Raw genomic sequence first — 230,686 nt, 5'->3', positions numbered from 1 at the left:
GTATGTGTATAACTTGTCCTCAAGAGTTACAACTTCTTCAACTTTGATTGGCACCCCATGAGTAATTACCTGATGGTTATTCACCGCAAACTTATCAGCAATCTCTTGCGTCCATAGCTCATAAATACTTTTACCGATGATTTGCTCTTGGGTCATGTTGAGTAGTTGAGCAACATAACGGTTAATTAAAAGAAATCTATTGTCTGTATCAACTACATAAATCGCTGCTGCGGAGTGATCTAAAATTGCCTGTAGTTGCTGTTGAGTTTCTTTTAATACGGTCTCAGCTTCTTTGCGTTCAGTAATATCTCGATTTGTACCACGATAACCAGTAAATTTGCCGTCTTGATCAAATATTGGCACTCCACTGGTTTCCAACAGAACTAAATGTCCGTCTTGATGAACTTGGATGTTTTCTAAACATTGAAATGGTTGGGGTACTACCAAAATTGCCGCAAAACTGGGCGCTAGGGTTTCATGTAATTCTGGTGGCATGAAATCAAGCGGTGTTTTGCCTAAAACTGTTTCTGGTTCGTAACCTAAAATGTCGCGGATTTTCGGACTGACGTAAGTATAAGCACAGTTTTGATCAACTTCCCAAATTAAATCGTAGCTAGATTCAACTAAGTTACGAAAGCGTTGTTCGCTATGTTTTAGTGCCAGTTCGGCGGTGACGCGATCATCAATATCTGTGGTAGTAGCAAACCAAGCGGTGATTTTCCCTTCTTGACCACGCCAAGGTACAGCACGGGCTAAATGCCATCGATAGGTTTGATCAGTACCTCTAAGCCAACGAAATTCTCCTTCAAACGGTTTACCTGTAGCTAAAGATGTTTGCCAGTCAGCTAAACACTCTTCCAAGTCATCTGGATGTAGCCATTGCTGCCATGCCCAACCACTCAACTGCTCTAGACTACAATCAAAATAGTCCAGACCCCTTTGGTTAACATATTCGATGTTGCCATTGGTATCAGCAATCCATACTTGTTGGGGGATGGATTCTGCTAAAAAACGAAATCTGGCTTCACTTTTTTCTAGAGCCTCCTGTGCTTGTTGGCGTTCGGTAATATCTTCAACCGTACCTAGAAGTCCAACTACATTACCTGCAACATCATGTAATGGGATTTTACTAATTTCCAACCAACTTTGTTTACCATTGATTAGCCGCAGAGGTGCAATCAGATGATGTTCAGGTTGATTTGTCTCGATAACTCTCGCATCACACTCTTGGTGAAAGTCGGCTTCTGACTTATGTACTAGGAAATCATGAGCTGTTTTCCCAATAATATCTTCTGGGTTTTCGACACCAACAAATTTAGCAAAGTTACGATTACAACCCAAAACTACAGAATTGCAATCTTTCCAAAGAATACCTTGGGGAATGGTATCCATGACTAATTGCAACATAATTTGGGACTGCCGCAGTTGCTCTTCGACGATTTGGCGTTCGGCAATTTCTGTTAATAATTGCTGATTTGTTTGCTGTAGGGCTGTGGTTCGCTGGGCGACGCGTTGTTCTAATGCTTGGTTGGCTTGCTTGAGTGCTGTTTGTGTTTGTTTGAGTTCGGTGATATCTCGCCCTTCGCTAATCAGTAGGACGATTTTGCCTGTTTCGTCTTTGAGGGGTTTGAGGGAAAAATCTATGGTGCGTAATGTTTGGTGAGCGCCGAGAATATCAACTTCGTAACGAATAAATTCGCCCCTAGCGGCGATCGCAATTGCTTGTTTTAATTGATTTTGGATTGCTGGAGAAATCATCCACCATTGGGTTTCCCAAAATAATCTACCGACAACATCTTGTGGTTGCAGTCCACCAAAATCCAGTAATGTCTGGTTCGCTTCTAGTAAGTTGCCTTCTGGCGTGAGTAAGCCAGAAAATTGAAATGTTCCATTGAAAATTGCGCGGAATCGTCTTTCGCTTTCGTGCATGGCGGCTTCTGCTTGGATGCGTTCAGTCACATCTACATCTATAGCGACGAAGCGATAAATTTGTCCATGATCATTTTTTATCGGCAAGATTTTGCTAGAAATCCAGCGCATTTCGCCATCAGGGCGCACAATTTGATATCTTTCATCGAAAGATTGACCTGTGAATAAATTTTCAAATGCTGCTACTACGCGATCGCGGTCGGGAGGGTAAATTGCGGCAAAATATGATTGGGGATCTTTCATCAGGCGATCGCCACTTCTGCCCCAAATTTTTTCATAAGCTGGGCTAACATAATGCAATTTTTGTTGATTCCCATCCCAGACATAAAAGGCTTGGGGCAGATTTTCGGTCAATTGGCGGAATAATTCTTCGTTCCACTGTAAGGCGGCTTCTGCAAGTTTTCGCTCTGTAATGTTGCGGTGTATGGCGACAAAGTGAGTGACATGTCCTTGAGCATTTTTAATCGGCACTAAGTTCATATCTACCCAGTAGGTTGAGTCGTCTTGGCGATAGCTGAGTAATTCGGTTCTAATAGGTAAGCCAGCTTGCACAGCCGCAAACAGTCTCTTCATTTCGGCACGACAAGTTTTTTCGCCGTGAGAGAATCGAGGTGTTTGGCCGATGACTTCCTCTAGTGTGTAACCAGTCATCTGAGTAAATGCCCGATTGGCATAAACTATCCGCGGTTCTATTTGACCGTTTGAGATATAGGCTTCGGTGATTAAAATTGAGTCATTGGCATTGACCACTGCCGACTCTAATAAACGTAGTCTCTCTTCTTTTGGGGAATTTTCAGCTGATTGCTCTAGTGCTTGACAAATACTGGTGGGGGTAACTGTGCCAATTAGTTGATCTGCTTCATCAAGAATTGGCAATATATTTAATTTATGCTGGCGTAACAGTGATAATACAGACGTTATATTCTGAAATTCTGAGATTTTTAACATAATTACTGAAGTTTGCATCACTTCAGTAACTTTGGTAGTTTTGCCATCAATACCTGAAGCTAAGAGTTTGAATATATCTTGTGCGGTCAACCATCCTAATACTTGCGAAACGGACACGACCAAAACATCAACACCACACTTTGCCATCAGTGAGATTACCTCTGACACTGTTGCTTCCGGCTGAACCGTTAGTGGCGAAAAATCAATTACTGCCTCTAAGCTTTGTAGCCAGAGATTTTGTTGTCTAGTATACATAGATAATCACGATAGCTATCATCAATTAATAGTTATCTCAACTTATGTTCTTCCAGTATGTTCAAGGATTTGGCAGGTAAATTAATAATATTATCCTAATGAAAAATACTGTAAGTATAATGTAAATTTTGTGTGAAGAGTTAAGGGTGAATGATCAATAGTTATTCTCACCTGCACCCTCTGATACCCTTTCATTTTAAGTTTGATACAAATAGAACGCAGGGGGCAGGGAGCAGGGAGCAGGGGGAAAGAATGAAAAACTCATAAATTTGTATCATTTTTTTCATGAAATGGTATGAATGCAGTCGAATGTATGCCCTTTGTCTATATCTCTTAGCGTAGTTGCGATCGCCTTTCGCCATAGCGTAATAGTCTTTCGATGGTTGCCAGGCGATTTTCCCAAACTTTGACTTGATAAGGGTTATTTGTGGCAGTTTCCCGCATCCAAATGCGAAATTGCGACTGGAATCGAGTTAAAGAAGCTCTGGCTGTGAGTAACTTGGCTGGAGAAGGTGCAGTGGCCAGTTGATTTAAAGCTTTTTCTACGACTTCTATTTGGTTGTTAAAATCAGTAATTTTAATTGCTGGGATTTGCACTAGCTCGTTTTGGATCACGTATTGCCATTCTCGTTTGAGCAATTCATAACGCACTACGGCGGTTTGAAAAGGCTGACGCAGCGGAATCGGTTCATCAGCCCCAGATGGCACTTTACCTTGAGTGCTAGTAAAGATTTTTTGCAAATCGTTGTTAAAATTCTCCGCTGCAAACAGGGCATAACCACTGGCGGGTAAGTCTCGAATAAGTTGTAATTGGTCAAATGCTGCCAAATTCGGTAATGACAGCAAACGAATTCCTGGCACTAACAAAGTTGAACCCAACTGACTAGAAGCTATCCACGGTTGGGCAAGGCGTTGGAAACGAGCAGTATCTTGAGCATAAGTCATGGGGACAATCACATCTATATCTCCCCGTCTGGCCCAAACTTCCCAATGTTGTTGGAGTTTCTGAATGCGTTCTCGTTCTGGTAGGGGAAATACCGCCACGGACAAAATTAAATCCGCACGTTTTTGCCGCACCATTTGTGAGACTTCGGCGACAAAGCTATCTACTTGTTGGGTACGAAATTCTGTCCACTTTTGCCATAATTCCCCTTGGTTGGGCGAAATAGTCAACGGATCAACACCAGTCAACTTTTGAAATTGCACTCTCGCCGCTTGACCATATCCGTAAGTCCGCCCGGCAAAGGGATCTTGGAAGGGATAGCGAATGTAATCTAGCTGTAAACCATCTACTTGATATTCGGTGACAATTTCTGCAAACAGCTTCAAGAGATATTGGCGCAGTTCTGGGTTAGCTGGATCAAAAAATGGTTTGGTTTGACCAGGGGGAATGGTATTACCTTTATTGTCGTAGTTTGCCCAATCTGGATGAGCCGCCAGTACTGGCCCTGGATAATCAGGATGAACATTAATTACTTGGTTGTGGCGCTGGTTCCCGGCGGCAAAAGTCCACACCCAGGCGTGTAACTCCATGTCTCGTTCATGGGCTAATTTCACCGCTACGGCTAAAGGATTCCAGCCACGAATCAGGGGATTTTGCTGGGGTGTAACTCGACTGGGGTAAATAGGATAACTGGCGTTGAGAGTTTCAAAAAAAACTGTGTTAATGCCCGACTGTGCCAAACGGTCAAAAACTTCAGCTAATTTTTTTTCGCCACCAGCCCGAACAATTGTGCCTCTATCTAACCAGACGGCGCGGATTTCTGCGGGGGCTAATCGGCGATTGGTAGGAAAATGTTTCCACAAATTTGTTCTGGTGGCTAACCATTGCTGACGCGCTAAGGCATAGTTTTTATTGGCTATGAGTTGGGGAATGTTTTTGGCAACTAGCCGCGCTTGGGCAATAGCTTGTTCTTTACTGGGAATGGATAATCCTGGTCTGGTAGAGGCGACGCGCGTGTCTTCTTCTTTGAGTGATTGGGGATTGCTAGTGATGGCTTCATTTAAATTAGCTGCATGAACTGAGGCGGCTAAATGGGCGCTTTCTACCCGACTAATTAAATTTTCTAATTCTTGCTGGAGGGCGATCGCTTCTTTTTCGTCAATTGGCTGATTAGAATTGGGTTCTACGTTCCAGCGCACTGTTTGTTCTAATTGATCAATGGCTTCTGGGGAAGATGAACGAGGGGTGCGGGGAACTAATGGCGCTTGGGGGATGATGGGAGTAGGGGAAGATGGCGAATTCAGGGAAGCAGTGGCAATTGTGGTAGAACAGTTGGAGTCAGCCCCGGCGATTTTCTTTTGTCCTGGAGATGGCGCTGTTAGATGATGATTAATGGCAGCTTTTAACCAAGCATTATCTAACTCAAAACTAGAGGCGGCATCTGTTCCCCAACGCCAGCCTAATAAGGTAGACCATTCTGTACTGACAACTGCGGCGGGATTATCTTGGGCATTCCAGACGGCGGTGGCTTGACTAGTTCCGCCTTCGGGAATAATTACGCCACCACGCACTTGCCCAAATAGTTCGCTTTGGTTCGCCCATCTTGGTGGCTGTGTTTTGGCTGGTTTCAGTTGTTGTGTTTCATCTAAACCAAAGCCCCAATAACTGCCAAGGAGCGATCGCAATAACTGCCGCACTCCCGGCGCTGATAAACTACCAACAGGCCCACTAGCGATGACTTTACCGCCTTTACTCACCCATGATTCTAAGGCGATCGCTTGGGCAGGGGTTAAGGTTTCGATGTTGGGCAAAAATAAGACGCGGCGATCGCCCCAATCTGCACTACTTTTGACTTGCGCTAAGGGAACCACGCAATAATTTACCCCAATAGCTTGCAAGCGCTTAGTAATTCCTGTCCATTGCTGCCTATTTTCTGTACTCTGAACTACTGTTAATACAGGTTCTTCACTGGCTGCCCTAACTGATAAAATATTAAAATTACTTAAACAATTAACAATCAAAAAGTTAAAACTAAAAATGAAGAATCTGGCTTTTTTTGTGACTTTGATTGCAGTTCCCTGATTCTTCACTTTTAACCCCCGCTTTTTTTATTATTAGACAGTATTTATTATTTATCATTCAGCATAACAATAAATTGCCTCCGAAAAACAACTGATGTTTTTATATTTAGGTTAAGACTTGTTCAGTAATACAGGTAGTGATTAATTCTTCTACTCCGGCTACTGGGAAAATTTTTGTATTTAATTGTCTAGCTAAATCTTCAACTTTGACATCATCTAAAAATACTAATTCGCCATGTTTAAGCATGACATTAGGCAACAAAATTCCTGCACCTAAATCTTGATATTTGAGATTTAAAAGTAAATCATGTCCTGTAAGTAATCCGGTGACACTAATAGTTTGCCCCCAATAATCACTAGCTAAAGCCATCATATTTACTTCTAAACCATCCACAGAATTCAAGCGTTGCAATATAGGTTGAAATGCTTTTTCGACGGCGTTACCTACTACCCAAGTAAATTTTCTAGATGGAGAAATTTTCGCAGGGAGTAATTTCGCCGCAGCCGATGCAAATTGCTTAATAAATAACTGAATAGAACCGACACCGTTGTCAATTTGCGGATAGTCTTCATATTCTGCTTCTGTTGGTAGTTCTTCCCCAGCAATTAAAAACCATTCATCGGCTAACCAGACAACATTCGAGCCGCATTTCTGGCGAAATTGTTGTGCAAGCGATCGCACTTGTAAAATAACTTCTTGGGCTTTTTCTCTCGTTACAGGTATCAGTTCGTCTTCTTGGGGACGAAACCGCGTCAAACCTACCGGCACGACTGCCACCGATGCTACAGCAGGTACATCACCAGTATAAAACGACGCTAAATCTTTGAGTGTTTGTTCCAGATGTTTGCCATCATTAATTCCAGGGCAAACCACAACTTGAGCATGAATTTGCAATCTTCTGGCTTGGAACCAGCGCAGCTGTTCCATAATTTGCCCCGCCCGCTGATTTTTCAGCAGGCGAATTCTCACATCGGGTTCGGTAGCGTGAACTGATACAAACAAAGGCGACAAGCGCATTTGTTCAATTCGTTGCCATTCCCGTTCTGGTAAGTTGGTTAAAGTCAGGTAAGAACCATACAAAAAGCTCAGACGATAATCATCATCTTTAAAATACAAGCTTGAGCGCTTACCTGGGGGTTGCTGGTCAATAAAGCAAAAAGGACAGCGATTATTACACTGAATTAACGCATCAAATAAGGCAGTTTCAAATTCCAACCCTAAATCATCGTCATAGTCTTTTTCAATTTCGACGTGATGGGTTTTGCCAGTCGTATCTAAAACTTCTAATTCTAAAAATTCATCTGCACAGAGAAATTGATAATCAATTAAATCGCGGGGACGTGTACCATTAATCGCCACAATCGCATCTCCAACTTCAAAGCCAATCTCAGCAGCAATGGAGTCGGGTAGCACCTTGGTAATTTTGGCAGGATGAAGGTTAGTCATGAGTCAATGGTCAAGGGTCAATAGTCAATTGTCAAAGTCTTTACTAAAAACTTTGGACTATTGACTATGTTACTCATGAGTCAACACTCATTATTACTATTGACTCTGGAATATTGACTTTTGACTATTAACTATTTTTCAAAATTCCGGCACTAATCGCACCTAAAATAGCTATACCAAAGGCGAGGCGATACCAAATAAATACCCAAGTGCTTTGGGTTTTGAGGAAACGGAGTAACCCAGCAATGGATATATAAGAAAAAATCGCCGCCGAAATTACACCAGCAATTAAGGGTAATATTCCTGAACCGCTAACTTCGCCCACAGCGCTTTTTAACTCCACTAACCCTGCTAGGGTAATGGCAGGAATGCCGAGTAAAAAGGAAAATCTCGCGGCTGTTTCCCGTTGTAAGGTCATAAATAACCCAGCTGTCAAGGTGGAACCAGAACGGGATACCCCAGGAATTAAGGCTAAGGATTGCGCTAAACCCATTAATAGGCCATCATTCATGGTCAGTTGTTCAAAGTCTCGTTGTCGCTTGCCCAGTTTTTCGGCTATGCCCAACAATATAGACATGACTATGGAAGCGATCGCGATCGCGCCGATACTTCTAATGGGCGAATTATCATAGTCTGGAATAAATCTTTTGATTAATAAGCCAAAAAATACAATTGGCAAGGTTCCCAAGGCAATTCCTATAGATAGGCGTAAGTCATAATCAGCATAATCTTTTTGGGCGATCGCTCTAAATGCTCCTGTCGCAATGCGCGTTAAATCTCCCCAAAAATACCACAGCACAGCCGCAATACTCCCCAGCTGAATCACTGCTGTAAACGCCACTCCCGGATCACCCCAACCCAGGATGATCGGCACAACTTTTAAATGGGCTGTACTACTAATAGGTAGGAATTCCGTCATTCCCTGCACAAAGCCTAAAACAATCGCTTGCAAAATATTCATTTGTTGCACTCCACTAGCCTCTGGGTTGGGTGGAGTACTCATAACTTTCAGCGGAAATGCTGCAACTGCGAAAATTGCCGATGCAACACTTATAAGCACGAACCATTGACGTTTTGATAAAGTCATTAGTCTACCTGCGATCGCTCCGATTACAACCAATTACACAAACATCTTTTTGAGAAGCTTACAGGATACTTATAGCAGGGGACAGGTAATAGGTGATAGGTGACAGAGTTAAAAGCTTTGTGGTGTCTAAGTTTTATCATCTTTTGATACCCTAAGCGATTATTTTGCTGGCAAAAAGTCTATCTATTGAAACTGTGTTTAAGCCTATATTCTCGCTTCTTTCCCTTCCCTTGCCCCCTCGCACCCCTAAACCCCTTTCTCCGAGACATCCCAAATTACGCAAAATCCAGGTAAAATAAAAATGCCCTAGGGGGGGATTTTTAGGTATGTTATCTTAAATAAGATAAAGTTTAGTTACAATTATTAAAACTTTGATTAATAATACATTGTTTAGTTACAACGCTTCTAACACAGCTATAGATAAGGAATTATCTGTCAAGAACGCTGGAAACCTAGGTATAGAAGAATTAGAATCTACACTTTCTGCGTCGCCATCTTTACCATTGTTAATATCGTCTCGCCAAACTTGGTTAGTGTTGGCGGCGGCGGTGTTTTTAGTATCAGTCCCAGTATTTATTGAAGCACCACTAGTGCGATCGCTCCCCAGTCTGAGTTTAGCGATGACCGGATTTTGGGTGTGGTTGAGTTTTCGTTTAATGTCACGCCCTGCAACATACCTGTGGGGGGATTTACTCTTAGGTTTTAGTTGGAGTTGGTTAGCAGGGGCAATTTATTGGGGTTGGTTACGTTGGGAACCAGTATGGCATTTACCAGTAGAATCTATCGGCTTACCATTTGCTTGTTGGTGTTTAGTCAGAAACTGGTGCAAGGTTGGTAACTGGTTTTATCTAGGTTCCTTGTTCGGCACAGTTTTAACAGATGTGTATTTTTACATAGTTGATTTAATGCCCTATTGGCGGCAAATTATGCAGGTAGAACCTGACAGCGTGTCGCCGATTTTACAAGCTGCGGTAACTCAAGTCCGAACACCTTGGGGGCAAGCTTGGGCTGTAGCATTGGCATTAATATTATTAACAGCCGGGATTTTACCTCTACGTAATCAGCAACGACACTGGTTTGCTTTTGGTGGAGCAGTTTTAAGTACTATTTTGGTAGACAGTTTATTTTTACTAGCTGCTTTAATCGCATAAATTGATAACATTTCCTATTTGGCTGAATTAGGTATAAATTTATTTATCTGCTAACTTTATCAGGGCGATCGCCTGGCAAAATTTTGCTATCTTTATCTGTATTCAGGTTACACAGATAAATTGTTTCTCAATTGCTACCACAAGCGAGGTTTTCACCATCAGGGCTACTTCTCGCTGACGCGCCTTATTCATATCAACTGTAAATCTAGAATTGCTCGATTTTTCTAGATTCTAATATTGTGATTTTGAATGCAAAATTACAATATTTCTCATCTGAAAGTATCGTAGATAATAGCTTTTAGTAATTTAATTAGTTAAGGTAAATTAACTGCCTGAAATTTCTTGGTGCTTATGAGTTTCAGGCGAAATGATGTTATTAGTTGAAATGGCAAATAACTTCAACATCATTAGTTAATTATTCACACAAGCTAGACAAAAAGCTTTATAGCTTGTGGTGATTAAGTTTATGGGATATCTCTGCAATTAGCCAAATAACGGTATTTACAACTACTTGTTGGTGATTTTTGAAGAGGTATTTATGACTCAGATTAACATTGCAGATCTTCCCCTTTGGGTACAAGAGCGAGACATAGTACTCAAATACAATACAAATGCAACTTGGCGTTATGGTGAGCAACCAGATTATACTCACTCTAATGAAAATCTAGCTAAGGAAAGTCTATGTAATCATCCAGCAAATTCACTGGAAAAACTTGTGCAGAATTTGGTACGAACTTTCGACATTGAAGCTAATTTTAAAACAAATCCTCAAGAGTGGATTTCTGTAGTTCAAGATAAGTTTCGCATGAGTACCAATGGTGGTACTAGCTATAAATTAGAAGATTTAGTTCAGGCTGGTACTTACAAGCTTTTGATTGGTAATACCCAAAACTATAAAGCTACAGAAGAAGATTTTGAATCTTCAACTCAGCTATTTCATACTGCATTTCCCGATGGGTTTTTGTGGGAAGTATTAGAAGTGTATTCTGCACCCCCTACTATTACTTTTAAATGGCGGCATTGGGGGCATTTTCGCGGTAATTATCAAGATTATTCCCCAACTGGACAGATGATTGAAGTCATAGGGGTGAGTGTTGTTCAAGTTACAGAAGACTGCAAAATTCTGTCTTTAGAACACTATTATGATAACGGTAAATTTTTGCATCAATTAACTGCCGGTGGCAAAACGGGAACTGCTACTAAACAGCAGCTAATGTCAGCAGAAACATCATCTCCAAGTACCGGGAAACCAACTTTTTTGGGTTTTTTCCGGCGGCTTTTACCAAGCAAACATAAGTCATCACCAGCTAATTTAAGCGTTAGTGGTTGTCCGTTTGCTGCTTTTTTAAGATAATTTTGTAACTTTATAAAAAGTTACAAAATTATCCGCCAGCATAATCACCGACAGCCATCTTGAACAGAGAAGTAGTTGAACCATCTTGTTGCGGTGTCAGGATAGATTACTAGCCAACAAGATGGAGTATTCTAGCAAGGGCAGTAGGAAGCGCCGCAGTGGTATGGCTACGCAAGCGCATCAGAGAAGTACAATAATTTTTGACAAAACTAGGGTCAAACCCAGTAACGGTAAATATTGTGGATATTAATACGCTGTATATTAGTTTCTGATGACTGCTGTGTGTAGATTGAGTTACCAGTTTTTAGTTAACAGTAGCCAGTGTAGTGAGAGGCTGTGCCGACTTGTCGCAACTGGCATTCAATAGTCAAGAGTCATAACTGTGCCTCAAAGATTATAAACTGTTGACAGCTGTCAGCTTAAAGCCATTATTCAGTTTGATGGAGAGAGGTAAAAAAGTCGTGAAAAAATTGGTGCGTTTATTAACACTATTTAGTTTGTTGCTTGGTTGCTGGGGATGGTTAGGTACAACTGGAGTAGCCCAAGCTGTTGGTATCAACAGTCTGACGCTACCACAGGTGCCTGTTTTGGCAGTGGAGTTCCGAAACAAGGCAGATGCTAAACTAGCAACGGAATTTGGTAAAAAAATTGATTTGAACAATACCAACGTCCGCGCTTTTCAAAACTACCCAGGTCTGTATCCTACCCTGGCTAAGAAAATCATCAAAAATGCTCCATACAGCAAGGTAGAAGATATTTTAGATCTACCAGGATTGAGCGATCGCCAAAAAGAACTCCTACAAGCTAATTTCGATAACTTCACTGTGACAGACTTAGAGCCTGCTTTCAATGAAGGAGACGATCGCTTTAACAACGGTATCTACAGATAAGCCCAATTATCGTTAATGTAGAAAATGGTAGTCCACTCCCGATTTTTGGGAGTGGTTCTCTCATCCCAAAGTGCTGAGTACTGAGTACTGAGTACTGAGTGCTGTTAGCGTAGCGGGGCGTTTAGCCCGTGCTGAGTTTTTAAGAAAATATCGTCAAAATTTCCCCTGTCTCTAACTTTGCCTGAAATAGAAATTCCTCGCCAATTTGATGTGATTGTAGTCGGTGCTGGAGCCGCTGGACTATATACAGCACTGTGTTTGCCAAAATCTTTGCAAGTCGGCTTGATTACTAAAGAAACTGTTACTTTGTCTGCTAGTGATTGGGCGCAAGGTGGGATTGCTGCGGCGATCGCTCCCGAAGATTCGCCACGGTTGCACATTGAAGATACAATTCAAGCTGGTGCAGGTTTGTGCGATCGGCAAGCAGTAGAATTCCTCGCTCAAGAAGCTCCTAGTTGTATTCAATCTTTGGTAAATTTAGGCGTAGCCTTTGACCGTCATGGTCAAGCCTTAGCTTTAACTCTAGAAGCTGCCCATTCTCGTCACCGTGTTCTTCATGCTGCTGACACTACAGGTAGAGAAGTCACAACCACCTTAACAGCACAAGTATTACATCGCCAAAATATTCAAGTTATTCAGCAAGCTTTGGCATTAAGTTTGTGGTTAGACCCCCAAACAGGCCGCTGTCAGGGAGTAAGCCTGTTTTATCAAGGTAAAATTACTTGGGTACAAGCCAAAGCTGTAGTTTTAGCAACTGGTGGTGGTGGCCAAGTATTTGCCCAAACCACTAACCCAGCAGTGAGTACAGGTGATGGTGTGGCGATCGCTTGGCGGGCTGGGGCGATTCTTCGAGATTTAGAATTTGTGCAGTTTCATCCAACAGCCCTAACTAAACCGGGGGCTGATCGCTTTTTGATTAGTGAAGCTGTCAGAGGCGAGGGCGCACATTTAGTGGATGATACTGGACGGCGGTTTGCTTTTGACTATCACCCAGCGGGAGAACTTGCACCCAGAGATGTCGTGAGTAGAGCGATTTTCAGCCACCTGCAACGTACTGCTGTTGATCCGGCTACTGCCCATGTCTGGCTAGATATGCGCCCCATCCCTCCTGAGAAAATTCAGCATCGCTTTCCTAACATTGTTAAGGTTTGTCAGCGTTGGGGAATAGATGTCTTCCATGAACCAATTCCAGTCGCGCCGGCGGCTCATTACTGGATGGGTGGAATTGTAGCAGATTTACAAAATCGGACGAACATTCCTGGTTTATATGCGGTAGGAGAAACCGCTAGTACAGGAGTGCATGGGGCGAATCGTCTGGCGAGTAACTCTTTACTAGAATGTATTGTGTTTGGCGCACAGATGGCAAATCTTCAGTTGGCAGACATTGAACTGAAACCTGATATTTCCGAGCTACACTTGCGAGAATTTAGCTTAGATGAAAATGATTGGCAAACCCAGCAAGCACAGTTAGAAGCATTGCGAGATAAATTACCGCGTTTAGTTTGGCAAAGTGCTGGTATTTGTCGAGAACAATCACGATTAGATGAGGCGAGCGCAACTGTCGAATCTTGGCAGCAAGACTTTGCTATTTTACCTTTGAGTCAATTCTTACTTACTTTACGTGCCAACGAAACTGTCAATTTCCCAGTACCAAATATCGAACGTCAATTAAGACTTTGGGCAGAAACTCGCAATTTACTGGATGTAGCTGATTTAATTCTTAGAAGTGCTGCTTTTAGGACAGAAAGCCGGGGCGGACACTACCGCATCGATTATCCCGAACCCGATCCCCATTGGCAAATTCACACACTTGTACAAGAACATCACTGGAGTAAATCCATCCCTTTAAGCTAATCGCTGATCAGTAAAACTCTTAGCTGTTTGTCTGGCTATTGCATTATTGATTCGGTTCAGCTGATGGGACACTAATACAGAACGGCCTAAATAAAGCACCTATGATTAGTTAATGAAAAGCCCACTATACGTGTTGCTTTATTTTAGACTTCGACCTTTTGTCTTAGCGTGTACCACTACCGTGCTGACTGTCGGGAACACCGTAATTTGGGGGAACATATATATCTGTTAATTCCTGAGAATTAACATTGGAAGTTGTGACACGATTACCGTCTGAATGAGTCAAACCATTAGCCACTAAATCACTGAGGGTTCCTCTCGCATCAGCAATTTTAGGAATAACTAAACAGGCGCTCACACACAAAACTAAAATAGTTGTAATTCTTAAGTTCATCACCATAAAGCCTTTATCCATTTTTTGTATTCTGATTTTATTGAGTACTTTTTTTACCTACATTTGATTCAGTCGGGTTTTCTGAAAAAATTAAAATTTAATAAAATTTTTGTTTCTCATCAAAGTCGTTTGAGTAAGACACTTTAGGCAAAAAATTGCTTTAACACTTAAGAAATATACCTAAATACTATTAATAGACATCAGCCTAAAGTTAGAACTCATCACAGCGAAAATCTTAAAAGTTCAATAATTACCTCTAAAGTAATAGTCTACAACATGAAATCTTAATAAAATATTCATATTTATATGTCGAAATACTTTAGTAGATTGTCATAAATTATACATATTTACTCAGTATTTTCGAGGTTAATTGGATACACATCAGTAAATATCAGGAATATGCACTACAGAAATTGTCCAGTTGGCGATTTCTTAATTAAATCTTAATTTATAAAAGTAAGTATAATTCAAAATTACTTTAAGTAGTGTTACTCATGTATAAATTTATAGGCAAATAATCACCATCGCTAGAATTAGACCCCAGCTAGATAGTATAATTGTACTATAAAAGCATTGACAAAAAAATTTAGCCCCTCTGAAAAATGGCTAAATTTACTGTGTTCCGCTAAAATATTCTATTTTCTACTTTTATTGCTTACAGCGTATCTCAAGCTATTGGAGCAACCCAGATATCAAGGCTGTTTTACTGATGAATTCTGCTGTATCTGAGTTCACTGATCAAGTCAACTCATACCGATTTTTACCTAAGTGTTTAGCACGGTACATAGCCGCATCAGCTTGTTGTATTAAAGTTTCCGCGTCTTGGCTGTTAATGGGATAAACACTGATCCCAATACTGGCGGAAATTTTAGTAGTGTATCCTGACAAAACAATTGGTTCCGTAATACTGGCAAGAATCTTTTCTGCGACTCTAGCTGCTATTTGTACATCAGGAATTGCCCGTAGAATTACTGTAAATTCATCCCCACCGAGGCGGGAAACAGTATCACTCCCTCGCAAACAGTTGTTGAGTCTCTGAGCGACAATCACCAGCAAGCGATCGCCCATATCATGCCCCAAAGTATCATTAATCTGCTTAAACCCATCCAAGTCAATAAATAACAGTCCTAGTAACAAGTCGTTATTTTGCGCCCAATACAACGACTCATAAAATTGTTCTACAAAAAATTTTCGGTTAGATAAACCTGTCAGGGGATCATGATAAGCCAGATATCTTAAATGGTCTTCTTTGAGTTTTAATTCAGTATTAGAGCGAAATAACTCATCCGCAGTACGCCGCAGTTCTTCTTCCATTAACTTGCGCTGGGTAATATCTCGAATCACCCCTACTAAGAAAAAATTTCCGGCCGCATCTTTGTGTAGCGATCGCTTAGTCGCAATTAAATGAGTTTGACCAGTCGCATCAGTAAACTGTTCTTCATTTTCTTGCGGTTTTTGCGTTGAAAAAACTAAATTATCTTGTTGACGAAAAACATCAGCTTCATGGCGAGGAAAAAATTCATAATATGATTTTTCCAGGAGTAGACTATCAGGATAACCAATGAATTGACAGTAGGCATCATTTAAGACAATCCACTGATGCTTTTCATTTTTGACAAAAATTGGATCAGGAATAGAATTGATTACTTGATGCAGAAACTCTTTAGAACGCTTCAATTCTTCCTGCATATATGCAATATGAAAAATCATCCATATAGATGCGCTAATAAAGGTGAGTATTCCTGGAATTAAAGGGAGCCACCAACCAGCTAAGAAAGCTAGATAACTGCTCAAAAATAGTATTCCTAAAGATAGTAAAACTCTAGGAATACTTTTACTGAAAGATTTAATCCGCCAGATAATTGATGAACCTAAATAAGACCACCCAAAAATCCATAAGTATTCCCAGAATTTTGGCCAAACTCTTAATAAAGGTCTTTCTACAAGGGCAGATGAGATTAACTCACTAATAAAATAAGCTTGCAGTTCAATACCAGCCACAGGCTTGGCTGTCCCTAACATTTGACCAGAATAAGGAATAAATACAAAATCTTGCAAACTGGGAGCAGTTGAACCAATCAAGACGATGCGATCGCGTATCCAACTTATTGGTACTTTGCCATCAAGTACATCACTCATCGAAATCTGGCGGAAACTACAGAAATCGCCAGATTTTTTGTCACATAATGGTTTAGGAAAGTTAGCTAAAATTTGATAGCCTTTATCATCAGCCCTAACATAACCACCATCATTGCCTCGAAATGGGATAAATACAGCCTTACCTAAGCTTAAATAATCAGGGTTTTCCAGAGATTTTCTAGGCTTAATATTTTCTGCTTGTAAATACTGTAATGCTAACTTCAAGGCGAAACTTTCGTAGTGTTGATTATTCATGTGTAAATACAACAAGTTTCGCCGAACTTTGCCATCGATGTCGTACAGCAAATTATTAAACCCGACTTGCTGGGGATTCATTTTTATAGGCGCTAAAACCCGCGTATTTGTTTTCTCAGTTAATAGTTGAATACCAATTAAATTAGGCATTGAACTATAAATATCAACTAATTCCTGGTGTCCTGGATTTACTGCTAAATCCCGATAAATATCTAAGCCAATGGCACGAGGTTGATGAACTTGTAATTTTTTTAATAACTGAGCAATTACACCATCAGGAATCGGCCAAGAACCCACTCGACGCAAAGAATCTTCATCAATCGCTACAATCGTAATGCGCTCTTCTAGTTGTTCGTTTGGACGTAAGCGAAAAAAATGATCTAACCCTGCTAATTCTAAGGATTGAAACATTCCTACAGAGCGCATCAGTACAATACAGACCGCAACGCTACAAGCAACAACTAATTCTCTATATTTTCGATCAAGTGACTGTTTCAGGTTCAACTTGAAAATTAACCTGACAAAACGCTTGCCTAGCTGCTTACTCATTCCCATTACCTAGTGGGGAGAAATACTTTTAATTGGTACGGTTATCAACCAGGTATAGATAACTCAGCAAATATACTCTATACATTTTTGATTTTTTAGTAAAAAATCTTGCTAGTATATTTGTGTTCCAGCAAATAAGTTGAAATAGTGTTGACAAAGAAGGATTCATGGTGACTGATGATTAAGCAAAGGTTAACCAGTATTTCCGTATCGATGAGGAACGGGTTCAGTAAAAATATTGATTGCTAATAAAAAAGTATATTTTCGTTGACCAAAAAGTGACAAATATTTTATTTGCTCAATCAGAGCTAAGAAATGAAAAATTTTAATAATTTTGTTGTAACTTATACTAACGCTGGAAAACAGATTTGCAAAAAAATAAGTCAACTGGGAACATATTGTTACATTAGTCCAGTTGACAATCACAGGTAAGAGCTAATTTAGCAAAACAGTCGTGCTGACAGTAATTACTTAAAATACTTGAAGTTGGTTGGGCCTGTATAACCAGTAATCTTGGCTAATTCCGTGAGGTTTTGAACTCCACTATAAGTTTGACCATTGATGATCCAAGTGGGGAAAGCTTGGATTTTGGCAGCTTGGCATAATTCTGGTTTACCTTTAGGACTGTCGCCCGCACACTCTACCTTAATATTATCGTTAATGATTTGGTATGCTTCTTTACCAAAGATGAGTTTTTGTTCATGGCAATGAGGACACCAATAAGCTACGTATTCTTTAGCGCCTATCTTCACCAAATGTTTGGCTAAGGCGATTTCTGATTCGCCAGAGGTTGTGGTAATTTCCCAACCGAATTCTGGGTTAGGCGTTTCTGTGGGTGACGGTGTAAAAGTGATCCTTTCTTGTCCACCAGTTGAGCCAGATATTGTACCTGATTGATTGACACCAGCATAAACACCTAAAGTGCCGAGCAATGTAACCATACCCACAATTAGGGCAATAAATAAAATTTGTCCAATATCTTCCCAGTTACGCCCAAGAAGTGTCAGAACTAACAAACTGAGGGAGAACAAAGCTGAGGCTAGACAGTAAGGACACAAGGCTTTGATTTGAAAAGCTAGTACATACATTAAATAGCCACTAAAAACAGACATAGCGATCGCTCCCACCAACAACAGCAACCATGTCAAGTTTTCTATTTGCTTGCGCTGGTTGTTATCCTCAGATTTCAATACCAAGGGAGCCAAAGCCAAAATCACCATACTGATGTATGCCAAAAATCCAAACAAAGCCAGTGGTTGACCGAAAACTGTACCCCAAGCACTAGAAAGTACATCGTTACAGCCTTTAGTACCAGCTTGTGCTACACAAGCTGCACTCCCTCCTGTAAGTTTTTCGATGGTGAGATAGCCTGTAACCAAAGCACCACATCCGGCGATCGCGGCAATTATTGGGCGCGACCATTTATAAATCCAAGGAGTAGAACGGCGGCGAATCATAACTGCGAAGTATGAAGTATAAAGTGTGGAGTCGGAGGTATGTAGACGCGCTTTGCGTGGCTTCCCGTACCCCTAAAGGGAAGCAAGCTACGCAAAGTGTCTCCCTTGGGGAGAAGGGTAGCCTGAAGTGTGAAGTATCCAAGTTCTTCCCACTTCCTACACCCTACTGCCTACTTACTATGAATGTAACTTGACTTGTTCTGACGGTTTACTTGTGTTTTTGGAGTTCCAAGTGCGACGTGCTGCTTCAACAAATTGACTGACACGAATCGGATCAATTGGTTGCTCAATCCGACCATGACGCTTTAATGAACTCGAAACTATCACACCATCTGCTGCTTGCAACAGGGTGCCAATATTTTCCCAATCGGCTCCGCTACCAACAAATACTGGTGTACCGTTGGCTGCACCACAAGCTAGTTCTAAATCTTCCTGGCTAGGAGGACTACCTGTTGCCCAGCCAGATAAAATTACTGCATCAGCTAAACCTCTTTCAATCGTGTCTTTGACTGCGACTGTAAGATTGGGAGAACTTAAAGGCCGAGCGTGCTTGACTAAGACATCTGCTAAAATTTTGACATCAGAGCCTAATTCTCGACGATAGCGGAGTAATTGATGGGCTTCACCTTCAATTAATCCTTGATCGGTGGCCATTACCCCTGTCAAAACATTGACACGGATAAATGCTGCCCGCACACAACTGGCGATCGCGATCGCACTTTTGGCATCATTCCGCAACACATTTAAACCCAGCGGCAAGGTTACTAAATTTTGTATCCTTTGCACCACCACAGTCATAGCACTCACAACTGCTGGATCAACTTGATTTTTCGTAAATGGTGCGTCGAAAAAATTCTCTACAATAATGCCATCTACTCCGCCACTAGCAAGGGCTGTCGCTTCTTGTTCGGCGCGGTCAATCACAGCTTTTAGGCTACCTCCCCAGCGGGGCGAGGTGGGTAACGGCAGTAGGTGAACTACGCCAATAATTGGAGTACGAGTTTTAAAGATCTGATATAAGTCCACGTCTTCAAATATTATTCAGGGATTAGGGATTAGGGATTGGGTTTTAGGAGTAAAATTCACCTAGCTCCCATTTTCTCGTCTCACGTCCCTAGTTCCTTGATTAGCATTGATATGTTCTCTGGTACTACTTTTACTACCTCCATCTGTGGATGGAATTTGGCGTAAAACGTTCCATAAGATATGTTAAGATAAAACCTGGCTACAAGAGGAGTTTGCCACTCACAACACGCAAGGCAGCTTCCCGTAGTTTAGGCATCTTGCCTGAGCATTGGGTAGCATTACCGCTTGATTAGGCGTAGTCGCAAGTGCGATTTCCCTAGGGTAGCGACTTCTCACAACCAGCCTTTTGGGCGGCTTCCCGACGGGTAAATTAGCAACGTATACGCTGCGGTAGTGTAAAATACTAACAAGCGATTTGTTAAAAAATATTACAAGTGTCTTAAAAATTCAAAGACACCCCCATTTACCCTGGGAAACAGACTAATAGTAGACATAATCATAGCATGACCGCAAATTCTCCAGGTCGGAAGTCCACTGACAGTTGTTGATAGTGGAAAAATTTACCTGGGAGTTGTCAGCAACAAAGGCGTGCATCACAAAGAGCGAAGTCACCGCCCTTTGTATGACTAGGAAGAAAAAACTTCAGAAATCAATGTATGGGTGAAAAGCCAACAATAGCAATATCTCATTTGGGCTGCGAAAAAAATCGAATTGATACAGAACACATGCTAGGGCTGCTGGTAGAAGCAGGTTATGGCGTAGATACAAATGAAGAGTTAGCAGATTACGTTATCGTTAATACTTGTAGTTTTATTGAAGCAGCAAGAGAAGAATCTGTCAGAACTTTAGTAGAATTGGCAGAGGCTAATAAAAAAATCGTTATAACAGGCTGCATGGCGCAGCATTTCCAAGAACAGTTATTGGAAGAGTTGCCCGAAGCAGTAGCAGTGGTGGGGACAGGCGACTATCATAAAATCGTCAATGTCATTGAGCGAGCAGAACAAGGAGAGCGTGTTAAACAAATTAGCGCCGAACCAACTTACATCGCCGATGAAACCACACCGCGTTACCGCACTACAACAGAGGGTGTTGCCTACCTGAGAGTAGCTGAAGGATGCGATTATCGGTGTGCGTTTTGTATTATTCCTTATCTGCGAGGTAATCAGCGATCGCGTACTATTGAATCGATTGTGGCTGAAGCAGAGCAATTAGCCAGCCAAGGCGTAAAAGAAATCATTCTGATTTCCCAAATCACAACTAACTACGGATTGGACATTTACGGTAAGCCCAAACTAGCCGAACTACTCCGAGCCTTGGGGAAAGTGGATATACCTTGGATTAGAATGCACTATGCTTATCCCACAGGATTGACCCCAGAAGTAATTGCGGCAATCCAAGAAACACCCAACGTATTACCTTACTTGGATTTGCCATTGCAACATTCTCATCCTGAGATTCTGCGCTCCATGAACCGTCCTTGGCAAGGGCGTGTAAATAATAAAATTATCGAGCGCATCAAAACTGCACTACCAACAGCAGTATTGCGGACAACATTTATTGTTGGTTTTCCAGGAGAAACCGCAGAGCATTTTGAGCATCTACTCAACTTCGTGCAGCAGCATCAATTTGACCATGTTGGTGTCTTTACCTTTTCACCAGAAGAAGGAACCCCCGCTTACAGTTTGCCCAATCAGTTACCCCAAGAACTGATGGACGAACGGCGGCAAACACTCATGGAACTTCAGCAGCCCATTTCTTGGCAAAAAAATCAACAGGAAGTTGGCAAAGTAGTTGATGTCCTGATTGAGCAAGAAAATCCTGAAAGTGGTGAATTAATTGGCCGTTCCAGCAGAAGTTCGCCAGAAGTCGATGGTCAGGTGTATGTCACAGGCGCAGCAAAATTAGGAACCATTGTGCCGGTAGCAATTCGCAGTGCTGATACTTATGACCTCTACGGTCAAATTGTTGAGAGTTACAAATAGATTTCGATTTCCCAGTATCAAAGTCAATAAAGCAAAATCTAGGAGAATTGATGAATCTTTCGTTTATTGAACTAGGAATTTCCCAAGAACGCGCTGAACTATTAGAAAAAATGGGCTTTACTGCGCCTACTAACATTCAAATCCAAGCCATTCCTCAACTATTGGCAGGCAGAGATGTAGTTGGACAGTCTCAAACAGGCACAGGCAAAACAGCCGCTTTTTCTCTACCAATTTTAGAACGGCTCGATGTTAACCAAAGAGGCGTGCAAGCTGTAGTTTTAACACCAACCCGTGAATTAGCCATTCAAGTCCATGATGCTGTTAGCCAATTTATCGGCAACAGTGGCTTACGGGCTTTAGCAATTTACGGTGGTCAATCAATTGACCGCCAAATTATGCAACTCAAACGCGGCGTTCATATTGTTGTTGGTACTCCCGGACGGGTGATTGACTTGCTAGAGCGTGGTTGCTTGAAATTAGATCAAGTCAAGTGGTTTGTGTTGGATGAAGCCGATGAAATGTTAAGTATGGGCTTTATCGATGATGTCGAAAAAATTCTGTCCCAAGCACCCCAAGAACGGCAAACAGCATTGTTCTCCGCCACAATGCCTCCGTCAATTCGGATGTTGGTAAACAAGTTTTTGCACTCGCCTGTCACCGTCACCGTTGAACAGCCCAAAGCTGCACCCAACAAAATCAATCAAGTAGCTTACTTAATTCCCCGTCATTGGACAAAAGCCAAAGCATTACAGCCAATTCTGGAAATGGAAGATCCAGAAACAGCCTTAATCTTTGTGCGTACCAGAAGAACTGCGGCAGAACTTACCAACCAACTGCAAGCAGCAGGTCACAGTGTAGATGAATATCACGGTGATTTGTCTCAACAAGCCAGAGAACGGTTATTAACTCGGTTCCGTAATCGTCAAGTGCGCTGGGTAGTAGCAACTGACATTGCTGCACGGGGTTTAGATGTTGACCAACTATCCCATGTAATTAACTACGACTTACCCGATAGCGTGGAAACCTACGTGCATCGGATTGGTCGGACTGGTCGTGCAGGTAAAGAAGGTACAGCAATTACCTTAGTTCAGCCTTTTGAGCGTCGCAAACAGCAAATATTTGAGCGCCATAACCGTCAAACCTGGCAACTACTATCCATTCCCACACGGGCGCAAATTGAAGCACGGCACATCAATAAATTGCAAGAACAAGTCAGAGAAGCCTTAACTGGTGAACGATTAGCTTCCTTCTTACCTATTGTCAGCGAATTAATTGAACAGTATGATGCTCATGCGATCGCTGCTGCGGCTCTGCAACTTGCTTACGATGAAACCCGTCCCGCTTGGTTAAGCTCAGAAGTAGAAATTCCTGAAGAAGTTCCTGTGGCTAAACCCAAAATTGTGAAGCAGCGTCGGGAATTTTCTGGCGACAGAAACCGTTCTTGGAACAAGTCAGATGCTAATAACGGTGACGATGACAGACGCTCTACACCCAAGCCTAAATTACGGACAGGTCGTCGTGAATCTCCCGTTTCTGCCAATCAAAAACTAGGTTCATCTTCAGCTAGAGAATCAGCTTCTTAGTCAATGGTCAATAGTCAATGGTCAATAGTGATTAGTTACTCACGACTGTTGATTATTTAACTTTGATTGCTAACCGATTTGATCAGCTTGTAGGAACATAAATAAAGATGTATTTTCGATATTCTTATGTTCGCTATTGCAGACTTAGAGCAGCTACAAGCTGAATATTTATTATGTATAGCAGGGGACAGGGATAAAAGCCTTTTGGTCTCTAAGTTTTATCATTTGTTGATGTCCTAAGCTATACCTCGATTGCTATAAAGTTTAATTCAACCAAGGACGAGTAATTTTTTCGATTGCTTCGATTTCATCGTTATCTAAGTTCCAGCCTAAAGCACCAGCATTTTGTCTCACTTGTTCGGCTGTTTTTACGCCACCAATAGGAATCACATTACCTTGGGCAATTAACCAGTTGAGTGCTACTTGAGCCGGAGTGCGATCGTGTTTTTCTCCAATCTCACGTAGCAAAGATATCACTGGTGCTATTTTTTGCAAGCCTTCTTTACTAAAATTTGGGTTCAGCTTTCTAGCACCGCTGAGTTTTTCGAGATTTTCCGGCGTATATTTGCCTGTGAGCAATCCTTGCGCTAAAGGACTATAAGCTAAAATTGTTACACTAAGCTGACGGGCAGTTGCGATAATACCATTACTTTCTACTTGGCGAGTAAGTAGAGAATAGCGTACTTGGTTGACTGCTAAAGGAATTCCCCAAGCTGCTAATATTTGATGTGCTTCTCGCATTTGATCTGCTGAGTAATTACTGACACCTACTGCGGCAATTCTTCCCCGCTTCACTTCATCCGCTAAGGTGTCCATTAGTGTTTCTTGACTCAACAAAAAGGCAAATGGCCAATGCACTTGATACAATTCAACTCTTTCTAGTTGCAAGCGTTTGAGGCTTTCGGTTAATGCGTCACTAACAGACTGTCCTGTAAATCGCCAAGGAAGCGGGCCAAATTTAGTGGCAATTTGCACTGGTTGCTGTGTCTGCTTGATGAATTGCCCTAAAAATTGTTCTGACAGTCCCATTCCATAAATCTCGGCGGTATCAAAAAAGGTGACACCCGCTTCTAACGCTGCTGTAAAGGCTGCTTGTAATTGTTCTGGGCCGTAATCGCTGCCATAATTCCAAAACAGTTTATCACCCCAAGCCCAAGTACCAATACATAGGGGTGGAACAGTTGGGCCATTTTTACCTAATGTAATTGTTTCCACGATCGCAATATCTATACATTTACATTTCTTTACTTTTTTAGTGTAGCGTTGGTCAGTAGTATGTGATATTTGCGCGATCGCACTTTACACTATGTCCGTCTTTTCTTTAACTCAGCCTCTAACTGTTGCCCGATGCTAACTACTCTTCAAAATCTAGTGCATCTGCTAAATCCAGAGGTTCTTCTAAATCTGAATTTCTTCCTTCTAGTTCCAATGTCAACTGTTGAGATACAGGTTCTAATTTTACATCCCCTTTTTTAGATACATAATCAACAAGCTTAATCCAATCAATACGACCGTTACGAGTAAAATACTGCATGAATTCAAAAGTCATTTCATTAACTTTTGCATCCAGAGTAGACTTAAAAAGTTCATCTTTTTTCTTAGCTTCCTCTCCGATAGGAACAATCATCTCTTGATAAAGGTTTGGATTTTCTGAGATAAATTCCCAAAACTCTTGCCCAGCGTATTTAAAATATGTTTTTTCGGCATCTACATCTTTCTTAAAATGATTACTATCGTTGCCATACATACAACCATTAACAGCGATGATATTGCTTGTGATACCTTGTTTTCTCAAAAAATGTCTTGCTTTTTTAAAATTATCTTTCATCTTGCTAATTTGGTCAGCATTGCCCCAATTAGTACCAGATTTAATTCCTACAATATAATAATTTTCATCTCGCTTAAACTCTAAATCAACACTGTTGAGCTTTGATTTAAAACCACCGTACAAAGTTTCAGATATATTTATTGCAAAGCCCTCTAACAAATTGCCAAAGATGGTTTCTTCTTGTGAGGAAAGAAAGGCAGTAATTATGCTATCAACGAAATCTTGGGCGCGTTCAATATTCTTTGCCTTGAACAAATAAGGATTTTTACGCTTAAGAACATCTTTGAGCTTTAACTTGCTCAACTTTTCAAATCTCTTGTCATAGAAAGGTGTAAGGACGTACTTAACCAAATAATCATCATATATTTCATTATTTGAGCCAGCCACATTTAATTCCTCATGGTTTTGGTTACTATTATTCAAAATTTGAGTATTGAGAACTGCTTTTTTAATATTCAGTTCTGCTAATTCACAATATTCTGTTTTAATTTCAATTCCTACATAATCTCTGCCTAGTTCTTTAGCAGCTATGCAAGATGTTCCTGAACCAGCAAATGGGTCAAGGACTACATCATCTACATCGGTGAATAACTTGATAAACCATGAGGGGAGAGTTTTAGGAAAAGCTGCGCTATGATTTTTATTTCCACATTCAGTTGCTAAATGTAAAACATTTGTTGGATAGGCCATTTTACGCTCTAACCAATTAGATATATTTTTACCAAATCCACTGTCAACTTTAGAATTATCTCGTCTTTTATCTGTCTCGCTCAAATTCTTGAGACGTGACTTTGCCCAATCTCCCATAGGAACCATGACAGATTCCTGATACATCTTGAATTTCTTTTGCTTGTTAAAGTGTAAACAACGCTCCCAGGAATCTCGAAAACGATTAGACCATTTGCCAGGATAACTATTTTTTTTATGCCATATATATTCTTCAGTCCATAACCATCCTTGCTTCTGCATTCCTAAAATTAAATTCAACACATATGGATGTCTTTGCCCATCAACAACTTTCTCTTTAATATTAAGAATAAAGGAACCTTCAGGTTTTAGAACTCTTTTTAACTCTAAAGCTCTTGTCAGGAACCAATCTGGATATTCATCTGGGGAAATTCCTCCATAAGTTTTTTTCCGACTATCAGCATATGGAGGTGAAGTAACAATTAAATCAACGCTTGCAGAAGGCAGCTTTTGTAATACCTCTAAACAATCACCGAGAATCAACTTATTTTTCCAACTTTGCGGATTATCCTGGTCAACTAAATCTAACTCTTGAATAAGATTTTCCTCAGATCCGAAGGTAAGGTCTATTGCTGCTTCTACCATTGCTGAACTTCTTAAACTGAAATTTTGCTAAACCAAAATACACTAAAGATGAGTATGCGGCGTTCTAGCTTACCTTAAAAGGTGTACGGACGCTATATGGTGCGGTAAAACTCAAGGTATTATCACATTCATTAGTTCATTTGAACTCATTATAAGTTTTTGTGAGGGTGGTACGGTTCTGGTGGATGAAATTCTATAGCTTGAAAGCATCTCTACCGTAGAATCAAAAAATTCATGCCCCTAAATTATTGGGTTTTTTGGAATATCGAACAGTTTATCTTTAATTAAAGAGAGACTATTTTGATAAACCATCAGAAAAAACAGCTATGGCAAGCGGTGAAGTGTTTGATAGCGAAACAAAATACCCAGTTGCGCCAAGGGTCAATTTACCGACTATGTTTCGGCTTGGCTTATTTCAAATGGGCTTGAGTATGATGTCGATTTTGACTCTGGGTGTACTCAACAGGGTCATGATTCAAGAAATTGCGATTCCGGCGACGTTGGTATCGCTGGTTCTGGCTTTACCTGCGTTTGTGTCACCTTCGCGGATATGGTTTGGTCAGATGTCGGATGCTAAACCTTTAGGCGGTTATCACCGGACAGCTTATGTATGGGTAGGGGCGGCGATATTTGCGATCGCTGCTTTTTTAGCGGTACAAGTAATGTGGCAACTAAATAATGCTGCGAGTGTTTCTGGTGCTTGGGTTTGGACAACTCAAACCATTGGCTGGACAGCTTTGCTATCTTTAGTTTTTGCTATTTACGGTTTAGCAATTTGTGCTAGTGGTACGGCTTTTGCGGCTTTGTTGGTAGATGTATCGGAAGAAGATAACCGTTCTAAAGTCGTCGGTGTAGTTTGGTCAATGCTGATGGTGGGAATTATTGTCGGCGCAATTATTAGTTCTAGCTTGCTCAAGCAATTAACCCCAGAAGCTACCCCAGAAACATTACAAGCATCAATTAACCGATTATTTATAATTGTCCCAGCCATTGTGTTTGGACTGGCGATCGCATCCACTTTCGGCGTTGAAAAAAAATACTCCCAATATGCCAACCGTTCCACGTTGGTCCAACCGCGAGGACAGCATTACCCTAGATGCGGCTTGGAAAATCTTAACAGCTAGTCCCCAAACAGGTTTGTTTTTCACCTTTTTGGTGGTAATGACGCTGTGCTTGTTTATGCAAGACCCAATTTTAGAACCTTATGCCGGTCAGGTGTTTAAAATGCCTTTGGCGGAAAGCACCAAATTAAACATTTATTATGGTATTGGTTTGCTGGTTGCTTACGCTGTGGCTGGATTTTTGATAGTTCCGCGTTTAGGTAAGCGCAGAAGCGCCCGCTTAGGGTGTATGTTGGTGGCTTTGTGTGCATTATTGCTAGGGATTTCGGGATTTACAGCTAATGCAGCTTTTCTCAAATTTGGTTTGGTGTTATTTGGTTTAGCGACTGGGTTCTTAACCACGGCTGCAATTAGCTTGATGCTAGATTTAACCGCAGCCGAAGCCGCCGGAACGTTTATTGGTGCATGGGGACTGGCGCAGTCTATTTCTAGGGGTTTAGCGGTTGTCATCGGCGGTACACTCTTGGATATTGGGCGGAGAGTGTTACCTAGTTTGGAACTAGCTTACGGGTTGGTATTTGCCTTAGAAGCTGTGGGAATGGTGTTGTCAATTGGGTTTCTTAACCGCGTCAACATCACAGAATTTCAAACTAGTACCAAACAGGCGATCGCATCTGTCTTAGAAAGCGATCTAGACTAATTAAAATTTGGTGTATGGGTATTAAGGTAAGGCAAAAGGAAAAAGGCAAAAGTAAAAAAACTAATCTTTTACTTTTAACTTTTAACTTTTAACTTTTTCCTTAATTAATTCACTCCCTAGTAATCAAATGAATGATTTTTGGTTAACAGTTCTCGATTTTGCCCACACTACGACTAGCAGAGTGGGTAAACAACTAATACAAGATTTTGGGCAAGTACAGGCTTTACAAAAGGCTGATGGTACTTTGGTAACACGGGCTGATAAATGGGCAGATCAGGAAATTCGGGATGCGATCGCGGCTAATTTCTCCGGTTATGGTATCCTCAGCGAGGAAGCGGATAAGACATTTCCGGGGACAGAATGGTGTTGGGTAATCGACCCTTTGGATGGGACAACTAATTTTACCCGTGGAATTCCAATTTGGTCGATTTCTCTGGGTTTGCTGTATCAAGGTACGCCTGTCTTTGGATATGTTCACGTACCGTTATTGGGTCAAAGTTTTCACGGTTTTTGGCCAGGTACATCGGGTTTAGCCACACCCACTGGAGCATTTCTCAACAATCATCCCATCCACACTAGTGTTGATACTCCCAGTAATAATCACTTTTTTAACCTTTGTTCTCGTAGTACCTCTGTCATTCAACCAGGATTTCCCTGCAAAATTCGGATGTTGGGTGTGGCTAGTTATAACTTTCTTACCGTGGCGACTGGGGCGGTGTTAGGTGGAATTGAAGCGACACCAAAAGTTTGGGATATAGCCGGCGCTTGGGTAATTGTGCAAGCGGCTGGTGGGAGTTGGAAGTCTCTCAAATATGAGCCATTTCCATTATCAGTGGGAGAAGATTATAGCGATCGCTCTTTTCCTACCTTAGTTCTCAGCCGTGCAGAATTGGCGACAGTATTTGAACCATTTCTCAAAGAGTTGAAAATTTAATATCTATCAGATAGCTGATCTAAAAAGCCTACACAATGAAGATTAGTGTAGGCTTTTATACTTTAATTTAATAAAAGTTTGAACCAACAATGTTTTTAATGTAAATCAAATTGTCCTGATCCTGATTGGGGTGTAAGTCTAGCGAAACTACTAAGTTACATAACGTTGTACTTGGTATAAATCTAATGTTATCCAACCTAGAACTAATTCACGAATTTGTAGACAAAACTATCCACAACAAAGATATTTTATTATCCAATTCTGCTTTGACAGCACAAACTGTATATAACACTAACCAACTTACAGCCAAATCTCAAGGTGTAATTGCTACAGCACAGTTAAACTGTGCATCATCTGAGTTTCTAGTTCAGGCAAATTCCACTTATTGGGAATCGATCAATCAGGTATTAGTAGAATACAGCTATCTCTTAAAAGGAGAGATAGACAATCGAGGTTTCTATCAATATAAATATTGTAAAGTGCCAAAAGGCTATCAGATGCACTGTACTAAATCTGTGTTTTTATGGCGTGCTTGGTGGAGATATCGCAAGAATGTTTTAAAAGGTGGTATTCCTTTGGATCTTTTGATTCAAAATCGTGATGCTTGGTATCCCATCAGAGATTTAACTATTAGTGATGGGCTACTTTATATCAAAACTTTAGGAAGCGAAATTGCAGTTCATTCCGAAGATTTAATCATTTGGTTAAATAAAATTGGCGTTAATTGCCATCAGGATACGGGCGAATTTGCTTAGGCTTGGAGTAATTTCACAAACGCAGAGGGGCGCGGAGTTAAGCGCAAAGTAACGCGGAGTAGAGTAAAGTTGTTATACTATTCACCGGTTGGTGCAGTATCTACCAGTGGAATAGTGATGAAAGGACTGTGGCTCGAAAACCAACAACTAAAACTACGCACAGATATTCTAGTTCCCAAACCTGAAGTAGGGGAAGCTTTGGTGCGTGTTTTACGGGCGGGAATTTGTAATACTGACCTGGAGTTGAAGCGGGGTTACTATCCGTATGCTGGGATTTTGGGACATGAGTTTGTCGGTATTGTGGAACAAGGGCCGGAAAACTTAATCAATAAAAGGGTAGTAGGCGAAATTAATGCAGCCTGTGGTCATTGTCGTTTCTGTCGCCGAGGACAGCCGACTCACTGCGAAAATCGCACAGTATTGGGTATTATGAACCGTCACGGTGCTTTTGCAGATTATCTGTGTTTACCCATAGAAAACTTACATCCTGTACCGGATAATGTGCCTACAGACATTGCAACTTTTACCGAACCACTAGCAGCAGCGTTAGAAATTCAGCAGCAGGTGGTTTTGTGTGCAGATGACCGGGTGTTAGTTGTGGGAGATGGGAAACTTGGTCAACTTGTCGCCCAAACACTGGCTTTAACTGGCTGCGACTTGTTGGTGGTGGGTCGTCATCCCGAAAAACTGGCGAATTTAGCAGCCAGAGGAATTAAAACTGGTTTAGTTGATGCAGTTACCGATAAAGCTTTTGATATTTCCGTAGATTGTACTGGTAATCCTGAAGGATTTGCGATCGCTCGTCGTGCTTTACGCCCTCGTGGTACCCTAGTCATGAAAAGTACATACGCAGGTAATTTAAGTTTAGATGCTTCGTCTTTGGTTGTGGACGAAATCACCCTCATTGGTTCTCGTTGTGGCCCTTTTCCGGCTGCTTTGGAATTATTAGCAGCAGAAAAAGTAGACGTAAAACCTCTAATTCATGCCCATTATCCCCTCACAGAAGCTCTTGCAGCTTTTGAAGAAGCCCAACGTCGGGGCGTGTTAAAAGTATTGTTGGAAGTTGGTGAAGTATGAAGTGTGAAATTTATACTTGATAAATTATTCTCCCTTACACCCTTATACCCCTATACCCCTAATACAAATAAGGGTTCGTCTTCGGCTGATAGTCCATACAGTTGATCGCTTCTTCTGTATTAGCGACAGACGGGTGTACAGTACATTTTAGGCGGTAGTCGTCGGTGAAAAATTGGCAGCCAGGACAAGGGATTTGGTGCATTTGTTTGGCTGTAGCTACGCTATCCCGCGCCGCTGTCCACAGACTCCAAGCGACGAGAATCATCAAACTCCATGCGCCTACAAAACAAATCGGTACTAAAAATTTTTGAATGCCGTGGATGATAAATATAATTGCTTGTAACACTGCCAGTCCTGATAAAAATAATAGTTAGAAGTTATGTTATCGCAGTGCGGAGGGCTAATTTCTGATTCCTAGGTAATATTCAAACTGAAAATAGTGCTGAGTGCTGAACGAAATATGATCTTTCTTTGTTCTCCGCACTCAGCAATTTTTTAAACTCCCGCATGGCCTAACGCCAAACCGACCACCAGCATTCCGAGAACAAGAAATGGTTGGGCGCTGGCTTGGTATTTCACATCATTTTTCAAGGGATCACGCAAAAAATACATGTCCTGGAAGGTGATTTGAGGAATGATTAACAGTACCAAAATGGCGGCGTATAAATTTTCATGGATGCTGACGAGATAAGCAGCCATCAAGCCTTGAAATACATCAATCATCAAGACACAAATCCAGGCGGCGGTAGTAACACCAAACATGACTGGTAGTGATTTTAACCCTAACTGGCGATCGCCTTCGACACTTTTAAAGTCGTTAACAATGGCAATCCCCAACCCTGCCCAGCTGTAAATTAAGGTGAGAATCAAAACTTGCCAAGTCAGTTCGCCAAATAAAGCATGACCAGCCCACCAAGGTAAGGCGATATAGCTTGCACCTAAAGCATAATTCCCCAGCCAGCCGTTTTGCTTCAGTTTCAGGGGAGGGGCAGAGTAAATATAAGAAACGAATGATCCGAAAATCGCTAGGGCTACAACGGTGGGAAATTCATGACCAGCCCAGATATCTAGGACGTATGCTAAACCAATGCCCGATACTAATAATACTAAAATCTGGGCGACAACTTGGGGTACAGAAATTGCGCCGGAGGGAATGGGGCGATAGGGTTCGTTGATGGCATCAATTTCGCGATCGTAAAAATCATTCATGGTTTGGGTGTAACCAGCCAGCAGCGGCCCAGAAAGTAACATACAAGCTGCGGCTTTCAAGACATTTTCTAGAGTCCAGGTATAGTCACCCGAAGATGCTGCACCACAAACTACGCCCCAAATCAAGGGAATCCAAGTGATGGGCTTCATCAATTGCAGGCGGATTTTCCAAATGGAAGTTTCTCCGGGTGATGCGCCTTTCATCCCTAGTAGCTGGCGCGTTTTGGCATTGCGTTCGCTCTCTGCGACTATTCCTGCTTCATTAGAATTATCTATTACTGAGTCTACTGCCTCAGTCGGGTTGGAATTGGGGGGTATGGGAGTTGATTCAGACATAAGATTATGTATGGGAAAGTATGAAGTATGTAGCCGCCTTAATGGCGGCTTGCCGGAGGCTAGTATGAAGTATGAAACCTTATGATTCAGACTTCATCCTTCATCCCAATCTAAAAAGAAATAATCAAATAGTTATTTTGGAATTTCGCTCCAGTGACAGGCTTACCTGTCAAGGCTGGCGGGAGGAAAATATTACGGCGTTGGTCGCCTGCTTCTACCGTTACTTCTGGCCCTACCTGGGTGAGTTTTACCTGTTTTTTATCAAATCCAGGTAAAAATAAGCGCACCTGACGATTATGGACATCAATTTCCATTGGTCTTGGTACTTGGTTTGCTTGCTCGACAAAGTTGGGTAAAGCATCAATCAGCGCTTGCCAGTCATTTTGGGTAACATCAGGGACAACACTTACAGCTAAAGGTGCAAATTCTGCGCCTAAGTTCGCTGTTGTCTGGTCAGAAATCTGGACAACACCACCAACTGTCAAACCAACTTGTTGAGCGCTACCCCACAAATAACGAGCAACCGCTACTTCAATCGGGTCATTGGTAGTCACCAAAAATGCCGCGACTCTATTAGGGTCAGCTAAAGCAGCTTTTCCCTTATCTAAGAAATCGTTGGCTTGGTTGGTGGGTTGAGCAAAATTATCTGCTGTCCAGTTGACGTTAAAAAAACTGGTAATCAGAGGTTGAATTAAGGGCGATTCGGAAATTGTCTTGCCTAAATCGGAGTTGACAAATAACTGTCGAAATCGCCGGACATACCAACTGAGAGATTCTGGCAAACCCAACAGTCGCAATGTAAATGAATCACCCGTGCCATCGTAAATAATTACATCATATTTGCCACTGGCATCATATTCGCGGATAGCATTTAAGGCGAGGGCGCTGTCCATCCCTGGTAAAGCAACCAGTTCTTGACCATAAACCTCTTTAAAAATGGGTGTACGCAGGTATTGCGCCTCAAGTTTTTTTAATTCTTCCCAGTTGCGTTCTAGCAGTACAGATGCGGGCAACTGTACTGCGTGCAATTTAGGAGCGATTTCTTGAGGGTCGGCAGAGAGTGTTTGTTCTAAGAGGATAGGTAACACTGGTTCTGGCAATCCTGCCAGTAGTACACGCTTACCTTGGGTTGCAAATAGTTTAGCTGCGGCGATCGCAATTTTGCTACGAGCGATGCCGCTATTGCCTAAAAATGTCAATATTAGGGACATTTCGTGATTTCCAATTACCGCCTGTCTTTTCCACTCCAACTTAGCACTAGGCAAATACTCTTAGCTTCCGCCTTGAGTTAGCCTGACTACACTGGTTTGATTTCGTCCTCAAAAAACCAAGTGGCACTATTATCTTCAAACTTCACCACTATGCCAACGCCGCTACCATCAGTCATTTTGTAGCCTTCAATCACGCCGACTTTACCTAGTTTCTGAGCAACTGAGTTGGGTACGCGATCGCGTAAACGATACACCTTAACTTTTTGTCCGATTTCCATGCTGCCTGATTACAATGCAATAAACCAAGTCTCAGTTTAGCGGAATCTGGGACTCATCTATCGCTTCGCCCCACTCCAAATTAAAATTAAATCAACACGCAATCAGGTATAAAACCATGTTTGTCACAGCGCAACAGCTAGAACAACAAATGCCCGATGCAACTCGGTTGTTAAGTGATGAGCCGGAAATGGAAACTTCGTTGCATTATGCACAGCTATTACTCTTAGTTACTTGCTTAGAATGGCTGTGGCGTGATCGAAATGACTATTTTATTGGTGCAAACCTGACAATATACTTTAGTCGTCAGCAATTACGAAATCGAGATTTTCGTGGCCCTGACTTTTTTTTAGTAAAGGATACGGAAAAGAAACCTCGCAATTCTTGGGTAGTTTGGGAAGAAGATGGTCGTTATCCTGATTTGATTATTGAATTACTCTCGGAAAGTACAGCTAACATTGATCGGAATTTAAAGAAAAGTCTGTATGAAAACCGATTTCACACACCTGAGTATTTTTGGTTTTCACCCGAAAATCTAGAATTTGCTGGTTTTGAGTTGATTGGTAACAAGTATCAACAAATCGAGCCGGATACGCGTGGCTGGTGTTGGAGTGAGGTACTTGGCCTGTATTTAGGTGTAGAAAATGCTAAACTTCGTTACTTTACCCCTGAAGGAGAGTTAGTACCAACACCAGAAGAGGCAGCCCTAACCTTACAAAATCAAGCAATTGCAGCATATCAACAAGCAGTTGAGGCACAGCAACAAGCAGTTGAGGCAAAACAACAAGCAGTTGAGGCACAGCAACAAGCAGTTGAGGCAAAACAACAAGCAGTTGAGGCACAGCAACAAGCAGGTCAGGTACAACAACAGTTATCTGACACTGAACTAAGATTGCAACAAGAACAGGAGCGATCGCAACGGTTGGCAGAATATTTGCGATCGCAAGGAATTGACCCAGACAATTTAAGTTGATTAGATTAAGTTATGATGAATTTTTTTCTATACGTTTAATCCACCGTGATACTAAGTCATCCCAAGAATAAATTTCATGAGTTGGAATTTGGGAACGGTCATACATCTGTGCGGCAATTAAAGCTTGATAAATGCTACTAGCATCTCCTGGTTGATAGTAAAAAACATTTGTTCTGGAAGATGCAAGATAAGCTGGAGCGACAATTGGTAGTTGACAGTAACTATATTGAATAATTTTGAGACTATCAGTAAAACACTCAGCACCAGGACTATATGCTAGTGTCTGAAGTGCTATATCTGCGTGTTTAATATAGGCAATTGTAGACTCAAAGGGTAACTCTTGATAAGCAAGAATATTGTTTCTTTGAGGTAAATTATTCATTGGCCCAATTATATGAAATTGCCAATTTGGAAATAATTGACTAGCTTGTTCTAAAAATTCGTAATCAAAATGAGCATTACCGACAAAAACTACGTTAGGTGTATCTGAGACGGAATAAGGATTGGCATACTCCTGGTTAAATATATCTTTGCGAATGCCATGTAACTCTAGTGCTAAATTCGGTAAGCCCGCAAATAAACGGTAAATATGTTGGCTGGGTACACTGACTAAATCAAACTTGGGGGCGACTCGTTCTTCAGTGTCTAATACAACTGGGTGATTGCGTAAAAGGCGCAAGTCGTCAGACACTCTATAGATAAACTGAGCTTGAGGATTAAGTTGTTTACATCGGTCAAATAGTAGCAAACCTGGTGTACTCTCAAAGATAAATAAGTCAGTCTCTTTTAGTAGAGTTTCTACGGTTCCTAGAGGAAGTTGACCGTATAAATTAAACAAACCACGGCTAAGATGATTGAGTAGATTAGAGCGCAGATTAGCCGGATGCCAAGGTGTAAACCAAACATAACTCCAGAAATTTTTCCGTGTTAGCTGAAGTTGGTTTGCTTCTTGCAATACCGGATAAGCTAGGCGATAGTCTCTCCGAATTACAGACAACCAACTCAAAGCAGACGTGACAAAAATAACTTGCCAACCCTGATGCCAAAAAGCCTCAGCCAGCCAGTGAAAACCTGCTTTGCGTTTAGAATTCCAATAGTGTCCAGTTACTAAAACTACACGCTTCATAACTTGCTGTATATCATCATAAATATTTTCCTCAAACTGCTAAACTAATACAGCTATGGCAATCAAATGAAAGCTGAAGTCAGTGTTGTGTTCCCATCTAGTTACAAATATCTTTTTTTACCTATTAGGTAATTAATATGGTAATAATAAGTTCAACTCAATGATGGGATAATTCTGTCTTCGCCTGCTGCGCCTAGTGTAGAATCACTTTGACAGATTAAAAATAATTTTTATCCACTATTGTTAAAATTTTTACAATAATTTTAAAAGATTTATTTTGCTATTATCCATCTTGTGAAATATTGGAAATAATCTGCATTAAAGCAGGAAAATCTCCAATTTTATAGGTGTAATTATTATCCATAGAGCCATGTTGGAAAAGCCTTCTGTTTTATTAGCTTTACAAGAAAAGATTAGAACCCATACAGCGATCGTTGGTGTTGTGGGGTTGGGATATGTAGGACTCCCCTTTGCTGTCGAAAAAGCCAAAGTTGGTTATCGGGTGTTGGGAATTGAGCAAAATCCCCAAAGGGCTGAAAAAGTCAACATGGCTGATAATTACATCACAGATATTAAAGATGAAGATTTGAAACAAGTTGTCAGTAGTGGGAATTTACAAGCGGTTTTGAATTTTGATCGCGTTACCGAGATGGACGTAATTGTAATTTGCGTCCCCACGCCGTTGACAAAAAATCTCACACCAAATTTGAGTTACATAGAAAGTGTGACTCATTCGATTGCTAAACGCTTACGACCAGGACAGTTAGTAACTTTAGAATCTACCACCTATCCAGGCACTACGGATGAGGTGATGCGTCCGGTATTAGAACAAACCAGTGGTTTAAAGCAGGGGGAAAATTTCTTTCTCGCCCATTCACCAGAACGGGTAGACCCTGGTAATCAGCGCTACACAACCAAAAATACTAATAAGGTAGTTGGTGCTTCAGATACTCATTCACTGGAAGTAGCAACTTTATTCTATCAGCAGACTATTGACCATGTAGTACCAGTCAGTAGCGCCAAGGCTGCGGAATTAGTGAAGGTATTTGAAAATACATTTAGGGCTGTGAATATTGCCTTGGTGAATGAGTTGGCGTTATTGTGCGATCGCATCGGTTTGAATGTTTGGGAAGTATTAGATGCTGCCAATACCAAACCTTTTGGCATTATGCCCTTTTATCCTGGCCCTGGTGTCGGTGGTCACTGCATCCCCATCGACCCTCATTATTTAGAATGGAAAGCCAAAGAAGTGAATTTTAATACTCACTTTATCGCCTTGGCAGGAGAAATCAATCGCTCCATGCCGTTGTTTGTTAGAGAAAAATCCCGCCGCGTCCTCAATGATTTGGGTTTAGCCCCAGCGAAATCGAAAATTTTGGTAATCGGTACAGCCTATAAAAAAGACCTTGGTGATTGGCGAGAATCACCAGCAATCATGGTAATTAATTATTTACTAGAAGATAAAATGACCGTAACTTACCATGATCCTTTTGTGCCGGAAATTGAAGTCCAAGGTCAAAATTTCGCTAGTTTGCCCTTAACTGATGAGAATATTGCAGCGGCTGACTTGGTAATTATTGCCACAGACCACAGTCAAGTAGATTATGTCAATTTAGTAGCAAAAGCCAAAGCAGTTTTAGATACCAGAGGGATCACTCGACATCTGGATTGCCTGCACGATAAAGTAACTTTGCTGTAGGGGTAGGTAAAGTGGTGACAAATTCAACACAAGCACAAGTAATTGTAGTTGGGGCGGGAAATTGGGGTAAAAACTTGGTGCGGAATTTCCACGCTTTAGGGGCGTTAGCTGGAGTAGCCGAAGCCCATCCTGGTTTACGAGAAGCGATCGCCACAACGTACCCAGATATTACTACATACAGTGATTTTGCCGCAGCCTTAGCAACCGATGTCCCGGCATTAGTCTTAGCAACACCCGCACCCAGCCATTATGAATTGGCAATGGCCGCTTTACAAGCAGGTAAGGATGTGTTTGTCGAAAAGCCGATGACACTGCGGACTGAAGAAGCGAGAGAACTGGCGGAATACGCCGACAAACACGGGCGGATTTTAATGGTAGGACATTTATTGTTGTACCAGCCAGCGATCGCTTGGATGCGAAATTATCTAGCTAGTGGTCAAGCTGGAAAAGTTCTCCACGTCGCCGCTAGAAGATTGAAACTCGGCAAAGTCCGCAGCGAAGAAAATGTCTGGTGGTCATTTGCACCTCATGATGTTTCGGTAGTATTAGACTTGTTGGGCAACCCAAAATTGCAAAGCATCCAAGCTCAAGGTCATGCTATCTTGCAACCCAATATTGAAGACTACGTGCAAGTTGACCTCCGCTTTGGCAGTGGTCAATCAGCCCAAATTAATTGTTCTTGGTACTGGCCGTTAACAGAACGCAGTACTGTAGTGATTGCCGAAGCGCAAATGTTAGTTTACGATGAAGTCGCTCAAACCGTGACTATCCATCACAAACATATTGACCAAGATTTAAAACACTACGACCAAGGTAGTGAAATTGTGGAAGTAGCCGCATCAGAACCGCTAAAAATCGAGTGTCAACACTTCCTAGATTGTTTGCAAACTCGTCAAACACCCCGTTCTGATGGTTGGAATGGTGTAGCCGTTGTGGAAATTTTAGAGGAGGCGCAGAAATACCTACATGGCTAATTATTTTGTCCATGAATCCAGTTATGTGGATGAAGGTGCAGACATTGGCGAAGGTACAAAAATTTGGCACTTTTGCCACATCTTTGGCAAAGCGAAAATAGGGCATAACTGCATCTTCGGGCAGAATGTTTTAGTTTCTAATAACGTAGTTGTTGGTGATTATTGCAAAATTCAAAATAACGTCTCCCTGTACGAAGGCGTAATTTTGGAAGACTACGTTTTTTGCGGCCCCAGTATGGTCTTCACCAACGTCAAAACACCTCGTTGTGAATACCCCCGCAATACCAGTAACGATTACCTACGTACTTTAGTCAAGCGCGGTAGCAGTATTGGTGCAAATGCCACAATCGTTTGTGGTGTTACCTTACATGAATGTGCTTTTGTCGCAGCCGGCGCAGTCGTGACCAAAGATGTACCAGCTTATGCAATGGTGGCTGGAGTACCTGCAAAAATAATTGGGTGGATGAGTGCCTACGGAGATGTGCTACAGTTTGATGCTGATGGCTATGCTGTAGATTCTACAGGCACTAAATATCAACAAGTATCAGAGAAAGAAGTGATAAGGGTTTCATGAGCCAAGATAAAATTCCTGTTCTCGACCTTAAACCGCAATACGAATCTCTCAAACCGGAAATTCAGGAAGCTATCACACGGGTGTTGGAATCTGGTCAATTTATTATGGGGCCAGATGTCAAATTATTTGAGCAAGAAGTAGCCGAATATCTGGGAGTGAAACACGCGATCGCGGTAAACTCTGGAACTGATGCTTTAGTTATTGGGTTAAAAGCTTTAGGAATTGGTCAAGGTGATGAGGTAATTACCACACCCTTTAGCTTTTTCGCCACAGCCGAATCAATTAGTAATGTAGGCGCAACACCAATATTTGCTGATATTAGCGCAGATAGCTTTAACATTGACCCAGCCGCCATTGTTGAGAAAATTACACCACGCACCAAAGCCATCATGCCGGTTCACCTCTATGGTAATCCCGCAGCGATGGCAGCCATTTTAGATATTGCCCAAGCAAATAATCTCAAAGTTATTGAAGACTGCGCCCAATCTTTTGGCGCACGTTATCATGGCACTTGTACGGGATGTAATGATAGTTGCCCAGAAAGCACTCGTAGCAGAATTACAGGCAAACAAACAGGCACAATTGGCGATGTTGGCGCTTATTCTTTCTTCCCTTCTAAAAATTTAGGTGCTTTCGGTGATGGGGGATTAATTGGTACTGATAATGACCAAATAGCCGAAACTGCTCGGATGTTGCGCGTACATGGGGCTAAGAAGAAGTATCATAATGAAGTTTTAGGTTATAACTCTCGCTTAGATACATTGCAAGCCGCAATTTTACGCGTGAAGTTGCCCCATATTGACCAATGGAATGAAGGCAGACGCAGAGTTGCAAAAACTTACAACGAATTATTGGCTGATGTTGCAGGTGTAATTACACCAAACCTCGCCGATGGTCATGTGTTTCACCAATACACCATTCGGATTTTAGATGGTAAGCGCGATCGCGTACAGCAACATTTAGCTGCTCAAGGCATCGGTAGTATGATTTACTATCCCATTCCTCAAGATAAATTGCCTGTATATCAAGGTCAGTATCCCACTAATCTCGTGAGTGATTTGCTATCTGATGAAGTTCTGAGTCTACCCATCTGGCCAGAATTAGCCGAGACCGAAATTAACCGCATTGTTAAAACAATCAAGGAAGCAATAGTCCTTGATTCATAACATCCTATTTAGGGTAAACTAACTTTTTGTTGATGAATCTGCCTAGGTGCAAACTGGAGAAAAATTATGGATTTACAAGGCAAGCGACTTTTAGTGATTGGTGGCGCTGGATTAATTGGTTCTCACACAGTTGATCAATTACTAAAAGAAGATGTTGCAGAAATCCGCATTTACGATAATTTCACTCGCGGCAGACAAGAAAATTTAACTGAAGCTTTTAAAGACCCACGAGTAAATGTTTTTCCTTTAGGTGGTGAACTACTCCATCGAGATATTTTAGATCAGGCAATGAAAGGCATTGATGGGGTTTTTCATTTTGCTGCGTTGTGGTTATTACACTGCTACGATTATCCCCGTTCTGCCTTTGAAGTTAATATTGGCGGTACGTTTAATGTCTTAGAAGCTTGTATTAATAACGGTGTACAAAAGCTGGTTTATTCTTCCTCGGCTTCTGTGTATGGTGATGCTATTGAAGAACCGATGCGAGAAGATCACCCATATAACAATACTACTTTCTACGGGGCAACAAAAATCGCAGGCGAACACATGTGTCGTTCTCTGTATCATCGCTACAAAGGTACAGAAAAACACTTTGATTATGTTGGATTGCGTTACATGAACGTTTACGGGCCGCGCCAAGATTATCAGGGTACTTATATTGCCGTAATTATGAAAATCTTGGACAGACTAGATAAAGGATTACCCCCAGTAGTTTATGGTGATGGCTCACAAGCTTACGATTTTATCTATGTCGGAGATTGTGCTAGAGCTAACGTTTGTGCGATGAAATCAACCGCTACAGATGGTTTTTATAATGTTGGTACTGGCATTAAAACCACTATTAAAGAGTTAGCAGAATTAATTTTAGAAGTTACTGGATCTGACTTAAAAATTCAATATGAACCAGGTGGTCAAACCTTTGTGACTAACCGTGTCGGTTGTCCTAAAAAAGCTGCTGCGGAAATTGATTTTGAAGCCAAATTACAACTCAAAGAAGGACTAGCGAAACTTATTGAATGGCGCAATAGTCACAAAGAAGAAGTCGCTAGTCGCCGCCGCGCAGTAGGAATAGCTGATTAAATCCTGAGCAAATCATTCATAAGGTGAATTGTGTATTACATCTAATCTAATTCATGATTAGATGTCAATCTTATTTAGCCGATGTAATGATTATTAAATTATTTCTTCGTCATCGTAAAAACTTACTCATTTTCTTTATTTTAGGTTTATTAGCAGTATTTCTCTGGTCTAATTACGTCAACTATCAAAAGACAGAAAATTATATTAAAAACTTTCAAATCGCTAAATATGAACGACAAGGTACAGATTTTTACAACCCAAAATATTCACCCTTAAGATTAGGAAAACCATTAGAAAAAATAGACATAACTTATGATTATGATTTTAATCGTCTGTTGAAAGTTGAACAACAATTGAAAGGAGTAAATCGGAGAAAAGCTCTAAAACATATATTTGTAGAAGTCACCAAAAATACTCAAACGAATACAGAAAAACATATTGCTTTGTTAAAATTTTTGCGTAGAAGTAGTTTGCATAATGCGTATTTGCAACCAACTTACCCAGATAAAACACCAGTATTTGATCCGTTAGTATTACTGGAATTAGGGGAAATGCGATGTGGTCATGGAGCTAGATTAGCTGTAGATTTGTTTAAAGCTGGTGGATACAAAGCTCGCTTAGTTCAAGCAGGAAACCATGTATTGGCTGAAGTATTTTATGAACAACAGTACCATTACTTTGATACAGATATTTTTACTGATGGAGAAACAGTTATAAAAAATGGAATTATACCTTCATTTGCACAACTCAGCCAAACGCCTTACTCAATAGACTCAGTGGCCGCATATCAAGAGTTATTTTTTAAAAGTTGGCTAGATAAAAACAAGGTAAAGGATGAAATAGAACAGATGCCATATACATACATATATCCATCTTATTTTTATTTTTACCAAAAGGCTTATGAAGGTACATTACCTTATTACTACAAAAAAACTGCCAATGCTAAACAAGAAAAAGATAAATTTTATGGGTGGGATTATTATAAAAGTGTTTTAGATAAAAAAAGAATTCTTCAGGAGAGTCAACCTATTTATTATGCTCCTACAGAAATTATATTTAAAAATATAGAAATTTTTCAGGATAAAGAAAGAAGCAAAGTAATTTTAGAGTGGGAGCCTAGTAAAGATTTTGATAACGATTTACTAGGTTATAAAATATACATATCTCAACATCAAAGAGAATGGTCTTATAACGAATGGAGAAGCGATAAAAAAGTAGAAAAATATTGGAGTAATAGAGGTGGTTGGAACCCAGAAATGTATAAATATCTTAATCAAGAGCCACATCATGAAATCAATTTAATTACAACATCAGATACCAAGGTAGAATTATCATTACCTAAACAATCCGCTTATTATGTCTCTGTGATGCCTTATGATGCTCATGGTGAATCTGTGGGTAAGAAAGTTTATCCAATGTCTAATGAAATTAAATTAGAGTTATAAAAATTTTGATTTTCAGTAACAAAATTTACCGAAATTGAATGTGTGGAATTGCAGGTATACTTAATCTAGATGGCGACTCAGTATCCCCAGTGATACTCAAAAAAATGACAGACGCGATCGCTCACCGCGGCCCAGATGGTGAAGGACAATATATTGATAATTGTCTAGGTTTAGGTCATCGTCGTTTAGCAATCATCGATTTATCTCCGGCTGGTCATCAACCAATGTCTACAATCGATGGTCAGTTGATTATGACCTACAACGGAGAAATTTATAACTTTAACGAATTACGCATTGAATTAGAATCTTTAGGTTATCAATTTCGTTCCCGTACCGATAGCGAGGTATTACTCTATGCTTATGCAGAATGGGGAGAAAAATGTCTTAATCGATTAAATGGGATGTTTGCCGTAGCGATTTGGGATAAGCGGCGCAGAGAATTATTTTTAGCACGCGATCGCTACGGAATTAAACCTTTATATTACACAAACACAGGCACTAAATTTATCTTTGGTTCCGAAGTAAAAGCCATTATGGCACATCCAGATTATCCTCGATCTATAGATTTTGAGGGATTACTGGAATATTTGACATTTCAAAATTTCTTAACTGAAAAAACTTTATTTAAAGATATAAAACTGTTACCAGCGGGAACATATATGTGTCTATCATTAGACACACAAAAGTCAGTACAACAACAATATTGGGATTATCATTTTGTTGAGCCAGACAATCCTTTAGATGACAGAGAATATTTAGAAGAATTAGATAGATTATTTCGCCAAGCAGTCAACCGTCAATTAATTAGTGATGTTGAACTAGGAGCTTATTTAAGCGGGGGAATAGACAGTGGCTCAATTACTGCGATCGCAGCACAACAACTTCCTTATATCAAGTCATTCACTTGTGGTTTTGACCTTAACTCAGCTTCGGGTGTCGAAGTGAGTTATGATGAGCGAGAAGCTGCTGAATATATGTCTTATTTATTCAAGACCGAACACTACGAAATGGTCTTGAAAGCTGGTGATATGGAACGAGTAATGCCACGTTTAGCGTGGCATTTAGAAGAACCGCGTGTAGGACAGAGTTATCCAAATTTTTATGTAGCCCAATTAGCCAGTAAATTTGTCAAAGTTGTGCTGGCTGGTACTGGTGGAGATGAACTTTTTGCTGGTTATCCTTGGCGCTATTATCGTGCAGTTGTTAATGATGACTTTGAACATTACGTTGATAAATACTACGGATTTTGGCAACGGTTACTATCTCCAGAAGAAATTCAAAGTATTTTTCAACCTATTCGAGCAAAAATAGAGCATATTTCTACTAAAGATATATTTAGCAGTGTTTTTAAACAGCATTCTGTTGAGCTAACTCGTCCAGAAGACTATGTTAATCACTCTCTTTATTTTGAAGCCAAAACTTTTTTACATGGGCTTCTAGTTGTAGAAGATAAATTGAGTATGGCGCATTCTTTAGAAACAAGAGTGCCATTTTTAGATAACGATTTGGTCGATTTTGCCATGAAAATCCCCACTCGGTTAAAATTGGGCAATCTCACAGAAGTTATCAGATTAAATGAAAATGAACCAGGGAACAAGACAGATAAATACTTTCAAAAAAATAAAGATGGGAAATTATTGCTCCGCAAAGTCATGAGCAACTATATTCCCAAGGTGTTAACGGAACGAGTTAAACAGGGATTTTCTGCACCAGATGCTAGTTGGTTTAAAGGAGAAAGTATTGATTATGTGCGTCGCACAATTGAAAATAATCATGCTAAGATTTACAATTTTTTAGACCAATCAGCCGTTAGTCAATTAGTTGATGAGCATTTGCAAGGAAAAGCTAATCGCCGCTTATTAATCTGGTCACTGCTGAATTTAGAAAAATGGTGTAGTCTTTTTTTATAACTTCCTTAGCTCATATTTATTACTTTCTTTTACAGAATGTTTACCCTAAAAGATAATTTGCTGCCATTTCGAGAAATAGCCTATCTATTTCAAAGGCACAGACAGTTAATTTTGGAAATGGCTAAACGTGAAATTACTGACAGATATAAAGGTCAAGTTTTAGGTAATGTTTGGGCAATATTGCACCCGTTAACTTTAATGGGTGTTTATATTTTTATATTTGTTTTTGTGTTTAAAATTAAAATCGGTGCGAATAGAAATTTACCTTTTGACTATACAACCTACATATTATCAGGTCTAATTCCCTGGTTGAGTTTGCAAGAAATTTTGGGTAAAGCTAGTACAGTAATTATTAGTCATGCCAATTTAGTTAAACAATTAGTATTTCCAATTGCAATTTTACCAATTAAAAGTGTTATTTCTTCATTAATTAATCAACTTATATTCTTATTAATCTTAATTATCTACGTCAGCCTCGCATTTCAAAAAATCCATCTCACCTTTGTTTTATTACCAATTCTTTTATTTATTCAGTTTTTAATGATGATTGGGATAGCTTACATTCTATCTGCTATAGGTGTTTACTTCAAAGATATTAAAGATTTTGTCCAAGTTTTTACAGTAATTGGAGTTTACTTACTGCCAATTTTTTATTTACCAGAGCAAATCCCACAACTATTTCAACCTCTACTATATATTAACCCATTTAGCTATATCATCTGGTGCTATCAAGATGCACTTTATTTCGGAAAATTTCAGCATCCTTTTGCGTGGATTGCTGCCATAATTATGAGTCATCTGGTTTTTGCGATCGGCTATAAAATATTTTGTAAGTTACAGGTAATGTTTGGAAACTTACTATGATGGAAGACATAATTTCAGTTAAAAATTTATCAATGGCATATCCAGTATACTCATCCCCTAAAAGTATGTTTTTAGAGATGGTAACTGGGAAAATACGTCACGACCTTTTTTGGGCGCTGCAAGATGTTAGCTTTGCAATTAAAGCTAAACAAAAAGTCGGGATTATTGGGCCAAATGGCTCTGGTAAAAGTACTTTATTAAAAATAATTACAGGTAATTTAAAGCCTACTGCTGGACAGGTAGCAGTTAATGGCAAAATTTCTGCCATGTTAAGTCTAACTTCATTTTTAAATCCTGAAGAGACTGGCTTAGAAAATATCCGGTTTAATTTAATTATGAATGGTTGCCTCAAAGAAGAGATTGAAATAATTACAGAAGAAATTATTGAATTTACAGAATTAGGGCATTTCATTTATGCACCAGTGAAAACTTATAGTTCAGGCATGAATGCTAAACTTGCATTTGCAATTACGACTGCGATTAAACCAGAAATATTAGTTGTTGATGAAATTTTAAGTGTTGGCGATGCTTATTTTATGGGCAAAGCTACTAAAAGAATGATAGATTTATGCGATCAGGGAAAAGGATTAATATTTGTGAGTCACTCTACCAGTGCAGTACAAATGTTATGTGATACGGTCATTTGGCTAGATAATGGCTCACTACGGGAAATGGGTGAAGCCGAATATGTACTAAATAAGTACGAAGAAGATTATCGCAAGCGTGAAGATGAAGCCACAAGAATTGGCAATATGGCAAAAAAGCAGCAGAGTACATATCTTGTAAGTAACCTAGATGTTACTGAATCTAATATATTGATAGTCAGATTAGTTTCTAATCAAGACAATTGCATTTTTGCAGATACACATTACATTCGCCATATCAAATTATCTAGTGATTCTTGGGAAGATTTAATAGTTCCATTAACACTGCAAAATTTAGAGGATCCAGATGTTAATGTTTGCCTAGATCTATTAGAGTCTGAATGGGGAAGACTATATTTTAAAGATGGTTATGAATGCAGAATTTTGAGTGCTAAATCTGGAAAGAAAAATGGTGGTTATATATTTATCAAATTACCGCCAGATATTTTAAAAGCAAAAAGTTATAACTTAAATTTATTAGTAGAAAGTAGATCTATTTTAGATAAAGAGAAAATTAATATTGAATTTATTAATTATAAAACAGGCACTTGGCAGAAAGTAGATACAGTTGAATATCAAAATTTACAAGATGGATGGGAGTCAACTATTGCAAAATTAGAAATCCCATCTATTTCTGTTGAAGATTATCAATTGACTTTGCATAAAATACAGGAAGAAAGTAAACCTGATATAGAAATAGAAGAAATTAACCTCACTGTTAATGGAGAAGACAAATATACCATCGATGCACACCAACCTTTTGAAATTACAGTTACAATATTTGCCAATCGTCTAGTTGCTGTTGCTGATGTGGGTATTAAAATTACTCGTTCTGATGGTGTACATACTTTTTGGCAATCTAGTGGATTGAAAAACTATAATTTGCATAATATTAGTGGTAGAGTCAAGGTTTGCTTTAAATTTAAAGAAAACTATATAGCCGCAGGAGAATACAGTGTTTCTGCTTACTGCGCTAATGGTTGGAATTATGAAAATAATTTTCCTTATAGCGAAGTTTTAGCGCGTAATGTTTCTGGTTTAAAATTTAAAGTCAATAATGAATTTCCTGGAGTTTGTTTTGGTTTAGTTAATATACAAGTACCTGTGGAATATATCACAGAAGATATTTAAATTAATTGTTTATTAAAGATGTAGTTTGGACTGATATACCCGACAAAGATATCTAAAATATGCCAGGTTTAATTTTTAACTTTAGCTAAACTGTATTTAATAGCATTTAATATGCCTAAATCCATTATCAAAGATATATTTTATAAATTTGTATCTAAGCTGGCAATAATTACCTCAATAAAAGAAGAAAAAATAGTACTAGAGAATCATCTGACAGAGTTACAAAGTGAGCAATTAGAGTTAGAAATTGACAATAGTAAGTTTATTCCACTGGAAGAAAGGTTTCAAAAAAATAGATATAACAGCATTGATCTATTTCCTTGGAATCATCCTTATTTGACAGCAAATAATATTAGCCGATTTCGTAGTTATTCTGAATCTGTCTGGCAATTTGCATTGGATTATTTTAATCAACACCCAGAGCCAATGAAATGTGGATTTCTGGATAACATGGCTCAAAATATGCACAAATGGGCTATGTTAGTGCAGAAATATCATTATGAAGTAGCTTTATTTCCCAATGTTGCTGATGTGAGTGCGATCGGCGCACCAGAATGGGAGAATTTTGATGGAGAATTTCTAGATTTACTGGATGGAACAAATTTCTTAAATGCTCATCCTGATATTTCTTTAGAGATACCCTGTTACCGAATACCTTTAGAAGGTTCTCAGTTTTATTCAGCTTATCTCAAGTTTTGTGATGGCGATCGCACACCTTTACTACATTTATTAAAAGACTCATTTTGTTTACGTCATGAGCCATTCATGGCTTACCAAGGTGTTTATCCATATTATCATTTAGCTAAAGCCCTTTCTCAATTTGATGTTATCTACGGTATAAATATTCCCATAGCAGCATATCTCAGTGGGAAACCTTACTGTGTTGCTTCTACTGGTGGGGATTTGCAATTTTCTACTGGTATGGGGAATGATTTTGGTCAAATCATGAATTTAGCTTTTAATGCGGCTAGGTTTTTAATGATTTCTAATCCTCATACTTTAGGTCATTGTCGGCGGCTTGGGTTAACGAACGGTGTATATTTACCTTATCCAATGGATGATTCTCGCTATTTTCCTGGAGAAGGACAAGCCAGAAAAGAATGGGAAGCAAAATATGGTAAAGGGGTATATGTACTAACTACATCTAGGTTAGATAAAGAAGTTAAAGGTCAAGATGAAACTTTTTTTCAAGCTTTAATTAATGTAGCTCAACAAAAACCAGAAATTCGGTTTATATTTCTGGCTTGGGGTAATTATGCAGCAGAATTTAGACAAAAATTGCCATCATCTGGGATAGAGAATCAATTTATCATTCTCAATCCCGTTGGCAAAAAACGTTTAATTGATTACTACCGTTCTTGTGACATTGTATTAGATCAGTTTGTCTATGGTTACTATGGTGCAACCGCCTTAGAAGCAGCAGCAATTGGTAAGCCAGTAATTATTAAACTCCGCACAGAGCAATATGAAACCTTGTATTTGGGTGATGTTGCACCTATGGTTAATGTCAGTACACCTGCTGAAATTGCTCAAGCATTACTTGTTTTAGTCGATAATCCTGAGTTGCGAGAACAAAAAGGTAGAGAGTTGCGACAATGGTTAGTGCGGAATCATGGTGAAGAGAAAACAATCCCCTTGATGCAGGCTTTATTGCGGTTAACAGCAGATCAAGTCGCACTCCCACAGGATTTAATTAACCCATTGTGGGATGATGTCAGTGCAGAAGAAAATGCTTATCACACTGCTTGCCAGCAACCATGTAGTAATTAAATGATTTGATTAATGATTACCCACTCTAAGCCTTGGATTACAGAAGCTGATCAACAAGCTGTTGCAACTGTATTAACTAGTGGGATGATTGCTCAAGGCCAGTTAGTTCATCAGTTAGAAACAAAAGTGGCTGATTACTTGGGTGTAGCTGGTGGGGTTGCAGTTGCTAGTGGTTCATCTGCTTTAGTATTAGCTTTAACAGCATTAAGTGTGAACTGTGACGATGAAGTAATTTTACCTACCTACGTTTGCAAAAGCGTGATGGAGTCGGTAATTAGTGTAGGTGCTAAACCAGTTCTGTGTGATATTGGCAATGATGGGAATATGACACAGGAGACTATTGCTGCTCAATTAACTTCTAAAACAGCAGCAATTATTGTTGTACATATTTTTGGTATTGCTGTTGATACTTACGCTTTGCAATGTTTTGGTATACCCATTATTGAAGATTGCTGTCAGGCTTTTGGCAGTAGTATTAATGGTGCTAAAGTCGGAAGTATTGGCACTATTGGCATATTTTCTTTTCATGCTACCAAGTGCTTAACTACAGGGGAAGGAGGGATGGCAGTATCAAATAGTAGTAACCTGTTAGAAAAGATGCGATCGCTGCGTGATGGAGATAGCTTTTCTGTAAAAGGAAGAATAGCTGCACCCCTCACAGATTTACAAGCAGCTTTAGGTTTAAGCCAACTTTCCCGATATTCACACTTCTTACAACGACGACAAGAAATTGCTAACTACTATTTACACCATCTCCAGAATTGCTCATTGCAACTTCCAGCAGCTATCAACCAGATAAGCACTTTTTTTAGATTTGCTGTCAGAGTTAACGGTAATTTTGAGACTTACCAACAGCAATTTTATCAACATCACATTCAAGTGAGACGTGGTGTAGATAATTTATTACACCGCTTGCTGGGTTTAGAACCACATCAATTTCCCATAGCCGAAAGAGTATTTGCCGAAACAGTTTCGTTGCCTATATATCCTGCCTTATCTAATGCAGAAGTTCAACAAGTAGTATTAGCTTGTCATACCATCTGGTCAAAAAACCATGAGCATTGAAGTTGAACTGTTAACACCAAATAAGGAATACGCCTACGAAGATTTATTACATTATCGTTCATCTTCTCTTCTTTATAGCTCGATAAAATATCGAAATTTTTTGCAGCGAATTTTAGTTAATAGTCAGGATTATTATCTTTTAGCTTACGATTCTGGATGTTTAGTTGGTGCATTACCATCATTTATCAAACGTAACTCTACCTATGGAAATGTACTCAACTCTTTACCTTTTTATGGAAGTAATGGGGGAGTAATTATTTCACCCCAAGCAGCCAATCCAGAAAAAGTTAAACAATCACTTATTGAGGCTTTTCATGCTTTAGCTGTTCAAGAATCTGTAGTAGTTTCGACGTTAATCTCTAATCCTTTAGAATCTGATATTGATTTTTATGAGTCTCATTCTTTATATACCTTACGGGATGAACGTATTGGACAATTAGTTAATTTACCTACGGATATTAGCAACCAGGAAAAAATTGCTGACTCTCTCATGCACTTGTTTCACCAAAAAACACGTAACTGTGTGAGAAAAGCCCAAAAAAGTGAAATTACCATATATCATTCTGATTCATTGGCAACTTTACAAGCTTTAGTAGATTTACATGAGGAAAATATTTCAGCTATTGGGGGAATATCTAAGCCTTTTTCTATTTTTAAGGCGATTCGAGAAACATTTGTTTATGACCAAGATTACCGCATATATTTAGCAGAAAAAGATGGGCAAATTATTGCAGGCTTATTAGTATTTTTCTACAATCGCACGGCTGAATATTATACACCTGCTACCTTAGCCAGCTATCGCATCTATCAACCGATGAGTCTGATTATATATGAAGCGATGTTAGAAGCAGCAAAACGTGGTTGTCTTTACTGGAATTGGGGTGGGACTTGGTTGACACAAACGGGAGTATATAATTTTAAATCTCGTTGGGGTACACAAGATAAAAAATACTTTTATTACATCAAAGAGTATGAGAATTCAAATTCTTTACGTCAACTGACAAGTAAACAAATTTTGGCTGAATACTCCTATTTCTATGTTCTACCATTTAATTTACTTAAAAATACTTAAAGTTAGAAAATATGAATAAAGATTATAAAGCAAAATCCTCTTTTGATGCTCAAGAGAGATTAAGTGCCTTTCAAAAAAATCAATTTGAGGAAGAAATTTTTCAAAATATAAATCAAATGCTGATACCACTGCAAAATATGTTGGAAACTCAAGCGGTGGGAGAAGTAAATCAGCCAATTATTTTAATTTTAGGCACTCAAAGGTCTGGTTCTACTTTACTCAGTCAGATATTAGCGTCGCGCTTAGATATTGGATACCCATCAAATTTAATGGCACGATTTTATGAAACACCTGCTGTGGGTGCTTTTATGCAAAAAATCTTAATAGGCGATCGCTTTCAGGAATGCCGACAATATAAAAGTCAGCATGGCGTAACCAAGCGGATAGAAGAACCCCATGAATTTGGTTATTTTTGGTCGCGCCATTTGGGAGTTTGTGATGATGTTCATGAGCCAGATGAGCAAGATTTACAAAAAGTCAATCTGGAAAAATTGACTGCGGAATTAAATGCAATTGCCAATATATTTGCACAGCCTGTGATATTTAAGTGCTTATTATGTGATTTTTTTATTTCCATATTAAATCAAATTCCCAACGTCTTTTTCATCGATTTGCAACGAAATTTAGTTGATGTTGCAGAATCTGTTTGGCGTGTACGTCAAGAAAGATTAGGTTCTGTGGAGAAATGGTGGTCTTTCAGAACCAGAAATTACCCAATTCTCAAAGAACTACCGCCTGAAGAACAAATAGCAGGACAGTTGTTAACAATCCGTCATACTATTGCCAGAGATTTAGCACAAGTCAGCAATGAACGAAAAATGGTGATTAGCTATGAAGAGTTAGTTCAAACACCAGAAGTTATTATTGATAGTTTCGTCAAAAAAATGGCGCACATCGGCTGTGATATCCCAAAAGTTGGTCATCCAGTAGCTAATTTATCGGCTCCACAAAGGATTGATGAGGAAAATCCAGTTAGATTAAAACTTAGACAAGCTTTAGAAGACGCAGCCAGACAATAATTTTTTTGGTAATTCAGATTGACAAACCAGCACTTGTCACTATAATTTTATCTCTGACTGCATTGACTGGAGGTTGTATAAAACTGAAACAGCGTGGTGTGACAGTTTGGTTTACAGGTCTGAGTGGAGCAGGTAAAACGACAATTAGCTCCCAAGTCGAACTAGAGTTGCGATCGCAAGGCTATAAGGTCGAATTACTAGACGGAGATTTAGTCCGACAGCACCTCAGCAAAGGTCTAGGGTTTAGCAAAGCTGACCGCGATGAAAATATTCGCCGCATTGGTTTTATTGCTAACCTGTTAACTCGCAATGAAGTCATTGTCTTGGTTTCAGTAATTTCGCCATATCGTCAAGTCCGGGAAGAAGTTAGACAGCATATTGGGTATTTCATTGAGGTATTTGTCAATGCGCCTCTAGAAGTTTGCGAAATGCGAGATGTTAAGGGTTTGTACAAAAAAGCACGTTCTGGAGAACTCAAAAACTTCACTGGGATTGATGACCCTTATGAACAACCACTCAATCCAGAAGTGGAATGTTGCACAGACCAAGAGAATTTAACAGATAGTGTGACTAAAGTATTAGAACATTTAGTAGTACAAAACTATTGCGATCGCCTAATTTTAGAAAAATTTATTGGTAAATAAATGCAGATCACTTCCCCAGCCTTCGACGAGCAAGAAATCCTTATGGTCAAGCAATGCTTAGACTCAGGATGGGTGACTCAAGGGCCGATGACTCGCCAATTTGAAGAGTTATTTCAACAGCGCCACCAAGTAAAATATGCTCTAGCTACCACCTCTTGTACCGCTGCTTTACATCTGGCGGCGATGGCTTTGCAATTACAGCCAGGAGATGAAGTAATTGTCCCAGCATTTACCTGGGTGACATCTGCTCATTGTGCTGAATACGCAGGTGCTAAGGTAGTCTTTGCTGATATAGAAATCGATACATTTAATATTGACCCTGTAGCTCTGGAAGCAGCGATCACTCCCAAAACCAAAGCTGTAGTCGTAGTGCATCTATTTGGACTAGCTGCACGAATGCAAGAAATTTTAGCGATCGCCCAAAAGTATAATATTGCCATCATAGAAGATGCCGCTTGTGCAGTTGGCACCACATATAATAGCCAGCCAGTCGGCGGACTTGGTGACATAGGTTGCTTCTCGTTTCATCCGCGCAAAGTCATTACCACAGGCGAAGGCGGAATGGTCACAACTAATAATGCGGAATTAGCCGATAGACTAAAAGTTTTACGAAATCACGGTGCTTCTCCCAACCCTGATATTGAGGCGACAAAGCCATATTATATGGGGCGATTTGATCACTTAGGCTTTAATCTCCGTTTTAGCGATATCCAAGCTGCGATCGGTCTAGCACAAATGGCAAAGCTCAATCAACTTTTATCAGATCGGATTAGTTGCGCTAAACAATACAATGTGCTTCTAGAAGACATAGCTGATATTGTCACACCTAGCATACCTCCTATGTGTGGACACAGTTACCAATCTTATGTAATACGCATCCTAGAAGGTGGCAACAATCGTCGCAACGCCATCATGGAAGCACTAGCAGAAGAAGGTATCCAAACTAGGCCAGGAACCCACGCTGTCCACCGCCTTGGTTATTACCAAAACAAATACAACCTCAAAGCTGAACAATATTCCAATGCTGCCAATGCAGAAGACTTGTCAATTACATTACCCATCTTCCCAGGAATGACAGACAGCGATCAACAGCTAGTAGTAAATTCCTTGAAAGCTGGTCTTAGAAGACACTCGGCAATGTGATAATAAGTTTTGCAGAAAAAAATAATTCAACTAATAGAGGCTAATTAATCAACAAATTGATTTATATCTAAAATGTGTATTTTTACATAAAATTACTTCTTTTAAATAAGTATTATGAATGAGACAGAATTAAATAATTCTTTTCAATGGATCAAAGAATTTCAACAAAAACATGGACGCAAACCAAGTATTTTACACATAGGTAATATCGCCAACAACGCTTATAATAACGCCAAACTTTTAAATCAAATAGGATTTGATTGTGATGTTATATGTTATGACTACTACCACATTATGGGTTGCCCAGAATGGGAAGATGCAGATTTTGAAGGAGAGATTAAAGACCAGTTTTTTCCTGACTGGAATGCAGTAAAGTTAAAACAATTTCAACGCCCTAAATGGTTTGCTCAAGGTTACATATTATATTGCTTGTTTTACTTAACAGCAAAACGTCAAAATAAAATATTCTTAGCATGGTTTTGGAGGCAAGCATTAGAAATTCACAGATTTTATCGCTGCTCAATGAATGGTATTTTATATGCGGTTATTTCTCCAGTTATAAAATTATTAAAGCTTGTAAAGCAAATTATTTTTATTAAAAATCACATTCTCAGCTTAATTAATCAAAAAATTCGTAGCCTATTATCAAAAAATTCTGTTAAAAAAATAAATTATTTTTTTAATCGAAAAAGTAATTTAACTCAGCAAAACAAAAATTCCAAAAAATCCTCTGAAACTATTAACTTTAATGCAAGAGTTCAGGAAATAATTGAAATATTTAAACGTAAATTTCCTGAACGTCAAGACCAGTTATCTTGTGAAGATTTAGAAGGCTATCGTTATATTATTCCCTTCTGGAACAATCTTTTTGAAAACTATGATATTATCCAAGGCTATTCTACAGATCCGATTTTACCCTTATTAGCAAAACATTCTTACTTCGCCTTTGAACACGGAACATTAAGAGATATTCCTTTTGAACCCACAGCACGAGGAAGATTAACATCTATTGCATATAGTGAAGCTGAACATGTTTTTGTTACGAACTCTGACTGCATCAATAATGCAATTTTGTTAGCTGGTAAAAATGTATCTGGAATGAATCATCCCTATGATGAAAATCATGGATTGCAAATAGAAGGTTGGCAAGAGCTAAGACAAAAGCTTTGTCAACAATTAGATGCAGACTTTTTGTTTTTCTTTCCTACACGTCATGACTGGGTAGCTGGAACAGGATATGCAGATAAAGGCAATGAAATATTCTTAAATGCCTTTTGTAATCTTCGTCAAGCTGGCTATAAAGTCGGGATGGTGTGTTGTGAGTGGGGAGCAAATGTCCAAGATAGTATTAAATTACTGACTGAAAAAGATTGTGCTGATTTCGTCTTTTGGAGCCAGCCAATGGGAACTGTAAAATTTGAAAGAACAGCTAAAGCTTGTCATGTGGTAGTTGACCAGTTTAAACTTGGTTCTTTTGGTGGCATTGTGTTTAAAGCAATGGCAGTTGCTGCTCCTATTTGTACTTATATTAAAGAAGATGATATTCTCAAACAATACAATGAATTACCACCTGTAATTAACTGTAAAAGTGAAGATGATATTTTTCATAAAATGGAAGATATTATTAAAAATCCAGAGAAGTTAGTCTATTTATCATCATCATCAAAAAGCTGGATTGATAAACATCATAGCTCATGGGATACATTAAAAACGCAAATACTTGCCTATGAGAAATTTTTCTATAAACAAGGTCTTTTACAAAAATTATAAAAAATATTTTATATGAAAAAAGAGTTAATTGGCTACCTAGATACACTATCTCAAAATGTGGAATATATTCCCTTCAAATTAGAGCAGGCAGAAGTTATTGAGGGAATTATTAAAAGCAATTCTCAAACTTGGTATCCAGTATTCAGAGGTGTTCCTTGTTTTTTACAGGGAACATTAAAACCTGATCTAAAATGGTTTGAAGAAAAGTACAGCTTAAGTGCGATCGCCGATAAATCCGAACCAGAATCAGCTAAAGAGCAACTGTTAACTAACGAAACATTCTCTGATAAATGGAGTCGCTTTCGTAATTACGGTTTAGAATCTAGCCATCAAGAATTTTTGTACGAATGGTATTGTAAAAAACTTGGTATTCCTAATTTAGAAAAACTCCAAGCTTTTTATCAAAAATTTGATCGGATTTTGGAAGTTGGCCCTGGTTCTGGTTTTAACACGAAATTTATTGCTGAAAATACAAAAGGACAAGTTTTTGCAGTAGATATCTCTGAAGCAGCTTTCACAACATTTGAAAATACAAAACATTTGCCAAACTGTCATGTAGTTCAGGCTGACTTAATGGATATGCCATTTAGCGACAACTTTTTTGATTTTATTATTGCCGATGGCGTACTTCACCATACTCCTAATACTAAAAAAGCTTTATTTGCCATTTATAGCAAACTCAAATCTGGTGGGCAGTTATTTTTTTATGTTTATAAAAAAATGGGAGCAGCCCGTCAATTTTGTGACCAATATATTAGAGAATCATTTACGAACCTTGATCCAGAGTCTTGCTATAAAGCTTGTGAAGGGCTGACTGAGTTAGGGCGAGAATTAAGTCGTCTCAACGCTAAGATTACTTTAAATCAATCGATTCCCATTCTCGGCATACCCGCTGGAACACACGATGTCCAAAGACTGATTTACTACAATTTTGCGAAGTGCTTTTGGAATGAGGCATTTGACTTTGAGACTAATAATATGGTCAACTTTGACTGGTATCATCCTCACAATGCTTGGCAACATACAGAAGAAGAAGTGCAAGAATGGCTGCAAGAATTAGGAGTTCACGATTATCAATTTAATCCGGCAAATCCAAATGGTATTTCTGTTCTATTAACTAAGCCAGTCGTGTGAAAAAAATTTTTAGGCTCATTTATAATTTTTTATCTATTTGGGTGATACTTATAGCTATATTTTTATCACCCTTACGCTTTATTTATAAAAAGTTAACTTCATATCAAATAAAAAGCTTATGGCTAGGAACTCCCATTATTACTTTAGCTTTTAAAGCCAAAGCAGAACGTCTGTTAGGAGTAAAAGCTAGGTCGTTAGTTTACGAAACCTATTTTATCACCCAAAGCTTTGACTACAATTTGAGCCAATGGACTCGAATTCCATTAGTAGGTAAATTCACCTCATTATTTATTTTTTTATGGGCTTGCATTTGGGCTGATAGACTTCATTTATACTGCGATCGCGGTTTACTTTTGTCTTGGAACCATTTACAGATAAATTTTCGAGAATTATTAGTTTATAAACTACTAGGTATTCATGTTTTTTTCTGGACTTATGGTGCTGATGTTCGCAGTCAACAAGCTACACAAAGATTAGGAGAACCTAATTGCTGTACAGAGTGTAATTTAATTGGTCAAGCGTGTATATGTGATGAAAATAAACGGGTAAATTATATAAAAAAACTTAAACAGTATTCAACAGGTATTTTCTCTATGGGAGATATGATTGAATACACCCCTGGTAGTCGAAATGATTTATTCTTCTGGCCTGTAGATTTAGATGGGCCTAGTAGCCATAAATATCAACCTGCTTATCCTCTATTTGATAAAAATAAACCTTTACGTATCGTTCATGCACCTAATCATCGAATCTTCAAAGGAACCCACTTCTTAATTGAAGCAGTGGAAAATCTTCAGATTGAAGGTGTTTCTATCGAACTGATTCTTGTCGAAAAAGTACCTAATGAGCAAGCCTTGGAAATATATCGTACTGCTGATGTTATTTTTGATCAATGCTTAATAGGTTTTCATGGCTATTTTGCACTTGAAGGTATGGCAATGGGTAAGCCTGTGATGTGTTTTATTAGAAAACCGCACGAGTATCTATTACACCCAGAAGAATGTCCTATTATTAATACTCATATTCAGACTTTGGAAAAAGACTTGCGTGAATTAGTGAATAATAGAGATAAATTGACCGAAATTGGTATCAAAAGTAGACAATATATTGAGAGATATTTTACTCTAGAAGCTTTTGCTCAGAGGTTACAAAAAGCTTATCAAGATTTAGGATTAGCCAAATGAAAGTACTAATTATTGGGTATAAAGGTTTTATTGGTAAATATTTATTTAATCATCTAAAATTACTGGGTGCAGATGTGTATGGGCTTAGTTCTTCTGATCAAAATGGGATTGATGGAGAAACTGGTATTTTATCAGATCAATTTTCTATCATTCCAGGAACTGATGCTGTTATCTATTTAGCGCAATCACCATACTATCGTCAAGTTCCAGAAAAAGCTGCACATTTATTGAATGTGAATGTAGTTAGTGCAGTGAAACTGGCGGAAACAGCACGTAAAGCTAAAGTAAAACGCTTTATTTACACTTCTACTGGGAATGTCTATGCACCAAGCTTTCAACCTTTAGGAGAAACATCTCCTCTTAATAGAGATAACTGGTATTCTCTCAGTAAAATTTGTGCCGAGGAAGCACTAGCGCTCTTTCGTAATGATATGGATATTACGATAACTAGGTTATTTGGTGTTTATGGCCCTGGACAAACTGATAAGCTAATTCCTCGATTAATTAACACCGCATTACAAGGCAATAAAATTTTTATTGAAAAAAATAAAAATGACATCACTGATTTAGATGGGTTAAAACTATCTGTAATTTATATCTATGATCTTGTTGAAATTTTAACAAAACTTTTAAAAAAATCCTTGAATAATTATTTGATTAATATAGCGAGTCAAGAAATTCTTACTTTACGAGAGATTGCTCATAAAATTGCAATTTTTTCGCAAAAACAAGTCAATATTGAACTATCAGATAAAATTCGCTATTTTGATTTAATTGCTGATACAACATTATTAAACCAAGCATTAAACCCAATTTTTACCCCTTTTAATATTGGTATTGAGAAAACCATTATGCAATCTCTACATTCAACTAATAATTGTGAGAGGTAAAATGTTATCTTGAAAGTTCTACATTTACCTACATCTGTCGGTGGTAACTCTTGGGGATTAGCTCAAGGTGAAAAAGCATTAGGATTAGATAGTAAAGTCTTAATCTCGCAACAAAACTGGTTAGAATATCCTGCTGATATTAATCTTAATATTCAAAAGATAAAACTGAAAGCTGGGCGGTTTTTAAAACTGGCATTAGCTTTTAAGCAAATTAGAAACCAATATGATATTTTTCACTTTAACTTTGGTTCATCATTAATTCATTTTCCTAATAGTGGTCTCAATCAGTTTGAGCTACCATTTTACCCAGAGAAAGCTAAACTATTTGTGACTTATAACGGTTGTGATATTAGACAGAAATATCCTACTATGCAAAGGACACAAATAGCTGCTTGTCATAATCCCAACTGTTATCAAGGGCAATGTAATTCTGGGAAGCTAGATAATTATAGACGTGAAGGTTTAAAAAAAATCGAGCCTTACGTTAAACACATTTGGGCTTTAAATCCTGATTTACTTTATTTTCTACCCTCTGATAAATCATCATTTTTACCGTATTCACTTAGTTTTGCAGGAATTGAGCTATTTCCTCCAAAATTAAATAATAAAAAACTCAAAATCGTTCATGCGCCCACTAACCGAGAAGCCAAAGGAAGTGCTGATATTTTGGCAGCTTTAGAAAGATTGCAACAAACTCACGCAGAATATATAGAAGTGTGTCTCGTAGAAAATATACCTCATGCACAAGCTATACAAATTTATCAGCAAGCAGATTTAATCATCGACCAAATTCTCATTGGCTGGTATGGTGGTTTTGCTGTTGAAGCAATGCAGATGGGGAAACCTGTAATCGCTAGAATTGCCAAAGAAGATTTACATTTTTTACCTAAAAAAATGGCATCTGATGTTTTAGAAACTATAATTCATGCTGAACCAAATAATATTTATGAAGTTATCCAACAATGTATAGAAGATAGAAAAAAGTTGCACCATCATGCAGCAGCAGCTTTGGAATATGTAAATAAATGGCATGATCCGAAATATGTGGCTACTATAACCAAGGCAAAGTATGAATCGAGTTGATTGTAAAATATGTGTGGGATTGCAGGCATACTATTAGGGAGTAAGTCACAGATTGATGTCAGCATTTTAAAATCTCTCAGTCATTCTTTGAGCGATCGCGGCCCTGATGATTTTGGCTTCTTAGGTTGGTCAGAAATGCAACGTGTCTCTATTTCCCGCAATCCGCAAACGCTAGAAAATAGCCAACTTTACCTACTACATCGTCGTCTGTCTATTCTTGATTTAAGTGAAGCTGGCTGGCAACCAATGGGAACAGCCAACGGCAGATACTACATCGTTTTTAATGGGGAAATTTACAATTACCTCGAATTACAAACTCAGTTACTAGCTTTAGGACATCAATTTCAATCTCATTCAGATACAGAAGTTTTACTGGCTGCATATACTGAATGGGGTGTAAATGCCTTAAGTAAGTTTGTAGGAATGTTTGCCTTTGCCATCCTTGATACTTGGGAACACACTCTATTTTTAGCCCGTGATTTTTTTGGCATTAAACCGCTTTACTATACTTACTGGCAAGATGGACTAGCTTTTGCTTCCGAAATTAAAGCCCTGCTGCAACTTCCTGGTATTAGCCGCAGTGCTAATCCGCAGCGAGTATATGACTATTTGCAATCTGGATTAACAGACTATGGTGATGAAACTATGTTTGCTGATATTCAGCAGCTACAGCCGTCCCATTTTCTGAAAGTCTCTTTAGCAAATCCGCAAAAACCACAAATTTCGCGTTACTGGCAAATAAATGTAAGTCAGACTTTAGATATTACCTTTGCCGAAGCCACAGCACACCTACGCCACCTGTTTTTAGAAAGCGTTGGGCTACATTTGCGTAGCGATGCACCAGTCGGCGCAGCCTTGTCAGGAGGTATCGATTCTTCGGCCATTGTTATGGCGATGCGACATTTACAAGGCAACAACTTACAACTGCATACATTTAGTTACATTGCTTCAGAACCTTCTCTGAGTGAAGCAAAATGGGTAGAGACAGTAGCACAAGCCGCAGGTGTCATAGCACATCAAATCAAACCATCTCCTGAAGAACTAACAGCCGACCTCGACAAACTAATTGAACTACAAGATGAACCTTTTGGTAGCACCAGCATCTATGCTCAATATCGAGTGTTTCAATTGGCAAAAGCAGCCAATATCAAGGTGATGTTAGATGGACAAGGAGCCGATGAATTCTTGGGTGGCTACCGCGCCTATTTGGCGACACGGTTTGCTTCTTTATTACGTCAAGGACAATGGGGAAAAGCCAGCGAATTTTTACAAAAAGCCTCAAAGCTACCCGCAGCTAATCAAAAAACTATCTTGCTTCGCGCTGTCGGACTTCTTCTACCACCTAGTTTGCAATCACCAGTCAGACAGTTAGTCAAAAAAGATGTTGTACCTAGCTGGTTAAATTATGATTGGTTTACCAAATATGGCATTGAGCCTAAAGTTTATCACAGGCAAAAAGGGCAAAAAATATTACGGGCAGAACTTCATCAAGCCGTGGTAGAAAATAGCTTGCCGATGTTGTTGCGCTATGAAGATCGCAACTCTATGGCACACTCAATTGAAAGTCGAGTTCCTTTTCTCACACCTGCTTTAGTAAATTTTGTCTTTTCTTTACCGGAGGAATTCATTATTGCCAATAATGGCACTTCTAAAGCTATTTTTCGTGAAGCAATGCGGGGTATTGTTCCCGACATCATATTAAATCGTCAAGATAAAATCGGCTTTGCTACACCTGAACAAAGTTGGCTAAAAATTATCAGTCCGTGGGTAGAAAATGTGCTAAATAGTGCAATGGCAGCCCAAATTCCTGCTCTGAATGTACAACAGATGCAAACAAATTTTCAAGAAGTTCTGGCAGGGAAATCAGCATTTGATTTTCGCATTTGGCGTTGGGTAAATTTAATCCGGTGGGCGGAAAACTTAGCTGTAACTTTTGAGCCATAAATATCTAAATACACAAATACAAATATCATCCCAAACTGATTACCACTGACTCTGGTGGAGTTCAGAAGAAGCATTTTTTATCGATTAACTAACGTGCAGAATTGTTTACTGATCAATTTGTCATTTCTATTGAATCGTCCCACCGGCACTACTACATACGCCTTAAACCTACTACCTCACTTACACAAACTGCAACCGACACTGTTAATTGCAGAAAATATTAATGGTTATGACTGCTACCCAGTTCCCTCTGGACAAACCGCAGAACAAGGTGCAAAAGGCCATTTCCGCCGCCTGTTATGGACACAATTTCAACTGCCGAAAATTTATCAGAAGTTGAAATCCCAAGTTCTGTTTTGTCCTTTACCAGAAGCGCCTTTATCGGAGGAATGTAATTCTGTTGTGATGTTTCATGATTTGATACCGTTGCGCTTTCCTAAACGGTTTTCACCGATAACGCTCTATCAGCGCTACTATGTTCCGCAAGTTCTGAAGCAGGCGCAGCACATTGTTTGTAATTCTCAAGCTACGGCTGATGATATTATTGATTTTTATCAAATTCCTGCTAACAAAATTACGCCGATTCTCTTAGCGCACGATCGCACTCATTTCCGTTATCTCAATTTACCAACGCGCAACTACTTTCTCTACATCGGTAGACAAGACCCTTATAAAAACTTACAACGCCTCATCAGTGCCTTTGCTGCACTCCCCAACAATAGCGATTATGAACTATGGTTGGCCAGTCCAACCGATGCACGTTACACACCGCTTTTACAGGTGCAGGTGGCAGAATTGGGGATAACTCATCAAGTAAAGTTCCTCAACTATATTGATTATCAAGAATTGCCCATCATTATTAATGGTGCGATCGCACTTGTGTTTCCTAGTCTTTGGGAAGGTTTTGGTTTCCCTGTTCTAGAAGCAATGGCTTGCGGTACACCAGTCATCACCTCTAACCTTTCTTCTTTACCCGAAGTTGCTGGTGATGCAGCAATTTTAGTTAATCCCTACAACACCGCAGAAATTACTGAAGCGATGCAATTGATTGCTACAGATGCCAAATTGCGATCGCATCTGTCTACTCAAGGTATCGCCAGAGCCAATTTATTCAGTTGGGAAAATACAGGTAATGCAACTGTTGAAGTTTTATCACGCTATCTCTAAAAATTATGCCATGAGGAATAGGTAATAGTACTATAATTATTCTTGGACAATTTCTACCAATTCCTCAATCATCACATCAAAAGTCCTGGCTAACTTCTGAATAGCGGTAAAATCTACAGTTGCTAATCCAGGCGATCGCGCGTAAGTCCTGAGAGTGCTGTAAACTACACCAGAACGGTCAGATACTTCTTTCAATGTCCAGCCTTTCTCCGCAGCAAACTCTCTAATCTTCAGCCGAATCATTCCCATAATTTACTTGACAACTGACTGATATAAGTCTTTTAATAATTATACTACATAAAAAGATCGCCCTCCGGCCTACAAAACTGAAAGGCGATCGCATTGTTTACAAAAAGCATCCCGTAAACACCGATAGGGTAAATTCTACCGAAGTTACAGGTATTTTCATGGTATCATCACTCAAGCCACGAGAGCTTGTCATCCGTGCATCGAAAATTGTTCATAAATCGTCATTTCTTAACTCACTCACGCGATTTGTGACTGAAGAAGCAATTTGTTTGATGTTTCGTATTGGCTTTGGTGATATACATACAATCGAATGCTGGCGCTACATGGTTTATGTCCACGCCAAAGGTATTAGCAGATTTGTCAGTTATGCAGATTTTCCACCAATTTTGGGCGTAGAGCAACCTACACCTGCTGAATGTGTCAAATGGCGCAGACGGTGGCGCAAACAACATGACTATGCGTATAGAAAGCAAGCACCAGAGTGGTGGGCAGAATTTTTTATGAATGAATTTTGGCAAGCTCTTTCTCAAGAAATCTTGCAAAGTTGGGGTGAATTAATTGCTGTAATTAAATTTGCTTTCCCTGAAGAAACTTTGCAGGAACTAAGAAAGAGCTATCGCCTAGAAAAATCTTTACTAAATTAGGACTGAGGAACAAAAGTTATTTGTTGCAACTTGTTTAAGACTCAGGACTCAGCACTCTTATTTGCCGCTCGATGAGCGCGTGCTTCGGCTGAAGCCATCACTTCATCCATATTTTCTAGCACTTCCCCAGGAAAATTTTCTAAAATTCTCGTAGAAATTGCCACTCTACCTTTGCCTTCATCCAAGTCAATAATTACAGCTTTAATGGTTTGACCGACTTGAAAGACTTTTTCGAGAGATTCGATAAATTTTTGGCTGACTTGCTTAATATGCAGCAAAGCGCTCATCCCATTTAAATCAACAAATACCCCAAATGGTTTAATGCCAGTTATTTTACCTTCAACTAGCTGGCCAATTTCTAATAAGCTGAAGTTACTCGAACGAGCCGCTAAACGCTGAGAAAGTACGAGTTTTTTGCTGTTGCGGTCTACTTCCAAAAAACCAGCTGTTAAAGTGTGTCCTTTAAGTGCTTCTAAGTTATCACGTTCAGCTAAATGCGATCGCGGAATAAACCCCCGCAAAGATTGAAAATCAACAGTGACACCACCTTTATTCACACCTGTTACCCTGACTTGTATTGTCTGGGAATTTTCCTGCATTTGCACCAATTTTTCCCAGATGTGTTGAATTTCTAACTGCCGTCGGGAAAGAGTTACTTGACCTTCTGCATCCTGTTCTCGGATAATCAAAAACTCTAATTCTTCTTGCAACGGCAGTACCTCCGATAAATCGGTTACTGCTCTCAAAGAAGCCTCATCGCGGGGAATATACGCCGATGCTTTGCCACCAATATCGACATAAGCGCCATCAGGGTCAAGTTGGAACACTTTACCGTGAACCACCTGTCCCTTTTGAAACTGGTAGTCGTGTTTTTCTAGTGCTTGGGCAAAATCGTCCATTGTAAAAGACGAATTGGCTTTTTGAGATAGATTCGATTCGGAATTCATGACTAATGAAAATTAATTGTTATTTAGATTGCTATGCAAAGTCCATAGTCAAAAGTCTACAGTCCAAAGCAACTAATCTTGACCATTGACTATTTGACTATTGACCCTTCGGGTTCGCCAGTTGCTTCAAGTCGGGGAACCCGCCCAAAGCACTGGCTCACCATTGACTCTTTTGGATTTCAGTTCAATTGACTAAACAATTGTTGTACCTGAATCCAAGCATCAGCAGCAGCCTTTGGATTATAGCTGGCACGACGATCGCAAAAAAATCCGTGGTCAGCTCCATCGTAGCGGAAGACACGATGAGGAATTTTGTATTTTTCTAACTCTGCTTCAATTTCTTCTGTTTGTTCCGGGGGAATACTGGCATCTTCCCTACCAAAAAAGGCGTAAAGTGTGCCGGAAATCTCAGGAGTACGCCTCAAAGTGGCAGTACCTCCACCCGGTGTGTTGGTCGTAATTCTAGCACCATAAAAAGATGCCGTGGCTTTAATATCGGGTAAGGTGGCAGCAAGATAAGCTACATGACCGCCAAAACAGAAGCCAACACAACCAATGGCATCCTGTTTGACTTGTGGCAGAGCTTTGAGATAATCAATGGCTGATTGAATATCGTTGAGTAATTCTGGTGCTTTAGCTTGCTCCCAAGCGTATTTTCTGCCAACCTCAATATCTTCTGGAGTGTAACCAGTTTCAAAATCGGGAGCAAACCGATCAAACAGTGCAGGTGCGATCGCTACATACCCTAACTTGGCAATTCGCTCGGTTACATCTCGAATATGGGTATTCACCCCAAAAATTTCTTGTAAAACCACAATTCCGGGGTAAGTACCGGGTTCTTCTGGCTGTGCTAAATAAGCCGATATTTGCAGATTATTTTGTAAAAGTTTCACCCAGGCAGTGCTGATTGCTAGTTCTGCCATAAATATTTCTACTAATGCTCCTCGGTGATTTGATCTAACTATGCCAGTATGTTTAGGCTATTCATAGCAGTTAATCAACTACCAAAAGTAAGTAAAACAGAAGTTTTTCAGCGTTGCTTGCTACATTTTCTCGAAACGTGATGCCTGTGGCAAACTTTTATACTCTAGTTGAGCAACTAATTACGACATCGGCAGAAGTTGCTCAACTGGAGTTACGACATACTGAACACTAGCGGCAAAACTGCGAGAATTAAATGTCGATCCAGATGCTATTTAGCAGTTACTAATCTTCCGGTAGCACCCATTTTGGCGGTTCCATCATTTTTTTTCGCCTACGTTCTTCAGCCATTGCCAGCATTTCGTCCAAAGAAGTCTCTTGGATAAATTGTGATGCGGCTTCTCTAAACTCGATATTGGGACATTTATCCCCTAAAACGCAACCTCTAACGCAGGCTTCCGCACAGTTAATTTTCGGCTCCACAGTCAATTCCTCTCCCATTAGGGGTTTTCCTACCCACAAGATAAATTTTACCTGCTTAGTTGAAAAGTTTTGAGTGCTGAGTTACCGAAGTTGAGAACAAAGACTAGAGGCTAGGGAATGGCTATGCAGAAAAATAAAAGGTAAAAGGGTGAACTTTTGTTTTTGTCATCCTTTTACCTTTTTATATACCTGATGCTTATTTAATGTTAGCCCTTGCGTCCCTCACTGCGGCAATAAAAAATAATCCTGTCAGAGGAATACTTAATCCTAAGATAATTGCAGTGGTTTGGAAGCCTAAATCTGGTTGTCCATAACTGAGTTCAAACACCGAACCGACAGCGGCGATCGCTGTTACACAAGACGCACCAAGAAACAAGCCGCTTTTTGGAGTTAAATACACTACTGGCCCCCCTATGATACTGGTTTCACCGCTTGATACGAGAAGCCATTTTTAGATAACTCCTGTGCCAAAGTCAAGGAATTCTCTACACGGTCTACAAATACTACACCATTGAGGTGATCCATCTCATGTTGAATGCAGCGTCCGAGTAAATCTGTCGCTTTTAATGTCTGGGGGCGACCATATTCATCTTTGTAAGCCACTTCTACGACTTCTGGACGCTTCACATCCATATAAACGTTAGGAATGCTCAAACATCCTTCTTGAGCGACGCAGATTTCTTGGCTTACCTGTTTAATTGTGGGATTAATTAATACTAGTGGTGGATTATCTGGGTTATCTGGTTCGCAATCGATGACAATGAGTTGTTTATGAATACCTACCTGGGGCGCAGCCAAACCAATGCCATCACTGCTGTACATAGTTTGCAACATTTCGCGTACCAGTTGCCGCAGTTCATCATCAATTTTTGTAATGCGTTTTGCAGGTTGACGCAATGCGCGATCGCCCAGATAGTGCAGCTTCAACGGTGGATTTTTTAACTTTTTTTTCTCAACAGCAATTTCAGAGGGCATGATTATTTTAATGGCTCAATTGTGCAAATTCCTACTAACCCAATTCTATCAATCTGAGTTAGACCTCATAATTTTTACTCTAAAACCCACTCTTGAATTACTTAGCGTACCTCTGCGCCTACCTCAGCGTAACTTTGCGTTAAAAAAACTCCATAACGGCTGGGCGGACTTATAGCTGATTGGTGAAAGAAAGTTGTACATTGCCATCAAGAGCAACTCATAACTAACAGCTTTAATATGAACTTCCGTGACGAGTTTAAATTGCTGCTACGCGCCCGTTATCCGTTAATTTATATTCCTACCTACGAAGAAGAACGGGTAGAAGCCGCCATTCGGGAAGAAGCCGCCAATCAAGGTAATCGCCCAGTTTATACGTGGGATTTTGTTGATGGCTATCAAGGAAATCCCAATGATGCCGGTTTTGGGCGACGCAATCCCCTACAAGCTTTGGAATTTCTAGAAAAATTACCATCTTCAGCCCCAGCCGTAGTAATTTTACGAGACTATCATCGCTTTTTAGATGATGTAGCGATCGCCCGGAAACTTCGCAACTTCGCCCGACTTTTGAAATCACAACCGAAAAATATTGTGTTGTTGTCGCCGCGCATCGCCATTCCTGATGATTTAACCGAAGTCTTAACGGTTGTAGAATTTCCTTTACCTGCTGCGCCGGAAATTAAAACTGAAATTGAAAGGTTGCTCCCAGCTACTGGTAACTCGCTTTCTGGCAAGGTTTTAGATGATTTGGTGCGTTCCTGTCAAGGACTTTCGATGGAACGTATTCGCCGAGTTTTATCCAGAGCGATCGCCACTCATGGTGAATTACAACCAAAAGATGTAGATTTAGTCTTGGAAGAAAAACGTCAAACTATTCGCCAAACCCAAATTCTCGATTTTTACCCAGCCACCGAGCAAATTTCTGATATTGGTGGATTGGATAACTTGAAAGATTGGCTATTACGGCGTGGTGGCTCATTTACTGACAGGGCGCGTCAGTATGGCTTACCTCATCCCCGCGGTTTATTGTTGGTAGGGATTCAAGGAACTGGAAAATCTTTAACCGCCAAAGCGATCGCCCATCACTGGCACTTACCTTTGTTACGCTTAGACGTAGGGCGGTTATTTGGCGGCTTAGTAGGCGAATCAGAATCACGCACACGCCAAATGATTCAGGTAGCCGAAGCCCTCGCCCCCTGCGTCTTGTGGATTGATGAAATAGACAAAGCTTTTTCTGGGTTGGGTAGCAAAGGTGACGCGGGAACAACTAGTCGGGTGTTTGGGACTTTTATTACTTGGTTAGCCGAAAAAACCTCACCTGTATTTGTGGTGGCTACAGCTAACGACATTCAAGCTTTACCCCCAGAAATGTTGCGTAAAGGGCGATTTGATGAAATTTTCTTTGTTGGTTTACCGACTCAAGAAGAAAGAAAAGCCATTTTTAACGTTCATTTATCCCGATTACGCCCCCATAATTTGAAAAGCTATGACATTGACAGGTTAGCTTATGAAACACCAGATTTTTCAGGGGCGGAAATCGAGCAAACTCTGATTGAAGCCATGCACATTGGATTTAGCCAAAACCGTGATTTTAATACCGATGATATTTTAGAAGCCGCTAGTCAAATCATTCCCTTGGCGCGAACTGCTGTAGAACAAATTCAAAAACTGCAAGAATGGGCTGCGGCTGGAAGGGCGCGTCTAGCCTCAAAACACAGTCCGTTAAGTGACCGCATTCACCGCCAATTCCAGTAATTAGTTCATGGTCAATAGTTCATTATCCAAAAAGGATGAAGCCTAAACAATACAATTTCATACTTCATCCTTGAAACTTCATTTAACTATTGACTATTGACCATTGAGCGTTGACCATTGACTATTGACTATTGACTATTAAACTAACTATGCTTTCTGGTTTACTAAAGTTAATCCTAGGTTTCGTCTTAGCGATCGCTGTTTTATTAGGTACAGGATCTGACAGTGGCGCTTTATTTTGTCAACCAAACTGCAATACCGCCGAATAAACCTATTTTTGCCAACGATAATCCCTCTGTAAAAAACCAAACCACTAAAGAAGCCAAAGAAGAATCAACGCTGACACCTGAATCTGAGCCAACGCCAACGCCAACACCCACTAAACAATTACCTCCTGGAGCTTATCAAGGACGTGTTACTTGGTCTGAAGGATTAAGTTTACGTGCTGAACCAAATCAGGAGGCGGAAAAATTAGGGGGAGTGACTTTCAATCAAAAAATCACAGTTTTAGAAGAAAACCCAGATAAAACTTGGGTAAAGATTCGCCCAGAAGGTAGCGAACAAGAAGGTTGGGTAAAAATTGGCAATATTGAACGTGTCAACTGAAGTCTGCGACCTATTCCTTTCTCCCTAAATTTCATATTTTTTTAGCAAAAGCTACAATTACTGCCAGCCAAAAGTGGTATATTTTTATATACACTAATGAGTGTAATTAGCAGTAAAAAATTATAATATCTACTTACTTTTAACCCAAATTAATTAAGATAAAAATTTTAGTCTGTTACCGAAAAATCCTTTACCCGTTGTGATGTAAACAAATAGCACAACCCATAAACTTCGATAACAAGTCAGTTAAAAAACTCTTTTGATCAGGGAATTGTCATCAGCCAATAACTCGGTAAAAATCATGGAAGCCATTGGTTATATTCATGTTGCCTCAGCCTACGAAGCATCAGAAAATATTGAGATTGTACCGATAAAATGGGAATTAAAATTTTTGCATTGGCCTAAACTGTCTAGCCCAGTTGCTATGCGTCTTTTATCTGTAGCACTGACTATAGGCATTTTAAATTTAGCTGACCAAACTTTAGCACTCCAGCAAGTAGGTAGTCGTGGCACAGCCGTCACCAATATTCAGAAGTGCTTAAAAAATTTAGGTTATTTTAATGGCCCCCTAACTGGTAGGTTTGCAAATTTAACTCAGCAAGCCGTCATCAGCTTTCAAAAAGCTAAAGGCCTAGCTGTTGATGGAATGGTTGGTACTAAAACTCAACAAGCTTTGCAACAATCATGCCAAAGCGAAATCAAGGGTGAAAGTAGCAATGGCCAATTGCGCGTTGGTAGTAGAGGTCAAGCTGTTTCCCAATTACAACAAAATTTGCGCCAGTTGGGCTATTTTAACGGCCCCAAAACTGGCTATTTTGGTTCACAAACTCGCCAAGCACTTATCCGATTTCAGCAAGCTGCTCAAATTCCCGCTAACGGAGTTTTTGATAGTCGCACAGCACAAGCGCTACAAAGTAATTTAGGTGTAGGTGGTGAATATCCCCTTCTTTCTGAAGGTAGTAGTGGCCCAGCGGTGACAAAATTACAACAACGTTTGCGAGATTTAGGTTACTTCAAGATGAATCCCACTGGGAATTTTAGAAGTATTACCAAAAATGCCGTAATTGCATTTCAGCGCAAAGCAAGCCTACCAGCTACCGGAGTTGCTAATGCTCAAACTTGGGATGCACTATATAATTCTGCTCAGGTGCCAGGTAGCAATAATGCAGGAAGTCAGCAAGTCAGAGATGTGCAACAACTTCTACAAGATTTAGGATACTACAATGGTACTCCTACAGGTACTGTCGGTACACTAACACGAGATGCGATCGCCCAATTTCAGCGAGACAAAGGACTCCCAGCCGATGGCATTGTTGATGCTCAACTGGTGAAAGCTGTGCGCCAAGCTTGGGTAGCTAGATATTCTAATCAACCTACTAGAACAGTTCTCGCAATGGGTGCAAAAGGAGAAAATGTCAAAGCAGTTCAAGAGCGTTTGTCGCAATTAGGCTACTTTAATCGGTCTTTGGATGGGGTTTTTGGTGAATATACGAAAAATTCTGTCCTAGAATTCCAAAAAGATTATCGCCTAAATCCCACTGGGAAAGTAGATGGGCAAACTTGGCAAGCATTAGGCTTTGATAATTCTGTGGCGACAAATCGTCCTGTGAGTAATCGTTATTATGTAGCAGCCGTGCCGATGCAAAATAGTGATACCCTCGATAAAGTGCGGCGCTTTGTCCCCAATGCTTTTCCAGATATGTCTATGTCAGGAAATTATGTGAATGCTGGAGCATTTAGCGATCGCTCCGTGGCTGAAAATCTCACAAAAATGTTACGCTCCAAAGGCTTAAATGCCAAGGTGCAATTTATTTAGCATTTCGATAGCGTAGATATAGACTGTCATATCAAATACACATAAGAGAATGCCAGATTCAGCATTTATTATCTTTATTGTTTTTGGCTTTATCTGGGTAGCGATGGGAGCCGTTGCTGTAATTGCGCTATTCAAGTCGGAAGGCCAAAAAATTCGTTTGGACAAATGGGGATTGTTGGTAACTATCCCGATTATTATCCCAATTGTAATTGTGTTGTTGTTTCAGGTCATTAAACCATTAATTTAATAGAGACGTTGCAGCAAGTGCAACGTCTCAAAATTATCTACTCAGCACTCTTTACGATGCTACTTGTGCCGCAGTCCGAGTCCGCCGCCTTCTGCCATCGGCAACTTTTACAGGTGGTTCATCAGGAATTTGCATTAATAGTGTCACAGTTGGTTGACATTGCAATTCTCGACGAATTGAACGCGCTAATTCTCGTTCTAGAGTTCCTTGCAATCCACCCCAGTCGATTTCTGGTTGTTCACCTTCCAAAGATGCAAATTCTGACCAACGCACACCCAAAATTTCTTCGATACGCTGCTGTACCCATTTTTGGATCAGCGATCGCTCTACACTAGTAACAACACCCCGCAGGTGAATTTCTGGCTTGGCCATGAGTTTACCAGTCCAATCAATCGCTGCGGCAATAGTTACAATCCCTTCTTCCGCCATACGTTGCCGTTCTTGCAGCACCTTAGCACTTACCATACCAGAACTAGAAGTATCCACTAGTTCAATCCCCGCCTGCACTTTACCAGCCGCACGGATGGAAGTTTCTGTCAGTTCTACAATATCCCCATTCTGGATAATCACCATATTTTCAGCGGGGATACCCATACTTTGGGCAGTTTCAGAGTGTTTGACTAACATCCGATGTTCGCCGTGAACTGGCAAGAAGAACTTAGGACGAGTTAAGGCAATCATCAACTTTTGGTCTTCTTGACAGCCATGACCAGAAACGTGAATTCCTTTATCTCTTCCATAAACAACTTTCGCACCCTGAAGCATCAACTTATCGATGGTATTTACAACCGCGATGGTATTACCAGGGATGGGGTTGGCGGAGAAAACAACGGTATCGCCTTCCCGAATTTTGATATGGGGGTGTTCTTTATTGGCAATGCGGGTCATGGCTGCCATTGTCTCACCTTGAGAACCTGTGGTGAGAATCAACACATTGTCGTCTGGAAGATTGCGAACTGTATGTAGTGGTTGCAGTAAGTTATCTTCACATTTGACATAACCCAAATTGCGGGCATGGGCAATCAGATTCAGCATAGAACGCCCGACAACTGTCACCACACGGTTATGTTTCTGCGCCAGTTGCAAAATCATATTGATGCGATGCACCGATGAGGCAAAGGTAGTGACAAACAATCGTCCAGTAGCTTGACTAAATACCCGATCTAGATTTGGATAAACAGAACGTTCCGAAGGAGTAAAGCCTGGTACTTCTGAGTTGGTGGAATCACTCAGCAAGCACAGCACACCTTTTTCACCATGTTCGGCTAAACGCTGCACGTCAAACTTTTCCCCATCAACTGGGGTGTGGTCAAATTTAAAATCCCCTGTGTGAATCACAACACCCAGGGGAGTATGAATAGCAACCGTAAAACTATCAGCGATAGAATGAGTGTTGCGGATATACTCAACAAAGAAATGTTGGCCAATCCTGACTAGATCACGCGGCAGAACTGAACGTAACTCTGTGCGATCGCGTACTCCTGCTTCTTCTAATTTCCCTTCTAGCATGGCCATTGCCAGTCTTGGCCCGTAAATTACCGGGATTTCAAATTGCTTGAGGTGAAAAGCAATACCACCAATATGGTCTTCATGACCGTGGGTGACGACCATTCCTTTAATTTTATGTCGGTTTTCCCTAAGATAGCTAGTATCAGGAAGAACAATGTTTACCCCGTGCATTGCTTCTGTAGGGAAAGCTAAACCCGCATCTAATAAGATAATTTCGTCATCGTATTCAAAAACGCAGGTATTTTTGCCAATTTCATGTAAACCGCCCAAAGGAATAATTTTTAGGGCGGAGTTAGCTTCGTTTTTAGCCATTTTCTCCTTAGTTAGATTGTTGTTTAGTGTTAATAGATTGAAGGTTAGCAAGCTTGTATTAAAGACAACACTGGCTTTCTCTCGGAAAGCAGTTAAATTTCGTTTAGATTTTCAACTGTTTGTTCAATAAAATCTTTTAGCAGCGATCGCACCCTTTTATAAAGTGCCTTCTCAAAATCTGCCCATTATTCATATACACATTTACGGCAACTTGCCCACCATATACTGCCTAAATTAAATTTAGTTTTTGAAGCACCGCCTCTAGTTTTTGGCTAACTTCTGAGTCAGCATCACATAGTGGCAGACGTGTTGAACCAACCTCCCAGCCTTGAAGTTTAAGTGCTTGTTTAATGGGAATGGGATTTGTAGTGATAAATAAAGCTTTAAATAACGGGAATAGTTGAAGATGAATATCTCTGGCCTCTGCAATTTTTCCCGCACTAAAAGCTTGAATCATCTGCTGTAGTTGGTTGCCTACCAGATGAGAAGCCACACTGACTATCCCTGTTGCCCCCAGCGCTAACAAGGGCAGTGTGAGGGAATCATCTCCAGCGTAAATCTGAAATTCTTGTGATGTCAAGCGACGGATTTCACTTGCCTGATCTAAATTACCACTGGCTTCTTTGATTCCAACAATATTATCAATTTCTGCTAATTTGGCAACTGTTTCTGCACTGAGATTCTGTCCAGTACGACCAGGAATGTTGTATAACAACAGCGGGATATCAGGGCAAGCTTGGGCAATTGCCTGAAAATGTTGATATAACCCAGCTTGGGGCGGTTTATTATAATAGGGTACAACTTGTAATGTACCGTGTACTCCTATTTTAGCTGCCTTTTGCGTAGCCGCGATCGCTTCTTTGGTGGAATTGGAACCACATCCTGCTATCACTTTGGCTTTGCCGGACACGGCCTGCAAAACTTCTAAAAATAGCTGGTATTCCTCTTCCCAAGTTAGGGTTGGGGATTCTCCTGTTGTACCGCATATCACCAACGTATCTGTTCCGTTGTTAGCTAGATGCGCTGCTAATTCTGCGGCTACACCATAGTTAACACTACCGTCTGCTTTGAACGGCGTGATCATAGCGGTTAAAACTTTACCAAAATCTCCCACCCTCTTTTTACTCCTGATTACCTGTTTGGTTTTTTCTGTTGGTGGTTTTCTATAATGTAATAGCTTATTCGCTAATTACTTTCAAGAGTGATGCACTCATTTGTTTTTTGCCATTTCTGTTTGACTGATGACGCAAAACTACTGAGAGATGTATGCTTGTGCTGACTTGAGAAGATTTTTTTCCACTAATAATTCAGCAATTTGAACTGCATTCAACGCTGCGCCTTTGCGAATTTGATCACCACAAAGCCATAATTCTAAACCGCACGGATGAGAAATATCTTGACGAATTCTACCCACTAAAACTTCATCCCGTCCAGTTGCTTCTATGGGCATGGGAAAATGATTTGCCCGCCAATCTTCTACCAATTTCACCCCAGGAGAGTGGCTTAAAATTTCTCTAGCAGTATCTGGACTAAATGGAGTAGCAAATTCTAGGTTAATTGCTTCTGAATGAGCTCGCAGTACGGGAACCCGTACACAAGTGGCACTAATTCTAATTTCCTGCGTACCAAAAATTTTTCGCGTTTCATTCACCATTTTCATTTCTTCCTCACAGTACCCAAAATCATTCATGGGGGTGTTATGAGGAAATAAATTAAATGCTAATGGGTATGGTAATACTTCCGCGGCTGGTTCCTGTCCTTGAAGAATAGCAGCAGCTTGAGTTTTGACTTCTGCCATTGCTTTGGCACCAGCACCACTAGCTGATTGGTATGTGGCAGCAATAATGCGTTGGATTGGTTTTACTTGATGCAATGGCCAAATTGCCACTGCCAACAAAATTGTCGTGCAGTTGGGATTGGCGATAATGCCTTGATGAGAGGCTGCGGCTTGGGGATTAACTTCTGGTACAACCAATGGCACTTCCGGATTCATCCGAAAAGCACTGGAGTTATCGATGACGACTGCGCCTTTTTCAACGACTACGGGAGCCCATTTTTTTGATGTGGAACCGCCAGCACTAGCCAATACCAAATCTAGATTTTCTAAAGCGCGATCGCTGACTGGTTCTACTACTAAATTTTCTCCTTTAAATTTAAGTGATCGCCCTACACTGCGTTCAGATGCCAGCAATTTTAATTCCGAAATCGGAAAATTTCGGCTTTCTAATAATTCCAGCAACTCTGTACCCACAGCACCAGTCGCACCCAAAATAGCTACACGATATGTTTTAGACAAATGAACTCCTCCTTTAATTTCTAAGAGGTAATGAGTAATGTTATGAAATCGGCATTTATGGAAATAGCAGTAGCAGATTTTGAATAATTGTTTGATTTTATTCCAACTTTTTGATTACAGTAGGTTAATTTTTGAGTTACATATCTTAATAAATAATTTAGCAATTACAATTTTTTATAATTACCCAGTAAATTTTCTACCAATTAAAAAAGTATATATTATTGTACAACAAATTACGGCTCAGGGAAAAACGTTCAACAATTGCTGCTCAACCATTATTGATGATGGAACAAGTATTTTGCCCAAAATTTGACTTGGACTTAGGCAGACAATCAATGTACTATGATCCGAGATAGCATCAAGCCAGGACATTAAACCACCGAGCTATGCGGTAAGCATATAGTTAAACTTGGACTTGTCAGGCAAACAGACCTCGCAAATGATGAGAGGGTGTATAGATAAATTTATTGTGGTAAAGTGCCAAGTCCTTGGCCATTGGCAGTAAACTGGATCTCTACTGAAGGCACCTGCCATTTCCACCTAGATATATCAAACCATATAAGCGTTCAATAGTCGCTTGTGTGTACTTGGAGTTAAAAATACCAAATAGAGACGAAGCATGAAAGTTACCCAGGAGAAACTTCCCGCCAGCCAGATAGGGCTAGAAATAGAGATTGCACCAGAAATCACTCAGCAAACCTACGATCAAGTTATTAAAAACTTATCTAGTACTGCAAATATTCCTGGGTTTCGTAAAGGTAAAGTGCCTCGGCAAATCTTGCTTCAGCGCTTAGGAATAACTCGCATCAAGGCAGCAGCCCTAGAAGAATTAATTCAAAATGGTATAGAGCAAGCAGTCAAACAAGAAGACATTCAAGCAATTGGTCAGCCGCAATTGCGTTCTTCGTTTGAGGACTTGATCAATAATTATGAACCAGGGAAACCCTTCACTTTCTCGGCTGCTGTTGATGTCGAACCAGAAGTAAATCTCACCCAATACACTGGTTTACAAGCCCAAGCAGAGGAAGTCAAATACGACCCCACACAGGTAGATAGCGTTCTGGAAAAAGAACGCCAACAAATGGCAACTTTGATTCCTGTGGAAGGAAGAGCAGCCCAAATTGGTGATGTTGCTGTTGTAGATTTTAAAGGAGTCATAGCCAAAGCTGAAGGCGAAGATCCAGATGCCGAACCAACACCAATTCCAGGTGGCGATGCTGCTGATTTTCAAGTGGAGTTAGAGGAAGATAAATTTATCCCAGGTTTTGTTACAGGCATGATAGGGATGAATCCTGGTGAAACCAAAGAAATTTCAGCCCAGTTTCCAGACCCTTACGTTAACCAAGAGTTAGCTGGCAAACCAGCAAGTTTTACAGTCACTCTCAAAGAACTGAAGGAAAAGGAACTACCAGAACTGGACGATGATTTTGCCCAAGAAGTCAGTGACTTTGAAACCTTAGAAGAACTGCGGAAGTCTCTAGAAGAACGCTATCAAAAAGAGGCTGACGACAAAACTAAAACTAACAAACAAGAAGCATTGTTGGCAGAATTACTCAAGTATGTAGAAATTGACTTGCCTGGAACCTTAGTTGACCAAGAAGTCGATGCTATGCTGACACAAACAGCCATCCGCCTATCGCAGCAGGGTTTGGATGTGAGAAAGCTGTTTACTCAAGATATTCTGCCACAATTGCGGGAGCGATCGCGCGGTGAGGCAATTGAACGCCTAAAACGTTCCCTAGCCTTACGAGAAATCGGCAAACGTGAGTCTCTCATCGTCACACCAGAAGAACTGCAAGCCAGAGTCACAGAACTTTTGGCACAGTATTCTGAGGAAGAAGTTGACGAAGATAAACTGAGTTCTATGGTGGAAAACGAACTGTTGAGTGAAAAAATTATCAATTGGCTCTTAGATAACTCATCAGTTGAGCTAGTACCAGAAGGAACCTTAAGTGCCAAGGAAGAAGAATCTGAAGATGCAGCAACTGCACCAGAGACTGAGGCAAGCAGCAGCACAGCTACGGCAGAATCAGCAGTAGAAGGATAGGGTGCAGGGGTGCATGGTGCGGGGGAAGGATATACTACTCAGCAACGCCAGTTGCTACAACGGAGGTTACCTCCCTTCGGGTTTGCAGTTCCTTCTCCTAATCGGAGACGCTGCGCGAACAAGTCGGCAAAGCCGCCCAACGGACTGCTCACCGCAACGCAGTGGCTCCTCAGCACTCGCCTTCGGCTATCTCTACTTTTGAGCGATCGCAAGACATCTGTTCGTAGATTAGGCTAGGGTAGTAAGTGCCTTGTTTGAGTATGAACAATTATTACTCAGCACTCAGTCGTCAAGATTTCATGGAGGCATTAATATTGCTGGAATCTTAAAATAAAATCCTACATTTTATCATGACTAGAGCTTAAGACTGTGTTACACGAGAAAAATCTGGATGAGGCATAATAGTTAACACATAGCTCAAATTAAAATCTCATCCGTTAAAAAAGCAGCGATCGCTGCCTTAAACTAAGTCCTACTAATCCTCAGATGTTCTCCTATGCTTTTATCGCAGTCAGGAAATTACCCCATCATCAGTTCCAGCCATCTAGCTATCAACTCCCATCTAAATGGCCCCAACAACATTGTGCCAACGGTGGTAGAGCAGTCTGGTATGGGAGAGAGAGCTTTTGACATCTACTCCCGCCTGCTGCGAGAACGGATTATCTTTTTGGGAACCGCCATTGATGATACCGTTGCCAATTCAATTGTCGCTCAGTTGTTATTCTTGGATTCGGAAGACGCAGAAAAAGACATTCAATTGTACATTAATTCTCCTGGCGGCTCAGTCTACGCAGGGATGGCAATTTATGATACAATCCAACAAATCCGTCCCGATGTTGTGACTATCTGTTTTGGATTAGCCGCAAGTATGGGGGCATTTTTGTTAGCAGCAGGAACCGCAGGTAAGCGGATGTCTTTACCTGATTCGCGGATTATGATCCATCAACCACTAGGTGGCGCTCAAGGTCAAGCCATTGATATAGAAATTCAAGCTAGAGAAATTCTTTATATCAAGGGTCAGTTGAATCAGTTATTGGCTCATCATACGGGTCAACCTCTAGAGAGATTAGAAGCAGACACAGACCGCGACTTTTTCATGTCGGCAGAAGAAGCCAAAAATTACGGTTTGATTGATCAGGTCATCTCCCGACAAAATCTTCCCACAGCTGGGGAAAACGTCACCATTCTGAAATAAGAGGCTGGTATGTCTAAGTACGACTCCCATTTAAAATGTTCGTTTTGTGGCAAGTCTCAAGAGCAGGTGCGTAAGTTGATCGCAGGGCCGGGAGTTTACATCTGCGACGAGTGCGTTGACTTGTGTAATGAAATACTAGATGAGGAGTTACTGGACACCAACGGTGTAGCGCCACAACCAGCACCTAAGTCTGAAGCACCTCAAAAACGTCGCAATCGTTCTGCTAATCTCTCATTTAATCAGATACCAAAGCCAAGAGAGATTAAAAAGTATCTCGACGAACATGTCATTGGCCAAGACGAAGCCAAAAAAGTGTTATCAGTCGCAGTTTACAATCATTATAAGCGGCTGGCAATCTTACAGTCTAAAGGCAATGGCAAAAACGGAGGGGATGACTCAGTAGAACTGCAAAAGTCAAATATTTTGTTAATTGGCCCGACTGGATGCGGCAAAACCCTCTTAGCCCAAACTCTAGCTAAAATTTTGGATGTACCTTTTGCTGTTGCTGATGCTACCACATTAACAGAAGCAGGTTATGTCGGCGAAGATGTGGAAAATATCTTACTGCGACTGCTACAAGTGGCAGATTTAGATGTAGAAGAAGCGCAACGTGGGATTATCTACATCGACGAGATTGACAAAATTGCCCGCAAAAGTGAAAACCCATCAATTACACGGGATGTTTCTGGTGAAGGTGTGCAGCAAGCTTTACTGAAAATGCTAGAAGGCACGATCGCCAACGTACCACCACAAGGGGGACGGAAACATCCGTATCAAGACTGCATCCAAATCGATACCAGTAATATTCTATTTGTCTGTGGTGGTGCCTTCGTCGGCTTAGAAAAAGTTGTAGAACAAAGAGCCGGGAAAAAGTCAATCGGTTTTGTGCAGCCAGGAGAAGGGCAATCGAAAGAAAAACGTGCTGCTGATGTGTTGCACAACCTGGAACCAGATGATTTGGTAAAATTTGGCATGATTCCAGAGTTTATTGGTCGGATACCAATGGTGGCGGTGGTTGACCCTCTGGATGAAGAAGCGCTAATGGCGATTCTCACTCAACCACGCAGTGCTTTGGTAAAACAGTACCAAAAACTGCTGAAGATGGATAATGTTCAATTAGATTTTAAACAAGATGCTCTACGAGCGATCGCTCAAGAAGCCTACCGCCGCAAAACGGGTGCAAGAGCATTGCGGGGTATTGTAGAAGAACTAATGCTAGATGTGATGTACGAGCTACCATCTCGTAAAGACGTGACTCGTTGTACAGTCACAAGGGAAATGGTAGAAAAACGCTCTACCGCCGAATTGATCGTACATCCATCCTCATTACCCAAACCAGAATCAGCATAAGAGTCAAAAGTCAAGAGTCAATTGTCAATAGGCTTTTGACTTTTGGCTATGGACTATTGACTATGGACTATTGACTCATGGCTTACATTGATGTTCGTGGTGTTGAACATTACTACGAGTGGGTGAAACAATCATCTACTGCTTTGACGAAACCCGTGATGGTATTCATTCACGGTTGGGCTGGTTCAGCTAGGTACTGGAAAAGTACGGCAAATGCTTTATCAGACCAATTTGATTGTTTACTTTATGATATGCGCGGTTTTGGGCGTTCTGGTGGGAAACCGACTCTAGTTCCAGCCAGTGAATCTGTTGCTACTTCTGAGTCTAGTCAAGAAACATCAGCCGCAATTCAAGAGCTAACTTATGAGTTGGAAGAATACGCTGATGATTTGGCAATTTTGTTAGATGAGTTGCATCTTGGGCGTGTTTACATCAATGCTCATTCAATGGGCGCGTCTGTTGCAACTTTATTTTTTAACCGCTATCCTCAACGGGTAGAACAAGGGATTTTAACTTGTAGTGGGATTTTTGAATACGATGAAAAAGCCTTTACTGCTTTTCATAAATTTGGCGGTTATGTAGTTAAATTTCGTCCCAAGTGGTTAGCTAAAATCCCATTTGTTGACCAGATGTTTATGGCGAGATTCCTGCATCGTTCTATACCGAAATCTGAGCGTCAGGCTTTTTTACAAGATTTTTTAGATGCAGATTATGATGCTGCTCTAGGAACTATTTTTACTTCGGTTAGCAAGGCACAATCTGAATTAATGCCACAAGAATTTGCTAAGTTAACTGTGCCAACGCTGCTAATTGCGGGTGAGTATGACCAGATTATTCCCGCAGCAATGGGAAAACAAGCCGCAGCAATGAATGACAAAGTTGAGTTTGCGCTAATTCCTAATACGGCTCATTTTCCCATGTTGGAAGATGTGCCGACTTATTTGCAACGAGTGCGAGAGTTTTTGCAGGTTACTGCGCCAGAAGTTAAAGTGAGTTGATTTTTGTGTATTTGATATTTGATATTGCAGCATCTCACTTCTATCTGTGGATTAACTTAAACCTAGTTCTCGTTTTAGTAAATTAATTGAATTCAGCCCGATGTAATTTTCTACCTTAATTAATTTTGGTGGTCGAATAATATCTTCAGCCGCAGCTTGTACTGCTATTTGTACTGCTTTAAAACTGGCAACATCACTGATGATAAATTCAGCCCGCTTCACAATTGCCTGAAGCTTATAAGCATCTTTTGGTTGTGCTGTCATTACTAGTAGTTCATCTCCGCGTAAACCGTGGAGGATAACTTCGGCAGCACGGGCAATGCCTGTACTCAGGCTGACTATGCCTATACAATGATCTTTTGGCAGATTTTTGACTAGATTCAGTTCTTTACTATAGTCATAGATATCCAAAGGAATGACTCTGACAGCTTTGGGCGCAGCTATTTGTTCGACTTCACCAATAAAATAGCGGCTGGTAACGACTGTAGCAGAGTTAGTTTTATCCAAAACAGCCGCTAATTCTTCCATTCTGATTAACTGAATGGGTATTTTCAGAGATTGCTCTAATTCATACACCATCAATTCGCCAGCACCGAGGTCTTGAGAAGGGACTGCAACCAGCACCTGAGCGCTACAACGCAAACGCCAATCCATTTCTGCTAAAAATAGCTCACGCGCTTGGCTGAGGGAACAGCCTTGAGCTAGAAGTTGGTCGAGTGCTTGCTGGACAACTTTATATGCGTCGGGATGTGCTTGCAAAATTGGTGATTGTAATCGACTACCGCCCTCATGACCTTGAGCGCGGACATAAATTCCTGAACCAGCCAAACTTTCTACCAAGCCTTCATCTTCTAGCTGGCGATAAACTTTGCTAATTGTATTGCGGTGTAATCCAGTTTGCATTGCTAATGCCCGTGTGCTAGGCAATTTGTAAGCAGGTGGATATTGCCGAGATGCGATCGCAAACCGAATTTGATTAAATAACTGAGTAGAAGCGGGAATTTCACTGTCTGGCTGAATACGAAACTGAATCATTACCACAACTCCTGAATCAAGTAACAATCAGCAATGAGCTACATTTGCTACTTGTCGTATTTTTTATTTGTAACACTCAACAGATAGGATACGATACAGGTCAAGTATAAAGCTATCTCATCTGGGTTTGGGTAATATCTATATATCTAAACCAATCACAGTTAATTCAGGCGGATGTTCTAGGGTAAATTGATAATATATTTCTCGTCGCTCTTGAGATAAAACGCTTAACTCCCATTCTAAAATTCCCATTTCCCCTAGTTGAATTTGCGGTTGGATGCGGGCAAGACGAATTTTGATTTGCTCGTTGCGGCTAACAGGTAATTGTTCTGTAATTTTTAAATTAATTTCTTGATTGAGTAAGTTTGTAATTAATAATCGATAAGCGTAAGTAGTTCGACGTTGATTCACAATCATTTTTTTATCTACTTGGCGCTCGACTAAATTCCGTTCAATTTTGATACCTTCATCAATGCCTAAGTTCAAGATAAATTCTTGTCCAGGGGCAATGTTGTCTAATTTAGTTCCACCTACAAAAACATCATCTCGAAAAATATTGGCTTTGCCAGGTAATAAAGTTGCGCCATCAGAACTATTTTTTACATAAGCTTGTAAATAAGCAAAGCTCACCAAGCGTGGTATGACTACATAGTCAAAAGTACAAGGATAATCTTCATTAAAAATTGTTATTTTATGGGGTGCGCCATCACTAGGAATATTCCCAGCACCATTGAGTTTAAAGGTAACTACACTTCCTTCTTTGGATATTGCTGCTGCTATATTTTCTGCGGCAACAAGAGCATCACTAGCTAGATCCTCCTCATCTTGTGAAAACAATGAATCTGCCGCAGGCATAGCCGCTATGCTAGGCAGTGATGGACGGGGTAATACTCGTTGCACTGTACGTGAACGTAGGGTGTCAATATACCAAGGTTCTAGTTTTGGTGGTAGTGTACCTAATCCTGGTTTAGCCGTTGAGAGAGAAAGAGATACATCTAACCAATCTTCGCCAGTATTTTGGGTGATTTCTGCCAGATAGCTTAAATTTACTGTTTGACTTGTGCTATTTACTCGCAAGTCATAAAGGGGAGTCCAACTAGCACGATTGATAATGTAGGATACTTCTAACTCAAACTCGCCTTCGCCAGCAACTTCTATACCGACAACCAAGCTAAAACTTTCTTGGGGATGGGGTGTTTGAATATTGTGTAATGTGGCGCGGAGTGCCTGTAGTTGCTTGTCTAGTTCCTGCTGTTGGCTATGGTAATCTCCAGATGCGATCGCATATTCGCTATACTGGCTGCCTAAAAAGTTCAAAAAATCTAAGGTTTCGCTGAGGCTGAGATTTTTGCGAGACAAACTTTGAGCAAATGGTTCTTCTGTTTTTTCCCGCAAGCCTTCAATAAATTTTGCCTGTAAAGCTAAGGCATCAATTTGCGCTTGCAAATTGCGTTTTTCTGCTTCTATTTGTTGAATTTGGCGGTTTAAATGTGCGACTCGTTCGGCAACAGGTTCGGTGGTGTAGATGCGATCGCTACTAACACTCAACAAACGTACCCCTACCGTACCTTGACCACCTACCCTAACAGAATCAGATTCTAGAGTTACTGGCAGTGAATTAATCACCAATTCCCTTTCCGTCCCTGTTAAAGCAACGACACCTTGTCTTGTAACTAAGGCTTGATCGCTGTATACCGTCACAGCTACTACCTGAGTTGGCACTGTTTTTCTTAGAGAAGGAGTTTCCGGGTGTGTCACTGCCAGCTTTCCCCATATCAAATGACTCTGCTGGTTAATTTTGTCATGGTTCAGATGCTTCAAGCCAAACAAGTTGAAGCTTAGATCTCAAAACTCAATCAACAGTACTATAAACAGGAATTTCAGTCTGCTCAACAAATGTCTTTGCCGCATCCAGCAAATACTCATAATAGGTACGAGCTACAATTGATAGCTGTTTACCTGCCGGATAAACCATGTACCAAGCTCGCTTAATGGGAAAGTGCTGCACATCTAAAATGCTAAACTCCGAGGCATCTGAGAGTAAAGTATGACGAGATAACACAGAGATTCCTAAACCTCCAGCGATCGCTTGCTTAATAGCTTCATTACTCCCCAATTCCAGCTTTACATTCACTGTTATCCCGTGTTCTTCTAATAGAGCCTGCACAGCACGGCGAGTACCTGAACCTGGTTCTCGCATAATAAAAGGTTGATTATTTAGCTCTTGAATTGAGATATTTTTCTCCTTTGCTAGGGGATGATTCACCGGAGCAAAAACTACCAAAGGGTTGTCTAAAAACGGTTCACAATTCACATCCAAATGTTCTGGAACCTGACTCATAATATACAAGTCATCCAGATTATTCATCATCCTCTCAATAATTTTTTCGTGATTTGTTACTTGCAAGGAAATATCAATTCCTGGGTAACGCTGACAAAATGGGCCTAATAGACGTGGAATAAAATACTTGGCTGTGGTGATAACTGCTAAACGTAATTGCCCTTGTTTTAGCCCTTTTAAATCAGCAACCTTCATCTCAAACTGAGCGATAGTTTCAAAAATTTGTCGACAAGTAGCAAAAAGTTCTCTACCCGCTTCCGTCAAATACAAACGTTTCCCAACTTGCTCAAATAATGGTAAGCCCACAGATTTTGTTAATTGCTTGATTTGCATGGAAACTGTAGGCTGGGTAAGAAACAATTCCTCCGCAGCACGAGTAAAGCTACCATGTCGAGCCGCCGCCTCAAATACCTTTAACTGGTGTAGCGTCGCTTGGTTCAAAGGTGATTCTCCTCTAATAGCGATCTTATAGATATAAAACTAGTATCACGGAACACCTGCAAATCATGGCGTGTCGCTCATACGAAGTTATGAGTTTTAGTATAGATAAAAATCTATATTCGCTATTAAAAGAAAGATATTTGATTTATAGTCCGTAAAAGTTATGATCAAAACAACAAGCGAAGCGTAAGATGCCTTCCAACCAAAGATGAATGCTGAATATGAATACTGAGGAGAATTTTCCCACAATTCATCACTCACAATTCTTAATTCATCATTCATCATTCCATAATTCTTCAGTAACTTTTGCAGGTAACTTAGCTAAATCAGGCAACTGGAGTATCTCTAACTCAGCAACTTGCTCCTTAATATTCACAGGCATCTTAATTGGTTGCCGTTCTTCTATCCAACAACTTGCAACAGGTAAGGTTTGTTCTAATTCATCCAATGGCCGAGGAATCACCATCACAGCATTCAATTCCCCAATCCTTTCTGCTTCATACATTCCAGCTTCCACTGCTACCGCGACATTAGCCACAGAGCCACGAATAATGGCTGTACATAACCCCGCACCAATTTTTTCATAGGCTGCTAACTGCACATCAGCTGATTTCAACATGGCATCGCAAGCTCCTACCATCGCTGGAAATCCCCGCGTTTCCACGAGTCCAATAGCGAGGTTACTCAAACGGCTATAACTTCCTTCTTCCATATATTTACTTAATCTATTAGTAATGGGCAGCACTACATCCAGATTAGGAAAAGGGCGAGGAATCACCAAACTAGAAACCAATTGACCAAACTGTTCAGCCGTTTGTACACCTGACTCAACTGCTAAACGCACATCAGCGATGCCACCTCGAACAATGGCTGTACAGTGACCACTACCAATTTTTTCATATCCAACCAGATGAACTCCAGCGGATTTCAACATCATGTCAGCAGTTCCGACGATTGCCGGAAAGCTGAGGGTAGATACTAAACCCAAGGCAGTATCCTTGAAGTTATCTCTGTCTCGCCGACGCGATGCCCGAACAGTGCTAAGAGACTGTTGATTATATGTGTCCATGTGAATTCTCCAGGATACTCACAGTCAATAATGTAGATGCCCTTTTGCCAGCTTTCCCGTACTCCAGAGGAAAACCCGCATGTTTGGGTAGGCTAAAGGTTGAAAGCGAAAGGCTAAAGAATAAAGCATAAAGGATGAAATGATTTTTCTCATCCCTCATAATTCATACTTCATACTTTAGAGGACAACTTACAATTAACACTTATTCGGGTGGTTCGTCAGACTTAGGATTGTTCAAGGATTGTCTATGGGGAAATAATGTCGTTAATAGCCTGTGAATACTCCCTTGCCCATAAATTTGAGTTCCAAAAATATCCGAAGATTCAGAGTTATCCGCACTAATTTCTGATGAACCAGCAGCAGTTTCTTCTTTCTCAGGCGGTGGTGGTTGGGCAGAGGGTGTGGGCGAAGGTTGAGGAATTGAAATAGACTGGTGGTTTAACTCCAAGAAAGCAGAAGCAGAAAGATTAGTTGAGGAAATAGAAATAGGTCTTTCCTGACTTCCCACAAAATTATTCTCCTCTGGTTGTTGCTCTTGGACATTAGGAGAAACAGCGTTATTAGTTAGTGGCTCTTGTGTTTGGGACAGACTAATCTGACGGCTAGTATCTCCTAACACTGAGCTTGGTGGTACTACTCTTCCCGGTTCTACAGAACAATTAAAAACTGTTGTTGCTGCACCAATACAAGCATTAGTACCAATTTTGCCTGCTCCTACCATCAAAAAACCAGCCCCCAAGTTAGCACCTGCTTCTACTTCTAGGGTTCCTTCATTGACTTGGAGAATTGACCCCATACCAATACATACACCAGTGCCAATAATGATTTTACTGTTGGTAGCTGCTTGGAGTATCACGCCAGGTGCTAACACCGCACTGGGATGAATAGTCACATCGCCACTAATGTAAGGCTCAAAGTGATTGTGGAGGCGCAGTGGCGGCACAGACATGGAAAATTAAACCTCGGAAGATAGAAATGCCGAGTGCTGAGTGCTGAAAAGCCACTGCGTTGCGGTGAATCAGCGCCGCGGGAGAGTTTCCCTCTGCAGGCGACTGTGAACCCGAAGGGAGGTAACCTCCGTTGTAGCAAGTGGCATTGCTGAGTAAAATTCAGCATCTTTAATCACTATACTGTTTAGGGTGAGTATGACTAAATATTCTGGTTCAAAGTTAACTCAATACTTTCAACTCAGCAACGCCAGTGACTCTCGCAGGCTCATACCGCTCAAGTCGGCAGAGCCGCCCACGCGACTGGCTCCTCAGCACTTTCAACTCAGCACTACTACGGACGTTGAATAATTGTTTCCAACACTCGACGTTTGGCTTTCGGGTCAATCCCAATCAACCGCACGTACTCACCAGGATATTCAGAAAGATATGTTTCCAAAGCTGCGATCGCATCTCTTTCCGATCTGGCCTCAATTTGTCCACAGCTTGCCCAAGAACCAGTCCGGAAACGTCTTTGGTCTACGTGTTCGGCACTAATTTTATAACCACTTGCCAACAATTGCCGTAGCTGGTCGACAACTTCTGTATTTAACCGATTGCTTGTCGTCGTTGCGGTTGCGCTTGCAGTTTTCGAGCTAACACTACTTGAACTAGCATAAGATTTCTGACCATTAGAGACCGCTACGGGGCCATTAGGTCGTTGAATAATGCTTTCTAATACCCGACGCTTGGCTTTCGGGTCAATACCAATTAAACGGACATATTCGCCTTGATGGCTTTCAAGACAGTCTTCTAAAGCCGCCACAACTTCATTAGTCGAAGTAGCTTCTATGGGTTTACAACTAGCCCAAGAACCAGTCCGAAAACGACGCTCATCTACGTGTTCAGACCCAATTTTGTAACCACCTGCTAATAATTGGCGGATTTGGTCTACAGTTTCAGCGCTAATTGAACCAATACCAGCACCGTTACTATTACCATTGCCGTTGCCGTTGTAACTAGTGTAGCTGGAACTACTTGTACTTGCAGGTGCTTTAAAGTTAGCTGCTACTTTTACCACACCATCTGGGCGTTGGATTATTGTCTCTAACACCCGACGTTTACCTTTAGGGTCAATCCCAAATAAACGTACGTACTCACCACTGTGGTCTGCCAGACAGCTTGCCAATGCTGATAAAGCTTCATTCACAGAGCGCGCTTCAATTGGCTGGCAGCTAGTCCAAGAACCAGTCCTAAAGCGTCTTTGGTCTACATGTTCTGTACCAATCTTATAACCTTGCTCTAACAAATAGCGCACTTGATCTACTGTTTCTGCACCCAAGCTATTGCTTGCCACTTCACTACTCCTTTCCAACTCTAAGACAGTAACACCATTACCTGTATAAGATTTAGCTAATTCATCCCGGATGGGTGCAATACATTTGCTATCCGCAGCACAGCGATAACCAGCCCGCAATGCTTGATTAATCCCCACTACATGATGGGCAAATTGCTCATCTTGATCTTGCACATCTGGCAGACGGTCAGCTTGCTGCTGGCTTGTGATTATCGCTCCCGAAGGTACATATTTACCGGGGGGAATTTCTACATCTTGAATTAAAGCGTGCATCATCACGATGCAGCCCTTACCCACTCTGGCATTAAATACCGTAGAGCGAAAGCCAATAAAGCAATTATCCCCTACATAAGCTGGGCCATGAATCAGAGCCATGTGGGTTAGGGAAGCATTACTACCAACCCAAACCGAGTATTCTTCGCCATCATCACCGACTACTCGACCTTGCTCTAAACCATGAATCACTACACCATCTTGAATATTGGTCTTTTCACCGATATGAAAAGGTGTACCTTCATCCGCTCTAATCGAAGTCCCCGGAGCTACGATTACATTTGCACCTATCCGCACATCACCAATAATGTTAGAGAAAGAATGTACGAATGAGGTTTCGTGGATTTCTGGCTCAGCTAAACTTTTTGACCACGGGGTTGGGGGTGCCGCCGTGCTGCTGACTGCCATCGCGAGATTCCTCCTGAATTAAGCTTTTTGTAAATAGTCCATAGTCCATAGTCCATAGTTTACTGACCTTTAAATGCCAGTTGCTTTAAGTTGGGAAAACCGCCCAACCTCTAGCTCCTTTTGACTGTTGACTGTTGACTATCTATATTGGTCTTTTTTACTGTAGATAAGGCGATCTTGAACATGAATAGTATCAATTATCGCCACCACTGCTGCATCTAAAGGGCGTTGTTCGTTGCCAAGAATTTGACGAGCGGCACTGCCACAACTGACCAGCACCCACTCATCCACTCCTGCTCCCACCGTATCCGCTGCTACCTCGTATTGTGGCAGGATGTTTCCTTCTTCATCCACTAATTGCAACAGCAGTAGTTTGACACCTCTAAGACTTGGTTCTTTTTGAGTGCTAACTACTGTGCCACGCACTTTGGCAATTTGCATTATATGTTATGGTCTTCTGCCGCCGAAAGGACGAATTGCGTTGACATTTTCCCGGAATTGTTCTACGTCTTCTGTATAACGAATTGGCAGCACGTATTCCAAGTTTTCATGGGGACGCGCAATGATGTGAGTAGACAGTACTTGTCCACCATTCACGCGCTTAACTGATTCAACGCCAGCTGCTACAGAAGCTTGGACTTCGGAAACATCACCCCGGACAATTACGGTGACACGACCACTACCGATTTTTTCGTAACCTACTAAGGTTACACGAGCGGCTTTCACCATCGCGTCAGCAGCTTCCACGACTGCTGGAAAGCCAAGGGTTTCTACCATTCCCACTGCAATTGACATTAGTTGTAATTCCTAATTAAATTTTCTCAAACAAAACAAAAGCGCAGATCAAGCAAGCAACCCCGTCAGTCACTTTGTCTTCTCAGTTTTTAAGTGCGAAACTGTTCCACAGCTTCTGTGTAACGAATCGGCAATACGTATTCCAAGTTTTCATGGGGACGCGCAATGATGTGAGTGGAAACCACTTCACCACCATTTACTCTTCTTGCCGCTTCAATTCCTGCTGCAACTGAGGCTTGCACTTCGGAAACATCACCCCGCACAATTACGGTGACACGAGCGCTACCAATTTTTTCATATCCTACCAAAGTTACACGGGCAGCTTTCACCATCGCATCAGCAGCTTCTACTACTGCTGGAAAGCCCTTAGTCTCAATCATTCCAACTGCAATTGGCATCGCAGAAACTCCTAAAAATTTAATCCAATCAGTACTGTGGTTTGAAAATTTTGACGGGGAAGCTCATCTTGAGCTAAAAGACACTTCCAAAATAAGCATAGGAAAGGTTGGCTCCCCTGGCAATATAAATTAGTATAATAGTTTATAATAAAAAAGTTTTAAAAAACTTAATTCTTTGTCATACCAGGTTTCTGCTCTCTTTAAGTCCACTGATTACAAGAGCAGACGCTTATGCTTTATAATTTCTTTATTACATATACAAAACGCTGTTCATAGCCAAGACTAATTTGGTCTGGTGAGGAAGATAAAACTACTGCATGTTTTACAGATTCTATCTTTCCTCTGCTTTGTAGTGCGTTAATAGGAATATCTAAAAAGCTTATAACTTTTTCAAATATATCTTATAAAACTCTCTGCTAAGAACTAGAAATAGAAATTTACACATTGAGCATGATTTAAATTAAAGGTGGAGAATTTGAATATGTAAAATAAATTTATTGGTTTAAATATATTCCAGAGTCATTAAGTAAAAAATACTCATGGAAAATCTAACAAAAGAATAATTTAACAAATATTTTCAGTAAAAAGATTTAGTAAACAATTGTTGTTCAAAAAGCTAAAAAAATCAAGGCAGAGTTGTAAAGGTAAGCAAATTAAATGAATGAGTTTCTATTTTCAACAAGTTGGTGTGTGCCTTTGTATAGTTTAATGGGCGCACTGTTAACTTTGCCCTGGGGTATGGGAATAATCAGAAAGACAGGCCCCAGACCAGCGGCGTATTTCAACTTGTTGACTACTGTTTTGGCTTTTGCTCATAGCTTATTTGTCTTTAAAGATGTTTGGGACAGAGAACCAGAAAACATACTGGTTAGCTGGTTTCAAGCCGCGAATTTAAACTTATCTCTTTCATTAGAACTATCGCCTGTGAGTGTTGGGGCAACAGTTTTAATCACAGGGTTAAGTTTGTTGGCGCAAATTTACGCTTTAGGTTATTTAGAGAAAGACTGGTCACTGGCACGCTTTTTTGCACTACTTGGTTTTTTTGAAGCGGCACTGAGTGGTTTAGCAATTAGTGACTCTTTATTTCTCAGTTATGCCTTGTTAGAAGTCCTCACCCTTTCTACCTATTTGTTAGTGGGGTTCTGGTACGCTCAACCTTTGGTAGTAACAGCAGCGCGGGATGCTTTTTTAACCAAGCGTGTGGGCGACTTATTATTGCTGATGTCGGTGGTGACGCTTTCGAGTTGGGCAGGTAGCTTAAATTTTTCTGATTTGTATGAGTGGGCGCAAACAGCAAATCTCAGTCCAGTAGCATCAACTTTACTTGGTTTGGGTTTAATTGCTGGGCCAGCGGGGAAGTGCGCTCAGTTCCCCTTGCACTTGTGGCTAGATGAAGCAATGGAAGGGCCAAACCCTGCTTCAGTGATGCGAAATTCGTTGGTGGTAGCTGGTGGTGCTTATTTACTGTACAAACTGCAACCTATTTTGGCTTTATCGCCAGTGGCATTGAATGCGTTAATTGTGATGGGTTCAGTGACGGCAGTGGGTGCGACTTTAGTATCGCTGGCACAAATTGATATTAAGCGATCGCTTTCTCATTCTACTAGTGCATATATGGGACTGGTATTTTTGGCGGTGGGTATGCAGCAAGGGGGTGTAGCCGTAATGTTGCTGTTGACTCATGCGATCGCCAAAGCATTATTATTTATGAGTTCCGGTTCAGTTATTTACACTACCAGTACTCAAGATTTAACAGAGATGGGTGGTTTATGGTCGCGGATGCCTGCAACTACCACCGCCTTTGTTGTCGGCTCGGCTGGGATGATTACATTGCTACCCCTGGGAAGTTTTTGGGCAATGCTGTCATGGGCTGATGGTTTAGTAGCAATTAGCCCTTGGGTAATTGCCATTTTAGTGATAGTTAATGGCCTAACAGCCTTAAACTTGACAAGAGTCTTTCGATTAATCTTTTGGGGTACACCGCAACAAAAAACTCGTCGTTCCCCAGAAGTTGGCTGGCAAATGGCATTTCCAATGGTGACGTTGACGATACTCACCCTAATATTACCCCTCATGCTTCAGCAATGGTACTTACTACCAGATAGAAATAGTATTAACTGGTACGTAGTAGGAATATTATTAACTTCTACTGTCCTAGGAGTCGGTATAGGTTCAACAATGTACCTACATAAAGCTTGGTCAAGATCGAGAATTTTGGTATGGCGATTTTTGCAGGACTTGTTAGGTTACGATTTTTACATAGACCGCATCTATCGATTAACAATAGTTGGGGCAGTAGCATTGCTGTCTAAGATATCGGCTTGGAGCGATCGCTATCTAGTTGATGGCCTAGTAAACTTGGTAGGGATTTTCACAATTCTCGGCGGACAAAGTTTAAGGTACAGCATTTCTGGCCAGTCCCAAGGCTATATGTTGACCATCCTCGTAGTTATTAGCCTTCTTGGCTTTTTTATTAGCTGGTCATTAGGACTGCTCAATAACTTGCATTTTTAAAAGTGCTGAGTGCTGAGTGAAAAATCTACTCCGCACTCCCTACTCCCTGAATTCTCTCGAAACAGTGCTGAGTAAAAAATACTCATCCCTACTCCAAATTCCCTAATCTCTAATTCTCTCTAAACTATGCTGAGTGCATTGATTTTGCTGCCATTGTTAGGCGCAACTATTATCGGTTTTTGGCCTACTGTGATTGATGGGAAACTAGCCAGGAGCATGGCTTTTGTCTTTGCTGGTATGACTTTCGTGTGGTCAATCTTTCTGGCAATTCAATTCGACCCAGGAAAAATTACTCAACAGTTTAGTGAGTTTATACCTTGGGTAGATGCTTTAGGCTTAAGTTATAACCTCGGAATAGATGGTTTATCTTTACCCTTGCTGGTTTTAAATGGACTATTAACTTGTATTGCCATCTCCAGCAGCGATGTTTCCATACAACGTCCGCGACTGTATTACTCACTGATCTTACTGTTAAGTACTGGAGTCATAGGAGCCTTTCTGGCACAAGATTTACTCTTATTTTTCCTGTTTTATGAACTGGAACTGATTCCTTTATACCTGTTAATTGCCATTTGGGGTGGTGCAAGAAGAGGTTACGCCGCGACAAAGTTTTTGATTTACACCGCCATATCTGGTATTTTGCTGTTGGCAAGTTTCCTTGGTATGGTTTGGCTGAGTGGCGGTTCTAACTTTGCCTTAGCAAACTTGAATGCTGCATCTTTACCACTAGCAACTCAACTTTTATTGCTAGTAGGAATTTTAGTGGGTTTTGGGATTAAGATACCGCTGGTTCCCTTCCATACTTGGTTGCCCGATGCTCACGTTGAAGCCTCTACGCCCATTTCCGTGCTATTAGCTGGTGTGCTGCTGAAGTTGGGAACTTACGGCTTACTGCGGTTTGGGATGAACTTGTTACCTGATGCGTGGAGTTATGCAGCACCTTGGTTAGCAACTTGGGCAGTAGTCAGTGTGCTTTATGGTGCATCTTGTGCGATCGCCCAAACCGACATGAAAAAGATGGTAGCCTATAGTTCAGTTGGACACATGGGCTATGTACTATTAGCCGCCGCCGCCGCTACACCCCTTAGTGTATTGGGTGCTGTGATGCAAATGATTAGCCACGGCTTGATTTCCGCCTTACTGTTTTTGTTGGTGGGAGTAGTATACAAAAAAGCTGGGAGCCGTGATTTAGAAGTTATTCGCGGATTATTAAACCCCGAACGCGGAATGCCAGTTATTGGTAGCTTGATGGTTTTGGGAGTAATGGCCAGCGCAGGTATACCAGGAATGGTAGGTTTTATTTCCGAATTTGTGATTTTTAGCGGCAGTTTTGCGGTATTCCCTGTGCAAACTCTACTATCCATGCTAGGAACTGGCTTAACTGCGGTTTATTTCTTAATTTTGATGAATCGCGCTTTTTTTGGGCGCTTATCTGCACAAGTAGTTAATTTACCACGAGTCTATTGGAGCGATCGCCTGCCATCGGTAGTATTAGCTGTATTGATTGTGATTTTCGGCATTCAACCCGCTTGGTTATCTCGCTGGACTGAACCAACAATCACGGCCATGATAAGTGTAGATAAAGTAGTGGCAACAGTCTCTGTAGAAAAATCAAAGTAAAAAGTAAAAAGTAAAAAAATTTTACTTTTGCTTTTTTACTTTTGCCTTTTTATTGACTCATTCCCAATTTGGAGAACTGGCAATGGTAACTATTAAAAATAAACCTGGCTTACATCCTTTAGCTGAGTATGTAGAACGATTACAAACAGGTGGAACATTATTACCTGATAGTCCAGAAAATGTTTTAGAAGTAGTTGGCATTCTCAAAAGCTATGGTGTAGTTTTAGATGCCTACTCCAAAAATCTCATCTACATTGCTGACCATCAATTTTTAGTATTTTTTCCTTTTTTTAAATACTTTAACGCTGAATTCTCTTTTCAAAAATTATTGCGTCACTGGTGGCACGATCGCATCAATTATGAATATGCAGAATATTGCATGAAAGCCATGATGTGGCATGGTGGCGGTGGCTTAGATAGCTATTTAGATACCAAAGAATTTCAAGAACGGGCAAAAGCAGTTATCACCGCAAAATTTAAAAATAATCCTTTTATTTTAGGATTAAACCAATTATTCCCAGAATTTTTAACTGAACAATTGCGTGTTTCAGCTTATTACAGTGGTTTAGGTCAATTCTGGCGAGTAATGGCTGATATTTTCTTAACCTTATCAGACCGTTATGACCAAGGGGAAATCAAATCAATCCCCCAAGTCGTAGACTACATTAAAGCAGGCTTAGTAGCAGATGCTATGAAGCCAATAACCTACTCTGTGAAAATTCGAGGTAAAGTCTACGACATTATTCCCCAAAAGACTGGTTTAACATTTTTAGCAGATACAGCAGTGCCTTATGTCGAGGCTGTTTTCTTTCGGGGAACTCCTTTTCATGGCACAGTTTCTTACAATGCCCAAGCTTATCAAATTTCCCCTGATCAAGGTCGATTCCAATATGGTGCATTGTATGCAGATCCTTTACCTATTGGTGGTGCTGGTATTCCGCCTACATTACTCATGCAGGATATGCGCCATTATCTGCCAGAATATTTGCACGCTATTTATCGGCGTGGGCTACGGGGTGAAGATGACTTGCGGGTACAAATTTGTATAAGTTTCCAAAAGTCAATGTTTTGCGTGACTACAGCCGCAATTTTAGGATTGATGCCTTATCCTTTAGAGACTCAAGATCCATCTGAACAAAATGCTAATCGAGTGTATTTGGAAAAGTGGATGGATCGATTTACAACCTCACGCTTAAGTGATGTTAATAGTTAAAGTGCTGATGAAAATCATTTCAGACTTCACACTTCAACCAACACATCTGGTAGTTTCAATTTCCATTGCATCAGAAATAAAACAAACTCCGCCAAACTTATTCAGAGTTTGCCGGACATTTAACTCTACCAAGGGCAATTTTTCGGGGGCAAAAAAGGCAATGATGTAAACATTGTCGAGCATTGTCATGGCTAAATCATGTGTGACTTTGCCTCTTGTACCTTTGCCGGCGACATCTTTGACAACTGAATGTCCTGCTACGCCTGATTTTTCTAAAGACTCTAAAATTTTACCGAGTTCGACATAGTTGGCAAATATTTCGATCCGTTTTACAGCCTGCATTGTCTTATCTCCAAAATAGATTAATGCCGTATAGATATAGCGGTATACCTACAATGATATTAAAAGGGAAAGTCACAGCTAAAGCAGTCGAAATATACAGACTAGGATTAGCTTCTGGGACAGTTAGGCGCATGGCTGCGGGTACAGCAATGTAGGAAGCACTGGCACATAGCACTGAGAATAATAGACTATCTCCTTTTGGCATTCCGATCGCTTTCGCAATTAATAAAGCTATGCCGGCATTGAAAATTGGTACTAGTATCGCAAACAGAATCAGGAAAAAACCTGCTTTTTGTAAATCTTTGATTCTTCTAGCAGCCACCAGTCCCATATCTAACAAAAAGAACGTCAGCACACCGTAAAACAAATCTTGGGTAAAGGGTTTTAAAGTTTGCCAGCCGTGTTCTCCGGTGAGGATACCCATAACTAGGCTACCCACTAGCAAAAATACAGAACTATTGAGGAAGGCTTCTTGCAATACTTCTGACCAGTTGAATTCGCGCTCGCTTTCATCGACAGTGAAAACGTTAACCAAAATTAAACCTACAACAATTGCTGGTGATTCCATCAAGGCCAAGGCTGCAACCATAAACCCATCAAAAGCCATCCCCAGTTGAGTCAGGAAGGAACTGGCAGTAATAAAAGTTACCGCACTAATAGAACCATAAGTAGCTGCGATCGCTGCTGAATTATAAGTATCTAGTTTAATTCTGAGAATAAAAAATGTGTAAACCGGAACAATACATGCCATCAATATTGCGGCTAAAAGCGTGAGAATAACTGCTTGGTTCACACCACTTTTGACCAGTTCTACACCACCTTTAAACCCGATCGCAAATAGTAAATATAAAGATAATAGCTTAGGGATAGGTGCCGGAATTTCTAAATCTGTTTTGACGAACACCGCTAACATTCCCAGAAAGAAAGCCAATATGGGTGGATTTAAGATGTTAGATATGATGAGACTGACATCCATAATTCCACCATGCCTCCAAAAATTAGCTAAATACTCATAAATCAGTTTAGGGTAATACTGTACATCTCTAAAATTCTTTTGATGTATTATTAGCGGCGATCACCTTATACTTGCTAAAGTGCTTTATCTATGAACCAATCAAGACTGCGCTCTGGGTTCACAATCTATACAAGTATTAGGTTGATAAAAGGATGAGAAAATCCCGCATTTATTTTTGAAGTTGCCTTGATAAACATCTTGCGGGCGCTTAGTTATAGCTTTTATTTATCAGTATTTGACAAAAATGCTGATTTTACTGAAATTTAAAATAATTAAAACTTATTAATACCCTGAGCAATTCAGGTCTAGAGGCACAAAAGCCGAAATCTCAGCGATCACTGGGGCTGACTCAGTTTATACACTTTTTTGGCTGACAAATATATAATGCAAGCAAGCACTTGCATGAACCATTAAAATTTAGCGTTCAAGTACAAACAAACTCGTGCAAGGTTGATCAAAGCGACAACCGAGGTATTTGCAAATGCAGGTTTAACGAAAACTCACACCGATGAATTTGCTCGTATGACTGGGGTAAATGAAGTAACTAAATATTTCCATCCCCAGAGTTTCATCAAATAGGCACTTGACAAACAGAAACCTTGGCTGATCAAGATTCCTACACAAGCAAGTATCACAAGGTCGGTTGATCAGTCTCTCACCAAGCATCACTATATTTCAGCCAAGTTGCCCAAAGTTTAAGTCTATAAATGAGAAAACGAAAATGTCTCAGTCTGAGTTCCCTGATTCACAGTTTCCGGTTGAAATAGAACAGCCTGCTACTACTGACTCTAATCAGGCTCAACCAACAGATTTTTCAGCAGACCCAAAACCCATATCAATACTCCATAAAAAGCGGTCTTGGCCAGTGATTTTAGGCGTAGTTTTGTTAATTGCTGGTGTTGGTGGAGGTTGGCGATGGTGGCAAACTAGCCAAGCGAGTAATGCACCGAAGGGGGCTGGAGCAGCGGCTGGTCAACCGATGGGAATTCCTGTGAAATTAGCCACAGTTGAGAATGCAACTATTCAGCAAACTTCAGAATTTGTGGGGACTTTAGATGCACCACGCTCAGTCACACTCAAACCAGAGATTGATGGACGCATTACAGAGATTTTATATAAAGAAGGCGATCGCATTTCCCAAGGACAAGTAGTCATTCGTTTGCAAAGTGATGATGCTCAAGCGCAGTTACTCCAAGCCAAAGCCGCACTTGAACAAGCTCAAGCACGTTTAGCCGAACTCAAAGCCGGGACGCGCTCAGAAGAAATTGCCCAAGCTAGAGCGCAGTTAGTTCAAGCCCAAGCGCGGTTGCGAGATGCTCAAACAGGTTCAAGTCCAGAAGAAATGGCGCAAGCCGAAGCGCAAATTGAGGCCGCTAAATCTGACTTAGAACTGGCAAAATCCCGCGCCCAACGCTATGGAAACTTACAAAAACAAGGAGCTATTTCCGAAGATCAGATGGAAGGCTATCTGAAAGAACAACGTAGCGCCGCCGCTGCATTAGTCGTAGCCCAAAAACGCTTAGATCAACTCAGCAAAGGCAGAAATTCCAATATCAATGAGTTAGAAGGAGCAGTTGAACAACAAAGACAAAACGTCAGACAACTAGAAAACGGCCCTCGTCAAGAAGAAATCGCCCAAGCGCGATCGCAAGTTACCCAAGCTGCGGCTCAAGTCAAAGCCGCCCAAGTACAGTTGCAATACACTAATGTCCGCGCTCCCTTTACAGGTATTGTGGGCGATATTCCCGTCAGAGTTGGAGAATTTGTCAGCAAAGCAGACAACCTCACCACTCTCACCAGAAATGACTCCTTGGAATTGAACATATCTGTACCACTTAATGAAAGTCAGCAATTGCGCGTGGGCTTACCTGTACAAATGCTTGATGCTCAAGGTCAAGCCACAGCTACAGGTAAAATCAGTTTCATTTCGCCCAATGCTACTGCTAATTCGCAAACTGTTTTAGCTAAGGCAGTTTTTGGTAATGGCAACAGACAATTAGTCAATCGTCAGTTAGTCCAAACTAAAATCATTTGGGATGAACGCCCCGGAATTTTAATTCCGGTGACAGCCTTATCACGCTTGGGTGGAGAAACATTTGTATTTGTAGCGCAAGCACCAGAAAACCCCAAACCAGGAGCGCCATCGTTAGTAGCTTTGCAAAAACCAGTCAAGTTAGGAGCTATTGAGGGTAGTAATTACCAAGTATTAGAAGGATTGAAAGCAGGAGAAAAAATCGTAGTTTCCGGTATTCTCAACCTCACCAACGGCGCACCGATAATTCCTTCTCCCTAAAAAAAGCTGAAGGGTAAAGGGTAAAATTTCATACTTCATACTTCACACTAGCCTGCTGCAAGCCCTTCGGGTTCAGCAGTCGCTCATGGGGGAAACCCCCTACAGCCCTTTGGGCATCCTACGGCGGGCGTTAGCCTCTCCCTTTGGGAGAAGACCGCGCTGCCTCACCGCTGCGCGTTTACACACTTAAGACTTTTTATTATGTTTGTTGATTTCTTCATCAAGCGACCAGTCTTTTCTACAGTCTGCGCGATCATTATCTTACTGGTGGGATTAATTAGTATTCCCACACTACCCATCGCCCAGTTTCCTGATATTAGTCCTAATCAAATCAACGTTACTGCCAACTACAGTGGAGCCAGTGCCGAAGTAGTAGAAAGCGGCATCACTAATATCTTAGAAAGACAAATTAATGGAGTTGAAGGTCTGAGATATATGACCTCCAGCAGCAGCAACGATGGTACAAGTAGTATTACAGTTACCTTCGATGCCTCACGCAATAAAGATTTGGCTGCTGTTGATGTCCAAAATCGTGTTTCCATTGCTGAGGCACAATTACCAGATGTAGTGCAGCGTACAGGTGTTAGGGTCAGCAAGCAATCTAACAATATTCTCTTAGGAATTGGTTTATATACCGACAATAAAGAATATGACAACACATTCTTGAGTAACTACGCTGACCTTTACGTAGCAGATGCGCTCAAAAGAGTCAAAGGCGTAGGTGATGTCCGCATTTTTGGTGAACGCCGCTATGCTATGCGCCTGTGGTTAGATCCCAGTCGGTTAGCAACACGCGGATTAACAACAGAAGATGTCACAACAGCACTGGCACAACAAAACTTGCAAATTGGTGCGGGGAGAATTGGCCAGGAACCTGCCCCCAAAGGACAACAATATCAAATTGATGTACGTGCTGCCAGCCGACTGACAGAACCAAAAGAATTTGAAGAAATTGTGATTAAGTCCGAAGATGATGGGACTTTAGTCAAACTCAAAGATATCGGTCGAGCCGAATTAGGGGCAGAAAATTACAATACATTTCTGCGATATCGGGCTAAGGATGCTGTTGGGTTAGGTATTTATCAAGTTCCTGGGAGTAATGCCTTAGATGTAGCCAATGGAGTGAAAGCAGCGATCGCCGCATTGGCTCCAAGTTTTCCGCCAGGAATGAAATATCAAGTAGCTTTTGACACAACTATGTTTGTGGAAGAGTCTTTGGCAGAAGTAATCAAGACTCTATTTGAAGCTGTGGTGTTGGTGGTCATCGTCATTTTCTTATTCTTACAAGACTGGCGAACGACGCTGATTCCCGCACTTACGATTCCTCTAGCATTGGTAGGGACATTTGCCTTCGTCAAAATATTTAACTTTTCGATTAATAGTTTGACCTTATTTGGTTTAACCTTAGCATCGGGGATGGTGGTAGATGATGCGATCGTTGTGGTTGAGCAAATTAGCCGTTTTATTCAAGATAAAGGCATAAATCCTCGCCGCGCCGCCAGTGAATCAATGGCTGAATTATTTGGTGCAGTCATTGCTACTTCTTTAGTGTTGATGGCGGTGTTTGTGCCAGTGGCATTTTTTCCAGGAACCACAGGTGCATTGTATCGGCAATTTGCCTTAACTATCGCCTTCTCTATTGCTATTTCGACTTTTTTGGCGCTGACCCTCACACCTTCATTGTGTGCTTTGCTACTACGTCAAGGACAAAGACCTACAGGTTGGCTAGGTTGGATTTTTAGCCAGATTAACAGATTTTTGGACTGGGTAACGCAGGGATATCGGCGATCGCTCAATTTCCTCACAGGCATTAAAAGCGTCATTATAGGATTATTTATCGTCTCTTTGGGAATGACTGCTTGGTTGTATGCAAGCGTACCTACAGCTTTTCTCCCCGAAGAAGATCAAGGCTATTTCATCACAATTATCCAAGGGCCACAAGGGGTGTCGCTGCAATATACCAGCGATGTTATGTCCCAAGTAGAAAAAGAAATTCTGCAAATTCCCGAAGTTGTTGGCACCTTTGCGGTTGGCGGCTTCGGCTTCAGTGGAAGTACTGCCAACAGTGGTATCATCTTTACCACATTAAAGCCTTGGGGAGAGCGTGAAAGACCAGATCAAACAGTCAAAGCTCTCATCGGTAAATTACAAGGCAAATTCTTCGCCATTCCCGAAGCGAGAATCTTTGCTGTCAATCCTCCAGGAATTCAAGGTTTGGGTAACTTTGGTGGTTTTACCTTTCAACTCCAAGACCGCAGAGGTAATGGCGGTTTAGACAACCTAGTTCAAACAATGGGTCAATTGCTAGGTCGTGCCAATCAAACCCCCGGACTCCAAGCTGTATTTACCACCTTTGCTGCTAACACTCCCCAGTTACTTGTAGAAGTAGACCGCAACAAAACCAATGCGCTACAAGTGAATGTAGATGATATCTTTACCACCTTGCAAACTGCTTTAGGAGCGCAATATGTCAACGATTTCAACCTCCAGCAGCGTAACTACCGGGTGTATGTCCAAGCTGATGAACAGTTTCGCTCTAACCCACAAGATATCGGGCAATTATATGTTCGTTCTCGCAAGAATGAAATCATTCCTTTGAGTAATTTGGTGAAAATTACTCCTACTACAGGAGCGCAAACAATTAACCACTACAATCTATTTCGCTCCATTGAAATCAATGGTTCCGCAGCACCAGGCTTTAGTTCGGGAGATGCTATTCAAAAAATGGAACAGGTAGCTCAACAAGTTTTACCATCCAGTTACGGTTACGAATGGTCAGGTACAGCACTAGAAGAACTAGAATCTGGTGGTTTAGCACCCGTAATTTTTGGCTTAGGATTAGTTTTTGTCTTCTTAGTCCTAGCAGCCCAATACGAAAATTACATTGACCCTTTAATTATTATGCTTTCAGTGCCTTTAGCGATTTTTGGCGCACTGTTAGCCCAGTCAATGCGGGGTTTCGCTAACGATGTTTACTGTCAAATTGGTCTAGTAATGTTGATTGGTTTGGCAAGTAAAAATGCGATTTTGATTGTGGAATTTGCTAACCAATTGCGAGAACAAGGGCTTTCGATTACCAAAGCCGTAATTGAAGCTTCTCAAGAACGCTTACGCCCAATTTTGATGACTGCTTTTTCCACGCTTTTGGGGATTTTTCCTCTAGCTGTAGCGACTGGTGCAGGTGCAGGAAGCCGTCAATCTTTGGGGACAGCGGTCTTTGGTGGAATGTTAATTGCCACATTCTTAAGTTTGTTTGTCGTACCAGTTTTGTACATCGTGATTAAATCCTTCACAGAAAGGTTGATGAAGACACATCCAGAAGAAACAATGCACTAATGCAGGTATGTATAAGGGGATTTTAGCAAAAATCCCCTTTGCAAAATTCATATAAATAGTCCCTGTGAGATATTTTGCATTACTCCTCAATAGTGATAATGTTTTCACAAGTAAAACGACTGATACCAATTTAAAGATGATTGCGACAGATAGATTGACAGAAATTAGACGCAGATAACAATTATCAATCCAAAATCCGTCTTGAAAAGTTTGCTCAAGTCGAGCCACTGCGTTACGGTGAGCAGTCCGTTGGGCGGCTTTACCAACTTGTACCCCTACGGGGAAGCAAGCTACGCGCAGCGTCTCCGATTAGGAGAAGGAACTGCCGTTAGCGAAGCGGTAGCGACGTTAAGCGTCACCCGAAGAGACGGTTCCCTCCGTTGAAACAAGTGGTGTGGGAAACCCGCCCACGCAACGCCAGTTGCTCCAAACAGGGAAACCCGTCCAAGGCACTAGCTCAACTTTTCGCAAAATCCAAAATGGTATGAGATGTGTAGGAGAGGTACTTGCTGATGTCTCACATCTGTTGGCGGTTACATCTGGGAGCATTTTTAGCTATTTGTGGGGCTTTAGTTACCACTGCCATCAAGAGTAGTCTAGCCCAAAATATCACCGTGGATGGCACTTTAGGAACTACACAGACCATTAATGGCCCAAACTACACAATTCCTCAGTCAGTAGGTGAAACTGTTGGTAGTAACTTGTTTCACAGTTTTGGTCGTTTTAGTTTAAACACAAATGAAAGCGCAGTTTTTCAAAGTGCTGGGGAGATTAGAAATATTGTTTCTCGTGTTACAGGCGGTTTGCCATCCAGAATTGATGGTTTAATTCGTACAGAGAGTAACAATGTTAATTTGTTCTTAATTAATCCTAGTGGGATTGTGTTTGGCCCGAATGCCCGACTGGATGTAGGTGGAAGCACAAGAGGTTCTTTTATCGCCAGTACAGCAGATGCAATAGTCTGGTCGAATAATAGTCAATTTAGTGCAACTAATCCTGGTGGAGTTAATAGCTTACTGACAATTGTCGGCGACCCTAGTGGGTTTTTATTCAATAGACCACCACAAGCAATAGATGTCAATGGAAGTGAACTAACTGTTGATCAAGGTCAAAGCTTGTTGTTACTGGGCGGTAAGATTAACTTAAATAATAGTTTGTTATTAGTGAATTCATCAGTTGGCGGTCAAATTGAACTCGGTGCTGTTGGCACACCAGGAAAAATAGGACTCACTACCAAGGGAAATATTCTCAGCCTAGATTTTCCGCAAAATTTAGCACGAGCAGATGTATCTCTTCGCAATAACGCCCAGGTGAATGTTTTCGCAGAGGTTGGCGGTAGCATTAACGTTAATAGCCGAACCTTAAATCTACAGGGTGGAAGTCAGATCCAAGTTGCTATACCCCAAGGATCTGGAGATATTAATAGCCGCACTGGGGATATAAATGTCAAGGCTACAGGTAATATCCATCTGCAACAGCGGAGTCTGATTTCTACAGCAATAGCCAGAAATGGTACTGGCAATGCTGGCAATATCAATATTGTTACTAACTCACTAGTAGCAACTGATGGTTCACAAGTCAACGCCAGTTCTTTTGGCAGGGGTAATGGCGGAAATATCTCAATTACAGCGGGTGATGCTGTCGCTTTTGATGGTCTGGCGAGTGATGGTTTAATTAGCTCGGCAATTAGTTATATTGATGCAGGAGCAGAAGGTAACGGTGGTATTGTCAAGATTAATGCGCGATCGCTCACTTTAACCAACGGTGGGCAAGTTAGTGCCAGTGTACGTTCTGCTACTAATACCTTACCAGGCGGTCGGGGTAATGCGGGTAATGTAAATGTTAATGTGCGTGATGCCATCACAATTAACAATGCCAATAGTGGTGTACTCAGCCTCTTGGGTGTTGGTGCAGTGGGTAGTGGCGGTAATATCGAAATTCATACAGGCTCTCTGACAGCAACCAATGGCGGACAAGTCAACACCAGTTCCTTTGGGAGGGGTAATAGCGGAAATATCTCAATTACAGCGGGTGATGCTGTTGCCTTTGATGGTGTGGCGAGTAATGGCTTAATTAGCTCGGCAATTAGTTATATTGATGCCGGGGCAGAAGGTAACGGTGGTATTGTCAAGATTAATGCGCGATCGCTCACTTTAACCAACGGTGGGCAAGTTAGCGCCAGTGTACGTTCGGCTACTGCAACCTTACCAGGCGGTCGGGGTAATGCTGGTAATGTCAATATCAATGTAAGTGATACAACTACTATCACGGGTAGGAGTGCTAACGCTACCAATAGCGGTATTTTAAGTCTTGTTGGTGTAGGCGCAGTGGGTAATGGTGGCAATGTAAATTTAGACACCAAAAATTTAGCAGTCCGAGATAATGCGGAATTAACTGTTAGTAATCGCGGTATAGGTAACGCTGGCAACATTAGAGCTAATGCTGGCAACATCGTGTTAGATAATCAAGGACAAATTACTGCCACCTCACAATCAGGGCAAGGTGGTAATATATCTGTACAAGTAAGGGATATTTTATTACTACGCCGCAATAGCTTTATCTCACACATCTCTGGAACCCCAGAAGCAGGTGGAACAGGGGGCAATTTCTTCGCTAATGCTGGTTTTATCGTCGCTGTACCATCTGAGAATAGCGATATTATTACTAATGCTTTTAACGGTAGCGGCGGAAATATTATCATTAATGCTCAAAACATTTTTGGTTTGCAGTTTCAACCCCAATTAACTCTAGGCAGTGACATTGTAGCAACGGGTACTGTCACCTTAAACACACTGAATATTGACCCAGTTCAAAGTTTGGCTTATTTACCTGCCACTGTAGATGTCCCAGAACCCATTGCCCAAAGTTGTAATAATAATCAAACAGGAAGTCAATTTAATGTGACTGGACGCGGTGGTTTACCCGCCAGTCCAGATGAAAGCTTGAGTAGTGATGTAGTGTGGTCTGATACTCGCTTGACTGTGGCTGCTAAACCGCAACATAATTCCCCAACTTCTCAAACACGCAGACATTCAATTATTACCGATCATTTGGCAATTGTACCTGCTACTGGTTGGGTACGCGATCGCCAAGGCAAAGTTACTCTCGTTGCTCACTCCTCTAATATTTCTAACTTTAATATGGGGTCTCGTGGAACTTACTGCCAAGTACCCCAACCTGACTAACGGCTACCAGCAACAACTAGTCGTGCAGGAAGTCCCCCGTCTACCATGAATTCTGGTTGCACCTGATACGCAGACATCTGATTTATTGATGTTTCTGTAGCTGCTTGGTGGATTTGATTGGCTGGAGTGTTAATAGCTAAAGTCGATTCTGTATAAAGGTTTTGCCCAGGTACAGAATAACCAAAAGCTATGAGTCCAGATGCCAGAGAGGAGGCAATTAACTTGGAGTACAATTGTGTTGTCATAGTATCCTCCTCAGATGAATAATGCTGACATACAGCCACAATTGTTAATAGGTAGAATATTTTGTGAGTATGCACATCTGATGGAAAATACTCAGCACTTGCCATCAAGCAAAAACCCTGGTTTCTTCATGAAACTAGGGTTCTGAATTTAATGTCACTAAAAAAATGTGGATTCCTTGCCAGGAATAGGTTTAGAGGATTATTTTTTACCTTATCTCCTGACATTGGCGAGTTTCGACTACGCTCAACTCCCGCAAAGTCGAACCATAGCTTCCTGCTACAATGCTTCTCTATTGAGGTGTGGTCACTTCTGAAGTTTGATTGATTGGTTGCAGCACATTTTGTCCTTGGACTAATGGTGCTTGAGCCACTTGTGTATCTAATTTTACACCATCTGTGGTTAACAAACTTACCCAATCAGCTTTGAGTGCTGAATCTTGAGGGCGAGAATATCGCAACTTTGCCAAAGTATCAAGCGCATCTTGCCAAATACCAGCCTCAGCATATAACTTCAAGCGTTCTTGAGGAGAAGCGTTTTCTAACTTACTCATCAATTGTGGATTATCAATGCGCTCGATAGTTCCCTGAACTAACTTATCCAAAGAACGGTCTTGAGTATTGCAAATAATTGAAAAATTCCATCTATATTTTTGACCTTTAGCCAGCGTGTTGTCTGGTAAACTCACTCCAACAACACCAGCATTACCACTAGGTTTGTACTTTTGCTTGTAAACCTCTTGTTCATTTTCATCTTGCACCACTAACTCTACTTCTGGTGCTTTATTGTCAGGGATATAAAAATATAAGCTAGGATTAGCTATAGTCGTTAACCCAATATTTGATATCGGCACAATAGCAGTCAGATACTGATTCTTGGCGACACAATTTATGCCACGGGAACCACCTGGAACTCTTCTACCAGGGCCTTTTCCTAAATTTGGTAAATTAATCTTGACTTCTGCTTGTACTGGCACTACAGAACTTAAGATGGTTAATCCCACAATTGCAGAGATTGCTGTAGACAAAAATTTTCTTGGTAAAAGGTTGTTCATGATGAGATGTAATTCTAGGTTAGAGCTTAAAATTTGTGCTTGTTTTTAGGTGGTAAGACTTCTGGGGAAGGAATTAAAGGCTGCTTGACGATTTGCTGATTCAAGCTGACATTTGGTGTAGTTAACAATTCTTCCCAATCAGATGCTATTTCGGGATTATGAGGAAACAAGTAGCGTCTTTGTGCCACAGTAGCAAGAGCATCATGCCAAATGCCTGCTGCTGCATACAAAACTGCACGCTCTTGTCTAGTTGCTTGTTGTAATTTTTTTACCAGTTGTAAGTCTGGTAGCACGCGTTGTATCAAACCAGCTACAACCTTATTTTGAGACTTGTCTGTAGGATTACATATTACAGATAATTTCCATTTATATTGTTTGTTTACTGCCAAAGAATTAACAGGCAGACGTATGCTAATTATGCCAGCTTTGTTGTTAGGTTTATATTTCTGTATGTAAACCTCTTGCTCAGTTTCATTTTGAACAACTAGCTCTAATTCTGGTGCAGAAGTTTGGGGAACATAAAAAAACAAGGCAGGATTTGACAGGGTAGTTAATCCTAATTGGGATTCGGGAATTAAAGCTGTTAACGGTATTTTCCCTGACAAACATTGATTAGGAACTGGTAGAGATGGTCTTACCCTAATCTCATTTTGAGGGGTGTTTTTTATTATAGGTCGGCGCAAAATCCCACCAGAACCACGTATTGGTGATGCTTGGGGTATTTGACGGTTTATACCTGTCTCACCTCCAGACGGTGGTTCATACGCCCGTGTTCCCGCTGGGATTAATCTCTGTGGGCTACCAAGAACCGGAGGGACAAATATAATTTTTTCTCTGGCTACTGCGGTATTTACTGGTAAAACACTAGTCATACCAACAGTTGTAGCTAAAATTATTATCCCGATTTTTTGTAGTTGTGAGGAGATCATCTGCTTGATTTCTGCTATGGGGAAGTTTTGCTCAATTATTTAACAACAGTTTTGGAGCTTCTTTATCGGGAATTAAAGGTTTTTGTGCTAGTTTTTCATCAAACTCTACTCCAGGTGCTGTTAACAATGCTTCCCAATCAGCTTTGAGTTTTAAATCATAAGGACGCGCGTATCTCAATCTTGCTAAAATATCAAGGGCATCATGCCAGATTCCGGCATCTGCGTAGAGTAGCACACGCTCTTGAGGAGTCGCTTGTGCTAGTTTATTCATCAGTGAAGGATTTTCAAAACGTTGAATAGTGCCTTGGACGACTTTATCTACAGAAGGGTCTTGGGGATTACATTTGATTGAGAAATTCCACCTATATTTTTGATTCACAGCTAAAGTGTTCGGTGGTAGATGTATTCCTATGATTCCTGCTTTGGTATTTGGCTGATACTTCTGTTGGTAAACAGTTTGTCCATCTTGATTGTCATTTTGAATGACTAACTCTAGATTAGTAGCAGTATTTTGGGGAATAAAGAAATATAAGGTGGGATTCCCCACAGTGGTTAATCCCAGGTTTGACTGAGGAATTAAGGCTGTGAGATTTTGATTTTTGGCTACACAAGTTACCCCGCGTGTAGCCGCAGGTACTCTGCGATTAGGGTTTCCGATAGATGGTGGTAGGCGTAATCTCACGCGAGTACCAGACTGGACTGTTCTTTTCGGCTTCCCTAGAGTAGTTGGTAGAGTTTCTGTTTCTGGCTGGGCGATCGCAATGTTAGTAGGAGAAAGGACAGTAAACCCAAAAATAGCGGTGAAGAATATTAGCCAGATTTTTTGTGGCATCGGGGCGAGCATTAAATATACTCCTACTATTGTGGAATTTTCATAAATTTAACTATATTCCACCAAACCACTCATAACCTTCGTCAATCCAGTAGCCTTTTTTATTGCTGAGAGTGCTAGTTAATGTAATGCGAGTTACCCATTTAGATTGTTTATAACCAAGCTTGATGGGAGCAGCAAGACGCAATGGCGCACCATTCTCTGCTGATAATGGCTGACCATTTTTTTGATAAGCCATGAGGGTTTGAGGGTGCAATACTGAGGCAATATCCCAGCTTTCATAGTAGTCATCGGCAGACTGAAAGTAGGCGTATCGGACTTGAGATTTTGGTTGTACTAAATTCAGCAAATCACTTAAGCGCACACCTCCCCATTGAACGATCGCAGCCCAACCTTCGACGCACACATGACGGATTACCATTGAGGTAAGGCGCAATTTTTGGATGTCTGCCATGCTTAATTGCATTGGCTGATTTACTTCTCCATCTATTGTCAGGCGAAATGTCGCAGGATCAATTTGAGGAGTACCATTAAAGCTATTGATTAACAGTGCATTTGGTTCAATGGCACTGATGGGAAATTCTGGGACTGGTGTCTGCGCTTTGAGTAATAATTCCCCGACTTTCAGGTTCAGCGGCTCAGTGAGGCTACCGACTTGTTCTGACAGTAGGTTGGTACCACAACTGCTCAAGAGTAACCCCATACTGGACATTCCCGATAGTTGCAACAACCGACGGCGTGTCAATAGATGGCGCGGTGCTGTGAATTCTTCCATACCACCTCTTTTAAGTAAACATTGATTTAATCAGACGATAACCGCCAACTTTCTGAGATAGCAGAAAATGAGCGATGACAAATACGACAATGATGGGGACGCTAACAAAGTGAACTACGCGTAAGATTTGCCAATTGCCAAATAAGCCAGATAACCAATGTAGTTGGGCTGGTTTGTACATTGCTAACCCAGAGGCGATCGCCAGGATTAACACTGGTACAATTCCTGTATAAATTAACCGATGCCAAGCATAGTTTTTCCGTTTTGGATTCTGCCCTTTTTGTAAAACTTGCAAGTCACCTTGGGAAACAAACCGCTTTTCCCAACGCTTTGTAAAAAATATATAAGCACCATAGACTAACAAGTTCAGCGCAAATAGCCACATTGCTGCAAAGTGCCAATTACGACCACCACCTAACCATCCTCCTAGTAAGAATGTGCGAGGAAATGTCCAAGCTCCTCGTCCACCAAACACAGGATTAGCATTGTAAATTTGCAAGCCACTGCCAATCATCACAATCAAACTAATGATATTGATGCCATGAAATATTTTGGCAGACAACTCTTGTTTCGGCCCCGCCGGAGGTTTGCTACGTTTGCCAGCTTTAGAAGAAGCCATAAAAAATCCTAGTTTTTCTATTCAAACCTAAAATGGATCAGGTGTTCTACTGCCTTATTGAATTACGGATACCTAATACTTATATCAGGTTTATTTCTCGACTTTACGCTTTTGGGAAATTGGTAAAAGAATGATTACAAAAGTATTTATCTATTACCAATTAATATTCTTTACCAATAATTAACCGGACTAGAGATTATTTGCTGAAGGCAGCATAACCAAAGGTAGCGTTAAACTTCCGACACCAAATTGCCGCACTGGCGAAATCTGCAATCTTGATATTATCTGGGATTGCATAGCGTTGAGTCCCAGATGTTTTTTGCAAACGTCCCAAACTTGCGTAATCTTTTTCAGTTATCCCGTAAATTTGTGGTTTGTCTTGGCGGTGTAAAATTACAAACAAGTCTGGCCCGCTGTCTGTTTTGAAGTTTTGATCTAATACTAAAAAGCTTTTACCATTCTCAGTAACGATACTGGCACTGCCTTTAGTTACGTGTTCTCCTTTGACAAAACTACCAGATTTGACAACTGTTGGTGCTTGAGATTCTGTGGGTGTTGTTGAGGCTGTGGGAGATGCCGTCTCAGCAACTTGAACGTTCTGTACACTTTGGCTAGAAGGCTTTTCCGTAGGTTGTGTGGCGATCTCTTTTGTACAACTAACGATCGCCAAAGCAGCCAAACTCAAAATGATTAATTTCCCTTGCATGGCTCAAAAGCCTCCAATTCAGCTATCTCTCTTGATTTGTTGCGCTGGTTTACCACCACCATTCGTGTTGGCAAATTCAGGATAATTACTGTCATAATTGCAACTTACCATGAAGTTACTATTAACTACACCGAAAGTATGGGAAAACCCTGAAAATTTAGCAAGAATTTATAAAATACCTCAAAAATTTGTTCTGGTTGTTGGAGAATTTACAGTGGGAGGCTGGGAAACATAGGAGCCAACCACAGTTGAATTTGCACATCCCAACCCAGAAGAATGGCGATCGCGGATGCGGCTACTAAAACTCCACCAACTCTGTGTAACATTTCACTTTGAGAACGCAAACCCAGCAAGGATTTACTGGCATAACGCCCAGCATAAGCGATCGCAAGTAACGGTAACGCGGCTCCCACACCAAAAGCCAATAACAGCGTAAATGTCCCCCAAATTTCATGCTTGCTGGCTGCCAAAATTAAAATGCTCCCCAGTACAGGCCCAGCACAAGGAGTCCACAACAAACCAAGCTGAGTTCCTAACCAAAATTCTCCAGTTAATCCTACCCCTGTGGTTCTTTTGATTCTGCCTAACTGCAAATAACTCAGTAGTAGATAACTCCACTTAGGAAAGATTGATAGCAAACCCAAAAACAACAGAATAAATATACCTACATAACGCAAAGTACTGGCCAATCCAGCCAACCAACTGCTGGCAATTCCGAGCAAACTACCTGCTGTGGCAAATCCAGCTACTAAACCAGCTACTAGAGCTATCGGGCCATAGCGATGGGTAGAAAGCGATCGCCCCACCAAAACAGGCAAAACAGGCAAAACACAAGGCGAGAGTACTGTTAACGTCCCTGCCAAAATTGCTAATCCCGCTGATAGGGAAGTGGTTGCCATCTTGACCTATCCTAAAAGCTGACGAATCATCTGTTCTGTATCTGAATAAGCGCCTTCACCAATGTGGTCGTAGCGAATCACTCCTTGACGGTCTGCTAAAAACAAATGCGGCCAGTATTCATTTTTATAAGCATTCCAAGTTTGGAATTCATTATCTATCGGCACTGGATAGGTAATTTTGTGCTTTTGCAAAGCTTGTTTGACATTGTTGACCACTTTTTCATAAGCAAACTCTGGTGTATGCACACCTACAACTTTCAGTCCTTTTGCTGCATATTCTTGATGCCAACGAGTAACGTAGGGTAAAGTGCGCTGACAATTAATACAAGCAAATGTCCAAAATTGAATTAATACTACACTTCCTTTGAGATCAGCCGTTGTTAAAGGCGAGGAGTTGAGCCATTGGGAAATCCCTTGGAATTCTGGGAGCAGTTGCGCGTTAGCAGGTACCGCCGCGACAGTTGGAGTGGGAGCGCTACTAGGCGTAGGCGCAACAGCATTAGGAACTACAATTTTTTGAGAACATCCAGATGCGATCGCCACTCCACCTGCTCCTAATGCTCCTAACCCCAGATAGGTCAGAAGTCGGCGGCGCTTGATGAAATATTTATCCATAAAGCAATTGTTTTAGTTATGAAGATGAATCGGAATGCTTTTGAGTTTCGGATGATGGCGGAGATACCGAAACAACTTTTCGGAGAAAGGGGTGCGTACACAACGCACCCATGAATTACTTTGGTAATTTTTACCTGTTTTGAGAAATAGCCCCAACCTTGGAACTCATTCAGGATAAAAACTGACCAACTCTTACCTCAACAGTTTTCAAGAACGGTTACAAAAAGTTTTTTGAGCAATTCTTGTATATACAAGTGACTTCAGGATACAAACTTTGTTTATTTGGGTAAAAACTGCCTTTTTAGTCAATGTATCCTAAGTAACCTAACTATTAGGGTGTGGTAGTTGGTGCAGGAGTAGCACCTTCTTTCTTCATAGCATCACCTTTCTTCATAGCATCGCCATCTTTCTTCATAGCATCGCCATCTTTCTTCATAGCATCGCCATCTTTCTTCATAGCGCCGCCTTCGTTCTTCATAGCGCCGCCTTCGTTCTTCATAGCGCCGCCAGTATCATTAGCAGGAGAAGCAGAAGGTGTACCAGAAGCGCCAGGATTATCACCACCTGAGCAAGCAACTAAGCTTCCCATTAAAGCAAGACTTGCAATCACACCAACAAATTTTAACTTCATCATCTTTCGGAACCCCTTAAAAGTCTCACTAAAGAAATAGACAAGGATCATCCTGTATAATCATACGGATGAAGCCAGATTTTGATAACAAATTAACTTTTTTTTAAAATTACTTTGCGAAAATTAATTTTTCTTAACAATCTGGCTTCATCTTCGATTGGGATATGTCTATTTAATTAGTACACTGTTATCCTTGGGCATTACGCAAAAAGTCAAGAATTCAACATAAATGTTTGTTGTGGAGATTGGGCATAAGTACATAGAGGTTTGGAGAAATTTATAAATCGGTCTTGATTTTGATTTTACTGACGGCTCTACCAACTTTCTCCCATGTTCTAGCTGTTTCTGCATCTTGCCAATTAGTTCTCAAATGTTCAGCCTTTTCGTAACAGACCTGCGAAAGTATACTAAGCACACCAGATAAACTCATATTCTCGATCATTATCTCTATGTCGCTTTTGTCGTACATTTTTACAACTCCGAAGCAAAATTTTGTTAAACAGCTTTGATATAAGTCATCATCTACCAAATTTGGTAGTGATAATACCTGGAATTGGGTTATCTCGTCATGCAGCAATGGAATGACTTAAAAATTACCTTGGGGATCGTCGGATATATGTCTGATGGACAGAAGTCAGGATTCAGGTGGACTGACTTGCTGGAGTTGATATTGTCGCCATTTTTCTTGTTGACGGACTCGTTTCTCTTCAGTCAGTTGAGCAAAACAGTAGGGACAAGAAATACCTTCTTCATAATGAGGCGAAGCTTTATCTGGTTCAGCAATCGGGTGTCCACAGCAAAAGCACAACTCATGACTACCTGCTGCTAATCCATGACGAACAGCTACCCGTTCATCAAAGACAAAACATTCTCCTTCCCACAAGCTTTCTGTGGCGGGAATTTCGGCTAAATATTTGAGAATACCGCCTTTGAGGTGATAAACTTCCGTAAATCCTTGGGATAGCATAAAAGATGAAGCTTTTTCGCAGCGAATACCACCAGTGCAAAATAAAGCAACTTTTTTATGCTGATTTGGGTTGAGGTGATGCTGCACATATTCCGGGAACTCCCGAAAAGAATTTGTGTGGGGGTTATTAGCTCCTTGAAAAGTCCCAATTCTGACTTCATACTCGTTGCGAGTATCAATCACCGTAACTTCTGGATCAGAAATTAAATCATTCCATTCTGCTGGAGTGACATAAATGCCTACTTGCTGATTTGGGTCAACTTCCGGTAAACCCAAAGTCACAATTTCTGATTTCAGTCGCACCTTCATCCGTTCAAAGGGCGGTGTCTGAGCGTAAGATTCTTTATATTCTAAATCTGCTAAACAGCGATCGCTACGTAGATAAGCAAAAACAGCATCAATGCTTTGACGCGAACCCGCAATTGTGCCGTTAATACCTTCGGCTGCTAACAAAATTGTCCCTTTAATATCTTGTGCTAGACAGTAAGACAGCAAGGGTTCTTGTTTTTCGGCAAAGTCAGGCAAACTGACAAATTTATAAAATGTGGCAACAATCTGGGTATTTTCTTGGTTCATCCCTTTGGCAATGGAACAATCTTCCGGTACAATTTTTAAAGTAGCTAAATTTAACTACCTTTTTAATTTTACGGGGGTTTAGCTCAGTTGGTAGAGCGCCTGCTTTGCAAGCAGGATGTCAGCGGTTCGAGTCCGCTAACCTCCACTACATCAAGAATTGCCATTTTGGTGAGGCTACAAAATAGCCCGCGCTGTGATGGTTGCGGGAGACACATCTAATATTCCCTGATCGCCGTCTAAAATGACTTGTACACCTACTGGTAATGCCGCATTTTGTTCACCGTGACCAAAGGGTAAATCAGAAATAATCGGAATTCCTAAATCACCCAAGCGATCGCGCAGAACTTCTTCCACACTAAAACTAGGTACGTTGACGGGAGGTTCACAACGAGTAAAACCACCTAAAACTATCCCGCGCACGTTGGGTAACACGCCACTTAACCGCCACTGGGTTAGCATCCGATCAATACGATATGGTGCTTCTGTGACATCTTCAAAAGCCAAAATCACATCCTCAAAATCAGGTTGTAGCGGTGTACCTAAAAGATGAGTAGCGACTGTCAAATTTCCTGGAAGCAAAATCCCAGTTGCAATTCCACCACCCCAACCACAACCTTTCAGCGGCTCTACCGGTTTTCCTTCTACCCAATTCAATAATCGCTCTCTAGACCAATCTGGCTCATTGGCAAATGTGGTCAAGACAGGTGCGTGAATGCTCGAAATTCCGACATTAAAAAGACTCCACAACAAAGCTGTAATATCAGAAAAACCAATGAGCCACTTCGGCACTGTGGAGTTTTTATGCCAATCCCAACTTTCTAAAATGCGGGTGCTGCCAAAACCGCCCCTAGCGCAGAGAATACCACGGCAGTCAGGGTCATGCCAAGCTGTGGCTAACTGATGGCGGCGAATTTCGTCTTTATCAGCTAAATAGCCCCAACTTTGGTCAATATTAGGGCTTATTTCCACACAATAACCGCGCGATCGCCAAATTTCTATACTCCGTTCAAAAGCATCAAATTCTCGTAAAGCACCACTAGGCGCAATTACGCGCAGTAAATCTCCAGGTTTTAGGGGCGCAGGTAAAATTGTTGATTTCATCAATACATTTTTTAGGAGACAGAATTCCAGAATCAGCAAAAATCCAACTATATACTGTACTCGCTATGATGTACACTCATAAAATTTCACGGCAAAAACAGAGTCAATCATCATTCTTGACTCTGTTGAATAAGATATACTGCACACTTGACGTAAGCGATTGAAAAATCTGTCACCAGAATTCAGCATGAATTAGATGGAAAAGGCTGGAATATCCTAGTTTCTTGTTCTGGCTGCTGATTTTTTCTTTCAGCAATACAAATTCTCCACGAAAATTATCTTGGAGGTGTACGAGTCGGTCTGGGTGTAGGTGTTGTCGGCCTAGGAGAAGGTCTTTGTTGTGCAATTACCATATCTGCTTGATTAGCAGCTTGAGAATCAGAAAAGAAGACTCCACCAAGAGCGGTAGTCATCAACACCGCTATAACCACAGAGTTTATCCCCTTCATAAGAATTTCCTTTTTGCAGAGATTTATGTCTACCTATTCTGCTCAATCAAAAAAATTCTGCTATCTTGCTGGAGAAATAAGCAGTTGTAAGTGGTTTCGCAACATTAGATAGATGGTAGATTCAGGCTCATTTAGTATGGCAGTGCGATCGCACTAGTATTCAAAATAAAATTTCTATGCCCAAAGTAAAAATTTTTAATTAAGTTTTGGGAAAACTAAAGATGACAATACTGCCTTTTTTCGTACCTGACTTTGCAACTATAGTTCAGGGCGAAGATGGGAAATATAACTTAAAAGGCAAAGGATTGATATTATGCTTGCTACGCATAGCATGAACAATGCTAATGAGCTTAACCTGCGATTAGAGTCAACTTTGCAAGAATTACCCATGTGGGAAGTTCAGGTTGAGTTAGATTGTCCAGGCGGTGAGTTAATTAAACTTTTTAGTCAGCAACCGTTACTTCCAGGAATTATTTTGAATCAAGGCCAGTGTTTTGTAGGCATGATTTCGCGGCAAAAGTTTTTTGAAAATATGAGCCGTCCCTATAGCTTTGGTTTATTTTCGCGCAGATCAATTGAGAGTTTATATAAATTTATACAACCAGATTTATTGATATTTTCTGGAGAAATAACCATTGTAGAAGCGACTCAAACAGCATTAAAAAGGTCATTAAATCTAGCCTATGAGCCAATTTTAATAGCAACTAAATCAGGAAAATATGGGCTTATTGATTTTCATCAATTACTATTAGCTTACTCCCAAATTTATGCTTTAACTTTGAATCATCTACAGCTTGTAGAAGAACAATCAAAAACTGCTAAAGCTGGTTTTAAAGATTTGCAAAATAATTATACTCGCTTAGTACAAAATGAAAAAATGGCCGCATTGGGACAATTAGTTGCGGGGATTGCCCATGAAATCAATAATCCCGTCAACTTTATTGCGGGAAATTTAGTTCATGCTATTAATTACACTCAAGATTTACTAAAGCTAATTGATTTATATCAACAACATTATCCAACTCCAAAAGAACCTATTAAAAATCAAATTTCGGCATTCGATTTAGATTATGTGACTGAAGATTTTCCCAACTTGTTAGCATCAATGAAAATAGGGTGCGATCGCATTCAGCAAATAGTCCAATCTTTACGCAATTTTTCTCGTCTTGATGAAGCTGAGAAAAAAATAGTTGATATTCATGAAGGTATTGATAGTACACTGCTTATTTTAGGCAGTCGCCTCAACGAAGAAATTAATGGCGTAAGAATCAGCATTGTTAAAGAGTATGGCAATATTCCAGCAATTGAATGTTATGCTGGACTAATAAATCAGGTTTTTATGAAAGTCTTGACAAATGCTATTGATGCGTTAGAAGAATCAATTATTAAAAATCAAGAATTAAATCAGCATAACGCTCGATTCTTCAATAATCCAGCAATTAAGATTCGGACTGAAATTACGAATAATAATCAAGTAAATATTTGCATTGCTGATAATGGAATGGGCATTCCAGCGGATATCCAAAAATATTTATTTGACCCTTTTTTTACTACCAAACCAGTCGGTAAAGGTACAGGATTAGGATTATCTATTAGCTATCAAATTATTGTAGAAAAACATGGTGGACAATTACAGTGTCTATCTACTGTAGGGCAAGGAACTGAATTCATTATTCAAATTCCTGTAAGACTCTCATAATATTGAGTTACTTTTAGCAGCCAAATAATAGATGAGCGAATTTTGAAAGGGTAAATGTCAGTAGTTGTAGCTTTTTTACTTCAGACTTCCACTACGCTTGCAAATTTTAATCAAATCATGGCAGTATAACTCTGCACCGCTTAATCCAGGTGCAAATTGAGTATCAGCAATATTTATTGTCACCAAAAAATTTTATGAACAAAAGATTCAAACTTAGCCTCATCCTGCTTGCAGCTTTAGGAAGTTTTACCTCGCCATTAATTGCTAGAGCTAATTTTGAGGGTAATCTCAATGTAGAAATTGATGGCTTAAAAAACACACAAGGACAAGTCTGCGCCAGTATATTTGCCAGTAGTCAAGGATTTCCGGCCGATCGCGATCGCGTATTACAAAGACAATGTACTAAAATTACTGACACATCTGTAAAACTGACCTTTAAAAACTTAAAAGCAGGTAACTATGCCGTTGCTGTGATGCACGATGAAAATGACGACTTTATGGTTAATCGTAGTGACTTAGGTTTTCCCCTCGAAGGTTTTGGATTTTCTCAAAATCCAGAAATTATTGACCGTGCGCCCAAATTTGAAGAGGCCGCTGTTTTAGTTGCAGGTGCGAATACAGATATCAAAATTCAGCTGAAATATTTATAAGGCCGATTAACCTGGATCTTTGTGAGTATCCTCTGGTAAATTTGGTTGAACTGCTATGTTACGCATTCTTTTTATCTGAGTTAAAGCATACTTTGCTGTTGCCTGCACTTCTGCATCTGAGTCTTCGAGTGCGTGGCCTAACATTTGACTCATTTGCGCCATCATATCGTAGACACGAGTCAAGTCACGGATAGCATTTTGCCTGACTTGAGGACTATCATCTTGCAAAGAGATGGCTAAAGCACGGTTAATTGGCTTGAGGGCGCGGGTGCTGATTTCTGACAAAGCTGCCAAAATTAAGCTACGTTGTTGGGAATCAGCATCAATCATTAAGTCAACTAAAGGTTGAATTGCGCGAGAATCACCTTGCTGTCCTAAATCCCAAATCGCCTTACGCCGCTTTGTTGGGTCATTACTGTGTAAATCTTTAATTAATTCATCAACAATATTAAGTTTAGCTAGGCGAGAAGTTTTTTCTACTGACACAACCGTTGGTAGTGCCGATGTTGGTGTCTGTGTCGTAGTTTCTGGATTGATTGATTTGCTGTCTAATTCTGGTAAGGTTGATTGAATTGGGTCTTCAGTAGCTGGACTCAAAGCCGGAAGCGAAGAATCTTTAGACTGTTGTGCTTGCTTGGACTGACGAAACCTTTTTAATAAAAACAGAAGTGCGCCAATACTGCCAAAAGTTCCTATTCCTAATAATAACCACCACACAAAGTCTTTTTGTTTAGGCTTGGTTGTAGCCGCAGATTGAGTATCTGGGCTAGGTGAAGCCACAATTGGCGAAGTCGCAAACTGATTTTTTGAAAGAATAGCAGCTTGTACACTCACCTGCGTGGTCTGGTCAGCAATACCATCTGTTCTTTTTAAAGTCTTATTTTTTTGAAATTGAGCTACAGCAATTTGGGTAGTGGAACCATACTTTCCATCTACTACCCCCTTATAGAATCCTAAATCTTGCAATTGGGATTGTAATTTTTGTACTTCCAGCCCTTGACTACCCAGTTTTAGAACAGCCTGCTTAGTGGGCTGTTGGGAATTGGCTTGGGCAATTTTTAGGTACTTAGGGTGAGATGTGGCTGTACTTGGGTGATTGGGGTAAAAACCCAGACAACTAAAACAAATGAATATCAGGATAGAGGAAGGACATAGCCTCATATTGCCAGCTTCAGCCTGAACGTGATTTTGAAATGATCCATACCACAATAGCTTCTCTTATGTCTAAATGTTAACTATGGTTAATGGTCATTTGTGATGATTTATTCTTCCCTGATATCCTGCCCTTCTACACTAGTTAGGGTAAAATTTCGGTCTCCGATTCTCTGACCTGTATAGATAGGGAATTGAGCTTTTTAGCTGATGTTTCTAAGACTTGTGGCTGTTGTGTGGCAGTTTTTTCGGGGATATTGAGTGTTTGGTTCTGTCCAGCTAAGTTATCACGCTGATTTATAAGATAGATGCTGATTAATGTCAAACAAACGCCTATCCACTGCAAGGGACTGAGAATTTCTGAGAGGAAGAGGTTGCCAAAAAGTAGCGCAAATACAGGTGTGAGGAAGGTTAAGGAACTCAGACTAGTCAAACTACCACTAGAAGCAAAATAGAAAAATAAACCATAAGCGATCGCACTACCAAATACTGTGGCATACCCCAAAGCCACCCAATCAGATGCAAGAATATTTTGCCATTGCTGAGATTCTCTGAATGCGGAAACCCCCCACAAGGGCAAACCACCAATAATCATGTGCCATCCGGTAGCGCTTACAGGGTCAGCATGGCGCGTCACAAATCTAATTAACACTGTTCCTACAGCCATTGATAGCGCCGCTAACAGCATTAACCATTCACCACTAGCAAATAAATCTTGCCAGTTACCCATTGTGATATTTCCTTGTGTACCCAGCCAATGAAATATCAACTCATCTGGTAAGCCAATTAAGCTAATACCTGTCACGCCTAAACCCAATCCTAACCAGCCCCAAAAACCGATGTGTTCCTGAAACAGCCACAACGACAGCAAAGCCACTGCTAAAGGTTGGGAGTCAATCATCACTGATCCTAATCCGGCAGTGGTTCTGACTAAACCTTCTGCTAAAAAACCTTGGAATAATGTCCCATCTATTAAGGCAAATAAGGTAATCCATAACCATGCTTTCCAACCTTGTGGCTGGGGTCTACCCATCAGTGCGGCGACAACCAAAATTAACACTCCGGCTGGTAGCAAGCGCACACCCGCCATAAATAGTGGTGTGGTGTGGGGGATAACTCCTTTCATGGCGACCATTGCTGTTCCCCAGAGAAAAAAGGGAGCAATTAGCAATAAGGGAGCGAAGGGTAGTCGTGATGCACTGAGTTTCAGTTGCATGAGTTTGCTGAGACCTTTATGACACAAGAGCAGAGATTGCTTTAACCAATTCTACCCAATTGTGACTTTTTGTGAAGGAAATCATACTTAATTAGTACTTAAGTATGAAATGGAAACATCAAGGAGTCTTTGTGTGAAGTGTTGAGTGGGGAGTGTTTTTCCACTCAACACATATCTCTATTTAGCTTACTCTTTTGGTTTATGCTTGGATTTGTGAGAGCCAAAGCTATAGACCATTGCTATTTTTACGAGGTCGAAATAGGCAGAATGATTATCTTTGTTGACAATTGCTAAAGATATCGAGCCTGCAACTAAAATGACCAAAATTGGTGAGAGTGTTTCGCCGGTGATGCCGTTGTTGTTATCTGACATGATATGACCTCCTGTAAAGTGATGCCTTTGGCTGAGAAATAAGCCAAAGGCAATATGTAAAACAGCACCGTGAACTGGGAATTAACGCCAGGACTCAAAAATCATGGCGATCGCAAATAAACAAAACAACGAGGCTGCAACCCGTCCAAACCAAACCCAAACCTCGGCAGATAGTAGGCTGTTAGCGAGGGCAAATGCACCGAAAATATGAAAGACTACAAAAGCGATCGCCAAACCAGCTAAAGCCCACATAAAAAACTTCAATCCTCTAGCGGTTAACATTAAAAGGGGATTTTGGTTGTTTTCGTGATAAGTTTTCATAGTTTTCTTCCTGTCTTCAGATGGGAGTTGCACAAGAGACCTTTCATCCTGTTTGTTGTTGCTCATAGAATTTCCTCCTCGATAGAAAAACCTAAGCAAAAAGCCGGACACGTAATTTTTGTTACATTGCCCAGCTTGTAAACTTCTCATTTATCAAAAGCCAAAGTCTCAGATGATTGATATTCAATTTTTCTGATTACCTCACCAAGCTGCCAGTCTTCTTGAACTTGTGATAGCTATGGCGATGGAGTAGTTTATTTTTGGTGGCGAGACTGCCTACAAGCTATCCAGGTTTCTAGAATGTGTTCGTGTAATTTTTGGATTTCTTGTAGTTCTTGTTGATTCAACTTGTGCTGATAGCTAATATGACCACTCAGTTCTACAATCGCTTCGTATTTCCCCTTTTTGCTAGAGATAACTAGCTGGCCGTGTTGAGTTGCCGACAAGGTTTCAATCAAGAGAATAGCCATGTGAGAAAAAACGAGAGGTAACTCAACTGCATATAACTGTTTGGGGTTGGCTAAAATTTCTGGACTGCCTCTTTCCTGTGGTTTCAATATTGATAAGGTTTCTGGGGATTGTTCTCCTACTTTCAAGATAGTTTTGATTGAGTTAGAGCCTCTAATAAAGTCTGGCAGCCCTGAGAAACTGGTCATTTTAGTTGCCCCCTGATGTTAGCTGTAGAGTCGGGACTTATCTGTATATCTCACATACACTCCTCTGTGTATAAGATAACCACATCTCAATTAAAAAAGCAAGCGCTTAAGAGGAATTTTCTTTAAAAAATGTCTGGTTATGTAAATTTAGTATATATTTTTCCTTATATATATCTCACGTAGATATAAAAAGCTATACTAGACGTAGGTTTTTATACAAAAAATCTTGATAAAAAGTAGAACATATTTTCTTCTATAAAATAAAAATATTGTCTACACTCATAGAAACTGAAATAGCATAGTTACCAACTAGTAATACAATTATCTGGTTACAGAATTTCTGTAATGACAGATTCTTTTTTAGACTTGACAGTCGTGCTATAAGAAAATATTCTCACATACTGATAAGTCAAATATATTGTGTGGAGCTTAAATGAGATGAACAGCGCAGCAGATATGCCTCTGCTTCCCGATGATTTCATTACAGGAGTTGCAAATAAACATAATGTAACGAAAACTGAGCTAGAGGCATTACTATTAGCATTAAAAGACTATTCTGGTGCAGAAATTGCCGAAAAACTAGCTATTTCTCAACCAGCAGTAAGAAAAAGATTAGGAGAAAGTTACCGCAAATTAGGTATAGAAGGGAGCGGTAATAAAAAAATTTATAACTTGAAACAGAAATTATACGCTCAATATCAAGGTATTCAAGAAAACTTTACTGCACCAAAAGAAGATTGGGGTGAAGCAGTTGATGTAGATGGTTTTCGCGGGCGAGAGACAGACATTAAGGATTTAGAAGAATGGATAGTTGGTAATGCTAATGATTCTGTACGGTGTCGGTTAGTAGCTGTTTTGGGTATGGGTGGAATTGGTAAGACGGTAATTGCGGCCAAAGTTGCCCAAGAAATCCAGTCACAGTTTGATTATCTAATTTGGCGATCGCTCCGCAATGCACCACCACTATCAGAAATACTCAACCAACTTTTGCGATTTTTACCTCATGATGCTGAAGATTACTTAACAGTTAGTGAAAATAACAAAATAATTTTACTGCTTGATATTTTACGAAAACATAGATGCCTCATTATTTTAGATAATGTCGAATCAGTGCTACGCAGTGGTGAAGGCAAAACTCAAGAATGGGCTGGCGAATATGAACCTGGGTATGAAAACTATGGCTACTTTTTTAAAAAAGTGGCAGAAACATCACATGAAAGTTGTTTATTAATAACTAGTCGAGAAAAACCCAAAGAAGTCGCTGTACTAGAAGGTAAAAATCTTCCAGTGAAAGTTTTACAATTATCTAGTCTTAATTTAGAAGAAGCTAGAGAAATTCTGCTGGATAAAGGATGTAAATGTACTGATGAACAATTAGAAGAACTGGTCAAAAGATATTCTGGTAATCCTTTAGCTTTAAAAATAGTAGGCACCACAGTTTATGACTTATTTAGCAATAACATTACGGAGTTTTTAAAGGAAATTCAGGAAGAAAATGCTGTTTATGGCGATATTTACTCACTTCTAGAAACACAATTTAACCGCTTGTCAGACCTAGAAAAACAAGTGATGTATCGACTGGCAATTCATCGAGAATATCTGTCTCTAGCACAGCTAAAAAATGATTTAAGAACTACAGATGTTGAGTCCAAAATTTTAGAAGTGGTAGAGTCCTTATTAAGGAGATCGCTAATTGAAAAAGAAGCCAACACCAGCAGGTTTCGGCAGCAATCTGTAGTGATGGAATATGTGACTAAAAGTTACATTGAAAAGTTAACTCCTGAATTTAGTGAAAAAAAAAACTGGAGTTTGTTCATGCCCATCCTTTATTACAAGCGCGATCGCTTGATCATATCCGGCACACACAAGAACGACTGATTCTAGAACCAGTTAAGCAAAAACTCATCAAAGCTTTTGGGACAAAAACAGAACTAGAAGCTTATTTACGACGAATGCTGAGAACTTTACAGCAGGAATCACCACCAACCAAAGGTTATGCAGCTGGTAACATAATCAATCTACTACGACAACTCCAGATAAATAAATCACAGCCAGATTCATACATTGATTTGAGTGGACGTGATTTTTCGGGACTGACTATCTGGCAAGCATATCTCAAAGATGCCAATTTACAAGATACCAGCTTTGCCAATGCTGATTTAAAGGGTTCTGTTTTCACAGAAACGATGTCTAGTATCGTTTCTGTGAGATTTAGTCCTGATGGCAAATTTTTTGCCACAGGTTTAATCACTGGAGAAATTAGATTATGGCGGACTGCGGATACTAAACAAATTCGCATTTATCAAGGTCATAGCGCTTGGGTTTGGGCTTTTGCCTTTAGCCCAGACAGTAAAATCCTGGCCAGCGGTAGTGCAGACTACACAATTAAACTCTGGGATGTGCAAACAGCTGAATGTCTGCAAACATTCACAGAACATACAAATAAAGTTTATTCAGTAGGTTTCAGTCCCGATGGTTTTCTATTAGCCAGTGCGGGTGAAGACCAAACTATTAAAATTTGGGATATTGCTACAGGGGTTTGTCAGCAAACACTTTTGGGTCATGATGATTGGGTGTGGTCTGTTACCTTCCAAGCATCTTCCACCACGAAAAATACTTTTTTAGTTGCTAGTGGCAGCGCCGACAGCAAAATTAAGCTGTGGGATATCAACACAGGTAAATGTCTCAAAACATTTACTGGTCATAACCATGAGGTTCACTCAGTAGCTTTTAGTCCCGATGGGCGAACCCTCGCGAGTGGGAGTGCAGACCGTACCCTAAAACTGTGGGATGTAAATACAGGTAAATGTCGGCAGACTTGGGAAGGACATATTAAAAAAATCTATTCTGTGCGTTTTAGTCCTGATGGGCAAACCCTCGCCAGTGGTAGTGAAGATAGAACAATTAAACTCTGGGATATCGCCCAGGGTGAATGTTTGAAAACACTACAAGGTCATTATAGTCAGGTGTGGGCGATCGCTTTCAGCCCTGACAGTCGCACCTTAATCAGTTGTAGTGACGACCAAACAGCCAGGCTGTGGGATGTGAATACAGGCAATTGTCTCAATGTATTACAAGGTTATACCCGCGATGTCTATTCCGTAGCCTTTAGTCCCAATAGTCAAATTCTGGCGAGTGGAAGGGATGACCATAGTATTAACCTGTGGAACTTACAAACATTAGAATGCCATCCTCTCACAGAACATCAAGGGCGGATTCGTTCTGTCGCCTTTCATCCCAATGGGCAAATCCTCGCCAGTGGTAGTGCTGACAATACAATTAAAATTTGGGATATCACAGACATTCGCCATAGTAAATGTACTCAAACCTTGACTGGACATGGTAACTGGGTATGGACAGTTGCTTTTAGTCCTGATGGGCAAACCCTAGTCAGCAGTAGCGAAGACTGTAGCATTCGCATCTGGGACATCTCTAGTGGTGATTGTCTGAAAAAAATCAAAGAACATAGCCATTGGGTTTGGACAGTAGCCTTTCATCCTGATGGCAATACTCTGGCAAGTGGTAGCGCTGACAGTCAAATTAAGCTTTGGAATGTCGCCAGTGGTGAATGTCTCCAAACCTTCACAGAACATCAAGACATGATTTGGTCAGTCGCCTTTAGTCCTGATGGGAAACTTTTAGCCAGTGGTAGCGAAGACAAAAGCGTGAAGTTATGGAATCTTCGCACAGGCGAATGTATTCACACCTTAACAGGGCATGATCAACAAGTCTACTCCGTGGCATTTAGTCCCAATGGGCAGATTTTAGCTAGTGCTGGTGCTGATACCACTGTGATGCTATGGCAAGTAAATACAGGTGAGTTTCTCGAAACTTTGAAATTAGGACATACAGCAGCGATTCGTTCCTTAGCTTTTACTCCCGATGGTAAATTATTGGCGAGTGGCGGCGAAGACGAAAAGATTCAACTATGGGATGTGCAGACTTGTCGGAGAGTGCGATCGCTTAAACCAGATCGGCTCTACGAACGTATGGATATTAGCAATATCACAGGCTTAACGGATGCTGAAAGAGCTTCTTTAAAAATGTTGGGTGCTGTTGATTAAAGTTCTCAGCTTTCCGGCAGTAGGCTGATCAAAAATGAATACATTCATGATGAAAATTTGCATCTGAAATCATTCTCAAGAGATATGAATGCAAGTACATCATTCTGTTTTCCTGTTCATTTATTGAGATGATTGGTGTTTTTATATTTCTTCCCAAAAATACCAATCAACTACCAGGGCATTACACCATCAAAAAATATTAATCTTAGGTGTGTAATCGTTGTGTTATTATCTCAAACTCAAAGTAAACAAACATCCACTCAGATTTATTCCATTAAAATTGTATTAATTGGAGAATTCCTGAAACACAGAAGCTTTAATGGCGCAAACAAAGCCTTGCCAGTTCTGGCTTCTAGTTTAGTTAATGCAGGATTTAGGCAAGTTTTACAACTAGATTTAGAACGCCTAGATTTAAGGATTGATGATGTTTTAAAGGAAATCATCAATGCTGATTTAATTATCTTTGCTGGCTGTCTCACAACTCAATGGCCAGAGATTGACGATCATAGTGGCAAAATTTTTGCCGAACTTCAAAAATATGGTAGAAAAAACGTACCAATTTTAGTTGGTGGTTATGCAACTAAAAGCGTCGAAGATATTGCCCGCATTACACCTTGGATTGCAGCTTTTTGTGATGGTGAAGGCGAAGAATCAATTATAGAAATTGCTCATACTGTTGCTAGAGGTACTTTTTATGAAGAGATGGAACATTTACCAGGGTTATGTTTTATAACTGATGATGGAAAATTCCATCGAACTATTACAACCAGAGTTAATAACTTTGATGATATTGACCAAAACTTTGGGTTAGTTCATGTACCGCAAGTACATGATATGGATATTTTTAAATCTTCAAATGGTAGACAATTAAAAACAGCCCAACTATTTACTCAGCGAGGCTGTCCGTGGGGATGTGGTTTTTGTAATAAAAGTAGTGAAAGTAATAGTGTTATCAGGTTAAGTGAAGCATCTTTGCGTAGACAATTACAGCAATTAAAACAGCGTGGTTATGAAGCAGTTTATTTAGATGTTGATACGTTTACAGTTCATGAGCAAGCTGCTAAACGAGAAGCCGAAATTCTTAAAGAAGAAGGCTTTGTTTGGGGTTCTAATACGCGCATCGATAAAATTAACTATGAACAGATGCGTTATTTAGTAGAACATAATTGTGTATATTTGTTTTTTGGGGTTGAGCATACCTTACCAGAAGTTTCATTAGCTAACCACAAATTTAACGGTTCTGTTGCTAGTCAAATTAAGCAAGCCTTTGATTATCCAGCCAAGATTACCAAAGCTTTTCAAGATATGAATCAGGCGGCATTACCTAGTAGTTATTTTTTGATTTTAGGCTTACCCAAAGCTAAACTCAACGATAAAAAGACTGAGATTATAGGTTATGAACCAACAACTTTTGCTGATGACATCGAGGCAATTCGTTTTGGTATTGAAAACTGTAACCCAGATTTTTTAAATTTCAATGTGCTGCGATTTATGCCTGGGAGTATGGCTGCTGATACAGTTGGTGATTGTAGCTATTCTTGTGTGCGTCCGTCAGGAAAACAGCCAATTACTGCTGGATATTTTTTACCACGAGCCGTCAAGCATTATGGATATCCCCAGTTTCTAGAACATGGTGTTTACCGGCTGTGTGAATCTGTGAGTAGATATCAACCAATTACAATGGCGATGAATCCTCAGAGGGTTTATGATACCATCTGCTACGCTATGCAGTTGATTAATGCCAAGATTGATGCAGGTGGTAAAGCGACAAAATTGTTTATTGATCGAGATTTAATAGCTTTAGGTTTAGTCAGTCAAGATGCACAGGGAAAATATGCGATCGCACCCTTAGAAGATTTTGCCCACATTTAAGCCGTTGAGTAAAATTAATTTTAATTAAATTCACAAATTCCAGTTACGGCGAAAATGAAAGAAGCCTTCTAATCTATCTTGCACATCTGGATGGTTATTTAATATTTGCTGATATTCTTGGGCTGTTTGAGTCAAAATTTCTGCAAAATTGGGATGAACAGGTGCTAAGTTAGCTAAATCTTGGATTTTAATTTTTTGATTGATGGCTAACGCAATTACATTTATTAGTTCTCCTGCACTTTGACCTAAGATAGTTGCACCTAAAATTTCGCCATTGCGTAACACAATTAATTTACAAATACCTGTAGTTTCGCTGTTGATTTGTGCTGCTGTTAAAGATTTAAAATATTGCCGTAAAACTAAAAATTTATCATCACGAAATTGTCGTTTTATTTGCGTTTCGGTTAACCCGACTTGCGCTAACATGGGATGTGTAAATATTCCCCAAGGTATGTGTTGATAATTGACATCTAATCTAGGGAAAAATAAGGCATTATTTAGAGCAATTCTCGCTTCATAATTAGCGATGTTAATGAAGTCATAGCCACCAATCACATCGCCACAAGCGTAAATCCGTTTGTTAGTAGTTTGCAATTTATTATTAACTACCAAGCGATGCTGATACCATTTCACGCCTACTGCTGCTAAATTTAAAGACTCAAAATTTGGTTTTTGTGCTGTTGCTACTAAAATTTCATCAGTTTCAATTGCTTTATCTCCAGCTTGAATCCATTTTTTATCATCAATTTGTTTGACTTGTGTAACGGCAGTTTGAGTTAGAATTCGTACACCATCAACTTCTAATTGTGCCTGAAGAATTTGAGCAATTTCTGGGTCAATATTTGGCAGAATATGAGGATGTTTAATAACTAGTGTGACAGTGCAACCCAAACGAGCTAAAGTTTGCGCTATTTCTAGACTTTGCGGAACACCGCCAAGAATCACCCAGTTTTGGGGTAGTGTGGTTTTTTGAAGCGATCGCCAAATATTATTTAAGGTGATATAACCTGTAGCTGGTAAACCTTCAATATTGGGAACGGCTGGACGAGAACCACTGGCTAGTAAATAGGTGCGTCCTCGTAATAGGCGGCGGACTGGATGATGGGAAGTGTTGGCTGATGTTGCTTCATTTTCATCAACGGCAAATGCCAAATGTGGTGAAGGTTGAAATTCACCTTTGCCAAAAATCACATCTACTCCCATTGCGGCTAGTGTCGCTGGAGAATTGAGTTCTTGAACATTGGCAGCAACGCCGTCAGCATATAGCATTGCCTCTTGCCAGGCAACAGATATATGGCATTTTTCGGCGATGTCGGCATGGTTGGTATGAATACCACAGCTATCTGCTTGATTGAGGGACTGTAAACGGTGGGCAATTTCGCTGAGAGTGTGATGATAAATAAATCCGTAATTTATTCGTGGTTCTACTAAAGCCACTTTCGCGTGCCATTTAGTTGCAGCTAAAGCAGCATAGCGTCCGGCAAGACTGCCGCCAATAATCACGACATCATAATCAATGGTCATTTGTCATTTGTCATTGGTCATTAGTTAATTGTAAAGACGAGATGATTAGCGTCTCTACAAGGTGCAAGATAATTCGTAGTTAGATTCTGACAAACTACGAATTTTAGAGTAATGTTTGAAGCGCTGTTAATAAGCGCTGGTTGTCAGACACAGAACGCACTGCTACTCGGAAAAAGCGATCGCCTAATTCTTTAAAGCTCAGGCAATCTCGAATTAAAATTTGATGCTGTTGGAGTAATTGTTGCTGTAACTGCGAACTAGATTGTTGTGATGCCACTAGTAAAAAGTTCGCAGCACTGGTGTAAGGTTGCAATCCGGGAATGGCAGCTAAACCTTGAAACAGTTGGTTTCGGGTTGGTGGTAGCCATTCCCAAGTTTGCTGTTGAAAATTGAGATCGCTAATGACAGCAATTGCGGCGGCCGCAGCTAGATTATTCACAGGCCAAGGATCACGCCACGACTGCCACAGTGATAAGCGATCAGGATGGGCGATCGCATATCCCAGTCTCAGCCCCGGCAGACTGTAAAATTTTGTGAGCGATCGCAATACGACTAAATTTTCATATTCCTGCACCACCGGAATTAAACTTTGTTCGGCTTCTGGTGGTACAAAATCCATAAACGCTTCATCCACCACCACTAAGGCAAACTCTTTTAACAGCGGTAAAATTTCCTGCCGTGAAAATAATTTTCCTGTCGGGTTGTGAGGATTGTTTAACAGCAGTCCTTTGTCGTTAGTACTTTGTCCCCAAAGCTCTAAGTGCTGGCTGCCAACACTCAGACTCGTGTCATTGTTAATTAACAAATGACTATTAACTGCTAAATCAATGGGAAACTCCAGAACTTTAGCGTTGTAAGCCGTCAGAGTGCGGTAGTAATCACCAAAGGCTGGAGTAAGCAAGATTGTTGCAGATAATGCTGCTAATTCCCTACCCACCAAAGTTAATAATTCTGCTGAACCGTTACCTGGCAAAATCCACTCTGGCGGTAATTGATGGAAGTGACTGAGAGCGAGTCTCAGTTCACTATATTCTGGTTCTGGATAGTGCCTCAGACTACTAATTTGAGATTGAATCGCAGCGATCGCACTATCCGGTGGCCCTAAAGGGCTGATGCTTGCAGAAAAATCAAGAATAGCATCACGGGGACATCCAGCCAGTGCTGCTGCCCAGGCTAAATTTCCCCCGTGTGCTGGTTGCTGCATCAAAATAAAAATTCCGCAAACTAAACTTAAGATTTTGGGGGTGCAACTCTTTCTCTAAACAGTTTACCAGCAGAGAAAGCAGGCACTTTAGTCGCCGGAATTTCCATTTTCTCGTTGGTTTTGGGGTTACGACCTTCACGGGCTTTACGTTCCCGTGATTCAAAGGAACCAAACCCCACTAGTGTGACTTTATCGCCAGAGGAAACCGCTTCAATAATGGTTTCTAAAGCAGCGGTTAAGACAGCATCTGCTTGTTTTTTGGTAACACTAGCCTTTTCTGCTACTGCATCAACCAATTCGCCTTTGTTCATATAAACTCCTTCAGGTTTACTTGAGATTTCATTCAAGATGCACCATGTAGCATCCTTACTGAAATCTCTGTTTGCAGAACTACAAAAGTCGTGCTTAGGGAGTATTTCTACTCAAAACGGCTACACATCCCTTTGGCTCGACTTTTCAATGAATCATTCTAAGGTGTAGCAGCCAGAAGTGGATATATGAAACCGTTAATTTATATGGATTTCAGGATTTTTTGTGTTTTTAGGGGGTGTGTTGCCCTCAAAACCACCCCTAAAGTAGGAATAAATACTTAGTAAAAACCCTGGTTGTGAGAGAAACAATTAAATTATTGGGCAAGAGAAAAATCTGGATTCATGTCTAATTACGGCCTAATTTAGTTAATTTATGCAGTTAATAGTCTACCAAGGGCGATCGCTGGGAATTTCTCAGCATTAAGGATGGTAAGCTTATCGCCTCGCTTGTAAACCATCACTGATTTTTGATTTTGAATGAGTTGCACCAGTCATTTTGAGAAATTCTGATACTCAGTGTTATGTGATTGTAAAATAACTTAACGTTTGCTCATGAGTTTTTGAGGCTTAATCTTCTTCATTGCCATTAGCTGGCAAAGGCTGGGCGATGTTGAAGCCAAGGTTTTGCTGCTTCGATTTGGGCTGCAAGACTAATTAAAGTTGCTTCCGCCGCAGGTTTACCCACAAGTTGCACACTCATAGGCACACCATGACTATCAAAACCAATTGGGAATGCGATCGCAGGTTGCCCGGTGGCGTTAGCCGCAGGACAAGGCGCAACCCAACGCATAATATTTTGGAATGCTTCTTCGGGACTTAAAGCCGCCCATTCTCCTACTCGAATTGGCGAATGTAAATATACAGGCAATACCAACACATCAAAATGGTCGAAAAATGCCACAATTTGCCGGGAGACAATTTGCAATTGGGATAAAGCCCGGAGATATTCGGCAATAGAACCTGTACGTGCCAATAACCAACGGTTAACAGGCTGCAATGCCTCTACAGGAAGTCCTGATGCAGCTACCCCAGCTTGCCAAACGATTTGGAATGGTTCGACTAAGCCGCTAAAATCTGGGCAGTTTTCTTCAACGGTATTCCCCAATTGTTCTAATAACTGGACTGTTTGTAATACACCTTGCTGACAATTAGCATCCGCCGTTCCCAAAGGTGTGATTTGAGTAGAGAAAGCAATGCGTAACCCAGAAACTTTTGCTTGGGTAGCGGCGAGAAATGAAGGTTCGGGGTCAGGTAGCCAATAAGGATCACCTGTGAAGTAACCAGATATTGCGTCTAACATAGCCGCTGCATCAGCCACAGTCCTAGCAATAGGGCCATTAACTGCAATTCCCCCCAAGCGATCGCCGACAGGGGCTTTAGTGACTCTACCGCGTGATGGTTTAATCCCGACTAAACCACAACAAGCTGCTGGGCCACGAATTGAACCACCACCATCAGAACCTTGAGCGATCGCACATAATCCTGCGGCTACCGCTGCGGCTGCACCACCACTAGAACCGCCGGGAGTATATTCTAAATTCCAGGGATTTCTCGCTGGGGGAAAGCCTGTTGGTTCGGTGTAAGGAAAAGAACCAATTTCGGAGGTGGCAGTTTTACCAAGAATAGTGAACCCTGCTTGTTTAATCCGCGTTACCACCCCGTCATCATAATTAGGCACGTTATTTAACAATGCCGGATTGCCGTAGGTACAGGTGACACCAGCCACAGCGTTGAGATCTTTAATGGAAATTGGCACCCCAAAAAACGGCGGTAGTTCAGTAGATGTCGCCAGCATTTCGGTTTTTGTTTGGGCATCAGCGATCGCGAGTTCTGCCGTCACCGTAAAATAACTTCCCAATTGGGGGTTCAAACGCTCAATTCTTTGTAAATATATTTCCACCAACTCCAGTGGGGACACTTCCCGATGGCGGATTAATCGCGCTAACTCCACGGCTGGAGTAAACGCTAAATCAATTTCATTCATATTTGACTTTAGTTACCAATTGTGCATTATTTAAAATTTTCAACTGAATTTGTTACTTTAGCAGGATTTACGGGAAGTATGAATCCATAGCTCCTCAGATTTTCTATCTTTCAGGATGCTGCTCTACCACCAATAAGATGAAGCTTGTATTCAAGCTAACACCTTGCTGCATAGTCATTTTAATTGTTTCACATCAACTTTCGGCAAATCCCCAAGGGATATTTATGGCTGATTTAGAAACTCTGGTAAATGAATTACCAAAAATTGTTCATAGTCTGAGGCTAAATATTGGACATTCCCATGACATCATGCAACAGATTGTCATGATTAATCATGGACAGGATCAACTACGGAATATTCAAGAAAAAGTTAAGTCCAGCCAATTAGAAAAATCTCCTACTACTACAGTTGCTTATTTAGATTCAGTCCCAAAAAATTCCAAAAATGGAGATTATACAGTCTACATATATAAATATGATTATCCAGGCTTGCTCACAGCAAAATTTGGGAAACTCCCAGCGGATATTGCCCTTAAAGAAATTCAAGCTAAAATAGAAGTCTGGATTGATTGGGGTGATTTAATTCAGGCTATTGCTGCTGATATTTTAAGTGATATTAAATTAGTGCAACAACTAAATATTGATGCTAATCATGATAGTATCCCTGCAACTTTTCAATCAGTAGAGGAAGTCTTAAAAATTCAACTAGATTTAAATAAACCTAGAATTCTTCAACAACAAATTCAGCAAATTATCCAAGCTCAAGAAGATTCTTTAAAAATAAAGGAAAGATTAGAATTTATTTTTAATAATATTAAGCAGAGCCATAATTTATTAAGCATTTTACTGGGAATCTCATCTTTTTGTGGTAAATCTGGCTTTGCACTAGAATGGCTAGATGATGATCACGAATTAATTATATCTGGGGATGGCAGATTACAAGAATTAACAGATATTATTAATGACTGTGAGTTTTACCAAACTAAAATTGATGGTTTGATTTTGCAGATTAGTTCTTTGAGAGTTAAATCAGAAAAAAAGTTACTCAAACCTAAATCTGAAAAATGGAAATTAGGGAATTATCATCCGCTAAAAAAGTTTAAAGAACAGAATTTAACTCACTATGGTGGGATAATTGCTGCTAGTTTATTATTCTTAAGCTTTGGTAGTTGGATGCTCAAAGCAGAAATTCCCCAAATCCAACAAATTTACTTAAATTTTAATCAAGAAGAAACTGCGATCGCTAATTTTAAAGCCGCGCAAAATCTCGGTTTAGAAGCTTCTGGTTTAGTACAATCTCCACCCCATCCTTTAATTGTTTGGCAACAAGCAGAATCTAAATGGCAAGAGGCTATTAAGCTACTAGAAAATATCCCGCACAATACATCGGTTTCTACCAAAGCTAAAGATAAGTTAATTACTTATCGTTTGTATCTTAATGTAATTAGTAAAAAAGTAATTACTGAAAATAAAGCAGTAAATAGTTTAGAAATAGCTCATAAATTAGCAATAGAAGCAAACTTTTTGATCCAAAGTTCACCTCATTCATTTTCGGTGCGGGAGCAAGCAAAAAATAAATGGCAAAAGGCAATTAGTACTTTAAAACAGATTCCTGGAAATACATTTGTTTATCAACAAGCTAAAGAGACTTTGTTGAATTATCAAGCGAATTATCGGGAAATTAGTCAAAAACATTAATCAGCATCACAAGCTTTTATCATACTATTACTAATAACACAAGCCTGAAAAATTCTGCCTGACTTTTTAGGCATTCATCCAAGTTGTATAGCTTGCTTTATCCACTTGGCTACGTCTTTTAGTGTGACTGTTTGTATTGGAGTAAGGATAAACCCCTGTGAGTGAAGTTTAGCGGTAATAACCGCTAATACTGAACTTGGCTCAGAAGCTTGTGCTACTGCAACATGAATATGTCCATCAGGATAGTCGGTTTGGCAGTTTGTAGCTTGTCTTCTAATTAGCCAAATGAATGTTTTACTATCAATTGATATTTTTCTTGTACCTTTTTTTGGTATGGACATCTGTATTCCTATATCAAATAATTTTTACTTTCACTAAAAATATATTTCTCAAATATTTAGAAATTTGTCTATGGTTACTATAGAAATTTCTGATGATTCAAATATTTTTATAAAAAATATTAAAATTATTGATTACAGTTTATGTTATTTTTTTATCTAGATAGTATTTACTAGATTTTAATATCTCGGTAATTCCTTATAGGAAGTAAGGTTTTTTTGAGCAATTCACTTGAGATTGCTTCATAACTGTTAAATACCGTAGATAAGTTTTTTAAATATTTTATATCTGTGAGGAGCAATCATGGCAAAGTATCTTCTAGCTTCTGCTAGTGGAGCTAGTTTTTTATGTTTAATCAATGGACTTTTACCCATCCAAGCACTAGCTAATGTCGTACCAGCAGAGCAAAATTTATTAGTAAATGCTCCTCAAAAATCAGCAATTCTCAATAGCGAAATCCCTAATCAGCTTAACCAGGTTAATCAAGCTACTTTACCAAAAACGGCTGAAACTAAATTAATTATAGCCAATGATAGCCCAGTAGCATCGCCTACTATTCCAGACAAGCAAGAAAGCCCAGATTCATTGATCCCTCAAGGGTTGCAGACATCAGATAACAATGACAACCCTCAAGTAACATCTGTATCACAGTTTTCTGATGTGCAACCAACTGACTGGGCTTTTCAAGCATTACAGTCTTTAGTTGAGCGTTATGGTTGTATTGCTGGTTATCCCAATAGCACTTATCGGGGTAATCGTGCTATGACTCGCTATGAATTTGCAGCTGGCTTAAATGCGTGTTTAGAACGAGTCAATGAACTCATCGCCACAGCAACTTCTGATTTAGTCAAGAAAGAAGATTTAGCAACTTTGCAGAAGTTACAAGAAGACTTTGCTGCGGAACTAGCAACCCTACGGGGACGGGTGGATGCACTAGAAGCACGCACCGCAGAACTAGAAGCAAATCAATTTTCTACTACTACTAAACTCAATGGAGAGGTAATTATCGCAGGTATTGGTGCTACAGGTGGCGCACCTAATCAGGGCGATCCTAATATTATCTTGGTGAATAGAGTTAGGTTAAATCTCACTACTAGCTTTACTGGGAAAGATTTATTAATTACTGGTTTACAAGCTTATAACTTTTTGGGTGGTGTAGATGGAAGTGGTAGCTTGCAAAGAGGTTTAGGGTTAGCTTCGGATTTACTGACAGCTAGTAGTGCGAGAACAAGTTTTGAACCGCTGTTTCCTGGTTTGGACGTAAAAACGTTAACAGAGCAGTCAGCTAACAGTGTACAACTATATAAGTTACTGTACGTTTTTCCGGTTGCTGATAAATTAACTTTATTTGCGGGAACTGCGGCGGAAGCAACAGATGCTTTTCCTGCTATCACACCTTTTTATGGTGAAGGACAAGAGTCAATTTCGCGGTTTGCTGGTTTAAATCCTGTAGCGCGAGTTTCTGGTGGGACTTCGGGGACTGGTTTAGCATCGGCGGCGGGATTTATATTTAACATCTCTCCTCAGTTAGATTTAAGAGCTTTATACGGCAGTGTCAATGCGAATATACCCCAAGAAGCGGGTGAGATTGTGCCAGGTGTTTCTAACACTCCTTTAGGCGCAGGTGTATTTGGTGGTAGTAGTGTTGTCAGCGCTCAATTAACTTTTAAACCCACTAGTTCGATAGATGTGGGTTTAAACTATGCCCACAGTTATCACGAAATTAATATCTTAGGTACAGGATTAATTCGTGATGATATTGGTGCGTTAGCTGGCGTTCCTTTAGGGACACCGGTGACGCTCAATTCCGTTGGTGGTACGGTAACTTGGCGTTTTTCACCAAAAGTTGCTTTATCTGGTTATGGTGCTGCAATGTTTGTGGATGATTCTTCTGATGTTGTTAATGCTTCCACTACATTTACTAGCTGGATGGTAGGGCTGCACTTTAATGATTTATTTAAATCAGGAAATAATGCGGGAATTCTGTTTGGACAACCGCTGTTTCGTTCTGATGCAGGTGGTGCAGCGCAATTGGCTCCAGATGGGGTAAATCGTACTACTCCTTATCATTTAGAGGCGTATTATCGTTTGAAGCTGACAGATAATATTAGCATTACTCCCGGAGCTTTTGTGTTGTTTAACCCTGAAGGTGACAGTAGAAACGAGACTACAACGGTGGGTGTACTTCGGACTACTTTTACTTTTTAGGATGTTTTATAGCAGTTATCGGTTGAGTGTAGCACTGTTTTGACCTCTCTCCAAACCTCTCTCCTTGTAGGAGAGAGGTTTTGAGTTTGAACTCTATAATTTGTACAAATTATAGATTTTAAAATGGGGAAGTTGCTAGAAAATATGCAAAATCAAGAATTAGATGTAAATAAATATGTTGAGCAAATGTCTTTATTATTAGATTTGCCAATCAAAGATGAATATCGTGATGGAGTGGTTGCGAATTTTGTAAGAATTAAAGCGATCGCTCAACTCGTAAATTCTTTTCCTTTACCCGCAGAAGTTGAATCTGCACCAGTATTTGAACCATAGTTGCTGAGAATCTACTGGACTCCTCAAGTAAATGCACTGAGTCTTAGATATAACTACCAAGATTAAGATATTAGCCAATAATGCCATTGGAAACAGGAAATGAGTAATTTCAATGCTGGTAGTTCATTGAAGTCTGCGGCTATTGGGAAATTTTTGGTGCGTTTGCTGTGGGTGTTGATGGGAATTGGAGTTATTTCTACGTTTTTCTCTTTGTTAGCAGTCATAGCACAGCCAATTTATCAAATATTTGCTTCTATTGATGGACTCATATCAATAGTTTCGTTGTTGATTGGTGTAATTTCAATTATTATTTTTTTGGTTTGGCTACATCGTATCCATGCTGATTTAAAAAATCTTTTTCAGGAATATCCAATTACTCCCGGCGGTGCGATCGCGCGATTTATGATTCCCATATACAGCCTTTGGGGAATATCTCACACCTTATCTACCTTTGCAGAAAAATTTCAAGCAGAAGGTGGTGATTTAACGAGTTTGAGTGAACGAGTGCGATCGCTGATAGCGCCACTATATTGTTTTATGATCGGGTCAAGAGCTTTGAACCGCATCGTTTTTGAAGCTTCTAAAAATCCTGGAGATAAATTTCTCCCTGTGTGGTTTTTAGTATCTTGTTTTGTCGACTTGGGTTTTACTGTTGTATTGTTACAACTCACAAAAACTATGGGGACTGCGGTTACTCAAAAAGCTAAACGCAATATTATCTAAACAATGAATTTAGAGTTCGCTGATGCCTTATCAATAGCAGCTGCTGTGCGCGGTGGTAAAGTTAGTGCCGTAGAAGTGACTCAAGCTGCACTCACAGGAATTGCCAAACTAGATGATCAACTTAACTGTTTTACCACTGTCATTACCGAAACAGCTTTAGCAGATGCAGCCAGAATTGATCAAGAAATCGCTCAAGGTAATTCTCCAGGTGTACTAGCTGGCGTACCTTTTGCTGTGAAAAATCTGTTTGATATTGCTGGTATCACAACCCTGGCTGGGGCAAAAATTAATGCCGAAAATCTTCCAGCTACCCAAGATGCAACAGCCATAGCCAAGTTAAAACAAGCTGGTGCTGTGTTGCTTGGGGCTTTAAATATGGATGAGTATGCTTATGGATTTGTCACGGAAAACTTTCATTATGGTACTACTCACAATCCCCATGATTTACAACGGTTAGCAGGTGGTTCTTCTGGCGGATCTGCGGCGGCGGTTGCGGCTGGTTTGGTTCCTTTCACCCTGGGTTCTGATACTAACGGTTCGATTCGCGTACCTGCGGCTTTATGCGGGGTGTTTGGTTTAAAGCCAACTTACGGACGCTTATCTCGCGCAGGTGTCACGTTATTTTCTAGTAGTTTTGACCATATTGGCGCTTTTGCTCGTTCGGTGGCAGATATCGCTACAGTGTTTGATGTGCTACAAGGAGAAGATGAAGGCGATCGCATTTGTACAAAACGTCCGCCACAATTGTGTTCACTTCAACTTAATCAAGATATCTCTCATCTGAAAATTGCGATCGCAGATGATTATTTTGTCCAAGGTGCAGTACCAGAAGCATTAGCCGCAGTCCAAACAGTAGCAGCGGCTTTAGGTGTAACTGAATATATCACCATCCCAGAGGCTCAACGCGCCCGTGCAGCGGCTTTTGTAATTACAGCCAGCGAAGGCGCAAATCTGCATTTAGATCAATTGAAATCGCGTCCCCAAGATTTTGACCCCGCAACCCGCGATCGCTTTTTGGCTGGGGCGTTAATTCCCAGTAGTTGGTACTTGCAAGCGCAACGCTTTCGTCAATGGTACCGTGATCGCGTTCGAGAAGTTTTTCAAAATGTCGATATCATTCTCGCCCCCACCACACCTATTTCTGCACCATTAATTGGTCAACAGACGATGATTTTAAATGGGGAAGAAATTTTAGTGCGTCCTCATTTGGGATTATTCACTCAACCCTTATCTTTTATCGGCTTACCTGTTTTATCAATACCCATTCAACGCCCCAATGCTTTACCTCTCGGTGTGCAGTTAATCGCCGCACCCTACAATGAAGCTTTAATCTTGCGAGTAGCCGCCTTCTTAGAATCTCAAGGTGTAATTTCTGCACCCATCGTCAATTTAAACCAAAACTCCGCCTAACTCTGCCTTTAACTCCGCACTCCTCGAAGTTTGACAAGCTTCATAAACAACACAAGCAGTCAACCACACTAAACCCACCGCATAACCAGCAATCACATCTGTAGGCCAATGTACCCCCAAATAAAGCCGACTAAAACCAATTGCCAAAATTAAAATCACAGTTAAGGTGAAAATTTGCGATCGCCATTGGGGAAATTCTTTGGAGAGGGAATAGCCCATACAACCATAAACCACCATTGACACCATTGCATGTCCACTGGGAAAACTGTAGTGATTGACGTTAATAATGTAATCCCACAAAGCTGGACGCGCCCTTACAAATAGTTCTTTCAGCAGGTAATTTAAACTAATCGCCCCCACCGCCGCCATCCCAAAGGTAGTAGCTTGTAATCGACGGCGGCGATACAGCAACATCGCTTCCCATGTTAAACAACTCAAGATTAACAGTGGTGGCTCACCTAGGGAAGTTATACCTACCATGAGGCGATCTAGTAAGGGCGTATGCAGCTTTTGAAGAGTTAGTAAAATACTGGTGTCTAAACCATTTCTGTGTAATAGGGCTGCACCCAAGGACAACGCAGAAAAGGCTGCTGCTACAGGAATTATTTGACTACGCCATTGATTGACTGTGGTATCTGATCGCACCACCTTAGAAAGGCTCTTGCTAGGAATAAATTCTGGCGCACTACTGGGTGGTAATTGTTTATGAACTCTTGTGTAATCTAAAACGATATTTTGCAGCAGCCAGGCGATCGCATTGGGACTAAAATCTGGCTGAAACAGTACCAAAATATTCCCTGTTAAATGGTTAGCACTGGCTTGAAAGATCATATCTTCTTTTGACAATCTCAATTCTAGGTATTGTTTTAGCGATAGAGAATCATGCAATCCCCTCACTTTATATCTGGCTCTACCTTTGATAGAAGTATGTATCGCTCGAACTAAAAAATTTTCCCCAATAAGATTGCCACAATCAGTGTTCATTGTTCTGCTTCACAAATTTTTGTAATAGTCTCAAAACATCAGAGGCGCTAAAGTCTCTTTTTCCCATAGTATCAAGGCTACTCAGGCTTCTAGTGTTCAGCCTGGAGCAAGATTAGCCATACAATCACAGACTGAGTAACTCTACATTAATGTCAATAGTTATCAAAAAATAAATTTTGTGGGCAAAATTTGACAAGTGCGTTGATAATTGCCTCAAAGTATAAGGAGTCGGAAACATGAGTTTCTATCGTGGGCGGAAAGTTTTAGCTGTGTTGCTCATCTCAGTATTATTATTGACAACAGCTTGTACACCTAAAACACCAGGGCGTTTTGACCAAGTACAACAAGAAAGCAGTAAACAGAAAAAAGGTCAAGCAGTTGCCAAGACTGCGACTCAGGGAAGTGAATTTAACAAATTCTTTCCAAAATCTGGTGGTGGTTATGATCGCGTTTACACTCAAGAGAAAAAAGGTTTTGCAGAAGCTAAGTTGAAAAAAGCTGGTAAAGAAGTAGCGGTGCTGTCGATTTCGGATACAACCAGCACCCCAGAAGCAGCAGCAAAATTCTCTAAAAGCACCAAAAAGATTGCTGGATATCCGGCTGTAGAACAGGGTAAAACCCAAAGTGCGATTTTGGTAGGGAAGTATCAAGTCAAAGTTCAGTCAAAAGCTACGACATTTACAGCGAGCGATCGCGCCGATTGGCTCAGTAAATTTAATCTTGATGGCCTAGCCAAACTCAAATAATCAACACTCAAAATATTTAGATAACAAACTCGCAATCAGGAGATTTTTATGGGTAAACCGATTCAAGAATTGGTTGATCAACTACCTACTGGTGGTTTAACAATATCTATGTTGAAGGCTCTCGATTTTGTTGCTCCTGGTGAATGGCAAAATACTGTTGGCTTTGTCAACACCATTAAAACTGTGACTGGTGAAGAAGACGAAGAGTTAATTCAACAAATTGGCGAACGAGCTATTTATCTGTATAACGATAGCTCTCAAGGCTACCAAACAGCTATGTGGCTTTATCAAACTGTTGATGGTACAGATAAAGTTCTCGGTGCAGCCGCATTAGCTAACAAAGTTGGTGAATCAATTCCCCTTTTGGGTTTTCTTAACTCTGTGACTCCCAAACCAGATAAAGCACAAACGATTGATTTATCCTTAAAAGTAGTCGCTGAATTAGTAGCTTTTTGCCAAATTAATGGTATTCCTGGAGATAGCATCGGCGATTTTGTCGGTGCTTTAGGTGAATACAGCGGTGAATCGCTCATGCGATTAGTAGCATTAGTTTGTATTGATGGGTTGATACCTTTAGGCCCAGATTTCATCAATAAAGCGTTATCTTTACTTAACCAAACTAGCCCCCAAGAACTGGAACAAAACACAACCTTTAAAGGCATTCAAGATGCAATCCCTGGCGGTAATGCTGCTAGTAAACTAAACTTTATTGGCGAAAGTGTTGATTCTGTTAAAGGTTGGATGAATGGCTTAGTTACTAGCAATAATTTAACTCCGCAAAATGTCGTTAGTCACTTGCAAAGTTTTATGGAAGTGAGTGATGACAAGTTGGATTATTTGGCAGCCTTCTTAGATGTGTCTACTAATTATTACGAACATACAGGTACGCAAACTTTAGTACGTCGCCTAATTGAACGCGCTGTAGCTGAGATTTAGTTAAATCACTCCTAGTCATTAGTCATTATGTATTTACAAATGATTAATGACTAATGACTAACTTATAAGTTTAAATTTTCGGCGATCGCATCTAAATAAGGCTGAAAAATTACTAAATTTTCCAATTTTTCAAACTTACCTTTAGCAGCATTTGGGTCAAAAGCTGTACTAATTATATACAGCGCATTCCCATCAAAAGCAGCATAACTAATATACTGCTCTTGTAATCCACCTTCAGCTTTAATACCTGTGAAACCGTAGCGTATTCCTGGCAGCTTACCAACTGATATATTTTCTAATGGATGAGTAGAAAATATAATTTGATTGCCATTTCCTTTTTGGCGATCTTTACTCAACGCAGCATAATAGTCACCAGACCAAGCTTTCAGCGCTGCGAGGACTTTAGTTTGGTTACTAGAATTTTTATAGTCTAGTTTCGTGCCGAAGGAAATACCTGCATCAGCCAGATGCTTTTGAAAATTGGGATTTTGACTAACTTGAGAAACACTCATCTCAAGTGTACCTAAAACTTCACCTTTGGCAGATACACATAACAAAGGTTCAGTTCCCTGACATGGAACCACTTGCCAACCGCTAGGCACTACAATATTTTTACCTAAAACTTTCTGCCAAACATTTCCCCCTATTGAGGTAGAAGGGTTTCCCGACTTAACTGGTGGGGAAGCCTTGGATGTGGACGCTACTTGGTTCTTTGGCTCTACCTTAGTTCCAGAAAAGTAGGGGAGGATGAATTTTGCACCGAATGGCATTAATAACAGTAAAAGCGCAGCTATGAAAATATGATAAACACGCAACATTTTTCTGAAAATCCAAAGCCAGAAATTACCGAATCAGGCTACAGACTACAACATTTAGTATGTATATAGGTAGATACACAACAGATTACAGGTGAATGAGTGACAAATTTTAAGAACAAAGCAATATACCAAGAGGCTTTCCAGCTTATTTCCTATTTCCTACTATATTTCAATGGCTGGAGATTTTGCCAAGGAAATTTTACTACCTAAAATTATTGTAACTTTATATATACTGGTTAGACATGTAGCACCGCCGCTATAAAATCGTGAGCGCTATTACAACTAGTATTTTGATTAATATTTGTCTAAATTATTTTATTGGTTAGCCAGATGGGCTAGAAGTATTATTTGAAGCGACGAGCGCCGTTGCTACGATTTTGTTTGTGTCTTGCAACCGCTTTGCGTTTTTGTTTTTCTAGCGGTATCTCAAAGTGACGTTTCTTTCTCTTGTCTTGGAAAATTCCGTTTAAATCTTCGCAAAGCTGAATCAATACCCTCATTCTCCCCCAAGACGACTTGCGTCATTCTCATTCCTCCTGATGATGGATGAATATTGAACTATAGAGAAAAAATAAGATACTCCAGCAGAAACGAGCCAAAGGCTCGTTTCTGCTGGAGACTCTAAATGCTAAATTTTTATTTCAAAATTTTAGTAACGACCGCCACGACCGCCGCCGCCACCGCCACGGTTATTGTTACCCCAGCCGCCGCCACCACCGCGAGAAGGGCTTCTTTCTTCACGAGGTTTAGCTTTATTTACTTTCAAGTCACGTCCCATCCATTCAGCACCATCTAGTGCTTCAATAGCGGCAGTTTCTTGTGATTCTGTTTCCATCTCTACAAAGGCAAAACCACGAGGACGGCCTGTTTCTCGGTCAGTGGGTAACTGAACACGATTTACTTTTCCGTATTCGCTAAATGCCATTTTCAAGTCTTCCTCAGTGACTTGGTAAGACAAGTTTCCAACGTAAATTGACATATAATGTCTCCGAATTCAGGGAGTGTAGAGAGTTAAATTCGGAGAGACGCTTTTTCAAAATCAAAACGAGTTACTCAACCGAAAATAATCCTTATATGCCAAAGTATAGCACAACCTTCAAAGAATCAAAGTTATCAAGTAGTCAAAAAACTTTGTAGTTTGTAACTATATGTATAAGATATTTGAGTATTTGTACCTAATAAATATTTAAAAATATGTTCATAGACATTTATTAGATTAACTATTACATATAATTATGAATTATATAGTCAATCTAGACAAGCTAATTTTAACTATATATATATATAGTGTTAAACTCTTTTAAGATTGTCGAACTCTAATAATATCCTTTGCGCTTCCTGACACAAAATTTGGTGATAGTTACTATTGCTGGCAAATAATCCTCCCCACTGATTGATATCATCGGTGTTATATCGCAAAGGACTGCCATCAAAATGAGTAAAACTACCACCAGCTTCGGTTAAAATTAGCTCTGGTGCAGCTATATCCCAGTCTTTAGGCGCAGACTTACCAGAAAGAGAAATATAAATGTCTGCTTTTTGTTCGAGAATAGTAGCAATTTTACAACCTACACTGCCCACAGCTTTTTGATTTTGGCAAGGTAAGTGTTGTAGTAAATAGTTGAGCCTTTCATGGCGATGAGAACGACTGACAACTAAGGTTAAATCTTCGATGGATTTTTCTGTTAAAAGTGTAATGGGTACAGTTGCTTTTGGTGTTTCCTTAAATGTTCCGCCATCTTTTGTAGCGTAGTAGATTGTTTCGGCTTCTGGCACAGCTACGATTGATAAAATAGGGCGATGATCTTGAATTAAAGCAATGTGAATCGCATAGTCTCCAGTCTTGTCAATAAAATCTTTGGTGCCATCTAAAGGATCAATTAGCCATACTAACTGAGAATTTTGTTGCTGGAGTTGTGATTTATAAGTTTCTTCGCTGATGTAAGTAAAATCTTCGTCACCAAAAGCGGCTTGTAATCTCTGCAAAATATATTGACTGACGGTAATGTCTGCAATGGTCACAGGCTCATTCTGTTTGTATTGCACCTGTAAATCAGCATCTTTAATTGTACCGTGGTAATAAGAATGGAGTATATCTGCTGCTTTCCAGCCTACATCACGAGCGATCGCTAATATTTCGGCTAAATCTTTCATTGCTTCTCTTCCATCCAGCGACGTGTGCCAAAAAATTGACAGGAACCAGCGGCGATATTAGCGGCTTGTGCTAAGGCATGAGTGAAATTATCACTTAATATATAGTGGCAGAAAGCGCCGTGAAAAATATCTCCAGCCCCCAGTGTATCAACTGGTATAATGCGCGGTACGGTTATAGTACCACTTTGCTGACTACTTAGATATGCTATTGATTGATCACCGTGGGTAATAGCAATGTGGGGAATGCCAAAATTACTCAGGTAATCAATCACCTCTACTTCTGCATTGCAGTTAGGCGGATGAAAATTGGCTGAACAAATCGCATAATCTACGAAAGGTAAGATTTCTTCAAAGCCGGGTTTCCAACTACCACCATCAATAACTACCGGGATATTAGCGGTTTTTGCCGTTTGTGCGATCGCTTTACCAACTTCCATCTGATGTCCATCAATTAATACAATATCAATATCTGGCAAAATATTCATGGGGATAGATGTACTGCTGGCTTGGGTTTTCGCCGCATTAATGGAAATTACCGCCCGTTCACCAGTTGCTTGAGTCACAATAATTGAAGATACAGGTGGGGGTGTCGGCTGGTTAGGTTCAAGGTCGGCGATCGCTACTCTATAATTTTCTAAGTCACGATAAATTAGTTGCGTCATTGGGTGCGAACCAACCACACCCAAGATATCTGCTTGATTACCTAAATGAGCAAAAGTTACAGCCGCATTTGTCGCTGGCCCTCCTGCTGCTACAGTATAGTCAGCAGCAACCATCTTCTGATTATTTTGAGGGGCAGAATCAGCAAGATAAATCAAATCTAAAGTGACTAAACCAACAAATAATCCCCGATACACCAGTAATTTTCGTTCTCCAGAACTAAAACGACAAAACCTAATTACGAATTACGAACTCCGAATTATATTCTCATGCAAACAGATCCACAACCAGGAACACTTTACGTTGTTGGCACACCCATTGGCAATCTAGAAGATATCACTTTTCGGGCGGTGCGAATTTTGCAGACAGTGGATTTGATTGCGGCGGAAGACACGCGTCATACTGGCAAACTGTTACAATATTTTCAAGTGAAAACACCCCAGTTAAGTTACCACGAACATAACCGCAATAGTCGCATTCCTGAAATATTAGAGAATTTAAGTAATGATAAAGCGATCGCTTTAGTTAGTGATGCAGGTATGCCGGGAATTTCTGATCCTGGTTATGAATTGATTAAGGCTTGTATTGATGCCGGAATCAACGTAGTACCAATTCCCGGTGCAAGTGCAGCAATCACAGCTTTGAGCGCTGCGGGATTACCCACAGATAAATTTACTTTTGAAGGTTTTTTACCGCCAAAAACCCAACAGCGACGGGAACATCTAGAAACTTTGCAAACAGAATCCCGCACTTTAATTTTCTACGAATCGCCCCATCGTTTACCCGAAACTTTGCAAGACTTAGCAGAAGTTTTTGGCAGCGATCGCCAAATTGTTTTAGCCAGAGAATTAACTAAATTATACGAAGAATTTTGGCGCGGCACAATCGCCGAGGCGATCGCCCATTATCAACAACGAGAACCCCAAGGTGAATACACTTTAGTTGTGGCGGGAACTCCAATCACTCAACCATTATTAACCGAAGTAGAACTAAAAGCTGAATTACAACAGTTAATTAGTCAAGGAATATCGCGATCGCAAGCCAGCCGTCAACTAGCTAAATTTACCTCACTTTCCCGCCGCCAAGTCTATCAACTAGCGCTGTCTATCATCGTGAGTGCTGAGTAACTTTCAGATTTCTGCCTCATCAACTGTTTTTTTACGTATATTTACTGAAAAATCATAAAACCTAGATAAATTTTTACCATGATATCTAGTTTTTAATTAATAACTAAAATATAATCAGCGTAAATTAACTTCATTTTTAGTCAATAAAATCAAACAGTTATGGGTAGGCTTTTAATCAAACTTATAGGCTTAATTTTATTATTTCTAGGTTTATATTTTTTCGGACAAAACATTATCTTTGTTAGCGGCTACTATTCATTTTTCTATCGGAGTTTACCTGCAACTGGTTCAGTTTTAGCAATTATGTCTGGGATTTTTGCCTTGATTTTCTTTCCTAGAGAAACTGGTAATTTTGGTTGGATATTGCTAGGTATTGGCATAGTGCTAGTTTTCTTAAGTGGAGGAGTAATTTTAAGACCAACTAGTTTATGGAGTTTTGCTGTTTCATTTACTGCAATGTCCCTTGGTTTTAAGTTATTAAATCAGGGCAGAATTAACTTATAAAGGATGAAATAACTATTTTGTTAAAGTATTAATACATACATTTACTGATAATAATAGAAACTTGAGTATATCTTTCATCAAAACTCTATTTGCAATAGACAATGATTGATTTATTGATAATTGCATATAATACTAAATTGCCATAATAAATAGGATTTCTCACGCTGCTTTATGGTGGTGACTAAGATGTTTGAAGGCTATTCAGCGGAGTTTGGCTAAGTTGGAGGCTACTATTACAATGGAAATTATTTATAACGAGGAAACAGAATGACCCAAGTGGTTCTAGGCGAAAACGAGGGAATAGATTCAGCGCTACGTCGGTTTAAGCGCCAAGTATCTAAAGCTGGTATATTAGCTGACGTTAAATACCATCGACATTTTGAAACACCATTAGAAAAGCGCAAACGCAAGGCCGTAGCAGCCAGACGCAAGCGCCGGTTTAAATAAACATCTGTGGTTTGGTACTGGCGTTGCTTAAAGAATACCAATCTCAATCAGCAACAGCACTTTGCCATAATACTCACATGAAATTTAACAACATTTACCCAACCCTGGCATAGGTTTGGGTATATTGCTGTTTATGGTAACTAGAGGCTAGAGGATAAAATTTTTACTCAGCACTCCATTAACTATTAACTTCAACAGTGCGGCTATTACAGCGATTCATAGCCTTTTCGACTCCTTGTTTCAGACTCATTTCTACACACTCAACTACAAACTGAAGTACAGCAGACATCAATTGAGTTTCAGCAGCAGAAAATTTTCCTAGTACATGAGAGACAGTTTCTGAGTTATCGCTGTTAGCCGCGTCTTTTGGTTTACCAATGCCGATACGCAAACGAGGAAAATTTTGCGTGCTAAGATGGGCGATCGCACTTTTCATCCCATTATGCCCACCAGCAGAACCAGATAAGCGCAGGCGAGTTTTCCCTAAAGGCAGATCCATATCATCATAGATGATCAAAACAGACTCTGGGGGCAATTTGTACCAACTTGTTACAGATTGTATTGCTTGTCCTGAGCGATTCATGTAAGTTAACGGCTTCAGCAACCGGATTTTATTTCCAGCAAATGCTATGCCTTCGCCATACTCTCCCTGAAACTTGCGATTTTCTGTTACAGAAATTTGCCAAGCACGAGCCAGAGCATCGACAGCAGCAAAACCAATATTATGGCGTGTTTGTTCATACTTCGGCTCTGGATTCCCCAAACCAACAATTAGTTGGGGAATTACCAAAGCTGGTTGTGTTCCAACTTCTGTCATTTCACTTACAATCAATCGATTCGCAGCACTATTTTAAGGGATTGGAGGCTAGAGGCTAGTTTTTAACTCAGCACTCCATTAGCTATTTTGAGAAGAATTAACTGTATCTTGTTGTGGTTGAGCCGCTTCGATTTTTTTTGGTTCCAGTTCAGCAGTAGTTTTCACAACTTGTTCAATTTGTTCGGCTTCTCGTTTAAATTCATTTTGAAATTCATTAGAAGCCTCTTGAAAACCGCGAATCGCTTTCCCGACACTGCGGCCAATCTCTGGCAATTTTTTAGGGCCAAAGATTAAAAGTGCGACTATCATAATTACAGCCATTTCTGGCAGACCAATACCAAATATATTCATGCGATCGCTCCTATCAATATGCAGGCAAACAAAATTAGGAGAGTGGGGAGTTAAAATAAAACATTTCCCCATCATTACTATGGTGACTTGTTTCAGGCTAACCTTTCAAGTCCATAACTTACAAAAAAACCCGGACAAGCCGGGTGTAAGTTCGCTGAATACGCAAGCTTGATTGCTACGTTGTAAATTAGCCGCCTAAACTGCGCCAATCAACCAACACATCCTGAATTGAGATGGATCTATTGTAAAGTTGCAGAATTATCAGTAAAAACACCAAAAATAGCGCCATAAAAACGCCCATTACTGGGGTAGTTCCCCAGCCTGGAGCCACTTTACCGTACTCAGAATTCAAAGGTCTCAGGATATCTCCCAACCTAGTCCGTTGTGCCATAGTTCACCTAAGATTAGTTGCCAAAGCTTTTTTTAATCTTCTGTAATATTCTATAAGAATAGCACTCATAATCAATCTATATTTTATGGAACCCGCAATAGTTCTTAGCATTTCTGTTGGCGCGATGCTTGTAGCCATTACTGCCTATGGAATTTATACATCATTTGGCCCACCAAGCAAGGAGTTGGCAGATCCTTTTGACGACCACGAAGATTAGATTTAGTCAATAGTCCAGAGTCAATAGTCCATAGTAAAAATATGGTGACTCCGGACTACTGGCTTACTCCTGTTGAAGATTAAGTGCTGATATTACTTTGACAGTAGTGATTTTTCCAGGATGTATTGTAAGTGGTTGTTGCCTAAGTGAAAATTCAGTAATATCTAGGGAACTTTCTAATAAATCTACTTTCTCTCCTAAAAGCAGGTCTAAATCGCTCTGTAAGCACAACTCGGCTGTTTTTCCCTGTGATTCATAACACCGAAGGATAAACTCTTGGGGGTTATCTTCCGTTGGCTTCAAGGCCATTAAGATTAAATTTTGAGAAGTTAAATTTAAGAAACTGATTCGGTCAATATTATTTAGTGCTGAGTGCTGAGTTATCGAACTTTGCTCAACGCGGGGAACCCGCGCACGCAAGTTCTCGCTGAGTGCTGAGTTTTGAGGAGAAAAGACTTGCAGGGGAATGTTTAGTTCATAGCCACGTTGTACTGTCTGGGCTGATTCCCAAGTATTAGCGTGAGGATACAAGGCGTAGGTGAATTCGTGAAAGCCTCTATCACACTCTGGGTCTGGCCAATTGGGACTGCGTAACAAGGATAGACGTAGTTGATTGTGTTGAGCGTCGTAGCCATATTTACAATCATTTAGCAAACTAACACCGTAAATACCGATTTCTGTTTCTCCGGTTAAATCAGCCCAACGTAAGGCGGGTACTTCCCATTTGGCTTGTTCTGCGGGGGTTTGGGGTTTAGTGGAGCGACGAATAGCACCGCAGGGAATTTCATAAGTAGCAAAGTCTGCTTCCACATTTAAAGGAAATGCAGCTTTAACAAAGACTTGATTTTCTTGCCAATTAACTGTGGTGGCAATTTTTAGCAGCGGTGAACCTGCTTGTAAAATATAATCTTGCCGAAATTCTGATTCGCCTAACTGACGCACTACACGCAGGCGATGTTGTACTGGCCCTTGCTCTAATACTTGAATAGATTTGAGACTGGTGGCTGGTAAGGGGTGTTGGGCATAATTTGGGTCAATATTCCAAGCATCCCAATATTGACCGCTATCTTTAAAGGCTTGTAATTGATTTCCTGCACCACTTAAGACTTCTCGTTGATGATTTTTATCCAAAACGCTGGATAAATCACCTGTGTCTGGGTCAATAACTACCCGCAGAAATTGATTTTCGAGGACAAAATCAGTGGTCGAAGATGGTGAATTGCTGGGGAGTTGGGATGCTGGAACTAGCCAAAATAGGCGGTAGCCTACGGAGGGAATATCGGTGGCTAAAAATAGTAATGTTGTTGCTTGGGTTAATTGAGAGATAATTTGATTTCCAGCGACATCGTATATCTGCCATGCTGGGTTAGCTGTAGGTAAGTTAATTGCAACTACTTCAGAACGCTGCCAATTGAGAGAATTAAAAACGAATATTGGTAAACTATTGGGTTCTGGTGGTTCTGGTAAGGTAAAGTGAGATGCGATCGCCTGCATCGACTCTTCTAATATTCTTGTCCCCACTTGTTCTACTTGCTGCCACCCTGGCAAAGCATCAGTATAAACTTGAGTGATGGAAGAACCAGGCAAGATATCGTGAAATTGGTTAAATAATACTTGCTTCCAAGCGTTTTCTATGTCTGCTTTAGGATATTGGACATCACAAGTAATGGTGGCTAAGGTCGCAAACAATTCAGCTTGATATAGTAAATTTTCACTATATCGATTCCAACGCTTTTGATCAGCGTGAGTAGTATAACAGCCGCGATGGAATTCCAAATATAGTTCATCATCCCAGGTGGGCAAGTCTGCTTGATTAATTTGTTGTAAATACTTTTGGGCAGTTGTAAATTCTAGTTCTGGAAAGACTGGGGAATGTTGCCAGCGTTGAGCAATTTCTAACATATCACGGGTGGGGCCGCCGCCGTGGTCGCCCACCCCAGGTAGCCAGAGTGATGCTTGTAAGTTTGTTTGGGCTTGCCATTCCAGGGTGTAAGCTGCCATTTTAACTGGATCAATGCCTTCCCCAACAGGTGCAGACATCAAACTAAATACTTGACTACCGTCAGGCGATCGCCACCAAAAAGCCCCATAATCAAATTTAGTAGTATCATTCCAGCGCAGTTTTTGAGTGACAAAATACTCCACACCTGCATTCACAAAAAACTGCGGTAACGTTGCACAAAAACCAAAACTGTCTGGAACCCAAACTATCGGCGAAATCTTGCCAAATTTTTCTTGAAAATAACGCTGACCATACAATAACTGACGAACTATCGACTCACCACTAATTAAATTTAATTCTGGTTCCACCCAGGTAGCGCCAATAATTTCCCAAGTTCCAGCTGCTATGGCTTGTTGAATTGCGGCGAATAAATCTGGGCGATGTTCTTCCACCCAAGCATAAAGGGCGGGTGTGGAATGACAGAAAATTAATTCGGGAAAATCTTTCTGTAATTTCAGAACTGACTCAAAAGTATTTTGGGCTGCATTCCAGGTTTCATTCACCGGCCACAACCATGCTAAATCTAAATGGGCATGGCCCAACAAGAAAATTGTAGATTTTAGATTGTGGATTTTGGATTGAAATAACTTTTGACGCAGAGACAAAAGATATTTATCCCACTCTTCCCTCTCTTCCTTTGTGTCCTTTACGCACGCCACTTGCTTCAAGTCGGGAAACCCGCCCAACGCAGTGGCTCCTCTGCGGTTCGTTATTCTTTCTATCTCCGCCGCCAACTCATCTAACTGTTCCGGCGCAAACTTTGCCAAATACAACTGCGCCACCGCCAACTCATCAGCAACAAAACCAGGGTCAGGATGATTGTAATCGGTAGACTCGTAAATTAAAAGCGATCGCATCAAAGCCCCATTGTCATGTCCGGGACTGACCAAGCGCAAAGCTACGATAAACTCATCCCCAAAAGATACACTTTGACTCAGCAATACTCTGGGGTAAAAATCAAATAAATCTCCTGCTTGAACTAATTCTCCATTAACATAAACCTCCGCCGCATCAGCCCACCAAATCAAAGCCAAGCGCAAAGATAACCCCGCTAAAGGATAACCCTGTAAATCTTGGGGAACCACTAGTTTCTGTACCAGCCATAAAACTTGTTTCCCACCTTGCCAAGCGATATGTCCTTTAGCATTTAACTCTACAGGTTGCCAATCAGACAAATTAGATGTAACAACATCCGTAATATTCCGGTCACATTCTTGGTATAGCCAAGTAGACTGAAGATTAACTTGACAATAAGAGCGTAATTGCTCAGTAGTCTCGGAGATTAAATTTGTCTGAGATTGAGATACAGGAGGGGTCATATTTTCGCTAAGATGATGGCACTTACGATGATTAACAGTTTGTCGTTATCTATTTTTTGGCGGGAGTCTCACAACTAAACAAAACTCGAACTCATAAATCACTACCATGTCATCTGGTTCTTCTGGGCGTTATCAAAGCAGACTCTTTAACTTTGTCCACCAGCAATCTCGGCGGTTGACACAACGATGGGAACAAACTTTTCGGCAAGTACAAGTTACTACCAAGTGGGGTGTAGAAGCATTACTTTACCCGTTGTATCTACTGTTACATTCAGCCGAGTCAAAGGTGAAAACGCTGCATACCAAAGAACCACAACCTAGGCTAAAGTTACAACCAAATTATAGCGATCGCCCACCCGAAACTCCCTTAACTGCTGATACGCCTATACAGCGTGTCTTAGAAGCAGTCCAAAATCTTCCATCCGAAGAAATAGCCACTCCTGCAAAAACATCAGCACTTGGGAATTCCGCAGGAAAATGGTGGAGAAAACTGTTTCAACATCGTCCCACAAATAACCCTTCTTTGGCTCAATCCTTAACGATTTCAGATAATTCCCCTGGTAGTCTGACTTCACCTCAGCGAGAAAATGCTTTCCAGCGCTATTTACCAGCAGTCCAGGGAATTGCGACAAATTTAGGCGATCGCCATTTAGTCTTAGTTTCTAGCAGTAATGAAATCTTGGATGTTTTGACACCTCAGCAGCAGACAAAACTGACAAACAGAATTATTCACGAAGTTGCTAATTACTGGCATACTCAACAAGTAATAGAAGCTGAAACATCATTAGAATTGTTACCAGAAATTCATCGTTTATTAGCTAAACTGACTGGTGAAAATCCACCTAATATTACACAATTAACTCAAGGCATACCTACCCATTTACTTAACAGTAGATCTTTCTTGGAACTGGTAGATAAAATTGTGGCAAAATTGGAAGAAAATGCTGTAGTTCCAGTACAACAACGTAGCCAAGAACTTATCCAAATTACCCAAACACAATTCAACGTATTTCTTTATGGCAAAGAGGAGCTAAACTCTAGGGTAAATATTGCCGTTACACCTGATATTTTAGAAACTCAAACACTGCATTTTCAAGCTTTGATTGAAGCAGCATTAAATTACTTTTTTGGTATTGGTAGAGGGAAAAAAATGCCCTCAGGCAATAGTAAAACTCCTACTAAAGGACAATATTTACGCCCTAGAAATCATCAAGCTTTACCTCAAAACAGAAAATTAAAAAATAAAAATAAGGATGTAGCAGCCGTCCCTTGGCTGAGTTGGAATGACTTATTTAGTAGTTCTCCAACAGTTGCAGACAACACAGTGACACCCACATCACCGCAAAATTCTACTTTACCTTCCAGTCCATATCCACAGAACAAGTTAACTATACAGCAACCAAAAGTAGGCGCTGGTTTAGTAAAAAGACAAAAATCAAGCCGCAATTTGAGCCAAAGTCAAAAAATATCTGGTAAAGTTGCAAATGTCAAACAAACTGAAGCAAGCCAAATTACTCAACACCAAAGCCAAAATCATCAGGTTGAGGCTCAACCCGACTGGATAGACATTAAAGCAACTTCTATTGGTTATGAACAGCATTTCTTAGAAAAGATTTTAGTCTGGCTTGATAATACTATGTTGTGGTTGGAAGAAATGTTGATGAAAACTATTAAGTTTTTAGCAAGGCTTTGGCAAGGTAAATGATGTATAAGAAGTACAGAGTGAGCAAGAAAGAATATCTTACTTAAACCTCAAAACTCAGCAATTTTAACTAATGAATAACGATAAATGACTATTAATTATTGATGGGTTCCTGCGTGAAAGTTCTTGTTTACTGTAAATATTTTAATTTCAAAAATCCACTAGATAAACCTAAGATTGAAACATTTGTGGCACATTTACCACAAATACCCAAGGTGGGCGAAACAATTGTCGTTGAGAGAATTTCAACTCAAAAACAGTTTGTGATTATTTTTGAATATATTGTAACTTGTAACAGCCGTACAATTGAATGCTTCTAAAGAGTCCGCTGATGCGGCAGATGCTCAAGTCAACGCATCTTTAAATCACTGTTGGGAAGGAACATCAAATTTTAAAATTACTAACTTTTTAGAGAAATAATTGTTATAGAAGTTCTTGCTCTGTGAGTTTTGTTGACTGTTAACTACAGTTAACAGTCAACACTAAAAGATAGGCAAGTTAAATGTGTGAAAGCTGACCATTCGATTCAGCGACATTAGTTGCGCCAACTGCCATTACTTCAGACCATTCACTGACGCGGTTGTTATCTAAGACGGCTCGGACGCGATAACCAAGCTGAATCTTGTGCATTAATAAGATTAGTTCACGGTTGAGTAATCCTTGTGATTTTTGGTTTTCATTAGATGCAGCTTGGATACGAAAACAGCGATCGCTTTGACGTTTCAACTTTGGCGATTTGCCTTCTACAAGTACCGTTTGTAGTTCATATTCTTTCGCATCGGGATAAGGTTCCCAGCACATTTGCCAGTAAGTTGACCAGCGAATTAACTCTGCTGGTAATTCCTTGACTTCATCCGACAATGTAGAAACAAGTCCGGTAATGGGAGGTTGTACAACTTGAGGCTGATTAGAGGAGGTGTTAGCAGCTAAAGAGGAATTACTATTAATACTCAGTCCCAGCCCAAATATCAAAGTGAGCAGGAGCATCAATCGTAGGCATTTTAATTGCACTACTGGCAAGATTTTCAGATTCATAATTATGCAAAATTGATTACCACTCCACAGGTAAAATCAGGCTGCCGTTGTCGGCATAAATTGTTCGAGAAGCGATCGCCGTTCTGGGAGCTATCGTAGAATTAAAGACTGCGCTTCTTTGCCCAAGTGCTGAGTTGTTGCCGATGCTGGCGCGGAAGATAACGGAGTTCGGCCCTAACCCTACGGCATCACCTACACTAGTTTCAGGGCCATTAGCAACACCATTAACAACCTGCCTACCACCATGAACTAGAGCGCGAGGCCCATAACCAATTCCATTCCCAAGAGTTAAACTAGTTGTTTCTAAAGCGTGAAAAACAACATCGTTTGCCATCCCAGCAATTTGCCCAACATTAAAGGGTTCACCCTCATCAGCACGCAGCGAAATTCTACTAGCTAGTTTGTTGTTGAGTGTTGCTAAAGAATCTTGAAAAGTGATGTTGCCGATGATGCGGTTACGATAGTTAGGATCACGGGTCGGACTTCCACCTATCTGCGGCAGACCTCCGGAGTTAAAAGATGTATCTGGAGCGTAATTTATTCCTGTTACATTTGTTGAGTCTGTTCTGGCTAAGTCTGTATATCCTTTGGCAAATGCTTCATTGACTTCAATGATACCTTCCATTAATGCAACGTCGGCTTGTGTCAGGTTTGCGACTTTCCCCAAGGTGCCGCTACTAGCTTGTAAGTTAGTTGTGACATTTTTACCAGGCAGGACAACTTTACCAGCAGGTAAAGTAACACCAGGGCCAACCCGTGCCAGAAAGTTAACTACTGTGTTTCTTTCTATAGTTGCACCATCTATTTCACAGTTGAAGGCCAGAAATATCTCTGGAATAGTGTTGCTAAACTGAGTATTGGTAACTGGGTCGGTAAAAGGCCCAGTTGAGCCTTGAGTACCAATTTTAGCTGCACCTTTGATGGTGGCCATGTGTGCCATAATGACATGCTCGCCAATCTCTACACCCGTTCCCGAAGCTATAATTTTCACCTGGTCTTGGATATTAGAACCTGCATCGATGCTAATAGGGGCATTAGTAGCGTTTAACTCGGAAAATGGTGCGATGTAGACTTTTTCTCCCAAGGTAATATTTGTGGGGTTGGTGATTGTCGCCGTAGGGTCAACGAAACTAGCTGACTCAGAAGGTGCTGCACTTGGGCATATAGGTAAGTTAATTGCCGTTGGATTACACGTCGTCCCTCCAGAAGCAAGGGCGGGTTGTATATATATCTGTGTACCGATGGCAAACGCTAGGATAATTGTAGTTAAGACACTACAAATTTTGCGAGGTTTGAACATAGAAAGAAAACTCCTCACGGGCTATGAAATATTAGACTATGGAAAAATTTGCGTTAGATATATTGATGCGATCACATACGAAAAACTGACCAAACAATTAAGCTACAAAGCCTCTATTTAGACTCTTGCTCTGTTTGGGTATGAGACAAAAAATTAACCGCCCCAAAAACCTGCCAAGTTGTAAACTAATTGCAGGATAAATGATAACAAGGGACTCAAAAGCGGAACTGTGATTATTGTTGTTGCCCCAGAAACTGCATCATTGTAGACAGTCTGCCAAGCATCTGGCCCGCTAGTAGATTGCCCATAAACTTTTGTACTCACCGCCAAAGTTAAGCTCAGTACAGATAGACCCACTAGTATTGTGCGACGTTTCAACATTATTACTCGATATCTAATAGATTGCTAAGTTTTTTTTGGCAAGACAAATCACAAAGTTAAAGTTTAGTTTGCTTTAACTTTGCGATTTAACTTACCTAATATTCGTTAAATCGAAGTTAGTGAAGTGTTAATTACTGCAAGGTGTAATTAACAGCTTATTGTATTCTTATTTGCTGCTTTAAGCTAGGCTTTTGAGATTGATAAAAACTATACCAATTATAAAAATATTATTAAATTGCCAATGTTCAACTTTAGACTAAAAATAATTCCTTGCTACAAAAAAATATCTATCTTAGGAAAGAATCTCTTTTTAACTTGATATTATATTGGAATAAAAAATCAGATTAAAAAGCTAAAAACACTACTGCTACTGTATTTGCACTTTCACAATCTGCTAATGCTTATACTCTCTTACATAAATATCAACTGGCAAAGTCTAATCTGAGTAAATATAAACTTACAAAAAACTCTATCTTACGAAGGATATATTTTTTTGATTAACTTTAGTACGAAACTGAGAGCATATAACAAACATTCGTCTGTTTGATAATTGCATTTATGCAATGACATAAATAAGGATATAGAGCATTAATTAACTTAACTAATGTTCTAGAAAAGATTTTTCATTACGAATTAACAACTGCTATCACCACAACAGATGATTAAGGAAGTAACGTAACAACTTTGTTCCTCTTGGTTCTTGATAGTTAGCTGGCAACAGAGCTATTATGGCATTTTGCAAAGTTTCTAAAGCGGTTTCTACTTCCTGTTTAGTGGTTTTGGTATTTGGCGAAAAATGTAACGGTTCGCCAACGCGAATAGTTAACTGTTTCCTGAGATACAGGTCATAAGTACCAATGAGAGCAACTGGTACTATTGGTACACTAGCACGTAAAGCATATATCACCGTTCCTCGCTTGAGGGGAAAATGCAATTTACCTTCAGTATTTCCCAGTCTTCCTTCAGGAAATAGAATCATCCCATCCCCATGAGCCAAAATCTCTAAAATAATGCGGTCTATTTGGCGTAATGTCTGGATATCGCCACCCGATGGAACATTTTCTTGAATTGCGGCGGCTAGTTCAGCTAAGTCTTGTCTTCCAGTTTTGGCTGCTTCCATCACAGCAATTTCTTCTTTCCACAACCGCGCCAAAGGAATCACACCGCCAGCAAAACTCAAAATGAAGCGCTTCCATAATTTGTTATAAAGGGTGCGAGCATCACCCAAAATATAGTAGTACGGCTGGCTGGGGAGTTCTGCCAATAACAGCAAGGGGTCGATGTGGTGAAGATGGTTGACAGCAAGAATTGCTGGTGTCTGCGGTAATTTTTCGAGATTTTCTACCCGAACGCTGAATAAAGTATGAATGAGCGATCGCAACACAAACCGTCGTACACTACCATTAATTTGGTGTTCTGTCTGTCCTTGGTTAATTCCTTCCAAGCGAGTCAAGGCTTGTTTGATTGTATGACGCACAGCGCGATCACTGGCCGCTGCTACTCCTTCTTCTACCCGCTTAATAGTAGCAGCATCTAAAGACAGCAAACTATCTGATTGATGGTTGGCGGAATTATTAATCACACACTCGTTGAGTTCATGTAATCATCATATCCCTTGTTACCGCTTGGGCATTTTTAATTTATCTCAAGTATGATATGTAGTTCACTTCCAATTAAAAAAGAACCCCCGAAACTTCGAGGGTTCTTTTTTTTAAAGCAGTTTTTTAAAGATTTAGAAAGGGGCGATCGCTAAACAAATTACAGCTAACATCGCAGCTATTATATAAAACACAGCCACAACTTGTAATTCTGACCAGCCACCTAACTCTAAATGATGATGTAAAGGAGCCATTCTAAACAATCGTTTGCCTTTACCATCTGGGCCTTTTGTTGCTTTGTAATAAGCAACTTGCGCCATTACAGACAGGGTTTCAACAAAGAAGATACCACTAAGAATAAATAACGCTACCAAGCTGTTTGTTAAAAGTGCGACAGCAGCTAACGCACCACCCAACGCTAGGGAACCCGTATCACCCATAAATACGCGGGCTGGGTTGCGGTTATGTGCTAAGAAACCTAAGCAACTACCGCTTAAAGCTGCACAGAAAACCATCAATGGTAGGGAAGTTGGGGCCACTACAGCACCTAAAGCCAAAAGTGCTATCGCTACAGTTCCACCTGCTAAACCATCAATACCGTCAGTTAAATTAGTTGCATTACTCTCTGCGACGAGAACAAATCCTGCCAAAGGCCAGAAGAGGAACCCTAAAGGCAGTGCAAAGCTCACCCAAGGCAAAGCAATATTTGTAATATTAAAAGGTTGATTAAACATTAACCAGATACAAAACAGCGCTGCAAAACCAATTTGCAAAGCTAGTTTCATTTTTGGAGAAATCCCTTTATTGGATTTCCGGCGGAGAATTTGCCAATCATCAATCCAACCGATAAAACCGTAGCTAAGGGTTAGTGCGGAGACAGCAACGACCTCTGTGGCGAAATTAGACATTATACAGGCAACGATCGCCGCAACAGGGATGAAGAATATCCCACCCATTGTTGGTGTGCCTGCTTTTTTCAAATGGGCTTGGGGGCCATCTTCGCGGATAATTTGTCCAGTTTTCAGTGCTTGCAGCATAGGTACTACTACATAGCCCACAGCAGCCGAAATTACGGCACACAACAACAAAGGCATGGTGAGAGATGTGCCTTGCCAAGGCAATCTATTCCCCATCAAATCACAAATTACTGCTGCTACACCTAGCCCGGCGGCTAAGGCAGAAGCGAGACCGATACCAGAAATGTTTAATCCTTGGTTAGGAGATAATTTAGCGTCCACAGGATCTTTTCCCTTCACTCCACACTACAAAAATTTAATTACAGGGACGATAGCTATCACCAAGTCCCTAGCCTGATGGGGCTAATCTTCTTCAACAGCTATCTCGTCGTCATCATCATCAAGGTAATCAGCAATGCCGTCTTCTCCACCGAGAAAGTCTGAGATTTCTTCGTTTTCTTCCTCAGAAAAATCAGGTTCATGCACATCACGCGCTATCAAACGACCGTGGGATTGTAACCAATCTAAAAGGGAGGATTCTTGCTTTAATGGAATTACGGCAGCGCGTTGGTTGCGGGGTTCTTCACGTAAGGGAGAATTCAACATATCAACGAAGAAACAAAATGTTAATGTAACTAGACATTAAGCAGTCTATCACTTGAAACGTAATAATTTAGTTATTTATTGATTCAAGTCTTGCCTGCTGAAATCCGTAAGTTAGCAAAAATATTTTATTTAATAGTGGTAATACAGATAGGAATAAATTCTTAAAACTTTTTTGAGCTTTATACATAGGTCATCAATATTGAACTTAAGGTGGATGAATTTTCAACATTCTTGATTTGGGGTAATAAACCATGATGGGAAAAGCGGCTTTAATCAATGCGATCGCTCCGACAAATCGCGGTTTGCTGGCTACTGAACCACAGAAACAAGCAATCTTAGCGGCGATCGCCAATTTAGAAGACCTCAATCCAACACCACGTCCAGTGGAAGCTGGTAACTTGCTAGATGGCAATTGGCTATTACTTTATACCACTAGCAAAGCTCTTTTAAACCTAGATCGTTTACCTTTTTGTAAACTTGGTCAAATTTATCAGTGTATTCGGGTAGAAACTACCAGCGTTTACAATATTGCTGAAATTTATGGCTTACCTTATCTCGAAGGATTAGTCAGCGTTGCTGCTAAATTTGAGCCAGTCTCCGGTCGGCGTGTCCAGGTAAAATTTAATCGATCTATTGTAGGTTTGCAACGTCTAATTGACTACAATTCTCCAGAAAGTTTTATCCACCAAATTGAATCAGGTAAAAAGTTTACGGGAATTGATGTGCCGATTAAAAGCGAAAACCAAAAAGGCTGGTTAGACATTACTTATATAGATGATGATCTCCGCATTGGCAGGGGCAACGAAGGTAGTGTATTTGTTTTGCGTCGAACATAAGTTTTTCCTTAAGATGTGAGTTAGCGAACGAAACGAAATTATTCCATCATGTGTGCTTTGTCAAGTAGGGTCTGACCCCATTCTAGGTATGAACCTTTTATTTAGAACCTAACGAGAGGTAGATATGGGCAAGGGAGCAGAGAAGCAGGGGAGCAGGGGAGAGTAAATCCTGACCATTGACCATTGACTAATGACAAATAACTTAACAAACCCTCTAGTAGAGACCTTCAGGTTGTAGAGTGAAATCAAATAGCCCTATATATCGGCAATTGATAACTAAAAGGGAAGATAATCATGGTTCAACGTGGTTCTAAAGTACGTATTCTCCGCCCAGAATCCTACTGGTTCCAAGATGTCGGCACCGTGGCTTCTATTGACCAAAGCGGCATCAAATACCCAGTAATCGTCCGTTTTGATAAGGTAAATTACGCTGGTATCAATACCAATAACTTTGCCTTAGATGAATTAGTCGAAACAGAAGCACCAAAGGCTAAAGCTAAAAAATAAGTAGCAAAGCCAAAAGGGGATTCTTTAATGGGATGATGAAGGGAAGCTTTAAGTATGTAGAATGAAGCGTAAAGTTTCAGTTCTTTCATGCTTCCTCTCAGCCTACTCTAAGTAAAAGAAACTGCCCTGCGGGTATTTACGGTTTCTTTTCGATAGAATAGATATTCGCCGATAGGTGCGTACAGTACTTCCTCTCATCTTTCTCGACCCCTAGATAAATTGCTTACTTATCAGTTTCAATGCCTGAACTGCCTGAAGTTGAAACAGTCCGCCGGGGTCTCAATCAATTGACCCTGAATCAAAACATTACGGGTGGAGATGTGTTGCTAAATCGCACCATCGCCTACCCGTTTTCTGTTGATGAGTTTATTCATAAAATCCAAGGTAGTGCCATAATGACTTGGCACCGCCGTGGTAAATATCTTTTATCTGAACTATCTTCTGGGGCTGGCTACCTTGGTGTACATTTGCGGATGACTGGTCAATTATTATGGCTGCACCGTGATGAACCATTGCACAAGCACACAAGAGTCAGAATATTTTTTGGGGATCAACAAGAATTGCGCTTTATTGACCAACGCACCTTTGGTCAAATGTGGTGGGTTCCCCCAGGAGTAGCTGTAGAAAGTGTGATGACTGGTTTAGCCAAACTAGCCGCAGATCCATTTTCACCAGAATTCACTGTTGAGTATCTCGCAGCTAAACTGCAAAATCGCCGCCGTCCCATTAAAACAGCATTATTAGATCAATCTGTCGTAGCGGGATTAGGTAACATCTACGCTGATGAAGCATTATTTAAATGTGGCGTGTTACCGGAAACCTTGTGTACAGATTTGCAGCTAGAGCAAATTCAGCAGTTACGCCAAGTCATTATTGAAGTCTTAGAAACCAGCATTGCAGCTGGTGGTACAACCTTTAGTAACTTCCTTAACGTTAAGGGGATCAACGGTAACTATGGTGGTGTCGCCTGGGTTTACAACCGTACTGGGGAACCTTGCCGAGTTTGTAGTAATCTCATTCAGCGAATTAAATTAGGTGGACGTTCTAGTCACTTTTGTCCACAGTGCCAGAGTTAGAAAGCCTTACAGCTGGGTATAAGGAGGTAAGGGTGTAAGGTTTTTCAATACCCAACACTTTACATTCCCAGACCCCTTTTTTTATACCCCTATACCCCTTTCTTATAGCAAGCTAAAATCCTCTATGGAACAATCTGCAAACTTAAGAAGGAAATTTATGCCAGTCAAAAAAGGAGATGTAGTTCGCGCTATCCGCGAAAAGCTAGAAAATAGTGTCGAAGCCAAAGCTAGTGATACACGTTTTCCTGCTTACTTGTTTGAAACTCAGGGTGAAGTGGTGGATATTAAAGGTGATTATGCCTTTGTGAAGTTCGGACAAGTACCAACGCCAAATATTTGGTTACGCTTAGACCAACTAGAAGCATTTAAGTAAGTATTCCATCCTCAGACTAAAGGATGTGGTTGATGGACTGAACACGAATCACAATTATTAGGTGGGTAATGCCCACCTTTTCAGTTACAACCTGGCGATCGCAGTTATCCACTATATATAGTAGTGATTCAAAAGCAGAGTCCGCGGAGTTAAACGCGGAAGCTGCTCAAATTCCATTAAATTACGAATTAATTCTATGTCTTCCTCCATACCTTGCCATTTACCTCTTGTCACTATTATTGGTGCTGGTAGAGTTGGTAGCACTCTCGCCCAACGTATTGCTGAGAAAAATTTAGCCGATGTGGTGTTACTCGATATTGTTGAGGGTATGCCTCAAGGGTTGGCACTGGATTTAATGGAGGCTAGGGGAATTGAAATACATAATCGTCAGATTATCGGTACCAATAATTATGCTGATACGGCTGGTTCGGAAATTGTCGTGATAACAGCTGGACTTCCGCGGAAGCCGGGGATGAGTCGGGATGATTTGCTAAGAACCAACGCCAAGATTGTAGTCGAAGCAGCGAAAAATGCGATCGCACATTCTCCCAATGCTATTTTTATTGTCGTCACCAACCCTTTAGATGTGATGACTTATTTAGCTTGGCAAGCTACAGGCTTACCTCGTAATCGCATCATGGGTATGGCTGGCGTTTTAGACTCAGCCCGTTTTGAAACTTTCATCGCTTTAGAATTGGGTGTTTTACCTGCGGATGTTAAAGCGATGGTATTAGGTAGCCACGGTGATTTAATGGTTCCATTATCACGTTATGCCACAGTTAACGGCATTCCCATCACAGAATTATTAGACGCAGCTACGATTGATCGTTTAGTAGAAAGAACTCGCAACGGCGGCGCAGAAATTGTGGAATTGATGCAGACAGGTGGTGCATTTTTTGCCCCGGCATCAGCAACAAGTTTAATGGTGGAATCAATATTATTAAATCAATCGCGGCTGTTACCAATTGCGGCTTATTTGCAAGGTGAATACGGTTTAAATGATGTAGTAATTGGTGTGCCTTGTCGCTTAGGTTGTGGTGGAATAGAAAGTATTTTGGAATTAAATTTAAGTGATAGCGAACGTGAAGCTTTGCATAATTCGGCTAAATCTGTGCGAAAAAATATCGAGCGATCGCAAGAGAATTTAACCAGCTATTAATAATAGCTAGTTAAATTCTTGTGACTCCTAAATATAGGCAAAACTGTATATCTTTAAATAATCACTAGTAAAATAGTTACAAATGTTATTTTTTACTAATGCCTAACATTCTTATTTATTTTCAATAATTTACTTCACCACAAAAATGATATCTGTTAATGTAGTAAATGTTTGCACTTTACCAGAGTAGTTAAAGCTAACAGTCAAATCTGACATTTCCTTTGAGTTAAAAGTATCCAGAAATGTGTTTATAGCGGGGGATAAAAGGTCTAGGTTTCTTTTAAGTTTCCAGGAATTAGATAAATCATTTGTATCAATTAATACAATAAATAAACGGTTTTCTGCACCAAAACGCATTTCTCCTTGATTCTCATATAGCCATTTTGCTAGAGCTTTAGGATTTTGTTGAGCTTCATCAACAATTGCTATATTTTCAGATTTCAACTGTGCCAGAACAGCTAAAGACGTTTCATCATTTCTATCCCTTAACTTTTCAGTTATTTCATAATATATATTAGAAGGTTTTGATGCCTTATCAAAGTCAATTAAAAGCTCTTTTGCTTTTTGCTTCAAAAAAGTTAGTTCTATAGGAAGATTTCTTTCCCTTCGCTTCATTTTTAAATACTCTGCGGGGAAATATGTAACCTTTAAATCAAAAGGTAAATTTTTTATAAAAAAATCTACACTCTTGATTTGGCCAACAGTAGGCAAAACAGATTTATGAGATTTAAATATATATTCAATTAAAATACTAGACCAATGATTATACCAACTATTTAATACATATCCTTGAACAGCACGGTTTATCTCGTTCTCGAACTTAGACATTAACAAGTCATAAGACTTAATTGCTTTTACATAGTGAGTGACTAAGTATTTATCTAAAGAATTTTGATAGTCACCTCCCCATTCAAACGTTTTCAATTTATATAACTCAGAAACTAAGCTTTTCTGGTCTAAATTTTGTAATAGTTGTACGTTTTTTTCTTTAATATATAAATCTAATTGCTGATGAGATTGTGATGGATTAATTTGCAAAATAATAAATAATTCTTCAAATTGTCTACTTAAACTAGTAGCATTTAATTTTAATGAATACTTTTTTGAAAATTCTTGAATTAGTTCTCTTCGTATAATTGATTTTACTTTTAGCCATAATTGGCCATTATAATCTGTATTAAACTCTGTTAAATTCCCACTATCATGTAATTTTTTCCAATAAGCAAAATCTTTCATAGAAAGTATTGAATATCCTTTACATTAAGATATTGAAGCTATTTCAGGTATTGAATTTGACCAGCCCGGTACTTTCTCAAGTTTATGCCGATCACTGCTTTTAAATCCTGGTTTTACAAGGACAAGAACATAATCTGTTTTCAATCCGCCTTTCCTATTATCCTGGACTACCGAATTTGCAGAATATTCCATAGGAAAAGCTCCAATCAATTTAAGATCAGAAATAATTTCTAGAATTTCTAAAAATCTCCAGCTTTGTTTATCTCTGGCATTAAAATATATAAGAAAAATGCCATCATCGGTAAGAATACGACTAGATTCAGCAATAAATAACTTCATTTTTTGAATATATTCGCTTTTCCTTTTATTTCTATTTTTTGCATTAGAAACAACTATTTCTTCTTCAAATAAAACTTTTGTATTTAGTATAGAGTTCCACATTTCACTTAATTCTAGATATGGAATACGATCACTATGTGGTGGATCAGCGCAGATTAGCTTTATTGTTTTCTCTGGTAATTGCTTCATTACATTTAAGCAATCATCATTAATAATTAATGCTCCTTGTCTACTCTTAAAAAGCTCATTTATTGATTCAATTTTTGGATAATTGTAATGATTAATATTCAGTAGTGCTTTATGTAGTTTTTTAGCTTTACTCTCAAAACAATTCCATACATTAATCTCAAAATGTAATTCTGGTCTCCAATAACCTATTACCCAGCTACCAACCTCTATCTTGTTAGAAATTTGATTTTTTGTCTTTCCTCGATTAGTAATTGCAAATACCATAGACGACATTTGCCCAGATGAAGATGTAAGATTTAATAATAAAGCCCTTTTAATTTCATTTGGAAATTTTTTAATCTCATCTAATATCAAATCAATATTATATAAAGCTCTAGAAGTAAATAAATCATAAATTGACATTTGATTATTTGAGTTAATTCTTGAGTTAGTAAAAAAAATCATATCTCTAATATTCCTTACTAAATATCGCGAATAAAAGTCGATTTTTTCTAAATCAAATATCGTCGGTTCTATTTCAATTCTTATTCTACCTACTTCTGGCTTAACCCATATCTTTAAAAGGTCATTACCTTTCCATAAATAATGAGATGCTATTTTCCCATTACTAGTAATATATGTATTATTTATTTTTTGCTTGACATTTGCTTCAATTTTTTTTATGGCTGATTGAAACACTGAAGCATCTGGGAGGTCTAATAAAAAATTAGTATGAGTAATTGAAAAAGGATTGATATCAATTCCAATAAATCTTCTGTTTTGGTTCAAACATTCTCTACTGATAAGACCTGAACCTAAAAATGGGTCAAGAACTATATCAGACTCATTTGTATAGTTTTGTATAAAAAATGCAATAGTCTCAGTTGGCTTTTTACCCCAGTATTTATGGAAAGAATATATACCTTTATAAGTATCAGGATTAATAATATGTTTTATTGTTTTTGAGGCCATCTGAGACTCTATTTTGAAGAATGAAACTATAGAATATCATGTCTGGTATTCCGTCTAAATAACTCTAGTCATAACAACAAACTTTAAAAATTCAGTTTTTATCAGCCACTACTACGTTTTGCAGCCTAATTATTGTCTCTAAAGCTACTTTGAAAATTTTGCCCGTAGTTATAATTTTGTTCAATCAGCTACTTTTTCAGGTAATGAACTTCGTTCTACGAACATTTTGTCTCCATGTTTAGATTTTGGAGTTTATTAAATCATGGTATTACCCTGATTTATATGAGGATTTATTTCATATTATAAAAAAATAAATGCGCTCGCATTGATTTCCTAATCCAATCTCTGAAAATACCTTTTTGTTTTCTGCAACTTTGTAGTTGTGGTTCGATACAAAAAAATAGGCAGTGGTCATTAATACCACCGCCTTTAATCAACACCAGTTTAATCTATCGTCACGACATTAATTATTTCTTAACGTCCATATTCATCAGCAGGATCGCCATAAGGGTCGTCACTAGCGGGACTTACATTACTGTACTCATCAGCAGGGTCGCCGTAGGGATCTTGACTAGCTGGAGTTAAATCGCCATAGCCTTGATTTGCGGGGTCGCCATAGGGATCTTCGCTGGCGGGACGCACTTCGCGATCGCTATCTTGCTCAAACTCATCATTATTTGAACCTGCCAAAAACTCTTTCGCTTTTTGAAAAAAGCCGTCTACCATGATGCTTCTCCTGAATTGTTGTGTTAAATAAATTTAGTAAGCTGGCGCTTCTTGGGGAGCAATATTTGTTAAATCACGACCTGTAGAACGCCCGTTATAGCCTTGAAAATCTCGATACTGTTGCGCTTCTGACTCTGGAACACGAATTCCTTCCTGTGGCGGTGTTACCCAGTGAGCGCGACCTTGATTATCGCGATAATAAACACGCCCATTTTTAGATAGGTAATATTTGCCATTTGGCCCTGCTCCTTGGGCATTTTTTCGCTGTTGATAAAGGTAATAAAGAGCAGCAGCACCGGCTAAAACCGCTACTTTTTGTCCAGTAGATAATCCTCTTTTAGCTTGAGGTGGGTTGGTAGCAGTGGGATAATTTACATTTCTACCAACGCTATCATCTACAGGCGGTGGGGGTGATGCTGTGCGGGAGCCATCACCACAGCTACTTAAAAAAGGAACTGATAATAAAGCTGAAAGAAATACAGCCGCAGATAAAGGAGCTTTTTTAGGTTTTTGATATATACTGTTCATTGATTTTTTCATCACCCTGCATTGTCTAAATGTTGTGTTATTAAATAGGCTTGAGAATTCAAGAGCCAGGATTCTCAATAAATGCTGTGCAAAGCAATGACGAATAACCAAGTTAAATTTCTCACCCAATTTACAATTTAATAGTGTGAGTTCTTTGTTCTGGCTACTTAATTCTTTGGCGATTCCAAATATTTTTAAATTTCATGATTCACATCATGCAGTAATAATTGCAGTATTTACTCCTGCTTTTGAGAGAAACTATATTCATTCTCTAGAAATATTCTGTTAACTGGATCAAAACTATTTTGTGTATCTGCTGATGTAGACCAGTTCATACACTGTAGTTTGTTTGTGTATTTAGATATAAGTAACAGATAAAATAACTCCCCAATTTTGTGTATAAAATTTTCAAAAATTGGCTAAAAAATTACCGTGCTTGACAATGAACAGGGATAAAGAGCGATCGCATAATTCTAAATTCTCTTAATTTAAGTAGATACCAAGTTCCAATGTTCTAAAATTTACCAAAATTTTATACTTAACTACTGTGTAATTTCATTTACAATATTAGTTTATTTAATACTGTCGATTAACTCCGATTATACTTACTACACTGGTAACTATCCCTACCAATTATTAAACCTAAAAAAATAAACTATGTATTATCAAATCTGGAATTTTTTCTTGAGAGATGATAAGTATTTCTATTGGAAAGAAAAAGTCAATTGTAACCAACACTTTGACCATTATATGTGGCAAAAAATTATTGATTTTTTATTACTAGTAGAGCAGAATTTTTCCCTCAAAGCTCAATTAGGAGAAACTGACAGTATTGAACCATTTATTAAATTAGCAGAAGAAAATGGTTATAACTTAACTCCAGAAGCGCTTGCTTGGTTTGTCGTCACTAGAAAACAGATTTGGGATCTGTTTGATATGGCACAAAAAATTCCATCTTTGAAAAACAAATTACTTGCGGCAAAAAATCCCCAACAGTTCATTAAAATAGCTCAATATAATGGTTATCAATTTTCAATAGAAGAATTATCTTGGCTATTAATTGAAATTAAATGTTCGCCAGAATTAGTTTCCATAAATAATAGTGTGGGAGAAATCCTCACAGTATCAAATTACGGTAGAGTCGAAATAGGCTACTGGATTTGGTTAGCAGAGTATTGGGGAATTGTGCCACCATTTTGTCATGTAAATAAGTCAGAACATCTTCTTAGCCAAAATACGCGCAATCCATTTTTGCTTGACCAGTGCTTTTTACCCAAGAGCTACTTTAATCAAAGATTGATGAGCATGGTGTAATTTTAATTCGTAATGCTCTTAAAGCTGCGCTAACGTAATTAGTAATTTAAAAATGCCATTACTTATCTCATTAAAAGTAAAGCATCCTGAGAATGAAAGTTTTTACTTCAGATCAGGATGCTTTATTGTCGTCTCAGCTGATCGAAAAATTCTCGAACAAATCAGCTAAGAGAAACTTTCAAACTGCCAGGTTCACCAAGATTTCCTTGTAACACTACACCGCGCTGGTTGACGTTTAAGTGACGCAGAATCTTGTAAATTGCTTCCACTTCTTCAGGCGCACCAGCTTTCTCAGCAATTTCTCCCAAAGAAAGGGGTGTTTTTTCAGCTTGCAAAACAGTAACTACTTTAGTTTGCAGATCAAGAATAGCGGCTGCGGCTTTTTTACCTGCTTCTACTCCTGGTTGGTGGTAGGCGTTAATATTAACCAAGTTGCCATAGAAACCAACAGCACGGTCATACAAAGCAATTAAAGCCCCAACTGTTCGGGCATTAACTTGAGGAATAGTTATAGTAATTGAATCGCGCTGATTTTCATAAAGAGCTTTCCGAGTTCCTTGCAAGAAACCAGAGAGATAATCGCCAGATGTAACTCCCGGATCGATTTCTGGGGATTGACTATGACGATCTTCCAAAACTTCGATCAAAGTCGCAAAAAAGTTGGGTACACCATCACGCAACTGTTGGACGTAAGCGTGTTGGTCTGTTGAGCCTTTGTTACCATAAACGGCAATACCTTGATGAACAACATTACCGTCTAAATCTTGTTCCTTACCCAAGGACTCCATCACCAGCTGCTGCAAATAGCGGCTGAACAGTGCCAAGCTGTCCTTGTAAGGGAGAACAACCATATCTTTTTTGCCTTTACCATCGCCAGCATAGTACCACGACAAAGCCAACAAAGCCGCTGGGTTCTTTTTGATATCGGGGATGCGGGTTGCATCATCCATTTCTTTTGCACCATCTAGCATGGCACGTATATCTATGCCTTGTAATGCTGCTGGTACTAAACCCACAGTCGACATTTCCGAAGTGCGACCTCCTACCCAGTCATACATGGGGAATGTGGCTAACCAACCTTCAGACTGGGCAACTTTATCTAAATTACTACCAGGGCTGGTAATTGCTACAGCATATTGAGCAAAATCGAGATTATGACCAGCGTAGGCTTTTTTGACTTCAATCATGCCGTTGCGGGGTTCTGGTGTACCTCCAGATTTGGAGATTACCAAAACTAAAGTGCTGGCGAGATTGTTGCGTAGTTGGTTGAGGATGCGGTCAATACCTGCGGGATCGGTATTGTCAATAAAGTGGATTTTTAGCGGCGGAAAATCGGAAGCAAGGGCTTCAGCCACAAATTCGGGGCCAAGGGCAGAACCACCAATACCAATGGAGATGATATCAGTGAAGCGATTAGCTCGCGGAGGATGTATTGCACCTGTTTGGACTTTTTCGGCAAAGGCTTCAATTTGTTCCAGTGTTTGGACAATTTCTTGTGTTAGTTCTGGAGTGGGTGCTAAATCAGGATTTCGCAGCCAGTAATGCCCAACCATGCGGTTTTCGTCGGGATTGGCGATCGCACCTTTCTCTAATTCCGCCATATCCCCAAATGCTTTATCAAACTTCGGACGCAATGATTCCACGAAAGCATCATCAAAACGCATCCGGCTTACATCTACGTACAGTCCTAATCCCTCGTGGAAATATAACCAATCTTGGTATCTTTGCCAAAGTGCTATTGCATCCATAGGGAAATCTCAAGTAAGTTGTTTTTCCATGACAAGTTTAATGTAAGGTCAGGTGCATCCCTGCCTAGCCTTATACAGTTTTAAGTGTTGGGCTAATTTGCCATCTTAAACATCTGGCATAGGTACGACCCGCAGAAACTTGACAATTTCCCCTCTAATTTCAATTCCAATTAAATAATCATCTAGGGTAAAACGATGAAAAATGCCCTCGCTGTCTAGCTGTCGCAGTTCGGGAAGACAATGCAGCTGCCACTTTTCCCCAAATTCAAAAAACACAAAATCATATACCCGCTGATAAGCAGCAGGTTCTAAACTCTTCAGATCCATTAAAAAAGACCTGGCATAGCGCATTTCCACACTCACTAGGCATCACCTCTATTAGGGGTTAGGGGTTAGGGGCTGGAGTAGTAGTTCAGCGAAAGAACATTGCCTTGTAGACCTAGCAGGGGGGGAAGGGAAATTTTCTCCCCCTTGCTCCCCGCTCCCTGCCCCGCAGCCTGCCACCACGCAAAGTTACCTTGGCAGACCACTAGTCCCTAGCCTCTAGCCCCTTGTTCACCACTACATCAGTAAAACATTAAAATTTGTATCGCTTCTTCCTGAGTCAAGATATCCCAAGGCTGCTGAGATTGCTTAACTTTCTGTATAGCTTTAAGCATATAAAAGTCACAATGTAAAGCATGAACATCCTCCCAAACGCTTTGGAGTTCTTCATCCCCTAACTGCTCAATTAAATGATGGATTCTTATACGCAGCAAGTTCATATATCAATAAACTATGTTCCAAAAGTCAAGGCTATTGTTCCCAAAAATTGGCAATGGTGAACGGTAAGATGTACTATCTTGGGAACGAAGAAGAGGCAGGGTGCAGAGGGAGCAGGGGAGAATAACTAATGATTAATGACCAATAACAAATGACCATTGACTAAAAAATGATTGACTATTTAATTTTTTTGGCAATTTCTACGGCAATTTTTGCCTTGTTTGGTCTGGGACTGAATTTACAGTGGGGCTTTACGGGGTTAATTAACTTTGGTCATATTGCTTTTATGACCTTGGGAGCTTATACAACAGTATTGTTAAGTTTAAAAGGCGTTCCTTTGCTGATATCAGCAGTTATTGGGGCAGTAGTTGCAGCTTTGTTGGGCTTGGTGATTGGTTTTGCTACTCTGCGTCTGCGCGAAGATTATCTGGCTATTGTCACTATTGGTACAGGTGAGTTAATTCGTTTGGTGGTGAATAACCAAGAATTACCTGTAGGTGATACATGGATATCTGGGGCGTTTGGGGTGCAAAGTTATACTATCCCTTTTTCAACAGAACCAAATTTTGCAGTTCGCTTGGTAATGATTGGGTTGCTGACGCTGTTGGCGGCTGTGACTTTTTTTGTTTTGTGGCGATGGATTCGCACAGCCCAAAGATTTGTAGTGGCTGATACTTCTAAAAAAACCAGCAGCAAGCAAGAACTGGCATCGCGTTTAGGAGTAGGTATTGTTTTGGGTTTGTTGACAGCAGCAATTTATATTTCTGGTGTGATTGGATTGTATAATTACAACCCCAAAGCTGGTTTTATGTTGTTGTCGTTGTTGGTGTTAGCGTTTGTCTTCTGGCGGTTAGAAATTTTGGTGCGATCGCCTTGGGGTCGAGTCTTAAAAGCTATCCGCGAAGATGAAGAAATCCCCAAAGCTTTGGGTAAAAATGTTTTTTGGTACAAAATTCAATCACTGATGTTGGGAGGTGCGATCGCAGGTGTGGCGGGTGCTTTCTTTGCTTGGCAATTAAGTGCGATTTATCCAGATAATTTCCAACCCCAGCTAACATTCGACGCTTGGATTATGGTGATTTTAGGCGGTTCTGGTAATAATATCGGCACAATCTTAGGTGCAGTAATTTACTTTGCCTACGATGCCATTACAAGAGAAGTTCTACCCAGAATTATTCCCTTAGATGAGGCGCGTCTGGGTGCATTTCGGATTATGGTAATTGGTTTAATTTTAATGGTGCTAATGATTTGGCGACCTCAAGGTATCTTAGGGAAAAAGGAGGAACTCACCCTTGGTAAATAACCAATCATCGCCACTTCCTTTGTTAGCCGCCTCTGGACTTTGCAAAAGCTTTGGCGGGATCAAAGCAGTCAATGAGGCAAAAATTGAAGTTCTCAAAGGTAGCATCACTGGGTTGATTGGCCCCAATGGTGCGGGTAAAACTACTTTATTTAACTTACTTTCTAACTTTATTCGTCCAGATAAGGGACGAGTGATTTTTGATGGCGAACAAATCCAGCATTTGCAACCATATCAAATCGCCCAGCAGGGACTAGTCCGCACTTTTCAGGTAGCGCGGACTCTCTCGCGGTTGTCGGTGTTAGAAAATATGTTATTGGCGGCGCAGAAGCAAACAGGCGAAAGTTTTTGGCAAGTGCAACTCCAACCCCATATAGTTGCTAAAGAAGAAAAGCAATTGCAAGAGAGGGCAATGTTTTTGTTAGAGTCTGTGGGGTTGGCGCATAAGGCGCAAGATTATGCTGGGTGTTTGTCTGGCGGACAACGCAAGCTGCTAGAAATGGGTAGGGCGTTGATGACTAACCCTAAGTTAATTTTGTTGGATGAACCAGCTGCGGGGGTAAACCCAAGATTAATTGATGATATATGCGATCGCATTGTTGCTTGGAACCGCCAAGAAGGTCTGACGTTTTTAATTATTGAACACAATATGGATGTGATTATGTCCTTGTGCGATCGCGTTTGGGTACTGGCTGAAGGTCAGAATTTAGCTGATGGTTCTCCCAAGGATATTCAAACTAATTCCCAAGTATTAGAAGCTTATTTAGGAAAATAATTTTTGATCTAATCCACTCAGGAGTCAGAACTGAGAATAACATTCTAGTTGCTGACTCCTGAATTCTTAATTTTTTATTGGGCATTCTCAATCTTGTATCTTCCGATAATAAATTTCATCCTTTCGCTGAATGAATTTATAACTAATCAACTCTCTTTGCAAGGTAAGGTAGTCAGGGTGATAACGACCGAGAATTTCGTTCACCATCGGTTCAGAATATTCAACTCCTAGCTCAAACTTAGTCGACAACCATTTGAGAATTACTAAGCGCTTTTTGCGACTAACGGGAATTTCTTTGAGGCGTTGAACTCCATCTAAGCTGGTGGGATTGCTTTCTAGATAATTATTCAAAACTTTGCTTTCCCAAGCTTCAGTATCTATCTGCCCAATTAAAGAAGCTATCTTTCCTGGAGTAAAAATTTCCTGGCTAATTTTTTCTAAGGCTTCACTATCTAGCTGATACAAACGGCTGTTACCATCAGGGCGCATAGTCACCAAATTTACTTCTTTAAGTTTCGCCAAATGGTGAGATACTGTCGGTTCTTTAAGTTGCATGAGTGCTGCTAATTCTTCCACACTACACTCTTGGTTTGCCAAAATACCTACAATCTTCAATCTACTTTCGTCTGCTAACACTTTAAAAAATTGTAGTAGGGTCTTAAACTGTTCTTTTCTCATAATTTTTTATCATTAATTCGACCCCGATCTAATTAGAAAGAAATCGAATTATTCGTGCTGTCCTCCTAAAATGCAGCGCTAATTTCCCATCAGTTATTTTTTTAATTAATGTCAATTTTGCGATTTGTTTAGGAAAAAAATGAAATTTCTTAAGTTGTTCTTTACATTTCGCTATGTTGAAACATTCGTTAGCTAGAAAAAGAATAAACAAAATAATTAAACAAGGTACTTCTGTTGTACAAGCGGCTAAATTTTTAGATGTAGACCAATCTACTTTATACGTAGCACTTCAAAGATGGCAAGTTTCCACAATTACAAAAATTAGACTATCAAGCGAGGATAAGACCTCTTTTATAAGTAATTGAAATAGTAATGATTAAAAATTAAAAATATTGCCTGAGTAGCGATCGCCACAACAATATTAATAATTAATTGACATAGATTACTAGTCTAGCGTAAGAAAAACAAATCCGAGATAGCAAATACAAAGTTGTGTAGGTACACAATATTTCTGACAATAAATTATATTTTAATTAAACACAAACAATTATCTGTGTTTATTTTTAATTAAAAATTTAAAAAAATCATGCTCGGTTCGCTTGACCAAAAACCAGCAAAGAGAATTTATTTGATAAAGTAATATACAATATTTCCCTTCTTGAAATTATGACTGCTGTTATTCCCGTAGCAAAACCTGTTAGCCAGATGCAATTGGCTCCTGGTAGTGCAGTTACTATACCAGATGTCAGTTGGTCGGAATTCGAGGCGATTTTAGAGGAATTGGGACACAAGCGGCGTGCGAGAGTAGCTTATAGCCAGGGTACTTTAGAAATTATGGTTCCTTTACCTGAACATGAAAAGCCAAAAGAACTAATTTCAGATTTTGTCAAAGCTTTACTCAGATTTCAAGGCAGAAGGTATGAACCTTTTGGTTCTACCACGTTCAAAAAGCCAGGAACAGCCGGAGTAGAACCCGACGCTTGTTTTTACATCCAAAATTACCAACGTATGATTGGTCGTCGTCGCTTAGAACCAAACGACCCACCACCCGATTTGGCAATTCAATCTGATGTCACTTCTAAAACCAAACTTGATGCTTATGCAGCCATTGGCGTGCCGGAACTCTGGGTTTATGATAGCGGCACACTGACTATTTATGTATTAAATGATGGAATTTATTTAATTTCGGATACCAGCCCTCTATTTAAAGACATACCAATCAAGCAAATCATTCCTACTTTTGTGGAACGTGCTTGGCAAGTAGGTAATCTTCAAGCATTAGAAGAATTTGAAGTAGCGATCGCATCAAAATAAAATTTAAGCACAAAAGTTATCTATTGAGGCTGGGTGTAGGGGTGTGAAGGTGTCAGAGAAAAGATTAACCTAGTTAACTTAACTAATTTAAGTTGAATGAGCAATGACTACAAAACTGACGAAAGAATCATGACTCCTTTCACCTTTACCCCTCTATACCCTTTCACCCCTACACTCTTTTTTAACCAAACTGCTCTTCCACATCAAGGTTAAACAACATTTGTAGCGTTTGCATACAACGTCGTCTCGCCTCGACATCCTGTTGCGCTCGTAATTGCACCATCGGATCGTGTAAAATTTTGTTAACGATTCCTCTTGTTAAAGCTTCGATCACTTCCTGATGTTTGTCTCCAAATTCCGAACCCAAACGCGACAAAGCTTTTTCCAACTCTTGTTCGCGGATGGTTTCGATTTTATTTCGCAGACAGCTGATAGTAGTGACAGTTTCTAAACTGCGCCACCAAATATCAAAAGCTTCAATTTCTTCTTCTAAAAGTTTTTCGGCTTCTTGAGCCATTTTGCGTCGGCTTTCGTAGTTCTGTGCAACTACTGCTTTTAAATCATCAACATTAAACGCCTGGACATGTGCTAGTTCATTGACATCTGAGTGTACGTTACGCGGCACAGAGATATCAAATAACATCAAAGGACGGCCAGGTTCTAAAACTATTTCTAACTTGGCGCGGTCAAGTATTGGCTCTGTTGCAGATGTACTAGTAAATACTAAATCGCTTTCGGCAATTACGGTCATCATTTCCGCCAGCAAATGAATGCGGATTGGTTGGTCAGAGAACTGCTTGGCTAATTCCTGGGCGCGATCGCGGGAGCGATTTACAATACTAATTTGTCCCGCACCTTTAGAAATTAAATGTTGCACCAACAACCGCGACATTTTGCCAGCACCGAGAATTGCCACTCGACAAGCAGATAAATTAGCAGCTTTGATTTGTGCCAACTCCACAGCCGCCGAACTAATAGAAACAGCACCAGTGCCAATACTTGTTTCGGTACGTACTCGCTTACCCGCTGTAATTGCTTGTTTAAATAATCGATTCAAAATTGTTTTTATACCACTGTATTGCTGCCCCAGTTTGTGAGTATTCTTCACCTGAGCCAGAATCTGACCTTCTCCGAGGACTAAGCTATCTAATCCTGCTGCTACCCGCATAATGTGCATTACAGCGTCTTCGTGCAGTAACACAAACAGGTGTTGTCTTAAAGAAGATACAGGGAATTTGCTGTGTTCTGAAAGAAACTGAGTAACTTCGCGGACACCTTGGTCAGTTTCGGTAGCAACAATGTAAATTTCCAGACGGTTGCAAGTGCTGAGTATAGCTACTTCGTCAATATGGGGGTAACTAGTTAAATGAGCGATCGCACTTTCCGTTTGTGGTTCTGGAATACTCAGCTTTTCCCGAATTTCGACTGGGGCTGTTTTATGGCTTAACCCCACCACTGCAATATTCATTTCTTATCAACAATTAATAATGGGTTATTAACAATTGGGGAGTGGTCAAGAGGAAAGGGGGCAGAGGGCAGGGGATAGAGGGAAAATTCTTCTCCTTTTCTCCCTGCGCCTTGTCTCCCCTGCCTCTTCTTCCCTACTCCCGAATTTCTAGTGCAATTGCAGAGTCTTAGGCTGTTCTACCATGTGGATTGTATCGACAAATCTAGCTGTCTTAGACTGGCTAGAAATAACCAAGCTTTGAGTTCTTGCACCACCGTGGAAGAAGCGGACACCTTGCATCAAATTACCAGAAGTAATTCCGCAAGCAGCAAACAGTACATTTTGACCAGAAGCAAGCTCATGAGCATCATAGACCTTATCGGGATCAGTAATGTTCATAGACTGCAAACGCTCAATGTTAGCTTCTTTGCTTTCCCCAATTAGCCCTGTTTTCACTACTGCTGGATCGTAGATCAATTGGCCTTGGAAATGTCCCCCCATTGCCCGCATAGCCGCCGCAGAAATCACACCTTCAGGTGCAGCACCAATACCCATCAGTGCATGGATATTAGTTCCCGCAAAACCACAAGATATGGCCGCACCTACGTCACCATCAGAAATTAGTTGGACTCTGGCTCCCGCGTCGCGGATTTCTTTAATCAAATCGTTGTGGCGTTCGCGCTTCATTACAACTACTACGAGTTCATCAATCGAGCGATCTAGACACTCTGAGAGAATCTTGAGGTTTTCGGTGGCTGACTTGTTAATGTCTACTTTGCCTTTAGCGGCTGGGGGTGCTGCTAGTTTCTTCATATAGAAGTCAGGTGCAGCAAACAAGCCACCTTTTTCAGAAATTGCCAACACAGCCATTGAACCAGGCTGTCCGTATGCTACTAAGTTTGTACCTTCGCACGGGTCTACGGCAATGTCAATTTCTACTAATTCATCAGGGTTACAAAAGTCTTTTGCATTTGGACTAGTGCAGATACCAACTTCTTCACCGATATATAGCATAGGAGCGTCATCACGTTCCCCTTCCCCAATCACGATGCGACCACGCATATAGATTTTATTCATGCGCTCCCGCATTGCTTCTACTGCTACTTGGTCAGCCGTGTTCTTTTCGCCTTTACCCATCCACTTCGCGGATGCGATCGCGGCTTGTTCTACTACCTCAATAATTTCTAACCCAAGCGTATTTTCCACAGACTCACCCTCTCAACTGCTCTCTATTGCGTTATTTCATCTGGCCATTTCAGTTTTCAAGTCTACCAAAGTGACGATACCTATGGAAAATAGTATTCACTCACACAATTGTTAATTTTTGCTGCTAATTTATGTAAATAAATACCAGTAAGCTGAAACTACAGTTCTTTTGTACTATTAACTAATTAAGATTAACTGAGTAGTTAAAATCTCCATAGCTTTAGCTGGACAAGGCTTAGAGAGTATATGAGTAATACCTATATTTAAGTGTAATGTAGCAAATTCAGCAAAATAAATGTGTATTTTTTGTATGTGTAATTGACTAAATTAGGTCAAGAAACTGCGTATAAGTTTACGAAAAAAAATTGGCTACATCGAAAAATAAATCAGAGGTTGAACGTGTTTATTGACTACATCACTCTTATGTTGATCAATATGGTTGCTGGATTAGTTCTCCTAGCTGATTACGTGAATCGAGGCTTATCTAGCACAAGTCAGAAACAATGGATTCCTGGGTTTGGAATTACAGGGGCCATTGCCTTAACAACTGGGCTACACATGATTTTCACATGGACTGTGCGTGGTAGCTTCAATTATTGCGTTTGGAGAAACAACTGTCCTTTTCGGAACTTTGTTCATTGCGGCAGCGATCGCCTTAGCTTTAAATTTGGATTTGTGGACAGTAGCGATTTACGCTTTTTTTGCTGGATTGGTAGCAGTTGTTGTCAGTATCCGCATTATAAATTTAAACATCAACAAAACACCTGTACTAACAGGAATAGGTTTTATCCTGACTGGCTTGGGCGGTATTTTTGCCGCACCTGCTCTGTATTGGAAAACTAACCGTACTTTGCGATTAACTGGGACAGTCGTGTTGATTGTGGCTGCTTTGATTTGGGCGTTTATCGGATATCTAGCCTACTGGAGTCATTTTGAAAGCTTCCAACAGTGGATTCCCGTACCTATGCGCTAAATTACACAAACAATAGTTTAAAGGATTGTTATGAAAATCTTAGAATCATTCCAGATTTTTATAGAACGACACACTCTTAGCTTTCTTTTTTTTCTACTGGGTGCGTTGCTAATCATTTTGGCATTAACCACTAACCTTAACTTACCAGTAATTAAAGGAGTTGCTCCCTATGCAGAGTATCGACTAGCTTCCCTGGTACTGGGTATTATTTTTGTTTTATTAGCAACCTTGTTATATTACTTACCTCTCCAGGCAGGAAAAGCTATTCCAAATGAATTTAGAATGAGTTTATTTGAGCGAAGAGATAAGTTGCTTTCAACTACTCAAAAAGATATTCTGAGCTTCATAGAAGCAAAAACCACAAATAATAATAGAGGACTTCAGCAAGAGGCATTCGAGCAAAAGTGGACTAATAGAAGTCGCTCAGAGACTTATTATCGATTAGAACAACTTTGTTTACTCGGCTTTGTAGAAAAAGAAGAAGTCGCTAAATCTCCAGAAGGCATACCACGCTTTATATACCGTTTATCTTCTAATTATCAACAATTGATAGGTAGGCGGAGTAAAACATAATAAACTAGCCTATAAATAACTCACAAACATCAATAAAATACAAACTTATGTTGGACTTCCTCAATCCCCTACTTGGTCGTCATCCAGACAAGGTTAAAGCTAACGTCGAAATTTATACCTGGCAAACCTGCCCATACTGCATTCGTGCCAAAATGTTGCTGTGGTGGAAAGGCGTAAACTTCACTGAATACAAAATCGACGGTGATGAAACCGCTAGAGCCAAAATGGCAGAAAGAGCTAATGGTCGTCGAACAGTACCGCAGATTTTTATTAATAATCAACACATTGGTGGCTGTGATGACATTTATCAGCTAGACACCAAAGGTCAACTCGATTCTCTGTTAACTCAAGCGATATAAATAGATATTTTTCTTGTTCTTGGACGCAAACAAATTAGCACTCTTCAATTACTCAAAATAAAAAGTTGAGAACTAATAAAGACAGGCATATTGCCTGTCTTTATAAAAAAGGATTTATCAGAGAATTTTAGAAATTCATTTCAGCAGCTTGAACTTTTTCAACCTGTTTCTTTTTGAGAACTAGCATTACTTGAGCCAACATTACCAGAGAGACAAAGGCGATTAACCAACCAACTCTGCTGGAATCTTGTAACACAATTTCTGTATCTTTTTGACCGAAGCCACCAACGTTGGGGTTACTTGTCAAAGCATCACCAGATTTTACTGCTTGTCCTTCAGAAACAATCAGTTCTGGGCCAAGAGGAATTGTATCAGTGACCACATTACCAGCTTCGGTTTTGATGTTCACTAAATATTTAACGTTACCGTCACCATCTTCTTCTTTAGCTATCTTGCTAATGGTGCCAGCAGCAGAAGCGTTGTAAACAGTGTTGTTGCTCTTTTCACCAGTAGGATAAACTTGTCCGCGACCTCTGTTTCCGCCTACGTGAACTGAATATTTACCGAAGTGGATGTTTTTGTCAGTTGCTGGGTTAGGAGAAAGAACTGGAAAGACAATTTCTTGATATTGTTCGCCAGGTAAGGGGCCAACAATGACAACGTTGTCTGAACCTTCTTTGTAGGTTTGGAAGTAGGTGTCGCCGACTTCTTCTTTCAGTTCTTCAGGAATGCGGTCTTCAGGCGCCAGCTTGAAGCCTTCGGGTAGCATTAAAACTGCACCGACGTTTAAGCCAACTTTAGAACCATCTGCACCAACTTGCTGCACGCTAGTATCGTAGGGAATTTTCACCACAGCTTTAAATACTGTGTCAGGCAGCACTGATTGAGGTACTTCTACTTCTGTTGGCTTGGCTGCTAGGTGACAGTTAGCACAAACGATTCTACCTGTTGGTTCACGGGGAGTTTCAGGATAGGTTTGCTGCGCCCAGAAGGGATAGGCAGCAGCACTTTGTGGCAGAGCAATATCGCTAGTAAAGAAGAATGTTACTGTAGCGATCGCTATGAGCAATGTTCTAGTAATTGCTCTAGCACTGCGAGTTAACCTCGCTGTTGTAAAGGAATTTCTCATCTCTATAAGGACAACGATTCTTGGATGAAGTAGTCATTGGTCAAGGGTCAATGGTCAATGGTCAATAGTTGCTATGGACTATGGACTTTGGACTATTGACTAAAAATTATGCCCACCAAGGTTCTTCGCCGGTGCGGAAGTCGGTTTCAGTCCAGGGGGTCAAAACAATCTTGTCGTTTTCGGCTTTGGCGTGGCTTAAAGCCAAAGAACGTGGTGCGGGGCCTCGGACTACTTTACCAGTTGCGTCGTATTGCGAACCGTGGCAAGGACATTTAAATTTGTTTTCCGCAGCGTTCCAAGGAACAACACAACCCAAGTGGGTGCAAACAGCGTTAATGCCGTAATCGGTAATAGCTTCTTTGCTTTCGACCACAATGTAGGTGGGGTCGCCCTTCAATCCTTGAACGAGGGTGCGATCGCCTACGTTATGGCTGTCGAGAAATTGACTAACGCTCACATCGTTGCCGAGGCTGTCTTTGGCTGTTGTACCACCACCAGCACCACCAGCGGCCGGAGGAATAAAGTAGTTAACAACGGGATACAATGCACCCAGAGCTACTCCAGTGACAGTCCCAAAAGTGAGCAGGTTCATGAATTGACGACGACCCATATCAGGCACGTCCATTGATTCCGAAAATTGAGCCATATCCTACGCGCTCGCTCTTTGTATATTTTGTTTAAGCATTCTGACAAGAGTACTAATGCTTGAGCAACTCTTGTCTGGGTCGAAATGCTAACCAACGATGCTAAACTTCTTTGTTGCAAGATACTTTTAGCATCTTTTCTGTTAGCATTACATTTCTTTATATCCCTATCATACTTGAGTTACGGAACTTAACATCATAACTAAATGTAAAATCTAATTGAGACAAGCTATGACAGGAAAGGAATTACACCAACTGTTACTTGATAAGTGGGGACATTCTTACGATGTCCAGTTCCGCCGTACTCAAGGCAAGATATTTCTACAAGTAATGTGGAAATATCTAGAGCAAGCTTCTTTTCCTTTAACAGAGGCAGAGTACCAAGAACATCTTGATACCATCGCTAATTATCTTAATGCTTTAGGTGGTACAGCACAGGTACAAACATTTATTACCCAAACAAAAGAACGCCCCCGGCTCGGTAAAGCTGTCAGCATTCCCCTCGATTTAGGTGAACGCGCTTCTGAGTGGATAGTTTGAGCTAGTTTGTTTTTGGTATGGCACTGTAACACACTTAAATGTATTGCAGGCTTTTGAATTTTTGCAATACATTTTATGAGTAAATTATGTAATTCTTTTATGCTGATTTAGATAGTAACTCTAACAAAATTTTAGTTTTTGGCAATTGTCTTTCATCTTTTTTAAAAGCAAGCCGTATTTAATTTTTAACAAACAAAATCCTGCATCAGCAAAAGGTGTAGGTGAATAAATGGTGAAACTAATCAAAACAAGAGTGACTGATTCACTATTGCTATGTATTATTTACCCGTGAGTTTAACTAACCCAATTCCACCCATATAAAGCCCTAAAACTGCGCCCGCTAACAAAGCTTGAGTAAGGGGGTCAGTCGAAGGAGTAAGAACTGCGCCTAAAATGACTGCTGCCATAATCACGTAGCGCCAACCCGAAAGCATTCTGTCGGAAGAGACGATTCCTAAGTTACCCAACAATAATTGAATAATCGGAATTTGAAATGCCAAGCCAGTACTGAATAACAGCAGCAGTATAAATTCAAAATATTTATCAATTGACCACAGTTGTTCTACAACATCAGCGCCATAGCTAATAAAAAACCTCAAGGCGGCGGGGATAAGAACAGAATAGGCAAATACTAACCCACCAATAAATAACACACTCGACCCTAAAACTATTGGCCCTACTAAGCGACGTTCACGGCGTGTTAACCCTGGGAGGACAAACTGGATAACTTGATAAAGGATAAAAGGCGTAGAAAGTACAAGTCCGCTATAGCCGGCGACTTTTAAGGAGACAAAGAAATATTCTCCGGGTGCAAGCTGGAGAAATTTGACCCCTGCTGCTGGTACTTCTAGTAACTGCACAATCGGCTTGACAGCTAGAAAACAGCCTATAACAAAAATGACTACAGCGATTAGTGAATAGAATATCCGTTGTCGTAACTCTTCTAAGTGGTCGAACAGAGACATTTCGACTTCACCAGGCAACTCATCAAGAGGATCAGTGTCTGAGTTGCCTTGTCCTTCTAGGTCGATATTGGGATTAGTGATAGTGTCAGCTTCTGATGAAGGAGTCATGAGTAGGCTATTAGGCAACATTTGTTAACTATTCTATTACTCCCTTACACCACTGCCAAAGTTATGAGTATTGTTGCACTAGTTTTAATTGAAAAACTAACCAGCAAAATTATGTTTCTTTCTGTTTGAGGATTTTTTTCCTGTTTCGTTGTGGTAAGGCTTGCATAAGTTAGTGGGAAGCCATCTTATGAATCATAACCATCCTATAAGCTACATAAATATGGGGATGGAACCGATATTTTAGAAATTACGTCTCTGCGGCTAGTAGCATTGCATAAATTAATACAATGCTCAGTTTGAAAAGTCCGATTCATCAAGGTGGCATCTTCACAGATAGCGCGATCGGAAATTATTTGCTGAGGTTTGTATGTATAGGATAATTTGCATTGGATTAATGGCATTACCTGCTTATTTTTACAATGCGGAACCCAGTTTAGCTAGTGAAAGGAATGTATCTATTATTGCTGATAATAGCATCAATCAAAGTATAAACACTCAAGTTAATTTAGTACCGTGGCGTATCTTCTCTAGAGAAGATCAAACAGGCGATTGTCTCCGACATGGTAAATGTAGGGATTAATAAGTTGATGTGCGTTCCAATTGCACGTTCTTTGATTGAGACTGTTATTAGTCATTTGTCCCTTGTCCTTTGTCAATACAAATGACTAATGACAAAGTTATGGCGATCGCATTCCCCAATCTCACCGCAAAATTTGGTCAATCATCCGATTGGCTTGGGAACCATAACCACCCCCAAATAAATTGAAGTGGTTCAAAATGTGATACAAGTTATACAAAGTTTTGCGGCGTTCGTACCCTGTATCTAAGGGAAAAGCTGCATGATAACCTTGATAAAAAGCGGACGGAAAACCACCAAAAAGTTCTGTCATGGCGATATCAACTTCGCGATCGCCATAATAAGTGGCAGGATCAAAAATTACTGGTTCGCCAAACACAGTACAGCCAGCATTCCCGCCCCATAAATCGCCATGTACTAAGGATGGTTGTACTCTGTGTTCTGCTAATAGTTCGGGAATCGCGGCTAATAATTCATCTTGTTTAGGAAAATTCCCGCTTCGTCTTCTGGCTAATTGAAATTGATAACCAAGGCGATGTTTGCAATAAAATTCTCCCCAATCTGCTGTCCAAGTGTTGATTTGAGGAGTGGAACCTATAGTGTTATTTATGTCCCAACCGAAACCCTGTTGGCTGGTTGTTTTGTGCATTTCTGCTAACTTAAGCCCCATTTCTGACCAAGATTGGGTATTACCGCCACCCATTTCTAACCATTCCAACACGATATAGCCAGAATTGCCTGATATTCCCCAACAAATAGGCTTGGGTACACGAATGCTATTTGAGGCTAACATTTGCTTTAAACCCAACATCTCAGCCTCAAACATCGTAACTTGCGATGCTTGGTTGAGTTTGACGAAGTATGTGATTTCACCATTAGTAACGGCGTAACCTTGGTTAATACATCCGCCACTCACAGAACGCTGCTGTTGAGTTTGAAATTTTTTACCAGTTACCCGACTAATATGGGCATCAATTTCAGTCCAAATCATTCTGAAGTATGAAGTATGAAATTACGTCAGCAATCAAGTAATGGGACATTTAGCATAGTCAAATGTCACATAACAAATGACTAAAATTTACACTGGTTTTATGACAACTACACCATAAGCTTCGGGACAGAGATATTGATTAGCTGCTAGGAGTAAATCGTTAGCTTCTTGCTGTTGAATATGCAGTGGGTAATTGAAGGCAGGTTCTAAATCGCCTATTAAAGATTGATAGAAACCATATAAACCACTGCGATCGCTTGGGGTTTCGTTTCCAAAGATAAATCTGTTGGCGACACGTTTACGCACACGGGCGATTTCTTTTTCTGTGACTAACTCTGTTTGTAATCGGCGGATGTGTTGGGCGATCGCATCTTCAACAGCGGCTATGTTTTCCACTGCACATTTAGCAGAAATATAAAATGTACCTTGTAATAAATTGCTCATATTGCTAACTGCGATGGAAGAAACCAATCCTCGTTCTTCTCGCAAATCTCTCACTAATCTTGATGTCCTTCCGTGTGCTAAAACTCCGGCTAAGACATCTAATCCATAAGTTTGGTTTAATTCGGCTAACCCTGGAACCCGCCACACCATCACGAGTCTTGCTTGCTGAAGGCTTTTATCAACAAATTCTCGCCGCACAATTTCGGTAAATGCAGATTCAGGATAGTTATTTGAATCTTGACTCTTAACTCTTAACTCTTGATTCTTATCCAGCTGTGTAAATCCTTCAGCAACAGTTTCAATTAACTGTTCTACAGGTAAATTGCCCACAGCTACAGCCGTAATCATTGGCGGTTGATACCATTGGGCATGAAAATCTCGCATTTGTTGGGGTTCTAGCCCAGATATGACCGATTCTGGCCCCAACACCGGACGGCGATAGGGTAAAGTATCAAATGCCATTTCCATCGCGCGGCGAAAAGTCCGGCGGTGGGGATTATCTTCAGAACGGCGGATTTCTTCTAGAACCACAGCACGCTCACGTTCAAAAGCATCATCAGGAATACTCGGATTACATAAGACATCTATTTGCAGTGGAGCCAGTTCCGCAAAATCTTGGGGCGCAGTAGTTATGTAGTAATGAGTATAATCTTGACTGGTAGCCGCATTAGTTACAGCACCACGCTCTTCAATGCGGCGTTCAAACTCTCCACTGGCAAGTCGCTCAGTTCCTTTAAAAATCATGTGTTCTAAAAAGTGAGCCATACCGTTGATGGCATTAGATTCTACTGCTGAACCAACTTTAATCCAGAGGTTGAGGTTGACAACATCAATGGGCATTTGTTCAGCAATGATTGTCAAGCCATTAGGCAAGCGGTGTAGTGTTGGAGAATTTAGACGAGCAGATTTGAACAGGGTTGAGGTCATGGGTTGTGGTGAGTTTACAGCGTTCTTATTCCTTTATCTTATCCGTCACCCCAAAATATCTCTTGTTGTTGCATTAGTTATGTATATTCTTTTTGCTCAAGAACATACTAATCACTGGGATAGCTAGTACACTTTATGTTGCTTTTTTAACGTCAGTATATTTTTGCCTACAGACTTAATGTTTCTGAGTAATCTAAAATTATCAATAGAAATATTAAGAAATATAAACTAGATATCCATGTCCATTACTGCTATTGACAAAAGTAAATCTCGTGTTGTGGTGATTGGTGCAGGTATTGGTGGACTGACTGCTGCGGCATTACTAGCCCATCGTGGCTACAGCGTTTTAGTCCTTGACCAAGCCATTGTACCGGGGGGTTGTGCTTCGACATTTAAACGTCAAGGGTTCACCTTTGATGTTGGTGCAACCCAAGTTGCTGGTTTGGAACCAGGAGGAATTCACCACCGCATCTTTGCGGAACTAGGAATTGATTTACCGCTTGCTACCCCTTGTGACCCTACTTGTGCAGTTTATTTACCGGGTGAAAACACGCCTATTAATGTTTGGCGTGACCCCGATAAATGGCGTGAGGAAAGACAACGGCAGTTTCCGGGTAGCGAACCATTCTGGCAGCTAATGGCAACTTTATTTGCTGCTAGTTGGGAATTTCAAGGACGTGACCCAGTGTTACCGCCGCGTAACTTGTGGGATTTATGGCAATTAATTCAGGCTGTGCGTCCTAACACCTTGATTACTGCACCTTTCACCTTATTAACGGTAGGTGATGCCTTAAGGTTATGCGGACTGGGTAATGATCAGCGATTGAGAACCTTTCTAGATTTGCAATTGAAGTTGTATTCTCAGGTCAGTGCTGAAGAGACAGCATTACTGTATGCCGCAACAGCGTTGAGTGTCTCCCAATTGCCCCAAGGATTGTATCATCTGCAAGGTAGTATGCAGGTGTTGAGCGATCGCCTAGTCACAGCTTTGGAAAGAAACGGCGGACGCTTGTTAATGCGTCATACTGTCGAACACATCAAAGTTGAAAATGGTCAAGCCACCGCCGTTGTTATCCGCAACCAAAAAACAGGCGAAGTTTGGACAGAACCAGCAGACCATCTGGTAGCTAACGTGACAGTCCAAAACTTAGTGCAGTTATTGGGTGATCAAGTTCCATCAGGATATAAACAGCGTGTAGAAAAACTCCCACCACCATCAGGGGCATTTGTTGTGTACTTGGGCGTAGATGCGAGTGCCATTCCTTTAGATTGTCCGCCCCATTTACAATTTTTATACGACGCGAATGGGACAATTGGTGAAAATAACTCCTTATTTGTTTCCGTCAGTCATTCTGGTGATGGTCGCGCACCTCAAGGCAAAGCAACAATTATTGCTTCATCTTTCGTTGATTATCAACAATGGTGGCAAACTTCAGATTATCCAGGACTGAAACAAAAATATACAGAACAAGCGATCGCACATCTCAACAAATATTTTTATCTCAAACCCGAAACCATCATTTATCAAGAAGCCGCCACACCCCGCACCTTTGCTCATTACACCGGACGCGATCGCGGTATAGTTGGGGGCATTGGTCAAAGAATCCCCACTTTTGGCCCTTTTGGTTTCGCCAACCGCACACCCATTAATTCGTTGTGGTTAGTCGGCGACTCCACCCATCCCGGCGAAGGTACAGCTGGCGTGAGTTACTCAGCGCTGACGGTAGTCAGACAAATTGAGGCGCAAAGTTAAACAAATATTTGAATCAACAGATAAACACTGATAAATTAGCAGTGTCTAAGTAGGTAGACAGAATGATAAGGAGGACGCAACCTAAAAAATTTTCGCTCCTACCCATTCAATTTTAGATTTGCCATTTTCAATTTTAGATTCGTCATCAACCAATCCAAAATCTAAAATCCAAAATCTAAAATCCTTCTGCCTCCTGCCTTCTACTTATCTGTGTTTAGCTAATGAATTACGACACAGCCCGCAAACTGCTGGTCTCTCAAACAATCACAACCGAAGAAAACCCTGATGCTTTGTTGATGCGGATGAAGCAGGGAAAACCACCTGTTCCCGGTCAGATTACCTCAATTTTGTTGGCGTTAAAAGTCGTGTTTGAAGCCCTCAAAGATGCAGCCAATCTAGACCGAGAATTAACCTTTGCCCTTTATCAGTTAGGTGTAAAGACACAGCATTTATATGTAGCTGGGCGGAAAGCTGGGGTAGACTGGCCACCCCTACTCAAAGAAGATTTAATTAGAATTTCTCTGGCTACGGAAAGTATTTTTTCTGGTGTATGGCAAACCCCGCCATCTGGAGGGTTTGGCGGGGGTTAAGGTTCAACGAGTTTGCAATTCTTTGAGCAATTTTTCTACATCATTTTTGAGTAAAACCGTCATTTGTCCGGTGAAAGCTTTGCCATTGCGAGGTTTAGCTATTTCTATCCAATAAGCATAGCGATCGCCTATACGCAATTGTCCTTGTAAAGCTTCTTTAATGGGAGTTTTGGCAAACCGCGCCGAGTTGACTTCGCCTTGGCTAGGGTAGTCATACACCACTTGACCCTGATTAAAATCTTGATAGATATCGTAGCCGTAAATTATCCGCAAAGATTCTTGTAGGCGTTGAAAGCTCATACCATTAATAGCATCATACATAGCCAAGCGCTCATAACGAATCCGGCTACGGTCTTTGGCAAACTCCACCTTACCCGGAGGTAACACCGACGCTTGAAAGGTAAATCGCTGGGCTGCTGTATCACTCTTCTGCACATACAATTTTTCACCATTTCCCGGACGCAGCGTCGGATGGGCGTTCATCCAAGTACCTACTTCTTCCGTACTTTGTCCTGGTAAAGCATTAGCTTTAGAATCAAAAATCATTCCCACACACAGCCAGGGAACTAAAGAAAAAGACAAAATTAAACCATTCACCAAATATTTTTTTAGCATTTTCCTATTCGGGACTTACATGGAAATTTCCCCAATTAGGGGTTAATCATAGTTTTCCCGTTTTCTCAGGAGATGATGTCATTGCATTATCAGACACACAGCAAAATACACTAAGTAATTTTACTTAATGTATTACCTTTATTTAGATATTTATCCAATTTAAAATACAAATTATACGTAATTTAGGTTATTTTTACGTTTTTTCCTGATTATTAACTGCTAAAAAAGCTATTTTGGCTGCGGCTTGTTCTGCGGCTTTGATAGAACGTCCTCTACCTTCACCAAGTTTTTTGTCATAAAGCCAAACTTCTGCTGCAAATCGCTCTTGATTGCGGTTGGGATGATTGATTTCCTCGACACGATATTCGGGTAAAACTTTAAATTGAGCTTGAGTCCATTCTTGTAAAGCAGCTTTATAGTTTAGCCGAGCCGGATCAAGCCGAATTTCTGTGGCTAGTTGCTCAAAGTGAGAATCTAACCAAGGACGGATGAGATCTAAATTATTTGTACTGAGATAAAGCGCACCCAACACAGCTTCAAAAGCATCAGCCAAACGTGATTCTTGACCGACTTTATCACTGGTTGCACTACCGGCAACTAATAAATATAGCTCTAAACCATATTCTCTAGCTAATTGGGCGAGGATGCGATCGCTCACTAATACCGAACGAATTGCGGCAAAATCGCCGACTTGGCAATCTGGGTATTTTTCCCATAAAATCACGGCCGCAGCCAGTCGCACTACAGCATCACCCACAAACTCCAGTTGTTCATAATTCGCTGTATCAGATACCGTTGGGTGAGTTAGCGCCAAATCTAAAAGTTGCCATTTAATTGGTGCATCTAATGGCAAGCCTAACTTTCTTACTAAGCTTTCAAGTTGTCTTTGACGACGGGGATAAACAATAGTCATTAGTCAATAGTCAATAGTCAATAGTCAATAGTCAATAGTCCTCAAAAAAGGACGCGGGACAAATGACTAATGATCCGAATAGGAGAGAGAGTTGGTAGTAAGCCGGGTTCTGTTATCTATGTAAAAAATTTACATGATGGCAGTTATCTATCTGGGACGGTTGTTACCAAACGCCTCTAGCGGCTCTCATACACGGAACTGGTAAAAGACCAACCGTAGTTCCTCTGACCTTGCTCCCAACCGGGGTTTACCGAGCCAACGCCTCTCGACGCTGCTGGTGCGCTCTTACCGCACCTTTGCACCCTTACCAAAAAAGACGAAAGGTAAAAGGCAAAAGTCAAAAGATATATTTCTTTTAGCTTTTTACTTTTTACTTTTTACTTGTTTTGGCGGTATCTTTCTGTGGCACTATCCTCACGATCACTCGCACTGGACGTTATCCAGCAAGTTTGGTCTTTCGGGAGCCCGGACTTTCCTCAAAACTATCATGAATGACGGTTCTGCAACTGCCTGCGCCTACTCTCTCCCTAACTACAGTGTAATCCTGGATGGCATCATGTGTCGGATTTGAGTTATTTCTTCTTTTTATTCCAAGGTAGAGCGTAAGTCCAAGGTAATTTTTTGATCGTGAAAGGACAATTGATCAAATACATCGGTGGAATATTTATACCTGGTGCTATCCCCACCCGAACATCAGATATTCTTAACACTAGCTGTAAAGAAAATTCTAATTCTTTGCCTCGATTCATAAAGTCGTTATATAGCTTTTTTTGAGGCGGCCCACCATTTTTTAAGCCAGTGATACTTACTAGAGGTTTTTTTGCAGAATAGGTTCCAGCTACAGAATCTAATTCTAAAACATCTTCTGCTGTCACCTTTTCAGTCAGGGTTTTTTTCGGGGTGATTAAACTGGGAGTTTGTGGTATTGCTAAGTCACGAGTTAAATAGGGAGAAATCCTAATTACACGGCGTGATTGCTTGGTGTGTTCCACTACCAAAGTGCTATTTTCCCAGTCAACATATACAGCTAGATTATCTGATTTATTTTCAATGGTAATTTGTAATTCTTTTAACTCTTCTAATGAGTAGGAAGAATTAAGTTTAAAAGAAATTCCAATTTGGTCTTTGAGTTCTTGTGTTGTTAGTTGTTCGTTGACTGCATCACTTTTATAAGCATATTTGATTTTATCATCTATAGATTCAACCATGCGGTTAAAGGTGTAAGATACACCAATAATATAAAGTGTCAATACAACTAAATTTTGATCACCGCTACCTTTGAGCATTTGGAATTTTATCTCCCTGAATTAGTTTTAATTATTTAGCTTCAATCATGTTTAATACTAGAAAAATTAGCGAGCCATCCTCTGCGCCAAAATAGGATGAGTAAACTAACTGCGATCGCTATCATTAAAGCCAAGCAAACTGGATAACCCCAATACCAATTTAGTTCAGGCATATTGTATGGTGATTTATCGGTATTGAAGTTCATGCCATAAATACCTGCAACAAAAGTTAAAGGAATAAAAATCGCCGAAACTACCGTTAGTAGCTTCATAATTTCATTCATTTTGTTACTGACTGCGGATAAATATACATCCATTAATCCTGATGCTAATTCTCGGTAAGTTTCCACCATATCCATAACTTGAACTGTATGGTCATAGCAATCTCGGAGATAGATTCTGACCTCTTCACTAATTAAATCGCTACTATCTCGAATTAACGCATTAATCGCATCTCTTTGCGGCCAAATAGACCGCCGCAGTTGTAATAATTCCCGTCTAATTTGATAAATTTGTTGTAGTGTTTGTGGTGTAGGTTTGAGAATTACTTCTTCTTCTAATTCTTCAATCCGTTCACCATAAAGTTCTAAGACTGGAAAAAAACCATCAATAATTGCATCTAACAAAGCGTAAGCTAAATAATCAGCGCCATTTTTCCGAATAATACCTTTACCTTTATCTATTCGCATTCTGACACTATCAAAACAATCATGTTCTGGTTCTTCCTGTACTGTCAGCAAATAATGTTTTCCTAATACAAAACTTACTTGTTCACTATAAAATCCACAGGTTGTTTCTTTCGGAACTACCATGCGAGCAATAATGAGTAATTGGTCTTCATAATCTTCGATTTTAGGGCGTTCTCCCATATTGACTACATCTTCTAAAACTAGAGGATGTAACTCAAAGACTTTACCTAATCGCTGTAATATATCTTGATTACCTAAACCTTGGACATCGACCCAAGAAACAGATTCTGTATCCAAGTAATTCAGACACTCTTCTGGAGTTGCTATTTGTTTACGGATAAAGTTTGTTTGATTGTAATCAAACAAAACAATTGTGGGCGCTTCGGCATCTTCATCAATAATCAGAGTTCCCGGTATGGTTCCTGGTTGATGATAAAAATCCGGGAAGCTGGGCTTACGTACTTTTTTGGTGAGACGGCGAATTTTACTAATCATTTGTTAATTGTCAATTTTCATTAATGATCGGTCATTGGTCAACTACTATTAATTGGCATTAGCCCAAATTGTATAGCTGGATTGCTAATAAATCAGCCAGTGTATAAAAAAACAGCTTGCCTTGGCAAGGCAAACTGTTGAAAAGATAAAGATATTTATTTTAGGACTTACACACAAAGATTTTCTGTGGAGGCTGGGGTAAGGGTTTTAGATACATACAACCCCTAGACCCCTTTACCCTGTACCTAACCCTTGATTTTTCGTTTTTATGCGTAAGTCCTATTATTTATCTGGGAAGGTAGAGCTTACATCATACCCATGCCGCCCATACCACCCATGCCGCCCATACCACCCATGCCGCCCATACCACCCATGTCAGGTACAGCAGCTTTCTTCTCTGGTTTTTCGACAACGATCGCTTCAGTGGTCAAAACCATCCCCGCAATAGAGGCGGCATTTTGTAGGGCAGAACGTACAACTTTTGCTGGGTCAATGATCCCCGCTGCAATCAAGTCTTGGAATTCTCCGGTCGCAGCATTGTAACCAACGTTAAACTCGGTTTCTCTCACTTTAGAAACAATCACAGAACCTTCATCGCCAGCATTTTCAGCAATTTGGCGCAAGGGTGCTTCTAAAGCGCGTTTGATAATATCTGCCCCAATTTTTTCTTCTTCATTGAGGCTGTGCTTAACTTCGTCTATTTTGGTAGACAAGTGAATTAAGGTTGTACCACCACCAGGAACAATTCCTTCTTCTACGGCTGCTTTAGTGGCGTTGAGTGCGTCTTCAATCCGCAGTTTGCGGTCTTTGAGTTCGGTTTCGGTGGCTGCACCAACTTTAATCACTGCGACACCGCCAGCTAATTTAGCAATGCGTTCTTGCAGTTTTTCTTTGTCGTATTCCGAATCAGTTTCTTCTAACTGCTTGCGAATTTGACCAATCCGCTTTTGAATTTCTGGCTTAGTGGTGCTACCAGCGACAATTGTTGTGTTTTCTTTGTCGATGGTGATTTTGCGGGCTGTTCCCAAAGTTTCTAAAGAAGCAGTATCTAAGCTTAAACCGATTTCTTCAGAAATTAACTGACCGTCGGTGAGGATGGCAATATCTTGCAAAATAGCTTTGCGGCGATCGCCAAATCCAGGCGCTTTGATAGCAGCCACAGTCAACACACCCCGTGCTTTGTTGACTACTAAAGTTGCTAAGGCATCTCCTTCTACATCTTCCGCAACAATCAATAGTGGTTGACCCAAACGGGCAACTTTTTCGAGTACGGGAACTAATTCTTGAATGCTGTTGATTTTCTTATCGGTAATCAGGATACGCGCATTTTCAAATTCAACGATCTGCCGTTCGTTGTTAGTAATGAAGTACGGAGAAATATAACCTCTGTCGATTTGCATCCCTTCTACTACTTCGAGTTCAGTGGTTAGGGATTTGGATTCTTCAACGGTAATGACACCATCTTTGGTGACTTTTTCCATTGCTTCTGCCAGCATCTTGCCGACTTCTTCATCGTTACCTGCCGAGACTGTGGCAACTTGAGCGATCGCATCGCCTTCTACTGGTTTAGCCACTCTGGCAATTTCTACCACCAGCGCTTCGATAGTTTTGTCAATCCCGCGCTTTAAGTTGATAGGGTTAGTACCAGCCGCAACGTTTTTCAGACCTTCTTTAATTAATGCCTGTGCTAAAACGGTGGCGGTAGTAGTACCATCCCCAGCAATATCCTTAGTTTTAGATGCTACTTCTTGAATCAGTCTCGCACCAGTATTTTCTAAAGGGTCTTCTAATTCAATTTCTTTAGCGACCGTGATTCCATCATTGACAATTTGGGGCGCACCATATTTTTTTTCTAACAGGACGTTACGACCCTTTGGCCCCAAAGTAATTTTCACTGCATCGGCTAGGGCGTTGACACCTCGTTCTAGCGCCCGCCGTGATTCTTCATCAAAGGAAATAATTTTAGCCATGTTTCACTTCTCTAGCGCTTCCATTAGACAATTTAGCACTCACAGACTCAGAGTGCTAATAACCCAAGCTGGTCAGATTATAAATGGAATTGATCAGGATTGGTACTGGGTACTGAAGAAGTAAAAAGTAAAAAGGCAAAATAAGCTTTTTACTTTTACCTTTTAACTTCATAGTTTTCCACTACCTTTTATTAAAAAATTGATTAATATACATTTGATGCTCATGTAGGATACAGGCAGTAATGGTTGAATTGGGAGATGAATCTATACAACTCCCTTAAGTCTCTGGGTATTGCCGACCCAAGCGGCATCGGCTGGTTGGCAGTAGTATTTACGTTTCTTTTTGCTTGGCTAGTGACATGGCGCTTAATACCCACAGTACGCAAGTTTGCCCTGCGGGTTGGTTGGGCTGACCAACCAAATGCGCGACGGCTAAATCGGGAACCTTTACCGAATGCTGGGGGTTTGGCTATTTATGCAGGAGTAATTGCCGCGTTAGTTCTTGCTAGTTTGTTACGACCAATTGAATTACAAAGTGTTTTGGCACAGGTTTTAACTGTGCTACTAGGAGGATCAATCCTAGTTTTAGTCGGCTTTATTGATGATCAGTTCGGTTTACCCCCTTCTGTGCGCTTGTGGACACAGATCATCACAGCCTTGTTGCTGGTAGCCAATGGCATCAGCATCAAAGTTGTCTTCGGCACGCCCATAGACTCACTGTTATCAATGTTGATTACAGTACTCTGGGTTGTTGGAATTACCAACGCCATCAATTTGATGGATGGAATGGATGGATTAGCCGGCGGGATCAGTTTTATTACCGCTATGAGTTTGTTGGCAGTTTCCGCCCAATTTCCTAACAAAGCGGCAGCAACCTTAGTGTTGGCAGCTTTAGGAGGTGGAGCTTTAGGTTTTTTACGCCACAACTTCCACCCGTCACGCATCATTATGGGTGACGCGGGAGCATACTTTTTTGGTTATGTTTTGGCTGCGACCAGTATTTTAGGTGACTTGCAGGTAACTACGGTCTTTTCTTTAGTACCGACGGTTTTATTTTTGCTATTACCAGTCTTAGACACTACCCAAGTGTTTTTACGGCGATTATTAGCAGGAAAAAACCCCCTCAGTACTCCTGGCAAGGATCACCTACACCACCGTTTATTAGCTTGGGGGTTCTCGCAAAGTCACGCTGCATTTACTCTTTGGACAATTACCTTAATTGGCAACTTGCTGGCAATGCACATCCGAAATATGCCTTTGTCTGTCATAGTTGCTACCAGTGTGAGCATCATTATTTTGTTAGGCTTTACAGTTTGCCAAAGAATCTTAAATAATTCGTAATTCCGTTAGCGACGCTCCTGCGTCGCGTCATTACATCACCATGCCACCATCGACATTGAAAACTTGCCCTGTAATGTAATTGGCGGCGGCATCGGCAGCAAGGAAGCGCACCATCCCAGCTACCTCTTCTGGTTGCCCATAGCGACCAAGAGGGATAAATTTTAAAATTTCTTCGGTGTTGCTGAGATTGCTGGTCATATCGGTGGTGATGAAACCAGGGGCGACTGCATTCACTGTGATACCGCGAGTAGCGAGTTCTTTTGCAACTGTTTTAGTAAAGCCAATGACTCCTGCTTTGGCAGCACTGTAATTTGCTTGGCCAGGGTTGCCCATTTGTCCAGCAACAGAGGCAATGTTAATAATTCGCCCGAAACGTTGCTTGAGCATGATTTTACTAACGGCACGGGTACATAAGAAAACGCCCGTCAGATTCAGGTCAATTACGGCTTGCCATTCTTCTGGCTTCATCCGCAAAAGTAAGGTGTCACGGGTAATTCCAGCATTGTTAACTAAAATATCAACTCGACCAAATTTTTCTGTGGTGGCATTAATTAGTGCTTCTACTTGATCTGCTTGCGAAACATCAGCTTGCAATGCGATCGCCTGTCCACCAACAGCAGTAATATCTGTAACTACCTCATCTGCTGCTGTACTGGAACTAGCATAATTAACCGCTACACTAGCTCCATATTTTGCTAATTCGAGTGCGATCGCCTTTCCAATGCCACGCGAACCACCAGTAACAATTGCTACTTTTCCTTTAAGACTTTGCAAGTTTTCTGGCAAAACTTCCATGAATTATTCCTTAAGCTTTTGAATTACCGCGCTAATAATCTTATGGCTATTTGTGCTTGTTAATTCACTCAAGGACAATATTTGTGGGGCTAAGAGCAAACTATTGACCATTGACTATAAAAATAAAATAATGTTACAGCTATTCTTGAAAGCACGCATTAAGATTAAAAGCAATCCATAAAAATTCGGTGTGTGTCGTATGGCCACTAAAAAACATTTCAACAGTTTTGAAGAAATGCTTTCTGGTTCTGATGTACCTGTATTAGTAGATTTTTACGCTGAATGGTGTGGCCCTTGCAAAATGATGGGGCCGATTTTAGATCAAGTAAATGCTCAATTAAAAGACCGTCTACGCATTGTTAAAATTGACACAGAAAAATACACCGAATTGGCTAGTCAATATCGTATTGAAGCCCTGCCAACACTCATGTTATTTAAAGAGGGTAAGCCTGTAGATAAAATTGAGGGAGTTTTGCAAGCACCCCAGTTAGTGCAGCATCTCCAAAATTTAATTTAGATATAGTAGGTAACAGAGTGCAATTTTTTTGCTTAAGCATCTGGCCTATTGCTACAGATTAATTGTAGAGTTTTTATCAAATAAAAATGGCTAATAGCTTTTCATCATCAATGATTAGCTATTAGCCATAAATACAGGTATAAAGTAAGCTACAGCTTTTCTGGTTCTTCTAGAGGAACTGTACTCACTTTAGTAATTGTTGCTTGTAAGATTTGCGTGTGAGAAATGGAATTGTTCGCTAAGGTGAACAGTGGGTTTGACAAAATCCCAGCTATGGTAGTCGCAATTAAGCTGACTACTAACCCTACTTGTAAAGGTCTTAATCCAGGTAAATCCCAACGTACTTCGGGATAGTTTTTCACTACGTCGGACATTTCTTGGGGTTCTTTAACTACCATCATTTTGACTACACGAATGTAGTAATAGATGGAGACAACACTAGTTACCAAACCTAGCAAAACTAAGCCATAAAGACCAGCTTGCCAACCAGCCCAGAACAAGTAGATTTTGCCAAAAAATCCCGCTAGTGGTGGAATACCTCCTAGTGAGAGCAAGGCAATACTCAAGCCTAATGTCAACAGTGGGTCTTTTTGATATAAACCTGAGTACTCGTTAATTTGGTCGGTTCCGGTGCGTAGGGAGAAGAGAATCACGCAGGTGAAACCGCACAGGTTCATAAACAAATAAACCAGCAGATAAAATACCATACTGGCGTATCCCGCCTCTGTACCAGCAATCAAGCCAATCATCACAAACCCAGCTTGAGCAATGGATGAATAAGCCAGCATCCGTTTCATGCTAGTTTGTGCGAGAGCCACCACATTACCCAAGATCATGCTGAGAATGGCGAGGGCTGTAAACACAAATCTCCATTCGTCAGCCACCATTGGGAAGACGGTAGTTAGTAGGCGGATGGCTAAAGCAAACCCAGCGGCTTTGGAACCAACAGATAAAAAGGCAATAACTGGAGTTGGAGCGCCTTCATAAACGTCTGGTGTCCACTGGTGAAAGGGTGCAGCGGAAATTTTGAAGCCAATACCTGCAATGATGAAAACGAGAGAAATCACCAAACCGAGGGATTGGCTAACTTTAGCTGTGATGATACCGTTGGCGATCGCACTTAATTCTGTTTGACCACCCGATAAACCGTACAGCAACGAAACGCCGTATAAAAATACTGCTGTACTAGCAGCACCAATCAACAGATATTTCAGCGCCGCTTCGTTAGAACGAGGATCGCGCTTGGTATAGCCTGTCAGCAGATAAGAGGAAATACTTAAAGTTTCTAGTGAGATGAAAATCATCACTAACTCACTAGCACCAGATAAGAACATTCCTCCTAGAGTAGCAGTCAGCAAAATTGCGATGAATTCGGCTAAAGCAGTACCACTCTGCTCAACGTAGCGAATTGACATCAATATCGTGACAACGGCAGACAACGCGATAATACCGCGAAACACAATACTGAGGTCATCACCAGTGAAGCCACCACTAAAAGAGATGGGGTTGATAGCGTCCCATTGATAGCACAGAGCGACAATTGCAGCTAGTAAACCTGCGATCGCTAGATATCCAATCCAGCGTGCGGATGTACGCCCCAAAATCAAATCAACAATCAAAACCCCTAAGAGGGTAACAATCACAATTCCCTCTGGCAGAATTGTTCCAGCATTCAACTGGGATGCAAGATTAGCAAAATCCATGAGATATATAGGTTTTGGCGATTAGACATTCAGGCTAACTTTGTTCATTTTATCTATTGTTCATTACCAAAGTTGCATTTATCTTTCTGTCTTAAGCATAGACTGACTCTTGCGTAAAATTAGCTTAAAAGAAGCGGATCAGCTAACTCTCACCCAAGACTCTATGCTTATCATTAGATTAAATTATAGTTTAAATTTTCAATTGGACATCTTGTCAATTACAGATACTGCTCTAACTATCTGTTAACAATGGTAACTAAATAAACAATCGGTATTGTTAAATATACTTGTAGGCTTAAATATTTTAAACTATTCAATTTCCGAGAGTAAATTTTGCAGTTGCTTGGGTAAATCGAAGTAGCCATTAACTCCTGATGCAAAATTTATCACTTGAGTTACTGCATCTATATTTAAACTTCCATAGATATGCGGAAATATTTCTCCGGTTTCAGCCGCTTCGTAGCGAATTTCTGCTTTAACTTTTTGACTATCAATTAATAGTATAACTAATTCTTGTTGGTTATAAAAAAATCTATTAGCGGATGGTATAATCTGTGCTACTTTCGAGCAGTGAATAAAACCTTCGTTGGCAAGAGATTCTGCTATATAAATATTATTATCTTTAGCTTGTTCCCATTGCAGGCGCTGTGTAATATGCAGAAGGAATGGAATGTTATATTTTGGGACTTCTGCTGTATCGAGTAGTTTGGTAAAGTCGCAGTTGTCTAAATCTTTCAGCACCGTTTTAGCGCCAGCATCTAATAATTTTTCTGGCGCTTGGTGATTGGCTATCCCAATGAAACTAATATTTAAATTACGTGCAGCTTTAATATCCCAAATGCCATCCCCGATAAAGACAATTTTGGTAAATTCTTCTATGTTGTAGTTATTCTTAGCTTTAAGAATAGCAGCATTAATAATATCTTCTCTAGAAATGCCATCATCAGATGAAGCTAAGGGAATATTGTGTATTTCTAAGTCGGCTGCTTGCAGTTTTAATATAGCAGAATTATACCATCCACCAGTTGCGATCGCTACACACCATGTAACAGAGGTTTGTAATTCAGCTAATACCTTTTCTGCACCAGGGATACTACTAAATAGATGTTTCTGTGTGCTAATTTCCTGCTGGAGTTTTTCAACAAAAGCAAGTTTGAACCTTTCAAGTTCCAATTCTGATGGCTGACGTTGTAATCTTTCTTGAAAAATTTGCTGAGTAATGCCAGAATCTGTAATGTTTTTGTATTCTGCCCAGTTTGAATTAATATTAACAAATCCAAATTCTGAAGCAAAGGTATTTATAAAGCAAGTTTCATCAATCTGGTTTGTATTGGTGAGTGTACCATCAATATCAAAAATTACTAAGTTCATCTAGCAATCCTATCTGAGTTGTGAAAAAATATTCTTTTTAACGAACCGCAAAGGACGCATAGACGCGATAGCGAGTCTTCGAGCGTCAGGGCTTCCCGCAGGGTAGGACACAAAGAATGAGAGGAAGGAAAAGAAAGAGAATTTCACAAATGATTTAAGACTGCTATAGCAGATTTTCTTGATTCTGAGGAATACATATATCTGGCGCACATAAACCAGAAAACTGCATTGTTGTCACTGCAAAGTTATTTAAATCAACACAGCGAATAGCATGATTATTGGTATCACTAATATATAGATATGAACCCATAACACTCAATCCAGACGGTTCAAAAAAGCGGCTATTTTTACCTTGACCATTTTGTAAACCAGCTAAACCATCGCCCAAAATGGTTTGACAATTACCTGTGCTGGGACTAACTAATTTAATTTTGTGGTTGTATGTATCTGCTACCCACAAAAAATTTTCCGCATATTCTACCGCCATACAGTGTTGTAATCTTACATCTATACTTTGTCCATCCACATCACCAAAACCGAATAATTGTTGACTACCGCAAATAGTTGTAACTTGGTATGGTTCGACAATTTCTACACTGCGAATTGTACTAATTTCACTATCAGCAATATACAGTTGTTGTCCATCTGTAGTCATACCACTAGGTTGAGCAAAAGCCGATTCTATTAGTAAACCATCAACACAACCTTCTGCACCTGTACCAGCATAGGTTTTGATAATGTTGGTGGCTAAGTTCATTTGCCAAATTTGATGAGAACCCGCCATTGCAATAAATAAGGTATTCCCAATTTTGACTAAATCCCAAGGAGAATTGAGTGCAGTTTCTAAACCAACACCACTATGAGGATGAATGTTACGGCTTTGTTCTCCAGTTCCTGCAATTGTCTCGACTATTTGGCGATGCAAATCAATTCGCCGCAAAGCATGATTTTCGGTATCAGTAACAAATAGGATTTGATTTTCACTATCAAATACCATTCCCTGTGGTGCAGAAAACTGTGCTTCGCTAAAACTACCGTCAGTTAAGCCAGGTTGTCCTGTACCAATAATGTGGAGAACTTCGCCATCAAAGTTACTTATAACTAAGCGGTGATGTCCAGAGTCAGCGATGAATAAACCTATTGGCTTGGCTAAGACTTTACCAGGAAAAGCTAAGGGTGAAATTATTGGTTGTTGCTGCTTTTCTAAAATATGGTTGATTTGTTGAAAGTTGATAGTGCTTTTTTGCTGGTGTTCTTCAATTACTTTTGCAATTAACTCGTCTAAAACCTCACGCTTACCTTCGCCAGAAACATAGCCAACTACATAACCTTCTGGATCGATAATCATGAATGTCGGCCAAGCACGCACAGTATATTCTTGCCATACACGAAAATTTTGATCTACTAAAACTGGATGTTCAATGTCATAGCGCAAAATAGCTTGGCGGATATTTTCTGTTTCTTGTTCGTTGTCAAACTTGGCGGAGTGAACACCAATCACTGTAATGCTGTCTTTATATTTATGTTCGAGATATTTCAAGTCTGGTAGGATGTGCAGGCAATTAATACAGCAGTATGTCCAAAAGTCTAAGATGACAACTCTACCCCTAAGTTGTTTTAAGGACAAAGGTTTGTCAGTATTCAGCCAAGTGTAATTTTGGGGAAATTCTGGCGCTCTGACGCGGGGAGTCATGAGATATCCTTTGAAATGGGTGTAGGGGAGATAACTTAATTAATAAATTAATAATGACGTGTGAGATACCTGCGTAAGCTAGACAAAAAGAAAGTTTTAAGCCTGTTGACTGTTTACTGCTATACATTACTGAGAATAATCTTGAGGCTGTATCACTTTTGATCAAACTGGATAAACTTACTACCACTGATTTGGCTGCTTGGGTGCAACAAGTTAAGATTCAGACTGTACTGGGTAAAGTGTGCGATCGCATCCCAAAATTATCTGTGGCTCATCCTAACTGGTTTGCGGTTCACATCTGCTGTGTCTCAGAACAAACTTATAGTTCAGGCGATACAGATTGTGTGTTTCCCTTGATGAGTGTCATCAAAGCATTTTCCTTTCTGTATCTGCTAGAAAATATGGGAACGGACACCGTTTTACAATGGGTTGGGGTTGAACCGTCGGATGCTGCTTTTAATTCTTTAGATCAATTGATTGCTGATAACGGCCATCCCCGTAATCCCATGATTAATAGTGGTGCAATTACTTTAGCTGATAAATTACCAGGAAAGACAGCAAGCGATCGCACTTCACATCTTTGTCAATGGTTAAATCAGTTAACAGGTTCCCAAGTGTATTTAGATGAAGTCATGCTGGCTTCAGTACGTGCTTCACGTTCACCAATTAACCAAGCACTCACCAATTATCTCGCAGCACAAAATCGTCTGGAAAATCCGGAAATAGCTCTTGATACTTACGAGCAAATATGCTGTATTTCAGGCAGAGTAGAAGATTTAGCCTTATTAGGAAAAGCCTTAGCTTGTGGTAATAATTTACAGCATCACCGCATAGTTAACGCCGTGATATTGATGTGTGGACTTTACCAAGACTCGGCTAAGTTCGCTCTCAGAATTGGTTTACCGATGAAATCAGGCATTAGTGGTGCCATGTTAGCCATAGTACCAAACACCGGAGCGATCGCTTGCTACAGTCCCGCCTTAGATACAGTCGGAAATTCCGTAGCGGCGATCGCTTTTATGGAAGCTTTAGCCCAAAAATTAGAATTGAGCATCTTCTAAAAGAACTCCGCGTAACTTTGCGTTTACTTCAGCGCCCCTTTGCGTTTAAAACTCCCATCTCTCATTCCTCTTCTTAAGGTGTTGGAAGAGGACGACGCTGAAAATATTTACCTAACCTAGATTTTAAAGGCTCAGTTTCTGGTTTTTCAGGAACTTCTGTAACTTGAGGTGTAGGTATTACCTCCGGTGCTGGTGTTGGCGACTCAGTAGCTTGAGTTGTGGGTATTACCTCCGGTGTTGGCGAATCAGTCACTTGAGGTGTAGGTATTACTTCTGGTGCTGGTACTGGCGACTCAGTAGCTTGAGGTGTAGGTATTACCTCCGGTGCTGGTGTTGGAGACTCAGTAGCTTGAGGTGTGGGTATTACCTCCAGTGCTGGCGACTCAGTAGCTTGAGGTGTGGGTATTACTTCTGGTGCTGGTACTGGCGACTCAGTAGCTTGAGGTGTAGGTATTACCTCCGGTGCTGGTACTGGCGACTCAGTAGCTTGAGTTGTGGGTATTACCTCCGGTGCTGGCGACTCAGTCACTTGAGGTGTAGGTGTTACTTCTGGCTGTGGTAACTCAGTCGGTTGAGGGTGAACTACCTCTGGAATTTCACGTTGTGGAATTATTTCTGGTTCTGGTGTCGGTGTGGGAACTAATGGCTGAGGAATGTAACTTTGATCTACAATGCTGCGTACTTCATCAGCCTTAAGTTCATCTCTAATAATTCGAGAAAGTGTGTCTTTACCCTTTGGTTGGTAGTTAACCAATCTCACACTAGTGTTAAAGGCATTTTTGACAGTGTTACCTTGGTTATCTAAAAATTCCAGCTTCACCCAATTATTTCCAGGTTGGAAGCCTTTGAGGTAAACTGCTTGCCAGCGATCGAAAACAAAGCTTTCACCATTAATTGTGCAACGGATGCGCCAATCACTGAACAGGTCATTGGGATTATCTGTAGATCCTAAACGCAGTGGGGCGTTAGTTAAATAAAAGTCCAGCAAAATTGGTTCAGCGCCATAACTACCTTGCGGAGTGCTGTAAGTTAGCAAGGGCAAGCTAGAATCAGGACTGTTATCATCCGTTTTAGTAAAAATGTGAAATGTAGTCTGAGCATAAGCACCTTCATTTTTAAAGCTTTCACCCCAAGGACGAGCAGCAAACACACGTACAGTATGTGTACCTGGAGATAAATCCGACAAAACCAAGGGCTGGCTTAAATCGTACACAGGGATGTAAGGCTGATTATCCAAAATTACGTGGAGATGAGGGCCTAATTGCAACTTTGGGTCTTTAAATACAGGTAAATCTTTTACCTGAAACTGAACTTTAACTTTCGTATCTGGGATGATTTCCTCAAGTTGAGGTGTGACTATAGTCACCTGGGGGCGATACACTTCTAAGGTTGAACGCAGTTCTTGAATCACCTCTGGTGGTGCAACTTCAGTAAATTGCTGCGAAGTCGGTTGAGATTTTTCTGTAGGGCTAATAGATACGTCTTGACTAACAGCTTTCTCTGCACAACTGTTTAAATTCAAGACAAATACTAGTATGATTAGCCACTTAATAATAGTCAGACTCCTGGGGAGGATCTGTTTTAAAGTCTTCGCACACCACAAATTCATGCCTTAAACCCAGTTATAGTCTGCAAAACTGCAAAATCATTTTGTCCTAACCTGCCCATCGGACACCATAGCCTAAAAGGTAAAGTTTTGCTCAGGTACTATGTATTTTTTTAAATGCTAGGACAGCAGTAATCTTTTTGACAATTTTCGCTTACAGAGGTCTTACTCTCGTACCAAAAATGTATATAGCTGGAGTCTAGAATACTGAGTTGGTACATATTATATCCATGAATCATAAATTTAACGAATTGTTATTCTTTGTAAATTAAATGAAGAAAGTATTGACTTTTTGCTCAGGAGTTTAAAGATAAAAGCTAGATCAGACAATTAATTTGGCGATTTTGAATTATTGTTAAAATCTCTCCAACAATGTACAAGTAAAGACTTTATAATTCAACAGAAACAAACTTCCACATAGCGTCTTCATCGCTCCTCCAGCCACTATCTGGAGAAGGCGACTAAAGATCACATTGTGGTTTCATGATTCCTCATTCCTTATCACCAGAGGAGGTCGAATGACGATTAGTCCTCCGGAGCGAGAGGAAAAGAAAGCCAGAGTGATAGTTGATAAAGACCCGGTACCAACCTCATTTGAAAAATGGGCATTGCCAGGACACTTCGACAGAACTCTAGCTAGAGGCCCCAAAACCACCACCTGGATTTGGAACCTCCACGCTCTCGCCCACGATTTTGATACTCATACAAGCGATTTAGAAGACATTTCCCGCAAGATATTTGCGGCTCACTTCGGACACCTGGCCGTTGTGACCATCTGGTTAAGCGGGATGATATTCCACGGCGCGAAGTTTTCTAACTACGAAGCCTGGTTAAGTGATCCGTTGAACGTGAGACCCAGTGCTCAAGTCGTTTGGCCCATTGTTGGACAAGACATTTTAAATGGTGATGTCGGTGGAGGATTCCACGGTATTCAGATCACCTCTGGCTTGTTCCAAGTATGGCGTGGCTGGGGTATCACTAACTCCTTCCAGCTTTACTGCACAGCGATTGGCGGCTTGGTATTAGCAGGCTTGTTCTTATTTGCTGGCTGGTTCCACTACCACAAACGCGCTCCCAAACTGGAATGGTTCCAGAATGTGGAGTCGATGTTGAACCACCACCTGCAAGTTCTACTAGGCTGCGGTTCCTTGGGATGGGCTGGACACTTAATTCACGTCTCCGCACCAATCAATAAGCTTTTGGATGCAGGGGTAGCTGTTAAAGATATCCCCTTACCTCATGAGTTCATTCTCAACAAGAGTTTGTTGATAGACCTATTCCCCGGCTTTGCGGCTGGTTTAACACCTTTCTTCACCTTGAACTGGGGTCAGTATGCTGACTTCTTGACCTTCAAGGGCGGTTTAAACCCTGTCACCGGTGGTCTGTGGCTGACTGATATTTCTCATCACCACTTAGCGATCGCTGTACTCTTCATCATTGCTGGTCATCAATACCGCACAAACTGGGGCATTGGTCACAGCATCAAAGAGATCCTCGAAAACCACAAAGGCCCCTTCACCGGGGAAGGTCACAAGGGTCTTTATGAGAACATGACCACCTCTTGGCACGCTCAATTGGCAACTAACCTTGCTTTCTTGGGTTCGCTGACAATCATCATCGCGCATCACATGTACGCGATGCCTCCCTATCCATATTTGGCAACTGACTATGCAACTCAGTTGTGTATCTTCACTCACCACATTTGGATCGGTGGATTCTTGATTGTGGGTGGTGCGGCTCACGCAGCCATCTTCATGGTGCGGGATTACGATCCAGTTGTGAACCAAAACAACGTTCTGGATCGAGTAATTCGTCACCGGGATGCAATTATTTCTCACCTGAACTGGGTTTGTATTTTCCTCGGCTTCCACAGCTTTGGTCTGTACATCCACAACGACACAATGCGTGCCTTGGGCCGTCCCCAAGACATGTTCTCTGACAGCGCAATTCAGTTGCAGCCAGTATTTGCTCAATGGGTGCAAAACTTGCACACCTTGGCTCCTGGTGGCACAGCTCCCAACGCCTTAGAGCCTGTTAGCTATGCGTTTGGCGGCGGTATCTTGGCTGTAGGTGGTAAAGTCGCTATGATGCCCATCGCTTTGGGTACAGCTGACTTCTTGATTCACCACATCCATGCTTTTACCATCCACGTAACTGTTCTGATTCTGCTGAAGGGCGTACTGTTCGCTCGCAGCTCTCGCTTGATCCCCGATAAAGCCAACTTAGGTTTCCGCTTCCCCTGCGACGGCCCAGGCCGTGGTGGTACTTGCCAAGTTTCCGGCTGGGATCATGTGTTCCTCGGATTGTTCTGGATGTATAACTCCCTATCTATTGTGATTTTCCACTTCAGTTGGAAAATGCAATCTGATGTTTGGGGAACTGTAGACGCAGCTGGTAATGTGTCTCATATTACTGGTGGTAACTTTGCCCAAAGTGCCATCACTATCAACGGCTGGTTGCGAGACTTCTTGTGGGCGCAAGCTTCACAAGTAATCAACTCCTACGGTAGTGCTTTGTCTGCTTACGGATTAATGTTCCTAGGCGCTCACTTTGTTTGGGCATTCAGCTTAATGTTCCTGTTCAGTGGTCGTGGCTACTGGCAAGAACTAATTGAGTCCATTGTTTGGGCTCATAATAAACTGAAGGTAGCACCTGCAATCCAACCCCGCGCTCTGAGCATCACTCAAGGCCGTGCTGTTGGTGTAGCTCACTACCTCTTAGGAGGAATCGCTACCACCTGGGCATTCTTCCACGCACACATTCTTTCAGTAGGATAGCAATCAGTTATAAGGAGTGCTGAGTACTGAGTGATGGGTAATTGCTCAAAGCTCAAAACTCAGAACTCCAAAAGCTGATGCCTGATGGCTAAGGGTCAGAGGAAATATCAAAGCTATGGCAACAAAATTTCCAAAATTTAGCCAGGATCTCGCACAGGACCCAACTACGCGTCGCATTTGGTATGCGATCGCGATGGGCAATGATTTTGAAAGCCATGATGGCATGACCGAGGAAAATCTTTACCAAAAGATTTTCGCTACCCACTTCGGACATCTGGCAATCATTTTCCTCTGGGCTTCTAGCCTCCTGTTCCATGTAGCCTGGCAAGGTAACTTTGAACAGTGGATTAAAGATCCTCTACACGTCCGCCCAATTGCCCATGCGATTTGGGATCCCCACTTCGGTAAACCCGCAATTGAAGCTTTTACCCAAGCTGGTGCTAGTAATCCTGTAAACATTGCTTACTCTGGTGTCTACCACTGGTGGTACACCATCGGTATGCGGACAAACCAAGAACTATATGTTGGTTCACTTGGTCTGTTACTATTCGCTGCCCTGTTCTTATTTGCTGGTTGGTTGCACTTGCAACCCAAGTTCCGCCCCAGCCTCGCTTGGTTCAAGAGTGCTGAATCTCGCCTAAACCACCACCTTGCTGGTTTGTTCGGCGTTAGCTCTCTAGCTTGGGCTGGTCACTTGATTCACGTTGCTATCCCCGAATCTCGCGGACAGCACGTAGGTTGGGACAACTTCTTAAGCACTGCCCCCCACCCAGCAGGTTTGCAGCCATTCTTTACAGGTAACTGGAGCGTTTACGCTCAAAACCCAGATACAGCTGGTCATGTATTTAGTACATCCACTGGTGCTGGTACAGCGATTCTGACCTTCTTAGGTGGTTTCCATCCTCAGACAGAATCTCTGTGGTTGACCGACATGGCTCACCACCACTTGGCGATCGCCGTATTGTTCATCGTTGCTGGTCACATGTACCGTACCAACTTTGGTATTGGTCACAGTATCAAAGAAATGATGAATGCCAAAACTTTCTTTGGCAAAAAAGTTGAAGGGCCATTCAACATGCCTCACCAAGGCATTTATGACACCTACAACAATTCCCTGCACTTCCAATTAGGTTGGCACCTAGCTTGTTTAGGTGTTGTTACCTCCTTGGTAGCGCAACACATGTACTCCTTGCCTGCTTACGCGTTCATCGCTAAGGACTACACCACCCAAGCAGCGCTTTACACCCACCACCAGTACATTGCAATTTTCCTGATGGTTGGTGCGTTTGCCCACGGTGCAATTTTCTGGGTACGTGACTACGACCCTGAACAAAACAAAGGCAACGTGCTGGAGCGCGTATTACAGCACAAAGAAGCGATTATCTCTCACCTCAGCTGGGTATCGCTGTTCTTGGGCTTCCATACCCTCGGTTTGTACGTTCATAACGACGTAGTAGTTGCTTTCGGTACTCCTGAAAAGCAAATCCTGATCGAGCCAGTATTTGCTCAATTCATTCAAGCTGCTCACGGTAAAGTGCTTTACGGCTTAGACACCTTGTTGTCTAACCCTGACAGTGTTGCTTACACAGCTTATCCCAACTATGCAAACGTTTGGTTGCCCGGTTGGTTAGATGCCATTAACTCTGGCACCAATTCCTTGTTCTTAACAATTGGCCCTGGCGATTTCTTGGTACACCATGCGATCGCACTAGGTCTGCACACAACCACCCTCATCCTAGTCAAAGGTGCTTTGGATGCTCGTGGTTCTAAATTAATGCCAGACAAAAAAGACTTCGGCTACGCATTCCCTTGCGATGGCCCTGGTCGTGGCGGTACTTGCGACATCTCCGCTTGGGACTCCTTCTACTTAGCTCTGTTCTGGGCATTAAACACAGTAGGTTGGTTAACCTTCTACTGGCACTGGAAACACCTGGGTATTTGGCAAGGTAACGTTGCTCAGTTCAACGAAAACTCTACCTACCTGATGGGCTGGTTCCGTGATTACCTGTGGGCTAACTCTGCACAGTTGATCAACGGTTACAACCCCTACGGTATGAACAACCTGTCTGTTTGGGCTTGGATGTTCCTCTTCGGACACCTAGTTTGGGCAACTGGCTTCATGTTCCTCATCTCTTGGAGAGGATACTGGCAAGAGTTGATCGAAACCTTGGTTTGGGCGCACGAGCGTACTCCTCTAGCTAACCTAGTTCGCTGGAAAGACAAGCCTGTTGCACTCTCCATTGTTCAAGCTCGTTTGGTTGGTCTAGCTCACTTCACAGTTGGCTATGTCCTCACCTACGCCGCCTTCCTCATCGCCTCCACTGCTGGTAAGTTCGGTTGATCTGGCTACTAGTTTTGTTAGGTAACTGAAAAAATCCCCCGCCGTAAGGTGGGGGATTTTTTTTGCTCAACTTTTCAGAACTTTTCCAATTGGTATAGCGGTAGCCAAGTTGGTTAGGACATCGACAAATAATAAAACTTAGACATCACAAAGCTTTTAACCCTGTCACCTATCCCCTGCTATGTAAGTCTGAAAATTCTAAGCTTTGAGGGTAAAGATCTGTTCAATGATGTCTTCCACAACTTTATCGGGTGTAGATGCACCAGAGGTGACACCAACAACGATTTTACCTGGGGGTAGCCAATTTTCAGCGATCGCTAATTCTCCATTTAGCTGGCGATGTTCGATAGCTTTAGCTGATTTAATCCGTTCTACAGCATCAATATGATAAGAAGGAATACCCTTTTCAAAAGCAATTTGTTGTAATTGGGTAGTATTCGATGAGTTAAATCCACCAATCACCACCATTAAATCTAAATCATACTGTACTAATTCCAACATGGCATCTTGCCGTTCTTGGGTAGCATCACAGATAGTATTAAAGCTTTGAAAATGCTGATTCAACTCAGCAGGGCCATACTTGTGCATCATCGTCCGTTCAAACAGCTTACCAATCTGCTCGGTTTCACCTTTTAGCATAGTGGTTTGGTTAGCAATACCCACCCGTTCTAAGTCTCGGTCTGGGTCAAACCCGGCGGAACAAGCTTTAGCAAATTTTTGTAAAAATTCTTCTCGATTTCTACCGTTCAGAATGTAGTCAGCAACGTATTGTGCTTCTTTTAAATTCAAGACAATTAAATATTTGCCTGCAAAGGAACTAGTAGCAACGGTTTCTTCATGTTTATATTTACCGTGAATAATGGAGGTATAATCGATTTTTTTGTGCTTTTCAACGGTATTCCAAACTTTAGAAACCCAAGGACAAGTGGTATCGACGATTTTGCAGCCTTTATCGTGTAATATCTGCATTTCTTGAACACTCGCTCCAAATGCAGGCAAGATAACCACATCATTGGTTTCCACAATAGAAAAGTCTTTTTTACCTGTTTCTACAGGAATAAATTTGACTTCCATTTCCTGCATTCGCTGATTTACCGAAGGATTGTGGATAATTTCGTTAGTAATCCAAATCTGTTCTGTGGGGAAATGCTGACGCGTTTCATAAGCCATAGCGACAGCACGTTCTACACCCCAGCAAAACCCAAAAGCTTGAGCTAGGCGGATGGTAACATCACCACGTTGCAGAGTGTAATTGCGATCGCGGATTTCTTGAATCAAACTGCTTTGATACTCAGATTGCAACTGGGTTGTGACTTCTGCTTGATGACCAAACCCTTTGCGATTGTAATTTTCTGAATGTTGGAGTGTACGTTTAAAAGCTTTTGTATCCATGTTTAATTCTATAATGTCTCCTCTTTCTGATTTTCGCTTGTGGAGACACAATTTAAGTTAAATGTAAAAAGTAAAAAGGCAAAAGATGTTTTTTTGTACTTGTTAAGTTCCTGATTGAGTATAAATCTGCAATGCTGTACGCCAAACCAGATAACCGGCGGGACTCAGGTGTAAACCATCAGTCGAAAGTTCAGGACGAAGATTGCCTTGTTGATTAGTAAATAAGGAATATAAATCTAGATATTTTGCGCCGCGTCTAGCAGCTATGCGTTGTAATTGCTGATTTAATTGGCGAATTCGGCTGTTGGGAAGCAACAGCAATTTATCTCGTCCTTCCCAGGTCGCTTCTTCTGCACCATGTGGCAAAATCGATTGGACAACGATTTGTGCTGTAGGATGAGCTTTGCGGAGGTATTTGATAATTTGTCGCTGATTTTCTAAAATCACCTCATCGCTGTCTCCACGAATGAGGTCATTAATGCCAATCATCACAAAAATGATCTCTGGTTTAGTGCTATCAAATATCTCTAATCTTTTTAAGAGTCCAGTGCTATTTTCGCCAGAAATTGCTTGGTTGAGCCAATATCTATTTTCTGGCAATAATTCTGTCGGAAACCACAGACTGATAGAATCTCCAGCCAGGATACTTAAATGCTCAGGATTTTTCTCGGTAGCGGCTTTAGCTTCTTGTTTGAGAACATCTAACCACTGTTCGTAATTGAGTTGATAATGGCGGCCTAAATCGGGTGTAACAGTTTGGGATGCGTTAACTGTCTGTTGTGGAGGCAAACTACCAAAAACAGCGGTCAATTTCTGCCGTTGCAAAATTAGCAGAATGACCGCCAACATAAGTATGCCGTTGGTTGCCAACGATAACAATGCCCAAATGGGGAAGGTTTTTGCAGAAGTGGTCACGACTAGCGAAATTTGCTGATAATTTGACTCAAATTTTATCCGCTAGTTCGCAAAAGTCACTAAAAAAGTTTTGAGTGGATGATTTGTGAGTACTCAGTACTTTAATTAACAGGCCGATCGCCACCAAATTCGGAGTTGTAACCTTCTTCGCCGTGTTCGTTGATATCCAAACCTTGAATTTCGGCTTCTTCTTTGACCCGTAGACCAACGGTAGCATCGATAACTTTCAGAATAATAAAAGTACCACCTGCGGCGATCGCATACGCAACCAAAATTGCTACTAGTTCTACTCCGAGTTCGCCAAAGTTACCACGCAGTACTCCATCTTTACCACCGCCGTTAACCTGGGTAGTAGCAAATACAGCAGTTAAGATTGCCCCAACTGTACCACCCACACCATGCACAGGATAGGTATCTAAGGCATCGTCGATTTGGAGTTTGTGTTTGAAACTCACTGCATAGAAGCAGACAAAGGAGGTAATAAAACCAATTAAAATTGCGGCTATTGGAGTTACAAAACCTGCGGCTGGGGTAATTCCTACTAGACCAGCAACCGCCCCTGTAGCCGCGCCTACAGCAGTGGGTTTACCTCGTAGTGTTGCTTCTAAAATCAGCCACATCAAAGCCGCCGCCGCCGCCGCAGTATTGGTAGCCACAAAGGCGGTAGTCGCTATGTTAGTGGTTACATCACCAGAAGTGCCACTAGTAACAGATAAAGCACTACCAGCGTTAAAGCCAAACCAACCAAACCACAATAAGCCAGCACCTAACAAAATAAAAGGCACGTTGTGTGGTGGGCTGAGGCGGTCGGGGTGAGTTTTGCGAGGGCCGAGGACTATGGCTGCGACTAACGCCGAAACCCCAGAACTAATATGCACGACTGTCCCACCAGCAAAGTCGAGAGCGCCTAAACCCCCGTATAAGCCGAGAAATCCACCTTTTGACCAGACCATGTGAGCTAAAGGGCTATAAATAAAGGTTGACCACAGTAAAACAAACAAACTGTAGGCACGGAAACTCATCCGTTCGGCGATCGCACCGGAAATCAATGCTGGGGTGATAATAGCAAACATGGCTTGATAAATCATGTATGCCTGATGGGGAATTGTCGCAGCATAAGAAACTACCTCGTTCGGCTCAGAACCTTGGAGATAATTAGTTGTTTCTAGCCCGACACCGTTTAAACCCAGCCATTGTAAACCCCCGATAATGGGGTTTCCTGGTGCAAACGCTAGACTATAGCCCCACAAAACCCAGGTAACACCAACAATTGCCATCAACACAAAGCTCATCATCAAAGTGTTGAGGATATTGCGCGATCGCACAAATCCACCGTAAAAGAACGCTAATCCTGGTGTCATCAACAAAACTAGTGCTGATGATACCAGCATAAATGCTGTATCTCCTGTATCAGCTGTGGGTGGTGCTGCTGATGTTTGGGCAAAAGCATTGCCCATAAACGGCCATCCTAAAAGAAATAGGGCAATAGCCGCGATCGTGAAAACTTTCTTCAACACTTGTTTTTGTCCCCTTCTCTCAGAAGTCCAGATTTTTTGTATACTAAAATACATTGCATTCTTTTTTGCAACTCATTTTTGTCTTGAAAGATACTCAACCAGATTAATTTTCAAAAGATTAACAAAAATATAATCCTTGTGATAGTTGCTAAGACATTAATTAATGTGTATAAGTGTAATTTTTACATTTTTGTTCAAGTCTCATAATTCTGTTTGGTCATAAAAAACTTTTGTATTCGAGTTAGCACTTCTAAAACCGCATCAACAGACAAATTACAAGCAAAATTGCACTTAATTTCGCGGTGTAAACATGATGATTAGGACACTAAGCAATGCTAAGAAAGTACCAATCAAATCATAATTATCAGGCTTGACTTTATCTACTTGCCAACCCCAAAGCATTGCCATTGCGATAAAAACGCCACCATAAGCAGCGTACACTCTACCAAAATTCGCAGGTTGAAAAGTAGAAATTACACCATAAAGAGCTAAAGTAATTCCACCCAAAACCCCTAACCAAAATGACTGGCCTTGCCTTATCCACAACCAAATGAGATAACAGCCACCCAGTTCAAATAAACCAGTCCACACAAAATAAATTAGGGACTTGATCAGATATAAATTTAAAATTTTTCTTTCCAAATAAAAGTCATTAAATGTCAAAATCTCTCGAAAATCACTTTAAACCGTAGTTGACTCAATATTTAATAAAAAAACGCCCTCTACATTCAAGAAAAAAGTTGTAAGGGCGGATGCTGATCAAAAATAAAACTAGAGATTTACCAGCTTATAGAGTACTTGGTATATCACCACCTGATGAAATTCCACTAGAACTTGACCCTTCAGAAAATCCACCAGGACTAGCTTCTTTGAGGAATCCGCTGTAAGCTTCCATACCGTGTTCGCCAATATCTAAGCCTTCTAGTTCTTCTTCTCTGGTGACTCGAATTCCCAAAGTTGCTTTTAGTGCTAACCAGATGATGGTGCTGAGAAGAACAGTTATCCCTCCAACTGCCAGAATACCGACGATTTGGGGAATTAATGTACCAAAACCGCCACCGAAGAATAAACCATGTGGGCCGACTGGTTTACCTGCTAAGTCAACCAGCCAAGGATAGCCACCAGGGCCAACAGAAAATAGACCAACTGCTAAAGTACCCCAAATACCACAAACTAAGTGAACCGAGGTAGCACCTACTGGGTCATCAATGCCGATTTTGTCAAAAAATGGCACAGCAAAAACAACTAAAATGCCCGCAATCAAGCCAATAACTATGGAACTAGGAATGTTGACGTAAGCACAAGATGCTGTAATGCCCACCAAGCCAGCCAAAATACCGTTAATAATCATGGATAAGTCTGGTTTACCCAAGTAAAACCAAGCTGTAGCTGTAGCCGCAATTCCACCAACAGCACCTGCCATATTGGTAGTTAAAGCAATGTGAGTAATTGCATTTGGGTCAGCAGCCATTACGGAACCGGGGTTGAAACCAAACCACCCCAACCACAAAATTAAGCAACCCAACGTGGCAATACTCATGTTGTGACCAGGGAGAGCCACCGCTTGTTTATCTTGATATTTGCCAATGCGTGGCCCAAGAAATGCGGCTCCCATCAACGCAGCCCAGCCACCAACTGAGTGAACTACTGTAGAACCAGCAAAATCCCAAAAACCCATGTCTGCCAACCAACCAGCACCCCAAATCCAGTGTCCGGTGATGGGGTAGGCAATACCTACAAGTAATAGGCTGAAAATTAAGAAGTCAACAAACTTAATCCGTTCAGCAACTGCACCCGACACAATTGTGGCTGCGGTTCCGGCAAACACTAGCTGAAACAAGAATTTGGCTGCTAAAGGAACACCTGTCCAACTGAGGGCGCTAAACACTCCTTGATAAGCGTCACCAGTTGCAGGGCTGTTATCTGCTCCCGATAGAAATAAGCCACTGAGTCCGATGAAGTCATTGCCATCGCCGAACATCAAACCAAAACCGATCGCCCAAAATGCTACGGTCGATAGGGCAAATACAATCAAGTTTTTGGCAAGAACGTTAACGGCGTTCTTTTGACGGCAAAACCCGGTTTCTAACATACAAAAACCGGCGTTCATGAAAAACACTAAAAAGGCAGCGATCGCTACCCATAATGTATCAATAGCAACTTTAAGTTCTGCTGTTGTCGGGCCTGCGGCTGCGGGAGTTTGAGCAACGGCTACATAACCCCAACCCAACACAATTAGACAAGCCAACGGTAAGCAAGCTTGCCAACTGGGAGAAAGCCGCTTAATTGCTAAGGTGAATCGCTTAAATCTTGAGTTAAGTTGTGTGCTTTTTGTGTAATTTCTCGCAGATGATCGCCTAATTTTTGTTTTTGACTTCTGTCTCTGCATGAGTTTGAACATCATCCTCCAAACCATCCTCAAAGGAAAAACATCTAGAGCAAAAAAACTAACGTTGTCAGTTAAATCCAGTGGCTTTTGATATTGATCTTTAAAACCACTTATTTCCACGCCAGAAAACTAAATAGCCCAAGTAGGAGTTTAGACAATTGACTAAACTCTTGTAAATATTTTTTGCTGTTATCCTTAAGAAATTATTATGTATTACCCGAAACAGTCAAGTCTCCTTCACTTAATCTTTAATCTTGGAATTATCTGACTTGGTGTGCTTAACTGCTGGCAATTGTCAATACAATGCGGGTAAAAAATTAAGCAGACAGCGACACATCATTTGCACAATTAATTCAGACTACTGCAAGTTTGCTACTGTGAACTTACAAAAAATTACCTGACAGGAATTATTTAAATACTTCCTGTTGTAAATATTGGTGAATTCACAAATAAATTTGACTGATTCTCTATTTATCAAAAAGGTAATTCTGTATCTTTAGATACTGTTTTTTGATAACTGTTTTTTTACTACTCTAAAATTAAGGAGAGCAAAAAACTACATCCATTACAGAGAATGGATTTATACTCATTGGTAAATAAGATGCAAAAATAATATTAAATTTTTATAAAAAAAATTAATCAACTGTTACTTAATTTTTTTAGTCACAATCATTACTTTTACCAATTCTCTAAAGTGAGGCAACACATTCAAACCCCGAAAACCATGCCAGATATGACTTTCTTAATTACGAATTACGAATTACGAATTGGTATTAAATACAAGGGTGGCAAAAGTCTATCCAACTCTTACAAGCTAAAACACGTCTAAATTACAGAATCACGCGTAAAGGTCGTCCTTGGTCATTTGTATTGACAAGAAGGGACAAATACTTCGGCTTCGCTCAGTACAAGTGACTAATGACAGTCTCAACCAGAGAATTTGCAACTTGAATGCACACCAGCTTACTCCACCCTCCCACACCCTTTATCTGTGGTTAAAGTTCCTCTTTTAAATATTGTTCATAACCTAGCTGCTCTAACTTTGCTTGCTTTGTCATCACCAATTCCGATAGAGATTGGCGGTATTTCTGCACTTTTGCGAGTAAATCTGGTTGATGAGTAGCGAGAATTTGCACAGCTAACAAACCAGCATTCTTCGCATTACCAATGGCTACTGTTGCGACTGGGATACCTGCTGGCATTTGGACAATAGAATATAAAGAATCAACACCTTGTAAATTCCGGGTGGCAACAGGTACACCAATTACAGGTAAAGGTGTGAGGGAGGCTACCATACCTGGGAGATGAGCCGCACCACCAGCACCAGCGATAATTACTTTAATGCCACGTTGATGTGCTGTTTGGGCATATTGCACCATCCTTTCTGGGGTACGATGGGCAGAAACGATCGCTACTTCTGTTTCTACACCAAACTCTGCACAAATAGCGATCGCATCTTTCATAGTGGGCAAATCAGAATCGCTGCCCATGATAATACCGACAAGGGGAGACATAGAATTTTGGATTTTAGATTTGAGATTTTGGCTTAAAGGCTGATTGCGAGATTTACAATCGTGTCAGACTTAGATAAGACTTACGCAAGAAAACGAAAAATTCAAGTTTGAGAGAAGGGTGTAAGAGTATGAGGGTGTAAGAGTGTAGGTGTTCAAAACCCAGACACCCCTAAACCCAGACACCCCCAAACCCGTTCTCCAACAACATTCTTTGGGCGTAAGTTCCGTTAGACTTAGCTACTTTCAGTCCAAGGTGATGACCCAAGCAACACACAAACCCATCGCTTCAAATGTAGATATTATCAATGCGCGTGTACCTGGTTATCAAGATTTACAAATGCTCTTAGTTAACCACGAAGGTGTGATTGAGCAAATCTTGCCAATGAATACGGTATGCAAACGAGTTCCTCACCCCGATGTACAAATATGGGATGTAGCTGGTGACTGGATTTCGTTAGGTGGTGTTGATTTACAGATTAACGGGGCTTTAGGTTTGGCATTTCCCGAATTAACAGCCGAAAATGCCTATATGCTGCCAAAAATTTCCCAATATTTGTGGGATGTTGGGGTTGATGCTTATGTCCCGACATTAGTAACAACTTCAGTAGAAAATTTTCAGCGATCGCTGGCTATCATTGCTGATTTTGCTTCTAGTTCAACAGTTGGCGCAGAAATTCTCGGTGTACATCTAGAAGGGCCATTTTTGAATTACGGGAAGCGTGGCGCACACCCAGCGGAATATCTCTTACCTTTGACAATTGAAGAAGTTAAAAGGGTGTTGGGCAATTATGCCTCGACTGTCAAAATTATTACCCTAGCGCCAGAGTTAGACCCTAGCGGCGAGGTCATAGCATATTTGCATTCTTTAGGTATCACTGTCAGTTTAGGACATTCTCAGGCAACGGCTGACCAATCCCAAGAAGCCTTTAATTTGGGTGCAACAATGGTGACTCATGCCTTCAATGCTATGCCACCGTTACACCACCGCGAACCGGGATTATTAGGAGCAGCAATTACCAATCCCAATGTGATGTGTGGCTTTATTGCCGACGGACAACATGTTGCGCCAACAATGCTCAAAATTCTCTTGCGGGCAACTCAAGAACTATTCTTAGTGAGCGATGCCTTAGCACCCTTGGGTTTACCCGATGGCGTATATCCTTGGGACAGCCGACATATCGAGGTTAAACGTGGTACAGCCCGGCTACTAGATGGCACATTAACAGGGACAACTTTGCCATTATTTGTGGGAGTGCAGAATTTAGTGAAGTGGGGAATTTGTGATGTCGAAAGAGCGATCGCTTTAGCTACAGATGCACCCAGAAAAGCCATCAATTTACCTGTAATTTCTCCCGGTCAACAAGCTAGTTTACTACGTTGGCATTGGCATGAGACAATCCAAGAACTAACTTGGCAGCGATTATATAACAGAGGATAGGAGACTGACTCCTAACTTCTATTGGTATAAAAAAAGAGTGGGAGTAGGCATATCAAGCGCCTAATTCTCCCACTCAACATTTGCTACTGTAGAGTCCAGGAATATGTACAAACATTGCCCTTTTATTTAGGGGGCTAAGTTGTACGAAAATAGCAATATTTATACATATTGAATCCCGGTTGTAGCAAATGTAAAGCCTGAATAATTAATGAATTTTTCTCCAATTAATTAATTATCTATAATTTGATATTAAAATCTATGAGAATCAACAATTAATTGGTAATTGATTTGCTCGGTAGCCCCTGATAACAAAACCCTTGAAGTCGTTTATCTTTGATAAATTTAACTCAGTTAATTTGCGTTGTGTTGCCATTTTGGCAGGTTTTTAACCACAGCAGGGAAAAGGTTTAAAAACCTATCATGATTATAGTTAATCCCGTTTCACTTTAAGTTTGATACAAATAGACCGCAGGGGAGCCAGCGCGTTGGGGAGACACTGCGTTGCGGAGGGAACCTCCGCAACGCAGTGTCGGCGGGTTTCCCGACTTGTCGCGACTGGCGTGGGCAGAGGGGCAGAGGAGAAATTATTCGTATCATTTATTTAGTGAAATGGTATAAGAAATTAAATCGGCTCAATATGATAGGGGGACAGCATTGCTATCCCCCTATCATCAAATGTTTTATTTCAAAAGCTTTTGTATTATGGCAACATTAATACTTTTGTAAAAGTGCTGGCAAAGAGTTTTCTTTGCGAATATCCATCAAGTCGGCTAGTGATTCTTTGCCTTTATCTAGGCGATATTGGTGTGCTGGTGGTAGAACTTCAACCAAAGTTTTGCTTTTTACTGAAAGTGGTTGTAAAGGTACAAACACTGGCAGATTCTGGGATGTTTGTGGCTCCCATATTGGTTGTGGGAGTGATTTTAACGCTTTTTGACGATTGAAGGCACGTTTTGGAATATTCTGAGCCTGGGTGGGGTTAAGCAAGCGAAAAATTACATAGCAACCACTACCACAACTGAGTGCGATCGCCATTACCATCCATAAAGGTGTGGGATTGCTACGTTCAGTTGTAATTGGTGCTTCTATGATCACTGGCATTAACTCTGTATCTGCCTGTTTTACACTGTCAACGTGACTGAGGCTGTAAAAGGCCACAGTAGCTGTACCCATAACCATTGTAAAAACTCCACTTAACAACACCAGAGGATGCTGTGCCAATAGAGCAATCAAAATGTTTGAGCGACCGTTTGAACCCAATTTAGTCTTTGTCGATTTGAGATTGGGTTTTATCAGTTGGGTTGGCTCATGGTTGACATTTTTACTATTTTCCATGATCAATTTGAGATTTATACCCGTTCAGAGACATGATTATACTTAAGAAGTAAGTTATCAAGTATCTATAGCCAGATTTTGGCATAAAGCTGCTCCTGTCTAACTTATTAGCGACTAAATCTCATCTTTTCTTTAAAAATTCTTACTTCTAATAAATTTATCTCCCAACTAGTATTCACAATTGGCTCACTCAGCGCTTTTTCCAGAATGTCTTTCTAACGCTAGTTGTATTAATTTATCTACCAAGTCAGGAAAAGCAACACCGCTATGAGACCAAAGTTGAGGATACATACTAGTAGCAGTAAAGCCAGGTAAGGTATTGATTTCGTTAATTAATATTTCTCCAGTCGCTTCTACATAGAAAAAATCTACTCTGGCTAATCCTGCTGCATCAACAGCTGCAAAGGCTTGTAATGCCATATCTTGAATTTGACGGCTGATCTGGTCTGGAAGCGGTGAGGGAATTAGTAACCCGGCTCTACCTTCGGTATATTTAGTTTCATAGTCGTAAAAATCACTGTCAAAGGTAATTTCACCAACAACTGAGGCTTGGGGTTGGTCGTTACCTAATACGGCACATTCTACTTCTCTAGCGACCACTCCCGCCTCAACAATGATGCGGCGGTCGTAGCTGGCGGCTTGGTCGAGTGCAGTTTCTAATTCTGAACGCGATCGCACTTTGGCAATCCCTACTGATGAACCCAAGTTAGCAGGTTTGACAAAACAGGGATAGCCCAATGTCGCTTCTATCTCATCGCATAGTTTGGGGAATACGCAGGGATTTGACCAAACTTGCGCTCTTGTTAACGCTTTATATTTAACTTGGGGTAATCCGGCTTGCTCAAATGCCATTTTCATAGCAATTTTATCCATTCCTAGTGCCGAACCTAAGACCCCAGAACCCACAAACGGGACTTGCATTAACGTCAGCAAACCTTGAATTGTGCCATCTTCCCCGTTGGGGCCGTGGAGAATGGGAAACCACACATCCACTTCTGCAACTTGGGAAGGAGATTGCCAACGTTCCAGAGTTTTGGTTTGGGAATTGGTGAGTTGACTTGGCTGTGGGTTGGTAGCATTTTCGGACTCTAGCAAAGGTTTACCAGAACCTAATACTTGTTGTGGTGCATCCCCAGCTAACCAACGTCCATCTTTTTGAATGTAGAAAGGCAGGATTTCGTACTTATTAGCATTTTGCTCTGCACTTAAAGCTTTAGCGATCGCTCTTGCCGAACTAATCGACACTTCATGTTCTCCAGAACGTCCGCCAAATAGCAATCCCACCCTTAGCTTAGTCATTTTCGGTACCTCTACACTCCTATCGCAGATAGCGTATCACAACCTGCTGGAGTTGCTATATTTTCCTTGCCCTTACAAAATATTCTGCAATTTAAAAACAAGCCAAAATTGTCGCATATTTAGGTATGTTTGTTTTATCAGCACAAAAAAATCCTCTTTAAAGGGAACAGGGAATAGTGAGTAAATTTCCTACTACCTATTGCCCATTTAAAAGGCTCGGTCAGACTTTTATAAATACTGTTAATATTTTTGAATGTTACAAAAGCAACATACCTTGGAAAAAAAACTCGGTTGGTCTTTGGATGAGCGAGATCCAAAGTTCATCAAATCCATGATGCCTCTCTTGGGCTTATTATATCGTCACTATTTTCGGGTGCAAACTAGCGGTTGGCATCATCTCTCACCTCAGCAAAAAGTCCTGTTTGTTGGTTCTCATAATGGCGGACTCGCAGCCCCCGATATGTTGATGATGATGTACGACTGGTTTCAACGTTTTGGTGTGGAGCAACCAATATATGGTTTAATGCACCCAAGAGTTTGGGAAGTTGCACCACCCCTGGCACAACTGGCTGCCAAAATGGGAGCTATCATCGCTCATCCGAAGATGGCATACTCTGCTTTGCGTTCTGGTGCGAGTGTGCTGGTTTATCCTGGTGGAGCAGAAGATGTGTTTCGACCCCATTATTTAAGAAATAAAATCTATTTTGCTGGCAGACAAGGATTTATTAAACTGGCACTGCGGGAAAACGTGCCGATTGTACCAGTAATTTCTGCGGGGGCGCACGATACTTTGATTGTCTTGGCAGATATCTACAAAATTCTCAACCAATTTCATGAATGGGGAATGCCTTGGCTGTTAGATATTGATCCGGTGGTATTTCCGATTTATTTAGGCTGGCCTTGGGGATTAGCCATTGGCCCACTGCCCAATATTCCCTTCCCTGTATCTATCCATACGCAGGTTTGTCCACCGATTCTATTTGAACGTTATGGTAGGGAAGCCGCAAGCGATCGCAGTTATGTTGATGAATGCTACGAATTGGTTGTGAGTAAAATGCAGTATCAATTAGACCAGCTAGTTTTGCTCAACCATAATTCTTAAATTTACTGTCCCATAAATAAATTTCTAACTAAAATTAATGCCCCATTTCTTGAGTAGTATTGGGATCAATTTCTGAACTACACCAATTACAAGAGGTAGCAGTGGTGCAGAAACAGTTAGCAAGAACTGACGAAAAGTTTGAATATCAAAAGGCCAAACTGGGAATTTATCAGTTAAAGAGTAAAAAGCTCGTAAGTTCTTAATTTTTTCTGTACCCTGTTTGAGAGTTTCGGCATCATTAGTCAAACTGGAATGAATCTGGGCATAATCAGCTTGAAACTGCCGCGCAATTTCGTGTAAAAGTTCTTCTTTTGCTTTTTTCATACCTCTATGAGCAGCTACTAAAGGCCCAAAGAAACATACAATAGATAATAAAATATCTATAGGAATAATTAAGTGAACATACCAGTAATTTTGTGCCGTGCCTCGTGTGATGAATTGGTACTCAATAAAGCCAACCATCAGACCTAAAACGGCAGCTAAATATGCAGTTTGAATTGCATAATCACTTAGAGAACGAAGTCCCCCACAACGGTCAGGATGTAGAGGATTAACATTAAATTGTTTTCTCGCTAATGCTCTTTTTAAAATGCTGTGTAGTATCCAAATATTCATGATCAGATTAATCACTAAAATACTACCTAAGTAAACCAAACATAAGGTAGAGATAGTAACAATTAAAATTGGTAAAGGATGTGAGCTTGTCCAACTATTTTGTAATTTGAAGCGTGTGCCAAAAACAAAAAGACTAAAAATAATGGCACTACTAAGAGCTAAAAACATACGCCACTTAGGTTTATAAGCATTGAAGGCAATTTTATTGATTGCTTGAATTTCTGATTCCTCAATCTCTAAAACATCAGATTCTTCTAATTCCTGAATTACAACATCTATAGCCTGAAAACTCCATAAATAATAGCCCAGCACAACTGGGTTAATTAACAATATCCATATCCAAGGAAATATATCTTGTAGTAGTCCTATTTGCCCTTTTGGCAACCACAAGGTATTGCTGATCCACGCAGTAATTAAATAAATGCTACTACCAATCAAAATACCTAATAGCCCAAACACCAAGGGAGAAAGCTGAAATTTTTCTAGTAATAAATATGCAATAGGATCAAAACGATAAAGATTACGTTTTTGCAATGATTTGATAATTGTCATTTTTGATTAAAAATTTTAGGCGTATCCAAGCAGAATTTTAGTATAAAAAGATAGCTTTTTCTAGTTGAACTCTACTGGTTCATTTTTGACTCGTCTAAGTTTTTTCCTAATTGCGGCGTTTAGTATAACGTTCGTAATCTTCAAAACGTAATTTAGCGATCGCACTCCGCGAAATAGTTCTTGCTACAATACCCTCGGCTCGACCCTTTGCACCTACATCTAAGGCTACATTGGTTTGCGGTAAAATTCCTAGCAGAAACTCGTGGGCTTCTTTGATACTAGTTGGTAAAGCTGTAACTTTCGCTAGTCTCGGTGTGAGTTCAAGTCTGTAATCTTTAGCTGTTTTACTCAGTTGTTGTTCATCCAAAAACAGTTGACCCCCATTATCTCGCCACGCAGATAGTTGCTTGGTAGACTTGGCAAATAATGTATCAATCTCTGTGAGAACAGCAATATCAAATAGTCGCCAGCCAACTCTTTGTTCGGCAGTATATTGTTTACTCGCAGAGGTAATCTTACCACCGTACAATTCCAGATAAACCACAATGATACAATCCTGAGATGGCGGTAAAGAATCAGCAACATCTTTGAGTGAGTTGACAATTCCCAGTGCAGGATTACCAATCAAGTCCCCTTTGGCAAATAAAAGCTCTTCTCGACTGCCTAAAACAAAGTTCCCATCAGGTAGCAAAATTATCCGCGAGTTTGTGCCATCGACTTTTTCCGTCAAAATTACTTCACCATCAAAAATGACGGTTTCTTCCAACAATGCGCCTTTGTCTCCAAGTGAGTGATAAGTCGGAATGCTGGGATATTTAGTCATAGAGTTGAGTTTGTCTAGGTCACAACTCCGTAATGAAAAATTATCACTCATACAAATATATTTGTAGCATACAAAATACAATTGTAATATATTGGTTGGGCGATCTCACTTGATGTCAAAGTTAACCACGAAGGAATGCCAACTAATTTACTGTACTTTGCCTTATTACTGAAAAATGCGGATATACTTCTCGTCGGTATTCCGCAAGTGGTGTAAGTCCTGTTAGATAGTGTGTTTGTGCGCCTGGGTGATTTGATGAATGTCGAGCGATCGCTTGTGAAATACTGGAATCAATGAAGCTTTGATTAATGGTAGAGGAATTGAAATCGTTTAGTTGCTTTTATGTCTACTTTTTATCTTAGTTACACTCTAAATCTAAGGCAATTTGCTGTGTGTTAACTTCTTCTATAGCTACCTCGGTTGCAACATATTGTTGCCGTGGGTGACTAGGTTGATGAGGATACAAATAATTAATACGATCTGATGCCATCAAACTGCGAATTATTCTTAGCAAATATTGCTTTTTACGTTGCAGAATGATTTCTAGTTCATTAACCCCAAGAGGCACCAATGTACATACTTGTATGATAACGTTTTCTAATGTCGCACGATTAATTTTGGAATGATCTCGAACAACTTTACCCATTTCCATGAGTTCATTCCAAACATCTTCAGAAAGATTTTCTTGCTTGCTGGGAGATATAAGAGTATTTGTAGTTATACGGTTCCCAGATATCGCCTGTGAGCCTAACTCGTAACAAGCGTAACGTCCCCCGTTAATCATTTGTAAAAACTGTCGATTCCGAAGAGCAACTAGTATTCTGGATATGTCAGCTGGATGCTGACCAGTTAATCGAGTTAGCGAGGCATTATCAACATAACCGTGGTGTTTGGCATAAACTAAAGCTAATTGTTCTGCTTCATTCCACTGCGAATTTAAACTCTTTAACCAACGACGATCTTCAGTAGACAGCAAGTGAGCTTGACGAAGTTGTAATGTGAATTCGTATCGCTCTGTTCCAGGATCAATCCTGGGCATTTCTAATCCTAATTCACGCCATGCTCGAATAATTTTTGGAATGCCAGTTCCTGCCTCTTCTGCTAATCCAATCAAACGAAACATACGGACTAATTCAGGATTACGGGGATCAGAACGATCTCCATGAAGAAGGTCAAATTCAGCAATACGAGAACTTCCAGGATTGCGAAATAGAAACCCGCTGGGTGTACGAATAATTAGTGATGCTTCTGGGATTGCATAATCAGCGTGGACAAGAAGATTTACAAGTGCTTCACGCAGAACAACATGAACAGGACTTTCTTCAACTCTTGTTGCTCCTTCTAATTTAAACGCAGTTGTTAAGCCAGTTGTTAGCCGGAGATAGATGTTTTCAAAAGCACCAAATAAATTTCCTTCCCACGGGATACGATCATCCCAACGCTTATCAGGATCATCTTCAGAGAGCAGCATTCTGTAGTCAATAAAGTGGCGTGATCTCCACTCTCGAATTGCCTGATCATTTCCTAGTAAAAGCAATCCTGCAACAGTCAAACCCTGTTTACCAGTTCCTCTTTCACGAGCATAACCACCTATTGCTGTCAGAAAACGGAGATCATCATAAGTATTCCGTGGTTCGCCTGGATGAAGAGTTTGATCTAACCGCCTATATCTTGCAAGTGCATCTCGGTCTATATCATCCAAATTAAATTCAGCCAATATGGCTGAATCTGCACCAACATCCGACGCTTCACGCATCATCCTGTCTACTTCCGGTTTGGTACAGTGATGATCACCTGTTTGCCTTCTAACATAGGTACCACTATATGGGTTGCCATTAATATAAACAGGCCGTTGTTGACGTGGTGCTGCTGGAACACGGATAACCAGTATTTCTTTACCGTCCAAAGTTTCAATATGTACATCTTGTGCATTGCAAATTGGGTAACTAATTTTTTGAGGATTACGTAACAAGTTGTAGAAATCATCTAACATTTTTGACGAGTTAGAAACTCCTTCCACCTCAAACCTATTGTTGGACTCGTTTACACCTAAAAGAATCCACCCACCATTAGTATTGGCAAATGCACTAACTGTCTCCCACAGGCTTTTAGGTATGCCACCTTGAGCTAGTTTGACTTCTAATTCTAGCGTTTCTCTGCCTTGCAATCGCTCAATAACAGTAACAAGCAAATTAGTAACAGCAGTATCGCCAGACATACTTAAAACTTCATTTACATTAGCAATAATAATTGCTGTAGTTTATCACATATAAATTATTTTGATCGAGGTAATAGATAACTGTGTCACAAGCGTTACCCCTCAAAGTACAATCTGCTACAAAACATTATTAGGCTGTTTCGCTCTTGGATGTTTGTGGCATAGACTCAATTAATGCTCTTAGCACTTTATTAACTGATTCAGGAGTTTGGAAAACTTTTGCTACATCTTCATCCAAAACTATAACTGTTAGACTTTGTGTTTCACTACGGTTAGCGAAACGGTTTGGTTTTGCTTTCTGGTAATCAAAGTTGTACTCAGCCAAAAGCTCGTCATCAAAATTTTGTGATTCTTCAAAATGTGTTTCGTTCATAATCTTCACGTTCTTTTCGAGTGGCTAAACGGGCGCTAATGATACGAATATTATTGGAACATTCGGTGAATAAAACCAGCAACAAGCGATTTTGCCTAGAGTGACGACCAATAATGATTTCTCGCCCCTCATTCACATAATAGTTTGTTTCATCACTAAATATAAGTGCTAATGGATTAGCAAAAACATTTTTAGCTTCTTCAAAGCTGACTCCAGATTTCTGAAAGTTGGTAGCAGCTTTAGACTCATCCCACTCGAACTTCATGTCCCAATAATATCGAATCTTTGATTAAAACATCACCTAATTAAACTGTCAAAGCTTGCCGCACTTCTCTGGGTTCGCCAGTTAAGCTAAAAGCGCGAACTTCGGTAATTTTAACTTTTACCAATTGCCCTTTGAGTTCATTAATATCGCCTGTAAAAAATGTGAGACGATTACCGCGTGTGCGTCCCATGACTTGGGTTGGATCTTTGGAATTTTGGTCTTCTACTAATACTTCTTCGATGCGGCCGAAGTAACGCTGCGATCGCTCGGCTGCTTTAATATTCACTAAATGGTTTAATCTTTGTAGGCGATCGCTTTTGACTTCTTCGCTCAGTTGATTTTCCCACAATGCGGCGGGCGTTCCCGGACGAGGAGAATATGCTGCGGTGTTCAATAGGTCAAAACCAATATCTTCTACCAGTTTCAAGGTATTTTCAAACTGTGCTTCTGTTTCACCAGGGAAACCGACGATCGCATCGCCACTAATTGACGCATCTGGCATATACTTGCGAATCGTATCGATAATTCGCCGATATTTTTCGTGGGTATAACCCCGTGACATTGCTTTTAAGAGTTCGTTATCCCCAGATTGAAAGGGAATATGGAAATGTTCACAAACTTTAGGCAATTCTGCACAAGCTTTAATTAATCTTTCTGTGAAATAACGGGGGTGGCTGGTAGCAAATCGTAAGCGTTCCACTCCCGGTACATCATGGACGTAATACAGCAAATCTGTAAAGGTGTACAGATGTCGTCCTTCTGGAGTTACTCCGGGTAAATCTCTACCGTAAGCGTCAATATTTTGACCAAGCAAAGTTACTTCTTTATAACCTTGTCGCCCTAACTCTACCATTTCTGCACGAATGGCTTCTGGTGTGCGGGACTGTTCCACACCGCGCACGTTAGGAACTACGCAGTAAGTACAGCGTTCATTACAGCCATAAATTACATTCACCCAAGCCGTAACTTGACTATCGCGGCGTGGCTGGGTGATATCTTCCATAATGTGGACTGCTTCAGTGGCGACAACTTGATTACCTTCAAATACTGATTCCAGCAAATCTTTGAGACGGTTGGCGTGTTGTGGCCCCATGACTAAATCTAATTCGGGGACACGGCGCAATA

The 230,686-nt window shown here is 40.6% G+C and carries 200 protein-coding genes, 1 tRNA gene, 1 other RNA gene and 4 pseudogenes (2 of these 206 cut by a window edge); 92 read left to right on the top strand and 114 right to left on the bottom strand.

The genetic code is table 11. From position 1 onward, the window contains the following. The 4 genes from AC504W_RS05380 to AC504W_RS05365 form a co-directional block, all read right to left on the bottom strand. Positions 1-3,132, bottom strand: partial view of a PAS domain S-box protein gene (locus AC504W_RS05380; RefSeq protein WP_494876659.1) — the 5' portion only. It extends 1,962 nt beyond the left edge of the window; the window shows 3,132 of its 5,094 coding nt (coding positions 1-3,132); it begins with the start codon at positions 3,130-3,132; its stop codon lies beyond the left edge, outside the window. A 333-nt stretch (positions 3,133-3,465) separates the two neighbouring features. After that, positions 3,466-6,165 carry a glycoside hydrolase family 10-like protein gene (locus AC504W_RS05375; protein WP_494876657.1) on the bottom strand — a complete coding sequence of 900 codons (2,700 nt, stop codon included), beginning with the start codon at positions 6,163-6,165 and terminating at the stop codon, positions 3,466-3,468. A 97-nt stretch (positions 6,166-6,262) separates the two neighbouring features. Further along, positions 6,263-7,603 carry a TIGR03279 family radical SAM protein gene (locus AC504W_RS05370; RefSeq protein WP_494876655.1) on the bottom strand — a complete coding sequence of 447 codons (1,341 nt, stop codon included), beginning with the start codon at positions 7,601-7,603 and terminating at the stop codon, positions 6,263-6,265. Between the two features lie 127 nt (positions 7,604-7,730). Next, on the bottom strand, positions 7,731-8,690 hold the full coding sequence (locus AC504W_RS05365) for an undecaprenyl-diphosphate phosphatase (protein WP_494876653.1): 960 nt from the start codon (positions 8,688-8,690) through the stop codon (positions 7,731-7,733). A gap of 371 nt (positions 8,691-9,061) precedes the next feature. On the opposite strand from AC504W_RS05365, the gene AC504W_RS05360 reads away from it, so the two are divergent. The 4 genes from AC504W_RS05360 to nadB all read left to right on the top strand — a co-directional run bounded on the left by AC504W_RS05360 (position 9,062) and on the right by nadB (position 13,939). Continuing rightward, on the top strand, positions 9,062-9,841 hold the full coding sequence (locus tag AC504W_RS05360; RefSeq protein ID WP_494876651.1) for a DUF3120 domain-containing protein: 780 nt from the start codon (positions 9,062-9,064) through the stop codon (positions 9,839-9,841). Positions 9,842-10,379: 538 nt separating this feature from the next. After that, entirely contained in the window at positions 10,380-11,195 is an 816-nt protein-coding gene (locus AC504W_RS05355) for an ester cyclase (protein ID WP_494876649.1), read from the top strand. A 461-nt stretch (positions 11,196-11,656) separates the two neighbouring features. Further along, complete coding sequence (gene psbU, locus AC504W_RS05350) at positions 11,657-12,085, top strand: photosystem II complex extrinsic protein PsbU (protein ID WP_494876647.1); 429 nt, start codon at positions 11,657-11,659, stop codon at positions 12,083-12,085. 177 nt (positions 12,086-12,262) lie between these two features. Continuing rightward, positions 12,263-13,939, top strand: a complete 1,677-nt coding sequence (gene nadB, locus AC504W_RS05345) for an L-aspartate oxidase (RefSeq protein ID WP_494876645.1) — start codon at positions 12,263-12,265, stop codon at positions 13,937-13,939. A 163-nt stretch (positions 13,940-14,102) separates the two neighbouring features. Here nadB and AC504W_RS05340 read toward each other — a convergent pair whose 3' ends face one another. The 4 genes from AC504W_RS05340 to btpA all read right to left on the bottom strand — a co-directional run bounded on the left by AC504W_RS05340 (position 14,103) and on the right by btpA (position 19,759). Continuing rightward, entirely contained in the window at positions 14,103-14,354 is a 252-nt protein-coding gene (locus AC504W_RS05340) for a hypothetical protein (RefSeq protein WP_494876643.1), read from the bottom strand. 717 nt (positions 14,355-15,071) lie between these two features. Beyond that, positions 15,072-17,276 carry a CHASE2 domain-containing protein gene (locus AC504W_RS05335; protein ID WP_494876641.1) on the bottom strand — a complete coding sequence of 735 codons (2,205 nt, stop codon included), beginning with the start codon at positions 17,274-17,276 and terminating at the stop codon, positions 15,072-15,074. Between the two features lie 467 nt (positions 17,277-17,743). Further along, the gene (locus AC504W_RS05330; RefSeq protein WP_494876639.1) at positions 17,744-18,733 is read right to left on the bottom strand and encodes a vitamin K epoxide reductase family protein; all 990 of its coding nucleotides are present in this window, start codon (positions 18,731-18,733) and stop codon (positions 17,744-17,746) included. Positions 18,734-18,910: 177 nt separating this feature from the next. Further along, on the bottom strand, positions 18,911-19,759 hold the full coding sequence (gene btpA / locus AC504W_RS05325; RefSeq protein ID WP_494876637.1) for a photosystem I biogenesis protein BtpA: 849 nt from the start codon (positions 19,757-19,759) through the stop codon (positions 18,911-18,913). A 656-nt stretch (positions 19,760-20,415) separates the two neighbouring features. Here btpA and rimO point away from each other — a divergent pair. After that, a complete protein-coding gene (rimO, locus tag AC504W_RS05320) occupies positions 20,416-21,741 on the top strand; it encodes a 30S ribosomal protein S12 methylthiotransferase RimO (RefSeq protein WP_494876635.1) in 1,326 nt (441 codons plus the stop codon). Positions 21,742-21,791: 50 nt separating this feature from the next. Next, positions 21,792-23,324, top strand: a complete 1,533-nt coding sequence (locus AC504W_RS05315) for a DEAD/DEAH box helicase (RefSeq protein WP_494876633.1) — start codon at positions 21,792-21,794, stop codon at positions 23,322-23,324. A 264-nt stretch (positions 23,325-23,588) separates the two neighbouring features. On the opposite strand, the gene AC504W_RS05310 is transcribed toward AC504W_RS05315, so the two are convergent. Then, the gene (locus AC504W_RS05310; RefSeq protein WP_494876631.1) at positions 23,589-24,539 is read right to left on the bottom strand and encodes an aldo/keto reductase; all 951 of its coding nucleotides are present in this window, start codon (positions 24,537-24,539) and stop codon (positions 23,589-23,591) included. 139 nt (positions 24,540-24,678) lie between these two features. Further along, positions 24,679-26,484 (bottom strand): PmeII family type II restriction endonuclease, encoded by a 1,806-nt coding sequence (locus AC504W_RS05305; RefSeq protein WP_494876630.1) that lies wholly within the window; start codon positions 26,482-26,484, stop codon positions 24,679-24,681. A 326-nt stretch (positions 26,485-26,810) separates the two neighbouring features. On the opposite strand from AC504W_RS05305, the pseudogene AC504W_RS05300 reads away from it, so the two are divergent. The 4 genes and pseudogenes from AC504W_RS05300 to AC504W_RS05285 all read left to right on the top strand — a co-directional run bounded on the left by AC504W_RS05300 (position 26,811) and on the right by AC504W_RS05285 (position 31,011). Continuing rightward, a pseudogene (locus tag AC504W_RS05300) lies at positions 26,811-28,245 on the top strand (BCD family MFS transporter). Positions 28,246-28,372: 127 nt separating this feature from the next. Continuing rightward, complete coding sequence (locus AC504W_RS05295; protein ID WP_494876628.1) at positions 28,373-29,179, top strand: inositol monophosphatase family protein; 807 nt, start codon at positions 28,373-28,375, stop codon at positions 29,177-29,179. A 185-nt stretch (positions 29,180-29,364) separates the two neighbouring features. Next, positions 29,365-29,934, top strand: coding sequence for a hypothetical protein (locus AC504W_RS05290; protein WP_494876627.1), 570 nt, complete (start codon positions 29,365-29,367; stop codon positions 29,932-29,934). A 117-nt stretch (positions 29,935-30,051) separates the two neighbouring features. Further along, positions 30,052-31,011, top strand: coding sequence for an MDR/zinc-dependent alcohol dehydrogenase-like family protein (locus tag AC504W_RS05285; RefSeq protein ID WP_494878571.1), 960 nt, complete (start codon positions 30,052-30,054; stop codon positions 31,009-31,011). A gap of 58 nt (positions 31,012-31,069) precedes the next feature. Here the strand turns inward: AC504W_RS05285 and AC504W_RS05280 are convergent, their stop codons facing one another. The 4 genes from AC504W_RS05280 to petP all read right to left on the bottom strand — a co-directional run bounded on the left by AC504W_RS05280 (position 31,070) and on the right by petP (position 34,045). After that, positions 31,070-31,357, bottom strand: coding sequence for a hypothetical protein (locus tag AC504W_RS05280; protein ID WP_096583300.1), 288 nt, complete (start codon positions 31,355-31,357; stop codon positions 31,070-31,072). A gap of 149 nt (positions 31,358-31,506) precedes the next feature. Beyond that, entirely contained in the window at positions 31,507-32,556 is a 1,050-nt protein-coding gene (gene chlG, locus AC504W_RS05275; RefSeq protein WP_494876625.1) for a chlorophyll synthase ChlG, read from the bottom strand. A 110-nt stretch (positions 32,557-32,666) separates the two neighbouring features. After that, positions 32,667-33,767: a Get3/ArsA fold putative tail anchor-mediating ATPase NosAFP gene (locus tag AC504W_RS05270; protein WP_494876624.1), complete on the bottom strand. Its 1,101-nt coding sequence runs from the start codon at positions 33,765-33,767 to the stop codon at positions 32,667-32,669. 86 nt (positions 33,768-33,853) lie between these two features. Further along, a complete protein-coding gene (gene petP / locus AC504W_RS05265) occupies positions 33,854-34,045 on the bottom strand; it encodes a cytochrome b6f subunit PetP (RefSeq protein WP_062293192.1) in 192 nt (63 codons plus the stop codon). A 116-nt stretch (positions 34,046-34,161) separates the two neighbouring features. Here petP and AC504W_RS05260 point away from each other — a divergent pair, with 116 nt between their 5' ends. Beyond that, positions 34,162-35,016, top strand: a complete 855-nt coding sequence (locus tag AC504W_RS05260) for a Uma2 family endonuclease (RefSeq protein ID WP_494876623.1) — start codon at positions 34,162-34,164, stop codon at positions 35,014-35,016. Positions 35,017-35,026: 10 nt separating this feature from the next. Here the strand turns inward: AC504W_RS05260 and AC504W_RS05255 are convergent, their stop codons facing one another. Further along, positions 35,027-36,142 carry a GumK N-terminal domain-containing glycosyltransferase gene (locus AC504W_RS05255; protein WP_494876621.1) on the bottom strand — a complete coding sequence of 372 codons (1,116 nt, stop codon included), beginning with the start codon at positions 36,140-36,142 and terminating at the stop codon, positions 35,027-35,029. A 370-nt stretch (positions 36,143-36,512) separates the two neighbouring features. On the opposite strand from AC504W_RS05255, the gene AC504W_RS05250 reads away from it, so the two are divergent. The 22 genes from AC504W_RS05250 to AC504W_RS05145 all read left to right on the top strand — a co-directional run bounded on the left by AC504W_RS05250 (position 36,513) and on the right by AC504W_RS05145 (position 63,514). Continuing rightward, positions 36,513-37,841: a nucleotide sugar dehydrogenase gene (locus tag AC504W_RS05250; protein ID WP_494876619.1), complete on the top strand. Its 1,329-nt coding sequence runs from the start codon at positions 36,513-36,515 to the stop codon at positions 37,839-37,841. A 14-nt stretch (positions 37,842-37,855) separates the two neighbouring features. Then, positions 37,856-38,815, top strand: a complete 960-nt coding sequence (locus AC504W_RS05245; protein WP_494876618.1) for a Gfo/Idh/MocA family protein — start codon at positions 37,856-37,858, stop codon at positions 38,813-38,815. Beyond that, positions 38,808-39,389, top strand: coding sequence for an acyltransferase (locus tag AC504W_RS05240; protein ID WP_494876617.1), 582 nt, complete (start codon positions 38,808-38,810; stop codon positions 39,387-39,389). Before AC504W_RS05245 ends, AC504W_RS05240 begins: the two co-directional genes overlap by 8 nt. Beyond that, entirely contained in the window at positions 39,386-40,555 is a 1,170-nt protein-coding gene (locus AC504W_RS05235; protein ID WP_494876616.1) for a DegT/DnrJ/EryC1/StrS family aminotransferase, read from the top strand. The genes AC504W_RS05240 and AC504W_RS05235 overlap by 4 nt, the downstream gene beginning before the upstream one ends. Positions 40,556-40,621: 66 nt before the next feature. Beyond that, complete coding sequence (locus AC504W_RS05230; RefSeq protein ID WP_494876615.1) at positions 40,622-41,635, top strand: NAD-dependent epimerase/dehydratase family protein; 1,014 nt, start codon at positions 40,622-40,624, stop codon at positions 41,633-41,635. Between the two features lie 86 nt (positions 41,636-41,721). Beyond that, positions 41,722-43,080 carry a hypothetical protein gene (locus AC504W_RS05225; RefSeq protein WP_494876614.1) on the top strand — a complete coding sequence of 453 codons (1,359 nt, stop codon included), beginning with the start codon at positions 41,722-41,724 and terminating at the stop codon, positions 43,078-43,080. A gap of 38 nt (positions 43,081-43,118) precedes the next feature. Next, entirely contained in the window at positions 43,119-44,990 is a 1,872-nt protein-coding gene (gene asnB, locus AC504W_RS05220) for an asparagine synthase (glutamine-hydrolyzing) (RefSeq protein ID WP_494876612.1), read from the top strand. Positions 44,991-45,107: 117 nt separating this feature from the next. Further along, entirely contained in the window at positions 45,108-45,854 is a 747-nt protein-coding gene (locus AC504W_RS05215) for an ABC transporter permease (RefSeq protein WP_494876611.1), read from the top strand. Next, on the top strand, positions 45,851-47,629 hold the full coding sequence (locus AC504W_RS05210) for an ABC transporter ATP-binding protein (protein ID WP_494876610.1): 1,779 nt from the start codon (positions 45,851-45,853) through the stop codon (positions 47,627-47,629). Before AC504W_RS05215 ends, AC504W_RS05210 begins: the two co-directional genes overlap by 4 nt. A 111-nt stretch (positions 47,630-47,740) precedes the next feature. Beyond that, complete coding sequence (locus AC504W_RS05205) at positions 47,741-49,399, top strand: glycosyltransferase family 4 protein (protein ID WP_494876609.1); 1,659 nt, start codon at positions 47,741-47,743, stop codon at positions 49,397-49,399. 12 nt (positions 49,400-49,411) lie between these two features. After that, positions 49,412-50,464 (top strand): DegT/DnrJ/EryC1/StrS family aminotransferase, encoded by a 1,053-nt coding sequence (locus tag AC504W_RS05200; protein WP_494876608.1) that lies wholly within the window; start codon positions 49,412-49,414, stop codon positions 50,462-50,464. Then, a complete protein-coding gene (locus AC504W_RS05195) occupies positions 50,454-51,536 on the top strand; it encodes a GNAT family N-acetyltransferase (protein WP_494876607.1) in 1,083 nt (360 codons plus the stop codon). The genes AC504W_RS05200 and AC504W_RS05195 overlap by 11 nt, the downstream gene beginning before the upstream one ends. Before the next feature lie 11 nt (positions 51,537-51,547). Then, positions 51,548-52,555, top strand: coding sequence for a sulfotransferase (locus tag AC504W_RS05190; RefSeq protein WP_494876606.1), 1,008 nt, complete (start codon positions 51,548-51,550; stop codon positions 52,553-52,555). Between the two features lie 41 nt (positions 52,556-52,596). Next, positions 52,597-53,199 carry an adenylyl-sulfate kinase gene (cysC, locus tag AC504W_RS05185; protein ID WP_494879658.1) on the top strand — a complete coding sequence of 201 codons (603 nt, stop codon included), beginning with the start codon at positions 52,597-52,599 and terminating at the stop codon, positions 53,197-53,199. After that, positions 53,200-54,342: a DegT/DnrJ/EryC1/StrS family aminotransferase gene (locus AC504W_RS05180; RefSeq protein ID WP_494876605.1), complete on the top strand. Its 1,143-nt coding sequence runs from the start codon at positions 53,200-53,202 to the stop codon at positions 54,340-54,342. Between the two features lie 114 nt (positions 54,343-54,456). Continuing rightward, positions 54,457-56,112: a glycosyltransferase family protein gene (locus tag AC504W_RS05175; protein ID WP_494876604.1), complete on the top strand. Its 1,656-nt coding sequence runs from the start codon at positions 54,457-54,459 to the stop codon at positions 56,110-56,112. Positions 56,113-56,124: 12 nt separating this feature from the next. Beyond that, positions 56,125-57,246, top strand: a complete 1,122-nt coding sequence (locus AC504W_RS05170) for a class I SAM-dependent methyltransferase (protein WP_494876603.1) — start codon at positions 56,125-56,127, stop codon at positions 57,244-57,246. Beyond that, positions 57,243-58,430 carry a glycosyltransferase gene (locus AC504W_RS05165; RefSeq protein WP_494876602.1) on the top strand — a complete coding sequence of 396 codons (1,188 nt, stop codon included), beginning with the start codon at positions 57,243-57,245 and terminating at the stop codon, positions 58,428-58,430. The genes AC504W_RS05170 and AC504W_RS05165 overlap by 4 nt, the downstream gene beginning before the upstream one ends. Beyond that, on the top strand, positions 58,427-59,320 hold the full coding sequence (locus AC504W_RS05160) for an NAD-dependent epimerase/dehydratase family protein (protein ID WP_494876601.1): 894 nt from the start codon (positions 58,427-58,429) through the stop codon (positions 59,318-59,320). The genes AC504W_RS05165 and AC504W_RS05160 overlap by 4 nt, the downstream gene beginning before the upstream one ends. A gap of 9 nt (positions 59,321-59,329) precedes the next feature. Then, positions 59,330-60,403, top strand: coding sequence for a glycosyltransferase (locus AC504W_RS05155; protein WP_494876600.1), 1,074 nt, complete (start codon positions 59,330-59,332; stop codon positions 60,401-60,403). Between the two features lie 9 nt (positions 60,404-60,412). Beyond that, positions 60,413-62,347 carry an asparagine synthase (glutamine-hydrolyzing) gene (asnB, locus tag AC504W_RS05150; RefSeq protein ID WP_494876599.1) on the top strand — a complete coding sequence of 645 codons (1,935 nt, stop codon included), beginning with the start codon at positions 60,413-60,415 and terminating at the stop codon, positions 62,345-62,347. Positions 62,348-62,401: 54 nt separating this feature from the next. After that, a complete protein-coding gene (locus tag AC504W_RS05145) occupies positions 62,402-63,514 on the top strand; it encodes a glycosyltransferase family 4 protein (protein ID WP_494879559.1) in 1,113 nt (370 codons plus the stop codon). 36 nt (positions 63,515-63,550) lie between these two features. Here AC504W_RS05145 and AC504W_RS05140 read toward each other — a convergent pair whose 3' ends face one another. After that, on the bottom strand, positions 63,551-63,763 hold the full coding sequence (locus tag AC504W_RS05140) for a helix-turn-helix domain-containing protein (RefSeq protein ID WP_015111724.1): 213 nt from the start codon (positions 63,761-63,763) through the stop codon (positions 63,551-63,553). Between the two features lie 158 nt (positions 63,764-63,921). Here AC504W_RS05140 and AC504W_RS05135 point away from each other — a divergent pair, with 158 nt between their 5' ends. Beyond that, positions 63,922-64,407: a hypothetical protein gene (locus AC504W_RS05135; RefSeq protein ID WP_494876597.1), complete on the top strand. Its 486-nt coding sequence runs from the start codon at positions 63,922-63,924 to the stop codon at positions 64,405-64,407. Between the two features lie 41 nt (positions 64,408-64,448). On the opposite strand, the gene AC504W_RS05130 is transcribed toward AC504W_RS05135, so the two are convergent. The 5 genes from AC504W_RS05130 to def all read right to left on the bottom strand — a co-directional run bounded on the left by AC504W_RS05130 (position 64,449) and on the right by def (position 67,733). After that, positions 64,449-65,354 carry a S1 RNA-binding domain-containing protein gene (locus AC504W_RS05130; protein ID WP_494876596.1) on the bottom strand — a complete coding sequence of 302 codons (906 nt, stop codon included), beginning with the start codon at positions 65,352-65,354 and terminating at the stop codon, positions 64,449-64,451. Positions 65,355-65,533: 179 nt separating this feature from the next. Next, positions 65,534-66,277 (bottom strand): dienelactone hydrolase family protein, encoded by a 744-nt coding sequence (locus AC504W_RS05125; RefSeq protein ID WP_494876595.1) that lies wholly within the window; start codon positions 66,275-66,277, stop codon positions 65,534-65,536. 283 nt (positions 66,278-66,560) lie between these two features. Next, complete coding sequence (locus AC504W_RS05120; protein ID WP_096585629.1) at positions 66,561-66,758, bottom strand: hypothetical protein; 198 nt, start codon at positions 66,756-66,758, stop codon at positions 66,561-66,563. Between the two features lie 196 nt (positions 66,759-66,954). Then, positions 66,955-67,158 (bottom strand): hypothetical protein, encoded by a 204-nt coding sequence (locus tag AC504W_RS05115; RefSeq protein ID WP_096583337.1) that lies wholly within the window; start codon positions 67,156-67,158, stop codon positions 66,955-66,957. Between the two features lie 11 nt (positions 67,159-67,169). Continuing rightward, positions 67,170-67,733 (bottom strand): peptide deformylase, encoded by a 564-nt coding sequence (gene def / locus AC504W_RS05110; protein ID WP_096583339.1) that lies wholly within the window; start codon positions 67,731-67,733, stop codon positions 67,170-67,172. Between the two features lie 237 nt (positions 67,734-67,970). Here def and AC504W_RS05105 point away from each other — a divergent pair, with 237 nt between their 5' ends. The 4 genes and pseudogenes from AC504W_RS05105 to AC504W_RS05090 all read left to right on the top strand — a co-directional run bounded on the left by AC504W_RS05105 (position 67,971) and on the right by AC504W_RS05090 (position 72,154). After that, positions 67,971-69,485 (top strand): AAA family ATPase, encoded by a 1,515-nt coding sequence (locus AC504W_RS05105; protein ID WP_494876593.1) that lies wholly within the window; start codon positions 67,971-67,973, stop codon positions 69,483-69,485. A gap of 149 nt (positions 69,486-69,634) precedes the next feature. Beyond that, positions 69,635-70,091: pseudogene (locus AC504W_RS05100) on the top strand (SH3 domain-containing protein). Between the two features lie 301 nt (positions 70,092-70,392). Further along, complete coding sequence (locus AC504W_RS05095; protein ID WP_494876592.1) at positions 70,393-71,907, top strand: peptidoglycan-binding domain-containing protein; 1,515 nt, start codon at positions 70,393-70,395, stop codon at positions 71,905-71,907. Between the two features lie 49 nt (positions 71,908-71,956). Continuing rightward, positions 71,957-72,154, top strand: coding sequence for a hypothetical protein (locus tag AC504W_RS05090; RefSeq protein ID WP_494876591.1), 198 nt, complete (start codon positions 71,957-71,959; stop codon positions 72,152-72,154). Between the two features lie 51 nt (positions 72,155-72,205). Here AC504W_RS05090 and AC504W_RS05085 read toward each other — a convergent pair whose 3' ends face one another. The 3 genes from AC504W_RS05085 to AC504W_RS05075 form a co-directional block, all read right to left on the bottom strand. Beyond that, positions 72,206-73,975, bottom strand: coding sequence for a ribonuclease J (locus tag AC504W_RS05085; protein WP_494876590.1), 1,770 nt, complete (start codon positions 73,973-73,975; stop codon positions 72,206-72,208). Between the two features lie 229 nt (positions 73,976-74,204). After that, the gene (gene dapA / locus AC504W_RS05080) at positions 74,205-75,089 is read right to left on the bottom strand and encodes a 4-hydroxy-tetrahydrodipicolinate synthase (RefSeq protein ID WP_096583355.1); all 885 of its coding nucleotides are present in this window, start codon (positions 75,087-75,089) and stop codon (positions 74,205-74,207) included. Between the two features lie 138 nt (positions 75,090-75,227). Then, positions 75,228-76,271: an aspartate-semialdehyde dehydrogenase gene (locus AC504W_RS05075; RefSeq protein WP_494876588.1), complete on the bottom strand. Its 1,044-nt coding sequence runs from the start codon at positions 76,269-76,271 to the stop codon at positions 75,228-75,230. A 619-nt stretch (positions 76,272-76,890) separates the two neighbouring features. Between AC504W_RS05075 and tig the strand changes: the two genes are divergently transcribed. The 5 genes from tig (at position 76,891) to AC504W_RS05050 (ending at position 81,861) form a co-directional block, all read left to right on the top strand. After that, positions 76,891-78,318 carry a trigger factor gene (gene tig, locus AC504W_RS05070; protein ID WP_494876587.1) on the top strand — a complete coding sequence of 476 codons (1,428 nt, stop codon included), beginning with the start codon at positions 76,891-76,893 and terminating at the stop codon, positions 78,316-78,318. Between the two features lie 9 nt (positions 78,319-78,327). Next, the gene (locus AC504W_RS05065; RefSeq protein ID WP_494876586.1) at positions 78,328-78,555 is read left to right on the top strand and encodes a hypothetical protein; all 228 of its coding nucleotides are present in this window, start codon (positions 78,328-78,330) and stop codon (positions 78,553-78,555) included. A 259-nt stretch (positions 78,556-78,814) separates the two neighbouring features. Further along, on the top strand, positions 78,815-79,513 hold the full coding sequence (gene clpP / locus AC504W_RS05060) for an ATP-dependent Clp endopeptidase proteolytic subunit ClpP (RefSeq protein ID WP_494876585.1): 699 nt from the start codon (positions 78,815-78,817) through the stop codon (positions 79,511-79,513). A gap of 9 nt (positions 79,514-79,522) precedes the next feature. Continuing rightward, positions 79,523-80,863 (top strand): ATP-dependent protease ATP-binding subunit ClpX, encoded by a 1,341-nt coding sequence (gene clpX, locus AC504W_RS05055; protein ID WP_494876584.1) that lies wholly within the window; start codon positions 79,523-79,525, stop codon positions 80,861-80,863. Between the two features lie 77 nt (positions 80,864-80,940). Next, complete coding sequence (locus AC504W_RS05050) at positions 80,941-81,861, top strand: alpha/beta fold hydrolase (protein WP_494876582.1); 921 nt, start codon at positions 80,941-80,943, stop codon at positions 81,859-81,861. A gap of 51 nt (positions 81,862-81,912) precedes the next feature. Here the strand turns inward: AC504W_RS05050 and AC504W_RS05045 are convergent, their stop codons facing one another. The 9 genes from AC504W_RS05045 to AC504W_RS05005 form a co-directional block, all read right to left on the bottom strand. Continuing rightward, positions 81,913-82,896 (bottom strand): GntR family transcriptional regulator, encoded by a 984-nt coding sequence (locus AC504W_RS05045; protein ID WP_494876580.1) that lies wholly within the window; start codon positions 82,894-82,896, stop codon positions 81,913-81,915. A gap of 138 nt (positions 82,897-83,034) precedes the next feature. After that, on the bottom strand, positions 83,035-84,654 hold the full coding sequence (locus AC504W_RS05040; RefSeq protein WP_494876578.1) for a mucoidy inhibitor MuiA family protein: 1,620 nt from the start codon (positions 84,652-84,654) through the stop codon (positions 83,035-83,037). Between the two features lie 94 nt (positions 84,655-84,748). Further along, positions 84,749-85,678, bottom strand: coding sequence for a LysR family transcriptional regulator (locus AC504W_RS05035; protein WP_096583374.1), 930 nt, complete (start codon positions 85,676-85,678; stop codon positions 84,749-84,751). Positions 85,679-85,952: 274 nt separating this feature from the next. Further along, positions 85,953-86,747, bottom strand: a complete 795-nt coding sequence (ccmO, locus tag AC504W_RS05030; RefSeq protein WP_494876576.1) for a beta-carboxysome assembly protein CcmO — start codon at positions 86,745-86,747, stop codon at positions 85,953-85,955. Between the two features lie 202 nt (positions 86,748-86,949). Beyond that, the gene (gene ccmN / locus AC504W_RS05025; protein ID WP_494876575.1) at positions 86,950-87,696 is read right to left on the bottom strand and encodes a beta-carboxysome scaffolding protein CcmN; all 747 of its coding nucleotides are present in this window, start codon (positions 87,694-87,696) and stop codon (positions 86,950-86,952) included. 332 nt (positions 87,697-88,028) lie between these two features. Beyond that, positions 88,029-89,711 (bottom strand): beta-carboxysome scaffolding protein CcmM, encoded by a 1,683-nt coding sequence (ccmM, locus tag AC504W_RS05020; RefSeq protein ID WP_494876573.1) that lies wholly within the window; start codon positions 89,709-89,711, stop codon positions 88,029-88,031. A gap of 138 nt (positions 89,712-89,849) precedes the next feature. Then, positions 89,850-90,152: a beta-carboxysome shell vertex protein CcmL gene (ccmL, locus tag AC504W_RS05015; RefSeq protein ID WP_015111749.1), complete on the bottom strand. Its 303-nt coding sequence runs from the start codon at positions 90,150-90,152 to the stop codon at positions 89,850-89,852. Positions 90,153-90,158: 6 nt separating this feature from the next. Beyond that, the gene (locus tag AC504W_RS05010) at positions 90,159-90,506 is read right to left on the bottom strand and encodes a carbon dioxide-concentrating mechanism protein CcmK (protein ID WP_015111750.1); all 348 of its coding nucleotides are present in this window, start codon (positions 90,504-90,506) and stop codon (positions 90,159-90,161) included. Positions 90,507-90,595: 89 nt separating this feature from the next. After that, on the bottom strand, positions 90,596-90,904 hold the full coding sequence (locus tag AC504W_RS05005) for a carbon dioxide-concentrating mechanism protein CcmK (RefSeq protein ID WP_010995042.1): 309 nt from the start codon (positions 90,902-90,904) through the stop codon (positions 90,596-90,598). Positions 90,905-91,561: 657 nt separating this feature from the next. On the opposite strand from AC504W_RS05005, the gene AC504W_RS05000 reads away from it, so the two are divergent. From AC504W_RS05000 to AC504W_RS04990, 3 genes are all read left to right on the top strand, one after another. After that, entirely contained in the window at positions 91,562-93,418 is a 1,857-nt protein-coding gene (locus tag AC504W_RS05000; RefSeq protein WP_494876572.1) for an NAD(P)H-quinone oxidoreductase subunit F, read from the top strand. A gap of 126 nt (positions 93,419-93,544) precedes the next feature. Further along, on the top strand, positions 93,545-95,038 hold the full coding sequence (locus tag AC504W_RS04995) for an NADH-quinone oxidoreductase subunit M (RefSeq protein ID WP_103125020.1): 1,494 nt from the start codon (positions 93,545-93,547) through the stop codon (positions 95,036-95,038). Between the two features lie 82 nt (positions 95,039-95,120). Then, positions 95,121-96,251, top strand: coding sequence for a CO2 hydration protein (locus tag AC504W_RS04990; RefSeq protein ID WP_494876571.1), 1,131 nt, complete (start codon positions 95,121-95,123; stop codon positions 96,249-96,251). Positions 96,252-96,284: 33 nt separating this feature from the next. On the opposite strand, the gene AC504W_RS04985 is transcribed toward AC504W_RS04990, so the two are convergent. Continuing rightward, on the bottom strand, positions 96,285-96,593 hold the full coding sequence (locus tag AC504W_RS04985) for a P-II family nitrogen regulator (RefSeq protein WP_096583388.1): 309 nt from the start codon (positions 96,591-96,593) through the stop codon (positions 96,285-96,287). A gap of 4 nt (positions 96,594-96,597) precedes the next feature. After that, on the bottom strand, positions 96,598-97,569 hold the full coding sequence (locus AC504W_RS04980) for a sodium-dependent bicarbonate transport family permease (RefSeq protein ID WP_494876569.1): 972 nt from the start codon (positions 97,567-97,569) through the stop codon (positions 96,598-96,600). 760 nt (positions 97,570-98,329) lie between these two features. Between AC504W_RS04980 and AC504W_RS04975 the strand changes: the two genes are divergently transcribed. From AC504W_RS04975 to AC504W_RS04960, 4 genes are all read left to right on the top strand, one after another. Further along, a complete protein-coding gene (locus tag AC504W_RS04975; protein WP_494876567.1) occupies positions 98,330-99,901 on the top strand; it encodes an efflux RND transporter periplasmic adaptor subunit in 1,572 nt (523 codons plus the stop codon). Positions 99,902-100,102: 201 nt separating this feature from the next. Next, the gene (locus tag AC504W_RS04970) at positions 100,103-103,237 is read left to right on the top strand and encodes an efflux RND transporter permease subunit (protein WP_494876565.1); all 3,135 of its coding nucleotides are present in this window, start codon (positions 100,103-100,105) and stop codon (positions 103,235-103,237) included. Between the two features lie 237 nt (positions 103,238-103,474). Further along, on the top strand, positions 103,475-103,621 hold the full coding sequence (locus AC504W_RS04965; RefSeq protein WP_494876564.1) for a hypothetical protein: 147 nt from the start codon (positions 103,475-103,477) through the stop codon (positions 103,619-103,621). Positions 103,622-103,749: 128 nt separating this feature from the next. Next, the gene (locus AC504W_RS04960) at positions 103,750-106,422 is read left to right on the top strand and encodes a two-partner secretion domain-containing protein (RefSeq protein ID WP_494876562.1); all 2,673 of its coding nucleotides are present in this window, start codon (positions 103,750-103,752) and stop codon (positions 106,420-106,422) included. Here AC504W_RS04960 and AC504W_RS04955 read toward each other — a convergent pair. From AC504W_RS04955 to trhO, 11 genes are all read right to left on the bottom strand, one after another. Beyond that, positions 106,419-106,667: a hypothetical protein gene (locus AC504W_RS04955; protein ID WP_494876560.1), complete on the bottom strand. Its 249-nt coding sequence runs from the start codon at positions 106,665-106,667 to the stop codon at positions 106,419-106,421. The genes AC504W_RS04960 and AC504W_RS04955 overlap by 4 nt on opposite strands. Positions 106,668-106,957: 290 nt before the next feature. Further along, positions 106,958-107,692 (bottom strand): DUF928 domain-containing protein, encoded by a 735-nt coding sequence (locus tag AC504W_RS04950; RefSeq protein ID WP_494876559.1) that lies wholly within the window; start codon positions 107,690-107,692, stop codon positions 106,958-106,960. A 53-nt stretch (positions 107,693-107,745) separates the two neighbouring features. After that, the gene (locus tag AC504W_RS04945; RefSeq protein ID WP_494876557.1) at positions 107,746-108,648 is read right to left on the bottom strand and encodes a DUF928 domain-containing protein; all 903 of its coding nucleotides are present in this window, start codon (positions 108,646-108,648) and stop codon (positions 107,746-107,748) included. Between the two features lie 31 nt (positions 108,649-108,679). Further along, entirely contained in the window at positions 108,680-109,480 is an 801-nt protein-coding gene (locus AC504W_RS04940) for a DUF928 domain-containing protein (protein WP_494876556.1), read from the bottom strand. Between the two features lie 52 nt (positions 109,481-109,532). After that, positions 109,533-110,255 carry a molybdopterin-dependent oxidoreductase gene (locus AC504W_RS04935; RefSeq protein ID WP_494876554.1) on the bottom strand — a complete coding sequence of 241 codons (723 nt, stop codon included), beginning with the start codon at positions 110,253-110,255 and terminating at the stop codon, positions 109,533-109,535. Between the two features lie 10 nt (positions 110,256-110,265). After that, entirely contained in the window at positions 110,266-110,874 is a 609-nt protein-coding gene (locus AC504W_RS04930) for a cytochrome b/b6 domain-containing protein (RefSeq protein ID WP_494876553.1), read from the bottom strand. Positions 110,875-111,070: 196 nt separating this feature from the next. Next, positions 111,071-111,580, bottom strand: a complete 510-nt coding sequence (locus AC504W_RS04925; RefSeq protein ID WP_494876552.1) for a DM13 domain-containing protein — start codon at positions 111,578-111,580, stop codon at positions 111,071-111,073. A 209-nt stretch (positions 111,581-111,789) separates the two neighbouring features. Next, entirely contained in the window at positions 111,790-112,479 is a 690-nt protein-coding gene (locus AC504W_RS04920; protein WP_494876551.1) for a cytochrome c biogenesis CcdA family protein, read from the bottom strand. A 6-nt stretch (positions 112,480-112,485) separates the two neighbouring features. Then, on the bottom strand, positions 112,486-113,094 hold the full coding sequence (locus tag AC504W_RS04915; RefSeq protein ID WP_494876549.1) for a thioredoxin family protein: 609 nt from the start codon (positions 113,092-113,094) through the stop codon (positions 112,486-112,488). 331 nt (positions 113,095-113,425) lie between these two features. After that, positions 113,426-113,728 carry a pentapeptide MXKDX repeat protein gene (locus tag AC504W_RS04910; protein WP_494876548.1) on the bottom strand — a complete coding sequence of 101 codons (303 nt, stop codon included), beginning with the start codon at positions 113,726-113,728 and terminating at the stop codon, positions 113,426-113,428. A 631-nt stretch (positions 113,729-114,359) separates the two neighbouring features. After that, positions 114,360-115,268 (bottom strand): oxygen-dependent tRNA uridine(34) hydroxylase TrhO, encoded by a 909-nt coding sequence (gene trhO / locus AC504W_RS04905; RefSeq protein WP_494876547.1) that lies wholly within the window; start codon positions 115,266-115,268, stop codon positions 114,360-114,362. Between the two features lie 72 nt (positions 115,269-115,340). Between trhO and AC504W_RS04900 the strand changes: the two genes are divergently transcribed. Then, a tRNA-Ala gene (locus tag AC504W_RS04900) sits at positions 115,341-115,413 on the top strand. A gap of 29 nt (positions 115,414-115,442) precedes the next feature. Here the strand turns inward: AC504W_RS04900 and AC504W_RS04895 are convergent. Beyond that, the gene (locus AC504W_RS04895; protein ID WP_494876545.1) at positions 115,443-116,369 is read right to left on the bottom strand and encodes a S66 peptidase family protein; all 927 of its coding nucleotides are present in this window, start codon (positions 116,367-116,369) and stop codon (positions 115,443-115,445) included. Between the two features lie 275 nt (positions 116,370-116,644). Continuing rightward, entirely contained in the window at positions 116,645-116,818 is a 174-nt protein-coding gene (locus AC504W_RS04890) for a hypothetical protein (RefSeq protein ID WP_494876543.1), read from the bottom strand. 313 nt (positions 116,819-117,131) lie between these two features. Between AC504W_RS04890 and AC504W_RS04885 the strand changes: the two genes are divergently transcribed. Together AC504W_RS04885 and AC504W_RS04880 are read left to right on the top strand one after the other, a co-directional pair. Continuing rightward, a complete protein-coding gene (locus AC504W_RS04885) occupies positions 117,132-118,517 on the top strand; it encodes a sensor histidine kinase (RefSeq protein WP_494876542.1) in 1,386 nt (461 codons plus the stop codon). 194 nt (positions 118,518-118,711) lie between these two features. Beyond that, positions 118,712-119,167: a DUF2141 domain-containing protein gene (locus AC504W_RS04880; RefSeq protein ID WP_494876541.1), complete on the top strand. Its 456-nt coding sequence runs from the start codon at positions 118,712-118,714 to the stop codon at positions 119,165-119,167. Positions 119,168-119,173: 6 nt separating this feature from the next. Here AC504W_RS04880 and AC504W_RS04875 read toward each other — a convergent pair whose 3' ends face one another. The 5 genes from AC504W_RS04875 to AC504W_RS04855 all read right to left on the bottom strand — a co-directional run bounded on the left by AC504W_RS04875 (position 119,174) and on the right by AC504W_RS04855 (position 122,884). Then, positions 119,174-120,328, bottom strand: a complete 1,155-nt coding sequence (locus AC504W_RS04875) for a HEAT repeat domain-containing protein (RefSeq protein WP_494876539.1) — start codon at positions 120,326-120,328, stop codon at positions 119,174-119,176. Between the two features lie 136 nt (positions 120,329-120,464). Beyond that, positions 120,465-121,535 carry a DMT family transporter gene (locus AC504W_RS04870; RefSeq protein WP_494876538.1) on the bottom strand — a complete coding sequence of 357 codons (1,071 nt, stop codon included), beginning with the start codon at positions 121,533-121,535 and terminating at the stop codon, positions 120,465-120,467. A 186-nt stretch (positions 121,536-121,721) separates the two neighbouring features. After that, positions 121,722-121,907 carry a hypothetical protein gene (locus AC504W_RS04865; RefSeq protein WP_096583428.1) on the bottom strand — a complete coding sequence of 62 codons (186 nt, stop codon included), beginning with the start codon at positions 121,905-121,907 and terminating at the stop codon, positions 121,722-121,724. Between the two features lie 81 nt (positions 121,908-121,988). Beyond that, entirely contained in the window at positions 121,989-122,294 is a 306-nt protein-coding gene (locus tag AC504W_RS04860) for a hypothetical protein (RefSeq protein ID WP_494876536.1), read from the bottom strand. Between the two features lie 188 nt (positions 122,295-122,482). Continuing rightward, positions 122,483-122,884, bottom strand: a complete 402-nt coding sequence (locus tag AC504W_RS04855) for a hypothetical protein (protein WP_494876534.1) — start codon at positions 122,882-122,884, stop codon at positions 122,483-122,485. 438 nt (positions 122,885-123,322) lie between these two features. Here AC504W_RS04855 and AC504W_RS04850 point away from each other — a divergent pair, with 438 nt between their 5' ends. From AC504W_RS04850 to AC504W_RS04840, 3 genes are all read left to right on the top strand, one after another. Next, complete coding sequence (locus tag AC504W_RS04850) at positions 123,323-124,762, top strand: NB-ARC domain-containing protein (protein WP_494876532.1); 1,440 nt, start codon at positions 123,323-123,325, stop codon at positions 124,760-124,762. 74 nt (positions 124,763-124,836) lie between these two features. Next, entirely contained in the window at positions 124,837-126,948 is a 2,112-nt protein-coding gene (locus tag AC504W_RS04845) for a WD40 repeat domain-containing protein (RefSeq protein ID WP_494876531.1), read from the top strand. A gap of 222 nt (positions 126,949-127,170) precedes the next feature. Then, positions 127,171-128,820: a B12-binding domain-containing radical SAM protein gene (locus tag AC504W_RS04840; RefSeq protein WP_494876529.1), complete on the top strand. Its 1,650-nt coding sequence runs from the start codon at positions 127,171-127,173 to the stop codon at positions 128,818-128,820. A 30-nt stretch (positions 128,821-128,850) separates the two neighbouring features. Here AC504W_RS04840 and AC504W_RS04835 read toward each other — a convergent pair whose 3' ends face one another. From AC504W_RS04835 to AC504W_RS04820, 4 genes are all read right to left on the bottom strand, one after another. After that, positions 128,851-130,344: a dihydrolipoyl dehydrogenase family protein gene (locus AC504W_RS04835; protein WP_494876528.1), complete on the bottom strand. Its 1,494-nt coding sequence runs from the start codon at positions 130,342-130,344 to the stop codon at positions 128,851-128,853. 103 nt (positions 130,345-130,447) lie between these two features. Next, positions 130,448-131,548, bottom strand: coding sequence for a threonine-phosphate decarboxylase CobD (gene cobD / locus AC504W_RS04830; RefSeq protein ID WP_494876527.1), 1,101 nt, complete (start codon positions 131,546-131,548; stop codon positions 130,448-130,450). Between the two features lie 26 nt (positions 131,549-131,574). Continuing rightward, on the bottom strand, positions 131,575-131,859 hold the full coding sequence (locus tag AC504W_RS04825; protein ID WP_015111786.1) for an HU family DNA-binding protein: 285 nt from the start codon (positions 131,857-131,859) through the stop codon (positions 131,575-131,577). A 586-nt stretch (positions 131,860-132,445) separates the two neighbouring features. Continuing rightward, positions 132,446-133,843 (bottom strand): amidase, encoded by a 1,398-nt coding sequence (locus tag AC504W_RS04820; protein WP_494876525.1) that lies wholly within the window; start codon positions 133,841-133,843, stop codon positions 132,446-132,448. 137 nt (positions 133,844-133,980) lie between these two features. Between AC504W_RS04820 and AC504W_RS04815 the strand changes: the two genes are divergently transcribed. Further along, positions 133,981-135,540 carry a hypothetical protein gene (locus AC504W_RS04815; protein ID WP_494876524.1) on the top strand — a complete coding sequence of 520 codons (1,560 nt, stop codon included), beginning with the start codon at positions 133,981-133,983 and terminating at the stop codon, positions 135,538-135,540. 74 nt (positions 135,541-135,614) lie between these two features. Here AC504W_RS04815 and AC504W_RS04810 read toward each other — a convergent pair whose 3' ends face one another. Continuing rightward, entirely contained in the window at positions 135,615-135,881 is a 267-nt protein-coding gene (locus AC504W_RS04810) for a hypothetical protein (protein ID WP_494876523.1), read from the bottom strand. Positions 135,882-136,182: 301 nt separating this feature from the next. Here AC504W_RS04810 and AC504W_RS04805 point away from each other — a divergent pair, with 301 nt between their 5' ends. From AC504W_RS04805 to AC504W_RS04790, 4 genes are all read left to right on the top strand, one after another. After that, complete coding sequence (locus AC504W_RS04805; RefSeq protein ID WP_494876522.1) at positions 136,183-138,087, top strand: iron uptake porin; 1,905 nt, start codon at positions 136,183-136,185, stop codon at positions 138,085-138,087. Positions 138,088-138,231: 144 nt separating this feature from the next. Further along, positions 138,232-138,420: a DUF4089 domain-containing protein gene (locus AC504W_RS04800; protein WP_494876520.1), complete on the top strand. Its 189-nt coding sequence runs from the start codon at positions 138,232-138,234 to the stop codon at positions 138,418-138,420. A 99-nt stretch (positions 138,421-138,519) separates the two neighbouring features. Next, positions 138,520-139,143, top strand: coding sequence for a hypothetical protein (locus AC504W_RS04795; protein WP_494876519.1), 624 nt, complete (start codon positions 138,520-138,522; stop codon positions 139,141-139,143). Between the two features lie 3 nt (positions 139,144-139,146). Then, positions 139,147-140,553 carry an AtzE family amidohydrolase gene (locus AC504W_RS04790; RefSeq protein ID WP_494876517.1) on the top strand — a complete coding sequence of 469 codons (1,407 nt, stop codon included), beginning with the start codon at positions 139,147-139,149 and terminating at the stop codon, positions 140,551-140,553. Here AC504W_RS04790 and AC504W_RS04785 read toward each other — a convergent pair. Continuing rightward, positions 140,533-141,537, bottom strand: coding sequence for a phosphatase PAP2 family protein (locus AC504W_RS04785; protein WP_494876516.1), 1,005 nt, complete (start codon positions 141,535-141,537; stop codon positions 140,533-140,535). The genes AC504W_RS04790 and AC504W_RS04785 overlap by 21 nt on opposite strands. 236 nt (positions 141,538-141,773) lie before the next feature. Here AC504W_RS04785 and AC504W_RS04780 point away from each other — a divergent pair, with 236 nt between their 5' ends. Both AC504W_RS04780 and AC504W_RS04775 read left to right on the top strand, forming a co-directional pair. Then, positions 141,774-142,283 carry a hypothetical protein gene (locus AC504W_RS04780; RefSeq protein ID WP_494876515.1) on the top strand — a complete coding sequence of 170 codons (510 nt, stop codon included), beginning with the start codon at positions 141,774-141,776 and terminating at the stop codon, positions 142,281-142,283. 48 nt (positions 142,284-142,331) lie between these two features. Then, positions 142,332-143,219, top strand: coding sequence for a hypothetical protein (locus AC504W_RS04775; protein WP_494876514.1), 888 nt, complete (start codon positions 142,332-142,334; stop codon positions 143,217-143,219). A gap of 62 nt (positions 143,220-143,281) precedes the next feature. Here AC504W_RS04775 and AC504W_RS04770 read toward each other — a convergent pair whose 3' ends face one another. The 5 genes and pseudogenes from AC504W_RS04770 to AC504W_RS04750 form a co-directional block, all read right to left on the bottom strand. Beyond that, a complete protein-coding gene (locus tag AC504W_RS04770) occupies positions 143,282-144,037 on the bottom strand; it encodes a hypothetical protein (RefSeq protein ID WP_494876513.1) in 756 nt (251 codons plus the stop codon). Positions 144,038-144,381: 344 nt separating this feature from the next. Continuing rightward, a pseudogene (gene rpsU / locus AC504W_RS04765) lies at positions 144,382-144,562 on the bottom strand (30S ribosomal protein S21). Between the two features lie 124 nt (positions 144,563-144,686). Next, positions 144,687-145,016 carry an RNA-binding regulator gene (rbp, locus tag AC504W_RS04760; protein WP_096583458.1) on the bottom strand — a complete coding sequence of 110 codons (330 nt, stop codon included), beginning with the start codon at positions 145,014-145,016 and terminating at the stop codon, positions 144,687-144,689. Between the two features lie 311 nt (positions 145,017-145,327). After that, positions 145,328-146,191: a 3'(2'),5'-bisphosphate nucleotidase CysQ family protein gene (locus AC504W_RS04755; protein ID WP_494876512.1), complete on the bottom strand. Its 864-nt coding sequence runs from the start codon at positions 146,189-146,191 to the stop codon at positions 145,328-145,330. Continuing rightward, entirely contained in the window at positions 146,188-147,051 is an 864-nt protein-coding gene (locus tag AC504W_RS04750) for a sugar kinase (RefSeq protein ID WP_494878565.1), read from the bottom strand. Before AC504W_RS04750 ends, AC504W_RS04755 begins: the two co-directional genes overlap by 4 nt. 69 nt (positions 147,052-147,120) lie before the next feature. Here AC504W_RS04750 and rsmI point away from each other — a divergent pair, with 69 nt between their 5' ends. The 3 genes from rsmI (at position 147,121) to rpsU (AC504W_RS04735) (ending at position 148,929) form a co-directional block, all read left to right on the top strand. Then, positions 147,121-147,978 (top strand): 16S rRNA (cytidine(1402)-2'-O)-methyltransferase, encoded by an 858-nt coding sequence (gene rsmI / locus AC504W_RS04745; RefSeq protein ID WP_494876511.1) that lies wholly within the window; start codon positions 147,121-147,123, stop codon positions 147,976-147,978. Positions 147,979-148,137: 159 nt separating this feature from the next. Then, a complete protein-coding gene (locus AC504W_RS04740) occupies positions 148,138-148,482 on the top strand; it encodes a hypothetical protein (protein ID WP_494876510.1) in 345 nt (114 codons plus the stop codon). A 267-nt stretch (positions 148,483-148,749) separates the two neighbouring features. Continuing rightward, complete coding sequence (gene rpsU, locus AC504W_RS04735; RefSeq protein WP_008226419.1) at positions 148,750-148,929, top strand: 30S ribosomal protein S21; 180 nt, start codon at positions 148,750-148,752, stop codon at positions 148,927-148,929. 178 nt (positions 148,930-149,107) lie between these two features. On the opposite strand, the gene pth is transcribed toward rpsU (AC504W_RS04735), so the two are convergent. The 3 genes from pth to psbH all read right to left on the bottom strand — a co-directional run bounded on the left by pth (position 149,108) and on the right by psbH (position 150,488). Beyond that, positions 149,108-149,746 (bottom strand): aminoacyl-tRNA hydrolase, encoded by a 639-nt coding sequence (pth, locus tag AC504W_RS04730; protein ID WP_096583468.1) that lies wholly within the window; start codon positions 149,744-149,746, stop codon positions 149,108-149,110. Between the two features lie 78 nt (positions 149,747-149,824). Beyond that, a complete protein-coding gene (locus AC504W_RS04725; RefSeq protein WP_096583470.1) occupies positions 149,825-150,097 on the bottom strand; it encodes a TatA/E family twin arginine-targeting protein translocase in 273 nt (90 codons plus the stop codon). A gap of 187 nt (positions 150,098-150,284) precedes the next feature. Next, entirely contained in the window at positions 150,285-150,488 is a 204-nt protein-coding gene (gene psbH, locus AC504W_RS04720) for a photosystem II reaction center phosphoprotein PsbH (RefSeq protein ID WP_096583472.1), read from the bottom strand. 85 nt (positions 150,489-150,573) lie between these two features. On the opposite strand from psbH, the gene psbN reads away from it, so the two are divergent. Continuing rightward, positions 150,574-150,705: a photosystem II reaction center protein PsbN gene (psbN, locus tag AC504W_RS04715; RefSeq protein WP_015111807.1), complete on the top strand. Its 132-nt coding sequence runs from the start codon at positions 150,574-150,576 to the stop codon at positions 150,703-150,705. Positions 150,706-150,768: 63 nt separating this feature from the next. Here psbN and AC504W_RS04710 read toward each other — a convergent pair whose 3' ends face one another. Then, positions 150,769-154,026 carry an alpha-mannosidase gene (locus tag AC504W_RS04710; RefSeq protein WP_494876507.1) on the bottom strand — a complete coding sequence of 1,086 codons (3,258 nt, stop codon included), beginning with the start codon at positions 154,024-154,026 and terminating at the stop codon, positions 150,769-150,771. Positions 154,027-154,132: 106 nt separating this feature from the next. Here AC504W_RS04710 and AC504W_RS04705 point away from each other — a divergent pair, with 106 nt between their 5' ends. Further along, on the top strand, positions 154,133-155,731 hold the full coding sequence (locus tag AC504W_RS04705) for a hypothetical protein (RefSeq protein ID WP_494876505.1): 1,599 nt from the start codon (positions 154,133-154,135) through the stop codon (positions 155,729-155,731). A 495-nt stretch (positions 155,732-156,226) separates the two neighbouring features. Here AC504W_RS04705 and AC504W_RS04700 read toward each other — a convergent pair whose 3' ends face one another. From AC504W_RS04700 to AC504W_RS04675, 6 genes are all read right to left on the bottom strand, one after another. Next, positions 156,227-156,763, bottom strand: a complete 537-nt coding sequence (locus tag AC504W_RS04700; RefSeq protein WP_494876504.1) for a hypothetical protein — start codon at positions 156,761-156,763, stop codon at positions 156,227-156,229. Between the two features lie 16 nt (positions 156,764-156,779). Continuing rightward, the gene (locus AC504W_RS04695) at positions 156,780-158,063 is read right to left on the bottom strand and encodes an acetyltransferase (RefSeq protein WP_494876503.1); all 1,284 of its coding nucleotides are present in this window, start codon (positions 158,061-158,063) and stop codon (positions 156,780-156,782) included. Between the two features lie 153 nt (positions 158,064-158,216). Further along, the gene (locus tag AC504W_RS04690; RefSeq protein ID WP_494876501.1) at positions 158,217-158,444 is read right to left on the bottom strand and encodes a hypothetical protein; all 228 of its coding nucleotides are present in this window, start codon (positions 158,442-158,444) and stop codon (positions 158,217-158,219) included. 646 nt (positions 158,445-159,090) lie between these two features. After that, positions 159,091-160,026 carry a lysophospholipid acyltransferase family protein gene (locus AC504W_RS04685; protein WP_494876500.1) on the bottom strand — a complete coding sequence of 312 codons (936 nt, stop codon included), beginning with the start codon at positions 160,024-160,026 and terminating at the stop codon, positions 159,091-159,093. 150 nt (positions 160,027-160,176) lie between these two features. Then, the gene (gene mraY / locus AC504W_RS04680) at positions 160,177-161,280 is read right to left on the bottom strand and encodes a phospho-N-acetylmuramoyl-pentapeptide-transferase (RefSeq protein ID WP_494876498.1); all 1,104 of its coding nucleotides are present in this window, start codon (positions 161,278-161,280) and stop codon (positions 160,177-160,179) included. A gap of 81 nt (positions 161,281-161,361) precedes the next feature. Then, complete coding sequence (locus AC504W_RS04675) at positions 161,362-161,604, bottom strand: DUF3134 domain-containing protein (RefSeq protein ID WP_494876497.1); 243 nt, start codon at positions 161,602-161,604, stop codon at positions 161,362-161,364. 251 nt (positions 161,605-161,855) lie between these two features. On the opposite strand from AC504W_RS04675, the gene AC504W_RS04670 reads away from it, so the two are divergent. The 5 genes from AC504W_RS04670 to mdh all read left to right on the top strand — a co-directional run bounded on the left by AC504W_RS04670 (position 161,856) and on the right by mdh (position 165,555). Then, entirely contained in the window at positions 161,856-162,440 is a 585-nt protein-coding gene (locus AC504W_RS04670; protein ID WP_494876496.1) for a PAP/fibrillin family protein, read from the top strand. A gap of 294 nt (positions 162,441-162,734) precedes the next feature. Then, a complete protein-coding gene (locus AC504W_RS04665; protein ID WP_096583488.1) occupies positions 162,735-162,947 on the top strand; it encodes a photosystem I reaction center subunit IV in 213 nt (70 codons plus the stop codon). 239 nt (positions 162,948-163,186) lie between these two features. After that, a complete protein-coding gene (locus AC504W_RS04660) occupies positions 163,187-164,023 on the top strand; it encodes a DNA-formamidopyrimidine glycosylase (RefSeq protein ID WP_494876495.1) in 837 nt (278 codons plus the stop codon). A gap of 157 nt (positions 164,024-164,180) precedes the next feature. After that, positions 164,181-164,396, top strand: a complete 216-nt coding sequence (locus AC504W_RS04655) for an NAD(P)H-quinone oxidoreductase subunit O (RefSeq protein ID WP_096585656.1) — start codon at positions 164,181-164,183, stop codon at positions 164,394-164,396. Positions 164,397-164,592: 196 nt separating this feature from the next. Next, complete coding sequence (gene mdh / locus AC504W_RS04650; protein WP_494876494.1) at positions 164,593-165,555, top strand: malate dehydrogenase; 963 nt, start codon at positions 164,593-164,595, stop codon at positions 165,553-165,555. Positions 165,556-165,684: 129 nt separating this feature from the next. Here the strand turns inward: mdh and AC504W_RS04645 are convergent, their stop codons facing one another. The 4 genes from AC504W_RS04645 to AC504W_RS04630 form a co-directional block, all read right to left on the bottom strand. After that, positions 165,685-166,791, bottom strand: a complete 1,107-nt coding sequence (locus tag AC504W_RS04645) for a hypothetical protein (protein WP_494876492.1) — start codon at positions 166,789-166,791, stop codon at positions 165,685-165,687. A 24-nt stretch (positions 166,792-166,815) separates the two neighbouring features. Then, a complete protein-coding gene (locus AC504W_RS04640; RefSeq protein WP_494876490.1) occupies positions 166,816-168,270 on the bottom strand; it encodes a DNA methyltransferase in 1,455 nt (484 codons plus the stop codon). 474 nt (positions 168,271-168,744) lie between these two features. After that, positions 168,745-168,996, bottom strand: coding sequence for a translation initiation factor (locus AC504W_RS04635; protein WP_494876489.1), 252 nt, complete (start codon positions 168,994-168,996; stop codon positions 168,745-168,747). Positions 168,997-169,029: 33 nt separating this feature from the next. Next, positions 169,030-169,524 (bottom strand): hypothetical protein, encoded by a 495-nt coding sequence (locus tag AC504W_RS04630; protein WP_494876488.1) that lies wholly within the window; start codon positions 169,522-169,524, stop codon positions 169,030-169,032. Positions 169,525-170,181: 657 nt separating this feature from the next. Here AC504W_RS04630 and AC504W_RS04625 point away from each other — a divergent pair. Continuing rightward, on the top strand, positions 170,182-170,838 hold the full coding sequence (locus tag AC504W_RS04625) for a Nif11-like leader peptide family natural product precursor (protein ID WP_494876487.1): 657 nt from the start codon (positions 170,182-170,184) through the stop codon (positions 170,836-170,838). A 161-nt stretch (positions 170,839-170,999) separates the two neighbouring features. Here the strand turns inward: AC504W_RS04625 and AC504W_RS04620 are convergent, their stop codons facing one another. From AC504W_RS04620 to AC504W_RS04610, 3 genes are all read right to left on the bottom strand, one after another. Further along, entirely contained in the window at positions 171,000-172,586 is a 1,587-nt protein-coding gene (locus AC504W_RS04620) for a glucose-6-phosphate isomerase (RefSeq protein WP_494876486.1), read from the bottom strand. 105 nt (positions 172,587-172,691) lie between these two features. Next, on the bottom strand, positions 172,692-172,949 hold the full coding sequence (locus tag AC504W_RS04615) for a cytotoxic translational repressor of toxin-antitoxin stability system (protein ID WP_096583506.1): 258 nt from the start codon (positions 172,947-172,949) through the stop codon (positions 172,692-172,694). A gap of 203 nt (positions 172,950-173,152) precedes the next feature. Then, entirely contained in the window at positions 173,153-173,350 is a 198-nt protein-coding gene (locus AC504W_RS04610) for a hypothetical protein (RefSeq protein ID WP_015111825.1), read from the bottom strand. Between the two features lie 167 nt (positions 173,351-173,517). On the opposite strand from AC504W_RS04610, the gene AC504W_RS04605 reads away from it, so the two are divergent. Further along, complete coding sequence (locus AC504W_RS04605) at positions 173,518-174,651, top strand: branched-chain amino acid ABC transporter permease (protein WP_494876485.1); 1,134 nt, start codon at positions 173,518-173,520, stop codon at positions 174,649-174,651. Beyond that, on the top strand, positions 174,641-175,423 hold the full coding sequence (locus tag AC504W_RS04600; protein ID WP_494876484.1) for an ABC transporter ATP-binding protein: 783 nt from the start codon (positions 174,641-174,643) through the stop codon (positions 175,421-175,423). The genes AC504W_RS04605 and AC504W_RS04600 overlap by 11 nt, the downstream gene beginning before the upstream one ends. Before the next feature lie 87 nt (positions 175,424-175,510). Here the strand turns inward: AC504W_RS04600 and AC504W_RS04595 are convergent, their stop codons facing one another. Beyond that, positions 175,511-176,101, bottom strand: coding sequence for a DUF2087 domain-containing protein (locus AC504W_RS04595; protein WP_494876483.1), 591 nt, complete (start codon positions 176,099-176,101; stop codon positions 175,511-175,513). A 666-nt stretch (positions 176,102-176,767) separates the two neighbouring features. Between AC504W_RS04595 and AC504W_RS04590 the strand changes: the two genes are divergently transcribed. Beyond that, complete coding sequence (locus tag AC504W_RS04590; RefSeq protein WP_494876482.1) at positions 176,768-177,415, top strand: Uma2 family endonuclease; 648 nt, start codon at positions 176,768-176,770, stop codon at positions 177,413-177,415. A gap of 181 nt (positions 177,416-177,596) precedes the next feature. Here the strand turns inward: AC504W_RS04590 and AC504W_RS04585 are convergent, their stop codons facing one another. After that, positions 177,597-178,883, bottom strand: coding sequence for a glutamyl-tRNA reductase (locus tag AC504W_RS04585; protein ID WP_494876481.1), 1,287 nt, complete (start codon positions 178,881-178,883; stop codon positions 177,597-177,599). A 147-nt stretch (positions 178,884-179,030) separates the two neighbouring features. Then, positions 179,031-180,068 (bottom strand): class II fructose-bisphosphatase, encoded by a 1,038-nt coding sequence (gene glpX / locus AC504W_RS04580; protein WP_494876480.1) that lies wholly within the window; start codon positions 180,066-180,068, stop codon positions 179,031-179,033. Between the two features lie 423 nt (positions 180,069-180,491). On the opposite strand from glpX, the pseudogene AC504W_RS04575 reads away from it, so the two are divergent. From AC504W_RS04575 to grxC, 4 genes and pseudogenes are all read left to right on the top strand, one after another. Then, positions 180,492-180,605: pseudogene (locus AC504W_RS04575) on the top strand (hypothetical protein); the annotation flags it as partial. 43 nt (positions 180,606-180,648) lie between these two features. Beyond that, entirely contained in the window at positions 180,649-181,041 is a 393-nt protein-coding gene (locus AC504W_RS04570) for a DUF981 family protein (RefSeq protein WP_494876479.1), read from the top strand. A 30-nt stretch (positions 181,042-181,071) separates the two neighbouring features. Next, the gene (locus tag AC504W_RS04565; RefSeq protein WP_494876478.1) at positions 181,072-181,614 is read left to right on the top strand and encodes a hypothetical protein; all 543 of its coding nucleotides are present in this window, start codon (positions 181,072-181,074) and stop codon (positions 181,612-181,614) included. A gap of 47 nt (positions 181,615-181,661) precedes the next feature. Beyond that, a complete protein-coding gene (gene grxC / locus AC504W_RS04560) occupies positions 181,662-181,973 on the top strand; it encodes a glutaredoxin 3 (protein ID WP_494876477.1) in 312 nt (103 codons plus the stop codon). A gap of 127 nt (positions 181,974-182,100) precedes the next feature. Here the strand turns inward: grxC and petA are convergent, their stop codons facing one another. Then, positions 182,101-183,102: a cytochrome f gene (petA, locus tag AC504W_RS04555; RefSeq protein WP_494876475.1), complete on the bottom strand. Its 1,002-nt coding sequence runs from the start codon at positions 183,100-183,102 to the stop codon at positions 182,101-182,103. A 106-nt stretch (positions 183,103-183,208) separates the two neighbouring features. Then, entirely contained in the window at positions 183,209-183,748 is a 540-nt protein-coding gene (gene petC, locus AC504W_RS04550) for a cytochrome b6-f complex iron-sulfur subunit (RefSeq protein ID WP_015111832.1), read from the bottom strand. A gap of 229 nt (positions 183,749-183,977) precedes the next feature. Here petC and AC504W_RS04545 point away from each other — a divergent pair, with 229 nt between their 5' ends. Next, positions 183,978-184,286, top strand: a complete 309-nt coding sequence (locus AC504W_RS04545) for a DUF3067 family protein (protein WP_096583524.1) — start codon at positions 183,978-183,980, stop codon at positions 184,284-184,286. Between the two features lie 278 nt (positions 184,287-184,564). Here AC504W_RS04545 and tatC read toward each other — a convergent pair whose 3' ends face one another. Next, on the bottom strand, positions 184,565-185,359 hold the full coding sequence (gene tatC, locus AC504W_RS04540; protein ID WP_494878563.1) for a twin-arginine translocase subunit TatC: 795 nt from the start codon (positions 185,357-185,359) through the stop codon (positions 184,565-184,567). A 367-nt stretch (positions 185,360-185,726) separates the two neighbouring features. Here tatC and AC504W_RS04535 point away from each other — a divergent pair, with 367 nt between their 5' ends. Beyond that, positions 185,727-185,939 carry a hypothetical protein gene (locus AC504W_RS04535; RefSeq protein ID WP_494876473.1) on the top strand — a complete coding sequence of 71 codons (213 nt, stop codon included), beginning with the start codon at positions 185,727-185,729 and terminating at the stop codon, positions 185,937-185,939. A 121-nt stretch (positions 185,940-186,060) separates the two neighbouring features. On the opposite strand, the gene AC504W_RS04530 is transcribed toward AC504W_RS04535, so the two are convergent. Continuing rightward, positions 186,061-186,927, bottom strand: coding sequence for a fructosamine kinase family protein (locus tag AC504W_RS04530; RefSeq protein ID WP_494876471.1), 867 nt, complete (start codon positions 186,925-186,927; stop codon positions 186,061-186,063). A gap of 87 nt (positions 186,928-187,014) precedes the next feature. Next, positions 187,015-188,298, bottom strand: coding sequence for a M16 family metallopeptidase (locus AC504W_RS04525; RefSeq protein ID WP_494876470.1), 1,284 nt, complete (start codon positions 188,296-188,298; stop codon positions 187,015-187,017). 238 nt (positions 188,299-188,536) lie between these two features. Between AC504W_RS04525 and crtD the strand changes: the two genes are divergently transcribed. Next, complete coding sequence (crtD, locus tag AC504W_RS04520; RefSeq protein ID WP_494876468.1) at positions 188,537-190,051, top strand: C-3',4' desaturase CrtD; 1,515 nt, start codon at positions 188,537-188,539, stop codon at positions 190,049-190,051. A gap of 221 nt (positions 190,052-190,272) precedes the next feature. Further along, positions 190,273-190,641: a Dethiobiotin synthetase gene (locus tag AC504W_RS04515; protein WP_494876467.1), complete on the top strand. Its 369-nt coding sequence runs from the start codon at positions 190,273-190,275 to the stop codon at positions 190,639-190,641. A gap of 3 nt (positions 190,642-190,644) precedes the next feature. On the opposite strand, the gene AC504W_RS04510 is transcribed toward AC504W_RS04515, so the two are convergent. From AC504W_RS04510 to groL, 6 genes are all read right to left on the bottom strand, one after another. Next, positions 190,645-191,256: a hypothetical protein gene (locus AC504W_RS04510; RefSeq protein WP_494876466.1), complete on the bottom strand. Its 612-nt coding sequence runs from the start codon at positions 191,254-191,256 to the stop codon at positions 190,645-190,647. A 193-nt stretch (positions 191,257-191,449) separates the two neighbouring features. Then, a complete protein-coding gene (gene rnc, locus AC504W_RS04505) occupies positions 191,450-192,169 on the bottom strand; it encodes a ribonuclease III (protein ID WP_103126875.1) in 720 nt (239 codons plus the stop codon). 82 nt (positions 192,170-192,251) lie between these two features. Beyond that, positions 192,252-192,693: RNase P RNA component class A (gene rnpB, locus AC504W_RS04500), an RNA gene on the bottom strand. 48 nt (positions 192,694-192,741) lie between these two features. Next, complete coding sequence (locus AC504W_RS04495) at positions 192,742-193,455, bottom strand: hypothetical protein (RefSeq protein WP_494876464.1); 714 nt, start codon at positions 193,453-193,455, stop codon at positions 192,742-192,744. Positions 193,456-193,496: 41 nt separating this feature from the next. Continuing rightward, positions 193,497-194,639: a magnesium/cobalt transporter CorA gene (gene corA, locus AC504W_RS04490; RefSeq protein WP_494876463.1), complete on the bottom strand. Its 1,143-nt coding sequence runs from the start codon at positions 194,637-194,639 to the stop codon at positions 193,497-193,499. 305 nt (positions 194,640-194,944) lie between these two features. Beyond that, positions 194,945-196,609, bottom strand: a complete 1,665-nt coding sequence (groL, locus tag AC504W_RS04485; RefSeq protein WP_494876461.1) for a chaperonin GroEL — start codon at positions 196,607-196,609, stop codon at positions 194,945-194,947. A 258-nt stretch (positions 196,610-196,867) separates the two neighbouring features. Here groL and AC504W_RS04480 point away from each other — a divergent pair, with 258 nt between their 5' ends. Then, a complete protein-coding gene (locus tag AC504W_RS04480; protein WP_096583550.1) occupies positions 196,868-197,950 on the top strand; it encodes an MraY family glycosyltransferase in 1,083 nt (360 codons plus the stop codon). Positions 197,951-197,980: 30 nt separating this feature from the next. On the opposite strand, the gene fabG is transcribed toward AC504W_RS04480, so the two are convergent. After that, positions 197,981-198,745, bottom strand: coding sequence for a 3-oxoacyl-[acyl-carrier-protein] reductase (fabG, locus tag AC504W_RS04475; RefSeq protein WP_096583552.1), 765 nt, complete (start codon positions 198,743-198,745; stop codon positions 197,981-197,983). Between the two features lie 199 nt (positions 198,746-198,944). On the opposite strand from fabG, the gene trxA reads away from it, so the two are divergent. Next, complete coding sequence (trxA, locus tag AC504W_RS04470) at positions 198,945-199,262, top strand: thioredoxin (protein ID WP_096583554.1); 318 nt, start codon at positions 198,945-198,947, stop codon at positions 199,260-199,262. A 149-nt stretch (positions 199,263-199,411) separates the two neighbouring features. Here trxA and AC504W_RS04465 read toward each other — a convergent pair whose 3' ends face one another. The 3 genes from AC504W_RS04465 to AC504W_RS04455 form a co-directional block, all read right to left on the bottom strand. Further along, complete coding sequence (locus AC504W_RS04465) at positions 199,412-200,965, bottom strand: NAD(P)H-quinone oxidoreductase subunit N (protein ID WP_103126872.1); 1,554 nt, start codon at positions 200,963-200,965, stop codon at positions 199,412-199,414. A 309-nt stretch (positions 200,966-201,274) separates the two neighbouring features. Continuing rightward, the gene (locus AC504W_RS04460; protein WP_494876459.1) at positions 201,275-202,336 is read right to left on the bottom strand and encodes a DUF952 domain-containing protein; all 1,062 of its coding nucleotides are present in this window, start codon (positions 202,334-202,336) and stop codon (positions 201,275-201,277) included. Between the two features lie 163 nt (positions 202,337-202,499). Then, a complete protein-coding gene (locus AC504W_RS04455; protein WP_494876457.1) occupies positions 202,500-204,029 on the bottom strand; it encodes a thioredoxin-like domain-containing protein in 1,530 nt (509 codons plus the stop codon). A 158-nt stretch (positions 204,030-204,187) separates the two neighbouring features. Between AC504W_RS04455 and AC504W_RS04450 the strand changes: the two genes are divergently transcribed. Beyond that, positions 204,188-205,090 carry a glutaminase gene (locus AC504W_RS04450; RefSeq protein WP_494876455.1) on the top strand — a complete coding sequence of 301 codons (903 nt, stop codon included), beginning with the start codon at positions 204,188-204,190 and terminating at the stop codon, positions 205,088-205,090. Positions 205,091-205,163: 73 nt separating this feature from the next. Here the strand turns inward: AC504W_RS04450 and AC504W_RS04445 are convergent, their stop codons facing one another. After that, positions 205,164-206,699: a hypothetical protein gene (locus tag AC504W_RS04445; protein ID WP_494876453.1), complete on the bottom strand. Its 1,536-nt coding sequence runs from the start codon at positions 206,697-206,699 to the stop codon at positions 205,164-205,166. Positions 206,700-207,214: 515 nt separating this feature from the next. On the opposite strand from AC504W_RS04445, the gene psaA reads away from it, so the two are divergent. Both psaA and psaB read left to right on the top strand, forming a co-directional pair. After that, positions 207,215-209,473 carry a photosystem I core protein PsaA gene (gene psaA, locus AC504W_RS04440; RefSeq protein WP_494876451.1) on the top strand — a complete coding sequence of 753 codons (2,259 nt, stop codon included), beginning with the start codon at positions 207,215-207,217 and terminating at the stop codon, positions 209,471-209,473. A gap of 115 nt (positions 209,474-209,588) precedes the next feature. Beyond that, complete coding sequence (gene psaB / locus AC504W_RS04435) at positions 209,589-211,814, top strand: photosystem I core protein PsaB (RefSeq protein WP_096583568.1); 2,226 nt, start codon at positions 209,589-209,591, stop codon at positions 211,812-211,814. A 198-nt stretch (positions 211,815-212,012) separates the two neighbouring features. Here psaB and AC504W_RS04430 read toward each other — a convergent pair whose 3' ends face one another. From AC504W_RS04430 to purE, 6 genes are all read right to left on the bottom strand, one after another. Then, positions 212,013-213,206: a 4-hydroxy-3-methylbut-2-enyl diphosphate reductase gene (locus AC504W_RS04430; protein WP_494876450.1), complete on the bottom strand. Its 1,194-nt coding sequence runs from the start codon at positions 213,204-213,206 to the stop codon at positions 212,013-212,015. A gap of 102 nt (positions 213,207-213,308) precedes the next feature. Continuing rightward, positions 213,309-214,121: an SGNH/GDSL hydrolase family protein gene (locus AC504W_RS04425; protein WP_096583572.1), complete on the bottom strand. Its 813-nt coding sequence runs from the start codon at positions 214,119-214,121 to the stop codon at positions 213,309-213,311. 101 nt (positions 214,122-214,222) lie between these two features. Beyond that, on the bottom strand, positions 214,223-215,578 hold the full coding sequence (locus AC504W_RS04420; RefSeq protein ID WP_494878561.1) for an ammonium transporter: 1,356 nt from the start codon (positions 215,576-215,578) through the stop codon (positions 214,223-214,225). 351 nt (positions 215,579-215,929) lie between these two features. Then, a complete protein-coding gene (locus AC504W_RS04415) occupies positions 215,930-216,253 on the bottom strand; it encodes a YnfA family protein (protein ID WP_494878560.1) in 324 nt (107 codons plus the stop codon). 172 nt (positions 216,254-216,425) lie between these two features. After that, complete coding sequence (locus AC504W_RS04410) at positions 216,426-218,027, bottom strand: ammonium transporter (protein WP_494878559.1); 1,602 nt, start codon at positions 218,025-218,027, stop codon at positions 216,426-216,428. 995 nt (positions 218,028-219,022) lie between these two features. Next, on the bottom strand, positions 219,023-219,541 hold the full coding sequence (gene purE / locus AC504W_RS04405; protein WP_494876448.1) for a 5-(carboxyamino)imidazole ribonucleotide mutase: 519 nt from the start codon (positions 219,539-219,541) through the stop codon (positions 219,023-219,025). A gap of 256 nt (positions 219,542-219,797) precedes the next feature. Here purE and nagA point away from each other — a divergent pair, with 256 nt between their 5' ends. Further along, a complete protein-coding gene (gene nagA / locus AC504W_RS04400; protein WP_494878558.1) occupies positions 219,798-220,979 on the top strand; it encodes an N-acetylglucosamine-6-phosphate deacetylase in 1,182 nt (393 codons plus the stop codon). Between the two features lie 711 nt (positions 220,980-221,690). Here the strand turns inward: nagA and AC504W_RS04395 are convergent. Beyond that, positions 221,691-222,314 carry a hypothetical protein gene (locus AC504W_RS04395; RefSeq protein ID WP_494876447.1) on the bottom strand — a complete coding sequence of 208 codons (624 nt, stop codon included), beginning with the start codon at positions 222,312-222,314 and terminating at the stop codon, positions 221,691-221,693. Between the two features lie 186 nt (positions 222,315-222,500). Further along, positions 222,501-223,613, bottom strand: coding sequence for a D-alanine--D-alanine ligase family protein (locus tag AC504W_RS04390; RefSeq protein ID WP_494876446.1), 1,113 nt, complete (start codon positions 223,611-223,613; stop codon positions 222,501-222,503). A gap of 253 nt (positions 223,614-223,866) precedes the next feature. Between AC504W_RS04390 and AC504W_RS04385 the strand changes: the two genes are divergently transcribed. Then, positions 223,867-224,715: a lysophospholipid acyltransferase family protein gene (locus AC504W_RS04385; protein ID WP_494876445.1), complete on the top strand. Its 849-nt coding sequence runs from the start codon at positions 223,867-223,869 to the stop codon at positions 224,713-224,715. Positions 224,716-224,739: 24 nt separating this feature from the next. Here the strand turns inward: AC504W_RS04385 and AC504W_RS04380 are convergent, their stop codons facing one another. The 6 genes from AC504W_RS04380 to miaB all read right to left on the bottom strand — a co-directional run. Then, positions 224,740-225,882 (bottom strand): hypothetical protein, encoded by a 1,143-nt coding sequence (locus AC504W_RS04380; protein ID WP_494876443.1) that lies wholly within the window; start codon positions 225,880-225,882, stop codon positions 224,740-224,742. Between the two features lie 106 nt (positions 225,883-225,988). Further along, a complete protein-coding gene (locus AC504W_RS04375) occupies positions 225,989-226,705 on the bottom strand; it encodes an RNA ligase family protein (protein ID WP_494879555.1) in 717 nt (238 codons plus the stop codon). A gap of 358 nt (positions 226,706-227,063) precedes the next feature. Beyond that, positions 227,064-228,923 carry an RNA/DNA-binding domain-containing protein gene (locus AC504W_RS04370; protein WP_494876441.1) on the bottom strand — a complete coding sequence of 620 codons (1,860 nt, stop codon included), beginning with the start codon at positions 228,921-228,923 and terminating at the stop codon, positions 227,064-227,066. Positions 228,924-229,053: 130 nt separating this feature from the next. Further along, on the bottom strand, positions 229,054-229,296 hold the full coding sequence (locus AC504W_RS04365; protein ID WP_494876440.1) for a hypothetical protein: 243 nt from the start codon (positions 229,294-229,296) through the stop codon (positions 229,054-229,056). Continuing rightward, positions 229,277-229,561: a BrnT family toxin gene (locus tag AC504W_RS04360; RefSeq protein ID WP_494876439.1), complete on the bottom strand. Its 285-nt coding sequence runs from the start codon at positions 229,559-229,561 to the stop codon at positions 229,277-229,279. Before AC504W_RS04360 ends, AC504W_RS04365 begins: the two co-directional genes overlap by 20 nt. A 40-nt stretch (positions 229,562-229,601) precedes the next feature. Continuing rightward, positions 229,602-230,686, bottom strand: the 3' portion of a protein-coding gene (gene miaB, locus AC504W_RS04355; RefSeq protein ID WP_494876437.1) for a tRNA (N6-isopentenyl adenosine(37)-C2)-methylthiotransferase MiaB. 280 nt of this gene lie beyond the right edge of the window; only the last 1,085 of its 1,365 coding nucleotides appear in the window; its start codon lies off the right edge, out of view; the stop codon is at positions 229,602-229,604.

This window comes from Nostoc sp. C96 (assembly GCF_059384975.1).
This window is presented reverse-complemented; position numbering and strand designations above follow the sequence as displayed.

What these genes read in the sequence shown, in the direction of transcription:
- AC504W_RS04465 (WP_103126872.1), bottom strand. Translation starts at nt 200,965, where the DNA reads ATGGATTTTGCTAATCTTGCATCCCAGTTGAATGCTGGAACAATTCTG.
- AC504W_RS04990 (WP_494876571.1), top strand. Translation starts at nt 95,121, where the DNA reads ATGGTAACTATTAAAAATAAACCTGGCTTACATCCTTTAGCTGAGTAT.
- AC504W_RS05090 (WP_494876591.1), top strand. Translation starts at nt 71,957, where the DNA reads ATGCCAGATTCAGCATTTATTATCTTTATTGTTTTTGGCTTTATCTGG.
- AC504W_RS04945 (WP_494876557.1), bottom strand. Translation starts at nt 108,648, where the DNA reads ATGATCTCCTCACAACTACAAAAAATCGGGATAATAATTTTAGCTACA.
- tig (WP_494876587.1), top strand. Translation starts at nt 76,891, where the DNA reads ATGAAAGTTACCCAGGAGAAACTTCCCGCCAGCCAGATAGGGCTAGAA.
- psaB (WP_096583568.1), top strand. Translation starts at nt 209,589, where the DNA reads ATGGCAACAAAATTTCCAAAATTTAGCCAGGATCTCGCACAGGACCCA.
- AC504W_RS04535 (WP_494876473.1), top strand. Translation starts at nt 185,727, where the DNA reads ATGTATAGGATAATTTGCATTGGATTAATGGCATTACCTGCTTATTTT.
- AC504W_RS04645 (WP_494876492.1), bottom strand. Translation starts at nt 166,791, where the DNA reads ATGAAAGATTTTGCTTATTGGAAAAAATTACATGATAGTGGGAATTTA.
- AC504W_RS04620 (WP_494876486.1), bottom strand. Translation starts at nt 172,586, where the DNA reads ATGGATGCAATAGCACTTTGGCAAAGATACCAAGATTGGTTATATTTC.
- AC504W_RS04530 (WP_494876471.1), bottom strand. Translation starts at nt 186,927, where the DNA reads ATGATTTGGACTGAAATTGATGCCCATATTAGTCGGGTAACTGGTAAA.
- AC504W_RS04845 (WP_494876531.1), top strand. Translation starts at nt 124,837, where the DNA reads ATGCTGAGAACTTTACAGCAGGAATCACCACCAACCAAAGGTTATGCA.
- clpX (WP_494876584.1), top strand. Translation starts at nt 79,523, where the DNA reads ATGTCTAAGTACGACTCCCATTTAAAATGTTCGTTTTGTGGCAAGTCT.
- AC504W_RS05260 (WP_494876623.1), top strand. Translation starts at nt 34,162, where the DNA reads ATGTTTGTCACAGCGCAACAGCTAGAACAACAAATGCCCGATGCAACT.
- AC504W_RS04805 (WP_494876522.1), top strand. Translation starts at nt 136,183, where the DNA reads ATGGCAAAGTATCTTCTAGCTTCTGCTAGTGGAGCTAGTTTTTTATGT.
- asnB (WP_494876612.1), top strand. Translation starts at nt 43,119, where the DNA reads ATGTGTGGAATTGCAGGTATACTTAATCTAGATGGCGACTCAGTATCC.
- AC504W_RS05000 (WP_494876572.1), top strand. Translation starts at nt 91,562, where the DNA reads ATGAATGAGTTTCTATTTTCAACAAGTTGGTGTGTGCCTTTGTATAGT.
- AC504W_RS05285 (WP_494878571.1), top strand. Translation starts at nt 30,052, where the DNA reads ATGAAAGGACTGTGGCTCGAAAACCAACAACTAAAACTACGCACAGAT.
- AC504W_RS04850 (WP_494876532.1), top strand. Translation starts at nt 123,323, where the DNA reads ATGAACAGCGCAGCAGATATGCCTCTGCTTCCCGATGATTTCATTACA.
- petP (WP_062293192.1), bottom strand. Translation starts at nt 34,045, where the DNA reads ATGGAAATCGGACAAAAAGTTAAGGTGTATCGTTTACGCGATCGCGTA.
- AC504W_RS04930 (WP_494876553.1), bottom strand. Translation starts at nt 110,874, where the DNA reads ATGGCTTCTTCTAAAGCTGGCAAACGTAGCAAACCTCCGGCGGGGCCG.
- clpP (WP_494876585.1), top strand. Translation starts at nt 78,815, where the DNA reads ATGCTTTTATCGCAGTCAGGAAATTACCCCATCATCAGTTCCAGCCAT.
- AC504W_RS04915 (WP_494876549.1), bottom strand. Translation starts at nt 113,094, where the DNA reads ATGGATAAATATTTCATCAAGCGCCGCCGACTTCTGACCTATCTGGGG.
- mdh (WP_494876494.1), top strand. Translation starts at nt 164,593, where the DNA reads ATGTCTTCCTCCATACCTTGCCATTTACCTCTTGTCACTATTATTGGT.
- AC504W_RS04885 (WP_494876542.1), top strand. Translation starts at nt 117,132, where the DNA reads ATGCTTGCTACGCATAGCATGAACAATGCTAATGAGCTTAACCTGCGA.
- AC504W_RS04860 (WP_494876536.1), bottom strand. Translation starts at nt 122,294, where the DNA reads ATGAGCAACAACAAACAGGATGAAAGGTCTCTTGTGCAACTCCCATCT.
- AC504W_RS04785 (WP_494876516.1), bottom strand. Translation starts at nt 141,537, where the DNA reads ATGAACACTGATTGTGGCAATCTTATTGGGGAAAATTTTTTAGTTCGA.
- AC504W_RS05160 (WP_494876601.1), top strand. Translation starts at nt 58,427, where the DNA reads ATGAAAGTACTAATTATTGGGTATAAAGGTTTTATTGGTAAATATTTA.
- fabG (WP_096583552.1), bottom strand. Translation starts at nt 198,745, where the DNA reads ATGGAAGTTTTGCCAGAAAACTTGCAAAGTCTTAAAGGAAAAGTAGCA.
- ccmM (WP_494876573.1), bottom strand. Translation starts at nt 89,711, where the DNA reads ATGGCAGTCAGCAGCACGGCGGCACCCCCAACCCCGTGGTCAAAAAGT.
- AC504W_RS05370 (WP_494876655.1), bottom strand. Translation starts at nt 7,603, where the DNA reads ATGACTAACCTTCATCCTGCCAAAATTACCAAGGTGCTACCCGACTCC.
- AC504W_RS05235 (WP_494876616.1), top strand. Translation starts at nt 39,386, where the DNA reads ATGAGCCAAGATAAAATTCCTGTTCTCGACCTTAAACCGCAATACGAA.
- AC504W_RS05255 (WP_494876621.1), bottom strand. Translation starts at nt 36,142, where the DNA reads ATGAAGCGTGTAGTTTTAGTAACTGGACACTATTGGAATTCTAAACGC.
- AC504W_RS04795 (WP_494876519.1), top strand. Translation starts at nt 138,520, where the DNA reads ATGAGTAATTTCAATGCTGGTAGTTCATTGAAGTCTGCGGCTATTGGG.
- AC504W_RS04670 (WP_494876496.1), top strand. Translation starts at nt 161,856, where the DNA reads ATGATGGGAAAAGCGGCTTTAATCAATGCGATCGCTCCGACAAATCGC.
- AC504W_RS05290 (WP_494876627.1), top strand. Translation starts at nt 29,365, where the DNA reads ATGTTATCCAACCTAGAACTAATTCACGAATTTGTAGACAAAACTATC.
- AC504W_RS04870 (WP_494876538.1), bottom strand. Translation starts at nt 121,535, where the DNA reads ATGCAACTGAAACTCAGTGCATCACGACTACCCTTCGCTCCCTTATTG.
- AC504W_RS05305 (WP_494876630.1), bottom strand. Translation starts at nt 26,484, where the DNA reads ATGGTAGAAGCAGCAATAGACCTTACCTTCGGATCTGAGGAAAATCTT.
- AC504W_RS04430 (WP_494876450.1), bottom strand. Translation starts at nt 213,206, where the DNA reads ATGGATACAAAAGCTTTTAAACGTACACTCCAACATTCAGAAAATTAC.
- AC504W_RS04675 (WP_494876497.1), bottom strand. Translation starts at nt 161,604, where the DNA reads ATGTTGAATTCTCCCTTACGTGAAGAACCCCGCAACCAACGCGCTGCC.
- ccmO (WP_494876576.1), bottom strand. Translation starts at nt 86,747, where the DNA reads ATGGACACATATAATCAACAGTCTCTTAGCACTGTTCGGGCATCGCGT.
- AC504W_RS05050 (WP_494876582.1), top strand. Translation starts at nt 80,941, where the DNA reads ATGGCTTACATTGATGTTCGTGGTGTTGAACATTACTACGAGTGGGTG.
- AC504W_RS05005 (WP_010995042.1), bottom strand. Translation starts at nt 90,904, where the DNA reads ATGCCAATTGCAGTTGGAATGATTGAGACTAAGGGCTTTCCAGCAGTA.
- AC504W_RS04495 (WP_494876464.1), bottom strand. Translation starts at nt 193,455, where the DNA reads ATGCTCAAAGGTAGCGGTGATCAAAATTTAGTTGTATTGACACTTTAT.
- ccmN (WP_494876575.1), bottom strand. Translation starts at nt 87,696, where the DNA reads ATGTCTGTGCCGCCACTGCGCCTCCACAATCACTTTGAGCCTTACATT.
- AC504W_RS04955 (WP_494876560.1), bottom strand. Translation starts at nt 106,667, where the DNA reads ATGACAACACAATTGTACTCCAAGTTAATTGCCTCCTCTCTGGCATCT.
- AC504W_RS04770 (WP_494876513.1), bottom strand. Translation starts at nt 144,037, where the DNA reads ATGTTGCGTGTTTATCATATTTTCATAGCTGCGCTTTTACTGTTATTA.
- groL (WP_494876461.1), bottom strand. Translation starts at nt 196,609, where the DNA reads ATGGCTAAAATTATTTCCTTTGATGAAGAATCACGGCGGGCGCTAGAA.
- grxC (WP_494876477.1), top strand. Translation starts at nt 181,662, where the DNA reads ATGTTGGACTTCCTCAATCCCCTACTTGGTCGTCATCCAGACAAGGTT.
- AC504W_RS04810 (WP_494876523.1), bottom strand. Translation starts at nt 135,881, where the DNA reads ATGTCCATACCAAAAAAAGGTACAAGAAAAATATCAATTGATAGTAAA.
- AC504W_RS04625 (WP_494876487.1), top strand. Translation starts at nt 170,182, where the DNA reads ATGTATTATCAAATCTGGAATTTTTTCTTGAGAGATGATAAGTATTTC.
- AC504W_RS05365 (WP_494876653.1), bottom strand. Translation starts at nt 8,690, where the DNA reads ATGACTTTATCAAAACGTCAATGGTTCGTGCTTATAAGTGTTGCATCG.
- AC504W_RS04775 (WP_494876514.1), top strand. Translation starts at nt 142,332, where the DNA reads ATGGGTAAACCGATTCAAGAATTGGTTGATCAACTACCTACTGGTGGT.
- AC504W_RS04740 (WP_494876510.1), top strand. Translation starts at nt 148,138, where the DNA reads ATGGGTAGGCTTTTAATCAAACTTATAGGCTTAATTTTATTATTTCTA.
- AC504W_RS05085 (WP_494876590.1), bottom strand. Translation starts at nt 73,975, where the DNA reads ATGGCTAAAAACGAAGCTAACTCCGCCCTAAAAATTATTCCTTTGGGC.
- AC504W_RS04820 (WP_494876525.1), bottom strand. Translation starts at nt 133,843, where the DNA reads ATGAATGAAATTGATTTAGCGTTTACTCCAGCCGTGGAGTTAGCGCGA.
- AC504W_RS04380 (WP_494876443.1), bottom strand. Translation starts at nt 225,882, where the DNA reads ATGACAATTATCAAATCATTGCAAAAACGTAATCTTTATCGTTTTGAT.
- ccmL (WP_015111749.1), bottom strand. Translation starts at nt 90,152, where the DNA reads ATGCAAATTGCCAAAGTGCGTGGCACAGTAGTTAGCACTCAAAAAGAA.
- AC504W_RS04940 (WP_494876556.1), bottom strand. Translation starts at nt 109,480, where the DNA reads ATGCCACAAAAAATCTGGCTAATATTCTTCACCGCTATTTTTGGGTTT.
- AC504W_RS05010 (WP_015111750.1), bottom strand. Translation starts at nt 90,506, where the DNA reads ATGTCAATTGCAGTGGGAATGGTAGAAACCCTTGGCTTTCCAGCAGTC.
- chlG (WP_494876625.1), bottom strand. Translation starts at nt 32,556, where the DNA reads ATGTCTGAATCAACTCCCATACCCCCCAATTCCAACCCGACTGAGGCA.
- AC504W_RS04565 (WP_494876478.1), top strand. Translation starts at nt 181,072, where the DNA reads ATGAAAATCTTAGAATCATTCCAGATTTTTATAGAACGACACACTCTT.
- psaA (WP_494876451.1), top strand. Translation starts at nt 207,215, where the DNA reads ATGACGATTAGTCCTCCGGAGCGAGAGGAAAAGAAAGCCAGAGTGATA.
- AC504W_RS05200 (WP_494876608.1), top strand. Translation starts at nt 49,412, where the DNA reads ATGATTACCCACTCTAAGCCTTGGATTACAGAAGCTGATCAACAAGCT.
- AC504W_RS04855 (WP_494876534.1), bottom strand. Translation starts at nt 122,884, where the DNA reads ATGACCAGTTTCTCAGGGCTGCCAGACTTTATTAGAGGCTCTAACTCA.
- AC504W_RS05190 (WP_494876606.1), top strand. Translation starts at nt 51,548, where the DNA reads ATGAATAAAGATTATAAAGCAAAATCCTCTTTTGATGCTCAAGAGAGA.
- asnB (WP_494876599.1), top strand. Translation starts at nt 60,413, where the DNA reads ATGTGTGGGATTGCAGGCATACTATTAGGGAGTAAGTCACAGATTGAT.
- rnc (WP_103126875.1), bottom strand. Translation starts at nt 192,169, where the DNA reads ATGACTATTGTTTATCCCCGTCGTCAAAGACAACTTGAAAGCTTAGTA.
- AC504W_RS04655 (WP_096585656.1), top strand. Translation starts at nt 164,181, where the DNA reads ATGCCAGTCAAAAAAGGAGATGTAGTTCGCGCTATCCGCGAAAAGCTA.
- petC (WP_015111832.1), bottom strand. Translation starts at nt 183,748, where the DNA reads ATGGCTCAATTTTCGGAATCAATGGACGTGCCTGATATGGGTCGTCGT.
- trhO (WP_494876547.1), bottom strand. Translation starts at nt 115,268, where the DNA reads ATGAACCAAGAAAATACCCAGATTGTTGCCACATTTTATAAATTTGTC.
- AC504W_RS04970 (WP_494876565.1), top strand. Translation starts at nt 100,103, where the DNA reads ATGTTTGTTGATTTCTTCATCAAGCGACCAGTCTTTTCTACAGTCTGC.
- AC504W_RS05340 (WP_494876643.1), bottom strand. Translation starts at nt 14,354, where the DNA reads ATGGATAAAGGCTTTATGGTGATGAACTTAAGAATTACAACTATTTTA.
- AC504W_RS04975 (WP_494876567.1), top strand. Translation starts at nt 98,330, where the DNA reads ATGTCTCAGTCTGAGTTCCCTGATTCACAGTTTCCGGTTGAAATAGAA.
- AC504W_RS05175 (WP_494876604.1), top strand. Translation starts at nt 54,457, where the DNA reads ATGAATGAGACAGAATTAAATAATTCTTTTCAATGGATCAAAGAATTT.
- AC504W_RS04525 (WP_494876470.1), bottom strand. Translation starts at nt 188,298, where the DNA reads ATGACCTCAACCCTGTTCAAATCTGCTCGTCTAAATTCTCCAACACTA.
- AC504W_RS05270 (WP_494876624.1), bottom strand. Translation starts at nt 33,767, where the DNA reads ATGTCCCTAATATTGACATTTTTAGGCAATAGCGGCATCGCTCGTAGC.
- AC504W_RS04660 (WP_494876495.1), top strand. Translation starts at nt 163,187, where the DNA reads ATGCCTGAACTGCCTGAAGTTGAAACAGTCCGCCGGGGTCTCAATCAA.
- AC504W_RS04895 (WP_494876545.1), bottom strand. Translation starts at nt 116,369, where the DNA reads ATGAAATCAACAATTTTACCTGCGCCCCTAAAACCTGGAGATTTACTG.
- AC504W_RS04370 (WP_494876441.1), bottom strand. Translation starts at nt 228,923, where the DNA reads ATGTCTGGCGATACTGCTGTTACTAATTTGCTTGTTACTGTTATTGAG.
- purE (WP_494876448.1), bottom strand. Translation starts at nt 219,541, where the DNA reads ATGTCTCCCCTTGTCGGTATTATCATGGGCAGCGATTCTGATTTGCCC.
- AC504W_RS04865 (WP_096583428.1), bottom strand. Translation starts at nt 121,907, where the DNA reads ATGTCAGATAACAACAACGGCATCACCGGCGAAACACTCTCACCAATT.
- AC504W_RS05210 (WP_494876610.1), top strand. Translation starts at nt 45,851, where the DNA reads ATGATGGAAGACATAATTTCAGTTAAAAATTTATCAATGGCATATCCA.
- AC504W_RS04480 (WP_096583550.1), top strand. Translation starts at nt 196,868, where the DNA reads ATGAATCTATACAACTCCCTTAAGTCTCTGGGTATTGCCGACCCAAGC.
- AC504W_RS04875 (WP_494876539.1), bottom strand. Translation starts at nt 120,328, where the DNA reads ATGAGGCTATGTCCTTCCTCTATCCTGATATTCATTTGTTTTAGTTGT.
- AC504W_RS04835 (WP_494876528.1), bottom strand. Translation starts at nt 130,344, where the DNA reads ATGACCATTGATTATGATGTCGTGATTATTGGCGGCAGTCTTGCCGGA.
- AC504W_RS04420 (WP_494878561.1), bottom strand. Translation starts at nt 215,578, where the DNA reads ATGGGCAATGCTTTTGCCCAAACATCAGCAGCACCACCCACAGCTGAT.
- AC504W_RS05180 (WP_494876605.1), top strand. Translation starts at nt 53,200, where the DNA reads ATGCAGATCACTTCCCCAGCCTTCGACGAGCAAGAAATCCTTATGGTC.
- AC504W_RS04985 (WP_096583388.1), bottom strand. Translation starts at nt 96,593, where the DNA reads ATGCAGGCTGTAAAACGGATCGAAATATTTGCCAACTATGTCGAACTC.
- corA (WP_494876463.1), bottom strand. Translation starts at nt 194,639, where the DNA reads ATGATTAGTAAAATTCGCCGTCTCACCAAAAAAGTACGTAAGCCCAGC.
- AC504W_RS05315 (WP_494876633.1), top strand. Translation starts at nt 21,792, where the DNA reads ATGAATCTTTCGTTTATTGAACTAGGAATTTCCCAAGAACGCGCTGAA.
- AC504W_RS05195 (WP_494876607.1), top strand. Translation starts at nt 50,454, where the DNA reads ATGAGCATTGAAGTTGAACTGTTAACACCAAATAAGGAATACGCCTAC.
- AC504W_RS04960 (WP_494876562.1), top strand. Translation starts at nt 103,750, where the DNA reads ATGTCTCACATCTGTTGGCGGTTACATCTGGGAGCATTTTTAGCTATT.
- tatC (WP_494878563.1), bottom strand. Translation starts at nt 185,359, where the DNA reads ATGACTCCTTCATCAGAAGCTGACACTATCACTAATCCCAATATCGAC.
- trxA (WP_096583554.1), top strand. Translation starts at nt 198,945, where the DNA reads ATGGCCACTAAAAAACATTTCAACAGTTTTGAAGAAATGCTTTCTGGT.
- AC504W_RS04385 (WP_494876445.1), top strand. Translation starts at nt 223,867, where the DNA reads ATGTTACAAAAGCAACATACCTTGGAAAAAAAACTCGGTTGGTCTTTG.
- AC504W_RS05215 (WP_494876611.1), top strand. Translation starts at nt 45,108, where the DNA reads ATGGCTAAACGTGAAATTACTGACAGATATAAAGGTCAAGTTTTAGGT.
- AC504W_RS04595 (WP_494876483.1), bottom strand. Translation starts at nt 176,101, where the DNA reads ATGAGAAAAGAACAGTTTAAGACCCTACTACAATTTTTTAAAGTGTTA.
- AC504W_RS04790 (WP_494876517.1), top strand. Translation starts at nt 139,147, where the DNA reads ATGAATTTAGAGTTCGCTGATGCCTTATCAATAGCAGCTGCTGTGCGC.
- AC504W_RS05250 (WP_494876619.1), top strand. Translation starts at nt 36,513, where the DNA reads ATGTTGGAAAAGCCTTCTGTTTTATTAGCTTTACAAGAAAAGATTAGA.
- pth (WP_096583468.1), bottom strand. Translation starts at nt 149,746, where the DNA reads ATGACAGAAGTTGGAACACAACCAGCTTTGGTAATTCCCCAACTAATT.
- AC504W_RS04890 (WP_494876543.1), bottom strand. Translation starts at nt 116,818, where the DNA reads ATGAAGGGGATAAACTCTGTGGTTATAGCGGTGTTGATGACTACCGCT.
- AC504W_RS05355 (WP_494876649.1), top strand. Translation starts at nt 10,380, where the DNA reads ATGACTCAGATTAACATTGCAGATCTTCCCCTTTGGGTACAAGAGCGA.
- AC504W_RS05335 (WP_494876641.1), bottom strand. Translation starts at nt 17,276, where the DNA reads ATGAGTAAGCAGCTAGGCAAGCGTTTTGTCAGGTTAATTTTCAAGTTG.
- AC504W_RS04410 (WP_494878559.1), bottom strand. Translation starts at nt 218,027, where the DNA reads ATGCAGAGACAGAAGTCAAAAACAAAAATTAGGCGATCATCTGCGAGA.
- AC504W_RS05170 (WP_494876603.1), top strand. Translation starts at nt 56,125, where the DNA reads ATGAAAAAAGAGTTAATTGGCTACCTAGATACACTATCTCAAAATGTG.
- AC504W_RS04455 (WP_494876457.1), bottom strand. Translation starts at nt 204,029, where the DNA reads ATGACTCCCCGCGTCAGAGCGCCAGAATTTCCCCAAAATTACACTTGG.
- AC504W_RS04935 (WP_494876554.1), bottom strand. Translation starts at nt 110,255, where the DNA reads ATGGAAGAATTCACAGCACCGCGCCATCTATTGACACGCCGTCGGTTG.
- AC504W_RS04910 (WP_494876548.1), bottom strand. Translation starts at nt 113,728, where the DNA reads ATGATGAAGTTAAAATTTGTTGGTGTGATTGCAAGTCTTGCTTTAATG.
- AC504W_RS05135 (WP_494876597.1), top strand. Translation starts at nt 63,922, where the DNA reads ATGGTATCATCACTCAAGCCACGAGAGCTTGTCATCCGTGCATCGAAA.
- rbp (WP_096583458.1), bottom strand. Translation starts at nt 145,016, where the DNA reads ATGTCAATTTACGTTGGAAACTTGTCTTACCAAGTCACTGAGGAAGAC.
- psbH (WP_096583472.1), bottom strand. Translation starts at nt 150,488, where the DNA reads ATGGCACAACGGACTAGGTTGGGAGATATCCTGAGACCTTTGAATTCT.
- AC504W_RS04395 (WP_494876447.1), bottom strand. Translation starts at nt 222,314, where the DNA reads ATGGAAAATAGTAAAAATGTCAACCATGAGCCAACCCAACTGATAAAA.
- AC504W_RS05095 (WP_494876592.1), top strand. Translation starts at nt 70,393, where the DNA reads ATGGAAGCCATTGGTTATATTCATGTTGCCTCAGCCTACGAAGCATCA.
- AC504W_RS04980 (WP_494876569.1), bottom strand. Translation starts at nt 97,569, where the DNA reads ATGGATGTCAGTCTCATCATATCTAACATCTTAAATCCACCCATATTG.
- AC504W_RS04360 (WP_494876439.1), bottom strand. Translation starts at nt 229,561, where the DNA reads ATGAAGTTCGAGTGGGATGAGTCTAAAGCTGCTACCAACTTTCAGAAA.
- AC504W_RS04545 (WP_096583524.1), top strand. Translation starts at nt 183,978, where the DNA reads ATGACAGGAAAGGAATTACACCAACTGTTACTTGATAAGTGGGGACAT.
- AC504W_RS04920 (WP_494876551.1), bottom strand. Translation starts at nt 112,479, where the DNA reads ATGGCAACCACTTCCCTATCAGCGGGATTAGCAATTTTGGCAGGGACG.
- AC504W_RS04510 (WP_494876466.1), bottom strand. Translation starts at nt 191,256, where the DNA reads ATGCTAAAAAAATATTTGGTGAATGGTTTAATTTTGTCTTTTTCTTTA.
- cobD (WP_494876527.1), bottom strand. Translation starts at nt 131,548, where the DNA reads ATGCAGCAACCAGCACACGGGGGAAATTTAGCCTGGGCAGCAGCACTG.
- rsmI (WP_494876511.1), top strand. Translation starts at nt 147,121, where the DNA reads ATGCAAACAGATCCACAACCAGGAACACTTTACGTTGTTGGCACACCC.
- rpsU (WP_008226419.1), top strand. Translation starts at nt 148,750, where the DNA reads ATGACCCAAGTGGTTCTAGGCGAAAACGAGGGAATAGATTCAGCGCTA.
- AC504W_RS04590 (WP_494876482.1), top strand. Translation starts at nt 176,768, where the DNA reads ATGACTGCTGTTATTCCCGTAGCAAAACCTGTTAGCCAGATGCAATTG.
- AC504W_RS05230 (WP_494876615.1), top strand. Translation starts at nt 40,622, where the DNA reads ATGGATTTACAAGGCAAGCGACTTTTAGTGATTGGTGGCGCTGGATTA.
- AC504W_RS04700 (WP_494876504.1), bottom strand. Translation starts at nt 156,763, where the DNA reads ATGAATCTGAAAATCTTGCCAGTAGTGCAATTAAAATGCCTACGATTG.
- AC504W_RS04640 (WP_494876490.1), bottom strand. Translation starts at nt 168,270, where the DNA reads ATGGCCTCAAAAACAATAAAACATATTATTAATCCTGATACTTATAAA.
- AC504W_RS05045 (WP_494876580.1), bottom strand. Translation starts at nt 82,896, where the DNA reads ATGATTCAGTTTCGTATTCAGCCAGACAGTGAAATTCCCGCTTCTACT.
- AC504W_RS04605 (WP_494876485.1), top strand. Translation starts at nt 173,518, where the DNA reads ATGATTGACTATTTAATTTTTTTGGCAATTTCTACGGCAATTTTTGCC.
- AC504W_RS04365 (WP_494876440.1), bottom strand. Translation starts at nt 229,296, where the DNA reads ATGAACGAAACACATTTTGAAGAATCACAAAATTTTGATGACGAGCTT.
- AC504W_RS04710 (WP_494876507.1), bottom strand. Translation starts at nt 154,026, where the DNA reads ATGACCCCTCCTGTATCTCAATCTCAGACAAATTTAATCTCCGAGACT.
- AC504W_RS04705 (WP_494876505.1), top strand. Translation starts at nt 154,133, where the DNA reads ATGTCATCTGGTTCTTCTGGGCGTTATCAAAGCAGACTCTTTAACTTT.
- AC504W_RS04880 (WP_494876541.1), top strand. Translation starts at nt 118,712, where the DNA reads ATGAACAAAAGATTCAAACTTAGCCTCATCCTGCTTGCAGCTTTAGGA.
- AC504W_RS04755 (WP_494876512.1), bottom strand. Translation starts at nt 146,191, where the DNA reads ATGAAAGATTTAGCCGAAATATTAGCGATCGCTCGTGATGTAGGCTGG.
- AC504W_RS04925 (WP_494876552.1), bottom strand. Translation starts at nt 111,580, where the DNA reads ATGCAAGGGAAATTAATCATTTTGAGTTTGGCTGCTTTGGCGATCGTT.
- crtD (WP_494876468.1), top strand. Translation starts at nt 188,537, where the DNA reads ATGTCCATTACTGCTATTGACAAAAGTAAATCTCGTGTTGTGGTGATT.
- AC504W_RS04585 (WP_494876481.1), bottom strand. Translation starts at nt 178,883, where the DNA reads ATGAATATTGCAGTGGTGGGGTTAAGCCATAAAACAGCCCCAGTCGAA.
- AC504W_RS04690 (WP_494876501.1), bottom strand. Translation starts at nt 158,444, where the DNA reads ATGTTGAAACGTCGCACAATACTAGTGGGTCTATCTGTACTGAGCTTA.
- AC504W_RS05225 (WP_494876614.1), top strand. Translation starts at nt 41,722, where the DNA reads ATGATTATTAAATTATTTCTTCGTCATCGTAAAAACTTACTCATTTTC.
- AC504W_RS05330 (WP_494876639.1), bottom strand. Translation starts at nt 18,733, where the DNA reads ATGATTCGCCGCCGTTCTACTCCTTGGATTTATAAATGGTCGCGCCCA.
- AC504W_RS04375 (WP_494879555.1), bottom strand. Translation starts at nt 226,705, where the DNA reads ATGACTAAATATCCCAGCATTCCGACTTATCACTCACTTGGAGACAAA.
- AC504W_RS04995 (WP_103125020.1), top strand. Translation starts at nt 93,545, where the DNA reads ATGCTGAGTGCATTGATTTTGCTGCCATTGTTAGGCGCAACTATTATC.
- AC504W_RS04815 (WP_494876524.1), top strand. Translation starts at nt 133,981, where the DNA reads ATGAAGCTTGTATTCAAGCTAACACCTTGCTGCATAGTCATTTTAATT.
- AC504W_RS04445 (WP_494876453.1), bottom strand. Translation starts at nt 206,699, where the DNA reads ATGAATTTGTGGTGTGCGAAGACTTTAAAACAGATCCTCCCCAGGAGT.
- AC504W_RS04460 (WP_494876459.1), bottom strand. Translation starts at nt 202,336, where the DNA reads ATGAACTTAGTAATTTTTGATATTGATGGTACACTCACCAATACAAAC.
- AC504W_RS05240 (WP_494876617.1), top strand. Translation starts at nt 38,808, where the DNA reads ATGGCTAATTATTTTGTCCATGAATCCAGTTATGTGGATGAAGGTGCA.
- AC504W_RS04665 (WP_096583488.1), top strand. Translation starts at nt 162,735, where the DNA reads ATGGTTCAACGTGGTTCTAAAGTACGTATTCTCCGCCCAGAATCCTAC.
- AC504W_RS04515 (WP_494876467.1), top strand. Translation starts at nt 190,273, where the DNA reads ATGAATTACGACACAGCCCGCAAACTGCTGGTCTCTCAAACAATCACA.
- AC504W_RS04800 (WP_494876520.1), top strand. Translation starts at nt 138,232, where the DNA reads ATGCAAAATCAAGAATTAGATGTAAATAAATATGTTGAGCAAATGTCT.
- AC504W_RS04695 (WP_494876503.1), bottom strand. Translation starts at nt 158,063, where the DNA reads ATGTTCAAACCTCGCAAAATTTGTAGTGTCTTAACTACAATTATCCTA.
- AC504W_RS05205 (WP_494876609.1), top strand. Translation starts at nt 47,741, where the DNA reads ATGCCTAAATCCATTATCAAAGATATATTTTATAAATTTGTATCTAAG.
- AC504W_RS04610 (WP_015111825.1), bottom strand. Translation starts at nt 173,350, where the DNA reads ATGAACTTGCTGCGTATAAGAATCCATCATTTAATTGAGCAGTTAGGG.
- AC504W_RS04825 (WP_015111786.1), bottom strand. Translation starts at nt 131,859, where the DNA reads ATGAACAAAGGCGAATTGGTTGATGCAGTAGCAGAAAAGGCTAGTGTT.
- AC504W_RS05130 (WP_494876596.1), bottom strand. Translation starts at nt 65,354, where the DNA reads ATGAATTCCGAATCGAATCTATCTCAAAAAGCCAATTCGTCTTTTACA.
- AC504W_RS04390 (WP_494876446.1), bottom strand. Translation starts at nt 223,613, where the DNA reads ATGACTAAGCTAAGGGTGGGATTGCTATTTGGCGGACGTTCTGGAGAA.
- AC504W_RS05140 (WP_015111724.1), bottom strand. Translation starts at nt 63,763, where the DNA reads ATGGGAATGATTCGGCTGAAGATTAGAGAGTTTGCTGCGGAGAAAGGC.
- nagA (WP_494878558.1), top strand. Translation starts at nt 219,798, where the DNA reads ATGACCCAAGCAACACACAAACCCATCGCTTCAAATGTAGATATTATC.
- AC504W_RS05125 (WP_494876595.1), bottom strand. Translation starts at nt 66,277, where the DNA reads ATGGCAGAACTAGCAATCAGCACTGCCTGGGTGAAACTTTTACAAAAT.
- AC504W_RS04635 (WP_494876489.1), bottom strand. Translation starts at nt 168,996, where the DNA reads ATGGTAGACGGCTTTTTTCAAAAAGCGAAAGAGTTTTTGGCAGGTTCA.
- petA (WP_494876475.1), bottom strand. Translation starts at nt 183,102, where the DNA reads ATGAGAAATTCCTTTACAACAGCGAGGTTAACTCGCAGTGCTAGAGCA.
- psbN (WP_015111807.1), top strand. Translation starts at nt 150,574, where the DNA reads ATGGAACCCGCAATAGTTCTTAGCATTTCTGTTGGCGCGATGCTTGTA.
- AC504W_RS05105 (WP_494876593.1), top strand. Translation starts at nt 67,971, where the DNA reads ATGAACTTCCGTGACGAGTTTAAATTGCTGCTACGCGCCCGTTATCCG.
- AC504W_RS04725 (WP_096583470.1), bottom strand. Translation starts at nt 150,097, where the DNA reads ATGAATATATTTGGTATTGGTCTGCCAGAAATGGCTGTAATTATGATA.
- def (WP_096583339.1), bottom strand. Translation starts at nt 67,733, where the DNA reads ATGCCCTCTGAAATTGCTGTTGAGAAAAAAAAGTTAAAAAATCCACCG.
- AC504W_RS05295 (WP_494876628.1), top strand. Translation starts at nt 28,373, where the DNA reads ATGAATGATTTTTGGTTAACAGTTCTCGATTTTGCCCACACTACGACT.
- AC504W_RS04780 (WP_494876515.1), top strand. Translation starts at nt 141,774, where the DNA reads ATGAGTTTCTATCGTGGGCGGAAAGTTTTAGCTGTGTTGCTCATCTCA.
- rimO (WP_494876635.1), top strand. Translation starts at nt 20,416, where the DNA reads ATGGGTGAAAAGCCAACAATAGCAATATCTCATTTGGGCTGCGAAAAA.
- AC504W_RS04630 (WP_494876488.1), bottom strand. Translation starts at nt 169,524, where the DNA reads ATGAACAGTATATATCAAAAACCTAAAAAAGCTCCTTTATCTGCGGCT.